This window comes from Telluria sp. RB2R28, from assembly GCF_059685835.1.
The window spans coordinates 114,490-345,175 of the sequence record NZ_JCASIK010000001.1 but is presented as its reverse complement, the minus strand read 5'-3'; the positions used below and the strand labels follow the sequence as shown (position 1 = coordinate 345,175).

Here is a 230,686-nt window from a genome sequence, read left to right as displayed (position 1 = left end):
GCCGATCAGTCCGTACATCTGGATCGACCCGGTGTCCTGGGCGAGTGCCGGGCACGAAATGCCGGCCGCAAGAAGGCCTGCGCCGAAGCGCATGCAATGTAACTGTTTCATGGTGTGGTATCTCTGTTGAGAATGGGGGGCACGCGTGGCGTGCCGCTACCGGGCGTCCATGGACGCCTCGGGTGCAGGGTGAGACCGGGTTACTGCTTTTCGATGCCGGCTTTGACGATCACGGCGCCCCATTTGGCGATGTCGCCCGTCAGCAGCGTGGTCGTTGCGGCCGGCGTGCTTCCCTGCGCGACGATGCCCAGACCAAGCAGACGCGTCTTCACATCGGGGATGGCAACCGCGGCATTGATCTCGCGGTTCAGGCGATCGATGATCGGTTGCGGCGTTTTGGCAGGCGCGGCCAGCCCATTCCAGCTCGTCGCCTGGTAATTTGGCAGACCGCTTTCGGCCACGGTGGGCACGTTCGGCAAGCCGGCAAAGCGCTTGGTCGATGTCACGGCGAGCGCCTTGAGCGTGCCGGCCTTAATCAGCGGCATGGCCGGGCTGAGAATTTCGAAGGCCACGTCGAGCTCACCCGTGGTGGTGGCGGTCAGCACTTCCGGCGAGCCTTTGTACGGTACGACCAGGGCGTCCACACCGGCCATGGACACGAACAGTTCGGCCGCCAGATTCTGCGTGCTGCCACGGTTGATGGACCCGACATTGAGCTTGCCCGGATTGGCCTTGGCGTAGGCGATCAGTTCCGCGACCGATTTGACCGGCAGCTTCTGGTTCGCCACCAGCGCCAGGTCGAAGTAACCCAGCGTCGAGATCGGCGCGAAGTCCTTCTGCGTGTCGTAAGGCAGCTTCTTGAACAAATTGGCGCTGACGGCCGTGCCGTTACTGATCAACAGCAGCGTGTAGCCATCAGGGCGGGCCTTTGCCACGGTGCTGGCAGCAACGACGCCGCCGGCGCCGGGCCGGTTCTCGACGATGATGGGCTGCTTCATCGACACCGCCATCTTCTGCGCGACCATGCGCACCGTGAGGTCGGCCACGCCGCCCGGACCGAACGGCACCACGATGGTAATGACTTTCCTTGGATAGCCGGCGGCGTCGGCAGCAGCAGTAGCAGCGGCGCTCGTGCAAAGGCCAAGCGCGGCAAGGCCGATGGCCAGCCATTGTTTGTTTTGCAAAATCATAGATTGTCTCGGTTGTCAGTGCAGCGCTTTGGTAGCGCCTGTTGTGAATGGATACTGCGAGCGGCCATTATTGAATTCTGTCCACAGCCCAACAACCACGTGTGACACCTATCAGCTATCGCATTCTGTTATAGCTCGGCCGTGTCAGGACGCTGCAGCACCGCGCGCGCGATGCGCTCGAGCATGTCGAGCGTCGCTTGCTGGGTGCTGGTTGCAGGCCGGTCGGCACTGGTGGCCATCGACAGCAGTGGATACAGGCCCGGATTGACGATCCGTCGCAGCGTGAAGCGCTCCGGCTGCGCCGCCGTCAATACCGCGTGCGGCGACAGGATGGCGCAGCCCACGCCATCAGCCACCAGATCGAGAATCGTGGCGACGCTGTTGACTTCCATCGCGATGCGCGGCTGGGCACTGATATTGAGCAGCGCCGTCTCGACATGCATGCGTAGCGCGTTGGGCCGTCCAGGAATGATCAAGGGGTAGCGGGGGATATCGGCCAGCTCGACCAGATCGCCGGGCGCAAGTGGGTCCAGACGCCCCTGCACCAGCAGCAATTCGTCCTGCAACAGCGGGTGCAGGTCGATGCCGGGCGTTGGCAGCGCGTTGTAGACCAGAGCGATGTCGAGCTGGCCGGTCAGCAGCGATTCCTGCATTGTTTTCGACAGGCCGTCGACGATCGCCAGCGTGGCGTCGGGCATCCGCACCTTGAACTCACGCGTCAGCGGTACGGCCAGGATGCGGCCCAGCGTCGGTGGCAGGCCGACGGCCACGCGCCCGGCAAGCGAGCCTCGCACCCGCGACAATTCTTCTCGCAGGCGCTCCATCTGGTGCAGCACGCCCCGGCTGTGTTCGAGCAGCACCTTGCCGGCCTCGGTCAGCGTGATGCCGCGGCCATTGCGTATCAGGAGGTTCTGGCGCAACTCCACTTCGAGCAGGCGCACCTGACGGCTCAGCGCCGGCTGGGCAATGTCGAGCACGATCGAGGCGCGCGTGAAACTGCCCATCTCGGCCACACGGACGAAGTAGGAAAGCTGCTTCAGGTCCATCACCATACCCTCTTTTCTGTTTCAATCGTGCAGATGATATAGCAAGCTGCTATAGCTGGTAGATCGCGCGCGGCCTGTCCGGCGATGAACAGGCACGCCACAATCCATCCCATGCAAACACCCATTCCTACCCTCTTCATGCGCGGCGGCAGCTCGCGTGGCCCGTTCTTTTGCGAGGCCGACCTGCCGTCCGATACCGCGACACGCGACCGTGTCCTGCTGGCCGTGCTCGGCTCCCCCGACCCGCGCCAGATCGACGGCCTGGGCGGCGCACATCCGCTGACCTCGAAGGCCGGCATCGTGCGCAGAAGCACGACGCCCGGCGTCGACCTCGACTTCCTGTTCGTCCAAATTCAACCGGCCGGCGACAGCGTGGACAGCACCGCCAACTGCGGCAACATGCTGGCCGCCGTGGCGCCGTTCGCGCTCGAGACGGGCCTGGCCGCAGCGCAGGGCGACACCACCACCTTGCGTGTACTGACGCTCAACACCGGCATGCAATGCGACATGACCGTGCAGACGCCGGGCGGGCGCGTCGCCTACGAAGGCGATGCCCGCATCGACGGCGTGCCCGGCAGTGCCGCCCCGGTCGAGATCGCCTTTCTCGACACGGCCGGCTCGGTCTGCGCCAGCCTGCTCCCGACCGGCAACGTGCGCGACGTCATCGATGGCGTCGACGTGACCTGCATCGACAACGGCATGCCGCTCGTGATCGTGCGCGCCGATGCGCTCGGGCGCAGTGGCTATGAAAGCGTGGCCGACCTGAACGCCGACACCGCGCTGCGCATACGGCTCGAAGCGCTGCGCCTGGCGTGCGGCCACGCGATGGGCCTGGGCAACGTCAGCAGCAAGAACTATCCCAAGATGACGCTGATCGCCGCACCGCGTGACGGTGGCAGCATCAGCACCCGCAGCTTCATTCCCCACGTCTGCCACGATGCGATCGGCGTCCTGGCCGCCGTGACCGTGGCTACCGCCTGCATGCTCGACGGGTCGGTGGCCGATGATCTGGCTGTCGCACCTGCCGATGGCGGGCGGCTCTCGGTCGAGCACCCAAGCGGCGAGTTTTCGGTCGAACTCGACATCGATCCGGCCGATCCGCGCAACGTCGTGCGGGCCGCGCTGCTGCGCACAGCCCGCCTCATCATGCGCGGCGACGTCATGGTGCCCCATTCGATCTGGCAAAAAGGAACCACAGCATGATCATCGATATTCACGGCCACTACACCACGGCCCCGCCCGCGCTGGAAGCATGGCGCAAGCGCCAGATCACCGGCCTGGCCGACGGCTCGACGCCCTCGGCGAGCGAACTGCACATCAGCGACGACGAGTTGCGCGAAAGCATCATCGGCAACCAGCTCAGCAAGATGCAGGAAAGGGGCATTGACCTCACGGTCTTTTCGCCGCGCGCGAGCTTCATGGCCCACCACATCGGCAACGCGCAGACCAGCGCCACCTGGGCCGCGATCAACAACGAGCTGTGCCATCGCGTGAGCACGCTGTTCCCGGACCACTTCATCGGCGCGGCCATGCTGCCGCAGTCGCCCGGGGTCGACCCGGCGACCTGCATTCCCGAGCTGGAACGCTGCGTGAAGGAATACGGCTTCGTCGCCATCAACCTGAACCCGGACCCGTCCGGGGGACACTGGACCAGCCCGCCGCTGACCGATCGTCACTGGTATCCGCTCTATGAAAAGATGGTCGAACACGACATCCCGGCGATGGTGCACGTATCGACGTCATGCAATGCGTGCTTCCATACGACGGGCGCGCACTACATCAATGCCGACACGACCGCGTTCATGCAACTGCTCAGCGGCGACCTGTTCGCCGACTTCCCGACGCTGAAATTCGTCATCCCGCATGGCGGCGGGGCCGCGCCGTACCACTGGGGTCGCTACCGGGGCCTGGCGCAGGAAATGCAGAAGCCCCTGCTGCAAGACCACCTGCTGAACAATGTGTTCTTCGATACCTGCGTCTACCACCAGCCGGGCATCGACCTGCTCACCAGGGTCATTCCGGTCAAGAACGTGCTGTTCGCGTCGGAGATGATCGGCGCCGTGCGCGGCATCGATCCGGAAACCGGCCACTACTACGATGACACGCGGCGCTATATCGATGCGGCCAACCTGAGCCACGCCGAACGCGACCAGATCTACGAAGGCAACGCCCGGCGCGTCTACCCGCGCCTGGATGCCCTGCTTGCCGCCAAAGGACTGTGACATGAACCCGTCAATGACCTCCCCGCCCCTGCACACGCAGCTGGGCATCGTGAAACGCCATATCGTGCGCGCCGATGCCGCTGCGGTCGACCAGCTCGGCCGCCTCGGCAGCGCCACCGTGCACGAGGCGATGGGCCGCATGGGCCTGATGAAGCCATACCTGCGCCCGATCTACCCGGGCCAGGCCGCCGGCACCGCCGTGACGGTGTTGCTGCAGCCAGGCGACAACTGGATGATGCACGTTGCGGCCGAGCAGATCCAGCCCGGAGACATTGTCGTGGCGGCCGTCACGGCCGAGTGCAGCGATGGCTATTTCGGCGACCTGCTGGCCACCAGCTTCATGGCACGCGGCGCACGCGGCCTGATCATCGATGCGGGCGTGCGCGACGTGCGCGAACTGACCGCCATGGGCTTTCCGGTGTGGAGCCGTGCGATCAGCGCCAAGGGCACGATCAAGGCCACGCTCGGCTCGGTGAACGTGCCAGTGGTGTGCGCCGGTGCGATCGTCTGCCCCGGTGATGCCGTCGTTGCCGACGAGGATGGCGTGGTCGTCGTGCCGGCGGCCGACGTGGTGCGCGTGGCCGCCGCCGCCATCAAGCGCGAGGCGCTCGAAGCCGACAAGCGCGCGAAGCTGGCCGCCGGCGTACTCGGGCTGGACATGTACGACATGCGCGGCGCTTTAGCCCAAGCTGGACTCATCTACATCGACTAGGCCATGACCATGCACACCACCACCCCGGGCTGGCTTGAGCCGCACCCTGCCCCTGCCACCCCGCACTTCATCCTGCCGCCGGGCGCCGTCGACGCCCACTGCCACGTGTTCGGCCCGGCCGCCGTGTTCCCGTTCGCGCCGGAGCGCAAGTACACGCCGGGCGACGCCGGCAAGGAGGCACTGTTCGCGCTGCGCGACCACCTGGGCTTTGCCCGCAACGTGATCGTCCAGGCGACCTGCCACGGCGCCGACAACCGCGCGCTGGTCGATGCCTGCCAGGCCGCTGGCGGCCGGGCACGCGGCGTGGCCACCGTGCGGCGCGACATCAGCGATGACGATCTGACGCGCCTGCACGACGCCGGCGTGCGCGGCGTGCGGTTCAACTTCGTCAAGCGCCTGGTCGACGTGACCCCGGCCGACGAGCTGCTCGAGATTGCTACCCGCGTCGCCCGCTTCGGCTGGCATGTGGTCGTTTATTTCGAAGCGCAAGACCTGCCTGACCTGCGCGACCTGTTCGCGGCGCTGCCGACGATCGTCGTGGTCGACCATATGGGCCGGCCCGACGTCAGCAAGCCGGTCGACGGGCCGGAGTTCGGGCTGTTCCTCGACTTCATGCGCGGCCAGCCGAACGTCTGGTCGAAAGTCAGCTGCCCGGAACGGTTGTCGGTTTCAGGGCCGCCGGCGCTCGATGGCGAAGCGCACCCATATCGCGATGTCGTGCCGTTCGCGCGCCGCATCGTGGAGGAATTTCCCGATCGCGTCCTGTGGGGCACCGACTGGCCGCACCCAAATCTGAAGGAGCACATGCCGGACGATGGCTTGCTGGTCGACTTCATCCCCCATATCGCGCCGACGCTGGAATTTCAGCGCAAGCTGCTGGTCGACAATCCGATGCGCCTGTACTGGCCCGACCAGGGCTGAACGCCGGCGCGAGGCGATGCTACAGCAGCCCCAGCGACTGCAGCGCCGCTTTCGCCAGCGCCACGCGCTTGTCGGGCGCCCCGTCCGGGATGTCGATGTTCAGTGCGAACGTGTAGAGCTTGCCATCCTTCTTGATCCAGCCGACCCACCAGCCGATATCGGGCTGGCCGGGCCGCTTGCCCCAGCCGGTTTTCGCATACAGTTCGGCCGGGCCATCCTGGCGCGCAATCGCGCGCACCGCGTCCATGTGCACATTCTCGAACGGCAGCTGCCCCTGCGCCAGCTTGGCCAGGAATACCGTCTGTTCGAGCGCGCTGATGGCGAGCGGGCCATCGAGCCAGAAGCGGTCGACCACCGTGCCGGTGTCCATGTTCCCGTAATTCATGCGCACGAGCGCGCTGCGCATGCGGTCCAGGCCGATGCGCCGCGCGATTTCCTGGTAGACGGGCACGTTCGAGATTTTGATCGCTTCGCGCAAGCCCATGTCCCGGGCCCACTCGGGGCGGGCGACCGGCTTGCCGCCGTACGGCACGATCTCGTCGACCGAGGCCACGGCGCCCGTGCTCAGTGCGATCAGCGAGTTCGGGAGCTTGAAGGTCGACGCCGGGATGAACCGCTTGGCGGCGCGCTGGCGGTCGTGGCCCGTGTTGGTGTCCTGGGCCACGTCGTGCACGACGAACGTTCCCGTCACGCCCTCTTTCTTGAACAGCTGCGTGATGGCCGGGCTGTCGCGCCATTCGGTGGCCTGGGCGACGGCGCCGGATGCCATCAGGACGAGTGCAAGAACATGCTTGATCATTGGTCTGTTTCCTTGGTCAGTTGTGCGGCAAGACGCGCGCGCGCCTTGTCGGCATACGTGCGGCAGGCGGTGGTGTCGATGAAGGCGACGTGGCCCCGCGCAGCGCGCCTGGCGTAGCGCTGCCACAGGTCGCTGCCTTCCGGGTGCGCGGAGACCAGCACGTCGCACGGCAGGCCGGCGACCGTCGCGATCGAGCGTTCGAGGTCCGCGCGCGCCGTTGGGTAGGCCGGATGCCCACGGTAGCGGAATGGTCCGGCCGCGACGGCGTTCAGGCTGTCAGCGTACACCATGTGCGCCGTCCGGCCGCCTTCGACGGCGTTCCACGTCCAGCTCGCGCCGCCCTGCGTGTGGCCGGGCGTGGCGTGCATCGTCACGGCCAGCGGGCCGAGCTTGACGACGTCACCGTTGGCCACACCCCGCACGCGCCCGATTGGCGCCATGGGTGGCAGGTTGGTGTACTGCGGGTCGCCCTTGCTGGCCTGGCCGCTGCGCAGCACGGGAACGGCGGCGCTGCCGGCGAGCACCTCGGCCCCCGACAGGCGCTGCAGCTCGGCGATGCCGCCGGCGTGGTCGATATGCTCGTGCGAACTGAGGATCAGGCGGATGTCCTCGACCTTGAAACCGAGCTGGCGGATATTGCGCACGATCTGCGCGGGCGACTTGTCGCTGCCGCCGTCAATGAGGATGTGCCCCTCGTTCGACGTGATCAGGACCGCCGACAGCCCATGCGTGCCGACATAATAGGTGTTGCCGTAAAGGGCAAACGGTTCCTGCGGCGTGTTCCAGTCGTTGGCGACGGCTGGTGGCAGGCACGCGACGAGGCCAGCCGCGGCGAGTGCCAGGCTTGTATGTTTCATCATGACGATTCCTTATGTGGACGGTGACAGCGTGGCGAGCCTTCCCGGCAGCGCGCGCAGGAAGCGTTCTTTCAGGAGCGGCCCGGCCGCGCGGTCCGGGTCGCGCGGGCCAAATGTCTGGCGCGCGAAGACGACGGTGCGCCCGTCCCTGGTGGCCCAGCCGACGAACCAGCCCAGCGCGCGGCTGTTGTCCCCGGCCCCATCACCAGAGGCAGTGCCGGTCTTGCCGTACACCTGCCAGCCATCCGCCAGCGTGGGCAAGCGCAGCAGCTGCGCCGTCATGTCGAATGCGTGCGCGCTGACGGGCAGTTCGCGGTTGGCAACCTTGCGCAGAAATGCGGCCTGTTCACGTGGCGAGACCTGCAGCGACGAGGCGATCCAGGCGATATCGACGCCGCCGGTCAGGTCCTGGTTGCCGTAGTCGAAGCGGCCCACGTAATCCTGTACGCGGCGTTCGCCCAGCCGGCTGGTGACCTGCTGCGCGTACCAGACAGTCGAATTGCGGATCCAGCTCGTCGGATCGGTGGTGGCGCGCCACGATGGCTGCCAGTCGATATAGCCCGCCTTGAACGGCAGCGCCGGTGTGTGCGCGTCCTGCAGGATGCCGGCATCAAATCCCATCAGGCTCACGGCAATATTGAAGATCGACACCGGCGTGGTGCGTACGTCGCAGCGCCCTTCTTCGACCAGCACCTCCCCTGTGGCAGCATCGAGCATCAGCGTGCAGTCGAGCGTTTCCGGCGCATTGCCCCAGGCCAGCGCTGGCTGCAGGGCCAGATTGGCGCCGAACACCAGCGCCAGTGCAGCCAGGCCGGCGCAGCGGGCGCGGCCAGCATTCCGGGCGAGGACCGGCGTGCGGATCAATGCGACGCGCGCGGTCAGCGTGTCTGGCGCAACGCCGCCGAAGGCCAGCGCATTGGCCGGCGCCGCCTGGTACTGAAAGCGCAACTGCGCGACCAGCGCGGCCGCATACGCCTTGCGCTGGACCTGCGGCCGGCCGCGCAGCACGTCGCGGTCGCAGCCCAGCTCCTGGGCCCAGACCAGGCGCGCGCGCAGCAGGCGCATCGCCGGATTGAACCAGCACAGCGCCTGGAGCAGCGCGCAGGCGGCGAGCCACCATAGATCGCCCCGGCGCCAGTGCGTCAGTTCGTGGGCGATGATCAGGTCCCGCTGCAGCGGATCGATCGTGCGCAGGGCCAGCGGCAAGAGCAGGCGCGGCCGGAACGGGCCGACCAGCATCGGGGAGATGGGGGCGTCGACTTCGATAACAGGTGGCAATGCTGCGTCCGCTGGCAGGTGCGCACCGGCGCGCAGCAACTGCGCCAGCGCGCGCTGGCCATGGAACAGGCGCACAAGCATCCACAGCAGACCACCCGTGTAAGCCAGCGCCCATGCCCACGCGGTCCAGCTCAGCCACGATCGGTGTTCTGCCAACGCGCTGGTGGCACCGGCCGCCCGGGCGGGTAGCGCGACCGCGCCGGCGGTCGCGGGCGACAGGTCGACGTCGAACACGGGCAGCATGTGAAGTTGCTGCGCCTGCGGCAGCATCAGGATGATGAAGGTGGCCGCAAGCGCGACCTGCCCCAGCATCCACGGAGTGCGCTGCATGCCGAGCGCCGGCAGGTACCGCCGCGCGATTGCCAGCACGCCCCACACGGACAGGCCAGCGGCCAGGCAGCCGATGCTGGCGAACAGGAAGCGGATGAGCGTCGCGTCGAGCAGGTTCATGGCGCCGCGTCCTTGTCGACCGGCCAGTCGTTGAGCAATTGCTCCAGGCGCGCGAGTTCATCGTCGTCGACCAGCTTGCTGCCGGTGAACATATTGACCGGCAATGGCGTGTCGATCTCCATCACGCGCTTGCCAAAGTCATGGGCGAACGCGGCCAGCGTATCGACCTTGTCGCTGACTGCCGCATACACCTGCACGCCATGGCGCAGCTCCTGGCGCACCATGCCTTTGTCGAGCATGCGTTCGAGCGTCTTGCGGGTGGACGAATACGACCAGCCCAGTTCGGCCTCGACGGCATCGTGGATTTCACGCGCGCTGAGCGGTTGCTGGCGCCATAACGCCTTGAGGAGGCTAAGTTCGGAAATCGAGGGTACGGCCATGGCAACAATCCTTGACGTGACGCCAAATGTGACGCTTGACGCAATGATGCGACAAGTGTCGCACCCGCGTCAACAAGAACTTGCGATGACCTTCAGTTGCGCAGATCGTCGACCGCTTGGCGGCCAAAACCTGGTGCGAGCAGATAATCGGCGAGATTGCGCGCGCAGTCCTCGGGCGAGGTCAAGCCGCCCGTGTCCTTCAGCTCGACGAAGCGCTCGCGCAGCGGGAAGTTGGCGTCCGGCGTCGCGCGGATCGCTGCCTGCATATCGGTGTCGATGACGCCCGGTGCCAGGCTGACCTCCAGCACCCGCGGATCGCCGTCAAGCTGGACCGCGCGCGCATGCTGGTCGAGCGCCGCCTTCGTCGCGCAGTACACGGCCCAGCCAGGATAGGCATTGCGCCCTGCCCCGCTGGAAATGTGCAGGATGCGCCGCGTCGACCCGGGCGCGGCCTGCACGAACGCCGCGGCCAGCGCCAGCGGCGCGCCGACATTGAGCATCACCGCCTGCAGCACGGCTGCCGGATCCTGCGCGGCAAGCGAGCCCACCGGCGTGACGACGCCGGCGTTATTGACGAGATACGCCGCATCGGCGCCCGCAAGAAAATCGCGCAGCGCCGGCCCGGCGAGCCAGGCCTGCAATGCGGCCGGATCGGCCATGTCGACTTCGGCCTGTTCGATGCCGGCCAGCGCAGAGCGCCCGCGCGCCAGGCCCAGCACGGCCAGGCCGCGCGACTGCAGTTCGGCCGCGATGGCGGCTCCAAGGCCACGGGTGTGGCCGGTGACGATGACTTTTTTCATGAAGCGTTCCTTAGATGAAAACGGGTTCGGGTTCCAACATCACGCCATAGCGCGCCGCCACATCGGCCTGGATGGCTGCCGCCAGCCGGACGACGTCCTGCCCCGTGGCCCCGCCCAGGTTGACGAGCACCAGCGCCTGCTTGTGGTACACGCCGGCCGCGCCCAGGTGGCGGCCCTTCCAGCCGCACTGGTCGATCAGCCAGCCCGCCGCCAGCTTGAACGTGCCGTCCGGCTGGGTGTGGTGCACCAGGGTCGGGAACTGCGCAAGCAGGCGCGTACATTCCGAGTTTGATACCACCGGGTTCTTGAAGAAGCTGCCTGCGTTGCCGATCTCGCGCGGATCGGGCAGCTTGCGGCGACGGATCGCTTCGACCATCAGGCCGATGTCGTTCGGCGTGGGCGCCGTCAAGCCGGCGTCGCGCACCGCGTTTCCCAGTTCGGCGTAGCGCAGGTTTGGCTGCCACGCGCGCGGCAGTGCAAAGGTCACGTCCAGCACGACGAGATTGGCGCCGTCTGGATGCTTGAAGATGCTGTCGCGGTAGCCGAAGCGGCAGGCGGCCGCGTCCAGCGTGCGCGTGGCGCCGCTGGCCATGTCGTAAGCGGTGAGGCTATGGAATACGTCCTTGGTTTCAACGCCATACGCCCCCACATTCTGGATAGGCGCCGCGCCCACGGTGCCAGGTATCAGCGAGAGGTTTTCCAGCCCGCCGATGCCCTGCTCAAGCGTAAAGCGCACGAAGCCGTGCCAGTTTTCACCGGCCTGGGCGCGCACGAGGATCTTGCCGGCCTCTTCGCCCAGCACCTCGCGGCCCTGCCCCGTCATGTGCAGCACCAGGCCATCGACGTCGCGCGTGAACAGCAGATTGCTGCCGCCACCAAGCACCAGGCGCGGCAAGGCAGCCAGCGCCGGATCGGCACGCACCGCGGCCAGTTGTTCGGCGCCATCCACGCGCAGGTAGTGGCGCGCGCGGGCGGGAATGCGGAAGGTGTTGAACGTGTCGAGCGGCTGGTCGTGAATGAGAGGCATGATGTAACGGCGTAAAAGTGTCGTTTCATTATAGTGGTTCGTGCATTGCCGGCTTTCCACACGGGTGAAACGGTCGCGATTCGGGTCGCCGTCCGCTAAAATAGAGGGATTCATCTACATGCAATACATAAAAAGGACACCCCATGCCATCATTTGATGTCGTCTGCGAAGCAGACATGGTCGAAGTAAAGAACGCGGTTGAACAATCGAACAAAGAAATCACGACCCGTTTCGATTTCAAGGGCAGCTCGGCCAATGTCGAGCAAAAAGACAAGGAACTGACGCTGTTTGCCGATTCCGACTTTCAGCTGACCCAGGTCAAGGACGTCCTGATCAACAAGATGGCCAAGCGCAAGGTCGACGTACGCTTTCTGGACGAAGGCAAGGTCGAGAAAATCGGCGGCGACAAGGTCAAGCTGGTGATCAAGGTGCGCAACGGTATCGAAACCGACGACGCGAAAAAAATCACCAAGCTGGTCAAGGAAAGCAAGATGAAGGTACAAGCGAGCATCCAGGGCGAATCGGTGCGCATCACCGGCGCCAAGCGCGACGACCTGCAGACGGCCATGGCCATGCTGCGCAAGGACGTGCAGGACCTGCCGCTGGCCTTCAACAACTTCCGCGACTGATCGGTATCAGCGCGTTGCAACGGGCCGGCATGACCGGCGCTGGCACAGGGCGATCCGTGGACAATGTGTCCGCTGAAGCCTTGTAACGCTTGGAGTAAAATGGCGCCGTGCGTCGACCAGGGGTCGACTACTACGCACCGCAGCCACTCCGGGCAGATTAGGTAGTCTAAGGATAGCAATGAAACGTGTTGATGATTTCCGCCTGCGCATGGGCAACAAGGAATACGTGCCCATCATGATCGGCGGAATGGGTGTGGACATTTCGACGTCCGAGCTGGCGCTGGAAGCAGCCCGCCTGGGCGGAATCGGCCATATCTCCGATGCAATGTCGCAAGACGTGTCCGACCGCAAGTTCGACACCACGTACGTCAAGGAAAAAACCAAGACCTACAAGTTCAACATCAACAACATGAACAAGGCCGTGGTCCAGTTCGATCTGGATCACCTGGCCGAGGCCACGCGCCGTCATGTCAGCTCGACCATGGAAGCGAAGAAAGGCGATGGCCTGATCTACGTGAACTGCATGGAAAAGCTGACCATGAACGCGCCCAAGGAAACACTGCGCGTGCGCCTGGCGTCGGCGCTGGATGGCGGCATCGACGGCATCACGCTGTCGGCCGGCCTGCACCTCGGTTCATTCGAGCTGATCAAGGATCACCCGCGTTTCCGCGATGCGCACCTGGGCATCATCGTCTCGTCCGTGCGCGCGCTGCAACTGTTCCTGCGTAAAGTCTCGCGCCTGGACCGCAAGCCCGACTTCATCATCGTCGAAGGTCCGCTGGCCGGTGGCCACCTGGGCTTCGGCATGGATGACTGGAAGCAGTACGACCTGCACACGATCATGGACGAGATCCATGCGTTCGTGAAGGCCGAGCAGCTGGGCATCCCGGTGATTGCCGCCGGTGGCGTGTTCACCGGTTCGGATGCCGTCAGCTTCCTCGAAAAAGGCGCAGGCGCCGTCCAGGTCGCCACGCGCTTTACCGTGACCACCGAATGCGGCCTGCCCGACGACGTCAAGCAGGAATACTTCCGTGCCAGCGAAGAAGACATCGAAGTCAATGGCATCTCGCCGACCGGCTATCCGATGCGCATGCTCAAGAATACGCCGGCAATCGGCTCGGGCATTCGCCCGGGCTGCGAATCGTATGGCTATCTGCTCGATGCAACCGGCAACTGCTCGTACATCAATGCCTACAACCGCGAGGTGCAGGCGCATCCGGAACTGAAAAAAGTCACGGTGATGGACAAGACTTGCCTGTGCACGCACATGCGCAACTTCAATTGCTGGACCTGCGGCCATTACACGTACCGCCTGAAGGACACGTCGCATCTGCTGGCCGATGGCAACTACCAGATCCTGAGCGCCGAGCATGTGTTCAAGGATTACCAGTTCAGCGTCAACAACGAGATCGCCCTGCCGGAAAAGCAGGAGATCGTCGCGGCGTAAACGCGCGGCGTAAGCCCGACTTTCGCTGTTGCCGCTTCGCACGGCAACTACTAAAACGTCATTCCTGTCGGCGCGGAAATGACGTTTTTGCGTTTACACCCGATTGAACCGCCTTGTCCCGCCCCTGCCCCGTGATCACCGCTGAATGTGCGCAGGCGCACCGAAGCCGTCTTGCATGAACGTTACGGTAACCATTCCATCAGCGGGAGCGAGCAATGAGCGAAGAGAAAAAGCAGGTCCGTATTACCAAAGCGACGATGCCGGCCGGCGGCTGGGGTTCGGTTGGCGACGTCAGCACGATCCTGACCGACCAGAATGTCGTCGTCAAAGACACGGGCTTGCTGCTCAAGCAAAACAAGCCGGATGGCTTTGCCTGCGTCAGCTGCGCCTGGGCCAAGCCGGCCAATCCGCATCCCTTCGAATTCTGTTCCAGCGGCGCCAAGGCCACCGCCTGGGAGACCACCAGCAAATCCATCGGCGCCGACTTTTTCCAGCGCCATACCCTGACCGAGCTCGAAGGCTGGAGCGATCATGCGCTGGAAGACCATGGCCGCCTGACCACGCCGCTGCGCTACGACGCCGCCAGTGACAAATACCTGCCCGTCGACTGGGACGTGGCCTTCAGCGAGATCGGCGCCGCGCTGCGCGGCTTCGATCCGAAGCAGGTCGTGTTCTACGCATCGGGCCGCGCCTCGCTGGAAACGTCGTACATGTACCAGCTGCTGGCGCGCATGTACGGCAACAACAACCTGCCGGACAGCTCGAACATGTGCCACGAAAGCACGTCGGTCGGCTTGCAAAAGACGATCGGCGTAGGCGTAGGCACGGTCCAGCTGAGCGACTTCGAGGATACCGACTGCATCCTGTTCTTCGGCCAGAATGTAGGCGTGAACAGCCCGCGCATGCTGCACCAGCTGCAGGAGGCGCGCAAGCGCAACGTGCCGATCATCACCTTCAACCCGCTGCGCGAGCGCGGTCTGGTGAGCTTCACCAATCCGCAGTCACCACTCGAAATGCTGACCAGGCAAGAAACGGCCATCTCGACCCAGTACCACCAGGTCAAGCCAGGTGGCGACACGGCCGTCATCATGGGCATGTGCAAGGCAATCTTCGCCCTTGACGATGCGGCGCTGGCGGCCGGCGAGCAGCGCGTGATCGACATCGCGTTCATCCAGGAACACACCAACGGTTTCAACGACTTTGAACAGGCCGTGCGCGCCTGCTCATGGGAAGCCATCGAGCGCGAAGCGGGCCTGTCGCAAGCGGCGCTCGAAGAAGCGGCGAGCGTGTATGCCAGGTCAAGCGCGGTGCTGGGCGTGTATGGCATGGGCCTGACCCAGCACCGCAACGGCGTGCAGAACGTGACGATGCTGGTCAACCTGCTGCTCTTGCGCGGCAATATTGGCAAGCCGGGCGCCGGCATCTGCCCGGTGCGCGGCCACTCGAACGTGCAGGGCCAGCGCACGGTCGGCATCACCGAAAAACCCGAACTGGCGCCGCTCGACAAGCTCAAGGAACAATTCAACTTCGAGCCGCCGCGCGACATGGGCCTGACGACGGTCGACGCCTGCGAAGCCATCATCAAGCGCGACCTGCAGGGCTTCATCGGCCTGGGCGGCAATTTCCTGCGCGCCGTGCCGGAAACGGTGCTGATGGAAGCGGCCTGGCGCGAACTGCCGCTGACGGTGCAGATCGCTACCAAGCTCAACCGCAACCACGTCATCCACGGCAAGGCGGCTTACCTGCTGCCATGCCTCGGCCGGATCGAGATTGATCGCCAGGGTTCGGGCGACCAGTCGGTGTCGGTCGAAGACAGCACGTCGCACATGCACGGTTCGCGCGGGATGACCGAGCCGGCCGCGCCCGGCCTGCTGTCCGAGCCGGCGATCGTGGCCGGCATCGCCAAGGCGACGCTGGCGCCCAACCCCACTGTCAACTGGGATGCCTGGGTGGCCGACTACCGCGTCATCCGCAAGGCGATGGGCGTGACCTTCCCCGAGATCTTCAAGGACTTGAACGAGCGCATGTGGACGCCGGGCGGCTACCGCAAGCCACTGGCCGCCGCCGAGCGTATCTGGAAAACCGAGAGCGGCAAGGCCGAATTCACGGTGCCCGAAGAACTGCCGGGCAACCCGAACATGCCGGGCGGCCCCGACATCCTGCGCCTGTTTACGATCCGCAGCGACGGCCAGTTCAACACGACCATCTACAGCAATGATGACCGCTTCCGCGGCGTGCACGGCAGCCGCATGGTGCTGTTCATGAACGCAGCGGACATGGAACGCTATGGCCTGGGCAAGGGTGACGTCGTGGCGCTGCGCACGCATGCGGACGATGGCGTGAATCGCCGCGTCGAAGGCTTGCAGATCGTGCCCTACGATGTGCCGTCCGGCTGCATCGCCGGATATTACCCGGAATGCAATCCGCTGATTCCGCTGTGGCACCACGCGAAGGAGAGCAAGGTGCCGGCAGCCAAGGCCATCGATGTGCTTCTCGAGCGCAGTCACTCAGTGGCAACGAGCGCGGCACCGAGCGTGGCATGAACGCGCGCACGCCCTTCCCCGGTGACGGCGGGCCGGATTATCCGGTCGCCAGCAGCGTGCCGGCGGCCTGCTGGCAGGCCGGCGCGAGCGAGGCGCTGGCTGAGGTGCTGGCCGAGGAAGTGCCGGTGGCGCTCGTCTACAACGGCATCAGCCACGCCGTGATGCTGGCTTCGCCCCAAGACCTGGAAGACTTCGCGCTGGGGTTTTCACTGTCCGAACGCATCGTGCGCCAGGCGGCGGACATCCGCGACATCGCCATCGAGACGGGTCCGCACGGCATCACGCTGTCGATGGACATTGCACCCGGCGCCATGGCGCGCCTGAAGGAAACGCGGCGTGCACGCACCGGCAAGACCGGTTGCGGCCTGTGCGGCGTGGACAGCCTGGCCTGGTTCGAGCGCGAAACGGGCCTGCTGGACGCCCGCGATGGCGGCGCGCACGGCGTGGCGGCGCAGTTTGCGCCCGATGCGCTGCACCGCGCAATGGCAGCGATGGCGGCGCGCCAGCACCTGCACCTGGCAACGGGCGCGGTGCACGCGGCGAGCTGGGCCGACCGCGACGGCGCGCTGCTTACCGTGCGCGAAGACGTCGGCCGCCACAATGCGCTCGACAAACTGATCGGCGCGATCGCGCACGATGGCGTGCCAGCCGATAGCGGTTTCGTCGTCGTGACCAGCCGCGCCAGTTTCGAGATGGTACAAAAGACCGCGCGCGCCGGGATCGCCGTGCTGGCCGCCATCTCGGCGCCGACGGCCATGGCCGTGCGCCTGGCCGATGCGGCCGGCGTCACGCTGGCCGGCTTCGTGCGCGCCGGTCGCCACGTCGTCTACAGCCACCCGCAGCGCCTGACCTGAGCGCAGACCCCTGCGCACGCCGAACGCGCGCCGCGCGACAACGATGTTGAACGGGTATAAGCTGAAAGCATGCGCGCAACCAACGCGACGCGATGCGAGAGAGGCGGCCCGACATGTCAACGTTTGCCCCTGCCGAGCAGGTCAGTTTCCTGGCTGATCAAGCGGGCACCATCACCAGTTGGAACCCGGCGTGCGCCGCGCTGTTCGGCCCTGCTGCAGCCGACGTCATTGGCCAACCGGTCGACAGCCTTCTCGACGGCGCCAGCTGGACGGCCATCCAAGGCGCCGGTCAGAGCCAGAGCGCACTTAGAACAAGCGCGGGCCCCCGCCCTGCCAACCTCCACCTCGTGCTGCAGACTGGCCGCGACGGCGTCCCGCTTGGCTACAGCATCACCATCGCCCCGGCCTTTGTCGGCGCGTCGGAAGGCGAGCGGCTCGGCGCGACGCCGCTGTCTGCCGTCGTTGACCTGCTGCCGGGCACCTTCTACATCATGAACCGCGAGGGCCGCGTCCTGCTGTGGAACCATAATCTCGAGCGGTTGTGCGAGATGATGCCGGACGAAATTGCCGCCGCCAACGGCATCGCCATGCTCGACCCGCGCGACCGGCCCGGCGCGCTCAGGCAGGTTGAGGCCATGTTCGACAACAATACCGAAATCGCACTGGAAACCGACTACGTCTCGCGCAGTGGCCGCGAAACGCCGATGCTGCTGCGCGGCGCGCGCATCGACTGCAATGGCGGCCAGTACATCTTTGGCATGGGCATCGACATTTCGCGCCAGCGCGCCCGCGAGCGCCAGCTGGCCCTGTACCGGCGCGCGCTCAATGCGGCGCGCAACGGCGTGATCATCGCCCACGATACGGGGCCCGACCACCTGATCGAATACGTTAACCCCGCGTTCGAACGCATTACCGGCTACAGCGCCGAGGAAGTCATCGGGCGCGATTCGCGCTTCATGGCGGCGCCCGGCCTGGACGCCGACGAGCGCAGCCGCATGCGGCGGGCGCTGCGCGAGCATCGCTCGGTGCACGTCGTGCTGCGTAACCTGCGCAAGAATGGCGAACTGTTCTGGAACGACCTGCACATCACGCCCGTGCACGACGACAATGGCAAGGTCACGCATTTTATCGGCATCATCAACGACGTCACGGCCAGCAAGCAGCGCGCCGAGCATGTCGAGACCGACGTCAATCACGACAGCCTGACGGGCCTTGCCAGCCGCACGCTGTTGCGGGACCGGCTCGACCATGCTCTGCACCTGGCGCAGCGCCACCAGACGCTGGTGGCGGCGGTGCTGATCGACCTGGACGGTTTCAAGGCCATCAACGACACGTTCGGCCACGATGCCGGCGACGCCGTGCTGAAGGTCGTGGCGCGGCGCCTGCAGGCAGCCGTGCGCGACAGCGACACGGTGGCGCGCATGGCGGGCGATGAATTCGTCCTGGTGCTGGTGGACCAGCCGACCTTGCGCTTCACGCTGCGCATGGTCGAGCGGTTGCGCCGCGCGCTGATCATGCCGGTCTCGTTTGGCGGCAACGACATCGACGTGGGCGCGAGCCTGGGCGTGGCGGCCTACCCGCACGATGGCGCGACATCGGCCGACCTGATCCGCGCTGCCGACATGGCGATGCACCGCGCCAAGCGCCATGGCGGCGGCGTGCATTTCCATTCCCGCGAAATGCACGACGTCAGCGAAGCGCGCGCCGCACTAGCCGACAGCATGCGCAGCGCGCTCGACGACGATCAATTGTTTTTGTTGTTCCAGCCACGGATGGAAGCGCGCAGCGGCAAGGTGCGGGGGTTTGAGGCCCTGCTGCGCTGGCGCCATCCCGAGCATGGCGTGATGCTGCCGGCATCGTTCCTGGCCGAAGCCGAAGAAAGCGGGCAAATTGTCGAGATCGGCGGCTGGGTGCTGGACCAGGCCTGCGCCTTCGCGCGCGACCTGCGCAGCGCCGGTTACGCCGGCCTGCCGGTGGCGGTGAACGTGACGCACCGCGAATACAGCCGGCCCGATTTCATCGCCGGCATTGCCCGCCGCATGCAGGATGCCGGGTTGCCGCCCGGGAGCCTCGAAATCGAGATCCCCGAAGCTGACCTGATCCGCAATCCAGGCCTGGGGCGCGACCTCTCGGTGCAACTGCGCGCGACAGGCGCAATGCTGTCGGTGGACCAGTTCGGGCAAGGAATCTCCGATCTGGCGTTCCTGCAGCAGTTATCGGTGCGCCAGGTGAAACTGTCACGCAAGGCCGTGCACGACATCGCCGAGCACGGCCGCAAGGGTGCGCTCGCCAGGACCCTGATCGACATCGGGCACAATCTCGATATCACCGTGGTGGGCGAAGCGGTGGAAACCGAGGCGCAGGTCGACTTTTTGCGCAGCCACGGCTGCGACCAGATGCAGGGGCAATGGTTCAGCGCGCCACTGTCGGCCGCCGCCGCGCGCGCGTTCCTGAAGGATCGCCAACATGCGTTGTAGGGTGGACGGGTTCCCCGTCCACGCGTTCAACAAACGTGATTGCGCCACACATTTAACTTGAGTCGAACGCGTGGACGGCATAGCCGTCCACCCTACGGCAATCAATGTGGCCAATTAAACGAATCGTAACACCCACCCGTCCATTCCCCGATTTGTGCAGGCTGTCGCAGGATACTGGCCCTGGCGCGCACGGCGCGTTAAAGTTGCATCATTCCAACGGCCGCCGTTTCGGGCCGATGCAACATCATCCGACGATCGACAACGCCATGCAAGCACGCAGCACGACACAGCACCATCTGGCCGGCACCCTGTCCTGGCTCTACCGCGCCTTCGACGGCGTGGCGACCTGGGTCACCCAGCTGTCATGGTGGAAGTTTCTTCTTTTTGCCGGTCTGACCTTGACTGCCGCCGGCATCCTGCAGGAAGAATTGTTCAACGGCCCGGCCGAAGAAGAAATCGCCCGCGCCGAGCGCGAATCCGGCCGCCGCAGCGACGCCAGCATCCTGATCGACGAGAGCGGCATCCGCTTCAATCCCCGCACCCGGACGCGCCCGGCAGAAACAGCACCGGCAACAACACCGGAAACGCCCGCAGTGCCCGCCGTGCCGGACACGCCCGACGCACCACCGGGCCCGCCAGTAACAGCGACGGCGCCCTCCTCGAGCACCGGCGCCGTGAATATCTCGCCGGGCAGCGACTCGGTCCACATCGAACTGCCGCCGCAAATCGGCGAAGAATTGTCGAACGCCATCGAGGCCGCCGTCGAAGACGCCGCCGAGCAAAAAGTGTCGCGCTATCACAAGCAGGCATCCACCTGGTTCATGAACTTCGTCGTGCTGTTGCTGCTGGCGCTGTTCGGCACCAAGGCGCTCGTCGGTGGCAAGAAGCGCGCCGATGCCGAAGCCCAGGTGGCCAACGCGGCCGCCGAGCGCGAGGCGATGCAGCGCCAGCTGATGGAAACCAAAATGCAGATGATGCAGGCGCAGGTCGAGCCGCACTTTTTATTCAACACGCTGGCGTCGGTCGAGCACCTGATCCGCGTCGACCCGCCGCGCGCCTCGGCCATGCAGCGCAGCCTGATCCAGTACCTGCGCGCGGTGCTGCCGCAAATGCGCGACAACGCCGTCGTGACGGGCCTGGGGCGTGAGGTCGACATGGTCAATGCCTACCTGGACCTTCTCAAAATGCGGATGGAAGAACGCTTGAGCGTCAACCTGCGTGTGCCGGACGGCCTGCGCAGCGCGGCCTTTCCGCCAATGATGCTGCAGTCGATGGTCGAAAACGCCATCAAGCACGGGCTGGAGTGCAAACCCGAAGGCGGCACCCTGAACATCGTTGCCGAAGTCGTCGACAGCCGCCTGCGCGTGACCGTGGCCGACGACGGCGTGGGCTTTGGCGTGATGCCGAGCGACGGCACCGGCCTGGGCCTGCAAACGATCCGCGAACGCCTGAAGCTGCTGCATGGCGAGGCCGGCTGGCTGCACATCGGTGCCAACAGCCCGAGCGGCGTGATTACGACGATCGAAGTGCCGTATCAGTTGTCCAAGTAATCAGCTGGCGGGCGGGCAGCGGCGATCGATAGCTTGCCTGTAAATCAGTTTCATTGAATAATCATTCAATCATATTTTCATAACAACACGCTCAAGAGACCACCATGCCCACCGCAATCATTGCCGATGACGAAAGACTGATGCGCGACCAGCTGCGCATGCGCCTGCAGGATGCCTGGCCCGAACTGCAGATCGTCGGCGAAGCGAAGAATGGTGACGAGGCGGTACAGCTGGTGGGCGAGCTCAAGCCTGACCTGACGTTTCTGGACATCCGCATGCCAGGCAAGACCGGCATGGAAGCGGCGCGCGACATCGGCGACAAGAGCCTGGTCGTGTTCGTCACCGCCTACGACCAGTACGCGGTGGAAGCGTTCGAACGCGGCGCCATCGACTACGTGCTCAAGCCCACCGAGCCGGACCGCTTGCGGGTGACGGTTGACCGCCTGAAAGAGCGCCTCGAGCGGCCGCAGGCCAATGTGAACGACAGCGTCAGCGCCATGCTGAGCCAGCTGGCCGAAAAGATCGCCTCGCCCAAGCCGAAGCACCTGCAATGGATTCAAGCCAGCATCGGCCAGGACCTGCGCATGATTCCCGTCGAAGACATCCTGTTCTTCCGCTCCGACGAAAAATACACCAGCGTGCAGACGAGCGGCTTCGAGGCGCTGATCCGCAAGCCAGTGCGTGACCTGGCCGACGAGCTCGATCCGTCGCTGTTCTGGCAAATCCACCGCGCGACGCTGGTCAACGTCAATGCCATTGAAGGCGTGACGCGCGATATCCGTGGCCGTCACCTCGTGATGGTCAAGGGCCGGCCTGAAAAACTCGAAGTCAGCCGCAGTTTTTTGCACCTGTTCAAGCAGATGTGACAGCGTTGCGGGGCGCGCGTGCTATTGCGCGCCTTGTGACCTCTCAAGGCCCCGCCGGAGCGGGCGCGTAGTGTAGAAGGTCCGGCCCTCGTCCGTGGCCTTCTCGCCCCTGCCCGCATGAAACTCCAGCGCACGATGCACCTGCGGCGCAACCGCAGCCTCGACCAGCGCGCCGCGCGCGCCTGCGACAGCCGGCGCATCCTGCACAGCGCCAGCGACGCCATCCTGTCGGTCGGCCACGACACCACGATCCTGCTGGCCAATCCGGCGGCGGCCCGCATGTTCGATACGGGCGTGGCCAGCCTGCAGGGCAGCCCGCTGGCGCGCTTCATCCTCGCACCCGGCGCCGATGCCCGCACCCCGCCCGACTATTTTCCCGCCGGCCTCGGGCGCGCGGGCCGGCGCGCCACCGACTACGCCGTCACGGGCATTCGCAGCGATGGTGAACGGTTTCCCATCGAAGGATCGATCTCGAGCGTCGAGCACGAAGGCCGGCCGATCTACACGGTGATCCTGCGCGATGTGTCCGAGCGCCACCTGGTCCAGCAAACGCTGGCGCGCTCGCACGACCAGCTGCGCCAATTGTCGTCGGCACTGCAAAGCATCCGCGAAGAAGAGCGCACGCATATCGCGCGCGAGCTGCACGACGACCTCGGGCAATTGCTCGCCTCGCTGCGCATGGACCTCACGCTGCTGGCGCGTGTCGAGCGCTTGCCCGAGGCCAGCACACCCCTGCTCGGCGGCATGGAAAGCAACCTGCTCACGGCCATCGCGTCGCTGCGCCGGATTGCCACCAACCTGCGCCCGCGCGCCCTCGATGAAGGCGGCCTGTATTTTGCACTGCAGGGCTTGCGCGACGAATTCACCGAGCGCCACGGCATCGCCTGTACTGTCCTTGCCGACGAAGCCGAATTGCGGCTGGACGATGCGGCCAGCACCGCCATCTTTCGCATCGTGCAAGAGGCACTGACCAATATCGCGCGCCATGCCGGCGCGCAGCATGTGTGCGTGAACCTGTACCGCACCAATGGCGACCTGCTGCTGACGATCCAGGACGACGGCCGGGGCATCCGCGCACAAGACATGGGCAAGGCCGAATCGCTGGGCCTGATCGGCATGCGCGAGCGGGTCTGGGCCATGCAGGGCGACATCACGATCGGCGCCGATGAGCCGCCGGGGACGCGGATCGACATCGTGCTGCCCATTGCGGGCCATGTCGTCTGATGCCCGAAGAATCGGGCGTGCCAAACGTCCTATTGCATAAAAACAACAGTGCCAAGCTGTCATGAACTCGACACATAGTCTCGATAAGATCGCTGTCGATCTGAGTTGATTACAAACTCTACATCTTGTCGAAACCACACTGGAGATCTTCATGAAGTATAAGTTCCTGGCCGCCGCCGTGCTGTCATCCCTGCCACTGTTCGCATCCGCCCAAACCAACGTCCAGATCTATGGCGTGATGGACGCGGCCGTCGCGCTCGAAGACACCGACGTGCCGGGTGAAGACCGTCGTACCACCATCAGCTCGGGCAACCAGTCGAGCAGCCGTCTGGGCTTCCGCGGTACCGAAGATCTCGGCAATGGTCTGAAAGCCCTGTTCAACATCGAAGCCGGCGTCGCGCTGGATACCGGTGCCACCGACACGCAAACCTTCGGCCGCCGCGCCGTGGTCGGCCTGCAAGGCAACTTCGGTACCGTGACCCTGGGCCGCGAATACTCGCCAATCGCTGCTGTCGCCGCCGCATCGGACATCAACGGCCAGGGCATGTACGGCAGCAACCTGTCGGCCTTCGGCACCAACCGTCTGACCCGTCGCCTGTCGAACTCGATCAACTACAAATCGAACGACCTGTCGGGCTTCATCGTCAACGCCGCCTACTCGACCGGTGAAAAAACCGTGGACCCGTCGGGTGACCTGCTGGGCATCGCGCTGGAATACAAGATTGGCGGCCTGTACCTGGGCGCCGGTTACCACACCATCGAGCGCCTGGCGAAGGGTGACGACAAGGAAATGGCATTCGGTGCCGGCTACAAATTCGGCGACTTCGAAATCAAGGGTAACTACCTGGAAGCCGAACTGGAAGGCACCACCGCCACTAACGGCGTCGAGTACAAGAACGCCAACATCGGCGCATCGTACGCAATGGGCGCGAACAAGTTCTTCCTGAACTTCCAGCAGCAAAAGCTGAACAACGGCGCCAAGGGCAACACTGTGGCCGTGTCGTACACCTACACCCTGTCGAAGCGCACCAACTTCTACGGTACCTACGCTCAGCTGAGCAACAACAACCGCGCTGCCTTCGGCATCAATGCGTCGTCGAACAACGTGACCCCGGTCTCGACCAACCCGGCCATCAGTGCCCTGAGCGCCGATCCATCGGTGCTGACCGTCGGTATCCGCCACGCGTTCTAACCATGGCGCCGCACACGCCGCCAACGGCGGTGTGTGACGGACGCTCTCAGTTCCTGCGTTCGTGGGAATTTTTAATGCCGGCGCTGCCGGCATTTTTCATGGCGCAGTCAACGTTAAATAGAGGGACGCTTTGAACTGATGAGCAGCCCGGTGGTCCAACCCCTGTCCCCAAAGCCAGGAGTCGATCATGAAAGCGCTCAACGACCTGGAATGCCTATCACCAGCGCTTCAACGACTGGCTATCGGGCTTTCGTGGTGTTGCATCACGCTATCTGCCCAATTATCTGGGTTGGCACTGGGCACGGGACGGCAGCCCGGTTAGCTCCGCAGAACAATTGCTAAGCATCGCAATCGGCGCCATCAGCAGATAACGTTGAATGCGCCTTTTCATTGCTGGGATCCTGATTGGATATACACCGGCTGCCTCTCCCTCGCGGGATATTACCGCTCAGCTTCTTGGATTTGATACGGATCTGAAAACGACCAGACGAATCGTGTGTCATGCCGTTTACATCTAACTTTTTGAGCCAATAGTCAATTTAGTCAGGATCATGTATTTACGCTTGCCGTTCAAAGCACCCGACCTAAACTCAATTCTGACTCACGACAGCCTCAGACGTGGTCAATGTTTTCCCGAAGACAAGGCATCACGCCCTTCTGCGCACACGCCAGAACAGGCGCCTCTGCCTATATTTCAAAAGGAAATATCATGCGCATTTCATCTGTCTTGCTTCCCGCAACCCTGTTTCTTCTCGCCTCGACTTCTGGCGCACAGACTTGGCCTTATCCACAAAGTGACACGGCGCCAGTCACGTCCGTGGTTGTCAGCGCAGCAGCAAAGCCAGTTCGGATCCACGAAGAACAAGCCCGGCAAATTGCCGGAACCTACGATCTGGTAAATGGCTGGCGCCTGAAAGTACGGCCAGGCACCCGCACGATCGAAACTAAAATCGATAAACAGCAACCGATGCGTCTTCTTGCTGTCGCCCCCTATAAATTCGTGTCGGGAGACGGTCGAGTTACCATGGAATTCAATCTTGGCGAATTCGGCGACGACATGCTCATGACCTACGCGCCAGACCCACGCTTCGCTGATATGGTGGTGATCTCATCGGCTATTGCGCAGCGCTAGTAAAGGAACATGACTGGCCACTGCCCAGCCAAGGCCTCTCTGCGGATCGATCAAATGCGGCTTCTCAATACAGCGGGTTGCCGCGTTATTCCCAATCAGACGTTCCGGGCAGTTGGCAAAGCACTGTCCGACTTGCCCCCTGAGACCTTGGTAGGTAGACAATTTCTGTCCGAAAATGCTCACCTGGCCGAAATTGGATTTATTTCTGCGTCATTGCGCGATTGAAGGCCCCCGGGCCAAGGCCATATCTGACATCTGGACCCGGATTCTTGTTTAATAATTGCACTAGAGCATGCGTAAACAGGCTTTTTGTGAGGCTCGTTTCTGTATGCCAGACCCTCTCCACCTGACCCTGTTCGCTGTTCGTGAAAGCCGCACGAGGCCGCAGGCGGATCGAATATTCAGCAGGGCTGCCCGGGCGCTGTCACGCTGGCAACCGGAAACAGGCGATCATATGCAAGATTGAACAGAAAGCCGTAGACCAGATAAAACGTCACGATAGCGATATCCATCAGTAGCGCAGCCCACAGGCCAATCCCCAGATACCACGCGATCAGCGGGATCAGCATGGCAACCAGGCCTGCTTCGAACAGAAAGGTATGCGTGACCCGTATCGCCATCGTCTTTTCAACGCTGCCGCGAAGTCGCAGCATGGCGCGGTCAAATCCAACGTTGAACACGAAATTCCAGAGTGTGGCGATGGTGGCCGAGAATATGCCGATGACGCCCATGTCCTGCACGGGCTGGTCGAACAGTACTGCAGATCCTGGGATAAAGATGGCCAGAGCCACTGCCTCGAAAAGAAGCGCGTGCCGCACGCGATCGGCGAATGTACGCATGTAAATCCTTGTTATTGTTGGTGGGGCTTACGGCAAGCAGATGTTGAGCAAACGCGTTCAAACGCTGGACCGGCAAAGCGAGGCAAGATGATCCCATAGTCTATAAATGCACACATAGCCAAGAAACTGAGGCATCATGGTGCAAATATGAAACACTTGAACTGGGACGACCTGCGCTTGCTGGCACTCATCGCGCAGGAAGGCACGTTGCGCGGTGCTGCGCGAAGGGCGGGATTGAGCCCTGCGACACTGTCGCGAAGGCTCGACCAGCTCGAGGAAGCGGTCGGCCAGAAGCTTGTCGAGCGCCATCAAGGTGGCTGCGTTCCAACGACGTTTGGCGTCGACATGTTCGCACTGGCCGAACAGATGAGCGATATTGCCCTGGAAGTCGAGCATGCACAGGCGCGGCAGAATGCAAGTTCTGCGTCGGGCGTCGTACGCATCAATACCGACGAATGGCTCTCGTACTTCCTCACTACCCGCTTCGCACCCTTCCATGACGCCTATCCCGATGTGGAGGTCGAGATCGTTACCTCCCACCGGCCATATAACCTGGCACGGCGCGAAGCCGATATCGCAATTCGTCCTTACCGGCCCGAACAGCTCGACCTCGTGGCGCGCCAGGTCGGCACGCTGTCGTTCGGACTGTATGGCAGTCAGGCGATCGCAACCCGCTATGCCGAGGCCATAGCGAACCAGAACTGGACAGGCGTGCCATTCGTGGGCTTCGACGAACCACGTGCCGAGTTCCAGTCCGACCAGTGGTTACGGGCGCTGCCCGGTGCGCCTGCACCCTGGATGCGCTGCAGCTACGGCCTTGGCATCCTTGATGGTGTGACGCATGGCGCCGGCCTGGGTGTGCTGGCCTCGTTTCTGGCAAGCGAAGCCCATGGCCTCGTCACGGCAATTGCGCATATTCCCGAGTTGGATCAGGCCATCTGGCTCTCGATGCATCGCACGGTGCGAACGACTGCGCGCGTCAGGGCGGTCGTCGATTTTGTGGGGCTGCTGTTCGCGCAGTACCACGAGGGCGAAGGTTGATGCGTAAAAAAACCCGCGGCATTCGCGGGTTTTTTATGCGGCCAAACGATGATCCCGTCTTGCCGCCTCTGATACAGGTGTTGCGTGGGTCCCGGTTTGCACCGCTCCCCGCGCCCTTACTTTGCCTTGACGTCGCCCTTGCTCTCGGCTTTTGCCGTCGCCTTGGCTTCCTTGTCGGCTTGCGCTACCGCTTTCGCATCGTCCTTGCTGACCTTCTTGACCAGCTTGCCGTCGGTTTGCGTGCTGCCCTTGAGATTCTCGTTAGGGACAAATGCGGCTTTCGGGGTCTTGGTGTCCGTCGTGGCGTGTGCTTCTGACGTTGCTGGCGTTTGGGCGAAGGCAGCGGTGGCAAACAGACCCGCGATCAGGGTAACAGTCAATTTTTTCATGGTGCAGCTCCTTGGGTGGTTGTTTGGAAGTGCATGTTTTCCATGCTACTGACCAATCAACGATGAGCTCGCCAAGCTGTTGACCTACTTAACAAATGCTTACATTTATCGGGTACGATCGCAGCCCGTATGTTTGCCGGCACGGCGACGCAAGCGCTGCAGTTCGTCGCGAACCTGTCATCGGCAAGATGGGATTTATTTCCGCTTCGCCAGCGCGCGATCAAGGGCATTGGCAAAATTGCGGCTGTCAGCCTGGCTGAACGCCGCCGGCCCACCCGTATCGACGCCGCTGCCACGCAATTCTTCCATGAAGGCGCGCATCGTCAGTTGCTGCGCGATCGTGTCCTTCGTGTACCAGTCGCCACGCGGATTGAGCGGCAGGCCGCCCTTGTCCAGCACCAGCGCCGCCAGTGGAATGTCGCCGGTGACGACGATGTCGCCAGGACTCACGCGCTCGACGATTTCGGCATCGGCCGCATCGGCGCCAGCCGGCACCTGCAGCGCGCGGATGAAGCGCGAGCCCGGCACGCGCATCAACTGATTCGCCACCAGCGTGACGGGCAACTGGGTGCGCTCCGCTACCCGGAACAGGATGTCCTTGATAACGCCAGGACAGGCATCGGCATCGACCCAGATATGCATGCTTACTTCAACCGGCAGGTCAGCACCCAGTAAAACTCCCAGCGCGCCACGCGGATCTCGCGCCCGGCCACGCCCACGCGCTTGCGCAGCGCGCTGTCGGTCGGGTAGTTCTTGACGAGTTCATGCTGCTTGCCGTCGGCGTCGAGCTGGAATTCGTGGGTGTTGCCCAGCAAATCGGTGCGCACGGTGACGGCGCTCTCGCCTTCGACGTAGTTGTCGTCGAACAGCACCAGCAGCACGTCCTTGCCCAGGCGCTTTTTCAGCGCCTGCAGCAGGTCGTCCTGCTGCTTGCGGGTCAGGTGCGCCCACAGGCCGCCCAGGAACACGGCCGTGAACTTGTCCTCGCCCGTGCCCAGGTCGTCCGGCAGCGCCAGTGCATCCATCAGGCGGTATTCAACATTGTCCAGGTCCTCGCCATGCATTTGCGCGAGCTCGAGCATCGCGGCGCTGGCGTCGGTGGCGACGATCGACTCGGCGGTTTCGGCCAGCACCTCGGTCCAGGCGCCGCTGCCGCAGCCCAGTTCCAGGATGCGGTGGCCGGCCAGCAGCGTGGAAATCTGCTCGCGCGCTTCGTCCAGGTCTTCCAGCTGCTCGTCGGCCACCTCGGCGGCGGCGTTGTCATAGTGAGCGGCAATGCTGTCGTAGTAGGCGATAACCGGATTCTTGTCCATCGGTGTTTCCATTGAAATGTCGTTGTGCATCAAAGTTCGTAATTGTCCCCACCGCGCATGGCCGATTCGACCATCTTGCGATTCAGTGTCGGCGTCAGCAGTTCGATGAAGGTGTACACATAGCTGCGCAGGTAGGCGCCCTGCTTGATTGCCACGCGCGACGTGTTCATGCCGAACAGGTGGCCGACCGGGATCGCGCGCAGGCCGCGGTCGCGCTCGGGGTCGAACGCCATGCCGGCGATGATGCCGATGCCCATGCCCAGTTCGACATAGGTCTTGATCACGTCGGCGTCGATCGCCTCCAGCAGGACGTCCGGGGTCAGGGCGCGCAGGCCGAAGGCGTGGTCGATCTTGCTGCGCCCGGCGAAGGCGGCATCATACGTGATGATCGGGTAGCTGGCGATTTCTTCGAGCGAGATCGCCCGCGACTTGAACAGCGGGTGCTCGGGCGGGGCCACCACCACGTGTTCCCACTGGTAGGCCGGCAGCGTGATCAGGCCGTCGATCGTCGTGATGGCCTCGGTGGCGATGGCCAGGTCGGCCTGGTCGCTCTTGACCATGTCGGCGATCTGCTTCGGATTGCCCTGCAGCAGAGACAGGCGCACCTTCGGGTACTTCTGCATGAAGGCCTGCACCACTTTCGGCAGCATGTAGCGCGCCTGTGTGTGCGTGGTGGCAATGGTGAAGCTGCCGCTGTCGTGGGCAGCGTATTCCTTGCCGATGCGCTTGAGGCTTTCGATCTCCTGCATGATGAGCTCGACCGACTGCAGCACCAGCCGGCCCGGCTCGGTCAGGCCGCGAATCCGCTTGCCGTGGCGCGTGAAGATGTCGACGCCCAGCTCTTCTTCCAGCTCGATGATCGCTTTCGAGACCCCCGGCTGCGAGGTAAACAGCGATTTGGCGGCGTCGGTCAGGTTGTAGTTCTGGCGTACGGCCTCGCGCACGAAGCGCAGCTGGTGGAGGTTCATTCTGTAAATATTCTTGTTGGCTCTGCGAACAGCATTTTAAGATGCTTATTCGGGTTACGTATATAAGCAAATAAATTATCCGTAGTTTGGAATATAAGCCGATCTCCGTATCATCGGACCATTATTGAATGGGCGTGCACTATCCGCCCTTACCGGAACAAGCCCATGTATCGTTACGACCAGTACGACCACCTCATCGTGCGCGAGCGCATCGCCCAGTACCGCGACCAGGTAGCGCGCCGCCTCAGCGGTGAGTTGCTCGAAGAAGAATTCATCCCGCTGCGCCTGCAGAACGGCCTGTACATGCAGCGCCACGCCTACATGCTGCGCGTCGCCGTGCCCTATGGCCTGCTGTCGAGCGCCCAGGTGCGCATGTTCGGCCACATCGCCCGCACCTACGACCGCGGCTACGGCCACTTCACCACGCGCCAGAACATCCAGTACAACTGGATCGAGCTGGAGCAGACCCCGGACATCCTCACCGACCTGGCCTCGGTCGAGATGCACGCCATCCAGACTTCGGGCAATTGCATCCGCAACATCACCACCGATGAATTCGCCGGTGTGGCGGCTGACGAGATCGTCGATCCGCGCCCGTTCGCCGAGATCCTGCGTCAGTGGAGCACCTTCCACCCGGAATTTGCCGCCCTGCCCCGCAAGTTCAAGGTTGCGATCAATGGCGCACTGGAAGACCGCGCGGCCATCGCCGTGCACGATATCGGCCTGACCGTCGTCGTCAACGACGCTGGCGAAGTCGGTTTCAAGTTCATGGCCGGCGGCGGCATGGGCCGCACGCCGATCCTGGGCAGCGTCATGCGCGAGTTCCTGCCATGGCAGCACCTGCTGACCTACACCGAAGCCGTGATGCGCGTGTACAACCAGAACGGTCGTCGCGACAACAAGTACAAGGCACGTATCAAGATTTTGCTTAAGGCCATGGGCGTCGAGGAATTCACGCGCCAGGTCGAAGCCGAATGGGCCGACCTGAAGGATGGCCCTGAAACGCTGACGCAGGAAGAATTCGACCGCGTTGCCAAGTGGTTCCAGCCGCACGCCTATCGCACGCTCGAGACGATCGACGTCGCGGCCTCGCAGCCAGACAACAAGCCGTTCGCGAACTGGCTCGATCGCAACGTCAAGCCGCACAAGGTGCCGGGTTACGCCGCCGTGCTGCTGTCGCTGAAGAAAACCGGCGTGCCGCCGGGCGACGCCACTGACGGGCAACTCGATTTCGTGGCCGATCTGGCCGACCAGTTCAGCTTTGGCGAGGTGCGCGTGACGCACGAGCAGAACCTGGTACTGGCCGACGTCGAGCAAAGCCAGTTGTTCGCGCTGTGGCAATTGCTCAAGTCGCAGGGCCTGGCAACGCCGAACATTGGTCTCCTGACCGACATCATTGCCTGCCCGGGCGGCGACTATTGCTCGCTGGCCAATGCCAAGTCGCTGCCGATTGCCGCGGCCATTGCCGAGCGCTTCGACGACCTGGACTTCCAGCACGACATCGGCGACATCGAACTGAATATCTCGGGCTGCATCAATGCCTGCGGCCACCACCACGTCGGCAATATCGGCATCCTGGGCGTGGACAAGGATGGCAGCGAGTGGTACCAGGTCTCGGTCGGCGGCGCGCAGGGCAACACCTCGGCCATCGGCAAGATCATCGGCCCGTCGTTCTCGGCCCCGCAAATGCCGGAAGTCATCGGGCGCCTGCTCGAGACGTATGTGCAGTGTCGGATCGAAGGTGAGCGCTTCGTCGACACCGTGGGCCGCCTGGGCATCGCCCCATTCAAGGAACATCTGTATGCCACGCCGATTCCGGTCGGCGAACCTGCGAAGGAAGATCAGTATGCTTGACGCTCACCCACAGATCATCAAGGGCCGCGAAGTCGTCGCCGACGACTGGAGCGTGCTGCGTCTTGCAGAAACCGACACGCCCGAGACGGTTGACGTCCCGGCCGGCAAGATCATCGTGCCGCTGACCGTCTGGCTGGCGCAGCGTGCTGCGCTGGAGACGCGCGCCGAGCTCGGCGTATGGCTGGCGCCCGACGAGCGCGCGGAGAGCATCAAGGACGATCTGGGCCGCTTTGCGGTCATCGCGGTCGACTTCCCGAAGTTCACCGATGGCCGTGGCTATTCGACCGCCTTCAACCTGCGCCGCCGCCTGGGCTGGACGGGCGAACTGCGCGCCATCGGCGACGTGCTGCGCGACCAGTTGTTCCAGATGCAGCGCTGCGGCTTCGATGCATTTGCCACCCGCCAGGACCGCAGCATCCACGATGCGCTCAAGGGCTTGTCGGTGTTTTCGGAAACCTACCAGGCCTCGATCGACAATCCGGTGCCGTTGTTCCGCCGCGTGCCGCGGGAAAACCCGGCGCCGCCCGCCGACGTTGCCAGCTAGGAGCCCTTCATGAGCGATCTGCATCGTCGCGTGGCCGAGACCAGCGCGATCCTGGAACGTATTGCCCGTGATTTCACGCCGGCCGTGTTCGCATCGAGCCTGGCGGCCGAAGACATGGTGCTGACCGACCTGATCCTGAAGGCAGAATTGCCAATTGCGATCTTCTCGCTCGAGACAGGCCGCCTGCATGCCGAGACACTGGCCATGATCGATCGCGTCAAGGACACTTACGACTACGATATCGCCCTGTTCCGCCCCGACCCGCTGGCGGTCGAGCGCTACGTCACGCAGAACGGCCTGAATGCGTTCTACGAGAGCGTGGACATGCGCAAGGAATGCTGCCGCATCCGCAAGGTCGAGCCACTCGGCCGCGCACTGGCCGGCAAGCGGGCCTGGATCACGGGCCAGCGCCGCGCGCAGTCGGCCACCCGCGCCGAACTGGCGGTGCAGGAAGACGATCTCGGCCACGCCATGCAGAAGTTCAATCCATTGACGGACTGGAGCGAAGAGAACGTCTGGGAGTATCTGCGCTCGAACAATGTGCCGTACAACGCGCTGCACGATCGCGGCTTTCCGTCGATCGGCTGCGAACCGTGCACCCGCGCCGTGCAGCCCGGCGAAGATGTGCGCGCCGGCCGCTGGTGGTGGGAAAACCCGGAATCAAAAGAATGCGGGCTGCACGTGGTTGACGGCAAACTTATCCGCATCAAATCCGTGGCTGCCTAAGCCACAACAACAACAGGCACAGCCATGACATCTGTTACCGAGAGCATCTTTAACGAAGTAAACGCCGCCCACCTGGACGCGCTGGAGTCCGAAGCGATCCACATCCTGCGCGAAGTGGCCGCCGAATGCAGCAACCCCGCCCTGCTGTTCTCGGGCGGCAAGGACTCGGTCGTCCTGCTGCGCCTGGCCGAAAAAGCCTTCCGCCCCGGCAGTTTTCCGTTCCCGCTCGTGCACATCGACACCGGTCATAATTTCGACGAAGTGATTGCCTTCCGCGACGCCCGCGCCGCTGAACTGGGCGAACGCCTGATCGTCGGCAGCGTCGAGGAATCGATCCGCCGCGGCACGGTTCGCCTGCGCAATCCTGCCACCGATTCGCGCAACGCCGCCCAGGCCGTCACGCTGCTGGAAACCATCGCCGAACACGGCTTCGACGCCTGCATCGGTGGCGCGCGCCGCGACGAAGAAAAAGCCCGCGCCAAGGAACGCATCTTTTCGTTCCGCGACGAATTCGGCCAGTGGGACCCGAAAGCCCAGCGCCCTGAACTGTGGGACCTGTATAACACCCGCGTCCATCCGGGCGAAAACATGCGCGTGTTCCCGATCTCGAACTGGACCGAGCTCGATGTGTGGCAATACATCGCCCGCGAGAAACTGGCGCTGCCGTCGATCTATTTCGCGCACCAGCGCGACGTCATCGAACGCAATGGCCTCCTGGTGCCGCTCACGCCCTTGACCCCGGCGCGCGATGGCGAGACGGTCGAGAACCGCACCGTGCGCTTCCGGACCGTGGGCGACATCTCGTGCACCTGCCCGGTGGCCTCCAGCGCCGATTCGCTGGCCGACATCATTGCCGAGACGGCGATTACCGACATCACTGAGCGGGGCGCCACGCGCATGGATGACCAGACCTCCGAAGCCTCGATGGAAAAACGCAAGAAAGCAGGATACTTCTGATGAACGCCATGACTGACCTCAACGCCAACGGCGACACCAAGGCCAACCGTTCCTTGCTGCGCTTCATCACCGCCGGCTCCGTCGACGATGGCAAGAGCACGCTGATCGGCCGCCTGCTGTTCGACAGCAAGGGCATCTTCGCCGACCAGCTGGCCGCCGTCTCGCGTGCCAAGCACAAGCGCACCGTGGGCGACACGATCGACCTGTCGCTGCTGACCGACGGCCTCGAAGCCGAGCGCGAACAGGGCATCACGATCGACGTGGCCTACCGCTACTTCGCCACGCCCAAGCGCAAGTTCATCATCGCCGACACGCCGGGCCACGAGCAGTACACGCGCAATATGGTCACGGGCGCATCGACCGCCGACGCCGTCATCATCCTGATCGACGTGTCTAAGGTCACGCTGCGCGAAGATGGCGGCGTCGACCTGCTCACGCAAACCAAACGCCATTCGACGATCGCGAAACTGCTGCAGATCGAGCACGTCGTGGTGGCCGTCAACAAGATGGACCTGATCGGTTACGACCAGGCAGTCTACGACCGCATCGTCGCCGAGTACCAGAATTTCGCCGCGTCGCTGGGCCTGAAGGACATCACGGCCATTCCGCTGTCGGCGCTCACCGGCGACAACGTGGTGGAAAAATCGACGAATACGCCGTGGTACAGCGGCCCGACGCTGATCGACCTGCTCGAATCGCTGTCGGTCTACGACGAGTCGCACAGCGCCCCGTTCCGCTTCCCAGTGCAGCTGGTGGCGCGCCACAACGGCCATGCGGCCAAGGATTTCCGTGGCTATATGGGCCGCATCGAATCGGGCGTCGTCAACGTGGGCGACACGCTGGTGGTGCAGCCGTCCGGCCAGAGCGCGACGGTGAAAGAGATCGTCACCTTCGACGGTTCGCTGCAGTCGGCGACGGCCGGCCAGTCGGTGACGCTGGTGCTGAACGAATACGTGGATGTCTCGCGCGGTGACATGCTGGCCGGTAGCGCGCAGCCGGCGACCTTGCTCAAGCAAGTCACGGCCGACGTCTGCTGGATGGCCGACGAGCCGCTCGACCTGCGCCGCAAGTACTGGCTCAAGCACGGCACGCGCCAGACGGCAGCCAGGTTCGCGCGCATCGACACGCTGCTGGACGTGAACACGCAACAGCGCCATCCGGCCGAGGGCCTCAAGCTCAACGACATCGCACGCGTCCAACTGACTGTCCAGCAGCCGCTGGCGGCCGATGCCTACGATGCGATCCGGGCAACCGGCGCGTTCATCCTGATCGACGAAGTCACCCATCAGACCGTGGCCGCAGGTATGATCCGCATCGACGCATAACAACGAAGGGGCGGTATGGCGGCACTGGGCAAAGTCTATCTGGTGGGAGCAGGCCCCGGCGCGGCCGACCTGATCACGGTGCGCGGCGCGCGCCTGCTGGCAGCCGCCGACGTGGTGCTGTACGACGCGCTGGTCACGCCCGAGATGCTGGCGCTGTGCGAGCGGGCCGACAAAATCTCGGTCGGCAAGCGCTCGGGCCAGCGTTCGATGGCGCAGACCGTGATCAACGGGCAGTTAGTGGAGTGTGCGCACAAGTATGCGCTGGTCGTGCGCCTCAAAGGCGGCGACCCGATGCTGTTTGGCCGCGCCGATGAAGAAATGCGGGCGCTTGAGGCCGAAGGGATCGAGGTCGAAGTCGTACCGGGGATTACCACCGCCGTTGCGGCAGCGGCAGCCACCAAGCAGCCGCTGACCAAGCGTGGTGTGGCGCGCAGCGTGGCGTTCTTCACGTCGAGCACCGCGCCCGATGAACCGGACCATCCTGCCCTGCCCGAAACCGATACGCTGGTCCAGTACATGGGCGGACGCGAGGCCGCTGCCACTGCAGAACGGTTACTGGCCGAAGGCCGGCGTGCCGACCTGCCGGTGGTCGTGGTGGAAAATTGCAGTCGCGTCGATCAACGCATCCTGCGTTTGACGCTGACGGACCTGGCGCGCGGACTGGAGCCGGGTCACGGGCCGGTGCTGGTCATGATGGGTGAGGCGCTGGCGCGGCGCGAGCACCAGCCGGATTGATTCCCGTTGGTTGAACGCGTGGACGGGATACCCGTCCACCCTACCTGCTACCTTGACACCATACGCGTCGACGGAATACCCATCCATGCACCGGTTGCCTTGACACCGTACGCGCGGACGGATACCCGTCATGCACCGGTTGCCTTGACACCGTAGGGTGGACGGATTCTCCGTCCACGCGTTCAGCCACCCAACGAATTGACGCAGTAATCGGTCATCGCCCGCTGCACGCCCGGATCCTCACCGATGGCGCCGGCGACATTGAGCGTCAAGTCCGGATGCGCCGCGCGCACCTCTTCGCACAGCGCGGGCAGATCCCGCAGCAAATGACCACCCTTCCCCAGGAACACCGGCACGACCGTGATGTCGTCGATGCCCTGCGCGCGCATGGCGTCGATGGTATCGGGAAGACTCGGCGTCATCAGTTCCAGGAACGCCAGCTCCACGACCGCACCGGCGACACGTTCACGCGTCTGGTCGCGCAAGCGCTCGAAAGGAACTGCCCATGACGCGGCGCGCGCGCCGTGGGCAAACAGGATTAAACCACGTTGCATTTAATGTCGCTCCACCCACCACAGCGCACCGAGCGCCATAAGCAGGAATAACAGGCTGGGTGCCAGCGCAGTAAAGAACGCAGGCAGGATGGTCAGCACACCGAGGTGCGAGAACAGGGAATTGATGAGCAGGAAGCTCACGCCGATCATGATGCCGATGAAGATCTTCAGGCTCACGCCGCCGCTGCGCGTGTGCAGGTAGGCAAACGGCAGCGCCAGCGCCATCAGGACGAAAATCGAAAACGGATCGATGACCTTTTTCCAGAACGCGACCTTGAAGCGCTCCGTCTCTTGCCGGTTCTCGGCCAGGTGGCGTGTGTAGACGGCCAGTTCGGCCGCCGACATGCGCTCGGGATCCGAGCGCGACACCGACAGGATCTTCGGCGTGATCTCGGAGGCCAGCGTGTAGGTGGCCAGCTTGCGCGTCGCAATGGCCGCGGTTTCCTGGCCATACGTGCTCTGGATGGTCTGCCCCTCCGGCACGGCCGAACCAGGCGCCGGCAACTCGCGGCTGTTGGTGAACATCGTTTCCGTCACATCCGTCAGGCGCCACGTGTTGTTGCCGCCATAGGTGCCGCGCGCCGCCGTCACGAGCGAGCGCATGCGCATATTGTTGTCGAACTCGTAGAGCCGCACATCTTCGAGCTGGCCGTCGGCCGCGATGCGGCGCACGTTGAAGAAGCGCGAGCCGGTGATGGTGCCGCGCACGCCGTTTTCGTGCACGCTGTCCTTGGTCCACATGCCCGAGCGGAACTCGGCCGAGACCGAGCCGCCTTTGGCCGTTAAGCGCATGCGCTCGGCGATCGGCGCCGTTCGCGGGGTAATCAGCTCCCCGAAAATGAATGTCACCACGACGAAGATGGCGCCGATCTTGAACAGCATCCAGGCCGCATGCCGGGTCGACATCGACGAGGCGCGCATGATGGTGAACTCGGAGCTCGAGGCAAATTGCGCCATCGTGTAGATGGTGCCGATCAGCGCGGCCACCGGCATCACCTGGTACACATTGCCCGGCACGAGCAGCAGCACGTACAGGAACGCATGCTGCATGCCGAAGTCGTTCTTGCCGACCGATGGCAGGATGCTGGTCAGGTCCATGAAGGCGACGAGCGCCAGGAATGCGGCCAGCACGAAGGCCACCGCCTGGAAGATATTGATTGCGAAGTAGCGCTGGAGGATTTTCATTCGACGGCTGCCTCGTCACGCTTGTGCAGCGGCTGCGGCTTGCGCAGGCGGCGCTTGAAGGCGCTCAGCATGACCAGCGGATGGTATGGGTGGTTCACGTTCAGGCGCCAGGCAAACAGGCCCGCCACGCACAGCAGCGCGAACAGGTGCAGCGGCCACCAGCCCATGGCAAACGCCAGCTTGCCCTGCTTGACGCTGGCTTCGGACAGCCGCACCAGATTGTTATAGGTGAAGAAGATCAGCAGCGCCAGGATCATGTTGGCCGACGACCCCGCGCGCGGGTTGACGAAGCCGAGCGGGATCGCCAGCAGCATCAGGATCAGGCAGGTGATCGGCGCGGCGATGCGCGCCAGCAGTTCGGCCTGCGTAAAGCGGTTGGGCGCGAGCAGCAGCGCGGGCGTGGACAACGCCGCCACCGGGATATCGGCGCCCAGCATTGGGGCCTGCGTGGCCACGCGCATGCTGTAGCGCTCGAACTCCATCGTCTGGAAATTGGCCTGGCCCGGAATGCCTTCGTAGCGGCGCCCGTTGCTCAGCACGAGGAACTGGCCGCCCTTGCCGTCCGATTCGATCACGCCCTGCTTGGCCACCACGACCGAGTGCGTGTTGCCGCTGACGCTGTTGACGAACACGTTCTGCACGACGGTCGTGCCTTCGGCGCTGCGCTCGACGAAGAACACGCGGTCGTTCGAACTCGATTCGCGGAACTGGCCCGGCGCAACGCGCTGCAGGTCTTCGCGCTTCTGGAAACGCTCGACGAATTCGGCGCTCTTCATCTTGGCCCACGGCGTGACGACCAGCGACAGCGCGGCCACGACGAACACCATCGGCAGGCCGAGGGTGAGCACGGGCCGGATCCACGCCAGCAGCGACTGGCCGGATGCGAACCAGACGACCATTTCCGAATCGCGGTAACTGCGCGTGACGGCGGCGACGACGGCGATGAAGCAGGTGAGGATCAGGATGATCGGCAGCAGCTCGGCGCTGCGGAACACGATCAGCGACAGCACGTCGCCGGACGCGACCTTGCCGCCCGCCGCGCGGCCAAGAATGGCGATCAGCGTCCAGGTCACAAGAATGGAAAACAGCACCGTGAAGGTCGCGCCAGCGGCGCTTGCCAACTCACGTTGCAGGGAACGTCGGAAGATCATTCAATAGAGTCGTTATAATTGCAGATTAGGCAGTCCGCCGCGAACAACGAATCGGAGAACCAAATGGACTTTAGCATAAAAGCATTCGACACAAAAAACACCCTGGCAGCGGCGAAGACCGGCTGTGTAGCAGTGGCGGTGTTCGAAAATAAAAAATTGTCGGCTGCAGCAAAAGCACTCGACGTGAATGGCGAGATCAGCGCGGCGGTCAAGTCCGGCGACATCAGCGGCAAGCCTGGTTCGACCCTGCTGCTGCGCGGCGTTGCGGGCGTGACTGCGGCGCGCGTGCTGCTCGTCGGCCTGGGCGCTGACGAGATCGTTTCCCAGAAAAGCTTCACCACGGGCGCGACGGCCGCCCTGAAAATGTTCGCCACGCTGGGTTCCACGGACGCCATTATCGCATTCCCGCTCGACAGCGTGAAAGAACGCGATGCCAACTGGGCGCTGCAGGCGCTGGTGCTGGCTTCGAGCGACGCCGAATACCGTACCGACGCACAAAAAAGCAAGAAAGAACCGGCACCCGCCGGCGTGCGCAAGGTCGTCATCGCCACGCCGGATGCCGGCAGCGCCAAGGCCGCCCTGGCGCAGGCCGCGGCGATTGCCAACGGCATGAAGCTCACGCGCGACCTGGGCAACCTGTCGCCGAACATCTGCACCCCGACCTACCTGGCACAAACGGCGCGCAAGCTGGCCGACGACTTCGGCTTCGGCCTCGAAGTCCTGGAACGCAAGCAGCTCGAAGCGCTCAAGATGGGCAGCTTCCTGGCAGTCGCGCGCGGCAGCGAAGAAGCGCCGAAGTTCATCGTCCTGCGCCACAACGGCGGCAAGCCGAACGACGCGCCGGTCGTCCTGGTCGGCAAGGGCATCACGTTCGACTCGGGCGGTATCTCGATCAAGCCGGGTCCGAGCATGGACGAGATGAAATACGATATGTGCGGCGCCGGTTCGGTGCTGGGTACCTTCCGCGCCATCGGCGAGATGGGCCTGAAGCTCAATGTGATCGGCATCGTCGTCGCCTGCGAAAACATGCCATCGGGTCGCGCGGCCAAGCCGGGCGACATCGTCACCGCAATGAACGGCACCACGATTGAAATCCTCAACACCGACGCCGAAGGCCGCCTGGTGCTGTGCGATGCGCTGTCGTACGCCGAGCGCTTCAACCCGGCCGTCGTGGTCGACATCGCCACGCTGACGGGCGCCTGCATCGTGGCCCTGGGCCACCACACGAGCGGCCTGTTCACCCGTGACGACGCCGCGCACGACGCGCTGGCCGACGAACTCCTCACGGCCGGCAAGCAGGCTGGCGACGTGGCGTGGCGCTTCCCGCTGGGCGAGATCTACAACGACCAGCTCAAGTCGAACTTCGCCGACCTGGCCAATATCGGCACCCCGGGCGCCGCATCGATCACGGCCGCGTGCTTCCTGGAGAACTTCACCCGCAAGTACACCTGGGCCCACCTCGACATCGCCGGCACCGCCTGGAAATCGGGCGCCGCCAAGGGCGCCACGGGCCGCCCGGTGCCGCTCCTGACCACGTTCCTGATGAATCGCGTGTAAGCACTCCGCACACCATCATGTAGGGTGGACGGGTTTCCCGTCCACGCGTTCGCGAGTCCAACACGGCAACACGAAGCCGCCCCATGTTGACCGCGTGGACGGCGTAGCCGTCCACCCTACGGCCAGCGGGCCGAAGTCAGAACATGCGCGATGCCACCGGCTCGGCGCCCGCCGCTGCGGCGGACTTTTCTGCTGGCTGCATCAGTACGGTCAGCGTGGCCGGATAACCGTAACCGGCGCCCGAATAGCGGTCGACATAATGGCCGATACCCGCCGTCGTGACCAGGTTGCCGACAAGATTACTGGTGTTGAGCTGCGCCTCTACCCTCTCGGCGGCCATGGCGACACCCTGCTTCTTGCAGCTGATCGACAGCGGCCCCTTGTTGCGCGTAACGGTCACGCGGCCCGGGGCGATCACATACCAGCGGCCGGCGTCATTACTCAAGATGCAGCCAACCCCGCCAATCTCGCGGTAGTCGAGCACCGTGCGCACTTCGAGCTGCTGCATGGGGGAATCGGACATGGTCGCGCAGCCACCCAGCAAGGCAAGCACGGACAGGACTGGTAGACGGAGAAAAGGTGACATGGCAACCATCGAGAAGCGGATGCTTCTTTAACGGCAGCGGCGCACAAATACTGAGGTGGGATTAGTCGAGCGGCGCGAAACGCGGTTGCAAGGCGCCGTCGACGCAGACGCTGTCGAAGAATGCGGCACGAGGCCGCACCCAGACAGCCCCGCCCGCATCCCGGTACACGATGACCGGGGTGTCGTCGGATTCCAGCAGCGCCTCGCACACCAGCTCGTAGATGCCGCCCTTGTAGTGGCGGTAACGCATCCGGCAGACCGGGTCAGACCTTTTCGGCCTCGGCCTTCTGCTTTTTCTTCAGGCCCTGGATGACCTTGAGCACGCCTTCCATGCCGGCGGTCTCGTCCAGTTCGCTGAAAGCGTCCAGGACTTCGTTCAGCACGCTGTTGCGCACTGCCGCTTCGTCGGGCGCGATGGCTGGCACGGGGCTGCCATCCTTGCCGAACTTCGATGGTGAGTCGGCCGCGGTCTTGGCGCCATGCGCCAGGGCAGCTTGCCAGATCACCCAACGACGCTGGGTTTCGAAAACGAGGTATTCCTCGGGCTTGTCTTCGCGGCGGCGAACGATGTGGCCTTCACGCTGGGCCCATGCTTCAAATGCACTGCGCATTTCTGTCCTTTTCAATTCTGCGCCAGGATGATGAACTCCTGAACGCAATATTTCACAATAGTACCACTAGCGCACGTCGATGGCTTTAACAACTGTGTGAGCTGTCGACCACGCTGCATCGCGACAAGCCAATGGTACAATGAAAGTTGCACCTACGCAATTTTATTATTACCAAAAAGCAATCCCTCGATGCTGTCGCTTTTTGCGACAAGTACCGGACCCAACTAGTTATAGTCTCGAAGGGCAAATCGGGCAATACTTTTTGGAAAGCTACCAATGAATAGTGTCATCAGATGTTGTAATTATACCAACCCAACATGGATAACCCTATCGTTATTTCATGCATGACACCTAATCAATCCGGTAATTTCGTTAATAATAGCCGGTTGGCAAGCAATTTGCCTACACACACTTGAGCTATCAGCAACTCCACAACGTTAACTGTAGATAAACCGATGAAAATTGTCACCTGGAATGTGAATTCTTTGAAAGTTCGTCTTGCACATTTGTTGCAATGGCTGGACACCAATCCTGTTGACGTGCTCTGCATCCAGGAGACCAAGCTGACCGACGACAAATTCCCGGTCGCCGAACTCAACGCTGCCGGCTACCAGGTCGCGTTCTCGGGCCAGAAGACCTACAACGGCGTGGCAATCCTGTCCCGCTTGCCGATTGAGGATGTTGTACGCAACAATCCGCACTTCGACGATCCACAGCAGCGCCTGCTGGCCGCGACGATCGGTGGCGTGCGTTTCATCTGCGCGTACGTACCTAACGGGCAGGAAGTCGGCTCCGACAAGTATGTCTACAAGCTAGCCTGGCTGGCCGCCCTGCAAACGTGGGTGGCGGCCGAGATGGCCGCGCACCCGCAGTTCGCGATCCTCGGTGACTACAATATCGCGCCCGAGGCGCGCGATGTGCACGACGTGGCCGAGTGGGAAGGCCGGATCCACTTCTCGCTGCCCGAGCGCGGCGCGCTGCAGGCGCTCATCGCCCTGGGCCTGGCCGACGCCTTCCGCCTGTTCGAGCAGCCCGAGAAACAGTACAGCTGGTGGGATTACCGCCAGATGGCGTTTCGCCGCAACCGCGGCCTGCGCATCGATCACATCCTGCTGTCCAAGGCACTGGCCGAGCGCTGCACCGCATGCCACATCGACCGCGAGACCCGCAAATGGGAGCAGCCGTCGGACCACGCCCCCGTGGTAGCGACGCTGGCCGACTAACCAGCCAGCAGCCTGCCGATCTGCGCCGCCGGCAACGGCCGCGCAAACAGATAGCCCTGGGCAAACTCGCAGCCGAATGAGCGCAGCAGTGCGTACTGCCCTTCCGTCTCCACGCCTTCGGCCACCACCGCCAGCTGCAGGCTGTTTGCCAGCGCCATCACGGCCGCCACGATCGCGCGATCCTCGGCGCTCACTTCGAGCTCGCGCACGAAGGCACGGTCGATCTTGATCTTGCGCACCGGGAACCGCTTGAGGTACGCGAGGCTCGAATACCCCGTGCCGAAGTCGTCGATCGACAGGCACATCCCCATCGCATTCATCTGGCGCAGCGTCTCGAGCGTCTGACCGCCATGCTGCATCAGGGCTGTCTCGGTGATCTCGAATTCCACCAGGCCCGCGTCGATACCGGTTTCCTGCACGATGCTGCGGATCGAGTCGACCAGCCCATGGTGCGTGAACTGGCGCGCCGACAGGTTGATCGCGAGCGGCACGACATCCAGCCCTTCGCTGCGCCACAGCTGGTTCTGCGCGCATGCGGTGCGGATCACCCACTCGCCCACCGCCATGATCATGCCGCTCTCTTCGAGGATCGGGATGAATTCGTCCGGGCCCACCAGTTCATTGCCCCCGCGCCGCCAGCGCAGCAGCACTTCGAGCCCGTGCACGCGGCGCGTGGCGGTGCACATGATCGGCTGGTAGTGCAGCTCGAATTCGTTTCGCGCCAGCGCGCCGCGCAGGCTCGATTCGAGGTCGAAGTGGCGCGCTGCGGCCTGGTTCATGCGCTCGGTAAAAAACTGGTAATTGTTGCGGCCCGCCGCCTTGGCCTGGTACATCGCCGCGTCCGCGTGGCGCATCAGCGTATCGACGTCGCCGCCGTCCTGTGGGTACAGGCAGATGCCGATCGACGGCGAGATATGCAGGCTGCGGCCTTCGATGGCGCACGGCGAGGCCAGCGCCGCGATGATCGCGTCGCCGACCGCAGCGGCGGCAGCGCCCTCCTCGACCCCGGGCAGCAACACGACGAATTCATCGCCCCCGAGGCGCGCCACCAGGTCGCCCGGGCGCACCGAGCGCACCAGCCGGCGCGCGACTTCGCACAGCAGCTGGTCACCCACCAGGTGGCCCAGCGAATCGTTGATGGTCTTGAACCGGTCCAGGTCGAGGAAGATCAGCGCCAGGCCCGCGCCCTTGTGCGCCTCGTCGCCGCTGGCCACGCTGCGCATCGCCGCATCGAGCCGGTCCGACAGCATGGCGCGGTTGGGCAGGCCGGTCAGGCTGTCGTGGTAGGCCATGTGGTGCACGCGCGCCTCGGCCTGGCGCCGCTCGTTGATTTCTTCCTGCAGCAGCGCATTGGCGCCGGCCAGTTCGGCCGTGCGTTCGGCCACGCGCACTTCGAGCTCGTCGCGCGCGCGCCGCACGGCGTCGGCCGCTTCGCGCTGGGCCGTCACGTCGTCGACGAGCCAGACGCTGCGCCCGCGCGTGAGCGCAGCGTCGAACAGGCGCCCGGACAGGCGCGCCCAGAAGCGCGTACCGTCGCGTCGCACCATTTCATGCTCGGCCATGTGGGCCTGGCCTGCGGCGAACTGCGTCTCGGACACGGCGCGCGCTGTCATCCAGCTATCCTGGTCGGGATACAGCGCGCGCACCGGCGCGCCGTCCATGCCGCCCGGCGGCGCGCCGAACAGCTCTTCCATCTTGCGGTTGCAATGCAGCGTGCGGCCGTTCTCGACAACGGCAATGCCCAGCACCGCATTGTTCAGGATCGCCCGGTTTTCCATCAGCGCCTCGCGCAGCGACTGTTCGTCGCCCTTTTCGCGGGTGCGGTCTTCGAGCATCCAGATCGTGCCCTTGTCCGGATCGAGCGGATTGACCTGGTAGCCGATCATCAGGACCCAGGCCGGCGCGCCGTCCTTGCGCACGAGGATGCGTTCGGTGCGAAACGGCCGGCCATCCGCCAGCTGCGGATACGCCTCGGCGCCCAGCGCCCGGTACGCGTCTTCGTCCGGATACAGCACGCGCGTCGAGACGCCGATCGGCTCGTCGGCGGCATAGCCGAACATCGTGCAGAAGGCAGGATTGGCGCGCCGGATCACGCGGTTGCGGGTGAACATGACGCCGATCGACGCGTTGGTCATGATCGCCTGCATTTCACTGGCCGCCTGGCGCGCCTCCGTCACATCCTCGACGATCCAGATCGTGCCCGCGCTGCGGTTGCCCGGTTCGACGGCGCAGCCGCGCAGGCGCGCCCAGAAGGACGAACCGTCGCGGCGCCGGAACTGCTGCTCGCTCTTTTCGAACATGTCGCCCCGCCCCAGCACGGTGAACGCTTCGGTGGCCAGGGCCTGATACGCCTCGGGCGACACGCACACGTCCGGCAGCGAAATGGTATCGACTTCATGCTGCGCATAGCCGAACATTTCGCCCAGGCGCGGGTTGAATGACCGGATCTGGTCGGGCTGGGTGACGGCAATGCCGACCGGGGCATGCTCAAAGATCGCGCGCTGTTCGCGCACCGTGCGGCGCACGCCGACGAGGCCACGCGCAGGCGCGCCGGGGGCCGGTACATCAGGAACGTGCGGGGTCGAAAATCCATCCATCGTCGAGGCAGGCAAGCTGTTGGTTATCATGATCCGGCGAGTTGCCATTTAGCAACCACTGAAGGTCAATCATAACCCGTAAACACCCCGTTACTCCAGCCTCGCGCGACGAGAAAGCGACACTAGCCGGGCACCCGCACCCAGCCTTCCATCAGGACGCGTGCGCTGCGGCTCATGCTGGCTTTCGCCACGCGCCACTGCCCGTCTTCCAGGAGTGCTTCGGCGCCCACCCGCAGCGTGCCGGACGGATGGCCGAACCGCACCGCCGAGCGCTCGCCGCCGCCAGCCGCCAGGTTCACCAGCGTGCCCGGAATGGCCGCGGCCGTGCCGATTGCCACTGCCGCAGTGCCCATCATCGCGTGGTGCAGCTTGCCCATCGAAAGCGCGCGCACCAACAGGTCGATCTCGCCCGCCGCCACCTGCCGGCCACTCGACGACACATACCCGGCCGCCTTGGCCACGAACGCGACCTTCGGCGTGTGCTGGCGCTTGCCTGCCTCGTCGATGCTGGCGATGAGGCCCATGCGCAGTGCCCCGTGGGCGCGGATCGTCTCGAACACGGCCAGTGCGCGCGGGTCGCCATTGATCGCGTCCTGCAGTTCAGCGCCATCGTAGCCCAGCGCGCCGGCCTCGATGAAGATGGTCGGGATGCCCGCGTTGATCAGCGTGGCGCGCAGCACGCCCACCCCGGGCACGTCGAGTTCATCGACCAGATTCCCGGTCGGGAACATGGCGCCGCCACCGCCCTCTTCCTCGGCGGCCGGGTCCATGAACTCGAGCTGCACCTCGGCTGCCGGGAAGGTCACGCCATCGAGCTCGAAGCCGCCCGTTTCCTGCACCTGGCCTGCGGCCATCGGCACGTGCGCGAGGATGGTCTTGCCGATATTGGCTTGCCAGATGCGCACTACGGCCACCCCGTCGTGCGGCACGCGCGCCGGATCGACCAGGCCCGCGGCAATGGCGAACGGCCCGACCGCTGCCGACAGGTTGCCGCAATTGCCGCTCCAGTCGACGAACGGCTTGTCGATCGCGACCTGGCCAAACAGGTAGTCGACGTCGTGCTCAGCGCGCGCGGACGCCGCGACGACCACGGCCTTGCTGGTGCTGGACGTGGCGCCGCCCATGCCGTCGATCTGCTTGCCGTACGGGTCGGGGCTGCCGATCACGCGCAGCAGCAGCGCGTCGCGCGCGGGGCCCGCCACGCGGGCGTCGTCCGGCAGGTCATCCAGCTTGAAGAACACGCCCTTGCTGGTGCCGCCGCGCATATAGGTGGCGGCGATCCGGCGCTGCGGAGAATACGTGGTTGCGTCCATCATGCCGCCTTCACCGTCGATTCAAGGAAATCCTGCGCGAAGCGCTGCAGCACGCCGCCGGCTTCGTAGATGGCCACTTCTTCGGCCGTATCGAGCCGGCACGTCACGGCCACCTCGACCCGCTCGCCGCTCGCGCGGTTGATGACCAGCGTGAGCTCGGCGCGCGGCGTGCGCGCACCGATCACGTCGAACGTTTCGGTGCCGTCGATGGCCAGGGTGATGCGGTTCTCGCCCGGCTTGAATTCGAGCGGCAGCACGCCCATGCCCACCAGGTTGGTGCGGTGGATGCGCTCGAAGCCTTCGGCCGCAATCGCCTCGACGCCCGCCAGGCGTACGCCCTTGGCCGCCCAGTCGCGCGACGAGCCCTGACCATAGTCGGCGCCGGCGATGATGATCAACGGCTGCTTGCGCGCCATGTAATGCTCGATCGCTTCCCACATGCGGGTGACTTCACCCTCCGGCTCGATGCGCGCCAGCGAACCGGCCATCACCTTGCCATGGCTGTCCTTCACCATCTCGTTCTTGAGTGTTGGATTGGCGAACGTCGCGCGCTGCGCCGTCAGGTGGTCGCCCCGGTGCGTGGCATACGAATTGAAGTCTTCTTCAGGCAGGCCCATCTTCGCCAGGTATTCGCCAGCGGCCGAGTCGAGCAGGATCGCGTTCGACGGCGACAGGTGGTCGGTGGTGATGTTGTCACCCAGGACCGCCAGTGGCCGCATCCCCGCCAGCGGCCGGCTGCCCGCCAGCGCGCCTTCCCAGTACGGGGGCCGGCGTATATACGTGCTCTGCGCCCGCCAGTCGTACAGCGGGCTGACGGCGGCGCCATCGTCGGCCACGCGCGCAAACATCGGCGTGTAGACCTTGCGGAACTGTTCCGGCTTGACGCTTGCGGTGACCACGGCGTCGATTTCTTCCTCCGATGGCCACAGGTCGGCCAGGCGGATTTCGCGCCCGGCGCTATCCAGCCCCAGCACATCCTTCTCGATGTCGAAGCGGATCGTGCCGGCAATCGCGTACGCCACCACCAGCGGCGGCGACGCGAGGAAAGCCTGCTTCGCGTACGGGTGGATGCGGCCATCGAAATTGCGGTTGCCCGACAGGACTGCCGTTGCATACAGGTCGCGCTTGATGATTTCGTCCTGGATCACCGGGTCAAGCGCGCCGCTCATGCCGTTGCAGGTGGTGCAGGCAAAGGCGACGACGCCAAAGCCCAGCTGGTCGAGCTCCTGGCTCAGGCCTGCTTCGTCGAGGTACAGCGCCACGGCCTTCGAGCCGGGCGCCAGCGAACTTTTTACCCAGGGTTTACGGGTCAGGCCAGCGCGGTTGGCATTGCGTGCCAGGAGGCCCGCCGTGACCATATTGCGCGGGTTGCTGGTGTTGGTGCAGCTGGTGATCGCGGCGATGATGACGGCGCCATCGGGCATCTGGCCCGGTGTGTTTTCCACCACGCCCGAGATGCCGCGCGCGGCCAGTTCAGACGTCGGCACGCGCTTGTGCGGATTGGACGGCCCGGCGATATTGCGCACCACGTTCGAGAGGTCGAACGACAGCGTGCGTTCGTATTCGGCCGTCTGCAGGCTGTCGGCCCACAGGCCGGCGTGCTTTGCATACGTCTCGACCAGGTGCACGGTCGCATCGTCGCGCCCCGTCAGGCGCAGGTACTTGATGGTTTGCTCGTCGATGTAGAACATCGCGGCGGTGGCGCCGAATTCGGGCGCCATGTTCGCGATCGTCGCGCGGTCGCCCAGCGTCAGCGCAGATGCGCCAGCGCCGAAGAATTCCAGGTAGGTCGAGACGACTTTGGCATTGCGCAGGAACTCGGTCAGCGCCAGCACGACGTCGGTCGCCGTGATGCCCGGCTGCGGCTTGCCGGTCAGTTCGACGCCGACGATGTCGGGCAGGCGCATCCACGAGGCGCGGCCCAGCATCACGCTCTCGGCTTCCAGCCCGCCGACGCCGATGGCAAGCACGCCAAGCGCGTCGACCATCGGCGTGTGCGAGTCGGTGCCCACCAGCGTGTCCGGATAGGCTACCCCGCGCTCCGCCTGGATCACGGGCGACATGCGCTCGAGATTGATCTGGTGCAGGATGCCGTTCCCGGGCGGGATCACGTCGACGTTCTTGAAGGCCTTCTTGGTCCAGTCGATGAAGTGGAAGCGGTCTTCATTGCGGCGGTCTTCGATGGCGCGGTTCTTGGTGAACGCATCCGGATCGAACCCGCCGCATTCGACGGCCAGCGAATGGTCGACCACGAGCTGCGTCGGCACCACCGGGTTGACCAGCGCCGGGTCGCCGCCTTGCAGCGCGATGGCGTCGCGCAGGCCGGCCAGATCGACCAGCGCGGTCTGGCCGAGGATGTCGTGGCAGACCACGCGCGCCGGGAACCACGGAAAATCCAGATCGCGCTTGCGCTCGATGAGCTGCTTCAGCGAATCGCGCAGGGTTGCGGGCGCGCAGCGGCGCACAAGGTTTTCGGCCAGCACGCGCGACGTGTAGGGCAGCGTGGCGTAGGCACCGGGTGCGATGGCGTCGACGGCGGCGCGGGTGTCGAAGTAGTCGAGCTCCGTGCCCGGCAGGGGTGTGCGGTAATGGGTATTCATGGCGTTACCTGCGCTCTGCCAGCGGCACGAACTGCAGATCTTCCGGCCCCACGTAGTTGGCGCTCGGGCGGATGATCTTGTTGTCGATGCGCTGCTCGATGACGTGCGCCGCCCAGCCCGAGGTGCGCGCGATGACGAACAGCGGCGTGAACATCGCCGTCGGCACGCCCATCATGTGGTACGACACGGCCGAGAACCAGTCCAGGTTCGGGAACATCTTTTTCACGTCCCACATCACGGTCTCGAGGCGCTCGGCGATGTCGTACATCTTCATCGAGCCGCCCTCTTCCGACAAGGTGCGCGCCACTTCCTTGATCACCTTGTTGCGCGGGTCCGAGATCGTGTAGACCGGATGGCCGAAGCCGATCACGACTTCCTTGTTGGCCACGCGGTTGCGGATATCGGCTTCGGCTTCGTCCGGGTTGTCATAGCGCTTCTGGATGTCGTGCGCGACTTCGTTGGCGCCGCCGTGCTTCGGGCCGCGCAGTGCGCCGATCGCGCCGGTGATGGCCGAGTGCATGTCCGAGCCGGTGCCGGCGATCACGCGGGCGGTGAAGGTCGATGCATTGAATTCGTGTTCGGCGTACAGGATCAGCGACGTGTGCATCGCGCGCACCCACGATTCCTTTGGCGCGAAGCCGTGCAGCAGATGCAGGAAGTGGCCGCCGATCGAATCGTCGTCGGTATTCACGTCGATGCGTTTGCCGCTGTGGCTGAAGTGGTACCAGTACAGCAGCATCGAGCCGAACGACGCCATCAGGCGGTCGGCGATATCGCGCGCGCCGTTGATGTGGTGATCGTCCTTCTCGGGCAGCGTGCAGCCCAGGACCGACACGCCCGTGCGCATCACGTCCATCGGATGGGCATTGGCGGGCAACGCTTCGAGCGCGCTTTTCAGCGCCTGCGGCAGGCCGCGCAGCGAGCGCAGCTTGGCCTTGTAGCCGCGCAGCTCGCCGTCGTTCGGCAGCTTGCCGTGCACCAGCAGATAGGCGATTTCCTCGAATTCGCTGGTGGTGGCGATGTCGAGGATATCGTAGCCGCGGTAATGCAGATCGTTGCCCGATTTGCCGACCGAGCACAGTGCGGTGTTACCAGCGGCGACGCCGGACAGGGCGACGGATTTCTTCGGCTTGAAGGTCGGGTTTTCCTGGTTCTGCGTATTCATGTGATGTCTCCTTACTTGACTTTGTTCTGGGCAAACAGCGCGTCGAGCTTCTGCTCGTAGCTGTGGTAATCGATGCGATCATACAGTTCGGCGCGCGTCTGCATCGTGCCCAACACGTTCTGCTGCGTGCCGTCCCGGCGGATCGCGGTGTAGACGTTTTCGGCGGCCTTGTTCATCGCGCGAAACGCCGACAGCGGATACAGCACCAGGCCCACGCCGGCGCCGGCCAGCTCGTCGACGGTAAACAGCGGCGTCGCGCCAAACTCGGTGATATTGGCCAGCACCGGCACTTTGACCGCGTCGGCGAAGCGCTTGTACATGTCGAGCGTCGTCATCGCTTCCGGGAAAATCATGTCGGCGCCCGCTTCGACGCAGGCCACGGCGCGCTCGATCGCTGCGTCCAGGCCTTCGACGGCCAGCGCATCGGTGCGCGCCATGATCACGAAATCGTCATCCAGGCGCGCGTCGGCGGCGGCCCGGATGCGGTCGACCATTTCTTCCTTGCTGACGATTTCCTTGCCTGGCCGGTGGCCGCAGCGCTTGGCGCCGACCTGGTCTTCGATGTGGCAGGCAGCCGCGCCGGCTTTGCTGAGCGAACGCACGGTGCGCGCGACATTGAAGGCCGAGGCGCCAAAGCCGGTGTCGACGTCGACCAGCAACGGCAGGTCGCAGACGTCGGTGATGCGGCGCACGTCGACCAGCACGTCGTCGAGATTCGAGATCCCCAGGTCAGGCAGGCCGAGGGAGCCGGCAGCGACGCCGCCGCCGGACAGGTAGATGGCCTTGAAGCCGGCGCGCCTGGCCAGCAGCGCGTGGTTGGCATTGATCGCGCCCACGACTTGCAGCGGGGATTCATCCAGGATGGCCTGGCGGAAGGCGGCGCCTGGGGAAAGTGTGCTCATGCTGGTCCTTTGTGATTGCGGTAAGAGATCAGGCCAACGATTGCAAGCACCGTGCCAGCGCGCCTCCACCTGTCTCTTACCGCAATTTCAAGGACTTATATACGATCAGCGTCCTTTCCAGTCGCTGTACGAGATTCCGGATGTTTCATCATGAAATCCGGATTGAAACATGAAACACATGAATCCACCTCACACCAGCCACAGTCCAGCGCCACTCACCTGCGCATCGATCACATCTTGCTGCCCGATCCAGCTGCCGATCAGTTCAGCACGTGAAGCGGTCGCCAGTTGCGCGACCCACCCCGCGCTACCGCCGACTGCATCCGCATCAAGGTCCGAGTTGGCATACAGCGCCGCCACGAACTGGGTGTCCGACAACGCACCATAGCGCGCCGCGAACTCGTTCGAGCCGACAAAGCCTGCCACCAGGTCAGCCTTGTCCAGGCCACTGGTGGCCCAGTCATTGAAGCCATCGAGATCGCCGCTACGATCGAGCACGGTCTGGTACAGCAGCCCCACCGACCTGAGCGTGCCGGCGTCGACCTGGGTGAACCGGAGATCGACCGTGCCATTGCTGAATGCGCCCTGCTCGATACCGAGCAGCGTGTCGATGTCGCCGGTGGCCGCATCCACCGCCTGCACCGCTGTCGCCCCGAGCACGAAGCGCGTGGCGGCCAGCGCGCCGGCGTAGACGACGGTATCGGTGCCGTCGCCACCGACCAGCAAGTCATTGCCGGCGCCACCATCCAGACGATCATCACCGCTGGCGGCGAGCCAGCCGTTTTCAGCGTTGACGCTGGAGGCAGCAATGACGAGGTCAGGACCCTGCAGCGCCCGGTGTTCGGTGCTGGCAGCAAAGCCGAGCAACACGTCAGCGCGCGTGAGAAGCCCTTGCGCCAGCTGGCCGCTCCAGAATGCGAACCCCTGCGCGTCGGGCAAGCGACCCAGCACCTGGCTGTAGAGCGTCGACACGAACGCATCATCGGTCAGCGCATTCGTGCCACGCGCGGCCCACTCGGTCGAGGCGATGATGCCGCGCGCCACGGACGCGGCATTGTTGCCGTTGTTCAGGTAGAAGTTCAGGCCGTCGATGTCGGGTGCGCGGTCGAACGCTGCCTGGTATAGCAGCGCAATGTCCACCAGGCTGTCGCGCGGGGCCGCAAGAAACGCAAGGTCGGCATCGCTGGCATCCAGCTGCGCGAGGGTAAGCGCGGCCGGCCGCCCCCCGGCAAACACCGTTTCGGCATGGGCGGCGCCGAGAGCGCCGTCGCCCCCGATCGTGAATTGCCAGGCGCCGCGCACGCTATTGCCGCCCTGCAGCACATCGTCGCCGCTGCCGCCGCGCAGGCTGTCGTTGCCGATGCCGCCCACCACCAGATCGGCACCGCTGCCGCCATCGAGCAGGTCATTGCCGCCGGCACTGCCGATGATGTCGTTGCCGCCGCCGCCGAACAGCTGGTCGTCGCCGGCGCCAAGATACATGTTCTGGACGGCGTCATCGCCGGTCACGATGTTCTCGCCCGCTCCGCCGCGCAAGGTGACCGCGCCGACGATCGCGGCGAACTGTACTTCGTTGAGGTCGATGGTCGCATTTGTGGGCAGACGGGTCGTATCGATGACCAGACCGATCGCGGCGCCGCCCGAAGCATCGCCCGTGATGGCGATCGTCGGCGCAGTGCTGCCGGGGGCCAGCGAAGGCGTCAGTGTAGCCGTGTGCAGCAAGGTACTCTGTGCCAAGGCCTGCAGGAAAGCGACGCCTTCCCCGCTCATGTCATCCTGCGCGTCTGAGCCGGCCACCGTCTTTTGCTCGATGCGCAGGATCAGGTCGCGCAGCGCCTGATCGCGGTCGAGCAAACTGGACGGGCCAGCGGCCTGCAGCCCGGTACCGACAGGCAAGCCGACTGTCAGTACCGAGCTCACGCCGGCACCCGATACAGCCAGCGGAATGTCGGCCAGGCTGGCGTTTGGTGTGTTCGGGTCGTCCGGGCGGGTGGCTGTGACGAACGGCACCGTGATCACCGTATTGACCAGGCCTGTCGCGGGGTCGGTCGTGGTGCTGGTGACGACAGGCACACCATCGACCGTCGTGGTGGGCGGGTCCGGCGTCGGTTCGGGCGGGTTGTCCGGGCCCACGGTGAAGGTGTGGGCCGCGGCATTTGCCGCGACCGCGTTGCCGGCGATATCGCGCAGCGTGCCGGTAATACCTATGGTGTAGGTACCGGCGTCGAGCGGATCCCAGTTGCCACCCGGCGCCTGTACCGTGTAGGTGACGACGTTGCCACCGACGACGTGGCTGATGACGGTCAGGACGCCGTCCGGCCCGGTCACGCTGACATTGTCGATGCCGGCCGTGGCGGCATCGATGCCTGCGCCGCTATCGGCGTACGTCACGGTGAAGGTGAAGCTGGTACCGACCGGATCGATCAGGTTGGCCCGGACCGGCGTGCCGGCGGTCGGCGTCGCCCCGTCGACCAGGTAAGCCTGCGTCAACGCCGCGCCATGGTTGCCCGCCGTGTCGGCCACGCGCACCTGCAGCGTGCCGCTCGCCGGCAGCACGACGCCTTCCAGCGTCCAGGCACTGCCACTGCCGCCGGCCGTGAGCCAGCTTTCACCGTCGTCGAGCGACACTTCGACGAACTCGTCGCCCGTGAGCGCAGTACTCAGGGTGCCGCTGATGTCCTGCGCGGCGACGTTGGTGATGAAGTCGTTCGCACTGGCGCCCGAGTCGATCGCCAGCACCGCCGTGGCCGGCGTGGTCGTGGGCACGTCGACATCGATCGTGTAAGCCTGGCTGGCATCAATGCTCGCAAGATTGTCGGCATCGAGCGCGCGGATGATGATCGTCCCCGACGCCGGCAAGACGACATCGGCCCATGTCACGCTTGCGCCGACGACGCCGGCGCTGATGTCGATCCAGGTGGCGCCATTGTCGACCGAGCCGAGCACGCTTTCGCCCGCCAGCAGCGCGCGCGACAGTGTTGCCTCGATCGTTTGCAGCGCAACGTTGGTATTGAAGTCAGTATCGCTGACGCCATTGTCGGCCGACAGGCGCAGGTTGCCCACCGTGGGCGCACTGCTGAAGGTGACGTCGATGACGCCGGCGCTGGTCATGCCAGCCACGCCGTTGCCAGCCAGGTCGAGCACCGAACCGGCCGCAATCCCGACGGTGTAGCGCCCGGCATCCTGGATGTCCCAGGCGCCGCCCGGCGCGGCGACGGTATAGGTGACGACATTACCGTTGACGCTATACGACTGGACGTCCAGAAGGTCGTTCGCGGGCGTGGTGACGCTGATGTTATCGGTGCCGAAACTGTCGATGTCGAGGCCCGCGCCGCCGGTATCGCCCCAGGTCACCACGACCTCGAAGGTGGCGCCGGCCGGCAACTGCAGGACAGTGGCAGCCGGCACCGCTGCGGTCGGACTCACCGCATCGACAAGGTAGTTGCTGCTGTAGACCGGCCCGGCATTGCCTGCCAGGTCGAGCACCCGCACCTGCAGGGCGCCGCTCGCATCGAGCACGAGGCCGGCGAGCGACCAGGCGGGCGAGCCGGTCGAGGCAATGGCATCGAGCCAGTCGGTGCCATTGACCGACACCTGGACCTGCTCGCCGGCCTGCAGCGCCGTGTCGAGCGTCCCTGACACAGTCTGGTTTGCGCTGGCCACGATGAAGTCGCCGTTGCTGTCGCCGCTCAGTTCCGCCAGCGTGATTCCGGTCGTGGGCGCGGTGGTGTCGAGCGTGTACGCGCGCGTGGCCGGCGTACCGGCATTGCCATGCTCGTCTTCCAGGCGCAGCACGATCGCCCCGCCCACGACCAGCGTGGCGCCTGTCCAGTCGAGTGTGGTGCCGCTGACCCGGTTCGTGATGTCGGTCCAGGTGGCGCCATTGTCCACCGAGCCCAGGAGCGTCTCACCGGCGTCGAGCGCCTGGCTCAGGGTCGCGCTGATCGTCTGGCTGGCGACGTTGGTGTTGAAGTCGGCGTCGCTGGCGCCGCTGTCGTTCGCGATGCCGATATCGCTGAAGCTGGTCGTGGGCGCCGTGTGGTCGATCGTCACGGCAAGTGCGCTGCCAGGCTCGCTCGAGAGGTCGCCGGTGGCGGACGTGACGAAGGCGCGCACAGCGTAGGTACCGTCCAGGCCGCTCGTCGACAGGTCGCTGACGGTCCAGGTGCCGTTGGAAACCGTTGCCGTGGCAGACTGCTCGCCGACGTCGTAGGTGCCGTCGTCATCGCCGTCGATGAACACAGTGACCGTGCTGGCCGTATCGCCCGTTGCACTAGTGCCGGACAGTGTCAAGGTGGCGGCCGCGGTGACGTCGTCGTCGCTCTCGAGACCCGTATCGGCGCCTGCATCCAGGTCGGGCGTGCCGGGCGTCTGCGGTATGACACTGAAGTTGATGGTCCGGGTTGCCGTCGCAGCCCCATCGCTAACCTGGATCGTGATGCTGTCGTTGCCGGCATAGCCGCTGGTGGGTGTGTATAGCAAGGTGCCGCCCGGCGTGATGTCGGCGCTGCCGCCGCTGGCCGTGGCGCCCGTCAGTTGTGCGATGCCGTGGCTGGCCTGACTGACGACTGACCAGGTCAGCGTTTCGGCCGCGTCCGGATCGTTCACGTGCAGCAGGCTGGCGAGGTCGAACGCGCTGCCATTCTGGTCCACGTCCACGCTGGCGGCAAGCGGCTCGACGAACACCGGGGCGGTGGACAGGGACTCGATGTTGGACAGGACGATATTGTCGAACTGGAGCAGGATGACCTCGCCGGTTGCTGCATTGGACAGCTCGGCCCATGCGATGCCTTGCATCGCCGGCTCGCTGGCCAGCATCACGCGCACCGCATCGCTGGGCAACTGCGTGCCGCCGTCGAATTGCGCAGCAGGGATGTTGAAGGTCACCGGCGTCACTGTTTTATCCGTGCGGATATTGACCGTCAACCCGAATGCGCTCAGGTCCAGCACCGACAGCTCCGTCAGATCGAATGTCCGGCCGCCATCGAGGGCCAGCCTGACCACGGCAGGCGCGAGCACGTTCGGGTTTTCCAGGTCGACCGAGATGGTCAAGCCATCCAGGCCGACCACGTCGTAGCCTGAGAACGATGTCTCATCGGTATATACGAGAGAGCCGGCATCGGCGGTGAGCGTCAGCACCGCGTCGCCGATCTGCTGACTGGCAATGGGTGAGCCGGGGCTCCCGATGATGTCTTGCGCGATGACGCCGTTCGTGAAATCGAACGTCACCGGGCCGGGCTGGACCAGGTTGCTGTTGGCGATGGACGCGCGGGTGTGGCTGGCATGCGAGGAAGTGATCATGGTTGTCGTAGGATGTCGATGGCGTGAAGGGAAGTTTCAACCGGGCTGCGCCTGGCAGCCCGGGAGCACTCATGGACGTGACGGGTAAATACCTTGCGTGGCGATGATGAAGTTCAGGGTGGTATATGGCGGCATGGTGCCGATGGCGCCGGTCAGGGCGACCTGCACCGGCAACGGCTGCCCGGCGCCGGTCGTGCTCACTGCGATCGTGCCCGCCGCTGCCGGCAACGCCACGTCGAACGGCCGCAGCGTGCTCGTGGCCGTGTCGGTCGCAAAGAGCTTTGGTGGTGTGAGCCCGCCCGTCACGCACCCGAGTAGATTGCCGGGGCCCGGCACGCTGTCCGTGGCCGGGCCGACCGCGTCGACAGGAATCGCGACGCTGACGCTGGCCGCCGCCGCGCCCGTGAATGCGGCCCCGTGACTGTGCGCAGGCAGGTTGTTCACGCCGATCGTCACGCTGCCGGCACCGCTGGCCCCGCTCATGCTCGCCGTGGTGGCGCCGCCCTTCTGGGCGATCCCCGTCATCCCCTGGGAGCCCATCGGAAACCTGTTACGCAGGTCGGGCAGCGCAAAGGTCTGCTGACCGTCACCACCGTAGTAGTTGCCCAGCAGCGTGTAGAGCGCCTGATTCTGATTGATCGCGAGTAACGAGCCGTCGCACAAGGCCCAGCCGACTGGTACCCACGGTACGGGCCACAAGATGATTTGTCCCAGGATTGGATCCATGTCTCTCCTCCAGCTTGAATGAAGTTTGAGTGGAATTACCTTTGGGATGGTCGCACGACAGAAATTGGCACCCGGTCGACAATGGTCAAACCATGTGCGGGTCGTTGACAGGATTGACGGATATACGACGGTTTGATGCAGTTCGATTAGTGCAGAGACCAAAAAAAACCGGGTGGGTCCTTGCGGACCACACCCGGTTTGCGCTGGCTGACTGACCGGACGTTAGTGGCCTGACACGCCTGATGCCCCGATGCCGGTCTCGGCGCGCACCTGCTGCGCCTCGAAGCCTGCACGGTCGATCTGGGCACGCGGACCCTTGTCGGTGATCGAGAACAGCCAGATACCGATGAAGCCCACTGCCATCGAGAAGATGGCCGGCGAGGCATACGGGAAGATCGCCGCCGGATGGTGCAGCACGTCGACCCATACCGATTTCGACACGATCGTCAGGCCCACTGCCGTGGCCAGGCCCAGGAAGCCACCAACCGTGGCGCCGCGGGTGGTGCAATCCTTCCAGAGCACCGACATGAACAGCACCGGGAAGTTGGCCGATGCGGCAATCGCGAAGGCCAGCGACACCATGAAGGCAACGTTCTGCTTCTCAAAAGCGATACCCAGCACCACGGCCACGATACCCAGGGCAATGGTGGTGATCTTCGATACGCGCAGCTCGTTTTCGCTGGTGGCATTGCCCTTCTTGAACACGGTCGCATACAGATCGTGCGACACGGCCGAGGCGCCGGACAGCGTCAGACCTGCCACCACAGCCAGGATGGTCGCGAACGCCACCGCCGAGATGAAGCCCAGGAACACGTCGCCGCCCACGGCCTTGGCCAGGTGGACCGCCGCCATATTGTTACCGCCCAGCAGGGCACCGGCTGCATCCTTGAATGCCGGGTTGGTACCCACCAGCACGATCGCGCCGAAGCCGATGATGAACGTCAGGATGTAGAAGTAGCCGATCCAGGTGGTGGCCCACAGCACCGACTTGCGCGCTTCCTTCGCGCTCGGCACGGTGAAGAAGCGCATCAGGATGTGCGGCAGGCCAGCGGTACCGAACATCAGCGCCATGCCGAACGAGATGGCGGAGATCGGATCCTTGATGAAGGTGCCCGGACCCATGATGGCGGTGCCCTTGGCATGCACTTCGGTCGCGGTCTGGAACAGCTTGGCCGGGCTGAAGTTGTATTGCGCCAGCACCGAGAACGCCATGAACGACGCGCCCGAGAGCAGCAGCACGGCCTTGATGATCTGGACCCAGGTGGTGGCCGTCATGCCGCCGAACAGCACGTAGACCATCATCAGGATACCGACCAGCACGACGGCGATCCAGTATTCCAGACCGAACAGCAGCTTGATCAGCTGACCCGCACCGACCATCTGCGCGATCAGGTAGAACGCGACGACGACCAGTGTGCCGGAGGCCGCGAACACGCGGATCGGCTTTTGCGCAAAGCGGTACGAGGCCACGTCGGCAAACGTGAAGCGGCCCAGGTTGCGCAGGCGCTCGGCCATCAGGAACGTGATGACGGGCCAGCCGACCAGGAAGCCGATCGCGTAGATCAGGCCATCGTAACCGTCGAGGAACACGGCGGCCGAGATACCGAGGAACGACGCAGCCGACATGAAGTCGCCCGCGATCGCCAGGCCATTCTGGAAACCGGTGATGCCACCACCAGCGGTGTAGAAGTCGGACGCCGACTTGGTCTTGGCGGCAGCCCACTTGGTGATGAACAGCGTGCCGACGACGAACAGCGCGAACATGCTGATCGCGGTCCAGTTGGTCGGCTGGCGTACGGCCTGGCCCATGTCGGGCGCGGCGTGGGCCAGGCCGGTGGCGGCCAGCAGCACGAGTGCCAGCAGCGAGGAGGTGCGAGCGCCGGCCATCATGCGCCCACCTTTGCACGGATGGCGTCGCTCAACTCGTCGTATTCGCGGTTGGCGCGGCGCACATAGATGCCGGTAATCAGAACGGTGAACAGGATGACGAACAGGCCCAGGGGAATGCCCCAGGTGATGACACTGTCGCCGATCGGGGTGCCCATGAACTCCTTGTTGAACGCGACCAGCAGCGTGAAGCCGTAGTACACGATCATCATGGCCCAGGTCAGCGTCCAGCCGAAGCGGGAACGGATGCGTTTGAGTTTCTGGTAATTGGGGTCGTTCTTGACCCGTTCTACGATGTCTTGATCCACTTTGTCTCCTGATTCTTTTGTTGGTGCCGTGGTTCGGCTGCCTTTTTGGCTGCGACCCATCCTACGGGCATGCCCTTACCGGATTCTTACGCCGGGTGCCTAATTTCGACCGGTCGTTCGGTGATTGGGCATTTCAGGCTGAAACATTGGCCATCTTTTGCACTACACTTGAAACATGGATTCCCCACGCTCTTCTTCCGCTGGCGACAAGCCCATCATCTGGACCGTGTCGGTCTCGCGCCTGTCCGCCCTGTTTCGCGACATCACCGTCGAATACGATCACCTGGCGTCGATCGAGCCGCTGCACATCGGGTTCGACGAGGCCGCGACGCACATCCGCGAGCGGCTCGCCACGGAACACTGCGACGTCGTGATCGCCGCCGGCTCGAACGCGGCCTGGCTCAAGAGCCGCGTGTCGGTGCCGGTGGTCGCGGCCCGGGCCAGTGGCTTCGACGTTCTGCAGGCCCTTACGCGCGCACGCAAGCTCGCCGGCAACGCGCCCGGCGCCATCGGCGTCGTCAGTTATGGCGCCCTGCTCCCGGAACTGGGCGAGTTTGCCGCCAGCTTCGGCCTGGACCTGGTCCAGCGCAGCTATGTCACGCAGGAAGATGCGCGCGCCGCTGTCGACGAACTCAAGGCGCTGGGCGTGGCCGTCATCGTCGGCGCCGGTTCGGTGACCGACCTGGCCGAAGAAGCGGGCCTGCGCGCCGTGTTCCTGTATTCGGCGGCATCGATCCGGCAGGCGTTCGACGATGCACTCGAACTGGCGCGCCTGACCCGGCTCGAGGTCGACCGCAGCCGTGGGCGTGGCCGAACCAGCACGCCGCCCGACAAGCAACGGCTGCGGCGCGGCCTGAATGACCTGCGCGGCGATTCGCCCGCCATGCAGCAGTTGCGCCAGACCGTCGTGCTGTACGCGCGCTCGCCCAGCACCGTGCTGATCGAAGGTGAAACCGGCAGCGGCAAGGAACTCGTGGCGCAGGCGATCCACCGCGAGAGTCCGCGCAAGGATGCACACCGCCCTTTCGTGGCCGTCAATTGCGGCGCGATTGCCGAGTCGCTGCTTGAATCGGAACTGTTCGGCCATGAAGACGGCGCGTTTACGGGCGCGCGCCGTGGGGGGCACGCGGGCCTGTTCGAAGCGGCCAATGGCGGCACGCTGTTTCTCGACGAGATCGGCGAAATGCCGCTCGCCCTGCAAACGCGCCTGCTGCGGGTGCTGGAGGAGCGCGAAGTCATGCGCGTGGGCGGCACGCGGCCGGTGCCGATCGATGTGCGCGTGATCAGCGCCACCCACTGCGACCTCGAGGCGCGCGTGCGCGACGGGCGCTTCCGGGCCGACCTGTTCTATCGCCTGGCCGTGCTGCGCCTGGCCCTGCCGCCACTGCGGGCACGGGTGCAGGACATCGCGCCGCTGCTCGAATGGTCGCTCAAGGGTGCGCTGGCCGCGCTCGATGCGCGTCCGCATCCGAACCTGCTGGCCGAACTGAAAGCCTGCACGCCGCTCCTTACCGGCTACGCCTGGCCCGGCAACGTACGCGAACTGCGCAACCTGACCGAGCGCCTGGCGCTGTTCCTGGCGGCCGAGCCACTGCAGGCGCTGACGCCGGGCTTCATGCTGTCGGTGGCGCCGGAGCTGGCGCGTGGCGCCGCCCCGGCTGGCGTATCGGCCGGGCAGAACCGGGAATCGGCAGCGGCAGTGCTGGCGCGCTTTGGCGGGCAGCGCGACCTGGCGGCAGATCATCTGGGGATCAGCCGCACGACGCTGTGGCGGCGGCTGAAGGCGGAAGGCTGAGCTCTTTCCTCTGATCGTTCACCCTTAAGACGCTCCAAAGCAACGTCCACCGAAAACTCGTATCATGATTCTTTGATATGGCCTGACGCCAATCCGCGCCAGGTTGTCATGGCATGCCGGCCGCAGCGCCCTATCCGCGGCGCCGCAGTCCGACCCCAACGGAGGCAACTATGCAACATGCGTCGCAAGCGGCTCTGTTTTCCCTGATTGGCGATACCCCGATGGTGGAAGTGACCCGCATCGATACCGGGCCCTGCCAGCTGTTCCTGAAGCTCGAATCGCAAAACCCGGGCGGCTCCATCAAGGACCGCATCGGCAAGACGATGATCGAACAGGCCGAGCATGACGGCCTGCTCAATCCCGGCGGTACCGTCGTCGAAGCCACTGCCGGCAACACGGGCCTGGGCCTGGCGCTGGTGGCACGGATCAAGGGCTATCGCGTCGTGCTGGTCGTGCCCGACAAGATGGCACCCGAAAAAATCCTGCACCTCAAGGCGCTTGGCGCTGAAATCCACCTGACCCGCTCCGACGTCGGCAAGGGCCACCCCGAGTATTACCAGGATCTCGCCGCGCGGCTGGCCAGGCAGATTCCCGGCGCCTGGTTCGCCGACCAGTTCAACAATCCGGCCAATCCGCGCGCGCACGAAACCACGACCGGCCCCGAGATCTGGGACCAGGCCAAGCACAAGCTGGACGCGATCGTCCTCGGGGTCGGCTCGTCCGGCACGCTCACCGGCCTGTCACGGTACTTCAGGAAAGCCGCGCCCCAGCTCGAATTCATCCTGGCCGATCCGAAAGGCTCGATTCTGGCCGAATACGTCGAGACCGGCCATGTGTCGCAGCATGCCGGCTCGTGGGCCGTGGAAGGCATCGGCGAAGATTTCATTCCCGGCATCGCCGACCTTACCCGCGTCAAGAAGGCCTACACGATCACCGACGAAGAAAGCTTCGCCACCGCGCGCCTGCTGCTCCAGCAGGAAGGCATCCTGGGCGGCTCGTCCACCGGCACGCTGCTCGCGGCGGCCCTCAAATACTGCCGCGCCCAGACGCGTCCGAAGCGTGTCGTCACGTTCGTCTGCGACACCGGGACGCGCTATCTCAGCAAGGTGTACAGCGACGGCTGGATGGTCGACCAGGGCCTGATCACGCGTCCGAAGACGGGCGACCTGCGCGACCTGATCGGACGCCGCCATGACGCCGGCGAAGTCATCACGCTGGCGCCATCGGACACGCTGCTCACCGCCTTTAATCGCATGCGCTCGAGCGACCTGCAGCAACTGCCCGTGATGGACGCTGAAGGACGCCTGGTGGGCCTGATCGATGAATCCGACCTGCTGCTCAAGGTTACGCAATCGAACGACCACTTCAGCGCGCCGGTCTCGTCCACCATGACGGCCCAACTGCAAACCCTGCCCCCTGGCGCGAGCATGGCGCAACTGCGCGACATTCTCGACCGGGGCCTTACTGCCGTGATCGCCGACGGGCCGCAGTTCTTTGGCCTGATCACGCGCTACGACCTGCTCAATCACCTGCGAAGGACACTCTCGTGACCCATCCGGACACCAAACACACCATCGAATTCAAACGCCACCTGGCCACCCGCGTCATCCACGGCGGCCAGTCGCCCGAACCCGCGACCGGCGCCGTCATGCCGCCGATCTTCGCGACGTCGACCTATCGCCAGGAAAGCCCGGGCGTGCACCAGGGCTTCGACTACGGCCGCTCGCACAACCCGACGCGCTTTGCGCTCGAACGCTCGCTGGCCGACATCGAGGGCGGCCGCGCCGCCTTCGCGTTTGCATCGGGCCTGGCGGCGATTGCCGCCGTGCTGGAACTGCTCCCGAGCGGCTCGCACGTCGTCGCTGGTGACGACATGTACGGCGGCACCTACCGCCTCTTCGAACGCGTGCGCCGCGACAGCGCCGGGCACACGTTCAGCTACGTCGACCTGTCCGACCCGGAGGCCCTGGCCGCTGCCATCACGCCCGCCACGCGCATGGTGTGGGTCGAGACGCCCACCAATCCGATGCTCAAGCTGGCCGACCTGACCGCGATCGCGAGCCTGTGCCATGCGCGCGGCATCCTGTGCGTGTGCGACAACACGTTCGCCAGCCCGATCATCCAGCGCCCGCTCGAACACGGGGTCGACATCGTCGTGCACTCGACCACCAAGTACATCAACGGCCACTCGGACGTGATCGGCGGCGTGGCCATCGTCGGCGCCAACGACCACCAGACGGGCCTGGCCGAGAAGCTCGGCTTCATCCAGAACTCGGTGGGCGCGATCCAGGGGCCGTTCGACAGCTTCCTCGTGCTACGCGGGATCAAGACGCTGGCCCTGCGCGTGGAGCGCAGCAGCGGCAACGCGCTATTGCTGGCGAACTGGCTCGAACAGCAGCCGCAGGTGCGCAAGGTGCACTATCCGGGGCTGGAATCGCACCCGCAGCATGCACTGGCGCGCAACCAGATGCATGGTGGTTATGGCGGCATCGTGTCGATCGACCTAGACACGGACATCGACGGCGCGCGGCGTTTTCTCGAGGCGTGCGAAGTATTCACGCTGGCCGAAAGCCTGGGCGGGGTCGAGAGCCTGATCGAGCATCCGGCGCTGATGACGCATGCGAGCATTCCGCCGGAGCGGCGTGCCGAGCTGGGGATTGGCGACGGGCTGATTCGGCTGTCGGTCGGGATCGAGCATATTGATGATCAGCGTGAGGATTTGCGGCGGGCGCTGGCGGCGATTTGATTGGGTGAATTGCCTTCAGCGTTCGTCGGAAATTCGACGTCGATCTCGGCCCGGATGACCGTGCCGCCAACCATCACCGCGTGGACGGCGCAGCCGCCTCGCCGGCCGCAGCCGCCTCGCCGGCCGCATCCACCCTACGCCAGCAACAGGGGCTCTTGACGTAATTTGAACGTCGCCACCAGCGCCGACAATTCCGCGGCCTGCTGGCGCATCGAGGCGGCTGCGGCTGCCGCTTCTTCCACCATCGCTGCATTCTGCTGGGTCGAGAGATCCATCTCGGCAATCGCGCGGCTCACTTGCGTGACGCCGTTGGCCTGACCGGCGCTGGCAGTGTGGATTTCGCCCAGGATGCCTGCCACGTCATGCACGTGCTGCAGCATGGTGCGCATCGTCGAGCCGGCTGCTTCGGCGATGCCGGTGCCGGCCTCGATCTCGCGCGACGATTCGCCGATCAGCTTCTTGATTTCTTTCGCCGCGCCGGCCGAGTGCTGCGCCAGGTTGCGCACTTCGGCCGCTACCACCGCAAAGCCCCGCCCCTCGCTGCCGGCACGCGCCGCTTCCACCGCGGCGTTCAGGGCCAGGATATTCGTCTGGAAGGCGATGCTGTCGATCATGCCGGTGATGTCCACGATGCGCGCGGCCGACGCCTTGATCGCCCCCATGCGCACGACCAGCTGACCCACGGCCTGCGCGCCCTCGGCGGCCACGCCGGACGCCGTCTGGGCCAGCGCATTGGCCTGCTGCGCATTGGCGTTATTGCTGGCGATGGCGCCTAACAATTCGTCCATTGCCGTCACCGTCTCGCGCAGCGATTCGGCCTGGCGCTCGGTGCGGACCGACAGGTCCTGGTTGCCTTCGGCGATTTCGCTGGACGCGGCATCGATTGCCTGCGCCCCTTGCAGCACTTGCGCCACGGTGCCCGAGACGCCGTGCGTCATGCCATTGAGTGCATCGAACAGGCGGCCGATTTCATCGGTGCGGGTGTGGCTGATGATCGGGCGCAGGTCGCCATGGGCCACCTGCTCGGCCAGCGTCGCGGCCTGCCTGAGCGGCCCCACCAGGTTACGGGTCAGGAGCCAGGCCAGGCAACCGGCCACGGCCAGTGCGGCGCCACCCAATGCCAGCAGCAGCGTCTTGCTGAAGCGCGATTCCGCTGCCGACGCGTCGGCCAGGCGGTGCGCTTCGGTGCTCTCGTGAGTCAGCAGGCCCTCGAGCGCGGCGACTTCGGCGCGATAGGCGGGCTCCCAGCGCTTGGTGAGGATTTCTTCGACGAGACCAGTCTGACCCAGGTCCTTGGCCTTGAACAGGTCGGCCTGGATCGCGGCCAGCGCCGCTTTGTTTGCGCTCGCCCCGGCGATCAGCGTGCGTTCTTGCGGCGTGGCCGGCAGCTTACCCAGTTTCGCCTCGATGTCGCTGGCGAGCTTGCGGCCCTCGGCCAGTTGTGCGCCGAAGTAATCACCCAGTTCAAGGCTATCGCTGCGCGCGATCGAGACGGCGCGTAAGCCATTGAGCCGCGCAATGCCCAGCAGCTCTGACGTCAGTTGCTGCTTGGCCAGCTTGTCGTCCACCAGGTTCGACGTGATGACGTCGGCCGCGTGCATGCGCCAGACGGCAACAGCGGCAATGAGTACGATGACGAGGGACAGGATGCCAAAGGCGCCGATGAGCTTGGTAAAAGTGTTGCGCGGTGCGAGTCGCATTGGGATCTTCGTGAGAGTGAAACAGCGTGTACGCACAGTGTAGGAAGCAACGATGACAGGCATGTGAAATGGCTCCGAAGTAACTCGGATTGCATCGAAGAAATGCTCAATCAACGTTACGTGTGGGTTCCGCTCGGCATAAAAAAAGCCCGCGGCACTTGCGTGCGCGGGCTTTTGCGGGAGCGAACCTGCTTACTCGATTTCGACCGTCTCGGCCGGGGCCGGTGGCGGGCTGACATCGCCCTCGGGGAACTCGAGAACGACCTCGTCCTTCTCGTTCAGGTCGACCGTCACGCGGCCACCGTTGGTCAGGCGACCAAACAGCAATTCGTCGGCAAGGGCCTTGCGGATCATGTCCTGGATCAGGCGCGACATCGGTCGTGCACCCATCGACGGATCGAACCCTTTCTGGCCGAGGAACTTGCGCAGCTTCTCGGTGAAGATGGCTTCGACTTTTTTCTCGTGCAGCTGCTCTTCGAGCTGCATCAGGAACTTGTCGACGACGCGCAGGATGATGTCTTCGTCCAGCGCGCGGAAGCTGATGATCGCATCCAGACGGTTGCGGAACTCCGGCGTGAACATGCGCTTGATGTCGCCCATTTCGTCGCCCGCTTCACGCGAGTTGACGAAGCCCACCGAACGCTTGGTCAGGCTTTCGGCGCCCGCGTTCGTGGTCATGACGATGATCACGTTGCGGAAGTCGGCCTTGCGACCGTTGTTGTCGGTCAGCGTGCCATGGTCCATCACCTGCAGCAGGATGTTGAAAATGTCCGGGTGGGCTTTTTCAATCTCGTCCAGCAACAGCACGGTGTGCGGCTTCTTGGTGATCGCTTCGGTCAGCAGGCCGCCCTGGTCGAAACCAACGTAGCCCGGCGGCGCGCCGATCAGACGCGAAACAGCATGCCGCTCCATGTACTCGGACATGTCGAAGCGCACCAGCTCGATGCCCAGGATAAAGGCGAGCTGCTTGGCGACCTCGGTCTTGCCGACACCGGTCGGACCCGAGAACAGGAACGAGCCGATTGGCTTGTCCGTCTTGCCCAGGCCAGCACGCGCCATCTTGATCGCGGCCGACAGCGCCTCGATCGCCGGGTCTTGCCCGAACACGACGTTGCGCAGGTCGCGGTCGATCGTCTGCAGCTTGCTGCGGTCGTCCTGATTGACCGACTGCGGCGGAATACGCGCGATCTTGGCAATGATGTCCTCGATCTCGGTCTTGCCGATCGTTTTCTTCTGCTTCGACTTCGGCAGCACGCGCTGGGCGGCGCCGGCTTCGTCGATCACGTCGATGGCCTTGTCAGGCAGGTGACGATCATTGATGAAGCGCGCAGCCAGCTCGGCGGCGGTAGTCAGGGCCGAGGCCGAGTACTTCACGCCATGGTGCTCTTCGAAGCGCGATTTCAGGCCGCGCAGGATCGCGATCGTCTGTTCGACGGTCGGCTCGTTGACGTCGACCTTCTGGAACCGGCGCGACAGCGCATGGTCTTTTTCGAACACGCCGCGGTACTCGGTGAACGTGGTCGCACCGATGCACTTGAGCTGGCCATTGGCCAACGCTGGCTTGAGCAGGTTCGATGCGTCGAGCGTGCCGCCCGAAGCCGAACCGGCGCCGATGATCGTGTGGATCTCGTCGATGAACAGGATGCCGTTCGGCGTGTCCTTGATCTGCTTGAGCACGGCCTTCAGGCGCTGCTCAAAGTCGCCGCGGTACTTGGTGCCAGCCAGCAGCGCACCCATGTCCAGCGAGAACACCACGGCGTTCTGCAGGATTTCAGGCACGTCTTCCTGGACGATGCGCCATGCCAGGCCCTCGGCGATCGCGGTCTTGCCCACGCCCGCCTCGCCCACCAGCAGCGGATTGTTCTTGCGGCGACGGCACAGGATCTGGATGACGCGGTCGACTTCTTCCTCGCGCCCGATCAGCGGATCGATCTTGCCATCGGCTGCGGCCTTGTTCAGGTTCTGCGTGAACTGGTCCAGCGGGCTCTCTTTGGCCTGGCCTTCGACCTGCGCTTCCTCGACGCCTTCCGGCGCCTTGGACGTGTCGACCTGCTGGTCCTTGCGCACGCCGTGCGAAATGAAATTGACCACGTCGAGGCGGGTCACGCCCTGCTGGTGCAGGTAGTACACCGCGTGCGAGTCTTTTTCGCCGAAGATCGCCACCAGCACGTTGGCGCCGGTGACTTCCTTCTTGCCGTTGGACGCCGATTGCACGTGCATGATCGCACGCTGGATCACGCGCTGGAAACCAAGCGTCGGCTGGGTGTCGACCTCGCCCGTGCCGGGCACGGTCGGGGTGTTATCGCCGATGAAATTCGTCAGGGTCTTGCGCAGGTCTTCAATATTGACCGCGCATGCACGCAGGACTTCGGCGGCCGAAGGATTGTCGAGCAATGCCAATAGCAGGTGTTCCACGGTGATGAACTCGTGGCGTGCCTGGCGTGCCTCGACAAAGGCCATGTGTAGGGATACTTCAAGTTCCTGCGCAATCATACTTCCTCCATCACGCACTGCAGGGGATGCCCTGCCTTGCGTGCATGCGTTAAGACAAACTCCACTTTGGTACACGCTATATCTTTGGAAAACACGCCGCACACTCCTTTGCCATTCTGGTGCACCGACAGCATGATCTGCGTGGCTGTTTCCCGATCCTTGTTGAAATACTCCTGGATCACGGCCACGACAAACTCCATCGGCGTGTAATCATCGTTCAGTAGCGCCACCTGGTATAGCGGAGGCGGTTTGACGGTCTGCCGCTCTAGCAGCTGTTCAGTATCGTGCTTCGTTGCCATGGGGTATTCTAATACTTCCGAGGTTGGTGCCGAGCGTAAACATCAGCTCGTTTTCTGATAATTTCCATCTTACGCTTTTTCGGATAACTGCGCAGATGGCGTTTCGATTGCCGAAATCAAGTCCGTTGCGCAGGAATACCATGAAAAATTTGACAACCCGCGCCCCAAACCCCTTGACTTGCGTGATTATTCCACCAACAATGCAGTCATCGACTTTGTACTTATGTACTCGTTGATAAGTAGTTAGCAGGCTGAGGAGGGCAAGAGGTTTCTTGCTTTTATGGCTCGTGTGATTTGTTAAATTTGAAAGTTCTTTTATGGCAACTGGTACTGTTAAGTGGTTCAATGATTCCAAAGGCTTTGGCTTCATCACGCCTGATGACGGCGGCGAGGATCTGTTCGCACACTTCTCCGCAATCAACATGAACGGTTTTAAGACCCTCAAAGAAGGTCAAAAAGTCCAATTCGAAGTCACGCAAGGCCCTAAAGGCAAGCAAGCTTCCAACATCCAGGGTAACTAATCATTCCCCTACCGGAAGTGAAAAGCCCCACTCTCGCAGTGGGGTTTTTTTTCGCCCGCCGTACCAGCAACGATGGGCTGCACGTCACATCTGTTCGATCAGCACTTCGCCAAAGCCCGAGCACGACACCTGCGTCGCCCCTTCCATCAGGCGCGCGAAATCGTACGTCACTTTTTTCGACACAATTGCCTTGCCCATCGCCGCGATGATCAGGTCGGCCGCCTCGCTCCAGCCCATATGGCGCAGCATCATTTCGGCGGACAGGATCAGCGAGCCCGGATTCACGTAATCCTTGCCGGCATACTTCGGCGCGGTGCCATGGGTGGCTTCGAACATCGCGACCGAATCGGACATGTTCGCGCCCGGCGCGATGCCGATGCCGCCGACCTGGGCCGCCAGTGCATCGGAAATGTAATCGCCGTTCAGGTTCAGCGTAGCGATCACGCTGTATTCGGCCGGACGCAACAGGATCTGCTGCAGGAAGGCGTCGGCGATCGAGTCCTTGATCATGATGTCTCGCCCGGTCTTTGGGTTCTTGAGCTTGCACCACGGGCCGCCGTCGAACAGCTCGGCGCCGAATTCCTTCTGCGCCAGCGCGTACCCCCAATCGCGGAAGCCCCCTTCGGTATACTTCATGATATTGCCCTTGTGGACCAGAGTCACCGATGGCTTATCGTGGTCGATCGCATACTGGATCGCCTTGCGCACGAGGCGTTCGGTGCCCTCGATCGAGACGGGCTTGAGACCCAGGGCCGACGTGGCCGGGAAACGGATCTTCGACACGCCCAGCTCGGCCTTCAGGAACGCGATCAGCTTTTGCGCGCCTTCCGAGCCGGCCTCCCATTCGATGCCGGCATAGATGTCTTCGGAATTTTCACGGAAGATGACCATGTCGGTCTTTTCCGGCTGCTTCAGTGGCGACGGCACGCCGGTAAAATAACGCACCGGGCGCAGGCAGACGTACAGATCGAGCTCCTGGCGCAGCGCGACATTCAGCGAGCGGATGCCGCCGCCCACCGGCGTGGTCAGCGGGCCCTTGATCGAGACGACGTACTCCTTCAGCACATCCAGTGCTTCGGCGGGCAGCCAGACGTCGGCGCCGTAGCGTTTGGTCGCCTTTTCGCCGGCAAAGATCTCCATCCACGCAATGCTGCGCTCGCCGCCATAGGCCTTGTGCACGGCTGCATCGACCACCTTCTTCATCACCGGTGTGATGTCCGCGCCCGTGCCGTCGCCCTCGATATACGGAATGATCGGCGTGACCGGCACGTTCAGGCTGAAATCGGCGTTGACGGTGATCTTCTGGCCCGCAGGCGGGACGGTGATATGCTGGTACATCAAGTTCTCCAAGTGGGTGGCGAAAGGCGGTGCGATCGACGTTACGAACTACGTTACGAACTACGTTACGAACTACGTTACGAACTCGCCTACAATGTCGCCGTTGCCAGCGTCAGCCGAGGGCTGCTCTTCATTATGCCCCAGTATTTTGCCATATTGCCACGCTACCGGCTGGCCGCCCTTTCATTCGTTTCTCTGCACCTTCATGTCCCTGATCCTCTTCAATAAACCCTTCCAGGTCCTGTGCCAGTTCTCGTCCCAGGAAGGCCGCGAATGCCTTGCTGACTATCTCAAGATTCCCGGCATCTACCCCGCCGGCCGGCTCGACGCCGACAGCGAAGGCCTGATGCTGCTGACCGACGACGGCCAGCTCCAGCACAAGATCGCCCATCCGGATCACAAGGAAGCCAAGACCTACCTGGTGCAGGTCGATGGCTTGCCCGATGCCGCCGCCATGGCGCGCCTGCAGGCGCCGCTGGACCTGGGCGACTTCGTCACCAAGCCGTGCCGCGCCGCGCGCATCGCCGAACCCGAATGGCTGTGGCCGCGCAATCCACCGATCCGCGCGCGCCAGGACAAGCCGACCAGCTGGCTGGCCATCACGCTCGAAGAAGGCAAGAACCGCCAGGTGCGCCGCATGACGGCGGCCGTGGGCTTGCCGACGCTGCGCCTGGTGCGCAGCAGTATCGGCCCGTTTTCCCTGAGCACGCATCCATTGCTGCCCGGCGAATTCATCGACGTGCCGGCGTACTCGCGCCACGCAGGCAAATAAAAACCCGCCGACCTTGCGGCCGGCGGGTTTCAGTTACAGCAGCCGTTCAGTTCAGGCGAACGAATCGATCGCTGCATTGAAGGTGGCGCTAGGACGCATCGCGGCCGTCACCTTGGCTTCATCCAGCTTGTAGTAACCACCGATATCGACTGGCTTGCCCTGTACGGCCAGCAGCTCGGCGACGATGGTCGCTTCGTCGTCGGCCAGTTTCTTGGCCAATGGCGCAAACGTGGCGGCCAGTGCGGCGTCGTCGGTCTGCGCAGCCAGCTCCTGCGCCCAGAACAGCGACAGGTAGAACTGGCTGCCGCGGTTGTCGAGCTCGCCGGTCTTTGGCGATGGCGACTTGCGGTTGTCCAGCAGCTTGCCGGTGGCAGCATCCAGCGTGCGGGCCAGGATCTTGGCCTTGTGGTTGCCGGTTTTGAGGCCCAGGTCTTCCAGCGACACCGCCAGCGCGAGGAACTCGCCCAGCGAATCCCAGCGCAGGTGGTTTTCTTCGACCAGCTGCTGCACGTGTTTAGGTGCCGAACCGCCAGCGCCCGTTTCGTACATGCCGCCACCGGCCATCAGCGGGACGATCGACAGCATCTTGGCCGACGTGCCCAGTTCCATGATCGGGAACAGGTCAGTCAGGTAGTCGCGCAGGATGTTGCCGGTCACCGAGATGGTGTCCAGGCCGCGCCAGACGCGCTCAAGCGTGAAGCGCATCGCGCGCACCTGCGACATGATCTGGATATCCAGGCCGCTCGTGTCGTGGTCCTTCAGGTAGACCTTGACCTTCTTGATCAGTTCATTTTCGTGCGGACGATACGGGTCGAGCCAGAACACGGTCGGCATGCCCGAGTTGCGCGCGCGCGTCACGGCCAGCTTGACCCAGTCGCGGATCGGCGCATCCTTGACCTGGCACATGCGCCAGATATCGCCCTGCTCGACGTTCTGGCTCATCAGGACTTCGCCGGTGGCGAGGTCGGTGATGTTGGCCACGCCGTCTTCAGCGATCTCGAAGGTCTTGTCGTGCGAGCCGTATTCTTCGGCTTGCTGGGCCATCAGGCCGACGTTCGGGACGGTGCCCATCGTCTTCGGATCGAAGGCGCCATGCCATTTGCAGAAGTTGATGATCTCCTGGTAGATGCGCGCGAACGTGCTCTCAGGGATGACGGCCTTGACTTCCTTCAGGCGACCATCGGCGCCGTACATCTTGCCGCCGGCGCGGATCATCGCTGGCATCGACGCATCGACGATCACGTCGTTCGGCGAATGGAAGTTGGTGATGCCCTTGGCCGAATCGACCATGGCCAGTTCAGGACGGTGTTCCTGGCAGGCGTGCAGGTCGCGGATGATTTCTTCGCGCTGCGACGACGGCAGGTCGGCGATCTTGTTGTACAGATCGGCCATGCCGTTGTTGACGTTGATGCCCAGGCTCTCGAACAGCGCGCCGTGCTTGGCGAACGCTTCCTTGTAGAACATGCGCACGCAGTGACCGAAGACGATCGGGTGCGACACCTTCATCATCGTTGCCTTGACGTGCAGCGAGAACAGCATGCCAGTGGCGTGTGCGTCTTCGATCTGGGCTTCGTAGAAGGCCAGCAGCGACTTGCGGCTCATGAACATCGAATCGATGATTTCACCGGCCAGCAGCGAGACCTTTGGCTTGAGCACAATGGTCTGGCCGCTCTTGGTGACCAGTTCCATCTTGACGTCACGCGCAGCCTCGACCGTTATCGACTTTTCGCCGTGGTAGAAGTCGCCTTCGGTCATGTGCGCCACGTGGGTGCGCGACGCCTGCGACCATGGGGCCATCGAGTGCGGGTTCTTGCGCGCGTATTCCTTGACGGCGCGCGGGGCGCGGCGGTCGGAGTTACCTTCGCGCAGCACCGGGTTCACTGCCGAGCCGATGCACTTGCCGTACTTGGCCTTGATGGTTTTTTCTTCGTCGGTCTTCGGGTCCGACGGGTAGTCGGGGATGTTGTAGCCCTTGTCCTGCAGTTCCTTGATCGCGGTGGTCAGCTGACTGACCGAAGCGCTGATGTTCGGCAGCTTGATGATGTTGGCGCTCGCCTCGAGCGTCTTCTTGCCCAGCTCGACCAGCGAATCCGGCACGCGCTGCTCCGGGGTCAGGTTTTCAGGGAACGCTGCCAGGATACGGGCCGCGACCGAGATGTCGCTGGCCGTGACGGTGATGCCGGCCGGCTTCGTGAAGGTGCTGACCACAGGCAGGAAGGCGTGGGTCGCCAGCAGCGGCGCCTCGTCGGTCAGGGTGTAGATGATGGTCTGATCACTGCTCATGCACATTTTCCTCGGTAATCGCGACAACGTCGCGCGTAGTAAAAACTGACAATTGGCCACAGCCCATTACTAGATGAGCTGCGGGCACTGGGCGCCGATGCCGGACATTCTACCCCTGTCTGCGACGGAAGGGCCAGAGCGCACCGGCGTACATTCTGTTGGTTGGGCGGCCGCTTCGTGCAAGGCCGCGAAACCTGTTTTCAACGCCAGTCTTCTATAAGACATAAGACGCGCCATATTATGCCCCACCTTTGCGGCGGACACCAGTTTTTACGTTATCGACAACCCTGCCATGCATTCCGGATAGAAAAATGAAAGCGCCAAGCAAAAAAACCCGCCAGAACCGAAGTCGGGCGGGTCTTTCCACTGCACAGAACTTGCCTGCGCGGCCCGAAGGCCGCACGCACGCGGGCTTTACGCCGACAGTGCTTTCAGGGCTGCAGCCAGGCGGCTCTTGTGGCGCGCTGCTTTGTTCTTGTGGATGATTTTCTTGTCAGCGATGCTGTCGATTTTCGACACGGACTGCTGGAAGATCAGGGTCGCGGCTTCTTTGTCGCCAGCCTGGATGGCTTTGCGAGCTGCCTTGATTGCGGTACGCAGGGTCGAACGCTGCGACGAGTTGTGCGCGTTTTGCTTAACTGCTTGACGAGCGCGCTTGCGCGCTTGTGCGGTATTTGCCATGGAATTTCCTAAATCGGGGTCAAGTTGCGTTTGCAAACATTAGCGACTGTTAAACCGGCGCAGGAGCCTGCCCAACGATTAGTGTCTGCTAACAGAATTCAGTACAGCCCATGATTATAGCGAAGCTTTCAAGTCTGGGCAATTCAAAATTCAAAGATTGTCGGCCCGATGTCTGTACCGGTCGAGTTGCACCAGTATAATCTCGCGCCATGAACCTGCTCAGAACCCTCGCCGCCATCTCCAGCATGACGATGCTTTCGCGCGTCACCGGCCTCTTGCGTGAAAGCCTGTTTGCACGTGCTTTCGGCGCCTCGGCATATACCGATGCCTTCATCATCGCGTTCCGCCTGCCCAATCTGCTGCGGCGCCTGTTTGCCGAAGGGGCGTTCTCGCAAGCCTTCGTGCCAATCCTGTCCGAATACAAGACGCAGCATGGCGACGTGGCCACCAAGACCCTGGTCGACCATGTCGCCACGTCGCTGCTGTGGGCCACGGTGCTTACCAGCATCGTGGGCATCATCGGCGCCCCGCTGCTGATCATGGTCCTGGCGGGCGACCTGCGCGAAACGCCCGGCGCCTATAACGCGTCGGTCATCATGACGCAGATGATGTTCCCGTACATCGCCTGCATGTCGTTCGTCGCGCTGGCCGGCGGCATCCTCAATACCTGGCGCCAGTTCAAGATACCCGCGTTCACGCCAGTGCTGCTGAACCTGTCGTTCATCTTCGCTTCGCTGGTGCTGGTCAATTACCTCGAGCAGCCGATCTACGCGATGGCGATTGCGGTCTGCGTCGGCGGCCTGCTGCAGGTGGCGATCCAGATCCCGTCGCTCGTGAAAATCGGCATGTTGCCGCGCATCTCGTTCAATCCGATGACGGGCCTGCGCGACGCCGGCGTGCGCCGCATGCTCAAGAAAATGGGCCCGGCCGTGTTTGCCGTGTCCGCAGCGCAGATCAGCCTGTTGATCAATACCGGCATCGCCGCCAGCCTCGCCGCTGGCGCCGTCTCCGCCCTGCAGTATGCCGACCGCCTGATGGAATTTCCGACCGCGATGCTGGGAGTGGCCCTGGGCACGATCCTGCTGCCATCGCTGTCGAAAGCCAATAGCGAAGGCGACACCGCCGAATACGCGGCGCTGCTGAACTGGGGCCTGCGCCTGACCTTCCTGCTCGCGCTGCCGGCCGCCGTTGGCATGGCCACGCTGGCGGTGCCGATGATCGCCACCCTCTTCCACTACGGTAAATTCGACGATGCGGCCCTGGTAAATTCATCGATGCCGCTGATGGCCTACAGCGCCGGTCTGCTCGGCATCATCCTGGTCAAGATCCTGGCGCCAGCGTTCTATGCCCGCCAGGACGTCAAGACGCCGGTGCGCATCGCCGTTGCGGTGCTGGTTGCCACGCAGTTGATGAACCTGATCTTCGTGCCGCTGATGGGCGTTGCGGGCCTGGCCCTGTCAATTGGCCTGGGCGCCTGCATCAATGCGACCTGCCTGTACATCGGCCTGCGCCGGCGCGGCATCTACACGCCACAGCCGGGCTGGGGCAAATTCTTCCTGAAGCTTGCCATTGGCGTGGCAGTCATGGGCGCCGTCGCGTGGTTCGGCCAGGCGCAGTTCGACTGGGCTGCCATGAAGGTGACGCCCGGCCTGCGCATCGGCGCGCTGCTGGGCATCATCGTGGCCAGTGCGGCGACATACTTTGCGATGCTCGCGCTGCTGGGGTTCCGGCCACGCGACTTCCGGCGCCGCGCGGCCTGAGCGCTGCTTAGCCTGCGCCGCCCCGGCGCAGCGCTGCGATCCGCGCCACGGCATTGCGCTGGTTCGGATCGGCCGCGACGGCTTTTTCGTAGGCCGCAATGGCTGACCTTGTATCACCGAGCGCTTCATACGCCTCGCCTTCACTATCGAACGCGTTGGCGTACTTCGGCTCGAGAAACGTGGCCAGCTTGAACAGCTCGACCGCGCCACGCGCGTTCTTCCCGCGCAGCAGCTGGTAGCCCAGCGTATTCATGCTCAAGGGGCTGAGCTTGATGTCGGGCGAGCGTGCCACCATCCCGGCGTGGATCGACTGCGCATCCTGGAAGCCCGCCTTCGCGAACGCACGCAGGAAGTCGCCTTCGCCAAGGAGTTCATGGCGGGCCGGCGTCAACGTCATCGACATCACCTGCGGGCCGATACCATGGCGCGCCGGCGACTGCTTCAGCCATGCGAGGGCGTCGGTGTCCTGCTTCAGATACGCGTCCAGGAACCGGCGCACATACAACGCGCCGCTGCGGTACGCCTCCTGCACATCGGCACGCGCATAGTCGCCGAACGCGGCATCGTCGGCAAAGCGCACATGCCAGGCGCTGAAATCCGGATGCGTCATCGGCGGCAGCGTCGCGACATACACGTCGGAATAGGTCATCGTGTTGAGGTAACTCTTGCCGAGCATGTCCTTGCGCTCCATGACTTCTGCGGACGGCGAGCGCGCGCCCAGATACAGCATCGGCACCGCCGTGCGCGCTGGCTGCACATAACCCGCCGCGCCCCACACCTTCGGGTGATACCGGATGGAGCCATCCAGGCTGACCAGCGCCTTGATGCGGCTGGAACGCGCCGCGGCAAACACATTGGCCATGCCGCCCCAGCTGAAACCTGCCGCCGCCACATTGCCGATGTCGGCCTGCGGTAGCGTCTGCGCATAATTGGCAAGAAAGGCGATATCGGCGGCCTGCGCCTCGACCCCTTCGACGTCATCGGTCATCATGACCGAGCGCGCGCCCAGGCTGCGGCTGGCGAGCACCACATAACCATGGCTGGCCAGGTATTCGCACAGGTCGATGTTTTCATGAGCCTCCGCGGCAAAGCTGGGCGCGTAGATCACCACTGGAAAGCGGCCGGCGGCGGCAGCCGCATCACGCACGGCCAGCGTCGGCGCGCCGTACTGCGCGCTCTGCGGTCCCGCCATCCAGCCTGCCCGCTGCCTGGTTGCTTCGGCGGCGGGCACATTGAAGTCGACCTCGGACAGGCTGGCCTGCTGATAGTCTGCCGCCAGCATGGGCGCGCCACGGTCGCGCCGGGCCGGATACCAGACTAGCATCTGGATTGGCCTACCGGGCGCAGCATTGCCGGCCTTGCCGAACGCATCGACCGACGGCTCGAGCAGCCGGCTGTAGTCGTATTGCTGGATAACGCGCAGGCCGACAGCGTGCGGGCCGGCCTCGGGGATCAGGTTCAGCGAGGCGGGCACAGGGGCACCTGCGCTGGCGCTGGCACTGGCGGCGATGGAAAGGAATATCAGGACGGGACGCAGGATCATTATCGATTTCATTGGCCGCTCACTTGCCTGGTGCGGCCGGCGGCCGGATTGGCGTGTACTGCGCAGAAACCAGCTTCCAGGCGCCGTCCTGCTGCTGGGCCACGAAGCTCGAGCGCAGCGCGGATGTGCGGGTTTGCCCGCCAACGGTCATGGCGTAGGACACCTTCGCGAGCACGATGGCGGTATTGCCCAGCACCCGCGGCGTGATCTCGTCGACGGTGATTGCCGGCAGCGGCTTGTCGTCATGCTTGACGTAGAACGACAGCATCTTCGCGCGCGGGTCGACCTCGCCCAGTGGCGAAATCTCGATATAGTTTTCAAACGTCAGCGCTTCGAGTGCGGCGCGGTCGAACGTGCCTTGCGCCGTGGCAAAGCGCTGCACCAGTTCGCTGACCGACTGTTCCGGTGTGGCGGCGTGAGCGACCGTGATCGACAGACAGGCGAGCGCGCCCGCAATGCATAGCGTGTTGCTGCAAGAGATCATGCGACGCCTCGTAAAGTTGGTCAACGCCGGTAGTGGCGCCATGGTGACGGTCGATCATAGCAATCCGCGTTATTGTTGCCTATTAAAAACGGATGCATATGGCTGCTGGTTTGCTGTGCCGCGCGAACGGAGTTCGCCACAATGCATCAAGTCCGCTGCAAAACGATAAAGTCTGTTACAAGCAACCGCAGTCTGTTGGCGCTCCTGCCACTTGTTCCGGGGACAGCAGAGACATACACTGGGCAACGCTGGCAGTCTGCTATCGCCCTGAGAGCACTCAAACGACACGCGCTGAAGCTACGGATGTGGTTTCACACTGGAAGGGAAATATGGTGCCAGACCAGATTCAGGACGGCTTACGGCCTCTGCGTCTTGAAGAGGATTCATTCATACGCGCTTTGCTTCGGCGGGCACGGGATGGCGAGCGTCTGCTCCTCCAACTGGAGCGTGCTCAGGTACTTGATATGAACGATGGCAAAATGGGTAGCGTTCAATTTTTCGGCCGCGACAATCGGTTTTTAGGCAGTTGCCTTGTTGAGGAGCAGTACGTCGATCTCGACGGCGTCCCAGTGAGTATCGTTCTCAATGCGGATACAACAGGACAACTCTATGAACTCGACATTTGGAAGGCAGACTTTTCCCCACTTCAGGCATATCCGGTTTTTGAACGTGTGACAGTCAAGTCTTGATATCGTAGGGTTGTACCTCTGCTTCGGATCGATCCCTGCCCGTGAACGGTGGACAGTACCCGGTTAGAAGCAACTATTCCTGGACTGCCTTTGTCCAGAAAACGTCACGCCATCGCAGAGGAACCGTGCATCCATCCGCCAGATTCGTGTTCCGTACCATGTCGATGCTTGGCGTGGCCGCCGTTATTGGTGTGACGATCGCCACCTTCACCACCTGCGGCGTTGGACTTGCCCATGGAACGGGCACATGGTGCGCGTTACCACTGGTTTGGTTCATCGGCTTCCCGCTTGCAATCACCAATGCGCTCATCTTTGGCCTGCCACTTGCGTTTATATTCTGCAAGTTGCGTCTAACGCGATGGTGGCAGTTCGCAGTGACAGGCTTGATCTGCGCCACACCTGTATGGATTGAGCTTGCCGAGCCATTCACATCTGTCCGTTGGGCGCAATTCGGTCTGTATGATTCATTGAATTGTCTCGGGTCGGGCCTTGCGGGTGGACTTGCTTACTGGTGGATAAGCCAGAAAGTCGGTATTCGTCGTGATACTGATGAGATGGCTTCCTAGTCATCGGAAACAGGTGACTGACCTAACCCCGACCATCGCCCCTCCCTTAGTACCATTACCAGAGCATTCATCAACAGACTTTTTGTCGAGTTCGTTTCTAAATGCTAGCAGCACGCTATGCTGTTCTGAACAGCCGGGTCCGGCCAAGAGCGGACGTTGATTACGTCCATGCCGTTCAATCCCTACAGACATAACTAATGCTGAGCTATCTGAAATGGCTGTCCGTCGCTGGCGTATGGCTACCTATCATGGGGCTTGCAGCATGGGCGGGGATCTCGTGGGTAGTGGGTGCACTAGCGCCTGACGTAGGTCGGGGAATTGTCGTAATCGGCATGGCTCTTACATTCGCTTTAAGCCATGCACTGGCGGTCTCTTCTCTTATAGGAGCAGGGTTACTGTTGACTCGCCGTGCCCCCAGTCCAGCCTTCACACTGCTCAGTGTTACTGTTGGCGGTTTGGTATCGGCACTCATATTGTCACGTATCTATTTCGACTTCACCACGTAGGATTGTCTGCAATCCTTGTGCAGCGTTCGATGACTGCTTTGGCTCGGCTGCTGCTCTTCGTTACAGTCCGCGATTTTCCGCCTTGGCCGACCTGCTATGCTGAGGTGAGCGGCCACCTTTGGCCACAAACATTCATTCCAAACATACATCTCGAAGAACTAGAACGCGCTCTGATGTCCAACGAAACATTAATTGCGAGGATCGAAAGTGGCCTCAACGGCATGCGAGCGCGGGAAATCAGCGCTGCCGCGTTTGCGAAAATAGTGCGGAACAATGGGCGCGCGCTCGAAGCGATGCCGTACGATCTCATTCGAAAAATAGAAGATCTTGCTCAAGATTTAGAAATTGCGGAATGGTATGAGAAGGATGGTTTCCTACCAGATCTTGAGTCTGTTCTGTTACGGACACAAGCGTGGTTAGCCTCTTTACCTCGCGACGTTTGACCGTCAATCTCAACCGATCCAGGGTCTGCTCCGGTCGCTAAAGGCCTGTCGTGACAGTCAGGGTTTTTTCAAACCAGGCAACCTGCTAAGCCGACGTGAACGGCTGGGTTCGGGCCGAATCCGGACTGTCGTGCACCTGTATGCCTGCCGACTGTGTCCAGCTTGATGTTTCGTCCAAGCCTACCGGTCCTCGGTCGGTGTTTCCGTCGCAGGCTCCGCTTGCGGTTCGGCTGCGGTTTCCTGTGCATTCACCGGTTCGGGTTCCGGTACAGCAGTCGGTGCTGGCTCCAATTCTTCAGTCCTCTCCGCCGCCGGCACATCTGCCGGCGCTGCCGCAGGCAAGCCTGGCGGCACCGGTTGCGCCGTCGGCGCCGCTGGTGCACCAGGCTGCGGCTGCGGTTGCCCAGGTGCCTGCCCCAACGCCGGATCACGCGCCTTGAACCGCCACGCCGAAATCGTATCCGCATTGTCCAGGCCCGCGAACCGGCTGTCGAAATTGGCAACCTTCAGTGGCTTGGCCGTCGACAGACTATGCACTGCAACCACGCCCGTCGTGCCATCCCCCAGATACACCACGCCCCACTCGGCCTTGCCCGTCAGCGGATCGACGAAGATCTTGCGCAGGTGCCGGCGCACGCCTGGCACGCGCGGGTCCTTCAGCAATTCCTTGAGCGATGGAGGATACGGCGAGGCGCCTTGCGGTGTCGCCGCCGCGTAGCTGTCGAGCGCTGCGCTGAAGGCAGCGCCGATGTCCAGCAGTTCTTCCTCTGCCGCCGCCCGTTGCAGCAGCGCGCCGATCTTGAGCGTGGCGGCGCCCACCAGGCCGATGATGGTGACAAAGATGATCAGGCCCAGATAGGTGAACCCGGCCTGGCGCCCCCGGCGTATCCCTTCCCGAACTACCATTCGAGATAAGGCCGGCCGCGCCGGTCGTTGCCCGGCGCGCCGCTGCGCAGGTTGGCAAAGCCGCCCTGCTCGCCTTCATGCGGCGCTTCGAGAATCCACGTGTCGCGCGCTTCGGTGACCGGGTCGAGCGGGATTTCACGCAGGTAGCGCGCCTCCACCAGCTGCTCGAGCGACTCGGGATAGCGGCCGGTATCGGAGCGGTACTGATCGACCACCTGGCGCGTGTTGCGCAGGTTATCGGCCAGGATCGTCTCCTTCGCGCTGTCGATGCTGGGAAAAAAGCGCGGCAGCGCCACCGTCAGCAGCAGCGCGATGATCCCGAGCACCACCAGCAGTTCGATCAGCGTGAAGCCACGTTTTTTTCCATCTGCGTGCAGTTGCATCGTGCTCACCATTTGTTGTAGGGGATGCCGTTCAGGCCCACCCGCGTGGAGCGCGAATACACATCATAGACATCGTCGCCTTCCTGCGGTTGATCCGGCTCGCTGGCATAGCTGCGCTTGCCCCAGGTGGCGGCGTCATCGAGATCGCGCTCCGGCGTGAACGGGTCGCGCGGCAGGCGCCGCATGAAATAGATCCTGGCCTGCTTCGGGCTGCGCAGGTCGGGCACGCCCTGCACCAGCAATTCCAGGCGCGCCGGATAGCCGCTGGCGTCAGCGGCCTTGGCCACGCGGCCCTCGTCGGCGGCCTTCTTGTAGGCATCCAGCCCGGCGCGGATCTCGCGCAGGCCGCGCCGCAGTTCCTGCTCGTCGCGGCGCTGCACCGTCACTTCGGCCACGGGCAGCACCAGGGTGCCGAGCAAGGCCAGGATCGCGAGCGTGACGAGCAGCTCGATCAGCGTGAAGCCGTGCCGCGCGCGCATGCCCGGCTGCGTCATCGCTGCGGCACTGGCGGCGTCACGCCTGGTGGATAGGCGGCCGGCTGCGCCATGGCCTCGGGCGCAGATTCCGGTGCAGATGCAGGCACGGATTCAGGCGCCGTCACCGGCTGGCCCGGCGGCGCCGATGGCGGCGAACCCAGTTGCGGCGTGGCCGGCAAGGCCGATGGCGGTACCGAGAATGACGTCGCGGGTTCCTGCGCCGGCGGTGGCGCGACCGGCGTCGTGACCGTGGTCGTGGTAACCGTCACTGGCGGCGCCAGGGCTGACGTGGCAGGCCGCGCGCCCGTCGTCGGCAGCGCTACCGGTGCGCGCACGGCATTGTCGGGCCGGCGGCGGAAGCTCGACTCGGTGCCGGCGCCAAATTCAGATGCCGATGCGGGCGGGCGCTGCACCGCGCGCACGATGCGCGGCGTGATCGACAGCAAAATCTCGGAGCGGCCGGTTTGATCCGATTGGCTGCCAAACAGGCGCCCGACAATCGGCAGGTCACCCACCCCGGGCACCTTGGTGCCGCTGCTGCGGTCCTCGTTGCTGATCAGGCCTGCGAGCACCTGGTTCTCGCCATCCTTGAGCTGCAGCATGGTGGTCGCCGAACGGCTGCCGATGCGGTAGGCTACCGTGCCATTCTTGGTTTCGACGCGCTCGCCCAGCGTGCTGACCTCGAGGTTGATGCGGATCGCTACCTCGTTGTTCAAGTAGATGGTCGGCTCGACGTTCAGCGTCAGGCCCACGTCCAGGTACGTGATGTTATCGGAGGCGAAGCCGCCGATCCCCGACGACACCGTCGCCGAGATATTCGGGATCTTGTCGCCGATGACGATCTTGGCCTTTTCCTTGTTGCGTACGCGGATGCGCGGGTTGGCCAGCGTCGTCGTGTCGCCGTCTGTCTTGCTGGCGTTGAGCGTGGCGCTGATCGGGCCCGTCGTGATCGTGCTGCTGTTCAGGCCACGCAGCTGGTCGATGGTCAGCACGCTGCCTTCGAACGACGTCAGTGGCGAGAACCCGAGCGACGATGGCCAGTTGATCCCCAGGTCCATCACGCTGCTGCGGTTGATCTCCAGCACCTCGACGTCGAGCATCACTTCGGGCTCCGGCACGTCCTGCAGCGCGACCAGCTGCGTGGCGATACGGATCGCTTCCGGGTTGTCGCGCAGGATCACCAGGTTCAGTTTTTCATCGACCACCACGTCGCGGCTCTTGAGGATCGTCTTGAACGTGTTGGCGATTGACTTGGCGTCGGCATTCGCCAGGAAGAACGTCTTGACCGTCATTTCCTGGTACTCGCGCAGCTTGGCCGCGACGTTCGGGTAGATCAGGATCGTGTTGCCATCCATGACCTGGCGCTCGAGCTGGTTCGTCATCAAGAGGTAGTACACGGCCGCTTCGACGGTGCTGTTCTTCAGGAAGATCGAGGTGCGGGTATCGGCCTTGACGTCCTTGTCGAAGATGAAGTTCAGGCCCGAGTGGCGCGCGATGATCTCGAACACCTGCTTGAGCGGGGCATCGCGAAATTCGAGGCTGATGGGCTTGCGGTAGCTGGCCGCCAGCGCTGCCGGGCCGGATGGCGCGGCGGCCGCTTTCTCGTCGATCTCCAGCAGCAGCAGGCGCGCTGCCTCGTGCGCCGGGCGCTCGGTCAGCACGGCGGCGAGCTTGTTGCGCGCGGTCTCGATATCGTCCTTCTCGAACGCGGCGCGCGCCTCGATCAGCGCGGCCGCGTGGCGCCGGTCCGCCTCGACCTGGCGCAGGCCGGCGCGGGCGCGGTCGTTGCCCGGATCGATGGTCTGCACGCGCCGGTATTCATTACTGGCCACGTCGATCTGGCCAGCGGCCAGCGCACGGTCGGCTGCTTCGACCATGCGCACCACGGCGCCGTCGCGCGCGCGCAGGTAGGCCGCCTTGTATTCAGGGTTGCCGGGGTCGGAGGCCAGCGCCTCCTGGTACTTGGCCAGGCCGGCGCCGACCTTGTCCTGGGCCACCAGTGCGTTGCCCTCCTGGTAGGCGCGCTGCGCCGCGCAACCCGCGAGAAGAAACGGCAACAGCAGCAGGGTCAACCCCTGCATCGGCAAACGAGCCATCAATCGAATACTCCAATATTAAGCTGCTGGACCTGGTCCAGCGGCAGGTAAGTCAGGGTCAGCGTGGGCGGACGGATCGCGTCGACGCGGTAGGCGCCGTCGATCGTCGCGCCGTCGCGCACGAGATAGGTACGGTCGTTGCGGGCCAGGTAAATTTCCCACACGCCGTCCTGGAGCGACTTGCCGATGTACTTGAACGGCAGCGGTGGCGCCACGGGCGGCGGCGGTGGTGGCGGCGGTACGTTCGATGGCGGCGGCGGTGGCGGCGTCCAGTCGTGGCGCGCGAACAGGGCCTGCCCGCCCTCGCCGAAACGCTCGCCGTCGGCGCCGATCAACTCGTCGCGCGGGACCAGGCGCACGATCACGGTGTCCGCGACCGGCTTGGCGAGCACCGCGGCCGTGCTGCGCGCGGGCGCAGTGGCCGCCGTCTTCGCCACGCGCTCGGCCGGTTCGGCCAGCGTGTCGTCAGGCGTCGTGTCACCAAAGACCACCAGGCCGGCGGCCAGCGCCAGCGCGCCACCCATGGCAATGTGACGGGGCTTCATCGCGCTTCTCCCGGTGCTGCGCTGCGCTCGGCCAGATAGAACGTCAGCCGCAGCCGCGCATCGACGCCCGCCTCGCCAATCGCGTCGCGGCGAAACGCCACGTCGTCGAGCGAGGCATGCGGCACCGCGCGCAGCACGTCCATCGCAAACTGCCAGATCGCCCCGTAACTGCCCTTGACGGGCAGGTTGACCTGGTAGGCGACCAGCCTGGCGTTGCGGTCAACGGTGGTGCGGTACTCGCCCTGCTCCAGTGTCAAGCCATGGCGCGCGGCCAGTGCGAACACCGCTTTCAACTGGCGCTCCACGCTGCGCGCATCGCCCAGCGTCGCGTAGAACTGCGCCAGGTTCTGGTCACTGCTCGGTGGCGGCGCGCTTGGTGCCGGGCGTGGTGGCAGCGGCGTGCGTGCAAGGCGGCGCGCGGCCTCGTAGTCTGCTTCGAGGCGGGCGCGCGCCGGCACCAGCGCGACCTGCACGGCTGCGCCGGCCACGATCAGCGCCACGACAAGCGCCACCAGCGGATTGACGCGCGCGAGCAGCAGGCGCGCGCGAAGTGGCAGCGTCGCGAGCGTCATGGCGTTCCCCATTGCACGCTGACCTGGAAGCGCAGCGGCCGGTTCGGATCTTCCTGCATGACTTCATGGCGCATCAGGACCACACTCGTGAACCATTCCTCGGCCTGCAGGCGCGTGATATAGGCCAGCATATCGTCGCTGTTTTTTGCTTCGGCGCTGATGCGCAGCGTGCGGCGCTTGGCGTCCGGTTCCAGCGCCAGCAGCGCGATCGAGGCTGGCGTGGCGTCGGCCAGTGCCGCCGCCAGATCGCGCCATGGCAGGTTCAGTTGCTGAACAGCGGCGTTGACGGCGGTGACCTGCGCCGGCGCCAGGGTCACCATCGGCGCGGCGGCCACCACGACGGGCGGCGGCGCACTGCGCACGGCCAGCGCTGCCTGCAAGTCGGTCAGCTCTTGCTGTTGCTCGAAGTAACGCTGGGTCATGACGCCTGCCGGCACGCACATCGCCAGCACGGCGGGCAGCATGAAGATCAGACGTGGCGGCGTGCGAAACAGCGTGCGGCGCAGGCCCGGCGGGGCAAAATCGATACGGGTACGTTTCACGCGGGCGCTCCCGTACGCGCCAGGCGCGCCAGGTCGGACCAGCCGTCGCCGGCGTTCTGTTCGAGCAGGCTGCAGGCGAACTTCAGGCGCCCCGGACTGCTGCCCCAGGCCGCCGGCGCGGCGCCGCACAGTTGCAGCCGTTCGGGCCGCCCCACGCCCACGCGCAGCGCTTCGCGCGCCACGTGCGCTTCCAGCCAGTCGCGATCGGCGCCGGCCGGGATCGGGCTGCTGCGCACGGCCATCAACACCGCGCCGTCATACGCCGCGAGCGACAGCACGCCGCCGTGCACCTGGCCGAACCACGCCCCTGCCCTGCGCGCCTGGCGCCACTGATTGAGCGCGGCGACGAATTGCGGCCGGATGTCGACCAGATGAAAGCGGTGGGTCTGGGCAGCCAGCTGCAGGCCATCGAGCAGGTTCAGTGGCGCGGCGCTGGCCAGGAACGGCCGGGCCGCATCCCAGTCGGCGCGGATCACCCACTCGGAAGGCGGCGCCCCGAACAGGTGCTGAAAGCGCAGCGCGGCCGCCCCTTCGAGGTCACCCATGCGCGTGGCTTCTTGCGGCGGCGTGACCTGCCACAGGCGGATCAATTCATCGGCCAGCACGACACTCACCGTCCAGCCGCCAGGCGCATGGTCGGCGAACAGCGCGGAGAGGCCCGTGGCCAGCGCATCGGGCGCGAACAGGTCGAGCCGCTGCTCGGCCAGCAGCACTGGGGCGCGGCCGAACAGGCGGTTGATCCTGACCAGGGCCAGGCCATCGCTGGCAATGCCCAGGCGCAGGGTGTGTCCAAGGCGCTTACGCATGCAGGGTCACTCGCTTGATTTCATCGATGGTGGTGGCGCCGCGCCGCACCAGGTCGAGCGCGGCCAGGCGCAGGCTGCGCGTGCCGTTGGCGTGGGCCGCGGCCTTGATGCGGCGGATCGGCTGCTTGTCGACGATCAGTTCGCGGATCTCGTCGTTCAGGGTCAGGATTTCGGCGATGGACCGGCGGCCCTTGTAGCCGGTGCCGCGGCAATCGCCGCAGCCCTTGCCGCGCATGAACAGGTAGTCGCCCACCTCGGCGCGTTCCAGATGCACCGATGCCAGCTCGAGATCGGTCGGGTCGTGCTGCTCGCCGCAGCGCGGGCAATTCATGCGGATCAGGCGCTGGGCCCAGATGCCATTCAGGGCCGAGACGAATGCATACGGATCGATGCCCATGTGCGTGAAGCGCCCGAACACGTCGAACACGTTGTTGGCGTGGACGGTCGTGAGGACCAGGTGACCGGTCAGCGCCGACTGCACCGCGATCTCGGCGGTCTCGCGGTCGCGAATCTCGCCGACCATGATCTTGTCCGGGTCATGCCGCAGGATCGAGCGCAGGCCCTTGGCAAAGGTCAGGCCCTTCTTTTCGTTGACCGGGATTTGCAGGATGCCGGGCAGCTGGTATTCCACCGGGTCTTCGATCGTGATGATCTTTTCGCGGCCGTTGTGGATTTCGGTCAGCGCCGCGTACAGCGTGGTGGTCTTGCCCGAGCCGGTGGGGCCCGTGACCAGCAGCATGCCGTAGGCTTCCTGCGCCAGGTGGCGCAGCGTGACGAGCGATGGCGCGTCGAACCCCAGCGCTTCGAGCGTGAGCGAGCCGTAGGCTTCGATCATCGCGCGCTTGTCCAGGATACGGATCACCGCATCTTCGCCGTGGATGCTCGGCATGATCGACACGCGCAGGTCGATGTCGCGCCCAGCCGCCTCGACCCGAAAGCTCCCGTCCTGCGGCACGCGGCGCTCGGCGATATCGAGTTCGGCCAGCACCTTCAGGCGCGAGATGATGTGCTCGGCCAGCTCGATGCCGCCCACCGTCGTCGCATGATCGAGCACGCCATCGACGCGGTATTTCACGGCCAGGCCGCCCGCCGTGCTTTCCAGGTGGATGTCCGAGGCGCCGGCTTTCAACGCGTCGTACAGCGTGGAGTTGACCAGCTTGACGGCCGGGCTGCCCGCTTCGGATACCGATGCGAACGACAGCACGGTGCCGATCTTGCCGTCGCGCCGGCCGTCGGCTGCCCCTCCCACGAGCGAATCGACGGCGCGCGCCGATTCCTCCTGCTTGGACAGGTAGGCCTGGATGTCGGCCTGCTGCGCCAGGCACAGGTCGAGCGGCCGGCCAGGTGTGGCGCGGGCCTGGGCGCCGAGCCACGTTTGCAGGTCGAGGTCGAACGGATCGGCCACCACGCCGACCAGGCGCCCGTCGGCGTGGCGCAGCAGTGCGCAATGGCGCGACAGCGCCTGCGCCAGCGGCAGCAGGTCGAACGCCGGCGCGAGCAGCAGCATCTCGCCCGTTTCCATCACCGGCAGCGCAAACAGCGCGGCCAGGGCCTGCACCAGTTCGCGCGCATCGCGCCCAGTCAGTGCTTCCAGCTCGGCCACGAGGCCCCGGCGCGAGACATTCGCGGCGGCGCGTGCCTGCGCCAGGATCGCGGGATCGAACGGCGCGGCGGCCACGGTATCGGTGTGCATGTTCATGACATGTCTCCTGCCAGGTCGAAGATCGGCATGTACAGCAGCACGACGATGGCGCCGACCACGAGGCCGATGGCCGCCATCAAGAGCGGCTCGAAGGTGCGCGTGAAGCGGTCGATCCAGCGCCCGATCTCGCCATCGTAGAACGCGGCCGACTGGGTCAGCATCGGCCCCATTTCGCCCGTGCGTTCACCCACGCGCAGCATGCGCAGCGAGATCGGCGTGGTCAGGCCATGGGCTTCGAAGGCGTTCGACATCGGCTCGCCCGACTCGATCGCGGCGCGCGCCGCTGACAGGTTCTTGGCCAGGTGCGGCGAGACCATCTGCTGCACGGTCTCGATGGCGCCGACGATCGTGATGCCGCCTTCGGTCAGCATGCCCAGCGTCAGGTACAGGCGCGAGAGTTCATACACGCGGGCGCGCTCGCCGATGCCGGGCACGCGCCGCAGCAGCCGGCCCATGCCGCCGCTGCGGCGCAGATGGCGAATGCCGGCGACGATGCTGGCCACCACCAGCACGGCGCCGATCAGGATCGCCGTGCCGTGGCCGGACGCGAACTGGCCCCAGTCGAGCAGCCGCTGCGACAGCCATGGCAGGTCGCGGCCCGCGCCCTGGTACACCTCGGCGAATTTGGGCACCACGTAGCCAATCAAAAAGCCCGACACGCCCCCGCCGACCATCAGCAGGATCACCGGATAGATCGAGGCGCTGACGATTTTGGCGCGCACGGTGTCGATGCGCTGCTGATAATCGATGTAGCGCGTCAGTGCGCGCGGCAGGTCGCTGGTGCCTTCGGCGGCGCGCACGATGCCGATGTACAGCGGCGGGAACAGCGCCGGCTGCGCCGCCAGCACGGCCGAAAAACGCTTGCCTTCGCGCAAGCCGCCGAGCAGGCGTTCGAGCACGGCGCGGGTGGGCGCAGCGCTTTCCTTTTCCAGCAGGGCTTCGAGGCTTTCGACGATGCCCAGGCCGGCATTGAGCAGCGCGAGCAGTTCCTGGCTAAACAGGACCAGAGATAATTTGGCGCCGCGCGAACTGGCCAGACGCGCGCCGCGCGCCGGCTCGACGGCGCTGACGAACAGGCCGCGCGCCTCGATCTGGCGGCGTGCATCCTGCGCGTCGAGGGCATCGACGACGAGGTTGGCGATCGACATGTCGGGCGCGAGGGTGCGAACGGCAAACTGCATGGGCGGTGCTGTCAGGTGGGTGATGCAGGAAACGTCGTTCAGTTCGACGTGATGTCGGCGTTCTCGCCGGCGCCGCCGGGCTGGCCGTCCTTGCCCAGCGAAAGCACTTCGTATTCGGCCCGGGCGCCGGGCGCGCGGTACTGGTACGCATTGCCCCACGGATCGAGCGGCACGGCTTTTTTCAGGTAGGGGCCATTCCATTTGACGCCGGCGCTGGGTGGTGCCGTCATCAGGGCGGCCAGCCCTTCTTCGGTGGTCGGATAGCGGCCGACATCGAGCCGGTAGGTGTCGAGCGTTTTATCGAACGCGTCGATCTGGGCCTTGGCCGCGGTGACTTCGGATTTGCCGAGCTGGGAAAAATATTTCGGACCGACATACGCGGCAAGCAAACCGATGATGACGATCACCACCAGCAATTCCAGCAACGTGAACCCGGCGCTGCGACGCGCGGCGCCCCGTTTCATGGCAAAAAACATCAACCGACTCCTCATGTGCTTCGCGAAAAAAATACCTCTGAACGGTATCACGCGGTATAGCACAAGGACAACTCTTGTTTTGAGATACCACCCAACGTCAAAGCTGTAGACCCGAAACAAACAGCACCTCACTCAATGACCGTTACAAAAACACCACAATTCATACCGACGTCATAAAACCATAAAACAAAGTCCGGTCGCTGTGCAAACCGAATTTAATTAATCATTCGTGCGAAAACTCAAGATTTTTCCTGTTAAGAATTTTTACATTTTAATTATTTCCGTTGATATATTTATTTACAACGCAACACGAGGTTGCACTTTTACTGGTCTTGCTGCATCGCGGCAGGAACCGACACAACGACAAAGGCACATCATGATTCGGCACGGACGATTGGCAGCACCGACCCTCGGCACCACCCTTGCAATGTTATGCAGCGCCACGCTTGGCGCGGCCATCCTGGCTGCGCCGGCCCAGGCAGCCACCATCGGCTTCGAAAGCGGCTATGGCGCCGTCGCTAATGGCGAGACCTACCAGGAGTCGGGCTTCTCGATGCGCTTCGATGCCAACAACCCGCAAGCGGACAGCAGCAGTGCAGTCGGCGCCTTTGTCGATGGCAGCGACCCATGGGCCTGTGACATGGCATGCCCGGTCAATAATTCGAGCATGTACTACGGCGCCTTCAACGACAGCGTCGTCTGGATCACCTCCGGGAACAACAACCCGTTCCGCATGCTGGGCCTGGATGCGAGCTTCATCGGCAATACAACCGAGCTCAGCGGCTACCCGGCCGTATCGGGCCTGTTGCGCGCGCAGGGATTCCGCGCTGACGGCAGCTACACCTACATCGACCTGGCGCTGGATGGTCCATCCAGCGCTGGCTTCGAGTTCGGCGGCTACGAGTTTGGCGCGTTCTCGCAACTGGAATTCACGGAGATCGCCCTGTTCGGCTTCGTGTGCGATGGCGCGGGCGACTGCTCGGCCTTCAATACCAACCAGGGCCAGTTCGCGATCGATAACCTGAACCTGGAATCAGGCGCGGCCGCCGATGTGCCTGAACCCGCCACCGCGCTGCTGTTCGGTCTCGGCATCGCCGGCCTGGCCGCCAGCGCACGCCGCCGCCGCAGCAACAGCCTTGCCATCCGCGCCTGACCCCCACAACGTATCCCGGGAACGAATCACCATGAAACTCCGTCCACTTTCTGCTGCAGTACTGCTGGTCTTGTCCAGCCTGACGATCACCGTCCAGGCCGATGACGTGCGCCGCCCGTATATCGTTCAACTGGCCGACAAGCCGATCGCCGGCTACACCGGCGAGATCGCCGGCATGCCTGCGACCCAGCCAACCGCAGGCAACCGCCTGAACCTGGAAGCCCAGAACGTACTGCTCTACAACAACTACCTGACCCGCAAGCAGGCCGCCGTGCGCGCCGTCGTGGCAGGCGCACCGGTGCTGCATGAGTACAGCGTGGTCCTGAACGGCTTTGCCGCCATGCTGACCGATGCCGAAGTGCGTACCCTGATGGCGCGCACCGACGTGGTCACGGTCTCGCCGGACGTGCCGCGCGAACTGGCCACCACCTACACCCCGACCTTCCTCGGCCTGGATCAACCCGGCGGCCTGTGGTCGCAGCTCGGCGGCCAGGGCGCCGCTGGCGAGGACATCATCATCGGCATCGTCGATGGCGGTATCTGGCCCGAGCATCCATCGTACGCCGACCGTGTCGACGCCAACGGCAAGCCGACCTTCGCCACCAGCGGCACCATCGTGTACGATGCGCCGCCGTCGCGCTGGAAAGGCACGTGCCAGACCGGCGAAGGCTTCACTGCCGCCGACTGCAACAACAAGCTGATCGGCGCCCAGTATTTCGACGCCAGCTACCGCTCGAGCAACCGGGTCAGCCACTGGACCGAGTTCAACTCGTCGCCGCGCGATTCGATCGGCGGCACCACCGGCGAAGGCGGCCACGGCACCCACACCTCCACCACGGCCGGCGGCAATGCCCGCTCGACCGCGATCGTCGGTGGCGTCGCCATCGGCGAAATGAGCGGCATCGCCCCGCGCGCGCGCATCGCTTCGTACAAGGTTTGCTGGACCTATCTCGATTCGGGCCAGGCCAGTGGCCGGCGCAATGCCTGCTTCACCGGCGACAGCGTCGCGGCCATCGAAAAAGCGGTGGTCGACGGCGTGCACGTGATCAACTTCTCGATCAGCGGCGGCGAGTCGATCATCGACCCGGTCGAGCAAGCCTTCTTCAATGCCTCGAATGCCGGCGTGTTCGTTGCTGCCTCGGCGGGCAACAGCGGCCCGGCGAACACGGTCGCCCACATCAGCCCATGGCAGGCGACCGTTGCGGCATCGACCCACAACCGCGAACTGCAGGCCACCGTTACCCTCGGCAACGGCCGCAGCTTCCGTGGCGCCTCGATGAATTCGACGGCCGTGGGCCCGGCGCCAATGATCACCGCCGAATCGGCGGCGCTGCCTGGCGCCAATCCGACGCTGGTGGCACGGTGTTACAGCGCCAGCGAAAACGGCGGCCAGGCCGTGCTCGATCCGGCCAAGGTGGCCGGCAAGATCGTGACCTGTATGCGCGGCGGCAATGCGCGCGTCGACAAGAGCCTGGCCGTGCAGGACGCCGGTGGCGTCGGCATGGTGCAGATCGACAACGGCACCGGCCTCGTGGCCGAAGTGCATGCCGTCCCGTCGGTGCACGTCAACGCCAACGATGGCGCTGTCATCAAGTCGTATGCCGCAACGCCCGGCGCCACCGCGTCGATCTCGACCTTCGTGATCGGCACGTCGAGCGTGCCGGCGCCGATGATGGCCAGCTTCTCGTCGCGCGGCCCGAACCGCTACGACCCGAACGTGCTCAAGCCTGACCTGACCGCGCCTGGCGTGGATGTCATCGCCGGCGTCTCGCCGAACATGACCGAGGCGCAGCGCGCAGCGCTGCTCACCGGCACGCTCTCGCCAGTGCCACTGGCCTGGGCGTCGTACCAGGGCACGTCGATGTCGAGCCCGCACGTGGCCGGCCTGGCCGCCCTGCTGCGTCAGCAGCATCCGACCTGGTCGCCAGCCATGATCAAATCGGCCTTGATGACGACCGCCACCGATACCTTTGCCGATGCGATCCAGTCCGGCGATACGCGCGGGCGTCTGCCGTTCGGCCAGGGCGCAGGCCACGTGGCGCCAAACGCTGCGGCCAATCCGGGCCTGGTGTATGACATCACCGAACTGGATTACCGCAAATACATGTGCGGCGCGGGCGTCGCAGCGCAATGTGGCGGCGGCAGCATCGCCGGCTACAACCTGAACCTGCCGTCGATCGCGGTTGGCAATGTTCTGGGCACCGTCACCGTCACCCGCTCGGTCACCAATGTCAGCGACAGCGAATCGACCTATACGCCAACAGTGGCGATCACGGGCTTTGCCGCCACGGTCAGCCCGGCCTCGCTGACCGTGCCGGCCGGCGAGACGCGCCAGTACACCGTGACGCTGACCCGCACCAACGCTGTCGAGAATGTGTGGCAGTTCGGTTCGCTGACCTGGTCGGACGGCACCCACCGCGTGCGCAGCCCGATCGTGGCCCGCTCCGGCCGCCTGATCTCGGCGCCTGCCCTCGTGGAAAGCGACCGCGCCAGCGGCGGCAAGTCCCTCACCATCAGCACCGGGTTCGCCGGCAAGATGGGTGTGACGGCCGGTGGCATGAAGGAAATCAACCGCATTGCCGGCACCGTGGGCACCGCCGACCCGGCGATCTTTGGCACCCGGGAAACGATGCGCCAGGCCTGCCTGGCCAGCGCACCGGGCGTGTTCGTGTCCAAGGTTGTGGTGCCAAGCAACACGATGGCGGCGAAGTTCGAACTGTTCGACCGTGACATGACGGGCGAAGGCACGAACGACCTCGACCTGCTCGTGCTCAACGGTGCGAATGCCGATGTGGGCTATTCGGGCAACGGCACGTCGGACGAGGTGGTCACGCTGACCTCGCCAAGCGCCGGTACCTACACGGTCTGCGCCCTCGGCTACGACACCGTCAACGGCGGCGTGATCGGCTTCGGCCTGCATGCCGGCGTCGTCACCACGGCCGACCGCGCCTACAACTTCAAGGCGCTGGTACCAAGCCAGGTATACGTGGGCGGTACGGCAACGGTCACCACGAGCTGGTCGGGTCTGCCAACCGGCAAACGCTTCCTGGGCGCCATCCGCCTGCTTGAACCAAACGGCGCGATTGCCTCGACGACGCTGCTGCAGGTGGAAACCAACAGCCCGATTCCACGTGCGGTTTCTGGCGCACGCAAGAAGGACCTGGGCCGGTAAGATGATGCTGGATCGTTGCAACGCAACAGCGTGCAACGATCCAGTGTTCAACGATTCACTGGTAAACGACAAAGCGCGCCTCGGCGCGCTTTGTCATTGCAGGCACATGAAAATGCGCCGATGAACGATCAATTGGCTGGGGAGCCGGTGCCCAGCTGGCAAGTGCCGGCCACGCAGACTGCGCCCGGATCGGCCTTCAGCATGCAGGTCGATACCATGCCACTGGCCGTGAGCGCAGCCTTGGTCTCGGCGTACGAGCGTTCGGACAGCGCGCGCAGCGCATTGGCGTCGCTCTTTTGCGTGGAATACGGCAGGTATTCCTGCGGGCCGCCACAGGCCATGGCGCCCACGGGCAGCGTGCGGCATTGCGCGTTGTCGGTGCACGTCGGCGTGCCGATCTGGCGCCGGATGTCGGCCAGCGTGCTGGCTGGCGCCGCGCTGATGGAGGTTTCACCCTTGACCTGGGCGCGGACAGGCCCCTGGGCCTGGCTCGTGCAGGCGGTGCAGCTGACGAGCAGCAAAAGTAAGAGTTTGTTCATGGGGCTATCTTCGCGTGCGATCGGCGAACGGTCAAGCGAATTGCGGCTGCCCCGCAGGCCACGATGTTCCTGCGGCGACGATCAGAGCAGACGCAGCGCCATGCAGCGCGCCACCGCGTGCGCCCGGTTGGCCACGCCAAGCACCCGGTAGCTGCGCTGCAGATGGTTCTTTACCGTCAGCGCGCTGATGCCAAGCTGGCGCGCCACTTCTTCGTTGCTGTGCCCCGCCCGTATGCGGTCGAGCACGGCCAGTTCGCGCCCGCTCAGGGGCCGCACCGGCGCGCTGTCGGCGCCCTGCCCGGCGCTGGCGGCGACCGGCATGCGCAGCAATCCCAGATGCAGATACGGCAGCAGCAACTGCAGAAAATACATGTGGCGCGCATCCGGCCGCGATGGCATGCCCAGCAGTGCGAATACCGTGCCGGCTGCCCCCGGTTGCGCGCTGCCATGCACGAGCGCGTGGTCCATCCCCGTCGCACACAGGGCAATGTCGGTGGCATCGACCGCGACGGGCATGGCGCGTCCCGCCTGCCAGCGCGCGACCAGCGCCGGCGCCACATGGGCCTTGAGCTGCGCCAGCGCGGCGCGGTCGAGCACGGCGCGGTGCAGGCACTCGACATGGTCGACGGCGCCGGTCGCATCGAGTCTCACGCACAGCATGATCTGGTGCGGCAGCAGCGCCTGGAAGGCCCCTTGCGTCCACAAGAACAGCTGGCGCCGCTCGGTAAGTTCGACCCCTGATTCGATCGTACGCAACAGGTATTCCTGCTCCAGCTTGTCAAGGATCGTCATGCTGCCCGCACCAGCGCCGGCAGGCCGGCGGTAAAGCGGTAACCGGCGCCGCGCACGGTCTGGATGCGCTCGCCCTGCCCGTCCTGGCCCAGGGCCTGGCGCAGGCGCCCGACATGGGTGTCGACGGTCCGTTCGTCGAGCACTGCATGACGGCCCCAGACACGGTCGAGCAACTGCGGCCGCGAATGCACGCGCTCGGGATGGCGCATCAGGAACGCCAGCAGGCGAAATTCGATGGGACCGAGCAGGATCGGGCGACCGCCGGCACTCACTTGCAATGTGTCCGGATCGAGGTGCAGGCTACCGTCGCGCAAAGCGGCAGCACCGGCCGGCGCCACGCGGCGCAGCACGGACTGTGTGCGCGCCAGTAATTCGCGGGGGCTGAAGGGTTTGGTGACGTAATCGTCGGCGCCCGATTCCAGCGCCAGCACCTTGTCTGCCTCGGCGCCACGCGCTGTGAGCATGATCACGCCCATGTGGCGCGTGCTCGCGTGTGCGCGCAGACGGCGCACGAGCGTTTCGCCATTCTGGCCCGGCAACTCCCACTCGATCAGCACCAGGTTCGGCAAACCGCGCGCCATGCGCAACAGCGCACTTTCCGCATCCGGGCAACACTCGACCAGGTAGCCGGCACTGCCGAAATTGAGTCTCAATAATTGCTGGACAGCAGGATCAGGATCAACCGCGAGAATCTGGACTGGCATGGAAGGCATATGTAATGTCTGCGCGACAATACAATGACTATGCCCCAAGGATCAAATGTTTATAAATATAATTTCTTTATCGTATTTAGAGGTTTAAAGAATAAATCCGGCGCAGCGGCCTCTCGGTCGCTGCGCCGGATTTATCTGCAGTGCAGGGTTCAGCCGCGCTGTTGCATCCGGCGGGTGGCGACGATCAGCAGCAGGCCGGTGGCGAGCAGCAGCCATTCGCCTGGTTCCGGGACTTCGGCGATCTGGGCAATCTGCACGAGGTCAGGCGCGTTCACCGAGACGGCGTCCGCCATGCCTGTGATCAGGTCGATCGTGAACAGTTCGGCGTCGGCGCCCAGGTAGGCGTCAAACGTGTCATTGAGCAGCGCGACGGTGAACAGCGTACCCAGCGGCTCATTGCCCATGTCAAACGCCACGTCGAAGGAAAACAGCCCACCGAAGCTCACTGCCTGGGTGAAGAAATTTTCGCCCGTGCTGTTGCCCAGGGCGGCCCCGGCGGCAACGGTACCGGTGGCGTCACCCGCATACGTTGCATCACCCACGAAGTTGCCGCTGAAGTTGCTCAAACGGGCGATTGATTGACCCATATCCCCACCACCGTTGAAGCCCAGGTCGAGAAAGCCGGTGCCCGCAAACGACGACGTGTCGAGGGAAACCCGGTACAGCGGGCCGGCCAGCGCAGCAGGTGCGCCAACGGCGATCGAAAACGCCAGCATGGCGCGAAGGAACAGAGCGTACAGATTGTTCATGATAATTCCTGATCAGAGTGCGCCGGAAACCAGCTGCGGGGTGTAGGTAATGGACCGTTTGGCGCTATTGGTGAACGTGGTCGTGAAGGTGACGGTGGCGCCTGGTGCGACGCTCGCTTGCGGCAGCGTCAGGTAAGGCGCGCCGGCCCGCATGCCACTGCTGTTATCCAGTGTCACGCCACTCGGCAAGCCCTGCATGACGAAGTGCAGCGGGCCGGTGAGCACCGTGGCGCTCGTGTTGGTGACCGTAACCTTGCCGCTGTACTTGCCCGTGACGCGGTTGATGGCAAAGCCGCCAACGTCAACCTTGACCGATGCCGTGACATCGCTGTACGCCGGCGTCAGGTTCAGGCTCACCACCAGTGGGTCGTGATCCGATGCGCGGTAGGCATTGTTGCGGTACGGATCCTGCACGGTATCGTTCAGGTTGTAGTCGATGGTTTCCGGCTCGTCGGCATTGCTGTGCCATTCAGCGGCGCCCACCACTTGCGCGGCCAGCGAGCTGCTTGCCAGTGCGTGGTCGAGGTAGCCCGACAGGCCGTCGAACACATACGAGTACGGCATCGCGTTCGGGCGCACGAAACGCTCGAGCAGGTTCACCATGCCGGCGGCGCCGGTCAGGTGGTTGATCGGGCTTTCGAAGGCGTAGGCGTTCAGGTCACCGATGACCAGCACGTCCGGGTCGCCGGCGGCCGCGATCACTTGCGGGATGAAGTACGACGTCAGGCGCTGGGCCTGCTGGGTGCGGGTACGATCCCAGCAACCTGCGCCATTGCCCGGATCGGTATCGCCGGCGCCTGCGCCGCTGCAACCGCCCTTGGATTTCAGGTGGTTCACAACCACCGAGAACTTGCCACCGCCATTGCTGGCCATGAAGGTCTGGGCCATCGGAGGACGGTTGTTGACGGCGTTGCCGTCCGACAGCGCACTACCCACCAGCGACACGACCGACGGCTTGTAGATCATCGCGACGCGGATCGCATCGGTACCGAGCGCAACCGGCTGTGGCACGACGGCGTACTTGCCCGGCGCCGTGGCGGCATTGAGCTGCTCGACCAGGTAGCCGACTGCGATGTCACGGTTGTTCTGGATTTCCATCAGGCCCACGACGTCGGCGTCGAGCGCCGCCAGCGACTTGACGATCTTGTCGCGCTGGCGGACGAATTCGGCCGTGTTGTCGGCACCGCGGCAATTGCCGGCGGACGTCGAATTGCCAATGGTGCAGCCCTGACCGGTGCGGCCCCAGGCGTCGCGCCCATCGGTGAAGGTCGTGAAGAAGTTGAGCACGTTCGCGCTGCCGACCTTGATGCCCGCCGGCAGGGTTGGCGCCGGGGTGCGTTCGTTGGTGCGCGCAAAGGTCGGGGCCACGGTCGGCTGCAGCTTGAAACCGGCGCCGCCACCGCCCAGCGCGCCATAGTCGATGACGCCCGTCAGGTCGGTGACGGTGTCGCCGACGCGCACGGTGCCATCTTCGGCCAGGTACGGAATCACGGCTGGTGCGACAAAGATGCCGTCGTCCAGCACGATCTGGTTGGCCTGGTGCTCCTGGTACAGCGCCAGGGCTTCGGGCGAACCGAGGGGGAAGCGGTTGGTCGGGTTTTCGCGGCGGCCATTGGCAAGGATCAGTTCGCCACGGTCACCGACATTGCGGTTGCCATTCACGGTCAATGGCGACGTGAAGCGCACCAGCATGCCTTCGACACTCGCCAGATCTGCGTTCGGCAGCACGATATTGGCCGGCGTGACGGCCGGACCGGTGCCCAGGCGCTGCACACTCGTGACGTTCGAAAATTCGGTATAGCTGCGGTTGGCGCCGCTCGGGCGGTATTCGATGATCGTCCCGGTGACGCGCACCAGCTCGCCGATCGGCGCATCGGTCTGCGCGCCAAAGACATACAGGCCATCCGACGTCGACGGGTCGCCATCGCCTGCGGCGTCCTGGATGAAGAAGCCGCTGCCGACCTTGGCCGTGATCACGCCTTGCGTCGACTGCACCGTGCCGACATACGGGCTGGTTGCGCCCGAGCCCTGAATTGCAGGAATGCGCAATTCACCAGCGACATTGACGTTGACGGAGCAGGTTTCGGCGTCGCCCGCGGCATTGCCGAACTGGATCTGGACCGGATAGCTGCCGGCGGCGAGCGTATCGGCGATGACGAGACGCGCTTCGGCGCGCCCGCCAACGGTGCCGGCCGCTGCGAAGTCGAGCAGGCTGATGCCGGGACGGGCGCCGGCAATGATGCTGGCGCTGTTGACGATGCTGTCGCCATCGATGGCCGACAGGACGGTCGACGAACTGCTGCCCTGCGCAACCTGAACCGCCGCCGGGCAGGTCAGCACGATTGGCTGCACGACAGGACCGCCGCACGCCTGGATGGCCGAAGCCATGCTGCGTGGGCCGGTCACGGGCGCGGCGGCAAAGTCGTCACGGTTGTTGTCGGTATCCTGGCAGCCCAGTGCATCGCGCTGGATCGAATTGACGGTCGATGGGGCCGGTGCTGGCGCGCCCTCGGCGCGGTTGGCGCTGCCGAAGCCCACCAGGTCGATCAGGTTCGTGCCATCGCCCGCCGGCATCTGCGTCGCAATACCGGACAGCGCCACTTTGCCGCCGCCTGCCGCCATGTCGAAGCTGGCACTGGTGACGTCGCCTGTGCCCACCGGCATGGCGTTGGACTGGGTGCCGGTGCGCCCGACCATCAGGAAATACTGACCCGGCTTGAGTTCCACCGCTGGCAAGCGCGTGACCGAACCCCAGTTAGTGCCACTCGCGGACTGGTATTGCAAGCTCATGCCATCCAGACTGACCGGCGAGGAACTGCGATTGAACAGCTCGACGAAGTCGTGGCTCCACTGACCGCCGGCATTGTTCGAATGGGCGTACAGCTGGCTGATCACAACGTCGCCCGGGGCAGCCGAGGCCGTCGCAGCAAAGCCCGCGATCAAGGTCGCCAGCAGCGTGCGCCGTGGCATGAAGGATGCAAAGGTGGTCATGGATTCCCTGTTGGTTGTCGTGCAAGACATGCTTGCGGCATTCATTAACAAAAATCATAGTAAATGCGCAAATTGACAACATGATGACGCTGCATTAGTCCGAAGGAACTAATCTTCAGCATGCATACAACACAATCGGGAATTACTGTCTCAGGACGAGCTCTGACGGACGAGCGAATTGCCGCCAGCGCGCGGCAGGCAACATTCGTCGGTGTGGAAAAAGCGTGGGCCTGCCAGGGGTTGGACAGGTGATACAGGCTTCGGTAACGCAGTAGCGCGTGGCGCTACTGCCGCTGATACTCAATCGGTGAACAAGACCGCCCGAGTATCAGCGTGGCATGGCCAGATGCATCAGGCCCGCTTGTAGATGTCTTCGAAGCGGACGATGTCGTCTTCACCCAGATAGCTGCCGGATTGCACTTCGATGATGTGCAGCGGCAGTTTGCCCGGGTTTTCCAGACGGTGGTTCATGCCGATCGGGATGTACGTCGATTCGTTCTCGGACAGCAGGCTGACCGTATCGCCGCACGTCACGCGCGCCGTGCCCGACACCACAACCCAGTGCTCGGCGCGGTGGTGGTGCATCTGTAGCGACAGTTTCTCGCCCGGCTTGACCGTGATGCGCTTGACCTGGAAACGGTCGCCCGCATCGATGCCTTCGTAGTGGCCCCAGGGACGATACACCTTGGTGTGGTGCAAGTGCTCGGTACGCTCTTTCGACTTCAGGTGTTCGACCACCTGCTTGACGCGCTGCACCTGGCTCTTGCTCGTGACCAGCACGGCATCCTGCGTTTCCACGACAACGATGTCTTCCAGACCCACGACAGCCACGATGCGGCTTTCGGCGCGCACCAGCGAGTTCTTCACGCCATCCAGATACACGTCGCCGCGCTGGGCATTGCCGTTGGTATCTTTCGGCTGGGTTTCCCACAGGGCCGACCACGAACCGACGTCATTCCAGCCGATGTCGGCCGGCACGACTGCTGCGTCACGCGTGTGCTCCATGACCGCGTAGTCGATCGAATCGGACGGGCATGCCGAGAAGGCAGTTTCGTCTAGACGGCAAAAATCGAGGTCGCGGTAGGCGGCGTGCATGGCCTGGTCTGCGGCAGCGGCGATGGCCGGCGCATGCTCTTCGAGTTCTTGCAGGTAGCGCGCGGCGCCGAACATGAACATGCCGCTGTTCCAGTAATACGTGCCTTCGGCAACAAAACCTTCAGCGGTGGCGGCATCCGGCTTTTCGACAAAGCGCGCCACGTTGTAGCAATCGCTGCACTCGGCCACCGGTTCGCCACGGCGGATATAGCCATAGCCGGTTTCCGGCGTCTTCGGCACGATGCCGAAGGTGGCCAGCTTGCCGGCCGCGACCAGGCGCGTCGCGCGCTCGACCGCTTCACGGAAGGCGGCAACGTTCTCGATGACGTGATCGGCCGGCAGCACCAGCATGACGGCTTCCGGATCGATCTGTTTCAGATGGTGCGCAGCCGCGGCCACGGCTGGCGCCGTATTGCGGCCGACTGGCTCGAGCAGGATGCCCAGCGGCGTGATGCCCACTTCGCGCAACTGCTCTGCCACCATGAAACGGTGGTCATTGCCGCAAACTACCAGCGGCGCCATCAATCCAGGCCAGTTCGTCACGCGCAAGGCAGTGTCCTGCAGCATGGTTTTGTCGGCAACCAGTGGCAGCAACTGCTTTGGCAGAACGGCACGCGACAGGGGCCACAGGCGGGTCCCGGCGCCGCCGGAAAGGATGACTGGATAGATCTTCATGCGCTGACTTTCTCTTTCTTTGACTCGTTGGTGTCCGGCGTGTCCTTCCGACGCGAGGTGCGGCGATCGCGTGCATTGAGCCACTCTTCTGAAGAGTACTCGGACGTGTGCTTCATTTCGCCATTTCGGTCGACACTGTATTCCTTGAACACAATCATTTCATTTAATGTTACATCATGCAACACCCGGGTGTATTCAAACAGGACGCTGCGAACGACTTCGGCGCCTTCGCAGATGTGGCTGCCGTGGCCAATCCAGGTCGGGCCCACGATGCGGGTACCGGCCTCGACTTTGCAGCCCGAACCGATGTACACCGGACCTTCGATCGTCGTGCCTTCCCAGTCGATGCTGGTGTTCAGGCCAACCCACACTCCTGGCTTGATCTGGATGCCCGGCACATGCATGTGGTTCACTTCGCCGGTCAGCACCGTTTGCAGCACTTCCCAGTAATCGCTCATGGTGCCGATGTCGAGCCAGTTGAATGGCCGGCCCTGGGCGTAGAACGGCAGGCCGCGCTCGGCCAGCAGCGGGAACAGGTCGGAGCCGATGTCGAACGAGACGCCCGACGGGATCAGGTCGATGACTTCCGGCTCGAAGATATAGATGCCGGTCGAAATGAAGTTGGACTTGGCGTCGGCTTCGGCAGGCTTTTCCTGGAATTCCTGGATGCGGCCTTCTTCATCGGTCACGACCACGCCGTACGACGAGACTTTGTCCCATGGCACTTCCTTGGTGATGACGGTGGCCATCGCGCCCTTGCGGCGGTGTTCCATCAGCGCCGCTTTCAGGTCGAGGTCGATCAGCGCGTCGCCGCACAACACGACCGTGGTGTCGTCGAAGAAGCCGCCGAATTCCTGGATCTTCTTCATGCCGCCGGCCGAGCCGATCGGCATCGGCACGACTTCGCCGTCGTCCTTCGTGTAGCCCTCGAACGAGTAGCCGATCTGGACGCCGAACTGCTCGCCTTCGCCGAAGTACTCTTCGATTTTTTCATGCAGCCAGCTGACGTTGACCATGATCTCGGAGATTCCGTTTTTTCGGAGGTGGTCGACCAGGTAGGCCATCACGGGCCGGCCCAGCAGCGGGATCATCGGTTTTGGCAGATCGTAGGTGAGTGGACGCACGCGCGTCCCTTTGCCTGCGGCGAGAATCATGGCTTTCATTGGACGTTCCTTTGAATTATTTGGCAGTGGTTTGATAGCGCCATACATCGGCGCACATTTGAGCGACATCGCGTTCGGCGGTCCAGCCGAGTTCGTCGCGTGCCTTGGCCGGGTCGGCGTAGCATTTCGCCACGTCACCCGGGCGGCGGTCGACGATCTGGTAGGCGACCGTGCGGCCACTGGCCGCTTCGAACGCGCGAATCATTTCCAGGACGCTGTTGCCGCGTCCTGTACCGAGGTTGTACGCGACGATGCCCGGGCCCTTGGCCAGGCGGTCCAGCGTCTTGACGTGGCCGATGGCCAGGTCGACGACGTGGATGTAATCACGCTGGCCGGTGCCGTCGGGGGTGTTGTAATCGCCGCCGAAGACCGACAGTTTCTCGCGCTGGCCATTGGCAACCTGGGCAATGTAGGGCACGAGGTTGTTTGGAATGCCGCTTGGCTCTTCGCCGATCAGGCCGCTCTCATGGGCGCCCACCGGATTGAAGTAGCGCAGCAGCGCAATGCGCCAGTCGGGCTGGGCCTTGGCCAGGTCTTGCAGGATCTCTTCGATCATCAGCTTGCTGCGGCCGTACGGGTTCGTGGCCGAGAGCGGGAAGTCTTCGCGGATCGGCACCGAGGCCGGGTCGCCATACACGGTGGCCGACGACGAGAACACGAGCGACTTGCAACCGAACTTGGCCATCGTTTCGAACAGCACGACGCTGCCCGAGACATTGTTGTCGTAGTAGCGCAGCGGCTCGGCCACCGACTCGCCTACCGCCTTCAGGCCGGCGAAGTGGATGACTGCTTCCGGCTTGTGCTCGGCGAACGCTGCTTCCATCGCCGCGCGATCGCGGATGTCGGCTTCGACGAAGGCGAATGGCTTGCCGCTGATGCGCTGCACGCGGTCGCGTACCGACAATTGGGCATTGGACAGGTTGTCGAGCACCACGACGTCGTGCCCTGCGCTTTGCAGTTCGACGACCGTGTGCGAACCGATGTAACCGATGCCGCCAGTAACGAGAATCTTCATGTGTTTGCTCTCTGCCTTCACTTTTTGTGATCGATTGTGTGCAATAGCCGTGATGCTTCGAGCTAGTGCCTGACGCGATTTACGACTGTTTGTTGCTGTTCGCTGCTGCTGCGAGCGTTCCCGGAACGTTGCAACCATTGTCCTTTGAGCAACGGGACAGGGGTGACATCCGATTGCTGCGGTTGCGGCGCACCATGCCTAGAATACATCTGCTCGACCCGCGCACGATATCTTCGTGTGTACGCAACGAGAATTCGTGCCTGCCCTGCCCTTGCATCTCTCTGTCGTCACCCGACCGATCGATGTCAATTGAAGCGGCTGGACGCTGTACGACACGTGCCGCAACACGGTTCGGTATGTCGTGCAGCTAAAGCTTATCTATTTTACAACGCATCGATCAATTCCGTGCGCACGCACGCGTGTGCACGGGGCAACACTCGTTCTGGCATGCAGGATTGCACTGCAACATGAGGTTCAGGATGCGTTCTGCTCCCAAGGGTTTCTCGACGAGATATTGTCCGTCAGGCAATCCGTGAGGGCAGCGAGGTGCAGCGACAAGCCGCGTGCACGGCGTGCCTCTGCTGCGGGCAATGGGTTACTTTTCGTCGATGAACGTGACGGAAAACTTGCACTCCACCGGCACGGCGGACGAAACAGTCGAGATCCGCAGGACGTCGCACGGCACCTTGGACTGGTACGTGGCCGAGTACCATCCGAGCGGCGGATTTTCGGCGCCGCGTACCAGTTCGAGGTGCAGGCCCTCGCCGCTGGCCTGCATCTGCAGCACGAAGCGGCGGCCCCGTACAGCCAGGCCGTTGCTGGTCAGGCGCACGTCCAGCCCGGGCGCGAAGTGCCAGAACAATTCGACCTTGTGCGGCTTCTTGCCGGACACCTCGTCGCGCACGGTCAGGGTGTTGCTGGCGCTCTCGAAGCGGACACTGCGTACATGGCGGACTGGATCGGGCAGGCGCGCATAGCCGTCGTGCGAACCGCGGAAATCGAATTCGTGGGGCGAAGCCGGCATGCGCTCGATGCTGGCCGCAGCCTTGCGCAACCACATGAACCGCCCGCCCGAGACCGACTGGTCCACGCCGTCGATGCGCACCGTGTTGTGGCTGGACGTGCCGCGAAAATAATCGCGCCATTTGTCGTCCTGGCCGTACGAATAAGTTCCGGGATCGACCAGGCACGGTTCACCCGCGACCGACAGCGCCAGCGCCAGCGCGTCGGCGTGGCCGTGGGCAGCCACGCCCAGGTAGCCCAGTGGGCCGCAGTCGAGCAGGCCCTTGATTTCGTCGGCTTCGCCAAAGCGATTGCCGAACAGCAGGTAGCCGCCATCGGGAAAGGCCCAGCCCGTATCGACCTCGTGCGGATCGCAATCGGGCCGCCCGCCCGGCAGCGTGTGCAGCAACCAGCGCACGCCGGGGTGACTGTCGGCATGGCCGCCGAAGACGGTATCGCCCAGCGCCAGCAACTGCGCAGCGCGGTCCATGCCCGATGCGTCCAGGCGGAACACGCAACCATCGTCGGCGTCGCCCACGGCGGGCACATTGCCACCCACATCGCGTACCGAACGCAAGAAGCGCAGCGCGCGCTGCAGGCTGCCCCAGTAAGCGCGCGAAAACGGTCGCAGGCTGTGGCCGCCGGTCTGAGCCAGCAAGCCGGCCACGAACAGGAATTCGCAGACGAACAAATGGTAGCCAAAGGCCTGCTCGCGGTTGACACCATCACGCGAGAATTGCGCCTGGGCTTCCACTTCCAGTTCGTTCTGGGCCAGCGCCTGCCAATCGCGCGACTCTTTCCAGCACGGCCAGGTGACGGCGCCCATGTACAGGCCGGCCAGTTCGCCGATCAGGTGGTTGTTGGCCGACGAATGGCGCGACAGGTGGCGCGCGATCGTACGGCAATGGGCGTGAATGCTGCCGAGCCAGTCGGCGCGCAGGCGTTGCCCGGCGTCGCCCTCGAACAGCGCGCTGCGGTCACCACCGATCAATTGCCAGATCAGACTCCAGTTGATCAGGCGGATACCCAGCTCCCGCGAACTGGTCCAGTTGGGACCGGTCAATGGCGGACACTGCTCGAGCCAGCTGCGCAGGTTTTGTTCAAGCGCATCCATCCAGCGCGTATCGCGCGTGAGCGTCCAGGCCTGTGCCAGCCGCACGAGGTGCAGGTGACGGTTCAGTTCCCAGACATGCTTGATGTCGCCCACCAGCTCGCGGTCGTTGATGGCGAGGTCGCCCCGGTACACGGCTGGCGCGGTCACGCCGGTGTCGGGATCGCGGTTCCATGCGGTTGGCACGTCCACGTCGAAGCGGCCATCGGCAAACAGCACGACGTGCCCTGCGCAGATGCGCTCGGCGTCCAGCAGCAACGCCTCGACCTCGCCTGGATCGAGCTCAGGCGCACCGCGCACGCCCAGGTTCAGGGTCGGCACGGCCGGCGGCGCCGAGCGCGCCAGCGCCAGCTGCGTGCGGCCCGCCATGCTCCGCCCGAGCCGGATCGCAGTGGCCTGCTGCACCCGGTATCCCATCTCGGCCACCGACATGCAGCGCAAGCGGTTCACAAGCCACACCATGTTTGTTCCGTTCATCGTGCTTCCTTCATGCAGAATTCTGCCTCGTCAACCGATTGCCGTCCGCCGCCAGGCGTCCGTACATCGCAGCGTACCTCCGGTGTAGGGGCGATGAACGCCGCACCCTCGCGCTCAAGCACTTGATAAAGGCACAATTTTTCCGATGATACATTCATCCGTGTCGGGAGCTACGCACGATTCAGGGTGCGTATTCGAGGAAGGCCAGCTTGCCAGGATGGTGCAAAGTCGGGCAGCGTTGACCGGGCGTGAGAATACCCGGGTTGGTTTCGCCAATGTTGCAAGAAGCGTGCAGACAAGGCCGCGGCTGACATCGCTGCAGATCGCAAGTTGGCCTACGACACCAAGATTGTCGGTGCAATAGCGGGGCAACGAGCGGCGTGATCAGGCAGTTGGGGAGAGGCGCGGCCCTACTGGAAATGTCATGGAGCGTCAGCGCGCTGGAGCGTGCAACTGGGCAACTGGCATACGCCGCCGCCCCACCGTTATTCGGCGTTGCGTTTGCTGGGCGAGCGAACGAATGCGAGGATGACCAGACCAAATAGTGCACTCAGCACTGCCGTGCCTTCACGCCCCATGCCGGCGGAAACGCCGATGGCCGCCGTCATCCAGACACTGGCGGCAGTGGTCAGCCCCTTGATATCGTTCTGATCGCGCTGCTTGAGAATGGCGCCGGCGCCAAGGAAACCAATACCGGCCGTGACACCCTGCAGCACGCGTGACAGGTCCTGGATCGTCATACCGGCCTGCAATGGAATCAGGACGAACAGCGCCGAGCCAACCGAGACCAGCATGTGCGTACGCAGGCCGGCCGAAGCGCCTTTCGTTTCGCGCTCATAGCCAAGCAAACCACCCAGCACCGCCGCCACCAGCAGGCGCACGACGATGATCGTCACATCTTCGGCATCGCCCAGATCGGAAAATTCGTGTTGAATCGTCTCCCAGCTTTCTGTCCACCACCCTTGCATGCCTCTATCCTTGATCAATGCTGTTCAAGGAAATGATGCCATCCATGCAAGAAGTGTGTCGCCACGCTGGCCCTGCTGGGCTGGTGGTAACGTGCGAGTAAGAGCGAAGGCAATCGATGTCTAGAACCAGCTTTCTCGTACGACGATCACGTCATCGACCTGGACGATATCGCTGGCACGGACGTCCAGCGACACCGGCTGACCGCCGACAGCCTTGCGCGTGATGCGGATGCCATTGCTGCTGCCGCGCGGACTCAAGCCACCGCCAGCCGACAAGGCCTGCTGGACCGTCATGCCGCGCTCGAGCCGGAACGGTCCCGGGCGACTGACTTCACCGGTGATATACGCCCGCGGCGCGCGTTCGACAAAGATGATGTCGCCGCCGGCGACTTCTACATCTCTGTCGAGTTCGCCCGTGCGCACCATGTCGACCACATCGATGGTTTCGCGCAGCGTCTTGCCATCGCGCGTGCGCACCAGGCTGATCATGTCGCCGCCATCGCTGTGGATGCCACCCGCCAGCGCCAGCATGTCGAGCACACGGCGGCGCCCGTCCACCGGATAGCGCCCGGGCCGGTTCACATGCCCGAGCACCGAAATCTGCTGGCTCGCCAGGGTCGTCACGAGCATGTTGACCTGGGCCTGCTTGAGGTAGCCACCCTTTTCGAGCAAGCTTGCGATGGTTTTCTCGGCCACCGCCACCGGCATGCCGCCGACAGCCACCTGCCCCAGCCATGGAAACGTGAGATGGCCGCTTTCACTGACGCGGGTCTCGATCGACAGGTCGGGACTGCCATACACCGACAGCTTGACCACGTCACCTGGCCCCAGCAGCACCTCTGCTGCACCAGCTGTGCTCATACCTATGCCCATGCCCAGCATCAACGCCAGGCCCACCATCCATATGACGACACGCTTCATGATTCCTCCATCAGCATCGGTGATCGTTGCAACGGGGCCACCAGCACATGCCCGACATGTCATTCGATGTCTCCACAGCCCAACGGTTCCACTGAAAAGCCGCTGGCATGACTGCGCTAGCGCCAGCGCAATCAATGCGCGTTTTCCCGCAAAAAACCATCAACCTCACGTCCGCAGGATCGTCATCAGAACAACACATTGGCGCTGACCTGCACCACGTTCGCATCGAACTTGCCAGTGCCGAACCCGGAAGCGGTACGCGCCTGGTGGACAACCGCGGCAACGACCTTCACCCCGGGCCGGGCCTGCCACACGGCGCGCACGCTGGCCGAACGGATCGCATCACGCAGCGCATCGGCGCCCGTAAAGTTGCCCCGCGCCGTGTAGCTGCGCCGCTCGTATGTGGCGCTGGCCTCGACCGCCACCCTCGCGCTGGCGGCCCAGTTGACGCCAACGCTGACGCCCTTGTTCAGCGTGTAACTGACGAACGGGCTTTCGATGGGCGCGAACTCGCGCCACACGCCCGCCTGATAGCTGACCTGGCCGCGCGGCGTGTAGAACGCATTGATGCGGCCGTTGACGCCGCTCGTGACGCCTTCGCCGTACGACGGCTGCTCGCGCCGCACGTAACCGGCCAGGCCCTGCAACGTGGTTGAGCCGGTGGCGAGCCAGTTCACACGCAGCTTGAGTTCGTCCTGCGTGAAATCGTCTGTCAGCATCGTAGCGATGGCCGGTCGCCGGTACGGATAGCTGCCCTTGACACGGCGTGCGACCAGGCCCAGCGCACTGCCGCCCCTGGGCTGGTACAGCAGCTCGGTCTCGAATGCTTTTTCGGTGCGGTTGTTGAAGCGCTGGATCGCCAGGTCGTAGCTTGCCTTGTCCCGCTCTGCGCCTGCGCGCAGCTTCCAGCTGGGATGCAGCTGCCAGCCGGCATCGAATGCCTGGCGCCGCTGCTGGCGCAGATTGCGCTGGTCGCTGTTGAAGTCGGTGTATGGCGCGAGTGTCCGGATATCCAGCGCCTCGACACGCCCGTCGAACTGCGTGCCGAGGTGCCAGAACCACGTCGCTTGCAGGTCGTGGCCAGTGTAGTCGAGCTGTCTGAAACGATCGAACGCGGTCTTCGACACCTTGGCCGTGGCGGCAATGCGCTGGCGGCTGATGTGCTTGTCGAGCGCCACACCCGCTTCGAACGTGCGGTAGCTGTCGCTGCGCCCGCCGCCGAACGCGGGCGCCCCATCGGCCTGGCGCAGGAGGTTGTCGTCGTGGGCCCAGCCGATGCCGGCGAGCAGTTGTATCCCTTCAGTTGCCGGCGTGGGCGCCGCGCCTGCAGGAAAGCACCAGAGGGCACCGGCGCACAGCGCGACCGGGGAAAGGCGATGCAACGCTGAAGGGGCTGGCATGGTCGTCGTCTTCCACGGGTCGTACTACCGGAGGAATCACCAGAATTGCCAGCCCCCTGTGTAGACGACCCAGACGCCCAGCAACCCATTCGTGACAGCGTGGGCCAGGATGGGCGACCACAGGTTGCGGTGCCTCATATACAACACGCCATAGGCCACGCCGGCCACAATACCGGCCAGCCACAGCGTGTGTTCAAAGCCGAACAGCACGCATGGGATCACGAACGCCTTGAAGCCGATACGCGCCGGATCAACGAGTCTGAAGTTGGCGTGTTCGACCCAGCGCATCAGGAACGAGCGCCAGAACAATTCTTCCATGACGGGCACGACCAGCGCCGCGCCGGCGATACGCAGCGTCACCATCAGCCAGTCGATCTCGCCATGCGTGCGGGGATCGTAGCCGGGCGAGCTGCCGAGCACCATCCAGGGCAGCGTCAGATTGACCCACAACACCAGCACGATGATGCCAACGACCATGGCAACGAGGGTGTGCGAGAAGCGCAAGCCGAACCGGTGGAGCTCGTCGTACTGGCGCCAGAACACGGCCAGGAGCGCCAGCACGGCGCCGGCCTGCACGGGATACAGCCAGCGCAGGTCGGCGCGGCTCATGCCCATGCGCTCGAGCAGGTCGCCAATCACCATGAACAGGATATAGGTGCCGAATGGCAGGATGCGCGCCCAGGCGGCGCTGGTCAGGAAGGGTTCGTCGGCCGCCGGGGCCGCAGACCCGGGACCGGGGCCGGGGCCGGCTGGCCGGGCGGCGCGCGATTCGTTGTTGTCGATCATGAAAAGTCGCTCTGCCCGGCCATCGCCCGCCCCTGTTGGATTACACGCCGCGCGAGCGCGCTTCGATCGTTTCCCAGCGCTCCAGCGCATCGAGCAGCAAGTCTTCGATTTCGGCAAAGCGCGCATTGATGCGCTTGGCGTCGGCCGGGTTCTGCTTGTAGAAGTCCGGGCCATTGAGCTGCGCCGTGATGGCCGACTGCTCATCTTCCAGCGTCGCGATCAGCTTCGGCAACTCTTCCAGCTCGCGCTGCTCCTTGTAGCTCAGCTTGACCTTCTTGGCGGCCGGGGCCGCGGTGTCGTCCGCTTTAGGGGCACTGGTCTTGACCGGCGCCTGGACCACCGGCGTTGCCGCCTTGACGCGTTCCCAGTCGGTATAACCACCGACGAATTCGCGCCACTTGCCGGCGCCTTCGGCCACGATCACCTGCGTGACGACGTTGTCGAGGAAGGTGCGGTCGTGGCTGACCAGGAACACGGTGCCCGTGTATTCCTCGAGCAGTTCTTCGAGCAGTTCGAGCGTGTCGATGTCCAGATCGTTGGTTGGCTCATCGAGCACGAGGCAATTGGCCGGCTTGGCGAACAGGCGCGCCAGCAGCAGGCGATTGCGCTCGCCACCAGAGAGCGACTTGACCGGCGAACGCGCGCGTTCCGGCGAGAACAGGAAGTCGTTCAGGTAGGTCATCACGTGGCGGCGCTGGCCATTGATCTCGACCCAGTCGCTGCCCGGTGCAATGGTGTCGGCCAGGCTGGCTTCTTCATTGAGCTGGGTGCGCATCTGGTCGAAATACGCGACGTTCAGCTTGGTGCCCAGACGGACCTTGCCGCTGTCGGCCGTTTCTTCGCCCAGGATGATCTTGAGCAGCGTCGTCTTGCCGGCGCCGTTCGGTCCGATCAGGCCGACCTTGTCGCCGCGCATCAGCGTGCCGGTGAAGTTGTCGACGATGACCTTGTCGCCATACATCTTCGAAATGTTCTCGAGATCGGCAACGATCTTGCCCGAACGTTCGCCCGTGGCGACGTCGAGCTTGATCTGGCCCTGCTGGTCGCGGCGCACCGCGCGCTGCGAACGCAATGCTTCCAGGCGGCGCACGCGGCCTTCGTCGCGGGTGCGGCGTGCCTGCACGCCCTTGCGGATCCACACTTCTTCTTGCGCCAGAAACTTGTCGAACTTGGCGTTTTCGACTTCTTCATTGGCCAGCAGTTCTTGCTTGCGCGCCTGATAGGTCGTGAAGTTGCCCGGGAACGACAGCAGACGGCCGCGGTCCAGTTCAATGATGCGGGTGGCAACGTTGTCCAGGAAACTACGATCGTGGGTAATGAACAGGACCGAGCCGCGGAATTCGCGCAGCAGGCTCTCGAGCCACTTGATCGACGTGAAGTCCAGGTGGTTGGTCGGCTCATCGAGCAGCAGGACGTCCGGCGCCGACACCAGCGCCACGGCCAGCGCCACGCGCTTTTGCATACCGCCCGAGAGCGTGCCCATCAGCGCGTCGCCCGACAGGTTCAGGCGATCGAGCGTGGTCTCGACCTTGTGCGCCAGATTCCAGCCGTCGTTTGCATCGAGCTTGGTCTGGATCACATGCATGCGCTCCATCAGCGCGTCGTCGTCGCCCTGGCCGAACTTGCCGGTCAGTTCTTCGTATTCGGTCAGCATGGCCTGCTGGTCGCCCATGCCGCCCGCGACGACGGCAAACACCGTCATGCTCAGGTCAAACACCGGCTCCTGTTCGACATAGGCGATGGTGACGCCCTGCTGCATGACCAGCAAGCCATCGTCCAGGCGCGAGCGGCCTGAGATGACTTTCAGGAGCGAGGATTTGCCGGTGCCGTTGCGGCCGATGAGGCCGACGCGTTCGCCGGTCTCGAGGGAAAAATCAGCGTGGTCGAGCAGCGGCACGTGGCCGAAAGCAAGTTGAGCGGAACTAATGGAGATGACAGCCATGATCGGTATGCGTTTCGTCGCGCGAAAAATTTTTGGCGCGGGGGGAAAAGGTGCGTTGATTGAATAAGGGGCACATTGTACCGACTGCCGGCCATGAACCTGCATTTCTATTTCGATCCCGGCTATAATTGCAACCGGTTCACGGTACCAGCCCGCCCTGCGGGGCCTGCCCGCCGGACTGCAGGCTTGCCCTGCTTCGCGCCGTCAGCACCTGGCAGCGCGGGCGTCCTCCCCGTAGCACAATGGATAGTGCACATGCCTCCTAAGCGTGGGATACTGGTTCGATTCCAGTCGGGGGGACCACCACTCTGCATCACGCTAAATCAGATGGTCTCGATTTCCCTCTCCCCTCCTATGTAACTCCCGCGTTTCTTGAATCAATTTGCCTTAACAAGTATGATGGTATCTCAAAATTCTGTTGGTATTGGTGTTGGTATTTGACCGTGACACCCCTGCAGATACCAACGAGACCGAGAAATGTCCCTCAGCGATACATTTGTCAGGCAAATAAAGCACACCGGCGCCAAGGCTGGCGACAAGCACACCGATGGCGACGGCATGTACCTACATGTCTCGGCAACCGGCAAATACTGGCGGACTAACTATCGCGTCGCCGGCAAGCAAAAAACGCTCGCCCTGGGCGTTTACCCTGCTGTCAGCCTGGCGGCCGCACGAAAGAAGCGTGACGCCGCGCGCGAGCTGCTCGCAGCCGGCATTGACCCAAGCGCCGCGAAGCAGGAAGAAAAGCGGGTAGCCGCGCGCGCCAGCGCAGACACGTTCCAGGCAATCGGTCGTGAATGGCTGGCCAAGACTGGATCCCGCCGTGGTGAGACCACACAGAGCCGGGTCGTAAGCTGGCTCGAAAAGAACATCTTCCCGACCATCGGCCACGTCCCGATCGCCGACCTGCGCGCGCGCGACGTGCTCGACGCCGTGCGCATTATCGAGCAGCGCGGCGCCATCGATTCGGCAAAGCGCGTGCTTGGCTACTACGGCCAGATCTTCCAATATGCGATCGCGACTGAGGCCGTTACTGTCGACGTGACTGCAGGTCTGTACCGCGCGCTCGAGACAAAGCAGCAGCAGCACTATGCCGCGATTACGTCTCCCGCCCAGGTCGGCGCCCTGCTCCGCTCAATTGACGTCTACCACGGGCACCCGTTCGTTTCCGCCGCGCTGCGCGTTGCCCCAATGGTGTTCGTGCGCCCGGGCGAGCTTCGGACAGCAGAGTGGGAAGAGATAGATCTCGACGCCGCCGAGTGGCGCATCCCCGGCGCGAAGATGAAGATGGGTGTGGAGCACATCGTGCCGCTGGCCGACCAGGCTGTGGCCGTGCTGCGCGACCTGCACCGCATCACGGGTGCTGGACGGTACGTGTTCCCGAGCATTCGTACTGGCAGCAGGCCCATGAGCGACAACACCGTCAACGCGGCCCTGCGCGGCATGGGCTATTCCAAGGACGTGATGACTGGGCACGGGTTCCGCGCGATGGCACGCACCATGCTCGATGAGGTGCTGGGGAAGCGGGTCGACCTGATCGAGCACCAGCTCGCGCACCAGGTCAAGGATGTGAACGGACGCGCGTATAACCGCACCGCCCACCTGCCAGCGCGGCGCGAGATGATGCAGCGCTGGGCCGACTACTTGTACAAGCTACGTACGTCCACACTGGAGACTAAATGAATCTCGCGACACTTCAAAAACTTATCGCCGACGCAATTAATGAAAATGTATTTTCAAACTGGCGTTTCTATGCAGCTCTCATTTCTGTGGCTATCCTATGCTCTGTGATAACAGCATTTATTCAGGGATGGGGAAAGAAGAAAGGAGAGACTGCGGCGACGAAGGCAGATTTTGATGAGATCATGCGGCAGCTTAGAGAGAGCACTATTACTGCGAAATCGGTTGAACTTGCTTTGAGCCAGAATGACTGGATCCAACGCGAGAAAAACGCGTTGAGGCGGATGAAACTGGAGCAGCTATTGACCGCTGCGTTTGCCATTGCAAGTTGGGTGCGTAAGGAAGCTCCTCTTGCTAGCAGTAATGTTGATCATGAGCGTGACGGACCAGTTGATGAATTCGAAATGCTTTCAAAATTATACTTCCCAGAGCTAAACGACGAATGTCGAGCTCTCGAAGATAGTTATCGCGAAGCTGTCGATTATTTTATGGGCGTGCGTATCTTTATTCAAGATAGCACCATTAGATTTGACCGAGCTATTGAGTTGAAGCAGCGCCATGACTTGCAAAATATAATTGACGAAAGAAAAGACTACATAGAATCTCGAATCCACGACATGAAAGATAGGTCGTTGGCAGTAGATCGCAAAGTTCAATCGATTGCGAAATCTGCCCACGATCTAATGGAGAAGTTGACAGCCAACCCAAATTCACCTGTCTAGTGCTCGGAAATCCAAGCTCGAATATCTTCCACCTTCCAGGCTGCGACCCCGGCTGACAGCTTTACCGGTGCCGGGAAGGTCTGTGCCTTCACCTTGCGCCACAGCGTCGCTGGTGAAAACGGGATGATGTTCGGCACCAGCTGCTTGAGGCGGACATAGCCTGCTATTGGAAGTCCTGTCGCTTCTGTTTCAATTTCCATTATTTTCTCCTAATTCAATTTCTTTGTTTATTGACATGATACGATTTAACGAACTTTTTAAGTCTGAGGCAGCGGTGCAAAAGAAAATACTGCAGTGGGCGTACGTGATAATGGTCGCGAGCATTAGCCTCTTGATGCTGATTGCTGTGCTACTTTTTGCGTGGCACTTCGAGGAAGCAACGCCTTGGCGAGAAATGAAAGCTGCTGACTGGGGCGTGTGGGCTGGGGCCTTTGGAACAGTAGCAACCTTGGCTGGCACCATTCGAATCGCCACGTCCCAGCGCCGAAAAATAGATAACGAAGCACAGGTTCGCGCACTTCTGTCCGCTGGTCGGCTTATGCCTCAGGTTGCAGCGGTCACCAGCGAGGTGCAACGTGCAATGAAACTTATGCAGAATCAGATTAACTGTGATGAAGGCGAGACGCTGTTTAAGCGAGCAAAGTCCACGCTCACGGTGTCCCACGATTGGCCTCTGAGCGCTATCGCATCTCTCGCTCCGTTGCCAGCGAACTGCGCGATGAATTTGGCACAGGGACTCGGCTATCTTCATGCAGCGGAAATTCTGCTGAATAAGGCACTTGCGCATTACCTCATGTCCGCCAGCATAGGAGCGGCTTACAGGAAGGAGTCGGCTGAAAGCATCTTCCGAAACCTTCACGCAGCTGGTGACATGCTTCATCGCGCCGGGAGCCAGATGTCGGAGTCGAGCGGACTGTCGGATAATGTAACTCTGTAGAGCCACTGGCCTCACCCCATCAGCCGATGCTGGCGTACACCAGTAATCCCCGGCGGCAGCTCTTCGACCTTGTCCAGGAAGTTGCTCCCCTTTTGCCCGGTTACCTGTGCGTGTTCACCTCGACCGCGGCCGAGTTCACCATCACCTGGGATAGCGTACCAATTACCTTCGCCTTCTCGATATCCAGCGTGCCGTCCCTCACCCCTTCGATTGCGCTGAAAAGCAGCTCTCGCAGATCGTCAATGTTTTTCTTGGCCATGGTTTTTCATCCTCTTGTTGATTTGTCGAGTGAGCACTGAGCGCAGCTGCACCACTTCGTTGAGTTCAGGTGGCAGGTTGTGCCGTGTGTTTCGCTTCATGTTTTCTGCCAGGCTGATGCATTCGACCCGGTCGACCGTGATCTCCTCGAGCACGGCGCTGCGCATGCCCGGCTTGAACACGACGATGTGCTTTGCCGGTACCGGCCCGTTCGCGCGGACCCACACCAGCTCGTGCACTGCGCGCCAGCGCTTGCTGTTGTTGCCAGGGTCGTTGCTCACCTTCTGCAACAGCACGCCAGTCTCATCAAACTTCGTGCTGCCAATCGGAAGCATGTTCGATGGCGACTGGCCGGTTTTGAACTGCATCGCTCGGCACGCTTCCTGGCTTCCGGCGACGCGTTCTTGCCTTTATTCCAGACCTTTCTAGAATCGGTACGCCACACCGCCTGGGCGTGGCCGCAGCAGCGCGCAGGCTTGGGCCGAGGCCAAATACCTCACCGACTTCTTCAGGCCTAGGCTATCGCCTTCCCACACCTGTGACGTCCGTAGACCCATCAAAAACGCTAGGTCATCCGTGCTGTATTTGGCTTACAGGTCATGCAGCATTTCGAGCCGCTCGCCGGTCCAGTCGGCTTTCGGCTGGTTTTTTCAATGAAGAGAAGCAGACCGGTGATCGCCGCGAGGTGAACGAGGAGGATGCGCATGCGATCGAGCTCGCCATGCGCGCCCTCTCGCACAGTGATCGCTGATACTGTGCTACCGCTATATCGACCAGAAGCGGCCAGAGCCAGTGTGTCGTAAGCTGTCAATTGCGCATCGGCCCACGACAGTGTTCGTCACCGTTTTCCGCCAAGCCCCGGTGGCGATAGAAATCATCTCTCGATAGCGGGAGTTTCCATGTAACAACTGTGCTAGCATTGCAAAAACTCGATATGCATCGAGTATCAAATTGGAGATGTGATGTTGTCGATTAATGGGAAGAAGGTTGTAGTTTCGGAAACATTCTTGCTGCGCATGGATGATTTTATAAACATAAAAGAAGAACAATTCGGTATAAACCTGCATGTCAGCTGCTTCACGAAAAACTCAATGTCGGACGACGTGCAGGTATTAGACACTGGCGATCAGCTTCAAATCGTCGTACAAATGCCATCGGAAGGCATCACAACGATTGGGGACGTAATGGACCACCCTAGCCACACCTTTACTCTCCGCGTTGGTGTGAAATCCCTAGGTACTGGACTTCTCGTCCACCTAGAGCTATTTGGCATCGAGAGGTTAAAGAAAAATATCAGATAATCCAAGAATTACATGACCGCAGGAAATCTCAGCAGTACATTCCTGCTCACAACTTAATTTCGTCCAGCAAGCAACGTGTAGATTTTCCCCTGATGGGAGATTGCGGCGTGAAGGATCAGAAAGCCCGCCCCGAAAGGTGGCGAGCTTTTTACATATTATGCATAAACATTAAATTATCTGATCCCAGTCGATATAGTCAAAAAATTTGGGAGAAAAAATGGCCGAACGTTCAAGTACCGGTGCGTCACGATGGGTGCTTTTGATCACTGCGATCATCGCACTGGGGGCATACACGCTCCAGTTTCATCACCATTGCTTTTCGTCCGACCCTGCAGAATGGGGTCAGTTCGGTGATTACTTGGGTGGGATTCTCAATCCGATTGTTGCGTTCGGTGCCTTCTTGTGGTTAGTAGCATCGGTTAAATTTCAAAAGGAAGAATTAGCCGCCACAAAAACAGCACTTGAGAAAAGTCAGTCAGCGCAGCAGCAGCAAGCTGATACGAGTCTTCTGACTGCACAGATCAATACATTTAATATTCAACTCTCAAGGGTTAGCGGAAAAATACAAGAGCTGCGCACCAAACAACTCTATATTTCTGAACTTCAGAACAGGCTAGATCATCCCACTCACTACATTGATGAGCACGATGAACGTCATCACGTAACAACTGTCGCAGCTAAAATCGCCAGGGAGATCGGAACGCTGGAAACAGAAAGTGATCGAATTGCAGACGAGGTCAAGGTAATTTCTTCGCAATATCGCAAAAAAGTTGATACCTCCTACTCAAACTAATACAAGCCACCTCTTGCCGCATTTGCTAACGTAGTTAAACCGCCCCGAACAGCATTGAGTCCGGGGGGGTGTTTAAAAATGCTCTCACGATGCGCGGCTGACGACGATGAACAGCGCTGGTCTGCTGCTCAAAGGCGAGGAGCGGCCACAGGGCGATGTTGGACCAGCGCACATCCAAAAATGGGCGGTGCGGTTCGGAAATTGAACTTGTGAGGTCTGTCTGTACTTTCGTTGGTATCTACCCTATACCATCTCAACCGAACCAGCATCCATGCAGGTTTCCGTCCATTCCCCGATTCCAATCGGGGGACCAGCTACACCCCGTCATCCACCCGCAAATTGCGCTTCATGGTCGACAACAACGCGATCATCGTCGCCTTGTCTTCCGCCGCCACGTCGGCCAGCATTTCCTCGATCCAGCGCTCATGCACGGCCGCCATCTCGTCGAACGCCGCGCGCCCCGCTGACGTCAGCTTAACGGCCGACGCGCGCCGGTCGTTCACATCCTGCACCCGCACCACGAGCTGCTCGCGCTCGAGCTGATCGGTAATCCCTGTGATATTGCCGCCGGTGACCATCATGCGCTTGGACAGTTCCCCCATGCGCAGGCCGTCCGGATGCCGTTGGAGCTGCGCCATCAGGTCAAAGCGCGGCAGCGTGATGTCGAATGTCGTGCGCAGGCGGCTGCGGATTTCATTCTCGATGCGCGTCGTGCACGACAGCATGCGCAGCCACAGGCGCAGCGATTGGTGATGTTCGTCCGTCAGGCGGCTTTCCATGTCCAGCTCGGCTGCCCCGCCCATCGCTGGGTCTTGTTCACGTCCATCCACTTCCTGCATGCTGTCCTCAATCTGCGTTCGTGCGTAATTTAAAGCGTTGTAGTTTACCGGTTTCGGTGCGCGGCAGTTTTTCCTTGAACAAAATGGCCCTGGGGTACTTGTACGGCGCGATCTGTGCCTTCACGAATTCCTGCAATTCGCATGCCAGACCCGCCGACCCCACCCGCCCTGCGCGCAGCACGACGTGGGCCTCGACCACCTGGCCGCGTTCGGGGTCGAGCCGCCCCACGACGGCGCATTCGGCCACCGCCGGATGGTGCAGCAGCGCTTCTTCGACTTCGGCGCCGGCGATGTTGTAGCCGGCCGAGATGATCATGTCGTCTGTCCGGGAGCGGTAGTAGAAATACCCGTCGGCGTCCATTTCGTAGGCGTCGCCCGTGATGTTCCAGCCGCCCTGCACGTAATCACCCTGGCGCTCGTCGTCCAGGTAGCGGCAGCCGGTGGGGCCTTTCACGGCCAGGCGGCCGATCACGCCCGGCCCGACAGGTACGCCGTCGGCATCGAGGATGCAGGCCTGGTAGCCCGGCACCGGCTTGCCGGTCGCGCCCGGCCGGATGGCCGCGCCCGCGCTGGCGATGAAAATGTGCAGCAGTTCGGTTGCGCCGATCCCGTCGATCATCGCCAGCCCGGTCGCCGTCTGCCACGCCTCGCGCGTGGCCAGCGGCAGCGGCTCGCCGGCCGACACGCTGGCGCGCAGGCTGGTCAGGTCGAAACGGTCCGCCTGCGCTGCCATCAGGCGATAAAAGGTGGGCGCCGTGAAGCAAACGGTGGCGCGGTAGTCGGCGATCGCCGCCAGCAGCGCCTCGGGGCTCAGGCGTTCGAGCAACACGCCTGCGCCGCCGACGCGCAGCGGAAACAGCAGCAGGCCGCCCAGCCCGAACGTGAACGCCAGCGGCGGCGTGCCGATGAAGATATCGTCGGCGCACGCTTCCAGCATATGGCGCGAGAAGCAGTCGCAGATGGCCAGCACGTCGCGGTGAAAGTGCATGGTCCCTTTCGGGATGCCGGTGGTGCCAGACGTGAAACTGATCAGGCAGACGTCGTCGCGCGCGGTGTCGGCAGCGAGGAACGGGGCGTCGTGGCGTGCCATCCGTTCTTCCAGCGCACCGGGCGCATCGGGCGCCGGTGTGCCGAACACCAGGACCGGCACCTTCAGGCCGAGCGCATCGACTTCGTCCACCAGACCATCGGCGCACAGCACCGCATTGATGCGCGCCTTGTCGGCGATGGCACCCAGTTCGCGTGCGCGCAGCAGCGGCATGGTCGGCAAGGCGATGCAGCCGGCCTTGATCACGCCCAGGATGCAGGCCGCCATCATCGGGCAGTTCGCGCCGCGCAGCAGCACGCGACTGCCTGTGGCCAGCCCAAGGTCGTGGCGCAGCACGTGGGCGATGCGATCGACCTGCGCCAGTAGTTCGGCATAGTTCAAGCGTTCACGCGCGCCGATCAGCGCCGTGCGCGCGCCCCAGCCGCGCGCGATGGCGCCATCGAGCAGCGCGCTCGCGCAGTTCAGGCGCTCGGGGTATTGCAGCTCGGGCAACTCGAACAGGAAGTCGGGCCAGGTATCGGGCGGTGGCAAGTGCGCGCGCGCGAAGCCATCGGTGTGGCCGGAGGGGCACAGCGCTGCACTGGTGACGTCGTTCATGGCTTGATCCCCGGCTAGCAACGAAGCAGTCGACCGGCAGCGCCGGTCAGGCAACATCCGCGGGATACTGTAAGTCCAAAGTACACCGGCAGCAAGGAACTTTGGCGGGCAGGCAGGCCATCGGCATCAGGCACGCGCCGCGCGCTCGATCTGGCGCATTACCGCTGCCTGCGCCTGCGCCAGGCCAGCCGCCAGCGGCGCCTGCTCGAGCGCTTCGGCGGCACCGTGCAGGCCGAGCATGCTGCAGCCGGCGCGCAGGCGTGCAAGCTGCTGCGCGCCCTCGGCGCCTTCGGCCAGGCCGCCCTGCGCCGCCTGCAACTGGCGCCCCAGGCCATCGAGATACAGGCGCAGACGCTCGATGTCGATGCCAAGCCGGCGCACCACGGCGTCCGGGGCCTCGTCGTTCGCGTCGTCCGCGTCGGTCGCGTTGTGTGCGTCGGCCGGCGGGAACAGGCGCTCGAACTGAACGCGCACGTCGCCGTGGCGGAACGGCTTGACGATGTAGCCGCTGGCGCCGGCCTGCGCCGCCTCGTCCATCGTGGCGCTGTCGGACGCCGCCGACACCAGCACGAACGGCAGCGCCGCCAGCAGCGGGTCTTGACGCACACGCTGCAGCAGTTCGAGGCCGGACAGGTGCGGCATGCGCAGGTCGCAGAACACGATGTCGGGCCGCAGGCCCGCTTCGAGCTGGCGCCAGGCATCGGCGCCGTCGTCCGCTTCGACGATCGCATGGCTGCCGCAGCTGTCCACCAGATGCATCAGCATCATGCGCGCCACCACGTCATCGTCGACCACCAGCACGTTCATCACGTCTCCACCAGATTCGTCAGAACCTGCATTATAAGCAGGTGTCAGGACGGGGCGCCCGTTTCGAAGGTATCCAGAAAGCTGGCCAGGACCGGCAAGCCCGCGCGCAGGCGCTGCGCGTCGCGCCCGTCGGCGGCCGCTTCCAGTTCGGCGCACAGGGTTTCCAGCGCCGGCTCGGCCAGATAGGTCGCGCTGCCGCGCAGCCCGTGCAGGATCCGGCCTGCGGCTTCGAAATCGTCGCTTGCCAGCGCGGCATCCAGCTCGGCGCGCCGGCGCGGCAGGTCATTGCAGAATGCAGCGCGCAGGCGCAGACCCAGAGTGTCAGAACGGGCGACGGGCAGCGCTGGCGCCGCCACGCCGAACAGCGCATCGAGGGCGGTCGGCGTAGGTGCAGCCGGCACAGGTGCGGCCGGCACAGGCGCAGACAACGCCGGTGCAGGCGCCGCCACAGCACCGTCCTCGATCAGCGGCAGGACAAACCCGCGCTGCAACTGGCGTTCGATCGCGCGCGCCAGTTGCAGGTGCAGCGCCGCTTCGTCGATCGGCTTGGTCAAAAACGCATCCATACCGCAGGCCAGGTAGCGTGCGCGGTCTTCGCCGCTGGCGTTGGCGGTGAGCGCCACGATCATCACGTGCTGGTCGAGCACCGGCGCGTCGTGCGGGCCACCGGCGCGGATCAGGCGCGTGGCGCTGGCGCCGTCCATCTCGGGCATGCGGCCGTCCATCAGGATCAGGTCATAGCGCTTGCGGGCGCACGCCGCCACCGCCTCGACGCCGTTGTCGACGATGTCGATTGCATGCCCCATCTCCTCGACCATCAGGCGCGCGATGATCTGGTTGGTCGGGAAATCCTCGGCGCACAGGATCGCCAGCCGGTGGCTGTGCGGTGCGCGCGCCACGTGCGGGATGTGGGCCGGCGCGACGCCGTCGCGCAGCGGCAGCAGCACGGAGAACACGCTGCCCTCGCCTTCGACGCTGCTCACGCCGATCGTCCCGCCCATCAGCTCGACCAGCTGGCGGCAGATCGCCAGACCCAGGCCCGTGCCGCCGTAGCGGCGCGTGGTGGTGGTGTCGGCCTGCTCGAATTTCTGGAACAGGCGCGGCAAGGCCGCCGCCGGAATGCCGATGCCGGTATCGCGCACCGTGAAGCGGATCATGTGGTGGTTGCCCGCCTCTTGCTGGTCGCCGGACCGGCATTCGACATGAATCGTCACGCCGCCCGCGTTGGTAAATTTGAAGGCGTTGCCGACCAGGTTGACCAGCACCTGGCGCACGCGTGTGGGATCGCCCACCAGGTAGCGCGGCACGTTGTCGTCGACCAGCACCGAAAACGCCAGGTCCAGCATGGCCGCCTGCTCGTCGAACAGGCTGGCCACATTGCGTACCTTGGCGTGCAGATCGAAATCGATCCGTTCCAGGGTCAGCTTGCCGGCCTCGATCTTGGAAAAGTCGAGCAGGTCATTGATGATCCCCAGCAGGGCCTGGGCATTGGCCTGGCCGCGCAGGATCTGCTCGCGCGTGTGCTCGCGCAGCGCCAGGTCGCGCAGCGCAAAGCCCAGCATGCCGATCACGCCGGCCAGCGGCGTCCGCATCTCGTGGCTCATATTGGCCAGAAATTCGGACTTCTGGCGCGTCGCATCCTCGGCGCGCTCCTTGGCCTGGCGCAGCACTTCCTCGTTGTCCTGCAAGGCGCGGTAGGCACGCGCCAGCTCATTGCTCTGGTGGCGGCCGCGCCGCTCCTGCTCGCGCAATTCCTCTGTCTGGAGTTCGAGCATGCGGTTCTGCTGCTCGACCTGCTCGGTGCGCGCGCTCACCTGGTGCTCGAGGCGCTCCTTCTGGTGGCGCAGGCTCGCAAAGCGGATGCGCATGCCCAGGTAGATCGCGCCGCAGGTCAGGATGATCATGCCGATCCGGAACCATGCAGTACCCCACGGCGGCGGCTCGATCGTGATCGCCAGCGCGGCCACGTCTTCGCTCCAGACATCATCCTTGTTGGCCGCGCGCACCCGGAATACATAGGTGCCCGGATCGAGATTGGTGTAGGTGGCAAAGCGCTTGTCGGCGCCGGCATTGACCCAGCCCGCATCGAAACCATCGAGGCGGTAGGCGAAGCGGTTGCGCTCGGGCGCGGCGAAGTGCAGCGCCGCGAATTCGACCGTGATCACGGCGGCGTCGGATGGCAGCGTGACGGCGCTCGCATGCTCGATCGGCCCCGGCAACAGGCCCGGGAAGACCTTCTCGACCGGCTGGTTGAACACCTGCAGGCCGGTGATCGTCGGGCGCGGCGGGATGCGGTTGTCGTGGATCGCGCGCGGATCGAACGCAGTCAGGCCATTGAAGCCACCGAAATACAGCGTGCCGTCGGTCGTTTTGAGCGCCGCCGTGTCGAAGAACGCGCCTTCGCTGATGCCATCGGCGGCCGTGTAGCTGCGCCAGCGCCCGCTGGCCGGGTCGAAGCTCGAGATGCCGCTCGACGTGCTGGTCCAGATGCGCCCGTCCGCATCTTCCAGGATCGCCGACACCGAATCGTCGACCAGGCCGTCGCGCGTCGTGTAGCGCGTGAAGCTCAGGGCGCCATCCGGTCCCGTGACCATGCGGTTCAGGCCCACGCCGGTGCCGATCCAGATGTCGCCGCGGCTGTCTTCGAACAGCGACTGCACTTCGTTGTGGCTGAGACTATTCGGGTCGAATGGATCGTGGCGGAAGTGGCGGAAGCGCCCGCTGGCGCGATCGAGCAACTCCAGGCCCGATACCGTGCCAACCCAGAAACGCCCGCGGCGGTCTTCCAGCAGCGGTCGCACGGTGTCATCCGTCAGGCTGGCCGCCTTGCCCGGGTCATGCCGCAGACTCGTGAGTGCGCGGGTGCCGGCCGCCATCCGGTGCATGCCACCGCGCGTGCCGATCCAGATCACATCATCGCGATCGACCAGCATCGAGCGCACCTGGTTGGCGTCGGCGTCGCCCGGCAGCATGAAGCGCCGGAAGCGCCGCGTGGCCGGATCGAAGCTCGTCACGCCCGAGCGGCTGCCGATCCACAAGAGGCCAGCGCGATCGCGCACGATGGCCGCTGCCGGCACGTCGATCAGGCTGTTGGGATTGTCCTTCTGGTGCCGGTACACGTCGGCCTTGCCGGTGGCCGGATCGAACCGGTGCAGCGCGGTGGACGAACCGAGCCACAGATGGTCGCCGTCCTGCAGCAGCGCGCGGATCTTGTTGTCGGCCAGCGAATGGGCCTCGCCGGGACGCCCGACGATGCGGGCGAAGCCGCCGCCACCCAGGTCGACGCGCGAGACGCCGCCATACCAGGTGCCGGCCCAGAACGTGCCGACGTCGTCGCGGTACAGCGCCGAGACATAATTGTCGCCAAGGCTGTGGCGATCGGCGACTTCATGGCGAAACACGTCGAAGCGATCGCCCTGCGCACGCCAGCGATACAGGCCGTCGTCGTGCGTGCCCGCCCACACCGTGCCATTGGCATCCTGGCGCAGGGTCGTAATCCATTCGTTGCCGACGCCGTCGCCAGCCCCGAAGCGGCGCAGCGCGCCCTTGCCCGGCCCGCCTGGGCCATGGCGTTCGAGCCCGCCGTAACGGCCCACCCACAGCCGCTGCTGGCTGTCGACCAGCAGCGCATGCACCGGGAGTGCGCGCCCGGCCAGGTCCGACGCATGGTGCTGGATGCGCTGGCGGTCCGCGCTCAAGCTGTCCAGGCCTGCCGCGCTGCCGATCCAGAGGCGCCCGTCACCGCCCAAGGCCAGCGCCTGAATCCCGTCGTCGCGCAGCGTGCGCGGATCGTTCGGGACGTGGTGCCAGACGGTGAACTTGCCGGTGTCGATGTCAAAATACTGCAAGCCATCGGCGGTGCCGATCCACAGGCCGTCCTGGCCATCGCTGATCATCGTCTTGATCTGGCGGTTGCCGGCGCCGCGCCGCGCCGGCTCGTTGGGCGCGTACAGCGTGAAGCTGCGGGTGGCCGGGTCATAGCGATTCAGGCCGCCATCGGTGCCCACCCACATGCGTCCGTGGCGATCGAGCAGCATCGCGCGCACCCAGTTGCTGGCCAGACTGCGCGGGTTGCCGATCTCGGTGCGGTAATTGACGAAGCGGTAACCGTCATAGCGCGACAGGCCGGACTGGGTGCCGAACCACATGAAGCCGTCCGCATCCTGCAGGATCGACAGCACCGACTCCTGCGCCAGACCGTGCTGCACCGACAGGTGCTCGAAACGCAGCGTCGGTTCGGGCGCCGCAGCGCGCGCGAAGGGTGCGCACAGCGCGGTCAGTGCCATCAGCACCAGGAGCAGGAACGTGCGCAGCATCGTCACGCCGCGCGCAAGGCCGGCACGTCGCGGCATAGTGCGGCGTGCAGAACCCCGCCCCGGCAGGCGTCGCGCGCACCATCTTCTGTCACGCCCGGTCTGGTTTTCTGTTTGTTCGTCACGCCAGCAGGTTAGCAAATTCTGCTTGTCTTGAGGCAAATATGGGATGGAAATGGCAAGAATTTGTCGCAGATTGTCGCTTGTGTGCCCCAGTCGCGCTGGATCGCTGCCATCCGACGCCTGGTCTTGCGAAACGCCAACATCGTGACGCCTGTACCGGTCGAGAGTCCCGTCTTCCATCCAACCTTGCAACGCGATGGACGAATTCGGATCCAGAATTCCAAGCAGCGCGACGTTTGGTCAGGTTCAACTTACCGCATCAAGAGGCCACCTCATGCGTTCTACCGTCCTGAAGCAACTCATCGCCGTCGCATTGCTCAGCAGCACGAGCGGTATTCTATTTGCACAGTCGCCGCCACGAATCCTTCACGACCCGCTCCTTGAACTGGGTTATGAACAGGCAAAGATACGTTTCGAGCCGCTACCATTGCAGGCCATCGCCGGGTGCGACACGTTATCTGACAATGAATACAGTGTCGGTGTACATTTCGTCTTCGCCAAAGCAAGCGACAATGCGGGCCGAATCTTTTATCTGCTACATGGGTACGAAATCCGGAACAACCCCGAGCCTCCTCATTCCCCCAAGTATTCGACTGGTGGCCATGGATTGATCGTGATGGTCCGGGGTCCGGAATGCCTGATCATCGATAACGATGCCAGAGAAACATTCAGGAGTCCGGTTTTCAATGACGAATATCCGCAAGATATACACCAGAGGCTGGCAATCGACTTCGCCGCGCGGCTTTCCTCGGCCTTCGGCGGCAAAGAGAAGCTTCGGGCGCAAATCCTGAAGCAGCGCGTGGATCTCGACACGCTGCCCGACGAGCTTCGCCATACATTCAGGGACTTGCGCCTGCCGAAATAGAGATCGCCAACTTGCCGGCGTTGGCGCGCGTTTCCATGTCCGTCAAATGCTCGATCAGATCCAGAACCAACAAATAGCGAGGCTGCTGCCGTGTCTTCCAACACGATCAAGCCACTTGTTTGCGCCATCCTGTTCAGTACATTGAGCGGATTGCCGTGCGCCCAACCCCTGCCACGCATTCTGCAAGATGCCGTTCTTCGCCTGCGGTATGAACCCGCCACAACCCATTTCGCGCCCTTTCCGTCAACCTTACGCAAGGAGTGCCCGGCGCTGGACGAGGGCGGAAATCCACATCGCACCTTCTTCATTTTTGCCAGCGCAAGCGACGCCTCCGGCCGGGTCTACTACCTGCTCAACAGCTCTGAGGTTCGGCACCACGTCGACGATATGCGCCTCCCACGCAACTTCACCGATGAATATGCGCCGATCGTCATGCTGCAACATCAAGCGTGCGTCATCATCGACCACGAAGGCCCCGACCGACTGGCCGCTGACGACTTCACCGAGGAATACTCGCGCGACATTCAGCAGCGTCTCATGATCGACTATGCAAACCGGCTTGTTGCTGCGTATGGCGGCAAGGACAAGCTCCGGATCGAACTCCTGAATCAATACGTCGACATGGACACGCTGCCGGAAGCACTTCGCTACGCATTCCGGAATCTGCATCTCACCAAATAAAAAAGCCGGCACATTCAGGCCGGCTTTCTCTCGAAGGCTACATTAATCGCCCTTGGCAACACCTTCGCGGCGCGGATCGGCGCCGCCGAACCACATCGGCACGCCTTTTACCATCACACGCTCGATGCCGTGCAGGCCCGACGTCTGCTCGCTGACCCGGATCGCGTGGCCGCGTGCGCGCAGCACGTCGAGCGTGGCGTCGGGGAAGCGGCCCCGTTCCAGTTCGGTCGGACCGTTGCGGCTGCCGAAGTTCGGCAGCGCGATCGCCTGCTGCACATTCAGGTCCCAGTCGAGCGTGCCCACCAGTACCTTGGCGACATAATTGATGATGGCCGGGCCACCGGGCGAGCCGATGGCGAGCACCAGCTTGCCGCTGGCGCGGTCGAACACGATCGTCGGCGACATCGCACTGCGCGGCCGCTTGTTGGCTTCAACGCGGTTGGCCACGGGGCCATCGGCGTCGCGCGCGCTGAACGAGAAGTCCGTCAGCTGGTTATTCAGCATGAAGCCGTCGACCATCTGGCGCGAACCGAACGCGTCTTCGATCGTCGTGGTCATGGCCAGGCCGGCGCCATTGCCATCGACGACCGACATGTGCGAGGTCGATGGCGTCTCGATCGCGTTATCGGTGCCCCAGGCAACCTCCATCCCCGGCGGCGTACCGGCCTTGGCCTCGCCCATCGAGCGCGCACCTACCAATTTGGCGCGCGCCGTCAGGTAGCCCTTGTCGATCAGGCTCGGGATGCCACGGCCCGGCAGCGGCACGAAGTCGGCGTCGGCGGCGTAGCGGTTGCGGTCGGCGTAGGCCAGGCGCGCTACTTCCGAGAACACGTGCACGGCGTCTGCGCCCGGCACGCCGTCCTTCGGCGCGAGCGCCTTCATGTCGAAGGTCTCGAACATGCCCAGCATCTGCGCCACGGCGATCCCGCCCGACGATGGCGGCGGCATGCCGCACACGGTGTAGGCGCGATAGTCGCTGCAGACGGGCGTGCGGACCTTGGGGCGATAGTCGGCGATGTCCTTGGCCGTCAGCAGCCCCGGATTGGTCGGGTGCGCGGCCACTTTGGCCGCGATATCGCGCGCGAAGCGGCCCGTGTAGAACACATCGGCGCCGCCGGCGGCGATCTCGCGCAGCGTGGCGGCCAGCGCCGGGTTCTTCAGGACGTGGCCAACCGGCCATGGCTTGCCGGCCGCATCATAAAAGTAGGCTGCGGCAACCGGGTCCTTGATCAGGAACGTTTCGCCAGCGAGCATCTTGTGCATGCGCGGGCTGACCTTGAAGCCTTGCTCCGACAAGCGGATCGCCGGGGCGAACAGCGCCTTCCACGGCAGCTTGCCGTGCTGGCGGTGCGCCAGTTCGAGCATGCGCAGCACGCCCGGCGCGCCGACCGAACGGCCGCCGACCACGCCTTCGGTGCGCGACAGGGGCGTGCCGTCAGGCCGTTCGAACAGGTGCTCGTCGGCCTTGCTTGGCGCCGTTTCGCGGCCATCGAACGCCTGGGTCTGCTTGCCATCGTAATGGACCATGAACGCGCCGCCGCCAATGCCGGACGATTGCGGCTCGACCAGCGTCAGCACCAGTTGCGTGGCAATCGCCGCATCGATGGCGGCTCCGCCCTGGCGCAGGATCTGGTAGCCGGCCTCGACCGCCAGCGGATTGGCGGCGGTGACCATGTACTTCTTGGCCTGCCAGCCATTTTTCTCGGTGTAGCCGGTCGCCGCTTCGGGCGCGGCCTGCAGTGAATCCTGGGCCCAGAGGGGCGTCGTCGTGGCGCCGGCCAATGCCAGAGCGAGCGCTAGCTTGCTGAGTGTGTTCAAACGGTTCTCCAAAATAGCAAACGGGCGCGTGGACTTAGGCCAGGCGCCCGACATCGAAGACATGCTACAGCATCTTCGAAATGCTTTCAGGACACGTCCCTGAAGAACTACTTTGGCTGCATGCGAATCGCGCCGTCCAGACGGATCGTCTCGCCGTTGAGCATCACGTTTTCGATGATGGCGCGGGCCAGGTGGGCGAACTCCGTCGGCAAACCAAGGCGCGGCGGGAACGGCACCATCTTGCCCAGCGAATCACGCACCTCTTGCGGCATGTTCATCAGCATCGGCGTCTCGAAAATGCCCGGCGCGATCGTCATGACGCGGATGCCGTTGCGCGACAGGTCGCGCGCCATCGGCAGTGTCAGACCGGCCACGGCCGCCTTGGACGACGCATAGGCCGCCTGTCCCATCTGGCCGTCAAAGGCGGCAACCGATGCGGTGTTAATGATGATGCCGCGCTCGCCATGCTCGGCCGGTTCGGTCTTGCCCATGGCCTCGGCGGCCAGGCGCGCCATATTGAAGGTGCCAACCAGGTTGATGTTGACGGCGCGCTGGAACACGTCCAGCGGGTGCGCGCCATCCTTGCCGACAGTCTTGACGGCCGGCGCGACGCCGGCGCAGTTGACCAGGCCGCGCAGCGTGCCCAGAGCAACGGCCGCATCGACGACAGCCTGCGCATCGGCTTCCTGAGTGACGTCGCAGCGGACGAACTGGCCTTTCAGCTCGGTAGCCAGCGCCTGGCCCGCTTCGGCCTGGACGTCGGCAATGACGACGGTCGCGCCATTCGCGGCGAGCATGCGCGCGGTGGCCGCGCCAAGACCGGAGGCGCCGCCGGTGACAATGAAAACGTTATCCTGGATGTGCATGGTTGTCCCTTGTGAAAATTCTTGTACCGCTATTTTGCCCGGCTTTAACGTTTACGTAAACGTAAAGTAGGCGCATCAAGAAGGTTCGGGACGATGGGCGCGCTCAGTTCAGAAGCACTGCACTGTGGTGCCGCTGCGGTTGCACAGGCGACCGGCGCTGTTCACGCTTGAGCTGCCCACGGCACCGGCGTTGGTGGCGCCGGTCGTGTCGGTGCAGGTTGCGCCGATGCACGGCGCAACCTGGCTGGTCGTTGGCACGACTGGCGTCGGGGCAGTGGTGGCTGGCGCAACGACCGTTGGGGCATTTGGCGACGCCAGACGCCCTGCACTATCGATCTGCTGCTGCACCGAACGACGGGCGATCGGTTGCACGCCCTGCTCTTGCTGCGTCTTCGGTGCTGGCGTTGGCTGTGGACGCACGTTCTGCGGCGCCGGATGCGTGGCCGGATCAATGTCCTTCAGACGCGATGGCTCCTGCCGGCCCGTGGCTTTTTCTTCCTGGGTTTTGGGCTGCATGTCGATCGGCGCAGCAGGCGTCGAGGTTTGCTGGCCGTCGAGGGATGGACGGTATGTCTCGCCCGTGGCTGGCTGACCCTGGGTAGCACCTGTCGTCTGGGCGCCAACACTCGCAGCGGCAAGTGCCAGCAGCATGGCGAGGATGGTGTTGTTCTTGTTCATGGGAGACCTCTCAGGGTTGTAGACAGATAACTTATTATCGTCTTGCCAACCCGCACACGGCGCACGGGAAACAATTGCTCACAATTGTACGGCGTAATGACAATCACATGCCCGGAATGCAGCGATCCCGCGCAGGCAGGGCCGGCGCGGGATCGCTGGGGTAGTACTGTACGGAAAACTTATTCGGCCAGCGCGGCAAATGCGTTGTCACGCACCTGCTCGACCGGGCCGACGCCCGAGATGCGGCGGTATTTCGGTGCGCCTGGCAGGCCCGACTCGGCCCACTTGCCGTAATAACCGAGCAGCACCTTGGTCTGGTTGTGGTACACCTCGAGGCGCTTCGAGACGGTTTCTGCCTTGTCGTCGTCGCGCTGGATCAGCGGCTCACCCGTGACGTCATCGGTATCGTCGACTTTTGGCGGGTTGAACTTGACGTGGTACACGCGGCCCGACGCGGCGTGCGAGCGGCGGCCGGTCATGCGTTCAAGGATCATGTCGTCAGGGACATCGATCTCGAGAACGTAATCGATGTTCACGCCGCTGTCCTTCATCGCTTCGGCTTGCGCGATGGTGCGCGGGAAGCCGTCGAACAGATAGCCGTTCTGGCAGTCTGCGTCCTTCAGGCGCTCCTTGACCAGGCCGATGATGATGTCGTCCGACACGAGTTGGCCGGCATCCATCACTTTTTTGGCGGCCAGGCCCAGTTCAGTGCCTGCCTTGATCGCGGCGCGCAGCATATCGCCGGTCGAGATTTGGGGGATGCCGAACTTTTCCTTGATGAAGTTGGCCTGGGTGCCCTTGCCGGCACCGGGTGCTCCTAACAGAATGAGACGCATGAGTTTCCTGAGATTCTAGAAAATAGAGAAAAGTAAAATGGCGGATACGGTGATCTTTTTGATATTGCGCAGACTTCGTTGAGACGGAAGTTACCACAAAAGTTGGCGTAAAAGCCAGCCGCAAGCCCTTGCAGCGAGGATATTTGATCCTGCGCAGATGGCCCGACTATACCTTTGTGGCGTGCGTCAAGACGTGTAATGCAGGCGTACCCGCGCCAGATCGTCGGGCGTGTCGACGCCCGCTGGCGGTGCACTATCCGTGATGTGCACCGCGATCGGCACACCGTGCCACAGCACGCGCAACTGCTCCAGCGCCTCGATCGACTCGAGTGGCGACACGGCCATGGCGGGATATGCCTGCAAGAACGCATTGCTGTAGGCATACAGGCCAATGTGGCGCAGCGGCGCATAGCCGGCAGGCAGCGACTCGAGCGTCTGGGCAAATGCATCGCGGTGCCAGGGGATCGTGGCGCGCGAGAAATACAGTGCGCGCCCGTTCTTGTCGAGCACGACCTTGACGACGTTCGGGTTGAACACGTCGGCCGCATCGAGAATCGGATGCGCGCAGGTGGCCATCAGTACGTCGGCGCTGATCCTCGCGGCGCAGGCCGCCAGCAGGCGCGGGTCGATCAATGGCTCGTCGCCCTGCAGGTTGACGACAACGTCATTCGGCGCCAGGCCCAGCACGTGCGCCACTTCGGCGATGCGGTCGGTGCCCGACGGGTGGTCGGCGCGCGTGAGCACGGCGCTGACGCCATGCTCGGCGCAGGCGGCGGCAATGTCGGCGTGGTCGGTCGCGACGATGATCCGCGTTGCACCCGATTCACGCGCCCGTTCGGCCACGCGCACCACCATCGGCTTGCCGCCCAGGTCGGCCAGCGGCTTGTTCGGCAGGCGGGTCGACGCCAGGCGCGCCGGGATGATGACGGTAAAGTTCATGCAGGCCGATCAGACAGGCTCGATCTTGCGCGCCTGGTCGGCCCACATGATCGGGATGCCATCGCGAATCGGATAGGCGAGGCGGTCGGCGCGGCAGGTCAGCTCCTGCGCCTTCTTGTCGAGTTCGAGCGGACCCTTGCACAACGGGCAGACCAGGATATCAAGCAGGCGAGCGTCCACGACATTTCTCCACGATTTGTTCAGCCAGCGCAGGGTCGAGCTGCGCCGTCACAGGCACGACCCACAAGCGCGGATCGTCCTTCAGATGTTCAATTTGCCGACATTTTACTGCATCCTTCTCCGTGATCAGAATGATCTCGGCGTCCACGGTGGCAAACGGGTCGTCCAGGAAGTCGTGATGGTCGGGCAAGGCCAGTTCGCCAGGCGCCAGGCCCGCCGCGCGCAGCATCGCAAAGAAGCGGCCCGGATTGCCGATACCGGCTGCGGCGACGATGCGTTTCGCGCGCAGATCAGCCAATGGCACGCGCGCCCCGCCATGCAGCGGTTCGGCGTACTGACCGGACAACAGCATGCGGTACGGGGCGCCGCCAACGGCCCGGGCCAGCGCGGGCGTGAGCTCAGGGACATTGACCACAGTGAAATCCCGGCGGCGCGACGGCGGCTCGCGCAGCGGCCCGGCCGGCAGCAGCCAGCCATTGCCCACGCCGCGGCCGTCAAACAGGACGATCTCGATGTCGCGCGCCAGCGCATAGTGCTGCAAGCCATCGTCCGTAATGAGCACGTCAACGTCCGGGTGCGCCGCCAGCAGCGCCCTGCCAGCCTCGGTGCGCTGGCGGCCGATGACGACCGGGCAGCCGGTACGCTGCGCAATCAGGAGGGGCTCGTCGCCCACGACGCGCGGATCGGACCCTGGCGTGACGGCGCGCGGCGCGCCCTCCTTGCCGGCATCACCGCCATGGCCGCGCGAGATGATGCCCGGCTGCATGCCGGCCGCGCGCAGTGCCTCGGCGAGCCAAATCGTCAGCGGAGTCTTGCCGGTGCCGCCAATAAAGATGTTGCCAACAACGATGACGGGAACGGGCAAGCGCTTTGACGCCTTAATGCCGGACTGGAACAGCCGGCGGCGCACGGCGGCCAGCGCCCCGAACAGCAGCGCCACAGGCAATAGCGCGACGGCAAGCGGGCCGCGCCGCAGCCACGCGCGGGTCAGGGTTGTTTCAAGGGAAGATGCCATGCGGAAGGATGCCGGCCAGCTTGACGCGGGCCGGTGAGGTTACTTGCCGGTGCCGGTCTGGGCAGCGAAGGTCAGCTTGTCGTAGCCGGCCACACGCGCTGCTTCCAGCACATTGATCACCATCTGGTGCATTGCGAACTGGTCGGCATTGACGATGACGACCGGGCTGGCCACCACCTGCCCGTCCGGCGTGCGCGCCGCCGTCCGCATGTCCTGCGCCAGGCCTGCCACGCTGGTGAATGCCACGGGCGTGTTATTGACCGTGTAGTTGCCCTTGGCGTCGACCGTGACATTGATCTCGAACGGCTTTTGCGCCTGCTTCTCGGCCTCGGCCGTCGGCAAGGTGATCTGCAGCTCGGTGAACTTGCTGTAGGTGGTCGAGACCATCAGGAAGATCAGGACCACGAGCAGCACGTCGATGAACGGGATCAGGTTGATCTCCGGATCCTCGCGCTTGCGGCCACGGCGAAAATCCATCATTTGCGGGCACCGTGGACGACGTCGACAAATTTCACGGCCTGCAGTTCCATGTCGACGATATAGGTGTCGACCAGGTTGCGGAAGTGACGGTAGGCGACCAGCGCCGGCATCGCGATGGCCAGGCCGAAACCGGTGTTGTACAGCGCCACCGAGATACCGTGCGCCAGTTGCGCCGGGTTATTGCCGCCGGTCGGGGCCGAGGCGCCGAAGATCTCGATCATGCCGACCACCGTGCCGAACAGACCCATCAGCGGCGCGAGCGAGGCGATGGTACCGAGCGTGGTCAGGAAACGTTCGAGGTTCTGGGCCACACCGCGGCCGGCTTCCTCGATCGACTCCTTCATCACGTCGCGTGGCGCGTCGACGTTACGCAGTGCAGCCGCCAGCACGGTGCCCAGCGGCGAATTCTGTTCCAGCTTGTTGATGACGTCCGGCGTGGCCTTGCCCGTGTGGTGCACGCGGATGACTTCGTCGAGCAGGTTGCGTGGGAGGATTTTCTCGCGGCGCAGCGTGATCAGGCGTTCGACGATGAGGGCGACGGCAACGATCGACGCGAACAGCAGGAACCAGATAGGCCAGCCTGCGGCTTGAAAAATGGCGAGCAAGAGATACTCCTGAGAGGATAAAAGTCAATCCGGCAATGTAGCAAGTTGGCAGCGAAGCGGCAAGTAGAGTTCTGCACACCTTCTGTGGATAAAATTGTGCGCAAGGCGCGCGACAAGAACCAAGCACGTTGATTTCAAAGGGCTTTCTGCGCCTGCGCAAGAAAATGGCAGTCTCATGACTCGATGCCATCATGCAATGACACCATGGTTTTTTCGACAACGCTGCTGCCGGCGCCTGTAGTTGCGAACACATTCTGTGGACAAAATTGTGCGCAAGGCCCCTGAACAACACCTAAGCTGTTGATTTCAAAGGGTTTCGATTACACGCCTGTTTTGGAGGCAGTGTTGTACCACTTTGCCCAGCGCGTGCGGCTGTGTAGTTCCACACATTTATTGTGGACAAAAGTGTGTGCAAGACCTCCTTTATGACACTAAGCTATTGATTTTAATCAGCAAACACGCAGCGCTTAAAGTTTGAGCATATGGCCTGAATCACGCCTGAAACACGCCGTATTCCCTTCCATTCCCACGTTTATTCGGCCTTAGCGCCTGTTGTTCACAGAAAATTCGCGCTGTGCACACTTTATGTGGATAAGAGTGTGAGGAAGCATAAAGTTAGGAGTGTAAGTCATTGATTTCATTAACAACCAATCGTACTGCTTTAAAATTAAGCAGCTTGGTTGGTATCGACCGGGTGGATTCGCAATACAACTTTCCTGCGTAAAAAGCCGCTCAGCCACAAATAAAAGGAGTGCACAGATTCTGTGGACAACTTTGTGATCAAACCTGCTGCAATGGCCCTAAGTCATTGTTTTGTAATAAATCCACCTCCCCTGCTCAATCCGCGCGCAGCGTCATGCCCTATGAATGAGTTCCCCACAGTTTGTGTGGATAAACCGCTCTCAAACGACATTACTGACCCTGCAACCTCTTGATTTCAAACCCATTTCAATAGATTGCATTGAAAAGCAGCAATAATCGGCTTCAGCGACCGGATTGCCATCGAACCTGGACACTTCGCCAGGGCGGCTATAATCGCCCTCTCAGTTTTTTTCGCGACAGACCATGTTCCCGACCAGCGACGCCGACTCCGCCTACACGCCCCCTGCCGTTCTGAGCGTCACCGCGCTGAACCAGCAAGTGGCGCGCCTGCTCGAGCGTACTTTTCCACTGACCTGGATCGGTGGAGAAATTTCCAATTTCACGCGCGCGGCGTCGGGCCACTGGTATTTCACGCTCAAGGACGACGCCGCCCAGGTGCGCGCCGTGATGTTCCGTGGCCGTGCGCAGTCGGCCGGCTTCATCCCGCGTGAAGGCGACAAGGTCGAGGTGCGCGCCCTCGTGACGCTGTACGGCGCGCGTGGCGACTACCAGATCAATGTCGAGGCGATCCGCCGTGCCGGCGTCGGCCAGCTGTACGAGGCATTCCTGCGCCTGAAGGAAAAGCTGGCCGCGCAAGGCATGTTCGACGCCGGGCGCAAGCGGCCACTGCCGCTGTTCCCGCGCAGCATCGGCATCGTCACGAGCCCCGGCGCCGCGGCGCTGCGCGACGTGCTCACGGCCCTGCGCCGGCGCGCGCCCCACGTACGCGTAGTGCTCTACCCCACCCCGGTCCAGGGCCAGTTCGCTGCCGACAAGATTGCCGAGGCGATCATGACGGCGTCGCGCCGTGGCGAAGTCGACGTTCTGCTGGTGTGCCGCGGCGGCGGCTCGATCGAAGACCTGTGGAGTTTTAACGAAGAATGCGTGGCGCGCGCGATCGATGCCTGCGCCATTCCCGTTGTCTCGGGCGTGGGCCACGAAACCGACGTCACCATTGCCGACTTCGCGGCCGACGTGCGCGCCGCGACGCCGACCGCTGCTGCCGAGCTGGCCGCCACGCCCCGCGCCGACTGGCTCGCGTCGCTGCACGGCGACGCGCTCGACCTGCAGCGCGCAATGGACCGCCGCCTGTCGGATGCCAGCCAGGGCCTGGATAACCTGAGCCGTCGCCTGCTGAGCCCGTCAGCGCAGATCGGCCACCAGCGCCTGAAACTGCTGGCACTGGCCACGGCCATGACGCATGCGGTCAAGCTGCCCATCAACCGCCAGGGCCTGGTTCTGGCGCAATTGCAGCAGCGCTGGAGCCGGCACCGCCCCGACATGCGCGCACTGAGGGCGCAACTGTCGTCAGACGGGCGTCACCTGCACACCAGCCTGCGCAACAATCTCAAGAGCCGCCGCGATGCGTTGATGGGCCTGGCAGCCCAGCTCGAACTGCTCAACCCGCAACGCACGCTCGAGCGCGGCTACGCCATCGTGCGTGACGGCAAGGGCCAGATCGTGCGCGACCCGGCGCAGATCCATGCGCGCGACACGCTGCACATCCGCCTGGCCGATGGCAGCGCCGAGGTTGGCGTGGCGCAGGTACAGAGCGTGCTCGACTGAGGAATCCTGTCCAAAGGAAAGAGAATGCAAGGATGCAACATTACTGCATCCGGTTTAGAATAGCGCCGCTATCAGAACTGCAACCTTTCCAACCCAACAAGGATTTATCATGGAACACACCCTGCCGGCACTGCCGTATGCCAAGGACGCGCTGCAACCGCACATCTCGGCCGAGACCCTGGAATACCACCATGGCAAGCATCACCAGACCTACGTGACCAACCTGAACAATCTGATCAAGGGCACCGAGTTCGAAGAGATGCCGCTGGAAGAGATCGTCAAGAAGTCGTCGGGCGGCGTGTTCAACAATTCGGCGCAGGTCTGGAACCACACCTTCTTCTGGCACTGCATGACCCCGAACGGCGCCGCACCAAGCGGCAAGGCGCTGGACGCGATCAATGCCAAATGGGGTTCGGTCGAGAAGTTCAAGGAAGAGTTCAACAAATCGGCACTGGGCAACTTCGGTTCGGGCTGGACCTGGCTGGTGCAAAAGGCCGACGGCAGCGTCGACATCGTCAACACCTCGAATGCCGCCACGCCACTGACCACGACCGACAAGCCACTGCTGACGGCCGATGTCTGGGAACACGCTTACTACATCGACTACCGCAACGCGCGCGCGAAGTTCCTGGAAGCGTTCTGGAACGTGGCCAACTGGGACTTCGTTAACCAGAACATGGCTTGATGTAAATGAATCACTGAAGGTCACGCGCTGTCTGGCGTGATGAGCTGCAACGGCCCGCGCAAGCGGGCCGTTTGCATGCTGGCGCTCAGTCTCCCCCGCCGCCGCCGCAACTGCTGCCACCGCCGCAACTGCTGCTGCCGCCATCGCCACCATCGCTTCCGCCGCCGTGGCAGTTGAGGTCGGCGTCACACTCGCGCATCGCATTGTCGCTGCCACCATCACCGACGTAATAGGTGCCTGCCCCCGTGTCCAGCCCCCGTTTTTCTCGCAGGGCTGCGGCATAGTCTGCCTGGCTGATCAGGTTTGCCAGCAGCAACGCCCGCAGTGTCAGCTCGGGATGCGGCCGTGCGCCCCCGGCCATCCTGCCATTCGCATCCAGACGGCTATACACGATGTCCTCGTCTTGCAGCGCGTAGCCATGACCATATGGCATACGCAACGTGGCATCGAGGCGGAACAACGCGGGCAAGCCCCGTACCCGCGAGCGAGCGTCTTCGTGCTCACGGCAGCCAACGAGCGCGCGCGGCAGTGCCAGCGCATCGAGCATGGCATGGGGAAGATGGTCGATCGGCTTGCCGAAGTGGCGGCGGCAGAAGTGATCCAGATTCACGGCGTCCCATGCCATCCAAGCATGCCAGACCGAGTCGGCGGCCAGCGATGGCAACGCGCACGGCTCGCGCCGGTCTGCCGCGACCTCGAAAAAGCGCATCAGTCCAGTTGCTGCTTGCGTGAAAAAAAGCTCGCTGTGCGGCATGCCAGGAAAATCTTTCCCACTATTGCGCTGCCAGAACGGGAACAGACCAGGCGAGAGATCCTCCAACTGCGGACGATAGCCAGACTGCCGGATGTGCCGCAGTACGCGTACTTTGACGACCAGGTTCATGGCGTTTTCCAAGGGTGTCAGGACGTGGTTGGATGATCGGAATCTTCGACGACCGATCCCTGTTCGTCAAGTCGAAACCCCCCATGCCCAGGCTGCCTGGCTCTGAAGCAAGTCTGAATCTACGCCCTGACGTTCCGTGATAATTTCCGTCGTAGCAACATTGGACAAATAGTTCGTCCACCGTGCGGTCATTATCGTCAACGCGTCACAACCCGGGAATCAACGTGGAATTCATCCGAACCAGGCAATTGGTGCACCGTCTGCCCCGCGCAGCGTGTCTCTCCAGCATCGCCTGCATCGCCATGGCGTTCAGCACGCCAGCGGCCGCCGCCGACTTCAACCCTGCCGATACCTCGGTACAAATGTTCCGCTGGAAGTGGAACGACATCGCCAGGGAGTGCACGAACTGGCTCGGGCCACAGGGCTACGGCGCGGTGCAGATCTCGCCGCCGCATGCATCGCGCAAGCTGGACTTCTGGTACGACGTGTATCAGGCGGTCAATTACACCAGGCTTGACAGCCGGATGGGCACGGAAGCCGAGTTGCAGGCCATGATCAATACCTGCCATGCGGCCAAGGTGCGCATCTACGCCGACGTGGTCGTCAACCAGATGGCCGACGGCGCCGGCACCGGCACGGCCACCGATGGCAGCAGCTGGAATGCCGCCACGCAAAGCTACCCCCATTTCAGCGCCCCCGACTTCCATGCCGCCTGCGTTATCCAGGGCGGCGACTACAGCCTGGCCGACCGCACCAAGGTGACGAGCTGCCGCCTCAACAACCTGCCCGACCTGAATACCGGCGCCAGCTATGTGCAGGGCCAGATCCGCAACTACCTGAACAAGCTCGTGGCCATGGGCGTGGACGGTGTGCGGCTGGACGCCGCCAAGCACATGGCGCCGGGCGACATTGCCGGCTTCCTCAATGGCGTATCCCGCACGACCAAAGCCGGTGAGCCGCTGTGGTTTACGCAAGAGGTGATTCCGGACAGTGGCGTCAAGGCGAATGCCTATCTGGCCACTGGCTCGGTCAACGAGTTCCATTACGTCTATGCGATGAAGGAAATGTTCCAGAATGTGAATGGCGCCGCCGTCGCGGACTTGCCCAGGTTTATGGGTTCGCCAAGCGCCGGATGGGGCGGAACCTGGGGCTTCATCCCCAGCGACAAGGCGACCGTGTTCATCAACAACTGGGATTCCGAACGCGGCGAACACGCGCCGAGTTCGCTCGTGGCCAGCAACTTCACCGGCGTTCCCAACGACACGCAAGGCACCAAGCGCTACCAGCTGGCCAATGTCCTGATGCTGGCCTGGCCCTATGGCGCGGCGCAAGTGCATTCGGGCTTTCGCTTTACCCGGAGCGAACAGCCGCCACCAGCCGCCAGCCCGTTCGACGCGAATGGCAAGCCGCTGATCAACCAGGCATGGGACTTCATCCACCGCTGGCCCGAGATCTCGAACATGGTCGCGTTTCGCGCTGCCACATCGGGCCAGGGCGTGGATAATTTCACCACCGGCACGCGCAACCAGATCGCCTTTTCGCGTGGCAACAAGGGCTTTGTCGCGATCAATAACGACCCGGCGACCTGGACCACGACGCAGGCGACCGGCCTGCCGCCTGGCACCTATTGCAACGTCATCAATGGCCAGCTCAATGCGGCCAAAACAGGTTGCAGCGGCGACGCCGTGGTGGTCCCGGCCAATGGCGTCATTAAGTTCACGCTGGGCAGCGTGACTGGCGCGACCGTGCCGGCGCTGGCACTGCACGCCAACCAGAAGGTCGGCGCCAGCGCGTCACGCAGCACGAACGGTGCCAACTGAGGATCGTGTGCGCGCCTTGATCGGACAACCGGGCGCATCTGATGCGCCCGGTTGTCGTCAAACTGTAATGACTTGTCTCGCTTCTCGCAGGTTCTGCCATTCCGGCATGCTGCCCGCTACAATGACAGACCGAGGAGAAATTGAATGCACCGTGTAATGTTGGTGGAAGACGATGCGCGTCTGGCCGAGCTCGTCTCCGAATACCTGTCCAGTTACGAGTTCGCGGTTGACCTCGTCACCCGCGGCGACGTCGCGCTCGAGCGTTTCAAGGAACTCTCGCCCGACGTCGTGATCCTCGACCTGATGTTGCCGGGCCTGGACGGTATGGTCGTGTGCCGCCAGATCCGCGAGCACTCGGACGTCCCGATCCTGATCCTGACCGCGCGCGAAGATTCGTACGATGAAGTCTCGGGCCTGGAACAAGGCGCCGACGATTTCGTCAACAAGCCGGTCCAGCCGCGCGTGCTGCTGGCGCGCCTGCGCGCGCTGATGCGGCGCGCCCAGGCCAAGTCGGGTGTCGATTCGCGCATCCTGCAATTTGGCGCGCTGCGCATCGTCACGAGCGACCGCAGCGTCGTCTGGCGCGGCCAGCCGTGCATCCTGTCGAATACCGAATACAAACTGCTGCTGGTGCTGGCCGAGGCAGCCGGGCGCGTGCTTTCGCGCGACGCCCTGCTCAAGAAGATGCGCGGGATCGAGTTCGATGGGCTCGACCGCAGTATCGACAACTGCATCTCCAAGCTGCGCCGCAAGTTCGACGATGCCGATTCGGAAAAAATCAAGACGGTGTGGGGCGAAGGCTACCTGTTTTCGCCATCGGCCTGGAATTGACGGCACACCCATAAAAAAACCTGCCGCGACAGGTTTTTTTTACGTCTGACGATTCACAGCCGGGGTCAGGTCTGACATTCAGACACGGCCTCAGCTTAAGCCACTTCCAATAGTGTTTGACCAGTATTAGCATGACCCGGTGCGAGCTAGTTCTGACTAGCAGATTGTCGAGCTCGTGTCCGAATGTCAGACCTGACCCTCGCTTTTCCTCGCTTTTCGCTTACTCGAACACCGGCACGATCGCCAGCGGCGCGTGGTAGGTCACCACCTGGGCCGCGTCCGCTGGAGCGAAGCGGTAGGTGACGACCGGGAAATCGTCATCGCCATCCCCCACGAACGCCGGCGCGCGCGTGACTGGCAGGACGGTCTCGGCACTACCGGCCCGCACCCGGGCGCCGGCATCGACGCTCGTTTTTGGAAACACAAGCCGCACGCCCACACACGCCTGGCTGCGCGCCGAGGCGTCGGTGTGGCGGGCAAAGCCCAGCGCCTGCTCGCAGGCGGCGCGCAGCTCGGTTACGTCGTACGAGCCGTCGGCGCGCAGCGCCAGCGAGATGCGCGGGCGCACCGTGAAGCCGCCCAGCGGCCGGTTGGGCGCCAGCACGGCGTTCTCGTCGTAGGCGGCTTTCAGCAGCGGCAGCGTCGTGCGGCCCAGCGGATCAAGCGCCAGGCTGGTTTGCAGCGTGCGGCCCTTGATCAGCAGGCTCGCACCATCGCCCAGCATCCCTTTGGCACGCGGGCGCACCTGCAGCTGGCTCTGCAGCAGATTCTTGGGCCCGCCATACTTGTCGAATACCACCATCGCCCGGTAGGCATCCCGATAGCTCACCCATTCGTCGGCACGCACCTGCGCGACGGCGACGCCTGCCGTCAGCAGCAGGGTCACGCAGGCGGAGAGGTGTACGCGTTGCATCATCAGAAGCGGTAAGCGAAGGCGGTCGAAACCGTCACGTTGGTGGGCCGCTCGACGAGCGGGCTATGGCGAACGCTGCCGGTCAGGCGCGTCGCTTGCACGTTGGTGGTGAGCATCCAGGTTGGACCGAGCGCCCAGTTCCAGCGCGCGCCGACGTGCACATCCTTCAGGCCGCCTCCAGGGCGGTACACGGGATTGTCGCTGGTCCAGGCCTCGTTCTCGCTCACGCCGAAATAACTCCGGTTGTAGTCGCGGTTGACCAGCGTGACCCCGGCATTGAACGAGACCGTGTGCTGCGGCGCAATGGCCACGGCCAGCCGCTGCACGCCCAGCGTCATGCGGGCGCCGTCGCGCTCGCTACCGGAGCCGATCAGCACACTGCTGGTGAGACGCCACGCGGGATTCAGATAGTAGTTGAGGAAGGCGCCGCCTTCGAGCCGGGCATCCACGTCCGGCATGCCGGCCAAAGGGTTGTCGCGGCGCATGCGCGCCGCCAGCGGCAGCATGGTCGCCACGCCGACGCCATCGACGATGCCACCCGAGCCGGACTCGTCGCGGCTGGCGTGGAGCGATACCAATGGCCCAAATTCAAGCGTGGGATCGGTCGACATGTGCATCCCGGCGCTCATGCCGGAAATGAATATCCCATTGCTCCACTGCACCTGCAGCACCGGCAGAACCGAGGTCTTCGTGTTTGCCGCGCCCTCATAGCGCGCCCGTGACACGGCGCCCAGCCCCGCATACATATCGTGGCTGCCGTCGGGCATCGGGTTGGTGGCCGGCGTCTGCGCGCTCGCAACACCACTTGCTGCAGCGAGGGCCAGGGCGAAGAACTGTTTCATCGTGATGGCGTTCCGGGAGTTCGTGTGCTGATATTTTACGTCGAGCAAGCTTCGCTCTCCCAATCGCATGATGGCAACGCAGACGCTTTCGCTCTGGCACAAATAAAAAAACCCACTGACACTTTCGCATCAGTGGGCAAACGGAAACCCTGATGATGCGACTGATGGTAAGCGTTGCGCCGCCGTGAATCACCCTTCAGATGTCCAGCAATTGTCGTCAATTTGTAAGGCAGCGCCCGTGCACCGGCGTGGATGCTGACGGTTGCGCCCTTGCCACTGTACAATCTCCGGCTCAGGAGAAACCATGCTTTTGGCCGCGCTTCATCACCGACAGTCACCCGGGATGCACCCGTGAACCGGCTATTTTTCCGGTTCTTCGTGGTCGTCATGCTGTCGATCACGGCCGCGACATTCCTCATCTACTTCGCCTTTGCGCGCCTGTTCGGCGATCCGCTGGAAGACATTGCACGGCGCCAGGCAGCGGGCCAGATTTTCCTGATCGAACATTATGTGGACGAAGCGCCCGGCGACGAGTGGCTCACGCGCCTGAACAATGTGCGCGAAGTCTCGCCGGTGCGCTACGACCTGCTGCCGCTGGCGGCCGCACGCGCCCGGCTGGACGCTACCCGGCGTGCGGCGCTCGATCGCGGCGCGATTGTCCTGGACGTCAGCGAGCGCGCCCTGTACCGGCGCGTCGACCTGGCGGGCGAGCGCTATATCGGCAGCAACGACGACGTGCTGCATGCGCAGAACCTGCCAATCGATATCGGCAAGGAGCTCAAGAAGGAGCTACTGCGCTTCGTCATCGTCGCCCTCGCCCTGCTGCTGCCGATTGCCCTGTGGTCGCGTTCGCACTGGCGCGCATTGCAATCGCTGTCACGGATGGCCGATGAGTTCGGCGCCGGCAAGCTGTCGGCACGCGCCCGGCTCGCCCCTTCCGAGATCGTCTATCCGCTGGCCGAACGCATCAACGACATGGCCGGGCGCATCGAGGCGCTGATGGGCGCGCAGCGCAGCCTGCTGCATTCGGTCTCGCACGAATTGCGTACGCCAATTGCGCGCCTCGAATTCGGCCTTGAATTGCTCGACGCGCGCGCCAGCGACCCGGACCTGCGCCGCCGCATCGCCGCGATGGAGGGCGACGTGCGCGAGCTGAACGATCTGGTGAGAGAGCTGCTCGATATGAGCAAACTCGACAGCGCCGGCACGCTGCAGGGCGCCACGGTGGATCTCGACGCGCTGCTGCGCGACTGCTGCGCCACGCTGCCACCGTCGCCCCAGGACGTCAGTTGCCAGCTCGCGGACGGGCTCGGTACCATCGACGGCGACGCCCGCCTGCTGGCGCGCGCTGTCGGCAACCTGCTGCGCAACGCCCAGAAATATGCCAGCAGCCGGGTCGTGCTGTCGGCCGAACGGGGACCAACCGGCATCGAGATTGCCGTCGACGACGACGGTCCCGGCATCCCCGAAGCCGAGCGCGACAAGGTGTTCGAGCCGTTCTACCGGCTCGACCGCAGCCGCGACCGCGCCACCGGTGGCTTCGGGCTCGGCCTGTCGATCGCGCGCAAGGCGGTGGTCTTGCATGGCGGGACGCTGGACGTGGCGACGTCTGGTCTTGGCGGCGCGCGCTTCGTCGTGCGGCTGCCGCTGTCCATGGGATCTCCCGCATGAATCAACGCTTCCTGATCACGACCCTGTGCGCGCTGGCCTTGCTGTCGACCGTCGGCGCCTCCCTGCCCTATCCGATGCTGGCGCCGCTGTTTGCCGACGGCAGCATCCACGGCTTAAACAGCTTCCTCGGCCTGCCACCCAAGCTGCTGCTGGGCATTGCGCTGATGATCAATCCGCTGGGCCTGCTGATCGGCAGCGCGGTGCTGGGGCCGCTGTCAGACGGCTTCGGCCGGCGCCGCGCGCTGCTGCTGACGACCGTCGGCGCGGCGCTCGGCCACCTGCTCACAGCCGCCGCGATGGTCATGGAATCGTACCTGCTGTTCCTCGCGGCGCGCTTCTTCACTGGCCTTCTCGAAGGCAATGGCGCCGTCATGCGCGCGCTCGTGATCGAACGCGTCAAGGGGCCGCTGCGCAACCACGCGCTGTCCTGGCTCAATGGTGCCTTCAATCTGGGCTGGCTCGTCGGCCCGCTGCTGGGCGGTTTCACGATGGCCTACGGCGCAGAAGTGCCGTTTGGCATCGCCTCGGTCGCGCTCTTACTGGGCACGCTCGGTGTGTTCCTGACGATCCCGGCGACGCCACCAGCCACGCACGGCCTGCGCTGGTGGACCGTCGCGCGTGAACGCCATGCGCTGACGCTGCTGCGCCACGGACCGCTGCGCACGCTGTTCATCATCCATCTGGGCTATTGCTGCGGTGTGGCGTCGCTGTATGAGTACTTCCCGTTGTGGCTGGTCGACGTGGGCGGCTACGATGCACGCCAGATTTCTCTGGTCAACATGGGCATGTGCGCGTTGATGACCACTGCCGCGCTGTTCGCCGGCCACGCCAGCCTCGTCGAAGGCCGCCTGCGCGCTGGCTGGTATGCGGCAGTGGGCGCCACGGCGATCCTGTGCGTGGGCTTTGGCAATCTGTGGATCGGCATTGCGGGCATCGTCCTGTTCGGCGTGCCGCATGCGTTCTACAACACGGCGCTGCAAACCTGGTCGGCCGATACGTTCGCGGATTACGGCCAGGGTTCGGTCATGGCGCTGCTGTCGACCATTTTCTGCCTGGCCAATATTCTGATGGCGCTGTTGGGCGCCGTGCTAACGCTGATCGACACGCGACTGGTGCTGGTCGTCGGGGGGGTGCTGGCGGCGTGCGCCTCGGTGGCGCTGCGGCGCTGGAGTGCCAGCGCCCGGGCCATGCCTGCGGTATCGCCGGTGGAATAACAAGGCGCAGTCAAGCCAGGCTATCTGACTGCATCGACCATCTCCACCTCGGCATCAAGCCAGACCGTTGGCTTCGCGTTCAGCATCGACACGGGGTTCACGTCCAACTTGAACTTCAATGACCTGGGCGAACCGCTGACACGAATCTCGGCATCGGAACTCGCCAGCGGTTGTGGCCCACACACGTCGGGGCAAAGAGGAACAGCATCGGGCGGAACGACTTTCACATAGGCGCGGGCATACGTGCCGGTTTTTTTCGACACTGCCATGACGCCCAATACCGTGACTGGCAGCTTTTTGCCCTTTTTCAGCATGTGACAACCGTGAATCTGCTCGAGGTACCAGGAAGCAGCGTCGCCGTCGTCGGCATACACGGGAATCTTGCCGCTGACCTTGCAAAGCTCGGTGATCCTGAAGACTTGCCCGTTGGCTGCCTCGATCAATGTCACGGTGACTGTCATGCTGGCCTGGCGCAGCAACGGTGGTTTGTCCGGCGGTGGCGGAAATGCCAGCGCAGGCGACATGCTTGCCAGCAGCACGATTGCCATGAATAACCTGTCGCACCATCGTGGCAATCGCATCGGGCATTTACCTATTGGGGTCACACGTGCTCCAATCTATATGGGCCTGCCCATGAAAAAGGCGCAGTCAACGTTAAATAGAGACTAGCTTTGAACTGACGAGTAGTCCAGTGGTCCAACTCCTGTCCCCAGCGTCAGGAGTCGATCATGAAAGCGCCACGTTTCAAGGACTGGTTCGCAAAACTACCTTCACTGAACCAGCCGCAGCGCCGGCAAGTGCTTGATGCCCTGCATCGTGCAGCCGGACTCGATCAGGTGGTTGCGCTCATCTCTGAGGTCAGAGCGCCCGGCCGCTGCTGCCCCAGATGCGGCAACGAGCACTGCTATCGGCATGGTTTCGCCAACGACTTGCAGCGCTATCGTTGCTGCTCCTGCGGCCGTACCTATAACGACCTCACCGGCACGCCGCTGGCGCGGCTCAGGCACAAGGCCAAATGGCTCGCGTATTCGCAGGTGCTGCTCGATTCACTCCCCGTGCGCAAGGCGGCAGATCGGGTCGGTGTACACCGCAATACGGCCTTTCGATGGCGCCACCGCTTCCTGCATTGGGTCAAGCTCGACCGGCCCGCAGCGCTCAACGGCATCGTTGAGGCTGACGAAACATTTCTGCTGGAGTCACAAAAAGGTTCGCGTACGCTTGATCGGCCACCGCGCCACCGCGGCGGCCATGCTGCCAAACGGGGCATTTCCAGCGAACTCGATTGCATCCTGGTCGCGCGCGACCGCGAAGGGCGCACGGTCGACGCCGTCACTGGGCGCGGTGCGCTGAAGACTGCGCAACTCGAGCGTGACTTGCTACCCAGGCTCAACAGGCAAGCCTTGCTGGTCAGTGACGGCCATCCCGCTTACCGCGCCTTTGCACGCAAGCACAGGATCGCGCACGAGGCGGTCAATGTGCGCGCCGGTGTGCGTCTAAGGCGTCTAGGCAGCCTTGCCATCCACCTGCAGAACGTGAACGCCTACCACCAGCGCTTCAAGGCCTGGCTACAGGGCTTTCATGGCGTGGCGTCGCGCTACCTGTCAAATTACCTGGGCTGGCGCTGGGCGCTGGATGGGGAGCGAGTGATTTCGCCGGATCAATTGCTTTGCATTGCTATCAGTGTCATCAACAGATAACGCTGACTGAGCCATGAAAAACGGCGTCCATCGGACGCCGTTCAACTTGCTATCAACAACCTTTACTGCCCCACATTACTCGGCAGCGGACGCACATTCGTCACCGCATGCCACAGATGCTGCCACCAGTGATCGCGCGAGTTGACCGTGACGAGGCAGGCCTTGTCGACACCGGACTTGAAGACCATGTCGGGGCACTTGTTCGTCGCCAGCGCATGACGCTGGTTTTCGGCATTGACCAGCGCGATGGCGAGCCAGATAGCCACCAGGGCGAAGATCGCCGCCAGCGACCACGCGACATGGTTCACGCGGCTGGTCTCAAACAGCTCTTCCTCTTTGGGCCGTGACCCTTCGTAGATCTTGAGGATGTCGCGTTCGACGTCGTTGGTCATTTGGTCTGGGCTGCCTTCGTTACCAGTGCATCGAGGACCTGGCCAGTGGCCGTCATCAGCTGGCCCATGTCCTGGATCTTGTTCGATTGTGCCACAGTAGCCGGCGACACGACGTATTTACCATCGATGACAACGGTCGGCGTGCTGCTGGCCTTGTACGCTTCAGCAACAGCCGGCAGACGCTTGAGCTTGGTCTGGACGCCGAACGAGTTCCATGCTTCCATGAACTTGGCCTTGTCCAGCCCGTTCGAGGTTGCCCAGGCGATGATGTCCTCGTCCTTCATCAGGCGCTTGCGCTCGACGTGCACGGCGCGGAACACGCGGTCATGGTACTGCTCCAGCTTGCCCATGGCGTCGAGCGTCAGGAACAGGCGTGCTTCCGGGTCGCTCGGACCCTGGAACGGCAGCGGGATGCGGCGCATCACGATGTTGTCGCCCTGCTTCTTGATCCATGCATTGAGCGTTGGCTCGAACGCATTGCAGGCGCCGCAGTGGTAGGCGAAGAATTCAACGACTTCGACCTTCTTGCCGACGGTCTGGGTCGGCTGCGGCGCGGCCAGCACGGTGTATTCGGAACCGACGCGTGGATCAGTCGGCGAAGCATTGGCGAAACCGGCAACCAGGGCGGCAGCAACGAGGGCAAAACGCAGAGTGCGCATAACATCCTTCCACATATATGATTGAGCGAACGATCGCGAGATTACCACTTTTTGCCGTTTCCCTGTCTGCAGGGCGCGATTTATTGCATTTGCTTACCGCTGAAACATGCATGCAAATACATCAGCCGTCCGCGCCCGGCAGAACATGGATCAGAAGTCGTAGCGCAGCGACACCTTCAGCTGGCGGCCATCGCTCGGGTAAATCCCGGCGCGGCAGCTGAACGCATAGCTGTAGTGCTGACGATCAAGCAGGTTCAGGCCCGACACCGACGCTTCCCATGGGCCAAAGCGGCGCGCATAGCGGGCGTCGACCGTGGTGTACGACGGCAGGCGGGCGTCGCAGCTGTTGGCAAAGTCGTCGCCGAAACGCTGGCTGGCCACCCACTGCGCGCCGACATCGGCGGTCTGGCCATTGCCTGGAGTCCAGGCCAGGCGCGTCGTCACGACGTGCTTGGGCACCAGCACCATCTCGCGGCCGGCGTTCGGACCATCGCGGAACTCGGATTGCACGTATTGCCAGGCACCCGTCAGGCGTAGGTTGTTCGCCAGCAGCGCCTGCCCTTCGACTTCGACACCCTGGCGCCGGGTGGGATCAAGGTTGGTGTTGATGCCAAAGCCGCCCGCCAGCGTCGGGTCGAAGAAGATTTCGTTCGTCAGGCGGTGCCGGAATACGCGAGCCGTGGCCTTGCGCGCATCGTTGCCGAAGGCGACGCCGAGCTCCAGGTCGCGCGAGGTTTGCGGTGCCAGCACATCCGTTGTGGCGCGGTACGAGTTTTCGTCGATATTGGCGATGCGGTAGCTGCGGCCGGCCTTGGCGAACATGGTCACTTCACGCGCGACGTCGACGCTGCCTTCGACCGTGAACGCATTGACCGACTGCCCGGTGTCTTCCGGGGCGGTGAAAGCGAGCGGGTCGGCGTAGTCCTTGTCGAAACGTTCATGGCGCGCGCCGACGGCCAGGCGCGCATTGTGCGGCGCGTTCCAGGTCAGTTCGTCGCGCACATAGATCGCCTTGGAATCCTGTTTCGCGTCGCCGGCCGAGAAGCTCGACGTCACTTGGCGATCCCAGCGGGTCAGGTCGATGCCGGTGACGAATTCATTGCGCTTGTCGCCAAGCGTGGCGGTGTGGCGCAGACGTGGCGAGAACTGGGTCTGCTCGGACTGGTAGCGCGAGGCCGATGGGAAGCCCGAGAACACATACGTCGAGCCAACATCGCGCTCGCGGTGCGACAGCTCGGCCGCCAGTTCGATGGCGCCAATGCGATGTTCGACGAAGGCGCTGACACGGTCGGTGTCGAGGGAGCCGAAGTCATCCGGCGTATTGCTCTGGGTCGGGATCGACTGGAACTGCGCGTCGGTCAGCGAACCCGGCAGGCGCGAGTTCGAGCGCGAGCTCTCGAAACGCAGGCCAGCGCGACCATTCGCGGCGTACGCATATTGCACGCCGCCGCTGAAGCTCGTCTGCTCGTACTTGTTATTGTCGCGGTAGTTGTCGGTGCGGCGGTCGGCCACGGCGGCGTCGAACGACCACGGGCCGGCGCCATGCGCGATCGAGGCGCGCAGGTCGAGCGCGTCGAAGCGTCCACCTTCCACGAACAGGGTGCCGCGCGTGCCGCTGCCTTGCGGACGGCGGGTGAAGATCTGGATCACGCCGCCGGTGGCGCCGTCGCCGTACAGCACGCTGCTGCCGCCACGGGTGATTTCGATGCGCTCGACCGTGTCGACCGGGATGCTCGAGAGCACCGTGCTGGCCAGCTCATTTTCATTCAGGCGCACGCCGTCGACCATCACCACCACGTTCTGCGCGCTGTTGGTGCCAAAACCCCGCAGGTCCAGGCTGAAGTCGGGCGAGCCGTCCAGGCTCTGGCGGCCGAAGACGCCGCCGATCTTGCGAATGGCGGCATTGACGTCGGCCACGCCGGCGCTGCGGATCTGCTCGGCGGTGATCACGGTGGCGCCGATTGGCGTGGCGGTGGCCGGGAAGCGGGACGCGGTGACGACGACCGGCGCCAGCGTTTCCTGCGCGGTGGCGAGGGTGGCGAAGGTGGACACGGCGAAGGCGCACGCCACGGCGAGGGGCGCGCGGCGCGCGGGAGCTGCAAAAGTCATGATGAATGTGTTCTCGGTAAAGGGCGCCCCGCTGCGTCCCCGCAGCCTGGCGTCGAAGGAAGCGCCTTGCGCTTCCACCTGTCCTGGCCGGTATCCGGGCTGGCAAGCGGACGCCCTCACCTTCCTGTCGTGCGGACAGTGGTTATCGAGATTGTCTGCCGCGGCGCAGGATGTGCGGACGCGGCGCTTGTTGACCGTTGCGGGGGCAGCACACTTCCAGGACGGCGCGCGGCGCAGCCCTGTCGTGTTTCCCGTTTAACTTCGCGCGCTGGAATGCGCGCGAGAGCACCAAAACGGCGCGATTATACCGTGTCGGCACGCGCCCTGTCGGGTCAGCTGCCGCGCTTGCCGCGCGACTGCTCTTCGAGCTTGGCAGCGAGCTTCTCGGCGGCCAGGCGGGCTTTCTCGGCCACTTCGGCCGCGTGCAGGGCCAGGCTGGCCGCGCGCGAATCCGGCGTTTCCAGGCTGATGCGGCCCAGGGCGCCCTGGCGGTAATCCTGCAGCAGCGAGTGCGCTGCCTTTTCGTAGTCGTACTCGCCGCCGCGCACACGGAAGCCCCGGCGCATCGCGACGCCTTCGATGACGCCCACACCATCCATGCCCTCGGTTTTCAGGCCATAGCGCGCGGTGAGCAGGTGCGGGTAGCGCTGCAGCAGCAGTTCGCCCAGGTATTCGGCCACTTCTTCTTCGACCAGCGCGTTGGTGCCAATGGCGTGGCTGGCTGCCAGCATCAGGCCGTCGGTGGCCATGGCGATCTTTGGCCACAGCATGCCGGGCGTGTCGACCAGGACCACGTTCTTGTTCAGGTACAGGCGCTGCTGGACCTTGGTCACGGCCGGCTCGTCGCCCACCTTGGCCACGCGTTTTTTCAGTAGCGCGTTCATCAACGTCGACTTGCCGACGTTGGGGATGCCCATGATCATGATGCGCAGCGGCTTCGTTGGCACGCCGCGGTGCGGCGCCAGCGACAGGGCCAGATCGGGGATGCGGGCGACGTCGGCCGGCTTCTTGGTCGTCATCGGGTAGGCCGTGACGCCGTCCTGCGCATCGTAATAGGCTTTCCAGGCAGCGGTGGCGACCGGATCGGCGAGGTCGATCTTGTTCAGGATCTTGAGACTGGGACGCTGGCGGAACTTGCGCAGCTGGTCCACCAGTGGGTTGCAGCTCGCCTCGGGCAGGCGTGCATCGAGGACTTCGATCACCAGATCGATGTTCTCCATCTGCTCGGCCGCTTCCTTCTTGGCCGCGTTCATGTGGCCCGGGAACCATTGTATCGACATGCTGTTGCTTTCTTTATCTTTCGTTCAGGGTGCTATTTTACGCTGGTGGCGCACGCGAGCGTGGTGAACCCGCCACACCCGGTCTTTCTCTTGCGCATGACGTTGAGCCGTTGCAACACTGTTGACATATTCGGCGTGCACACTGGCCCTTGGCCACGCACGGTGGCGGGCCGCCAGCGGAGACGACATATGCGCGCACGGGACAGACTGAAACGATCGATGGCACGCTGGTATGGCGTGGGCTTGCTGTGCTGCGCCATCGCGGTGTCCGCGCTGGTGGAGTTGCCGCTGGTGCCCTACTGAACCAGCCCCGGCCCGCTGCACGCAAGAGGCGGCAAGGTGGCCGCCGGATCGAACGCCGCCAAGCGCTCGCGCGCCGCCGCGCGGTCTTTCGCATACTCGGCCAGGTAGCGGCTGCGTTCCTCGCTCTGCCATTCGCTATTGGGCACACCCGATAGCGACAGCGTGCGGCTGACCAGCACGGGTCCCTCGCGGCGCGCTAGGAGCAGCCGGTCCGGGTCGGCATTCTCGCGCAACAAATAACCTTCGACATCGCGCAGCACCAGTGGCAACGCCGGCCCAGGATCGGTGTCGTGCAGCAGCTTGCCATGCACGCGCAACGCTACCGACTGCGTGCCCTGCCCCAATAGTTCGTTGAAGCTCGCCAGCGCGAACGGGCGGCCCAGCGCATCGTCGATGCGGCCACTGACCACGTAGCGGCCAGCCAGGCGCACATCGAGCGGCAGCATGAACTCGAGCGCGTCCGCGCCGATCGCTTCACGCGGCGCGCCCGCCCACACGGCAGGCAACTCGGGCGAATAAATCACGTCGAACAACACGACACCCGCACGGCCGGCCGCGCTGAAACGCACTTCGCTGCGGATGGTGCCGTGAAAGCCGGCCAGCGCGCCCGCCTGCGGCGTGAAGGTGGCGCGCCAGTTGCCGCCGTCATCCTCTGAAAACGCCAGCGTCGCGCTGGGCGCGGGGCGCGCTCCCTGCGCAACCATCCCCTGGACCAGCGCACGTGTGACCACCAGCGGCAGCGCGGCGCCGTGCGCGTCAACAGCGCGCAGCGCAAACTCGACTGTTTCGCCCGCCGCCAGGTAGACACGTGACTGCGCGGTCTGCACCAGCACGCCCGGATCGCTGTCGCCGCCATCGACACGCATTGGGTTCGATTCGCGCACAGGCTGGTTCGGATACAGCTGGTCGGGGTGCTGCGCGGCTGGACGCGAGGCATGCGGATAGCGGGTGTGCTGGAGGTAGCTGCAATAGGTGTGCTGCGTTAATCGGACCTGCCCGGCAAGCTGGCGCCGGCGCATGGTACGGTCGTCGCCGGCAGGATTCAAGACCGGCACCGGCCTGAAAAAATGCAGGCCCGCCGGCGGCGCCGATGCTGCACGTGGCAGCGCCGGATCGTCCTGGTGCCAGAACAGCCCGGCCACGAGCGCACCGGCGACGACCAGCGCCAGCCAGACGGCGCGCCACCTAGTTGGCCGTATCGACCATCGCGTCACGCATGACTCCAATGATGCCGGCCCAGTTGCCGTCGCCATAGTGGTTGAAGCGTTCACCGTCGTCGCGGAACACGACCGAGTGCCAGCTCCACTTGACGCTGCCGCCCTGGTTCGGCGCGGTGCCCAGGCGCAGGTCGTCGCACAGCCAGTCGCCAGGATTGCACAGCGAACGGCCCGCATTGCCGGCCACGCCGCCGCTGCTGTGGTAGGCCACGACCTCGTCGTCCTGGCCCGGCAACAGGAACGAGTACGCGGTGCCGCGTGCGCCCGCGTAGCGGTAGAACCAGACGTTGCGGGTGTCATTGTGGTTGTACATGGCGCGCGCGGTGCTGGTCTTGAGGTCTTGCACGAGCGGCTCGGAGGTGGTCCAGGCGCCGGCGTTGGCGAGCTCGGAGCCGCCTGCCGCGCCGGCTGCGACGCGCACCCATTTGAGGTTCCAGCCGGTCTGCACGCCGCCGCTGGCGGCGCATACACCGCTGGCGTTCGCGCTGGCGTTCGTCACGGCGCGCGCCGACCCGCCGTAATTGGCCAGCGTGTAGCCAAGCAGCAGGTCGCCCGCGCTGTAGGCCGCGATGTAGCACCAGTTCTGGCCCGTGCAGAAGCAGTCTAGCGCATCGCGCACGCGCCCGCTTTGCGAGGCAATGCTGCTGCGGCCATCCCAGTTGACTGCCTGCTTGTTGATGCCGGCAGGGGTAGCGGCCGGGCCCCAGTAGCGAAAGTCGCTGTAGTTGCCAGGAGCGCCGCCGCTGCTGCGGCCATTGATCCAGAGCGTGTAGTTGGTGGCGCCCGCCACGGTGCTGGCCAGCAGCAGGCACAAGGTGCAAACAACGTAGAAGGCGTACGGGATGCGGCGGTGCTTCATGCTGGTCTCCTCGCTGCCCGGCGCGTGCCGGTGCTACGTTAGAGAGCAGAATGCGGCCGCGGTTCCCGACTATTCGAGATCGGCCAGCACCTTCAGGTGCGCCACGACGCTGCGTGCCAGCGACGACAGCTCGTAGCCGCCTTCGAGACAGCTGACGATCCGCCCGCCGGCGTGCTCGTTGGCCACCGCCAGCACCTGCCGCGTGATCCACGCGTAGTCCGCCTCGACCAGCCCGATGCCGCCCATGTCGTCGTCGCGATGGCCGTCGAACCCGGCCGACACGAAAATCATCTGCGGCTTGAAGGCGTGCAGCGCCGGCAGCCACTGGTCCTGCACCAGTTGGCGCACGGTGTCGCCCTCGCAGCGCGCCGGCACCGGTACATTCACGCAGGTGGCCGTAATCGGCTCGGGCTCGGTGTACGGAAAGAACGGATGCTGGAAGAAGCTCGCCATCAGCACGCGCGGATCGCCCTTGAACGCGTCGGCGGTGCCGTTGCCGTGATGGACATCGAAGTCGATGATTGCGACGCGCTCGAGTCCATGCGCCTCGAGCGCGTGGCGCGCGGCGATGGCCACGTTATTGAAGAGGCAAAAGCCCATCGGCTCGGTCGGCGTGGCGTGGTGGCCTGGCGGGCGCACCGAGCAGAAGGCGTTGGTGACCGTGCCGGCGATGACGTCGTCGGTTGCCGCCACGGCAGCGCCGGCCGCGCGCAGCGCCGCCTGGTAGCTGTGCTGATTGAGCGACGTGTCGCCATCGAGCGGGTAATAGTCGCCCGGCGTCGTCGGCACATGGTCGCGCACCAGCGCCAGCGCGCCCGCCGTGTGGTTGCGCAGGATCTGCGCCGTGTCGGCCAGCGGCGCACTGCGCTGCTCGATCAGGCCGTCCAGGCGCGCCAGGATCAGTTGGTCGTCGATCGCCCGCAGGCGGGCCGGGGACTCGGGATGCCAATCGCCCATCTCGTGCCGCAGGCAGTCGGGGTGGCTGTAAATCGCTGTACTCATGATGCTCGGTCTCCGCCTGTGCTCATCCATTCACACCTTGCCGCGCCGTTCTCGCATAGAATCCCTTGGGACGGCTTGTTGCTGTCGACGTATGAAGATTGCCAATGACGCTAATCTACCACGGCAGGCCACAGCGCTGCTGTGCCGCCTTGTCAATCATGCATGCGCGCCGGGTCCGCCGACCTGTTTCATGTACCGAATAACGTAAAGCCAACCATGTTCAACAAATTGCACGCCGTCGCACGCCAGGTCAACGAGGTGGTGGTCGGCAAGGACCAGCAAGTGCGCCTGGCCCTGACCTGCCTGCTGGCCGGCGGCCACCTGCTGCTCGACGACCTCCCCGGCGTCGGCAAGACCACGCTGGCGCACGCGCTGGCCATCTCGCTGGGCCTGCGCTTCAACCGCGTCCAGTTCACCAGCGACCTGCTGCCGGCCGACGTGGCCGGCATCTCGATCTACGAGCGCGAAAAGAACGAGTTCGTGTTCCACCCCGGCCCGATCTTCACGCAGGTGCTGCTGGCCGACGAGATCAACCGCGCCACGCCCAAGACCCAATCGGGTCTGCTCGAAGCGATGGAAGAACACCAGGTCTCGGCCGATGGCGTCACGCGCGCGCTGCCCGAGCCTTTCTTTGTCATCGCGACGCAGAACCCGGCCAACCAGGTTGGCGTGTTCCCGCTACCCGAGTCGCAGCTCGACCGCTTTTTGATGTGCCTGACGCTGGGCTACCCGGACGCCGCCGCCGAACGCGCGCTGCTGATGGGCGAAGACCGGCGCGCGATGCTCAAGACCCTGCAGCCGGCGATGCAGGCGGCCGAACTGGCCGCGGCCCGGCACCAGCTGCGCACCATCCACGCATCCGACGCCCTGATCACCTATGTGCAGGCGCTGGCGCAGGCGTCGCGCCAGAACGGCATGTTCGCCGAGGGCCTGTCGCCACGCGCCGCGATCGCGCTGCTGCAGGCCGGGCGCGCCTGGGCTGCGCTTGAAGGGCGCGACCACGTGATCCCCGAGGATATCCAGGCCGTGCTGGTACCGGTCTGCGCGCACCGCCTGCGGCCACTGCGCGCCGCGCACGGCACCGCGCTGGCCAGCCGCGACCTGGTGCTGCAACTGCAAAAGGCGGTCCCGGTCTGATGGCGCTGGCGCTCCGGGGCTGGTTGCGCCGCACGACCGGCACATGGCTGCCGCGCGGCGGCGCGCTCGATGCGGGCGAGGTGGTCATCAGCCAGCGCCGCGTGTTCATCGTGCCGTCGCGCGCGGGCCTTGGGTTCGTGCTGCTGCTGGCCGTGCTGCTGGTCGGCTCGGTCAATTATGGGCTGGGCCTGGGCTTCGGTCTGACCTTTCTGGCACTGTCATGCGCACTGGTCGACATGGTCGCCACCTACCGCAATCTGGCGCAGCTGCGCCTGCAGCAGGGCCGCACGGCGCCCGTGTTTGCGGGCGAGGTCGCGCAGTTCGAGCTGCAGGTCATCAACCGCACGCGCCTGGCGCGCTACGCCGTGCGGGCCGATTTTGCCGACTGGCCCGAGCCACGCCACGTCGCCGACATCGCCGCCGGCACGCAGGCCACCGTCACCCTCACGCTACCGACCACCGCGCGTGGCTGGGCGGCGCCGGGGCGCGTGAAGCTGTCGACGCGCTTTCCCCTTGGCCTGTTCGTCGCCTGGAGCTACTGGCGGCCGGCCGCGTGCGTGCTGGTCTACCCACGCCCCGAGGATGGCGCGCCCGGCCTGCCGCTGCAGGGCGGCGGCGGCAACAGCGTGCGCACGGCCGGCCATGACGATTTTGCCGGCGTGCGCAATTACCAGGCCGGTGACTCGCCGCGCCAGATGGCCTGGCGCCAGATCGCGCGGCTCGATCCGGGCATCGGCGGCCAGCTGGTAACAAAACACTTCGAAGGCGGTGGCGGCGACGAACTGCTGCTCGACTTCGACCGCCTGCCACGCAACCTTGATGTCGAACTGCGTCTGGCGCGCCTGACGCGCTGGGTGCTGGAAGCGGAAAGCCGCGCCCTGCCCTACGCCTTCCACCTGGGCGCCGTGCGCATCGACGCGGGCAGCGGCGCGGCGCACCAGGCGGCGTGCCTGCGCGCGCTGGCCTTGTACGGCATCGAGGGCCCCGCATGAACTTCCTGCGCACCCCGCTGCCACGCGACAAGGCCGACACGCTGCTGCTCCTGGCCAGCGCGGTGCTGGTGCTGGCGCCGCACGCGCTGCACCTGCCGTGGTGGGTCTCGCTGCTGTGCGCGGCCACGCTGGCCTGGCGCGCCGCCATCACGCTGCGCGGCAAGCGCATGCCCAAGGCCATCGTCCTGCTGCCGATCGCCATTGCCGCCATGGTCGGCGTGCAGTTCAGCTACGACACGCTGCTCGGCAAGGACGCCGGCGTGGCGATGCTGGTGCTGCTGGTGGCCTTCAAGATGCTCGAGATGCACGCGCGGCGCGACCTGTTCGTCGTGGTGTTCCTGTGCTTCTTCCTCGTGCTGACCAACTTCTTTTACGCGCAGGGGATCGGCACCGCCATCATGATGATCGCGTCGGTGCTGCTGCTGCTGGCCACGCAGCTGTCGTTTCAGTTCACCGGCGCGGTGCCGCCGCTGCGCACGCGGTTGGCGATGGCCACGCGCATGCTGGCCTTTGCCGCGCCGATCGCGATCGCGCTGTTTTTCGTGTTCCCGCGCATCCAGGGCCCGCTGTGGAGCATGCCGGGCGGTCCGGGCGCCGGCACCTCGGGTTTGTCGGACCAGATGGCGCCGGGCCAGATGTCGAACCTGGCGCTGTCCGAAGAACCGGCGTTTCGCGTGCGCTTTTTTGGCCGCCCGCCGCTGGCGCCCCAGTTGTACTGGCGCGGCCCGGTGCTCGACGCCTTCGATGGCCTGACCTGGCGCCGCGGCGACAACACCGCGTCGGGCCGCAACCTGCGCCTGTCGGTCGGCGGGCCGGGGCTGCAGTACGAAGTCACGCTCGAACCATCGCAATCACGCTGGGTGTTCGCGCTCGAGATGCCGGGCGAACTGCCGGTCGTGCCGGGCCACGAGCTGCGCATCTCGCCCCAGTTCGAACTGACGGCCGACACGCCACTGGCGAGCCGCGTGCGCTACCGCGCCAGCTCGCACGTCGAGTATGCGCTGCAGAATGGTCCTGTCCTCGCTGACACCAATCGCTGGCTGTTGCTGCCGTATGGCTTCAACCCGCGCGCCCTGGCTGCCGGCATGGCCCTGCGCGCGCTGGGCGACCCGGCCGCGCGGGTGGATGCCGTGCTGCGCCAGTTCCGCGAGCAGCCATTTGAATACACGCTGGCCCCGCCGCTGCTCGGGCGCCATACGGTCGACGAATTCCTGTACGGGACGCGCTCGGGCTTTTGCGAACATTACTCGGGCGCGTTCGTGTTTTTGATGCGCGCGGCCGGCGTGCCGGCGCGCGTGGTGACCGGCTACCAGGGGGGCGAACTCAATCCCATCGACGGCTTCATGACGGTGCGCCAGTCGGATGCCCATGCCTGGGCCGAAGTCTGGATTGCGGGCCGCGGCTGGCTGCGCGTGGATCCGACGGCGGCGGTGGCGCCGGAGCGCGTGCAGTCGGGGACGAACCGGGCCACCGAGCGGCCCGCGCCATTCGGCATCGACGCGCTGCGCGGCGTGAATCCGTTCGGACTGCAAGCCGGCGCCTGGCTGGCCGACGTGCGCAACGCCATGGGCGCGCTCAACAACGGCTGGAACCAGTGGGTGCTGAACTACACGCCGGAACGCCAGCGCAGCGTCGTGCAGGGCTTGCAGGACAAGTTGCTCGGCTGGCCGTTCGGCGTCGTGCTGGTGCTGGCCGGCTTGGTCTGGTGGGGGCTGAACTTTTTGCGGCGCCGTCGCGAAATCAACCCGATCGATGCTCTATACTCGACCTTGTGCAAGCGTCTGGGCCAGGCCGGCCTGCCGCGCGCGCAAGACGAAGGGCCCAGCGCCTACGCGGCGCGCATCCTCGCCACCGATGCTGCTGCCGCCGCCGGCACGCAGGCCCTCGCGCCGACCGCCCGCGAGGCCGCCATCGCCTTCCTGCGTCGTTACAGCGCCTGGCGCTACGCCGCGCCCGCAGCCGATCCCCGGCTCCACGCCACCTTGAAACGTCTATTGTCGCAAGTCAGATGAAATTAATTGTTACCCTGTTCGCCGCGCTCGCCCTTGCCGCCAGCGCACCTGGCGATGCGCTCGCCGCCCCTTCTTCCGACAGCCAGGCGCGCAGCGCGCAAGCCAAAACCAAGGCCGCGAAAGCCAAGGCCGCAGCGAAAGCCAAATCAACGAAAGCGAAATCGTCCAAGGTGCGCAGCACGGCCGCCAAGGCCGCGCCGGTTGTTGCAGCCAGCGCAGCAGTCGCCAGCGTCGTCGATTCCGACAACGAGCACGTCAACTTCCTGGAATGGCAACCGGTGCGCGACTTCATCGACGGGATGGTCGCGCAGCACGGCTTTGAGCGCACCGCGCTCGAGACGCTGTTCGGCCAGGTGCGCTACATCGATACGGCCGTGCAGCTGGTCAAGCCGGCGCCGCCGGGCAAGCCGAAGAACTGGCAAGCCTACAGCGCCCGCTTCATCGAGCCGATCAGGATCCGGGCCGGGGTGCGCTTCTGGGAAGAAAACGCCGAGGCGCTCAAGCGTGCCGAAGCGGCGTATGGCGTGCCGGCCGAGATCATTGTCGGCATCATTGGCATCGAGACCATCTACGGGCGCGACACCGGGCGCTTCCGCGTGCTCGACTCGCTCACCACGCTGGCGTTCGCCTATCCAGCCGCGCCGAACCAGGCCGCGCGCCAGGCGTTCTTCCGCGATGAGCTGGCCAGCACGCTGGTGCTGGCGCGCGAGCGCGGCTACGACCCGTTCTCGCTGCTCGGCTCGTTCGCAGGCGCCGTCGGTTTGCCGCAATTTATGCCGAGCAATATCCTTAAATATGGTGTGGACTTCGACAACGATGGCCGCGTCGATCTGCGCGGCTCCAGCGTCGATGCGATCGGCAGCGTCGCCAACTTCCTGATCCAGCATGGCTGGAATGCCGGGCACCGCGGGCCGACCGCGTATGCCGCCGACGTCTCGCCAACGCGCGCCTGGGAACCACTACTCGGACTCGGTCTGGAAGCGACGCTGAAACCGGAAGCGCTGCGCGCTGCTGGCGTGGTCACGAGCACGCCGCTGCCGGCTGAGAATCTGTATGGTTTGATCGACCTGCAAAATGGCGCCGAGCCGACCGAGTACTGGGTCGCCAACGATAATTTTTATGCCATCACCAAATACAATCGCAGTTATTTCTATGCAATGTCGGTGGTCGACCTGGGTCGTGCCGTGCGCGCTGCCCGGCCGGAGTGAGGCACGTCACGCTACATTTCCGAGTGGGAAAGTTTGTAATCCTTTGTAACAAGTTTCCAGTCAACTTTCATTATTGCTGATCAGCACTCACTCGCATACCCCCCAGGGGTATGCGCAAGTATCTTGCAATTATTCGTACTAAATATATTACGAATGTAGTCATACTCCCCATTTTCTTTTCATTTAGTCAGCAATTCCCATACTGTGCGGCATCAAATGCTGGATGCCCGTACACTATTGATTAATCAAAAAACAATAGTTGTTTCACGTGACTATATGAGAGAATTGCATTGCGGCTATTGTTGCAGGTAGACAACGATAACCGAATCGAAAGAAACGATTCCGGCTTGCTCATGAGTATCGGTATCGAAATAGTTGTACAATTGAATAGAAATTTACGAAAGTAAAAACGGACTCGACGTTGTAGATGTTGATGACTCCGCACTAACCCCTAAGGAATATGAATCATGACTAACCAAGTCGGCATTGATATGAACAGCGATTCGGAAGGCGACGAGCTGCTTCAGTACAACCCGAATCGCCTTCTCGATACGCTGATCGAGAACCTGCGCCTGAAAAATGACGCAGCGCTGTCGCGCGCGCTGGAAGTGGCGCCGCCAGTGATCTCCAAAATCCGTCACCATCGTCTGCCGGTCGGCGCTTCGCTGCTGATCCGAATGCACGAAGTGAGCGACCTGTCGATCCGCGACCTGCGCTACCTGATGGGCGATCGCCGTGCAAAATTCCGCATCAGCGACAAGCAGTTCAAGCCAAAAGAAGGCGCAGTCCCGGCAATGAAGGACTGAGCAACGTCGGGCGCTTCCGGGCGCCTGCGTTTCCCGTCTGGCCAGGATTGAACAGGCCGTCGCCATCTGGCACGGCCGGCACCAGTAGTGCATACGCCCGCGCGGGCGTATGAGCCGCCGCATTGGCGGACGACCGAAGGAAATTGGCTTGAAGCCGATGGAAAGGTCTAGGCAGTCCAAAGACTGATTTGACAAGGCCGCCTGTGCACCAGGCGGCCTTTTTTATGGCGCAGTCAATCTTGTATCAACGTTGACCGCGCCCTTGCCTCAGGCGGGAAAGACACCCGTGGACAGGTAGCGATCGCCCCGGTCGCAGACGATGAACACGATGGTCGCGTTCTCGACGGTCTGGGCGATGCGCAGCGCCACTTCACAGGCGCCGGCGGCCGAGATGCCGCAGAAGATGCCTTCTTCGGCCGCCATGCGGCGCGCCATCTGCTCGGCCGCTGCCTGGCTCACGCTCTCGACCTGGTCGACGCGCGCCTTGTCATAGATCTTCGGCAGGTAGGCTTCGGGCCACTTGCGGATACCCGGGATCGACGAGCCTTCTTCGGGCTGCGCGCCGATGATGCGCACGGCCTCGTTCTGTTCCTTCAGATAGCGCGACACGCCCATGATGGTGCCGGTGGTGCCCATGGCGCTGACGAAGTGCGTGACGCGCCCTTCGGTGTCACGCCAGATTTCCGGGCCGGTGCTCTCGTAGTGGGCACGTGGATTGTCGTCGTTGGCGAACTGGTCGAGGATGATGCCCTGGCCGTCTTTCTGCATCTGCTCGGCCATGTCGCGCGCGTATTCCATGCCGCCGGTCTTTGGCGTGAGGATGATCTGCGCACCATAGGCGGCCATGCTCTGGCGCCGCTCGATCGACAGGTTATCCGGCATCAGCAGGATCATCTTGTAGCCGAGGATTGCCGCAGCCATCGCCAGTGCGATGCCGGTATTGCCGCTGGTCGCTTCGATCAGCGTGTCGCCCGGCTTGATCTGCCCGCGCAATTCGGCGCCGCGCAGCATCGACATCGCCGCCCGGTCTTTCACCGAACCGGCCGGGTTATTGCCTTCAAGCTTGCCCAGGATGATGTTGTTACGGGCCGCGCACTCCGCGCCCGGCAGGCGCTGCAGCTGCACGAGCGGCGTGTTGCCGATCGTGGATTCGATGGTCTTGTATGCCATTGCGTTCTCTATTCCTTGCGATACCAAAACACCATTTTAATCCGAGACGAACGTTGGCGTCGGGGGACGGGTCCGCCAATGCAAAGGGCCGCGATGGCAATGATCCATCGCGGCCCTTCTGTCGGCATCAGACGCCGGCTTAACGCAGCGGCAGCGGATACGTCGCGACGCTGACGTTGCCGTCCTTGTCGACCGCCTGCACGCCAAAGAAGACATTGTCCTTCGACAGGTCGAGCGTGGCTTCAGTCACGTTGCCGACCCACTTCGAGCCTTCCCAGTTGGCGCTGGTCGTGTCACGCCAGACGATGCGGTAGCCGGCCAGGTCGGGCTCGCCATTCGCTTTCCAGACCAGGGTGGAATCGTTGGTCAGGGCTGCGGTGCGCAGCTTGACCTCTTGCGGTGCGGCAGGTGCCAGTGCGAGCGACGCCATCGCGGCGCCATTCACGCGCGTGACCTTGGCGATGTAGTCGAAATCGACGTGGTCGATCGTGTCGCCGTACACCTTGCCGTTTTCGGTGCGCAGATCCTGGTGCTGGTGCGAAAAATCTTCGGCCGGTTCGGTAAAGCGCAGCGCGGCGTAGCCCTGCTCGAGGAACGGCATGTGGTCGCCCCCGCGCAGATAACGGTCATGGCGCTGGATCACGCTGACCTTGAAGCCTTTCACGTAGCGTTCGCCCTGCTCCTTCGTGTGGCGCGCGAGCTGGCGCGAAAGCGAATCGTTCTCGCCGCCCGTGGCCACCAGCTGGCGCACGGCCTCGCTCATTTCCTTGGTCGCCGGGATACTCTGGGCGAACAGGCGCACCTGCTTGTTGTCGACCTTGCCATCGTCACCCTTCGAGCTGCCGATGATGTCGTTGGTGAACATGCCGGCCACGTTCCAGTTCTTTTCCCGCGCGCCGACGGCCCAGTGGCGGGCGCCGATCAGACCCTGCTCTTCGGCGGCCACGGCCATGAACACGAGCGTCGCGTCGAACTTGTACTTGGCCATCACACATGCCAGTTCCATGATGGCGGCGGTGCCCGATGCATCGTCGTTCGCGCCCGGCGCGTCCGAGGTGGCGTCCATCACGTCCGAGGCGCGCGAGTCGTAGTGGCCGCTGACCACGTACATGCGCTCTTTGGAAGCGGCCTGCGTGCCGGGTAGCGTAGCGACGACGTTGACGATCTCGGTGGGCTTGGTGATGCGCGCCGAGACGGGCGCCACATGGCTGTCATACGTGACCTGCAATGGCGTGCCGGCGCCGCAGCGCTCGAGCTCGGCCTTGATCCAGCGGCGGGCAGCGCCGATGCCGCGCGTTGGGGACTCGGTCTCGGACATCGTGTGGCGCGTGCCGAAGCTGACCAGCTTGCGGATATGGCCTTCGATACGCTGCTGCGAGACTTCACCCAGGATCTTCGTGATCTGGGCTTGCTGCGCGGTGATGTCGGGTTGTTTCGGTGTGGCGGGTGTGGCGGCAGTCGTTACTGGCGCAGCAGCAGATGCGACGCCTGCAGCAGCCAGCAGGGCTGCCAACAGGGTGGTTGAGACACGAGATGAAACACGGGCGTGAGGCATGGCGACCTTTCTGATATTGATGTTCAAGCACGATCTTGAAGAGCTGGAACATCTTGCCACGCGCCCGTGACGCTGTCAGTCAATACATGTCATGTTGCGGTCTTGGCGTCGGCAGGTTTGGCGGCCGACTTGTCGCCCTTGGCCGTAGCAGGCTTGGCGGCTGCGCCTTCCTTGGCCTTGCCGTTGACCATTAGCCCGGACTGGCTCAGCTTGGCGGCCTTCTTGTCACCCAGCCCCTTGACGCGCGTTTGCAGGTCGGACCAGTCCTTGAACTCGCCCTTGGCGCGCTCGTCGAGGATGGCCTTGGACATGCTCGGCCCCACGCCCTTGACGCCATCGAGCGCGGCGACATCGGCTTTGTTCACATCGACCTGGGCAAACGCCATGCTGCCCGAGACGGCCAGCGCGGCAAAGGCAAGCATCAGTTTCTTGATCATCGAATTTCTCCGTTGGTTGAAGACGCTGGACGGCGACGCCGCCCATCGGACTCCTAACGGATCGCCCGGCGGGTCGTTGACGGGCCGGGCTTGAGGCAGATCAGGCGCTACTCAACCCGGAAACAGCTCGTCGCGCGTCACGGTGGCCGTGCCCAGCTTGCCGACGACGATGCCGCCGGCGCGGTTGGCCGTGACCAGCGCTTCGCCCAGCGGCGCGCCCGTGCCCAGCATCGTGGCCAGCGTCGCAATCACCGTGTCACCGGCGCCCGACACGTCGAACACTTCGCGCGCATCGGCATTCACATGCAGCACCTCGTCGGCCGTAAACAGGCTCATGCCTTCTTCGGAGCGCGTCAAGAGCAACGCATCCAGGCCAAGTTCCACGCGCAGCGCCTGCGCTTTTTCGAGCAACTGCATCTCGCTCTTCCAGCCGCCAACGACGCGTTGCAGTTCGGCGCGGTTGGGCGTCAGGATGCTGGCGCCCTTGTACGGCGTGAAGTCGTCGCCCTTCGGGTCCACCAGCACGATCTTGCCGGCAGCGCGCGCCAGCGCAATCATCTCGGCGACATTGACCAGCGCGCCCTTGTTGTAATCGGACAGGATGATCACATCGTAATCGGGCAGCAGCGCCTTGAACTGGCTGAGCTTGTCGCGCAGCACGGTCTCGGTCGGCGCATCTTCGAAATCGATGCGCACCATCTGCTGCTGGCGGCCGATGACGCGCAGCTTGATGATGGTCGAGATCGCGTCGTCGCGTTTCAGATAGCTATGAATGCCCGCGCCCTGCAGCAGGCGCTCGACCTCATCGCCCGCCTCATCGGCCCCCACCACGCCCAGCAGGCCCGTGTGGGCGCCCAGCGCGGCGGCATTGCGCGCCACGTTGGCGGCGCCGCCCAGGCGCTCCTCGCGCCGCTCGATGCGCACCACGGGCACCGGCGCTTCTGGTGAGATGCGCGAAACGTCGCCGAACCAGTAGCGGTCGAGCATCACGTCGCCCACTACCAGCAGGCGTACGGCGGACAGTTCAGGGGCCGCCTGCTGGCGGTAGTCGTCTGCCACCAGCAGGCGGCTCGGGGTCATGGGCATATCGCTTGTCATTGGGATCGTTCGATGAACCATCAGTTCATCACATTGAGTTCTTCGGTGCGGCGTGGCGGATACGAATCCCAGCGGTTGCAGCCCGGGCATTGCCAGTAGAACTGGCGCGCCTTGAAACCGCAGTGGCTGCACTGGTAGCGCGCCAGCTTCTGCGTGTAGCGCTGCACCAGGTTCTTGACCATCGACAGCTCTTCCCAGACATGGGCTGGCGCATCCATCAGGCGCGCTTCAAGCAATTTATCCAGGCCAAGCAGTGTCGGATTGCGGCGCAGCTCTTCCACCACCAGGCCCTTGGCCGCTTCGACGCCATCGAGCTCGATGACGGCCTTGAACACCACTTCGATCAGGTCGATCGACGAGGCCTCGGCCAGGTACGAGCGCAGCAGGTTCACGCCCTCTTGCGGGCGGCCCACCTTGCGGTAGCCATCCATCAGGCGCGCAGCCACCAGGGCCACGTGCGGCACGCTTTGCTGCTCCACGCGGCGCCAGGTCTTGAGCGCTTCTTCCACGTCGCCCTGGGCCAGCAGCGCGTCCCCGCGCAGGATCGTAGCGCGCACGCTGTGGCGATTCGCCTCGAGCGCCTTGTCCAGCAACAGCATCGCGTCGCTGGGCGCCATGTGCACCAGCGCGTCGGCCGCCAGTTCGCAATAGAACTGGGCAATCTCGATCTGGCGCGCGCCGGCGCCGGACGCCTGCAAGTCTTCGGCCGCCTCGATGGCGCGCTTCCATTCCTTTTCGCGCTGGTAGATTTCCAGCAGCGAGCGGCGCGCTTGCACCGCGTAGGGTGTGCCGGCCAGGCCATTGAACGATTCCTCGGCGCGGTCCAAGAGGCCCGCCTTCAGGTAGTCGATGCCCAGTTCGTACTGCGCATGCGCTTTTTCTTCGCTCGGCAAGTCGGGGCGCGCCAGCAGGTTCTGGTGCACGCGAATGGCGCGCTCGGTCTCGCCGCGGCGGCGAAACAGATTGCCCAGCGCGAAGTGCATATCGCTCGATTCAGGGTCGAGCTTGACGATCTCGATGAACGAGTCGATGGCCTTGTCGGGCTGGTCGTTGAGCAGGTGGTTCAGGCCCTTGAAGTAGCCGCGCGGCAGCGTGCGCGACTCGGAAACCACCTCGTTGATGTCGACCCGGGCAGCGAGCCAGCCCAGGCCAAAGAAGAAGGGGATGCCAAGCAGCATCCAGAGTTCGAAATCCATGGTGTTCTTGTTGTTAGTGGCGGGGTGCAACCGGTGGAACGGCATCCGGCGGCGGTGGCGTGGTGGCGACCACACCGGTACCGGCGGCGCTTTGCAGAGCCTGGATGGTGTACTTGTGCTGCCATTTTTCGCGGCGCTGACGAAACACGGTCGGTGCCAGGGCCAGGATGCCGAAAGCGGCGCCAGCGACGAAGAACGCCAGCAGCATCAGCACGAGGGGGCCGCGCAGTTCATAGTCGAGAAAAAAATGCAGGTCGACCTCTTTCGTGTTCTTCAGCGCGAAGCCGAAGAACAGGATGAACAGGACAAATCCGACGATGGTCGAGACGAATTTCATCAACAGGTTCCGCTAGACAATGGTGTAAGGGCGAAGTGTCGCATATCCGCCATCATATTTCAAAATAGCGTGCGGCGTTGGGCCATTGGCTGACCCGACAGGCCAAAAAAAACGGCACCCTCGCGGATGCCGTTTCTTGGTGCCAGCACTGACTCAATCGTTGATGATCGGTTGCCCGACCATCGCGTCCACCTGCTCGCGCAACTGCTTGCCCGGCTTGAAGTGCGGCACCCGTTTTTCGGGCACCATCACCTTGTCGCCGGACTTCGGATTGCGACCGATGCGCGGTGGGCGGCTGTTCAGCGAGAAACTGCCGAAACCACGGATCTCGATGCGCTGACCGGTCGCCAGGGCGTTGGTCATCGCATCGAGGATGGTCTTGACAGCAAATTCCGCATCCTTTGCCACCAGCTGAGAATAACGCTCAGCCAGTCGGTTGATCAGCTCGGACTTGGTCATCTGCAAGCTCCTCAGGGGTTACCTGATTAGTTCTTATTATCGAACTTGGCCTTGAGCAGTGCGCCCAGGCTGGTCGTGCCCGAAGCAGCGCTGTTGTCGTTCGACAGCTTGCTCATGGCTTCTTGCGTATCGACATTGTCTTTCGCCTTGATCGACAGCTGGATGCTGCGAGCCTTGCGATCGATGTTGATCACCAGAGCTTCGACGGTGTCGCCGACTTTCAGGTGGGTGCCAGCATCTTCAACGCGGTCACGCGAGATTTCCGAAGCGCGCAGGTAGCCTTCGACTTCTTCGCTCAGCGAGATCACGGCGCCTTTTGGCTCAACCGATTTCACGGTGCCGGTGACGAGCGAACCCTTGTCGTTCATCGACGAGTAGGTGTTGAACGGGTCGCCTTCGAGTTGCTTCACGCCCAGCGAAACACGCTCGCGCTCGACGTCGATGGCCAGAACCACGGCTTCCAGTTCGTCGCCTTTCTTGAAGCGACGCACGGCTTCTTCGCCGGCTTCGGTCCACGACAGGTCCGACAGGTGCACCAGACCATCGATGTTGCCTGGCAGGCCGATGAACACGCCGAAGTCGGTGATCGACTTGATCGAACCCTTGACCTTGTCGCCCTTCTTGTGGGTCATGCCGAAGTCGTCCCATGGATTTGCTTTGCACTGCTTCATGCCCAGCGAAATACGGCGGCGCTCTTCGTCGATCTCCAGAACCATGACTTCCACTTCGTCGCCCAGCTGGACAACTTTGTTTGGTGCCACGTTCTTGTTGGTCCAGTCCATTTCGGACACGTGGACCAGACCTTCGATACCCTGCTCGACTTCGACGAATGCGCCGTAGTCGGTGAGGTTCGTGACTTTACCGAACAGGCGGGTGCTCTGTGGGTAACGACGCGACAGACCGGTCCATGGATCGTCGCCCAGCTGCTTGACGCCCAGCGAGACGCGGTTCTTCTCTTGATCGTACTTGAGGACCTTGGCGGTGATCTCTTGGCCAACCGACAGGACTTCGGATGGGTGACGCACACGACGCCATGCCAGATCGGTGATGTGCAGCAGACCATCGATGCCGCCCAGGTCGACGAATGCGCCATAGTCGGTGATGTTCTTGACGATACCGGTAACCACGGTACCTTCTTTCAGCGTTTCCATCAGCTTCTGACGCTCTTCGCCCATCGATGCTTCGATGACAGCGCGGCGCGACAGCACGACGTTGTTACGCTTGCGGTCCAGCTTGATGACCTTGAATTCGAGGGTCTTGCCTTCGAATGGGGTCGTGTCCTTGACTGGACGGGTGTCAACCAGCGAACCCGGCAGGAACGCGCGGATGCCGTTGGTCAGAACGGTCAGGCCGCCCTTGACTTTGCCATTGACGGTACCGGTGACGATCTCGCCCGATTCCATTGCTTTTTCCAGCGCCAGCCACGAAGCCAGGCGCTTGGCCTTGTCGCGCGACAGGATGGTGTCGCCAAAGCCGTTTTCCAGCGACTCGATGGCCACGGAAACGAAGTCGCCTACTGCGACTTCCAGTTCGCCCTGGTCATTCTTGAATTCTTCGATTGGAATGAACGCTTCCGACTTCAGGCCTGCGTTGACGATCACGAAGTTGTGATCCAGACGCACGACTTCAGCCGAAATGACTTCGCCCGAACGCATGTCTTGACGCGACAGCGATTCCTCGAAGAGGGCGGCAAAGCTTTCCATACCAGTATCTTGGGTAGTTGCAGTAGACATAAAAAAGTTGGTTATTTCATGTGAGCCAGCAGACCGACGATAGTGCGGACTGAACTGGGTTAGGTTAAAACACGCTTGCGACGGCCAATATGCTGTCGCAAGCACCAAAGGACAAGGTCTTCCACTGGCACCCCAGACAACGAGATGCCAACCTGAAGACCGCCGTCCCCACCCAGGTGGGGATCCAGATTTACTTGCAAACCACCATGGCGATGACTCAAGCCAATGGTGACGCATCGAACCGGGATTCCCGCCTGCGCGGGAATGACGTTCAGGCGCTGCTGCCCTACGGTTTGAACTCCAACCGGTTGACACCACCCCACCACGTCATTCAAAGTCTTATTTCTGCGCATACCAGGTCAGGACTTGCTCGACCGCCTGGTCGACCCCCATCGCAGAGGTATCCAGGATATGCGCATCAGCTGCTGCGACCAGGGGAGCGACTGCGCGACCGGTGTCGCGTTCGTCTCTCGCCCGTAAATCTGCCAGCAGGTCGTTCATATTAGCAGAAAAGCCTTTGTCAATCAATTGCTTATACCGGCGTTGCGCGCGCGCCTCAGCACTTGCAGTCAGGAATACTTTGAGCTTGGCAGTGGGAAAGATCACGGTGCCCATATCGCGGCCATCGGCCACCAGTCCCGGCGCCTGGCGAAAGCCCAGCTGCAGGTCAAACAGCGCCTGGCGCACGCCCGGCAACGCAGCGATCTTCGACGCCATATTGCCCACCTCTTCCGCGCGGATCGCGTGGCTTACATCCTCATCGGCAAGGTAGATCACGTCATCCCGGAAGCGCGCCGGCAGCTGCTGGGCCAGCTTCGCGATGCCCGCTTCGTCCGACAGCGGCAGCGCGCCGCGCAGCGCCTGCAGCGCCGTCAGGCGATACAGTGCGCCCGAATCGAGCAGGTGAAAGCCCAGGCGGTCGGCGATGCGGCTGGCCACGGTGCCCTTGCCGGAAGCGGTCGGGCCGTCGATGGTGATGACTGGTACGTTGGAGTTCGGCATAGGGTCGGGGCGGGTCAATTAAAACAGCTCGTTGCGCGCAATGCCCGCAAACGCTTCGAAATAGTCGGGGAAGGTCTTGGCGACGCACTTTGGATCGTTGATCCGCATGGCGTTGCCGCGCCGCGCCTTGCCGTCCAGCGACGCCAGCGAAAAGCACATCGCCATCCGGTGGTCGTCATAGGTGTCGATCGTGGCGGGCTTGAGTTCGTCCGGCGGCGTGATGCGGATGTAGTCCGGCCCCTCCTCCACCTCGGCACCGACCTTGCGCAGTTCGGTCGCCATCGCGCTCAGGCGATCGGTTTCCTTCACGCGCCAGCTGGCGATATTGCGCAGCGTGCTCGGGCCGTCGGCGTACAGCGCCGCCACCGCGATCGTCATCGCCGCATCCGGGATGTGGTTGAAGTCGGCGTCGATGGCTTTCAGCACGCCATTCGATTGCACCTCGATCCAGTTCTCGCCGCGCGTGACGATGGCGCCCATGCGTTCGAGCGCATCGGCAAAGCGCACGTCGCCCTGAATGCTGTGTTCACCGACGCCTTCGACGCGCACCGGCCCGCCCGCGATCGCGCCGGCAGCCAGGAAGTACGACGCCGACGAGGCATCGCCTTCGACGTGGATCGTGCCCGGGCTTTGATACCGCTGGCCCGGCTGCACGGTGAACGAGGCCCAGCCATTCTGCTCGACCTCGACGCCGAAGCGGCGCATCAGGTTCAGCGTGATCTCGATGTAGGGCTTGGAAATCAGCTCGCCGACGACGTCGATGGACACTGGATGCGTCGTGGCCATCAGCGGCGCGGCCATCAAGAGCGCGGTCAGGAACTGGCTCGACACACTGCCGCGCACGGCCATGCGGTTGGCCGTGATGTGGCCGCGGCGGATGCGCAGCGGCGGAAAGCCCTGCTCGCCCGTGTACTCAATCTGCGCGCCGACGGCGTTCAGTGCGTCGACCAGGTCGCCGATCGGGCGCTCGTGCATGCGCGAGACGCCATGCAGCGTGTAGTCGCCGCCGATCACGGCCAGCGCCGCCGTCAGCGGCCGGATCGCGGTGCCGGCATTGCCCATGAACAGATCGGCCGCAGCCTCGGGCAACACGCCGCCGTTGCCATGCACGATGACCGTGCGCTCGTCGACTTCATCCCAGCGGATGCCCAGCGAGCGCAGTGCGCCCAGCATGACCATCGTGTCGTCCGACGCCAGCATGTCGTGGATCGTGGTCGTGCCCTCGGCCAGCGCGGCCAGCAGCAGCGTGCGGTTCGAGATGCTCTTGGAGCCCGGCAGCCGCACCACGCCCTGCGCGTGCAGCACGGGTTCGAGGTCAATATGCTGCGGATAGTGTTTTTGCTGCGTCATGTGTTTTCCTGAATTGGCGCCCGCGGCGAACCAGCTTCGATGGCGATCTGCCACTCGTGGCGGGCGCGCTGCGCGTTCGCATAAATATCGTGCAATCCGGCCCCGTCGCCGGCGGCGAGCATGGCCCGCATCGCTGTCAATTGTGCCAGATAGGCATCCAGCTCGGTCAGCAGCGCGGCCCCGTTGGCCAGGCTGATGTCACGCCACATTTCGGGCGACGAACCGGCGATGCGCGTGAAGTCGCGAAAGCCGCTGGCGGCGTACTGGAACAGCATGTCGGCGTGCGGCTTGCCGGCGAGGTCGTCCACCAGCGCGTAAGCCAGCAGATGCGGCAGATGGCTGACGGCGGCGAAAACGCGGTCATGGTCTTGGGGCGTCAACTGGTGGATCACGGCGCCGCAGGCGCGCCAGGCGGCGGCGACCCGTTCGACGTCGCCTGGCGCGTTCTCGGGCAGCGGCGTAAGCACGGCCTTCTTGCCCTGGTACAGGCCGGCCAGTGCGGCATCGGGGCCATTCGCTTCGCTGCCGGCGATCGGGTGGCCGGGCACGAACTGGTGTACCCGCTCGCCGAGCGCCGTGCGGGCTGCCGCGACCACGTCGCACTTGGTGCTGCCGGCATCAGTAACGATCGTGCCGGGCGCCAGGTGCGGCAGCAGTGCGGCCAGGATCGGCCCCGTCTGCGCCACCGGCGCGGCCAGCAGGACCAGATCGGCGCCGTTCAACGCATCGGCGTAGTCGTCACAGACCCGGTCGATGATGCCAAGGGCAAGTGCCCGGGCCAGTGCCTCGGGATGGCGGCCGACGCCAACCACTTCCCGCACCTGCCCGGCGCGTTTGAGCGCCAGCGCGAACGAACCGCCAATCAAACCGACGCCGACGATAACGATCTTGTCCAGCATTCAGCCGAGCGCCTTCTTCAACGCCTCGATGAAGGCCGCGTTCTCCTGCGGCAGGCCGATCGAGATGCGCAGCCACTGCGGCAGGCCGTAGTTGCCGACCGGGCGCACGATCACGCCCTGCTTGAGCAGCGCCACGTTCACGCGCGCGCCGGCGCCGTCGTCGTCACCGACCCGCACCAGCACGAAGTTGCCAAACGACGGCACGTACTGCAGCCCCAGCTCCTCAAAGGCGGCGATCATCTGGCGATAACCGTCGGCGTTGTTGCGCGCGCCCTGGTCCAGAAACGGCGTGTCGTTCAGCGCCGCCACTGCAGCGGCCTGCGCCAGCGAGTTGACGTTGAACGGCTGGCGAATGCGATTCATCAGATCGGTGACGGCGGGCTGCGCGATGGCAAAGCCCACGCGCAGGCCGGCCAGGCCGTAGGCCTTCGAGAACGTGCGCGAGACGATCAGGTTCGGGTATTTGCGCACCCAGGCGCTCGACTCGAATTGATGTTCGGGCGCCAGGTACTCGTTGTACGCTTCGTCGAGCACGACGATCACGCGCTCGGGCACTTTTTGCAGGAACGCTTCGATCTGCGCGGCCGGAATAAAGGTGCCGGTCGGGTTGTTCGGGTTGGCGACGTACACCAGGCGCGTGTCGGCATCAATGGCGGCCGCCATCGCATCGAGGTCGTGACCGTAATCGACGGCCGGGACCACGATCGCGCGGCCACCGACGCCTTGCGTGGCCAGCGCATACACGGCAAACGAATACTGCGAATACACGACCGCTTCGCCTTTCTGGACGAAGGCGTGCGCCGCGATTTCGAGGATGTCGTTGCTGCCGTTGCCGAGCGTGAGCCATTCGAGCGGCACGTCGTAGCGCTTGGCCAGCGCGGTCTTCAGGTCGAAACCGTTGGCGTCCGGGTAGCGGCCCAGGTCCGCTGCCGCTTCGAGCATCGCGGCGCGGCTGGAGGCCGGGATGCCGAACGGGTTTTCGTTCGACGCCAGCTTGACGATGTTCGCTTCGTCGAGGCCATATTCGCGGGCCACTTCGGCGATCGGTTTGCCGGCCTGGTAGGGGGCGATGGCGCGGACGTATTCAGGACCAAATGTCGACATGAAAATCTCTCTCGTAATCGTTTAAAGGCTTTGCGGGTAGGACCCCAGCACCTTGAAGAAGGCGGCGTTGTCCTTGAGTTCCTCGAGCGCGCGCGCAACGGCGGCGTCGTGCACGTGGCCCTCGATGTCGACGTAGAAGTAGTACTCCCAGGTGCCGATGCGGGCCGGGCGCGACTCGAAACGCGTCATCGACACGCCGTGTTTTTCAAGAGGCGCGAGCAGGTTGTAGACGGCGCCGGCCTTGTTCGGCACGGCCAGCACGATGCCGGTGCGGTCCTTGCCCGAGCGGCCGGTCTGCAGCTGCCCGATCACGACGAAGCGCGTGCGGTTGTGCGGATCGTCCTGGATGTGGGCCTGCACGACGCCCAGGCGATACTGCTCGCCCGCCATCTCGCTGGCGATCGCGGCTACCGTCGGATCCTGGCTGGCCAGCACGGCTGCCTCGGCGTTCGACGCAACCGCGCGGCGCTCGATGTTCGGGTAATGCTGGTTCAGCCACACCTGGCATTGTGCCAGCGCCTGCGAATGGGCGCAGACGACGGTCACGCCGTCCATCGTCCCCGTTTTGGACATCAGGCTGTGGTGGACTGCGATCGAGACCTCGCCGCTGATGATGGTGGTCGTTGCCAGCAGCAAGTCGAGGGTGCGGTTGATGGCGCCCTCGGACGAATTCTCGACCGGGACCACGCCAAAGTCGGCGGTACCGGCCTCAGTGGCGCGAAACACCTCATCGATCGACACGCACGGCAGCGCGTCGATGGCCGTGCCGAACTGCTGGAACACGGCCTGCTCGCTGAAGGTGCCCGTGGGGCCGAGAAACGCCACCGTGACGCGCTTTTCGAGGGCGCGGCAGGACGACATGATCTCGCGGAAGATGGTCTGGACGTCGCTGTTCTTGAGCGGGCCGGGATTGCGCTCGGCCACGCCGCGCAGCACCTGCGCTTCGCGCTCGGGGCGAAACACGGGCGCGTTGGTTTCGGCCTTCACGTGGCCGACAGCCTGCGCGACCTGGCCGCGCTCGCTCAACAACTGGAGGATTTGTGCGTCGATCGCATCGATGCGTTCGCGCAAGGGGGTGAGTTTGTCTGTCATCGTTATGCTGGTTGGTCGATGTTGTTTGCGTTCGGGCGCATCAGCGGTGCATTGGACGCGTGGACGGGATACCCGTCCACCCTACGGTGCATTGAATGCGCGGGCCGGATACCCGCCCACCCTATCGGTACACCCGCCCATCGTGCACATTGGCGTAGGGTGGACGGCTCCGCCGTCCACGCGTCCAGCCGGCCGATACGATCTACCGTCCCGCAAACGTGTTCAAATAATCGACGAGGGCCTGTACGCCCTCGATTGGCATCGCGTTGTAGATGGATGCCCGCATGCCGCCGACGGACTTGTGGCCCTTCAGTTGCAACAGCCCGCGCTCTTTCGCGCCGGCCAGGAATTGCTCGTTCAGTGATTCGTCGCGCAGGTAGAACGGAATGTTCATGCGCGAGCGGTAAGCCGGATCCACGCGGTTGGCGTAAAAATCGTCGGCGTCGAGCGCGGCGTACAGCAGGCGCGCTTTTTCGATATTGATGGCTTCCATCGCCGCCACGCCGCCGCGCTCTTTCAGCCACGCGAACACGAGGCCCGCGATATAGATCGCATAGGTGGGCGGCGTGTTGTACAGCGAATCGTGCTCGGCGCAGGTCTTCCAGTGGAAGGCCGACGGGCATTGGGCCGAGGCAAAGTCGAGCAGGTCATCGCGCACGATCACGAGCGTCAGGCCCGCCGGGCCGATGTTCTTCTGCGCGCCGGCGAAGATCACGCCGTACTTCGAGATGTCGATCTGGCGCGACAGGATGTGCGACGACATGTCGGCCACGATCGGCAGATCGGCCGGCACGTCGGGCGCGTCAGGGTATTCCACGCCGTCGATGGTCTCGTTGGTGCAGATGTGCAGATACGATGCGTCGTCGCTCAGGCGCCAGGTGTCGCGGGCCGGCACGCGGGTGAAGTGGTCAGGCTCGCCCGATGCCGCGATGTTCACGCGAGCAAAGCGCGCTGCTTCCTTGGTCGACTTGCCCGACCAGGTGCCGGTGTGGACGAAGTCGATCACCGGGTCGGGCCGGCGCCCGGCCAGGTTGAGGGGCACGATGGCGTTCTGCCCGAGCCCCCCACCCTGCTGGAACAGGATCTTGTAATTGGCCGGCACGTTCAGCAGCTCGCGCAGATCAATCATCGCCTGGCGGTGGATGCTGGAGAATTCAGGACCACGGTGGCTCATCTCCATCACCGACATGCCGCTGCCATGCCAGTCGAGCATGTCGTGCGCGGCCTGTTGGAGCACCTCTTTCGGCAGTACAGCGGGGCCGGCCGAGAAATTGAAGATCTGGGTCATGCGGTCCTTTCGTGGAGGGTTATTTGCCTTGCGCGCTCTGCATGACTTCCTGCATCACGCCATTCAGGCGCGGCGCGACGATGCGCTGGCCGGCAGCCATGCTCTCGGTCGACAGGCGCGGGCTCAGGGCCACCACCTTTCGGCCCAGCGGCGTGCGGTAGAACGCGGTGAGCTCGTGCAGTTCGGCGACCGTGTAATTCTTGACGTACAGCGGCGCGATCTCGGCCATCATCTCGTCGATGAGCGCAGGATCCTTGAACAGGCTGCTGATGGCTTGCGACGCCCCCGGCAAGACCTGCTCGACCTTGGCCAGCGCCGCCTTCTTTTCCTCGGCGCCAACAGTCGGATCGGCATCCATCACGGCCGCCATCTGGTCGCGCATCATCTGCGGCAGCGCCTTTTCCATCTCGGTGAATGACGCGATCATCATCGTGCGAAAATCCATCGCGTCGAGCAGTTCCTTGACGGCGGCCGATTGCGCGCTGGTGGCGCTGGCAACTGGCGCGCTCTGGGCGAGTGCGAACGATGGCGCGCCGGTCAGGGCGGCAACGATGCTCAGGGCAAGAAGGTGCTGTTTCATCAAGTGTCCATGCGGGTGGCAGAGCCCATCGACTTGAGACAATGGCCGGCCTGCCGGGCCGGCCATTGGGGATCGTGACAACAGGCGCGCCAGGCGCCTGTCTGAACCGCGTTACTCAGGCGCCGGCTCGAACTCGACTTCTTCGAGGTCGGTTTCGACAATGCGCTGCAGGCCGGACAGCTTGGTGCCGTCTTCCACGGCGATGAGGGTCACGCCCTGCGTCGCGCGGCCCATCTCGCGGATCTCGGAGACGCGGGTGCGAATCAGCACGCCGCCCGTCGTGATCAGCATGATCTCGTCGCTTGGCTCGACCAGGGTCGCGGCCACCACCTTGCCGTTACGCTCGGAGGTCTGGATCGCGATCATGCCCTTCGTGCCGCGGCCATGGCGCGTGTACTCCGTGATCGGGGTACGCTTGCCGAAGCCGTTCTCGGTCGCGGTGAGAACGGTTTGCTGCTCGTTCTCGGCCACCAGCAGCGCGATGACTTCCTGGCCTTCTTCGAGGTTCATGCCGCGCACGCCGCGCGCCGTACGGCCCATCGGGCGCACGTCGTTCTCGTCGAAGCGCACGGCCTTGCCGGCGTCGGAGAACAGCATCACGTCGTGCTTGCCATCGGTGAGCGCCGCGCCAACGAGCACGTCGCCTTCGTCCAGGTCGACCGCGATGATGCCGGCCTTGCGTGGATTGGAGAAGTCGCGCAGCGGCGTCTTCTTGACGGTGCCCAGCGACGTGGACATGAAGACGTAATGGTCTTCAGGGAAGGTGCGGTTCTCGCCCTGCAGCGGCAGCACGACGGTGATCTTTTCGTTGTCCTGCAGCGGGAACATATTGACGATCGGCTTGCCGCGCGAGTTGCGCGAGCCTTGCGGCACTTCCCAGACCTTGAGCCAGTACATGCGGCCACGGTTGCTGAAGCACAGGATGTAGTCGTGCGTGTTGGCGATGAAGAGCTGGTCGATCCAGTCGTCTTCTTTCGTTGCCATCGCCTGCTTGCCACGACCGCCACGCTTTTGCGCGCGGTATTCGGACACCGGCTGCGACTTCATGTAGCCCGAGTGCGACAGCGTCACGACCATGTCCTGCGGCGTGATCAGGTCTTCGGTTTCGAGGTCGCTGGCATTGTGCTCGATGGCCGAACGGCGCGCATCCTTGCCGTTGTCGGCGTACTCGGATTTGATCGCCGTCATTTCGTCGACGATGATCGTGGTGACGCGCTCTGGTTTGGACAGGATGTCGAGCAGGTCGGCGATGTGGGTCATCACTTCCTTGTACTCGTTGACAATCTTGTCCTGCTCCAGGCCCGTCAGGCGCTGCAGACGCATCTGCAGAATCTCTTGCGCCTGTTCGTCCGACAGCTTGTACAGGCCGTCTGGCTGCATGCCGTAGTGCTTTGGCAGGTGCTCGGGACGGAAGGCTTCGATGCCGCCGGCCGCGCCGGTTTCGGTACGGTTGAGCATTTCGCGCACCAGGGACGAATCCCAGGCTTGCTGCATCAGCTCGACCTTGGCGACCGGTGGCGATGGCGCCGCCTTGATGATCGCGATGAAATCGTCGATATTGGCCAGCGCAACAGCCAGGCCTTCGAGCATGTGGCCGCGGTCGCGCGCCTTGCGCAGTTCGAACACGGTACGGCGCGTGACGACTTCGCGGCGGTGCGACAGGAAGCACTCGAGCATCTGCTTGAGGTTCAGCAGCTTCGGCTGGCCATTGACCAGCGCCACCATGTTCATGCCGAACGTGTCTTGCAGCTGCGTTTGCTTGTACAGGTTGTTCAGTACAACTTCAGGGACTTCGCCGCGCTTGAGCTCGATCACGACGCGCATGCCCGACTTGTCGGACTCGTCGCGGATGTCGGAAATGCCTTCGAGCTTCTTGTCGCGCACGTTTTCGGCGATGCGCTCGAGCAGCGACTTCTTGTTCACCTGGTACGGCAGCTCATCGATGATGATCGCCGTGCGGGCGCCGTCGCGGCCGATTTCTTCGAAGTGGGTCTTGGCGCGCATCACGACGCGGCCACGGCCGGTGCGGTAACCGTCGCGCACGCCCGAGACGCCATAGATGATGCCGGCGGTCGGGAAGTCCGGCGCCGGGATCAGCTCGATCAGCTCGTCAATCGTGCAATCCGGGTTGTGCAGCACGTGCATCGCGCCGGCAATCACTTCAGACAGGTTGTGCGGCGGAATATTGGTGGCCATGCCGACCGCGATGCCCGACGAACCGTTGATCAAGAGGTTCGGGATGCGGGTTGGCAGGACGGTCGGCTCTTTCTCTTTGCCGTCGTAGTTCGGCTGGAAGTCGACGGTGTCCTTGTCGATGTCAGCCAGAATTTCGCCGGCAATCTTGTCCAGGCGGCACTCGGTGTAACGCATCGCCGCGGCGCTGTCGCCATCGATGGAACCGAAGTTGCCCTGGCCGTCGACCAGCGTGTAGCGCAGCGAGAAGTCCTGCGCCATGCGCACGAGCGTGTCGTAGATCGACGAGTCGCCGTGCGGGTGGAACTTGCCCATCGTATCGCCGACGACGCGCGCGCACTTCAGGTAAGGCCGGTTCCACACGTTGTTCATTTCGTGCATCGCGTACAGGACGCGGCGGTGCACCGGCTTTAAGCCGTCGCGGACATCCGGCAGTGCGCGGCCCACGATCACGCTCATCGCGTAATCGAGATAGCTCTTGCGCATCTCTTCTTCGAGGGAAATCGGGACTGTTTCTTTTGCGAATTGATCCATTGGCGGGTCGACTGCTTTCAGGCGAAAGTTATAAGTTACAGCGGACGATTCTACCACGCGCAACATAGTAGTTGCTCAATTCCGGACCATGCCTTTTTGACACGGGAAATCCGGACTGGACTCACTAAAAGTTCCAGTATTGTCGTCACCAGCGACGCCTGCTTGCATAAATGTTGCGCTTAAACAACGTCAAGCAACAAATGCCCGGTGTTTGATTTAGGTGCAGTCGTACGATTTTGGTGCGTGTGGCAGAATGGCCAGGAAGTCAATTGCTTGTTTCACAATACGAAACGGACAGAGCAGCCACCATGTTATTGTTATGACCACATGGAGACTGTCTGAATCGACACGGAATTTACCGAAAGGAAAAGAATATGAAAAAAATGATCACTGTTCTGTTCGCAGCAACGGCCGCCATCGCGGGCGTCGCTTCTGCCCAAAGCGCCCCACCTTATGCGCCGCTGACCACTGACCTGCAAGCGCGCACCCCATACAGCGCTTATGTGCAGGACAGCCGCGGCGTGATCGCACGCAATCCTTTCGGTCTGTGCTGGCGTACCGGCTACTGGACCCCGGCCGATGCGGTCCCAGGTTGCGACGCGCCACTGTGCGTCGAGCCAGAAAAGCTTGAAAACGGCAAGTGCGTCGCGCCACCAGCGCCAGTCGCCCCTGCACCAGCACCGGCACCTGTGCCTGTCGCTGCCCCAGTACCAACCTCGGAAAAAGTCAGCTACTCGGCCGACGCCTTCTTCGATTTCGACAAGGCGATCCTGAAGCCAGCCGGCAAGGCATCGCTGGACGAGCTGAGCGGCAAGCTGGGCGACATGAACCTGGAAGTCATCATCGCCGTCGGTCACACTGACTCGGTCGGTACCGATGCATACAATCAGAAACTGTCGATCCGCCGTGCAGAAGCTGTCAAGGCTTACCTGAAGGGCAAGGGCATCGAAGAAACCCGCATCTACACCGAAGGCAAGGGCGAGAGCCAGCCTAAAGCGGACAACGCGACTGCCGAAGGCCGCGCACAGAACCGTCGCGTGGAAATCGAAGTGGTGGGCACCCGCGGCGCCGCCAAGTAATTTAGCTGTGTAGGGCCTTTAGCGGGCCCTCCACGCCCCGCCCCGGCGGTGATGCCGTTCAGTTAAGACTGAACGGCATTTTTTTTATGGTGCAGCCTATGTCCACCAAGTTCTTGTCCCCGACCTCAACCGGGAAGCAGCGACACCAGCGTCCGGCTGAACTCGGACATCAGCTCGGGTTTGGCGCGTCCGCGCTTGCTGATGCGATAAAAGCCCAGGGTTTCTTCAGGGTCGACCAGGATATCGGTGCTCACCGCGCGCTGGCGGCAAGCCAACAGGGCGAATGATGGAATGATGGTCGAGCCCATGCCGGCCGCGACCATGCCAATCAGCGTGTCGAAGTGGCGGAAGCTGGCGCGCTCCTCGTTGCCGCGCCCGATGCGGGCCAGGCTGCTGTCTACAAACTGCTGGATCTGATTATCGCGCGGCAGGCCGATCAAGGTTTCCTGCTGCAGCGCGCTCCACGGCACCCGCCCCACCCCACTCGCGCCGCCGTTTCGCTTTCCCGACAATGGCGCCACCCGCATCAGCGAAAACGAGCACAGCAAGGTCCGCTCGATGCCCTGCGCCGGTTTGAAGAAAAATCCTAGCCCGAAGTCGGCCTCGCCGGATTCGACCAGCGCGTGCACGCGCCCTACGTCGTCGTCCTGCAATTGCAGATTCACGTCCGGATACTGGCGCCGAAAACTGCCGAATACCTCCGGGAGCAGGCTCGACGAGACTAGCGGCGTGGCCGCGATGCGCAGGTTCTGGCGCGACTCTTTGCCGATGTCTCCGATCGCAGCGGCGGCCTGCGCGAGCCCCTCCACCGCAGCCTGGGCCGCCGGCAGCAGTATTTCGCCGGCCGGCGTCAGGCCGACGTTGCGGGTGGTCCGCTCGAACAGGCGGCTGCCGAACTGGACTTCCAGTTCGCGCATCATGGCGCTCAGCCCGGCCTGGGTCACGTGCATGCGTTCTGCCGCCCGGGTGAAATTGCCAAGTTCGCTCACCAGCAGGAACGCCTTCAATTGGCGAAAGGAGTAATTCATAACGTTTGCTTGTGAATTGATACAGTATTCAAATTTCCATAATAGCCGAGACAGGGTTTAAATGTGCCTACGGAGACAGCCGGCAGTGCCGGCGCCGCAAGACACAAGGACCCTAAATGGACAACACCAATTTCGACTGCGATATCGCCATTCTCGGCGCTGGCATCGGTGGCCTCACCGCCGCCCTCAGCCTGCATGCCGCCGGCTTCTCGTGCCGCGTATTCGAAGCCGCCGCCGAGATCAAGCCACTCGGCGTCGGCATCAATCTGCTGCCGCACGCAGTGAGCGTGCTCGATGGCCTGGGCCTGCTCGACGCGCTGACCGCGGTCGGCGTCACCACGGCCGAATCGGCCTTCTATAACGCTCATGGCCAGTTCGTCTACAGCGAACCGGCTGGCCGCTTCGCGGGCTATCACTGGCCGCAATTCTCGATCCACCGTGGCGACCTGCAGGCGGTGCTCCTGCAGGCAGTGCGCGAGCGCATGGGCGCCGCCGCGATCGTTGCCGATCACCGCTGCGCTGGCTTCGAACAGGACGACGCGGGCGTCGACCTGCGCTTCGTCGATGCCGGTGGCCAGCCGCGCGCCGGCGTGCGCGCCAGGATCGCGGTCGGCTGCGACGGCATCCATTCGGCGATCCGCAAGCAACTGTATCCGGACGATGGCCCACCGCGCTACTCGGGCGTGAACATGTGGCGCGGCGCGGTCGTCATGAAGCCGTTCCTGGGCGGCGCCACGATGGTGCGCGCCGGCTGGCTGTCGGTCGGCAAGATGGTGATCTACCCGATCCGCGACAACGTCGACGGCCACGGCAACCAGTTGATCAACTGGGTGGCCGAGATCGAAGCGGCGCACCCGGCGCGGCGCGACTGGAACCGGCAGGGCCGGCTGGAAGACTTCTACCCCGCCTTCGCCGACTGGCACTTCGACTGGCTCGACGTGGCCGCCATGATCAAGAACACCGACAACATTCTCGAGTACCCGATGGTCGACCAGGACCCGCTGCCGCGCTGGAGCTTCGGCCGAGTGACCCTGCTGGGCGATGCGGCGCACCCGATGGTGCCGCGCGGGTCCAATGGCGCCGGCCAGGCGATCCTGGACGCGCCCTGCCTGGTCGAGCAGCTGCGCCGGTTCGGCCCCTGCGCCGACGCGCTGACCGCCTATGACGCGGTCCGCGGCAAGGCCACTGCCGACGTGGTGCTGATGAACCGAACGGCGCCGCCCGACGCCATCCTCAAGACGGTGCACGAACTGACCGGCGGCCAGCCTTTCGGCAGCATCGAGGACGTGATCAGCCGCGACCGGCTGGCCGCAATCTCGAACAGCTACAAGAACGTGGCCGGCCTGAACAAGGACACGCTGAATGCCACCCGCGCACCAGGAGCTCGCAATGAATGTCCGTCAACAATACTATGAGGAAATCGCTGCCCTGCAGCTATCGCCCCTGTGGGAGTCGCTCCACGCGCTGGTGCCGAAATACCCGGCCGCCAACTGTCAGCCGCACTGCTGGGATTACGCCACGCTGCGTCCGCACCTGATGCGCGCCGGCGAGCTGATCACGGCGGCGGAAGCTGTGCGGCGCGTGCTGGTGCTGGAAAACCCGGCCCTGGCAGGCAAGTCCAGCATCACGCAAAGCCTGTACGCGGGCCTGCAGCTGATCATGCCGGGAGAGGTCGCGCCCAGCCATCGTCATACGCAAAGCGCGCTGCGCTTCATCGTCGAGGGCGACAGTGCCTGGACTGCTGTGAACGGCGAGCGCACGCCGATGCACCCGGGCGACTTCATCATCACCCCGTCGTGGGCCTTCCACGACCACGGCAACCGGACCGAAGCCGAAGGCGGCAACCCGGTGGTCTGGCTCGATGGGCTGGACATCCCGATGCTGCGCTTCTTCGACGCCGGCTTCGCCGAGAACCACGCCGAGGCCGAGCAGCCACTGGTGCGCGCCGAGGGCGACAGCTTCGCGCGCTACGGCGCCAACATGCTGCCACTGGAATACGACGCGCCGTACGGCGCCACCTCGCCAATCTTCAGCTACCCGTACGCGCGCACCCGTGCGGCACTCGAGACCCTGCGCCGCAACGGACCGGTCGACGACTGGCACGGGGTCAAGATGCGCTACGTGAACCCGGCCACCGGCGGCTGGGCCATGCCGACCATCGGCACCTTCATGCAGCTGCTGCCGGCAGGCTTTCGTGGCAAGCCGCAGCGCAGCACCGACGGCGCCGTGTACTCGGTGGTGGAAGGCCGCGGCGTGGCCATCGTCGAGCGCGATGGCCAGACCTGGCAATTCCCGTTCGGTCCGCGCGACCATTTCGTGGTGCCGTCCTGGCACACGCTGCGGTTCGAAGCCGAGACCGAGGCGGTGCTGTTCAGTTTTTCCGATCGTCCCGTGCAACAGGCGCTGGGCATCCTGCGCGAAGAACGGCTCGTCCCCCAATAACCTGCAACCAGAAGGAATCCGACCATGTCCCACCTTTTCGAACTTCCCGTTCCGGCCGTGCCCATCGCCGGCAGCGCGCTCACCTTTCCGGTGCGCCGCATCTACTGCGTCGGCCGCAACTACGTCGAACACGCCCAGGAAATGGGTTTCAGCGGACGCGAGCCGCCGTTCTTCTTTGCCAAGCCGGCCGACGCCATCGTCAACGTGGCGCCGGAAACGACGGTGACCATTCCCTACCCGCCACAAACGGCGAATCTGCACCACGAAATCGAACTGGTGGTGGCAATCGGCAAGCGCGGCGCGAACATCAGTGAAGCCGACGCCGCGGCGCACATCTACGGCTACGCGGTCGGCATCGACATGACCCGGCGCGACCTGCAGATGGAACTGCGTAAGGCCGGCCGTCCGTGGGAATTGGGCAAGGCATACGACCAGTCGGCGCCGATCGGACCGATCCATCCGGCCGACAGCGTGAGCGGCATCGGTCAGGCGCGGATCTGGATCGACGTCAATGGCGAGCGCCGCCAGGACAGCAATGTCGACAAGCTGATCTGGAACGTGACCGAAACCATCGCCTTCCTGTCGCGCTATGTCGAGCTGCAGCCGGGCGACCTGATCTACACGGGCACGCCGGCCGGCGTCGGCGCCGTGGTGGCGGACGACCTGATGCACGGCGGGGTAGACGGCCTGGGCGAGATCCGCGTGAAAGTGGGCGCCGCCGATGCGCTTTGATCTGCACAATTATTTCCGCAGCTCGTCGTCGTACCGGGTACGGATCGCACTCGGGCTCAAGGGCCTGGACTACGCCTACCTGCCGGTCCACCTGAACCGTGGCGGCGGCGAGCAGTTCACGCCTGCTTTTCGTGCACTCAGCCCGGACGCGGTGGTGCCGGTGCTGGTGGCCGGCGACGCGACGCTGACGCAGTCATTGGCGATCATCGAGTGGCTCGAAGAGACCCAGCCGGGCGCGCCGCTGCTGCCATCCGATGCCGGGGCGCGCGCCTGGGTGCGCGCCCTGTGCCAGACCATCGCCTGCGAAATCCACCCGCTCAATAACCTGCGCGTGCTCAAGTACCTGACCGGAGAGTTGGGACTGAGCGAAGCGCAAAAACTTGCCTGGGTGCGCCACTGGACGGTGCCGGGACTGGCGGCAGTCGAGGCCATGCTGGCGCGGCGCGCGCACCAGTCGAGGTTCTGCGCCGGCGACGAGCCAGGCATGGCCGACTGCGTACTGGTGCCGCAGGCGTTCAATGCCGGGCGCTTCGGCATCGAGCTCGACGCCTATCCACGCATCTCGGGCATCGTGGCCGCCTGCGCCGGAATGGCTGCGTTCGCCGACGCCCATCCGGCGCACCAGCCCGACGCCGAATAAGCGACACACACATAATAATCATGGAGACACTATGACTATACCAACCACCATCAACGTCCGCGAGCGCATCGACGAGCGCCCATTCGGACGCTATCAGTTCCTCGTCGCGGGGCTATGCGCACTGATCGTCTTCCTGGACGGCTTCGACACCCAGGCCATCGGCTATGTGGCGCCCGCCATCATCGCCGAGCTCGGCATCAGCCGCGCCGCACTCAGTCCGGTATTTTCCGCCAGCCTGGTCGGCCTGATGCTGGGCGCCCTCATCGGCGGGCCACTTTCGGACCGCTTCGGACGCCGCCCGGCACTGCTGGGCGGCATGGTGTTCTTCGGCATCATGTCGCTCTTGACCGCCACCGCCAGCTCGATCGAGACCCTGCTGGCACTGCGTTTCCTGACCGGGTTGGGACTGGGCTGCGTGATGCCGAACGCGATTGCGCTCACCAGTGAGTACGCGCCGGAACGGGTGCGCTCGACATCCGTGATGGTGATGTTCTGCGGCTTTTCGCTTGGCGCCGCGCTGGGCGGCGTGGCGGCGGCCGTCATGATCCACGATTTCGGCTGGCGCTCGGTGTTCGTGGCCGGCGGCGTCCTGCCCCTCCTGGGCGCGCTCGTCGTCTGGAAGTGGCTGCCCGAATCGGTGCGTTTCCTGGTACTCAATGGCGGCGACAAGCAGCGCATCGCCGCCATCATGCAGAAAATCGACCCGGCGCTGAACAGTCCCGACGTGCGCTTCGTGGCCGACGAGCACAAGGTCGACAAGTCGCCGATCCGCCAGTTGTTCGCCGACGGACGCATGGTTCTGACCTGCCTGCTGTGGGTCGTGTTCTTCATGAGCCTGATGGTGCTGTACTTCCTGTCCAACTGGCTGCCGACAGTGATCAACGACGCCGGCATTCCGGTACACACGGCGGCCCTGATCACCGCCATGCTGCAGGTCGGCGGCACCCTCGGCACGCTGGTGCTGGGGCGCCTGTTCGACAAGGTCTCGCCATTCTTCGCCCTGTCCGCGATCTACCTGCTGGCGGCCGGCTTCATCGCCGCGATCGGCCTGTCGGGCGGCTCGACCGTGGCGCTGGTGGTAGCGATCTTCGGCGCCGGCTTCTGCGTCATCGGCGGCCAGATCGGTGCCAATTCGCTGGCGGCGAAATCGTACCCGACCTCGATCCGCGCCACCGGCGTCGGCTGGTCGCTGGGTATCGGCCGCATCGGTTCGGTGCTGGGCCCGGTGATCGGCGGCATGCTGCTGTCGATGCACTGGAGCATGCGCGAACTGTTCCTGGTCAGCGCGATCCCGGTATTGATCGCCTCGCTGGCCGCGCTGATGATCGGCATGAACGCGCGTCGCGCCGCCCGCTGATTTTCTTCCTCCGCTTTACTTCACCAGGCTTGCAGCGCTGCCACGACCGGCGCGTTGCAATCCCGGCCGCGCATCCCGCGCACGAACGCGGGAGCAGCGGTCGCTTTTGTCACGACATCGTGCATCAGGAGACACCGTGCGCACTTCTTGTTTGCTGTTCCCCGTACTGCTGCTGGCTGCCACCGGCGCCAGCGCCCAGACCAACCTCACCATTTATGGCAGCGTCGATGCTGGCATATCGAGCTTCAGCGACGAACGCGGCGCCCACAACGCCAAGGTCGATACCGGCAACCGTTCGCCCAACCGTATCGGCTTTCGCGGCAGCGAAGAACTGGGCAGCGGCGTGCGCGCGCTGTTCACGCTCGAAGGCGGCTACAACCTCGACGACGGCTCGCTGAAGCGCCCCAGCACCTTGTTCAACCGCGCCGCATGGGTGGGCCTGTCCGGCGCCGCGGGCACGCTCTCGGCTGGCCACATCCCCGACTTCATGTACGACTACCTGCGCTACACCGGTGGCGGCGCGCTCGCGTCGCTGTACTTCTTCCACCCGGCCAATCTCGATAACCAGGCCAACCAGTTCCAGATCGATAACGCGGTCAAGTATGAGTCGCCATCGTTCCACGGCTTCACGCTGGGCGCCATGAACGGCTTCGGCGAGCGCGCCGACGGCTTCAACCGCGCTCGCTCGTACAGCCTCGGGCTGCGCTACAGCGGCGCCAAGCTCGCCGGCGCGGCAGCCTATACGGTATCGAACGATCGCGCGCTCAATCTCGGCGCCGGTCTCGGACTGGACAGTCTGCTTGGCCAGACCCTGAGCCGCGATGCTGCCGTGCCCAACGCCGTGTATGCCAACTTTGCCGCCGAACGCGTCAGGAGCGCCGGCATCACTGCGGCGTACAAGCTGGGGCGGTTCCGGCCCAGTTTGATGCTGACCCGGATCGAGATGCAGGCGGGCGACGACAGCGCCACCATGCGCAACGTCGAACTGGGCACCCGGATCGAACTCGTCAAGTCGAATACCCTGGTGCTATCGATGACCAGCTCGCGGCTGGGACAGTACCGCTGGCACCAGGCCAATGTCGCCGACCTGATGGCGCTGTCATCGCGCACGGTGGTGTATGCGGCCCTGGCCTACCAGCGCGCCTCGGGCGAGGGCGCGCATGCGGTGATCAATGGTGCAGCGCCAGCCAGCGGGCAGTCGCAGAGCGTGGTACGGATCGGGATCGATCACGCGTTCTGATGCTGTCCCGACTTGTGCACCGGGGCAAACCTGGCCCCGGCCTGCACGGGGCGACCTTGCCCGCCAAGCAACGTCGATTTCCGCTATTATTCCAATCTATGACGACGACAAATTCAGACCCATCAGAAATTCAGAAGTTCAGCGAACTGGCCCACCGCTGGTGGGATCCGACCTCGGAATTCCGGCCGCTGCACGAGATCAATCCCCTGCGGCTGGAATGGATCAACGCGCGCGTGCCGCTGGCCGGCAAGAACGTGATCGACATCGGTTGCGGCGGCGGCGTGCTGTCCGAGGCGATGGCGAAAAAAGGCGCCAAAGTGACCGGCATCGATTTGTCGGAAAAGGCACTGAAGGTCGCTGACCTGCACAGCCTGGAATCCGGGGTCGAGGTGCGCTACAAGCACATCGCTGCCGAAGACATGGCCCTGGCAGAGCCGGGCCAGTTCGACGTGGTCACCTGCATGGAAATGCTGGAACACGTACCCGACCCGGCCTCGATCGTGCGCGCCGCGGCAGCCCTGGTCAAACCGGGCGGCCACCTGTTCTTTTCGACGCTCAACCGCAATCCGAAGTCGTACCTGTTCGCCGTGATCGGCGCCGAGTACATCCTGCGCATGCTGCCGCGCGGCACGCACGACTACGGCAAGTTCATCACGCCAGCCGAGCTGTCGCAGTTCGTGCGCCAGGCCGGCCTGCAGGTCGATGGCCTCAAGGGCCTGACCTACAACCCGCTGACCAAGATCTATTCGCTCAACAGCGACACCAGTGTGAACTACATGGTGGCGTGCACCAAACCCCTGTGATCCGATGACCTTCCCTGCTTCGATTCCGGCGCCGCGCGCCGTCCTGTTCGACCTCGATGGCACGCTGGCCGACACCGCGCCCGACCTGGCTGCGGCCGTCAACTGGCTGCGCACCGAGCGCGGCCTGGCCGAGACGCCCTACGAAGTGCTGCGCCCTACGGCCTCGGCCGGTGCGCGCGGCATGATCGGCGCAGCCTTTGGTTTGGCGCCGGGCGACGACGGTTACGAAGAACTGCGCCTGGCCTGGTTCGACCGCTATCAAACGGCGATGTCGGCCCATACGACGCTGTTTGACGGCATCAATGAACTGCTGACCGGCATCGAACAAGCCGGCATGGCGTGGGGTATCGTCACCAACAAACCGTCACGCTTTACCGATCCGCTGGTACCGCAAATCGCATTGGCGCACGCCGGCTGCATCGTCTCCGGTGACACGACGGCATTTGCCAAGCCACACCCGGCGCCCGTGCTCGAAGGCGCGCGCCGGCTCGGCGTTGCACCAGAACAGTGCTGGTATGTCGGTGACGACCTGCGCGATATCGAGGCTGGCAAGGCGGCAGGCATGATTACCGTGGCCTGCGCCTGGGGTTATTGCGGCGCGATTGCACCGTCGACCTGGGGCGCTGATTATCTGTTCGACACGCCGGAGCAATTACTGGCCGCATTACGCGATGCTGCGGACAGCACGTCGCGCGCGGATCGGGCGGCCTGATCGGGCTGCACTGACTTCCTTGCGATGGCGCCCTCTTCCGGGCGCCATTTTTGTTTGTGCCCGCCAGGGTTGAGGGCTTACATCTCTTTACGATTGATACAGGGATGCGTCTAGCTTGGAAGCGGGCTCGCCAGTAATCTACATCCATACAAACAAGCAATAGCTTACTGGAGCAGATCATGGAAAACACCACCAACCGCATTCACCCAATGATGGCAGCCGCAGCGGCGTCGGTCATCATCGTCAGCCTGACCGGTGCCGCAGCGATCACTGGTCTGCTGCCATCGTCCAAGAGCGCGCCCGAGCCAATGCCATTGGCCGCCACCTCGCCATACAATCTGCAGCAGCCAGGCATGCAGCAGCCTGGCCTGCAAGTGCCTAACGGTTATATGGTTCAGAACGGCCAGCTGGTGCCGGTGTCGGCCAACCAGCAGCAACTGGTTCCTGCGATGGTCCCGGCGATGGTGCCCGCTAACCAGCTGGCGTATGCCCAGCCAGTGGCACAGCAGCAGCAGCCGCAGCCGCAGCCGCAGCCGACGGTGATCATCAAGGAAAAGCCGGTGGTGCGCGTGGTCGAGAAAACGCGCGTGGTGCATGCCGCGCCGAAGCCAGTGCGCTATGAACAGCCGCGTTACGCTGAACCAGCGCCAGCACAACCGAACTATGTCGGCATCGGTACCGGCGCCGTCATCGGCGGCCTGATCGGCAATCAGATCGGCGGCGGCAATGGCAAGAAACTGGCTACCGTGGCCGGCGTGATCGGCGGCGGCATGCTGGGCAATGAGATTGCCAACCGCAACCGCTAAGCACGCGACAACCAAGCACGCAACAACTGCACACCTCCCCTTGGCCGCAAGCTGATCAGCTTGCGGCTTTTTTCTTGAAGATACTGACGATGATGTCGCTCGGGAAAATGCTCAAGACGGGGATCGCGCAGCGAATGACGATGTATTGCAGATACAACGACACCGGCGCGGCCTTGCCCACATAACGCAGCCGTTCCATGAGGCCTTCCGCGCGCAGTGCCGGCAGCTCGGCCGTTTTCGCCATCGTGAACCCTTGCTTGAGTACCAGTTCGCGCAGATTGCGCGGGTCAAAATAATGGACGTGCGGCGATGGCATATCCTTTTGCCACATGCGCTCGAACGGTCCGTGCCAGCCGACCCGTGCCAGTACCTTGGACACGCGATAGAAAAAGCCGCGGCTATTGGGCAGGTTCAGGATCAGGATGCCGCCGTCATTCAGATGCGCGTGGCAAGCTGCCAGTGCGCTGTGAATATCAGGAATATGCTCGATCACATCGTTGAAAACAATCGCATCGAAGCGCTCGTCGCGGCCCACGACATCGGGAAAATAACCCGAGCGCACCGGCAAGCCACGCGCAGCCGCCCGCCCGCCTACCTCAGCATCGGGCTCGACACCCAGCACATCGAATTGCCCGCGTGCCGCTTCCAGAAACCAGCCATGTGCGCTGCCTACGTCGAGCAGCCGCGGTTTGCTGGCCGGAACATGCTGTTTGGCATAGCCGACGATCGTGTTGAAATTCTGGACGCGCAAGGCCTTCAGCGCCGCCTCGCGCTGTGCCTCATCCATGGGTACGGTACTGGGCGCATTGATCGCCGGCGTCAACGCGGCGCTTTCATAACGACAACCGCGGCATGTTGCATGCCATCCCGTCAGCCCGACCATCTTCGAACCGCCACAAACGATGCATGTCATTGCAGACCTTGTGTTTACATGATGAAAGCGACGAGCATATTGCAATATGAGCATGCATTGCGGGTTTCTCACCAGCAGCGACTTTAAGGCGTTCTTAATGAAATCGGGTGTACATCACCCACTCATGGGGTACAATAAAACTTCTCGACACTGGGGGCGACCTGGTTTCGACGTGGGTTGCAAAGCAGAGCAGGGCATACCGAGGACTGGTTACCTCGTAAATACATCCAGAAATCAATAACTGCAAACGATAACTCGTACGCACAAGCAGCTTAATTGCTGCTAGCTCTACAACACCTCGCCTCTGGGGTGAGTCGCAAGACTAGTAGAGTCATTTACAGAGGCTAGGACTCAGCCGGGTTACTTGGTTGTTTCCGAAATTTAAGGTAACTCGCCTGTCCAAAGCGTGCACATCCGCGCTGTACGGGCTAAATTAAATGATAGTGCTAAGTATGTAGAACTGTCTGTAGAGTGCTTGCGGACGCGGGTTCGATTCCCGCCGCCTCCACCAGTATTCCTAAAAAACCGTCCAGTGGACGGTTTTTTTTCGCCTGCGCTCCAGGCGGCGGGGATCGAACCCGCGGGACGCGGCGGATTTCCGGCGGGGAGCACTGCTCCCCGCCGGAAATCCGCCTTGCGCTTGCAAGCGCAAGGCTCTCCGATTCGCCTGATTAGAGGGAAATCGCTCCGCGATTTCTTGCCCTTCCGCCTCTGCCAAACCGCAGCAGGTCTAAATCGGAGAGGGGCATCGCCGCAAGCCACCCCAAAACACCCCCCCCCGCACGCCGCCCACCATGTCTTTCTAGCAAGATCAGCTATGATAGCGCCCCAACAAGCGCGTCAGCTGCATCTCGGAAAACACATGAAGTCCACCCCCAGCATCACCCCGATAACCCCGCCACAACGCCCCACAGAATACGCCACGATCAACCTGCTGAAAGCCATCTCCGCCCAGCTGATCGTCCTGCACCACCTGGCCTTCTACGGCCCGATGGCCGACTACACCCGCGAGACACTCCCCAATCTGATAGATTGGCTCGCCCAGGACGCCCGCATCGCGGTCCAGGTCTTCCTCGTCATCGGCGGTTTCCTTGCCGCAAAATCATTGTCACCCCAGGCGTTGTCCGGCCCGGCAAATCCGTTAAAAACCATCCTGCGCCGCTACACCAAGCTGGCGCCGCCGTTCTTTGTGGCGATCCTGCTGGCCGTTGCCGCCTCGTGGCTGGCAGGTGTCTGGATGACGCACGACGCCATCTCCGCACCGCCCAGCGGCGGCCAATTGCTCGCACACGCGCTCCTGCTGCATGATGTACTCGCCTACGACGCGCTCTCGGCCGGCGCCTGGTACGTCGCCATCGATCTGCAGCTGTATGCCATGTTCAGCGTCCTGCTGTGGGCTTGCAGCCGCGTATCGGCACAACCCATGCCTGCGTACCTGATCCCAGTTGTGACGGCCATTGCCACCGGCGCCTCGCTGCTGTACTTCAACCTGGATGCCGACTGGGACGTCTGGGCGCCCTACTTTCTCGGCAGTTATGGCCTGGGCGCGCTGGCCTGGTGGGCGGGCGATCCCGCCCGTCGACCGCGCTCGGTCGCCATCCTGCTGCTACTGATGGCGGTGCCGGCGCTGCTCGCGCTGACGATCGATTTTCGCAGCCGCATTGCACTTGCACTGCTCGTCGCGTGTATGCTGGTCGCGTTCGGCCGCATGCAATCACCGTCGACCGCACCCGGCCGGTGGCGCGTCATCAGCAGCGCCGGGAACATCTCGTTCTCCATATTCCTGGTGCACTTTCCTGTGTGCCTAGTCATCAACGCGGCATTTACCCGCTTCGCGCCGCAGGACGTACTCGTGCAGACTGCCGGCGTCATCCTTGCCTGGATTGCCAGCATGATCGCCGGCGCCCTGTTCCATCACGGCGTCGAGTTGCCGATCGGCCGCGCGCTGAAGTGGATACCGGGGCGCCGCCCCCTTCTCGCTTGATGCTGGCAATGTGGTGCTAACACATCCTTAACGCCTGCATCACGCGCACATAACGCGCCTTGCCGATTAGCTACCGCTGAGTTACCATAGCGCCGCCCTTGGGGAGTAGCCTGCTTCCTCTTTCGGAAGTTTGTCGCATCAACATACTTGACGCTCAACGTCATGGTGCGCAAGCCTTCTGGTTGGCAAGACCATTGGCATGTTTGCGTGACGTTCGGGCCACGCGACATGCCTTTTGTCGTGCCCGATCGGAAAGCTGTCATGTCTCTCGTCGCCATTCTCATCCTCGCCTTCGCCATGTCTACCGACGCCTTTGCCGTCGCCATTGCCATGGGCGCGCGCCGCCATCACGTACGGTTCAAGGATGCATTGAAGGTGGGCCTTCTGTTCGGGGTAATCGAGGGCGTGACGCCGCTGGTCGGCTGGGCGCTGGGCAGCATTGCCGCTTCCTACGTCGAGACTTGGGATCACTGGATCGCCTTCATCCTGCTCACCGGACTGGGTCTGCGCATGATCCACGAAGGCTTTTCCCCGCCGGAAGACGCTGAAGACTCCAACCGGCCGCTGTGGCTGCTGGCATTGACGGGCTTTGCTACCAGCATCGACGCCATGGTCGTGGGCGTGAGTCTGGCCTTTACCGCCACCCACATCGTCTGGCCGGCACTGGCCATCGGCCTGGCGACGCTGACGATGGTGACGCTGGGAATGCTGGTAGGCCGCCGTATTGGCGCCCTGGCGGGCAAGCGCGCCGAGATCGGCGGCGGCCTGGTGTTGATTGCGGTCGGTTGCGTCACGCTGTGGGAACACTTGCAGTGACGCGCCCTGACCGCTGAGGACTACTCGATTACGAGGTCGGCCCCGGATCGGTACCGGCCTCTTGCAGCACCATCAATTGCTTCATGATGGCTTCGTTGAACGCGGGAATATCGTCCGGCTTGCGACTCGTGATCAGTTTGCCGTCGACGACCACTTCGTCATCGGTCCATTCGGCGCCGGCATTGACCAGATCGATCTGCAGCGTCGGCCAGCTGGTCATGTGCTTCGACTCGGCGATGCCGGCGTCGATCAGCGGCCACGGGCCATGACAGATCGCGGCAATCGGCTTGTCGCCATCGCCAAACGCCTTGATGAAGGCGATCGATTCAGGGCTCGAGCGCAGATTGTCGGGATTGGCCACCCCGCCCGGCAGCAGGAGCAGATCGTAGTCGTCTGCGTTGGCGTCTTCCACGTTCAGTTCGACCGCATACTTGTCGCCTGGTTCGAGGTGATTGAAGCCCTGGATCTGTTCGCCCACTTTCTTTGGCGAGATCAGCACGACCGTCACGCCCTGCGCTTCGAGGAACTGGCGCGGCTTGGTGTATTCGACTTGCTCGACGCCGTCGGTCATCAGGACCGCGACGCGGCGGCCGTCAAGTGACTGGGTTGCTGCTGGTTCGAGATGATCTGCCGGCTGCATGTTTTCTGCTTGTTGCATGGTGCCTCCTGGTCGATGGTTTGTTAATTCGTTGACATCGATTGTAGGCTGCCCGTCACATGTGTGGCGCGCGTATGCCGTCAGGAATGAAACATGTCAGTCGAGCAGGTAGCACATGTCATCGCGATCATGTGGCGTGCCTCGCGTGCACAGGAAGCCATCCAGCCCCAGTCGCGCCGAACCGCCGAGCTTGACGCCATGGACCGCCTCACGCCGCAGCACGACCTGCAGTTCGCGATATGGCACGTCGATGGCAAAGCGCGCAAGCAAGGCAGCCAATGTGCGGCTGCCCTCCTGCCCCGGCAAAAAACGCGCGAATTCCGGTGCGCTCACCGGGCCCAGGCGGATGCGGATGCCGAGCTCGGGCCGCAGCAGCCGCGCCCCCGCAGTCGCGCCCGCCCCCAGCACGCAATTGCCCTGGGCCAGCAGCGTGCGCTGGTCCGGTGCGAGCACATCCCAGCGGCCGGTAAATTGCTCGACACGCACTGCCACGCCAAAGCAGGCGCCGAGTACGCCGGCGATCAGGTCGGCGCTGACCACGCGGCTGCGCAGTGGCGCGGCAAACCGGGCCATGGCATCGGCACCAGCCACGGCCTGACATCCCGGCGCCACGCCAGCCAGCGCCAGCAGCAGCGGCCGAAAACGATCGACGCCCGCCGCCAGCGGTTGCCGCACCCGGTACTTGCACCAGGCGCGGTAAAACAGCGCCACCTGGCGGCTGGAAAACAGATCGAGAAAGGCACGCGGCCCATCGTCGCGGTTGCGCAACGCCCACGCGGCGAATCGTTCTGTGTAATGCAGCGGCAAGGCGCCCATCACGCCGAGCAACCCCATCATCGCGGGTGTAATCGTGATTGCAGGCATGTCCCCGGCGCCAGGCTCGATGGCCTCGATCTCGCTGGGTGGAAAGTTCAGTCCGACGCTATTGCGAAAGCGGATGACGCCGCCGAGCGCCTGCTCGGGGCCGATGCCCTGCCGGCCCAGCCAGCGCAGCAGCAGGCGCACCGCCTGGAAAAATTCGTAGCGCTGCGGGTGCGCCAGCAGGTCGGCAATCACTGACTACACCAGCGTCAGGCTGCCGCTGCGTGGCTCACAGCGCAGCAGTTCCTTGCCGCTCTGGCCAGAGATCAATACCAGTCGCGTGAAACTGTTCAGGTGAACATACAGCCCAAGAAAACGGCTGACCACCTGTGCAAAGACGAACAGGCTGCTGCCGGCGAACGCTTCTTCGTCCAGCGTCAGCCGTATTTCGGTGCCGTGCACGAGCGTGGCGCCATGCCGGTTGCGCAGCCATGCCGTGGCCGGCAGCGTGGTCAGCGCGGACAGGCCGGCGATCTGGCGCTGCGAACTGCCCGAGCGCGCCAGGTCGTACACCGCCAGCGTGTCGCGGAAGGTGTCGAGCTGGGCCAGCGAACGGTGGTTCAGCGCCAGCTGGGCCACGAGGCGCCAGCCGGTGCCATCGCGGTTGCCAAAGTGCAGCGGCGCCGATGGCTTGCGCAACAGGCGGATGGGCACGCCGCCCGTCGCCGTTTCGCTGGCCAGGTCGCCGCCCGGCGCGCCGACGCCCACCGCGCAGGCCGCCGGGCCGTTGCTGCAGGTCAGGTCGATCGACGCGATCGCTGGCTCGAGCCCGGCCAGTGCCGTGTCGTCGTCGCTGAACGCGATCTTCATGCGGTGCCGGCGGTCGCCTGCGTCGTCGTGGCGGTTGAACCAGTAGCGCTGGCCTTCGCCGCCTTCGCCATGGCGCAGGCCATAACAGGGGCGATAGGCCACGCCAGCCGTTTTGCCGCCATGCGTCGTCAGCACCTGCACCGCGTCGATGCTATAGACCTCGACATCGTCTTCGTGCCGGCTCGGCACCACGTCGTACATGGCCGAGCGGTGCGTGATGCGCACCGGCGCCGCCGCTTGCCGGAACAGATTCACAACCGGCACGCAGCCCGCAAGCAAGTGCTGGTGCGACAGCGCGCGCAGGACGCGCGCCGGACCCGCCTCAGCCTGCAGGCCGGTCAGCAACACATGCAGCGTGAAGCGGCGTGCGCTGGCGGGAAACATCGGCCCCAGCGCCGCCAGATCGACGTCCAGGAAGTGAAACTTGTCGGGGAACGCAAAGTATTCGGTCAGCAAGCGGTAGGCGGGATGAGCGTGCGCCGGTTCGGGCACCAGTGCTTCGTCAGGCTCGAGGCCGCCGAGCGACAAGGCCGGGCGGTCCAGGCGGCGCCAGCGGTCCTGCCCTTCCGTCTCGACCCACGTTTCCAGCGTGTGCAGGCACAGGCTGTCGATCAGCGCAGCCGTCAGCAGTGCGTCGCCGTCGACGTGCAGCCGCAGGCGCGCCAGGCCAAGCCTGGGCAAGAGCCGGCACGGTATGGCGCTGTCGATACTGATGCTGATGCGCGCGCTGGCGCGGGCCGGCAGCCGGAGCGGCGGCGGCACCTGCGCCACCGGCGAAAACCAGGCGCGCGTCACCGTCACGGGCGCCAGCGCCAGGTCGGCCGTCGTGCGGAAGCGGCACGGCGCGCCGCCTGCAGCCAACGACGTCATCTCGGTGCCGCGTGGCACCACGTGCACGTGCCCAAGCGTGGCCGGGCTGGCCTGGTGGTCGCTGTCGTCGACGCGCACGATCGAGCAGCTCGGGATGCCATGCAGGAAATGCGGATACAGGCTGCCGAGCAGCGCCTCGGTGAATTCCGGGTAATCGTCGTCGAGCTTTTTCGCAGTGCGCGCATTGAGCAGCGCGCACGCCTGGATCAGGCGCCGGATGTGCGGATCCTCGCTGCCTTCCGGCCCCAGGCCCAGCTCGGCGGCCAGCTTCGGATACTGGTGGGCGAGCTCGCGGCCGACCGTGTTCAGGTAAACCAGCTCCCGCTCGTAATAAGGCAACAACGCTTTCATGGCATTCTCCCTCAGGCTGAGACGCTACGGTCGGTCAGATCGCGCGCATGGCCGTTGCGAAAGCGCAATGTATGCGCGCGGATAAACGACACGTTGTGGCGCGTGGACAGTGCGGCTTCCACCGGTCTTGACAATAAGTCAGTAAAATCCCGGGTTCCCTTAGTCGAGCCCGCATCATGACCACCTCCGCCACACCGATCCGTACCGAAATTCTTACCCTGTGGCGCCTGTCGTGGCCCGTGCTGGTCGGCCAGCTGGCCACGGTCGGGATGGGCGTGGTCGATGTCGCCATGACCGGGCACGTCAGTGCCGAGGAACTGGCGGCCGTGTCGCTTGGCACGGCGGTATGGTCGATCGTGCTGGTCACCGTGATGGGCACGATGATGGCGATCAATACCGTCGTCGCGCACGAGATGGGCGCCGCGCGGCACGACCAAGTGCCTCACTCGGTGCGCCAGGCAATGTGGAAAGGCTTATTGGTCGGCACCATTGCGATGCTGTTTGCCAACCTGTGCACGCTGCTGTTCGACCATGTCGGGCTCGATGCCCATGTGGCCGCGCGCGCGTCGCTGGTCGTGCACGTGATCAGCGTCGGCTTGCCGGCGTTTGGCGTCTACCGCGCGCTGTACGGGTACACGACCAGCATCAACCAGACCAAGCCGATCATGTGGATCGCCATTTTCGGACTGCTGTACAACACCTTGGTGAGCTGGCTGCTCGTCTTTGGCGAGCTGGGCTTTCCGCGCCTGGGCGCGGTCGGCTGCGCGATTGCGACGGCCAGCGGCATGTGGCTGATGCTGGGCGTGATGCTGTGGTGGGTGCGGCGCTCGCCCGCCTACCGCATGACCTACCCGTTCGACCGCTTCGAGGGCCCGAACACCGCAGCGATCGGCAGCATGCTGCGCCTGGGCCTGCCGATTGGCGTGACGTATTTTGCCGAGGTCAGCGCCTTTGGTCTGATCAGCCTGCTGGTGGCGCGCTATGGCGTCGTGCAAGTCTCGGCGCACCAGATTGCGCTCAATTTTGCGTCGCTCGTGTTCATGCTGCCGCTCAGTTTCGCGATTGGCATGCTCACCCGCGTCGGCCAGGCGATGGGCGAAGGCGATCCGGTGCGGGCCCGCTTCGTCGGCTGGGTCGGCGTGGGCGTGTCACTGACGTTCGGCGCGCTGGCGGCGCTGTTCATCGCCATCTTCCGCTGGGAAATCGCGGCCGCCTATACGTCCGATCCGGCCGTGCAGCAGGTGACCGCCCACCTGCTGCTGTTCGCGGCGCTGTTCCAGTTGTCGGATGCAACCCAGGTTGCCACCGCGTCGGCCATCCGCGGCTATCAGGTAACGCGCCCGCCGATGGTGATCCAGCTGGTCTCGTTCTGGGGTTTGTCACTGCCACTCGGTTGCGTGCTGGGGCTGGCGCCGCAATGGTTCCCGTGGACGCCCGCGGCGCCGATGGAGGCCACCGGCTTCTGGATCGGCCTCGTGTTTGCGTTGACGGTCGCGGCGGTACTGCTGACCTGGCAATTCGAAAAGCTGGCGCGCCAGCGTATCCGCGAGGGTGTGGCGAAAGCGTTGGTGTCCTAGTTTTTATGACATGTCATTACAGCGCTGGCAGGCTGACTCTGGTATCGTCTCGCGGTTGCTGTCAATTAAACATCCACCAGAGAAACTATGCGCCCTCTCCTTGTCCTTCTGGCCGCTCTCACGGCCGTTCCTGCCATGGCTGAACGTCTGACCCTCGACCGTATTTATGGCGACGCTTCGCTGGCCGGCGCCAGCGTGCGCAATCTGCGCGTGTCGCCCGACGGTGAACGCGTGACCTTCCTGCGCCCGCGCGCCGACGACCAGTACCGTCTCGACCTGTGGGAATACAATACCAAGAGCAAGGCCACGCAGCGTCTGGTGGATTCCAAGCAACTGGTGCCGAACGAGGCTTTGTCGCTCGAAGAAAAAGCACGCCGCGAGCGCGCCCGCACCGCCGGCCTGTCGGGCATCCTGAATTATTTCTGGTCGCCGGATGGCAAGCAATTGCTGGTGCCAATCGGTGGCGACCTGTACCTCGTCGATGCCGCCAAACCAGAGAACGCACGCAAGGTCGCCTCGGGCAGCGTGACCGATCCGAAAATCTCGCCGCGCGGCCGCTATGTCTCGTTCGTGCGCGACCAGAACCTGGTCGTGATCGACCTGAAAAGCGGCGCCGAGCGCCAGCTGACCACCGATGGCAAGGGCACCGTGCACAACGGCGCGGCCGAGTTCATTGCGCAGGAAGAAATGAGCCAGACCACCGGCTACTACTGGGCGCCGGACGATTCGGCCATTGCTTACCGCCGCTACGATGAAGCGCCGGTGCCGGTCGTGCGCCGTTTCGAGATCTTCGCCGATCGCACCGAGGTGATCGACCAGCACTACCCGGCTGCGGGCGATCCGAACGTGCTGATCGACCTGATGCTGGTCGACCCGGCCACCGGCGTGCAGCGCAAGGTCGACCTGGGCGCGGACAAGGACATCTACCTGGTGCGCGCTGATTTCAGCGCCGACGCCAAAACGCTCGTGTACCAGCGCCAGACGCGCGACCAGAAGCGCCTGGACCTGGTGGCCGTCGATGTCGGGTCGCTGGCGCAGCGGCCATTGTTTTCGGAAAACTCCAAGACCTGGGTCAGCATCCACAACGACCTGCGCTTCCTGAAAAACCGCAAGGCCTTCATCTGGGCCTCGGAGCGCAGCGGCTACAACCACCTGTACCTGTACGACCTGGACGGCAAGCTGCTGCATCCGATCTCGCGCGGTACGTGGGGCGTGGACGATGTGCTGGCGGTCGATGAAGGCGCCGGCAAGGTGTATGTGTCGTCGAACCGCGACGCCGTGATCGACAAGCAGACCTATGCGCTGGCCCTGGACGGCAGCAGCGCCGACAAACCGGCCCGCATCACGCAGGGCGATGGCTGGCACGATGCGGCGTTTGCCGGTAATGGCAAATTGTTTGTCGACACCTATTCAAATCCGCGCACCCCGCCGCAGGTGTCGATCCGCCGCGCCGATGGCGCGATGGTCGAGTGGATCGAAAAGAACGAGCTCAACGCCAACCACCCGTACACGCGCCACCTGGCCGACCACCTGGCCACCGAATACGGCACGATGAAGGCCAACGATGGCCAGACGCTGCACTATTCGATCATCAAGCCGGCCAATTTCGACGCGACCAAGCGTTATCCGGTGTTCCTGTTCACCTACGGCGGCCCGCACTCGCAGCGCGTGACCCGCGCCTGGGGCAATTATTTTGACCAGTACATGGCGCAGCAGGGTTTCGTGGTGTTCCGCCTCGATAACCGCGGCTCGGGACGCCGCGAGCGCGCCTTCACCGACGTGCTGTACAACAATCTGGGCAAGCACGAAGTCGAAGACCAGGTGACCGGTATCGACTGGCTGGCCAGGCAGAGCTTTGTCGATCCGAAACGCATTGGCGTGTTCGGCTGGAGCTATGGCGGTTTCATGACGCTGCGTTTGCTGTCAGCCGCATCGGACAAGATCGCGATGGGCGTGTCGGTAGCACCGGTGACCGACTGGTCGCTGTACGACACCCATTACACCGAACAGTTCGTCGGCGCGACGCCGAAGGGCGATCCGGAAGCGTACAAGCGCAGCGGCGTGTTTGCGCACCTGGATGGCATGAAGTCGCCGCTGTTGCTGGTGCACGGCATGGCCGATGACAATGTGCTGTTCTCGAACACCACGCTCTTGATCGATGAACTGGTCAAGCGCAATGTGCAGTTCGACCTGATGACGTATCCGGGCGCCAAGCATGGCATTTCCGGGCGCACCAACCAGCGTCACGTGTATGGCTTGATCGAATCGTACTTCAAGCGCCACCTGGCGGAGACGCCGGCAAAATAAGGCTGTTGCGCCAGACGTAAAAAAGCCGCATCGGAAACGATGCGGCTTTTTCTTTTCCCGTTCACCAGCCGCGATGCGCGGCTGGAGAGGGAGTCCGTATTATGGACGTGGACGTGGACGGTTTGCGTCGTCGACTGCGTCTTCGGCTGCTTCACGCACGTCGCCAGCTGCGTTCTGAACCTTGCCTTCAACCTGGTTTGCCAGGCCTTTGGCCTGCTGTTCCTTGCTGTCCACCAGTTTGCCGGCGCCTTCTTGGATTTTGCCGCCAACTTCTTTCAGTTTGCCTTCGACTTGGTCTTTGTTCATGGTGATCTCCTTTGGTTGGCATGGCCGGTTGGCGATGCGATGAGTACAGATTAACGGAATCTTTCCAGCTCTTCTGTTAGCGCACGCACTTAGTACAGCGATCGAACGATGCGCCATCTTGCCGTTAAGAATGCTATCGTTTTACCAACATCAGCTGTAACTACACCAGTTGTAGTAAAGCGGTTTTAACTACACCAGTTCTACTAACACTTTAATGCGCGATCGAACACCATCATGAATCCCCACACACCGCCATCCCCCAACGCCACGGCGCCCGAGGCTCCCCTTACCCAGCGCAAGCTCGCGCGCCGCGTTACGCTCGTCAACGGTATCGGGGTCCTGTTCATCCTTGGCCTGGCAGCGGTCGTTCTCGCTGCCGACGCCTTGCTGCTGATCTTTGCCTGCATCCTGTTTTCGATCCTGCTCTACAAACTGAGCGCATTGCTGCATCAGCGCACGGGCATCAAGCGCAATATCTCCCTGGTTATCGTCGTGCTGCTGCTCACTGCCATCTTTGGCCTGGGCGGCTGGGCGATGGCGCCGCAGATTTCCGAGCAGTCGGGTCAGCTGGCCAAGGAAATCCCCGCAGCCGTCGAGCGCCTGCAGGCTGAAGTCGCACAACATCCTCTGCTCAAGCGCCTCGTGGCCGAGCTGCCGCCACCGGAAGACATCGTCAAGCAGATGGGTTCGCTCGTGCCAAATGCCGGCCTGTTCTTCAGTGGCGTCATCGGTGCACTGGGCAATATTGTCATCATCATTTTCGTGGGGATTTATTTTGCCGCCTCCCCCGGCGTCTATACGGGCGGTTTCATCCGTCTCGTACCGCAACAGAAGCGGGGCCGCGCACGTGAAGTCATGCAGGAGATGGGCGACAACCTGTCGAGCTGGCTGTTAGGCAAGGCCGTGTCGATGCTGATCGTCGGCGTGACCACGGCGATCGGCCTGAGCCTGCTCGGCGTGCCTCTCGCGCTGATCCTGGGCGTGATCGCGGGCCTGCTCGACTTCATCCCCTACCTGGGTCCGATCATGGCGGGCATCCCGGCCGTGTTGCTGGCGCTGTCGATCAGCCCTGACCTGGCGCTGTACGCGCTGCTCCTGTTTGCAGCGATCAATATGCTCGAAGGTTATGTCTTGCAGCCGATGATCGAGGCGAAAGCCATCGAGTTGCCGCCCGCACTCGTGATTGTGATGCAACTGATCTTCGGCACGCTGTTCGGCTTTGCCGGCGTTGCGCTGGCCACGCCACTGGCAGCCGTGCTGTCCGTGCTGGTGAAGATGCTGTATGTCGAGGATATATTGGGGGACAGACCCGCGAAAGGGGTCAGTTAGCCAGTACGGAAGGGGGTCTCGGCAACACAAGACCCTTCAACAACAAAGCCGCGCGTACGCGGCTTTGTTTTGCTTGCCGAAATGAGTTGTCAAAGACAATCAGCGATTGCCTTTTGCAATATCCTTGACGTCGCCTACCTTCTTCTGCGCCTTGCCTTCTGCCTGGTTCGACAGGCCCTCGCTCTGCTGCTGGCGGCTGCCAACGGCTTCGCCGACTTTCTGCTGCACTTTACCGGCGACTTCCTTGGTCTTGCCCTTGACTTGATCCTTGTTCATTGCAATCTCCTTGCCCGTGACGTGGATGAGACTTCACACTAGGAGTAACTTCTGGTCAGTTCTGTACGGCGCTTAACAAACGGGCTTGCGCCAGACACTCGCCAGCCAGGGTTGTTGTTCGCGCGGCAAACCGGGCGGCCGGTAATAGTGGTGCAGCGCTACAAAGCCAGCCGCGAGCATGAAGCGCTCCCAGCTATTGTAGTCATGGTAGGTGCCGTAACGATCGCCGTTCCAGCCTTCCTGGTTGTCGCCCCGAGGGTTCGACGTGAACAGCACCCCGCCCGGCTTGAGCGTGCCGAACAATTGATCGAGCGTGTGCGGCAACGCCGCGCTGGGAACGTGGAACAGCACTGCATTGGCAAAAATGCCATCGAACAGCGCGGGCGGCAAATCCAGGTGTAAAAAATCTTGCTGCCATACCTCGCAACCACTGTATTCCCGGGCCATGGCAACGAAGCGTTCGCTGCCGTCCACGCCAATGGCGCGATGGCCGAGGCCGCTGAAGGTTTTCAGGTCGCGCCCCGGCCCGCAGCCCAGATCGAGGATCGTGTGCGGCGCTGGCGTTGTGATTGCGCCGAGCAAGGCGGCAATGTTTTGACTTACGTCATGGTCAATCGTACCGGCAAAGAAATCCTCGGCATGCTCGTTGTAGTGTTGAAGAGTACTGCGGGTGATGTCATCATGGTTCATGCGCATAGTATGCCAGTCGCGCGCCCGCTTGCGCGACGCGCTTCTGCGCAAAGTAATTCGAAAATATTTTCTGGATTACCCTAAAGTTTCCATAAGCTCCGCCGTAAATGATTCAGACAACCGGGAATCCGGCCTGAGAATACATGCTTTGGTAAACTTATGAACGCAGACGATGTCCTTGCGATTTACGAAAACCTGGCTGGCCTGACGGGCCAGATGACGCACGCCGCCAAGGCCGGCGACTGGAACGAGTTTGCGCAACTGAATATGGAAGCCCGGGCTCAGGCAGCCCCGGCAGTAGCTGGCATGCCGGCACTGACAGGCGCCAAGCGCCTCAGCAAGGTCGACCTGTTGAAACAATTGATGGCCAACGACCGCGCCATTCGCGACGTGACCGATCCATGGGACGAACAACTTGGTCGCGCCCAGCACGCACACTGACCCTCCCCCCGGATCATCGATCAAGGCACCTTCGAGTGCTTTTTTATGGCGCAGGCAACAAAAAAGCGCCCGGCAGGCGCTTTGGTGGCCACCAGGCTGGAAGCCTGGGCGGCGAATTCGGTGAGAGGACGAACCCCAGCTATCTGCTGGCGTCGCCTCGTGCCGGTTGCTGCCGGCGTCCGTTGCCACTGTAGGCAAGCGAACTGCTTCCAGACACAGGCGTTTCCTCAACGGTCGTCTGCTTGTCGCGCCACCTATCGTTGGTGACTGCGCCAGACCCTGTGCTGTCTGTGACCTTGTCGATCACCGGACCATTATAGCGCAAAATCAAAGTTGTGTAGACATTTCATTGTGCGGCTCGTCCAGCTGTGGTTCGACCGGCGCCGGCGCCTTCGTTTTGCGCGCGAAACGCTGCCGCAGACGGGCCATCAGCGAAGCGCGCGGCATGGGCTGGATCATCGGCGCTGCCCGCTTGCGGCGGCGAAGGAGGAACAGCGCGCCACCCACCAGACCCAGCACGGCGACTACTGCCCCGGCGATCCAGCCCCACGGCGTGGATGCTTCCGGTTCCGGCGCAGGCCGCTTGCGGGATGGCCGTGGCGCACCCCGCGGCGCGACCTTATCCTGGACGACGGCGGACGGACTGGCGCCCAGCGCCACCTGCAGTACCCGCACCTTGTCTTCCAGCGTGCCGATCTGCTCGCGCAGCTGGGCATTCTTGACATCGAGCGCGGCGCACACGGTTGCACTGTCGACGGAGGAAGATGGCGCGCAAGTTGCAGCAGATGCAGGTGCAGGCAAGGCAACAGGCACAGGCAGCGGCTTGGACAATGGCGTCGATGCGTGCGTGGCTGCAGCCGGTTCGGGCGCCGGCGCCACTTTCTCGGCGACGACCGGCGTCGCCGGCGTGGCGGGATGTAGCGGCTTCGGCGGCTTCAGCGGTTTCGGCGGCCTTGGCTTGACCGCCATCGGCTTGGGCGCCGCAACAGGCGCGGCAGAAAGGTCCGTCACGACCGGCGCCGGCGCCTTCGTGGGTACAGGCACGGGCACGGGCACGGGCGCCGGGACCGGTAATGGAACCGCTGGCGCCGGCGGATTCGGATTCGGCGCCATGAAGAGCGTCACGAGACGCACATCGCGCGTGCCGCCATCGACCAGGTCAAGATACAAATGCAGGCGGCTTGATTCGACGGGCGCCGACGACGTCACGCGCAGGAACTGACGGCCATCGCGCTGGCTCACACGCATGCCCAGCGTCGACAGCACGGCCGGCATGCCAATGTTCGCGCCCCGGTACACGTCCGGATGCGCCAGACGTGCCTGGACCGGGGTCGCGGGCGACGCCAGCGCAGTCAGCTCGAGTTCCAGCACCAGCGGCTGGCCGATATACGAACTGATGCGCGGTTCGCCCAGCTCGGCTGCGCCGACGCCGCAGGAGAGCAAAGCACACGTGATGAATACAGGGAGGCGGCTGGCCATAGCAACTTACAAAAGTGAAGCCCAAGCGTCATTAACGGACATTGGGATAAACTCTTTAATCCCAGCCTCTTGCATATCAGGACATGTCCATGGAAAACAGGATTGAGAAAGACAGCTTTGGCCCCATCGAGGTGCCACAAGACAATTTGTGGGGTGCGCAGACCCAGCGCTCGCTGCACCACTTCCACATCTCGACCGAACGCATGGCGCCCGAACTGGTCGCCGCCCTCGCCCAGGTCAAGCGCGCCGCGGCCGCCGTCAACCGCTCGTTGGGCAAGCTGCCAGCCGACAAGGCCGACGCCATCATCCGCGCGGCCGACGAGGTGCTCGACGGGCGCCATCCGGGCGAATTCCCGCTGGCCGTGTGGCAGACCGGCTCAGGCACGCAAAGCAATATGAACATGAACGAGGTGCTGGCCAACCGCGGCTCCGAGCTGCTTGGCGGCGAGCGCGGCGAAGCGCGCCTGCTGCACCCGAACGACCACGTCAATATGGGCCAGTCGTCCAACGACATCTTCCCCACCGCAATGCACGTGGCTGCTGCCTGGGCACTGGCCAAGGAGGTGTTGCCCGCACTGGCGCAATTGCGCGGCACGCTGCTGCGCAAGTCGCGCGACTTCGAGCCGATCGTCAAGATTGGGCGTACCCACTTGCAGGATGCGACGCCGCTGACGCTCGGCCAGGAATTCTCCGGTTACGTGGCCCAGCTCGAATTTGCCGAAAGCGCGCTCAGGTCCACCCTCCCCGGCCTGCTGCAACTGGCGGCCGGCGGCACCGCCGTGGGCACGGGCCTGAATGCCCATCCCGATTTCGCACCGCGCATCGCCGCCGAACTCGGTTCGCGCACCGGACTGTCGTTCAAGACGGCGCCGAACAAGTTCATGGCACTGGCCGGGCATGACGCGATGGTTTCAGCCCATGGCGCGTTCAAGCTGCTGGCGACGGCGCTGATGAAAATCGCCAACGACATCCGCTGGATGGCGTCCGGCCCGCGCTCGGGCCTGGGTGAAATCACCATCCCCGAAAATGAACCGGGCAGCTCGATCATGCCGGGCAAGGTCAATCCGACCCAGTGCGAAGCATTGACGATGCTCTGCTGCCAGGTGTTCGGCAACGATGTCGCGATCACCGTCGGCGGCTCGCAGGGCAACTTCGAGCTCAATGTATTCAAGCCGATGATCGCCCACAACTTCCTGCAAAGTGCGCGCCTGCTGGCCGACGGCATGCGCTCGTTCGACACGCACTGCGCCCAGGGCATCGAGCCGAACCTGGTCCGGATCGGCGAACTGATGGAAAAATCGCTGATGCTGGTGACGGCACTGGCCCCGCACATCGGGTATGATCGCGCCGCGCAGATTGCCAAGACCGCATCGAAGGAAGGCCTGACCCTGCGCCAGGCGGCCCTGCAAAGCGGTTTTGTCGACGATCAGCAGTTTGACCAGTGGATCGTGCCGATCGATATGACGCGGCCCGATCCGGTCGAATAAACACCCAGTATCCGGGCGGCCTTGTGACCATCAGGCCGCCCTTTTTACACCCGAGGAAAACATGCAAAAAATCGAATTCGAGTTGACATCGGAATTTGTCGAAGTCAACCAGCTGCTCAAGCTGGCCGGCCTGGTCGACAGCGGCGGCGCCGGCAAGAACCTGGTCGCCAGCGGCGTGGTAAAGGTCGACGGCAAGCAGGAACTGCGCAAGACGGCCAAGATCCGCACCGGCCAGGTCGTCACGCTGGGCGACGTCGAAATCACGGTTCGCTAACAAATAGACAGAAAGACAGCTTCTTATGTTTGCGGCCTAACAAACAGAACAGGGCTTCCTTGTTTATATTTTAAGACGTTAATCAACGGCTTATAGGTGAAAGCGATGGAAACCCCTGAAACCCGCGCGCAGTCGCAAGAGCAACTGATCGGTGACCTGCGTCTCGTGATCGAGAACGCTGAAGAACTGCTCAAGAACACGGATCAATACTCGAGCGAGTTGTACCAGAACGCCCGGACCAAGCTGTCGCTGGCGCTGGAAGCGGCGAATGAAGAACTGTCGCGCTTTGAAGACGCCCAGCTCGAGCGCATGATGGCGGCCACCCGCCTCGCCAATGAGCAGTTCGCGGACCGCTCTGGCGAATCACGCATCCTGCGCGCGTTTCACTGAGCTCTACACGAAGCTATAACGAAAAAACCCGGCATCGTGCCGGGTTGCTCACGCCTTCGTGTTGATCGAGTTGCCCAGGTGCGCCGGCAGGTTCTGCGGCTGCGGGAGCGAGGCGATCATCTGGGCTGCCGACGCGGCTTCGATGTCCATGGCGCGCTTGAGCATCGTCATGCCCACTTCCTGACGGATACCGGTTTCTGCCATGCTGGTCGACAGCTTGGCAATATTCGTGACGTCCATATATTCCTCCAGAATAAGACTCGTCAGTCTTTAACGACGCCGCCAACCAGAACTTGAGGGTTGGTGCCCGACCATTTATTCACCCACGCCAGCACTGCGCCAATGTCGTTCAGGTCGAGCCAGGCCACGCCGGTGCGCAGCGTCGCGGGACGGGCCACGTCCGAGACCACCGCCACGATCGTCGCATCGTCGGCGTACAAAGCCGGCTTGTCCAGCGCCGGGCGATGCACTTCCAGCTTCGGCAGCGACTCCCACTTGTAGCCCTCCACCAGCGTCAGGTCGGCCGGCGACAGGCGCGCCAGCAGCTCGGCCAGCGGCGGTTCGGGGGCGGTGCGCAGCTCACGCATGATGGCGATCCGGTACGGCGAGGCGATCATCACCTCGGCTGCCCCGGCCAGGCGCAGGCGCGCACTATCCTTGCGCGGCGGCTCGAGCTCGATATCGTGGTGGCTGTGCTTGACGATATTGACGCGCAGGCCGGCGCCGGACAGGCCGGCGACGAGATGCTCGAGCAGCGTCGTCTTGCCGCTGCCCGACCAGCCGACCACCGCCAGCACGGGCCCGGAAACGCGCGAATCCGATTCAGTAGGCAGCACGGTAGCGGGTTCCACGGTAATTCATCACGGCGGCCTTGGGCGTGAGCCGCTCGAGCACGAGGCCCGGCGCGACTTCCTCGCCTTCGCGGCGCAGCATCTTGTCGACCAGCAGCAGGCTCTCGCCGGGCGTCGGCGAATAGATGTAGCCGCCAAAGGCCACCTTCGGGATTTCACGCTGGAGGGTGTCCGGCAACTGCTGCAGCGTGCGCAGCTGGTCGTCGCCGACTGGTTGCGGAGCCACGGTGGCAGGTGCTGGTGCGGCCTCGCGCTGCTGCGGTGACGGCTGCGGTGATGATGACGCCGTCGACACGGCCGGCGCCGGTGCGGGCTTTGCACGTACCGGCCGGGCTTCGGCTACCGGTGCGGGTGCAGGTGCAGGTGCAGGTGCAGGCTGAACAACCGGGGCGGGTGCGGGGATGACAGCAGCGGGCGGTGCAGGCGTCGCTACCGGGGCGGTAGCTGGCACAGTCGCGGGCGCAGTCGCCGGGACCGCTGCAGGCGGCGTCACGGCTGCCAGCCGCACCGGCGCCTCGCCCGCAAGACGCGGCCACAGCAGCGCTACGGCCGCCGCAATCACGACGACGGCCACGCCAAGCGCCAGGTAACGCCGCTGCGCGCCCTGCCCTGCGCGCGGCGCTGCATACGACGGCGCCGGTGCGTGGATGGTCGGGGCGTTGCCCAGCTGGCGTTCGGCTTGCGCCTTCTTGAGTGCTTCGAGGATGTACGACATATCAGGTTCCCGTCCCGCCAGCGGCCAGCAAACGGGGCTCGGCCACGTTCGACAGCTGGTTCAGACGCATATAAGTACGTGGCCCGACCACGCCATCGGCCTTCAGGTCTTGCGCAGCCTGGAAGGCGCGCAGCCACTCCTTGGTGCGCGCGTCGAGCGGCGCATCGAGCGCCGGCGCCGTTTCGCTGTGCAGACCTGCAAGTCGTTGGGCGATCCAGTCGACGTCCGGCCCGCGATCGCCCTGGGCGACGACATCGCGAAACGCCGCCGGCATGCGCCAGAAGGTGGTGAATTCGCCACCGAAGCGCGCGACGAAGGCAGCGATGTCGATGCGCTCGCGCCGGTCGCCCTGCGCCAGCGTGACGCTGCGCTCGTCCATCCCGACCAGCACCGCATGGCCGGTGCGCGGGCCGTCGTGCAGCGTGACCACGGCCGGCCGGTCGAGCAGGCGCAGTTCGTACACGCCGCCCCGCCCCGCATGGCAGCGCAGGTTGGCGCGCAGCGCGGCCTCGCACATGGCCTTTGGATCGGCGCCGGCCAGGTTGGCAAATGACGGTCCCCACAGCGCCGCCAGGGTCTCCAGCGCCGCGGTCTCGTTCTCGAGCGTCGGCAACGGCGCGCCTGGTGCAGCGGTGGGGCTGGCGACAGGCTTGGGTGTGTTCGATGCTGCCGACGCAACCGGCGCCGGCTTGACCGCCGCAACGCTGGCCGCCGCCGGCCGCGCCGCGTGCTGCGGCAGCATCTGCCACGCCGCCGCGCCCAGCGCCACGCAGGCCAGCGCGCCGCCGGCCAGCAGCGGCCAGCGCCGCGGTGCACGGCGCACGGCCGGATCGTCGGCAAAGACTTCGGCGGCCGCCCGGCGCAAAATGGCGCGCGTGACCTGCGGACTGTTTTCCACGTAGGCGCCCAGCAGCGCGCGGTCGCACAGCAGGTTGATCCGGCGCGGCACGCCATGCGCCAGGCGGTGCACCAGCGGCGTCAGGGCGGGCGGGAATGGCACGCCGACCGCGCCGGCCACGGCCAGCCGGTGCGCGATATACGCGCCCGTCTCGGCTTCGCCCAGTGGCCCCAGGTGGTAGCGTGCGATCACGCGCTGGGCCAGTTGTTCAAGTTCGGGACGCGCGAGCATCGTGCGCAGTTCGGGCTGGCCGATCAGGATGATCTGCAGCAGCTTGCGCTCGCTGGTTTCGAGGTTGGTCAGCAGGCGCAGTTGCTCGAGCACGTCGCTCGACAGGTTCTGCGCCTCGTCGATCACCAGCACGTTGTTCAGGCCCTGCGCGTGCGACGCCAGCAGGTAGCGGTTGATCGCATCCACATACCCCTTCACGCCCGCGCCAGCGGCGGCCGGCGCCACCTCGATATGCAGCTCGTCGCACACAGTCTGCAGCAGCTCCTGCGCCGTCAGGCGCGGATTGAAGATGTAGGCCAGGCGGCAGTTCGCGGGCACCTGCTCGATGAAGCAGCGGCAGACCGTGGTCTTGCCGGCGCCGATCTCGCCGGTGAGCAGCACGAAGCCGCCGCCGCTGCCGATCCCGTACAGCAGGTGCGCCAGCGCTTCGCGGTGCCGTTCGCTCATGAACAGGTAGCGCGGATCGGGGGCGATCGAAAATGGCGAGTGCGTGAGCTGGAAATAGTGGTTGTACATGAATGACTAACGGATGCTCTGCGGGCTGCTTTGCGGCTTGAACTTGGCGCAGTATATTTTGCTTTTGTCGTTCGCGTAAGCGATCGTGCTGCCGGGGATCGACCTGCGCAGCGGGTAGCGCGAGCCGTCTGCCACGCGAAACGGCGTACCCGCAGCGGCGCGCACCGACTTTTCCAGTTCGTCGGGTTTGGTCTCGAGGATCGCGGCCACGAACACCACGGCGCTCGTGTCGTCGCTGACCATCACTTGTTCCACCTTTGAACCCCACAGCGACGCCTCGGTGCGGAACCAGTAGGCCCCGCCCTCGCGCTTGTAGGCCGGGCCGAAGAATTCGGTGAGATAGGCGTGAAAGTAGGCGTTATCGAGCTGGCTGCGGCACAGGAGCGCGCTGCCGATCACCGGCCCGAACGTCGATGGCGCCGCGCCCGCCCCCGTTGCGGTGCAGGACAGCACGAAGCCGGCGAGCAGCGGCAGACCGCGCTTGAGAAGCGTCGTGGTACGGCAGGCAACAACCGGGCGGATCATGGCGATACTCTCCTTCAGCGGCGCCCATTATGACACTGCGTGGCGCCCGGGCAACCAAGTGCCAAATCATGCCGGCGCACGCGCCGCTGCCGCTGCTGTCGTCGCGGCGGCCAGCACCGCCTCGACGTCGTCCGGTAAGGCCGGCTTGAGCAGATGGCGATCAAAACCCGCCGCGCGCGAGCGGGCGCGGTCTTCCCCGGTGCCCCAGCCCGTCAGCGCCACCAGCATGACGCCGTCGAGCGCGGGCAGCTGGCGCAGGCGGCGCGCCGCTTCATAGCCGTCCATGAACGGCATGCCGATATCCAGAAACACGAGGTCAGGCTGAAAGCGCGCGGCTTCTTCCACCGCCGCCGCGCCGTCATGCACGACGCGGACCGTGTGGCCGGCAATCTCGAGCAGCGCCGCCAGCGTGGCGGCGGCATCGACATTGTCGTCCGCGACCAGGACCTGGAGTGCGACGCCTTGCCCGTCATGCGGCGCGCCGGCCGCCGCCGGCGCAGGCGCCGGCGAAGCGACGAGCGCCGCCGTCATCAACGGCAGGCGCACGGCAAAGCTGCTGCCCAGGCCCACGCCGGCGCTCTGCGCGCTGACCGCGCCGCCATGCAGTTCGACCAGGCGCCGCACAAGCGAGAGCCCGATCCCCAGTCCGCCGTTGGCACGCTCGATGTTGCGCGCCACCTGGGTAAACATCTCGAACACAGCCGCCAGCATGTCGGCCGCAATGCCCACGCCGTTATCGCGCACCGTCACCACCGCTTCATCACCCTCGATGCGCGCCGTCAGCACGATACGCCCGCCCTGCGGCGTGTACTTGGCGGCATTCGACAGCAGATTGCTGACCACCTGGCTGATGCGCACCGGGTCGACGTCGACCGGCACCGGCAGCAGCGGCAGATCGACCGTCAACCCATGGCCGGCAGCGTCGATCAGCGGTTTGCTGGTTTCGATGGCCGTTGCGATCACGTCGCGCAGGTCGACCGGCTGCATCTGCAGCACCAGCTTGCCGCTCGAGACGCGCGCGATGTCGAGCAGGTCGTTGATCAGGTGGACCATGTGCCCGACCTGGCGCTCCATCATTGCGCGCACGCCGCCCAGCCGCAAGGCGCTTCCCGGCTTGTCCGCACCCATGCGCATGATTTCAAGACCGTTGCGGATCGGCGCCAGCGGGTTGCGCAGCTCGTGCGCCAGCGTGGCGAGAAACTCCGACTTGCGGCGGTCGGCTTCGTGCAGCGCTTCACTGGCGCGCACGCGTTCGATGTGCGCCCAGCAGCGCTCGACCACCGCCTCGACCAGCGCCACCTCGCCCGCCGTCCAGACGCGCGGTGTGCGCTGGTGCACCGCCATCATCGCCGCCAGCCTGCCGCCCTTGACCAGCGGGCAGCAGATGATGGCCCTGACATCGATCTGGGTGAACATCGCGGCGCCGTCTTCGTCCGTCAATTCGCGCCCGACGTCGTGGATCAGCAGCGTGCGGCCTTCGCGCATGTCGGCGCGGGCGCGCGAGCCGAACAGGTCGAGCGAATACACGCCCACGGTGCTGACCGCGCCCGGCGTCACCCAGTCGTGGCGGATCGTGAAGCGGTCGTTGTCCGCCTCGACGTCCGCATAGGCCACGCGCGTGACGTCCAGGTATTGGCCCAGCAGGCGCGTGGCCTCGCCCATGATCGTCTTCGGGTCGTGCGCGACGCGCGTGGCCTCGCCGATCGCGTCGAGCATGCGCAGGCGCTCTTCGACCTGGCGCCGCTCGGTGATGTCGCTGCCGGTGGCGGCCACGAACAGCAAGGCGCCATCGTCGCCCGTGACCGGGGCGATGACGAGGTCGATGAAGCGCTCGCCGCCGCCCGCCACGAAGTATGGCAGCTCGTAGCGCACACGCTCGCCGCCCGCGGCCAGTGCAACGCAGGCCGCAATCTCGGCCGCCACCTGCGGCGAGCCGCTCCACCAGCCACAGGCCTGGAACGGGCGCCCCAGCACGTCGGCGCGCGCGTAGCCGCCCGCGTCGAGGGCCACGTGATTGGCTTCGATCAGCGTGCCACCCGGCGTCATCAGGATCCCGAAGTGCGTGCCCTGCTCGAAGAACGTGCGGAACTTGGCATTCGCTTCGGCCGCGGCCATGGCTTCGCTGGCGGTGGCGCGCACGCTCGCTTCGAACAGCTTGCGGCTGGTAATGTCGAGCGTGGTGCCGACCAGGCGTTCCGGGGCGCCCGCAGCATCGCGCAGCAGGCGCCCGCTGGCCGCGATCCAGCGTTCGCGGCCATCGATGGCGCTCACCGTGCGGTATTCGTCGCGGTAGTGGCCATCGCCCGGCGCAGCCAGCAGCGCCGCCACCCTGGCCACGACGCGCTCGCGGTCATCCGGATGGAACGCGGCATCGATCAGCGTGTGGGTCACCGGCCCATCGGGCGGCACGCCGAAATGCGTGCGCGCGTGCGTGTTCCAGACGATCTCGCAATGGGTCAGCGAATGGTCGAACAGGCCGAAATCGCCGGCATCGGCCGCAATGCGCAGCTTTTCATTGGTCGTCTCCAGCTCGTGCAGCGCGTGGTCGCGCTGTTGCGCGGCCAGTACCTGGGCCGTGGTTTCGGCGCACATGCAGCACACGCCTGCCACCTGCCCCGCTTCGTCGCGCAGCGCGATGGTCGAGAAGGTAGCGTAGATCTGCTCCGGGTAGCCGTTGCGCTGCACGACGAAGCCGTGGTCTTCTTCGTGCACCGGATTGCCCTGCAGCGTAGCAGACAGCATCGGGCGGACCTCGTCCCAGACATCGGCCCAGACCTCGGCAAACGGCTGGCCGAACGTCTGTTCGGGATGCTCGCCGCGCGCGCCCAGCACGACGCGGTAGGCATCGTTGTAGAGCAGGTGCAGTGCCGGACCCCAGGCCACATACATGGGCTGGCGCGCGCCGAGCATCAGGCTCACTGCAGTGCGAAGTGGTTGTGGCCAGGCCGCCAGCGGGCCAAGCGGATTGTGCGCCCAGTCGAGCGCGCGCAGCAGCGCGCCCATGTCCCCGCCACCGGTGGCAAACGCCAGCTTCGACGGCGGGAGGTGCGGGGGCAAGAGGTCGGGCATCGGGGTTATTTACTAGGGATATTCCATGAACGATACCACTTTGCCGACCTGGCAAGTGTCCTTTTTCCTGCAGGCAAATATGCCATTGGTCGACCACGCTGCACCCAATACCAATTGCGATACCAATTCGCTCACCGGCTTGAATACTTGCCCTTCTACAGAAGAGCGAAGTCGAACCAGCTACGCATCATAACCAATACCAGTTAAATACCTGTTGACATGCCAGAACGCCCTGCCTATAGTGCGATGACCCTTTTCCCGGCACTCATTGCACACCATGATCGACTATCTCATTGGCGTTGACGGCGGCGGCACCAACACCCGCGTGCGCCTGGCCGGCCGCGACGGCGCCGTGCTCGCAACCGGCAGCAGCGGCGCATCCGGCCTGCGCCACGGCATCGACAAGGCCTGGAGCGCGGTGCTTGCCGCCACCAGCCAGGCCTTCGCCGCCATCGGCATTGACACTGTTCCCATGCCAGCCTGCGCGATCGGTCTGGGCATGGCGGGCGTCCACAACAAGGAATGGGCGGCCGCCTTTCGCGCCGCCGATCCGGGCTTTGGCGCCCTGGTGCTCGACACCGACGGCTTCACGACGCTGATGGGCGCCCATGGCGGGCAGCCCGGCGCGATCGTCGCCATCGGCACCGGCAGCGTCGGCGAAGCCCTGCGGCAGGATGGCACGCGGGTCGAAGTGGGCGGCTGGGGCTTCCCTGCCGGCGACGAAGCGGGCGGCGCCTGGATGGGCCTGCGCGCGATAGGCCACATTCAACAGGTGCTCGACGGCCGCGCCGAAGGCGGCGCCTTTGCCGACGCCGTGATTGGCGCCTGCGGCGGCGCGCGCGACCCGATCCAGGTCTGGCTCGGCCACGCCACGCAGACCGACTACGCGGGCCTGGCGCGCTTTGTCGTGGCGCACGGCGCCAGCGACCCCGTGGCCGCCGGGATCCTGACACAGGCGGGCGCAGAAGCGGCCCGCATTGCGCGCGCGCTCGACCCGTCGGGCAGCTTGCCGCTGGCGCTGTGCGGCGGCCTGGGCGACACGCTGCGCGCCTGCCTGCCGGCCAAAACGCTGGCCCGCTGCAGTGCCCCGCATGGCGACTCCGCCGCCGGCGCGCTGCGCATGATCGAACTGCATCTGAAGGACGCCAACGCATGACCAACGACACTCGCCACCCTATCAAGGGCAACATCCTCACACCGGCCGGCTGGGTGCACGGCGCGCTGCGCTTCGGCGCGCGCGTCGACGGCATCGACGGCCGCCGCGCCGACCCGGCCAACAACGACGACGTCTACATCGTGCCGGGCTTTATCGACGTGCACGTGCACGGCGGCGCGGGCCGCGACATGATGGAAGGCGGCGACGCCCCGCACGTGATCGCCGCGCTGCACGCGAAGCACGGCACCACCAGCCTGCTCGCCACGACCATGACCGCGCCCGTCGAAGACATCGACCGGGCTTTGAGCGCCATCGGCGCGGCCTGCGCAGCGCGCGGCAAGGGCGAGGCGCGCATCCTTGGCGTGCACCTGGAAGGCCCGTACATCAACGCCGGCAAACTCGGCGCCCAGCCACCGTTCGCGCGCGAAGCGCATCTCGATGAAGTCATGCGCTTTCACGCACTGGCGCCGATGAAGCTGATCACCGTGGCGCCCGAGATCGACGGCCATATGGCCCTCGTGCGGCAATTGACGAAGGCCGGCATCCGGGTCCAGATCGGCCACACCAACGGCAATTACGACGTCGGCGTGGCCGCCCTCGAACACGGCGCGGCCGGCTTTACGCACCTGTTCAACGCGATGCCCGGCCTGCACCACCGCGACCCCGGCATGGTCGGCGCCGCGCTCGCGCATGCCGAATATGCCGAGATCATTCCCGACCTGCTGCACGTGCACCCGGGCGCGATCCGCACTGCCCTGCGCTGCATCCCCAAGCTGTTCTGCGTGACCGATTCGACGGCCGCCGCCGGGATGCCAGATGGCGAGTACATGCTGGGCCGCCAGGTGGTCCACAAATGCATGGGCGGCGTGCGCCTGGCCGACGGCACGCTGGCCGGCAGCACGCTGACGATGGACCAGGCGCTGCGCAACCTGGTGGGCATGGGGCTGTCGATCGAAGACGCCAGCAAGCGCGTCTCGACCCACGCCGCCGACTACCTCGGCGAAACCCGGCGCGGCCGCCTGGCGCCTGGCTGTCACGCCGACTTCGTGGTCCTGGACCGCGCCCTGAACATCAAAGCTGTTTATATCGAAGGAGAATGCCTGTGAATGCCACGCCCGCCACCGCTGACGGTCACCAATCGCTGATGCTGCAAGAGGCCCTGTCGTCGGGCGACTGCATCGCCCACGCCCTGACGCAGGATGCCGACCGCTACGCCGCGCTGGGTGAACAGCTCCGTGCGACGCAGTTGCACAGCGCAGTCACGGTGGCGCGCGGCAGCTCTGATCACGCGTCGGGCTACCTGGCCTACCTGATCATGTCGCGCATGGGCCGGCTGGTGACGTCGCTGCCGATGTCGCTCATCACGCTGTACAAGTCGCCGATCATCGCGCGCGACACGCTGGCCATCGCCATTTCGCAATCGGGCCAGAGTCCCGACGTGGTCGAACCGATGCAGTACTTCCGCGCTGGCGGGGCCGTCACGGTGGCGCTGGTGAACGACGCCGCTTCGCCGCTGGCTGACGCCGCCGAGTGGACGATGCCGCTCCATGCCGGCAAGGAGCACAGCGTGGCCGCGACCAAGAGCTTCATCGCCAGCCTGGTGGCCGGCGCGCGCCTGGTCGCCGATTGGCAGAACGACCCCGAACTGAAGGACGGCATCGCCGCCCTGCCCGACGCGCTGCGCGCTGCCCGCAGTTTCGGCCAGGATGGCGACTGGTCGGCCGCGATCGACGTGCTGGCGCCGGCGCGCAACATCATGGTGGTGGGCCGCGGTATCAGCTTCCCACTGGCCCTTGAGGCGGCGCTCAAGTTCAAGGAAACCTCGGCGCTGCAGGCCGAAGCATTCTCGGGCGCCGAGATCAAGCATGGCCCGATGGCGCTGATCGAAGACGGCTATCCGCTGCTGATCTTCGCAACGCGCGGCCCGACCCAGGCCAGCCTGGTGGCGCTGGCCGACGACATGCGCGCACGCGGCGCGCGCGTGCTGCTCGCCGCACCGGCCGACATCGCCAGCCGCGACCTGACGCTGCCCACCGCCGCCATCCCCGACCTCGATCCGATCGTCGCGGCGCAGGCGTTCTACACGATGGCCGCGCGGCTGTCAGCGGCGCGCGGCATGAATGCCGACCAGCCGCGCCACCTGAGCAAAGTCACCAAGACGAACTGACCGCCTGAATCTCGACCATGAACGACTACCTCGACCTGGCCGGCCAACTGGTGATGGTGCGCCTGTTCGGCACCGAACTCGATGCCGAGACCGACGCCTTCCTGCGTACCTACCGCATTCGCGGCGCCTGCCTGTTCCGCCAGAACATGCGCGACGCGCCGCAACTGACCCGCTTCACGGGCGCGCTGCGTGACGCGATCGGCCCGCAAGCGCTGATCGCCCTCGACCAGGAAGGCGGCGCCGTCGTGCGTTCGACCTGGGTGCCGGCCCCGCCAAGCGCGATGGCGCTCGGCGCGGCCAATGATCCGGACCTGGCGCGCGACGTCGGCGCAGCCGTGGCGCGCGCGGTGCGCGCGCTGGGCTTCAACTGGAACTTCGCGCCGGTGCTCGACCTGAACAACAACCCGCGCAACCCGGTGATTGCCGAGCGCTCGTTCGGCGCCGATCCGGAGCAGGCGACGCGCATTGCGCTGGCCTGGATGGAAGGCAGCGAGCGCGAAGGCGTGGCCTGCTGCGTCAAGCACTTCCCCGGCCACGGCGACACGCATGTCGATTCGCACCGCGACCTGCCGTACGTCGACAAATCGCGCGCAGACCTCGAACAGTTCGAATTCGCCCCGTTCCGGATTGCGGCACCCCACGCACCGGCCATGATGACGGCCCACATCGTCTATCCGGCGCTGGACCCCGTCAATCCGGCCACCATGTCGCATGCGATCCTCACCGGCGTGCTGCGCGAGCAATTCGGCTACGACGGCGTAATCATCACCGACGGCATGGACATGCATGCGATCGCGCACCGCTACGGCGTCGGCCAGGCCGCCGTTAATGCGCTGGTCGCGGGCGCCGACATGGTCATGGCGATCGGCACGCGCGAAACGCAAATTGAGACCGTGCACGCGATCGCCGCCGCAATCCGCGACGATGTGCTGCCACTGGCCGCCGTGCAGGCGCGCCTGGCGCGCCTTGGCAAGCTGGCTGATGCGCATCCCGCCGGCGCGGTCGCGTACGCAGCCGAACCGGATGACCGCGCTCTGATGGCGCGCGCCTGGCGCGCGGGCTTGACGGCATTGCGTTCGCCCCAGCGCCCGCCGCGTGGGGCGCGCGTGCGCCTGGTCGCGCGCGCCGACGTGGTCAGCGACGGCGTGTCGGAAGCCGGCGTGCCGGCCGCCAGTATTGCGGCAGCGTTGTCGCAGCTGTATGACGTCGACCTGGTGACCTTTGCCGATAGCGAAACCTTCGACTGGGCCGCGCTGCCGGCCGACGGCCGCTTCACGCTCCTGGCCTCGACCGCGCGCCGCCGCTATGGGCCACAGGCCTGCGCGACCTGGCGGCCCGATTTGCACCTGGCGCTGTGGAACCCGTACCAGGCGCTCGACTTCCCCGGTCCTGCGCTGCTGACCTATGGCTTCGCGCCGCCGGCGCTGGCTGCGGCCGTGGCCTGGCTGGCCGGCGAGATCGACGCGCCCGGCACCTGCCCGGTCCCGGGATTTGACGGGCCGTGACAGCGGCAAAGTAACGCGATGTAACGACACGAGCACGGCGGCCCGTGCTGCGGCACAATTGCCAATCCAGAAAAAGCTGGATATATGGGACAATGCTTTTTTGTCCGAGCTTGGCATTTTTGCTATATTGCAAAACGCACATTTCGTATATTTTTTGTCTAGATAGAAGGATAACCAATGTCCCAATTCCGTCTCGCCCGCCTCTGCCTGATGCTGGCCGCCGTCGGCCTGAGCTCCGCTGCCGTGATTCCTGCCGTCCACGCACAGGACAAGCCTGCCGCCGCCGCGGCTGCAGCGCCGAAGGACACCGTCCGCCCAGAGCTGTTCAAGCTGCTCGACCCGGCGCATATCAAGCCGCTGATGGATGCAAAGAATTACGCCGAAATCCAGAGCCGTGTGACGCAGGCCGAAGCCTTCCCGAACCGCACGCCGTACGAGGACTACGTCGTCAACCGCATGAAGCTGTCGCTGGGTTCGGCAACGAACGACAACGCCATCTCGATCCCGGCCCTCGAAGCCGTTATCGCATCGGGCCGCCTGGCGCCGAACGAGCAGGCCGACTTCATCCAGGCCCTGGCCAATATGCACTACAACGCCAAGGATTACCCGAAGGCGATCGAGTGGTTCAAGCGCTACCAGAAAGAAAGCCCGACGCCTGAAAAAGTCGCCGCGCCACTGACCCGCGCCTACTATCTGGGCGGCGATTACGCCAGCGCCAAGACGGCGCTGCTGCCAGCGATCGAAGCCACCGAAAAAGCCGGCCAGAAGCCAAGCGAAGAAGACCTGCGCCTCCTGGCCTCGTCGGCCAACAAGGTCAAGGACGATGCCGGTTACCTGGTCGCACTGGAAAAGCTGGTCGCCCACTACCCGAGCGACGACTTCTGGACCGACCTGCTCAACCGCGGCGTGGCACGCAAGTCGGGCTTCGATGCACAGACCAACATGATCAACGTGTATCGCCTCGAAGCTGCTGCCGTCAAGCAGATGGCGGCCGAGGAATACATCGACCTGGCCGAGCTGTCGCTGCGTGACGGTTTCCCGACCGAAGCGAAGAAAACCATGGATGCCGGTTACGCTGCCGGCGTGCTGGGCAAAGGCAGCAATGCCAAGACCCACGCCGCGCTGCGCGACAAGGCCAACAAGGGCGCGGCGGACGATGCCAAGAACATCGCTGCCGGTGAAGCAGGCGCGGCCAAGGCCAAGACCGGCGCCGGCCTCGTCAACCTGGGTTGGGCGTACGCAACCATGGACCAGGGCGACAAGGGCGTCGGCTTCATCCAGCAAGGTATCGCCAAGGGTGGCCTGAAGAACGCGGAAGAAGCCAAGCTGCGCCTCGGCATGGCACAAGTTCGCGCCGGCAAGAAAGCCGAAGCGATCTCGACCTTCCAGACGGTCAAGGGTGGCGGCGGTGCCGGCGACCTGGCCAAGTACTGGCTGGTGCTGCTGCAGCAGCAGAAGTAAGCCTCCTGCTGTTGATGGACCCGCGAAAGCGGGCCGGGCCCTGGGCCTGGCCCGCTTTTTTCATGGATCAATACTAACAGCCGGGGTCAGGTCTGACATTTGGACACGGCCTCTTCCTTCGTCCCTTCACCAGGGCTTTCATGAATCGACGTTTCGTTGAGCTCGTGTCCGAATGTCAGACCTGACCCCCGCTGTTGTTGTTATCGAACCAGGGCGCTGGGTGAACGCCGACGGCGGGCTGAGTAGATGATTCCGAGGCCGGCGATCAGGGTTGCCCAGGATGCCGGTTCTGGGACCTCGGTTGCGGAGAGGACGAGGTTGTCTATCGCAAATTCCGGAAAGTCTTGTCCACCTGTGATGGTTAAAGACGAAATATTGACGAAGTCCTGGAAATTAAAGTTTGAAAATGTTTCAGCTAGAGTTTCTTCCAGGAAGATCGTATTCGTGATGACGCCGTTGATTCCCATCGCAGTGAGAGTCATACTCAAAGGCCGCCCGTTCCCGGTAAATGTCTTGGCAACGTCCAGCGAGGTAAAGGAGAACAAACCTTTGTTCTCGCGATCGATCGTGACACTACTTTCATTGAACGCATAAAGCGCTGTCGTTCCATTTGAAGCACACGCCGGATTGCACATTCCCAAATTACCAGCAGGATCATCGATAAGATAAAAGCCGAAATCACTGATGGGGGAATACGTCACCCTGAACCCGTCCTCGAGAAAGCTGTAATTCGAGTAACCGTAACCACCGTCCTCAGACTCAAAACCAATCGTTGCCGCTACTGCGGAGCTTGTTAAGAAGGCAGCCGTGATGGCCAGCAGTGCTTTTCGGATCATCGTTATTTTCTCGTGAAATGAAACCATGAACAAACCGGATAGGGATGAAGGTATTGCGCTGAAAAAAGCCTGACAGTGAATATCATTACCAAACTATATTTAACTCTATCGTCCGACTTAGAATTCATGCTTGAGATCTTATACTAATAATTTTTACAAGAATGTATTGGTGTGTATAAGGATGTATTATAAATATCAATATGCTACATTCATGATTGAATATTAGAAATATAATTATTTGCAGCGCAATATGAGTAAGAAAATCTGTGCTGTCGTTATCGTGCACCCCGCCCGGTTTCAGCTCATGGCTTGATATGTGCCTCCAGCCCAGATACGCCAGGCATAACATCTTCAGCCAGCACGTGGCGGTCCGGGTACTCCCCGCCGTTCTGCGCCCGGAAGGCAATCGGTGCCGAATCAAACAAGTCTTGAAGCCGCGTGTGCCAAGCGGACTCGATCAGGGCCATGCGCTTGGCATCGATGCGAACCGCGTCGTAGACCGCAAACGTTGGCAACACCTGCATGCCGGGAAAGAACAGGCTGCCGTGTGTGATGGGGAAAAGCAGTTGCTCAAGCGGGCCATTGATGCCGCGGGGCCCGTAATCGATTGCCAGTCCGCCGACGGTGACGGCCAGCATGGCACGCTTGCCGGCGAGGCCGCCTTCGCCGTAGCGATAGGTGTTGCCTGCGCCCTGGTAACCGTAGGCCAGGCCGAACGCCCAGACCCTGTCGATCCAGCCCTTCATGATCGCGGGCATGGCAAACCACCAGAGCGGAAACAGCAGAATGACGGCATCGGCAGCGAGGAGCTTCGCTTGCTCCCGGTCGACATCCGGCGTCTGGCTGCCAGTAGCGTAGGCATGACCTGATTCGTCAATGAATGCCAGGCGCTCCGGGTTAACGCGGGCTAAAAAATCGGCCTGGTCGAACACCGCCTTCCACCCCATCCCGTACAGGTCGGACTGCGTGACGGTGTGTCCCTGCGCTTCGAGGGTGTGAATGGCGACCTGGACAAGGTGACGTGTGGCCGAGGTCGGTTCCGGGTGTGCATGAACGAGCAGCACGTTGTTGCTGGTGGTCGAGGGCATATGAACGCTTCCTATGAGAATGTGGAGAGCTCGCCAGTGTGATCGGTCGCCAGGTATCCGTGAAATCACATCATTTTTGGCCTATCATCCATCAGATGAATACCAAGACCACGCCCGATCTCAATCTCTTGATCACGCTCGAAGCACTGCTGATCGAGCAGAACGTCACGCGGGCTGCCCAGCGTTTGCACCTGAGCCAACCGGCGGTCAGTGCGCAGTTGCGCCGCTTGCGCACGCTGTTCGACGATCCGCTGTTGATTCCACTGCAGCGCGGTATGGCGCCCACCAGCAAGGCGCTGGAATTGCTTGAGCCGCTGCGCCGCTCGCTGGATCAGCTTCGCGCGACGGTGGCCGAACACCATCGATTCGATCCGGAAGCGACCGCGCTCGATGTCAACATCGCCTGCACGGATTATGTGCAGGCAGCGCTCGCGCAGCCGCTCGTGTTGATGCTGCGTCAGCGCTTTCCGGGCGTGCGGGTCGCCCTGCACCACCTCGATCCGAACGGGCTGGAACCCAGGATGGCCAAGGGCGACATCGATCTTGCCTTGATGACGCCGGGCGAGGAGCAAGGCCGTCTTCGCAGCCGGCACCTGTTCGACGAGCATTACGTACTGATTGGCAGGCGCGGCCATCCGGCGTTGTGCCCCGGGATCTCCGCTGCGCAATTCTGCGCGCTCGAGCATGTCATTGTGTCGCTCGATGGCGGGGCATTCTCGACGCCACTGGATATCGGGCTGGCCGCGCTTGGCCATCAGCGCAAGGTGGTGTTGTCGGCGTCGTCATTCCTGTTCGTGCCTGGCATCGTCGCGCAATCGGACCTTGTGGCCCTGGTACCGGCACGCCTGGTGCGCGATGGCGCAGCGCTGCTTGAGGTCGTCGATTGCGCTTTTCCCGTCCCCGGCTTTTCGGTAAGCATGTTGTGGCACGAGCGCCATCATGGTCATCATGCCCAACGTTGGCTGCGTGCCATGATCGCGGAATTTGCCGGGCAACTATGAGCGGACAAATCGTGCGATTTGGACGCAAACTTGATTCGTGCCGCGATTCTGTGTGCGCGTCCGAACACAGCCTTTGACCCGTCGCCACGATAATTGCTCCATTCACATTGGAGAACTTATGACGACGGTACGCAAGGGCCAGGCGCCCGCCAAACTGGGGCGCAACGAATTTCACCTGCAATTCCGTCGCACCTTCCAGGACCCCGGCTACGACGCGCTGGAAAACGAGCTGGCCGCCATCGAGGCAGTCGCCTGGGACGCCTACCAGGACGGCCGCAAGGCGCCCCGCACGGTCAAGGCCGGCCCTGGCTTTGCCGATCCCGACTACGACCTGTCGATCGACTGGAAAGCCGCGCGCGACCGCCTGCTCGAGGCTGAACAACACCAGAAGAACCCGGACACCAAAAGCCGCATCCTGATCATCAATGCCTCGGCCCGCAACGACGGCACCTGCCCCGGCGAAATTTCAAAAAGCTGGCGCATGGCCGAGATGGCGCGCGCCGTCATCGAAGCCGATGGCATCGAGGCCGATATCCTCGACCTCAGCCTGATCAACTCGGACTACGACCGCCACATCCACCCGTGCAAGGGTTGCGTGTCGACCGCCATGCCGCTGTGCCACTGGCCATGCAGCTGCTACCCGAACCACGCCGAGCGCCAGGTCAATGACTGGATGAACGAGATCTACGAGCGCTGGGTGCTGGCGCACGGCGTCATCATCATCACGCCGGTCTACTGGTACCAGACGCCGGGCGTGCTCAAGCAGATGATCGACCGCCTGGTCTGCGCCGACGGCGGCAATCCCGATCCCACCTCGACCCAGGGCAAGAAGGCCGAGATCGCCAAGCAGATCGAACGCGACGGCTGGGAATATCCAAAGCACCTGGCCGGCCGTGCATTCGGCCTCATCGTGCATGGCGACGTGGCCGGCATCGAGGGCGTGCGCCGTTCGCTGTCGGACTGGCTGGAATGGATGGGCTTGATCAGTTCGGGCAGCTTCGGCCAGCTCAACCGCTTCATCGGCTATTACGAATCGTATGCCGACAGCCACGAGACATTCGACGCCGACCACGCGGTGCAGGAAGAAGCGCGCAACGTTGCGCGCGCCGTGGCGATTGCCGTGGGCGAAGTGCGCGCCGGCCGCGTCGCCGTCGCCAGCCAGGAGCTCAAGCAGCCCCGACCCAAGTAAGACCGGGGCCGGTGAACCTAGACGGCTGTATAACCGCCGTCGATGACCATCTCGTGGCCATTGACGTACGACGCCATGTCCGAGCACAGCCACAGCGCGGCTTGCGCGATTTCGCCGGCTTCGGCGAAGCGGCCCATTGGATGGGCTGCCTTGAGCTTTTTCTCGATACCAGGGTCACGCTCGATCGCGCGCGCCAGCATCGGCGTCTTCACAGCCGCCGGGCACAGCACATTGATGCGCACGCCCTCGCGTGCGTACTCGGCGGCGGCGCTCTTGGTCAGGCCCACCACGGCATGCTTGCTGGCGCTGTAGACCGCGTGGTTCGGGCTGCCCACCAGACCGGCCACGCTCGCCATGTTGACGATCGCCCCGCCCCCCTGCACCAGCATCCGGCGCAGCTGGTATTTCATGCACAGCCAGACACCCTTGACGTTGACGTTCATGATGCGGTCGAACTGCTCGTCGTCGGTGTCGGCCAGCGGATGGTGCTCTTCGTCCACGGCAGCATTATTCACAGCGATGTCCAGGCGACCATAGTAATTGATCGTCTTTTCCACGAGCGCTTCGACCTCAGGCGCGCGCGTGACGTTGCATTGCACGAACAGCGCCTTGCCGCCGTTTTCCACGATCATGCCCGCCGTCGCGTGGCCGCCCTCGATCGAGATGTCGGCCACGACCACACAGGCGCCGGCGCGGCCAAAGGCCAGGGCAATGGCGCGACCGATGCCGCTGGCGGCGCCAGTGACCAGGACCACCTTGCCGGTGAACGACATGCCGTTTGCTGGCGGCAATTTGCTGATGCCCTTCATGATACTCCCTGGGTGATACTTTGATTCCGAAGGGAAACATTTTAACGCATGCTTCCCCCAGCGTCACAATCCAGGGCATTTAAGTCGGGCAACTGTTGCAGTTAGGGCATAGCGACTATCGGTTTGACCGGCTCTCCGACTTTGGATTGATCGCCAGCCATCACGACGGACAGTTTTGCCGGATCGATCGCCTTGCGGAACGCCGCATTCAGCTCGGGCAACGTGACTGCGTTCAGCTTGCGTTCCAGTTCCAGTGACCACAGGAACGTCTTGCCGCGGTACAGGTACGACGTCCAGCCGCTGGCCAGCGCGGCGTCGTTCGTGCGCGTCTGCAGGCGTTGCTGCATCAGCCCGGAACGGGCACCGGCCAGCTCTTCTGCCGTAAAGCCCTCCTTGACCGCGCGCGTCAATTCAGCCCGTACTGCGGCATCCAGCTTGGCCAGGTTCTGCGGCGCGGCGATGGCGCCGATCGAGAACACGCCGAAGCGGTCGAGCGTGCCCGCCATCAGGTTCGAGCCGCCGCCATATGACAGGCCGTCCTTCTGGCGGATCCGGTCCATCAGGCGCGACTTCAGGCCCCCTTCGCCGAAGATGTAGTTGGCCAGCATCAGCGCCGGATAATCCGGGTCCTCGACGTTCAGGTCGACATTCAGGCGCGCCGTGTACGACCCGTTTTCCTTGTCCGGCGTGTTGAGCGTGCGCGCGAGCGGCGCCACATCGGCATGCCCGGTCAGCACCGGTGCGAACGGCTGCGGCGCGCGCCAGGCACCGAATAGCGTGTTCACCAGCGGCGTGATCTGGGCCGCGTCGAAGTCACCCACGATCGCCATCTCGGCCGGCTGGGCGCCGTGGAAGTCGGCATGGAACGCCTTCAGATCGGCCAGGCGCGCCGCCTTGACCTCGGCCACGTCTTCGTCGAGCGAATTCGCATGGCGCACGTCGCCCTTCGGATAGCGGTTGAAGTGCAGCGCCATGGCGCGCGCGGCGGCGCTGTCGGGCTCGTTACGGCTCGCTTCCAGCCCGACCAGGATCTGCTGGCGCAGCTGCTCGAATTCCGATTCCGGGAATGCCGGCTCACGCAGCACGTGCGCCACCAGTTTCAAGGCCTCGGGCAGATGTTCGCGCGTGGTCTGGAAGTGCGTCGGGCCACCCGTCATCTTGAGCTTGTCGAACGCATCCGCCAGTTCGGCGCGCGTATAACGCGTGGTACCGCGCATCAGCATCGCCGACGTGAGGCCCTGGACCGTGCCCTTGCCGAACAGGCTTTGCTCGGTGCCGAAGTGCTGGCGCAGGTCGACCGTGACGGTTTCACCCCGGTTCTTTTTCGGCAACAGCGCCAGCTTCACGCCGCCCGCCGTCGTCACCGTGGTGCGCTGCATGATGTTCTGCTGGCTCGGCTCGAAGTTTTCCGCCACCAGATTCGACACCGCCGGCTTGAAGTCCTTCAGCACGTCCGTCACGGCAGGCGCCGCTGGCAACACCGCGCGTTTCGATGATTCTTCAGGGATGAAGGTACCGGTCACGCGGTTGGTGCGCAGGTAGTAGCGACCGGCGCTGGCGGCGATCTGTTCGGCCGTCATCTTCTGTACGCGCTCGCGGCTGACGAAAAACATGCGCCAGTCGCCAAGCGACGCCGGCTCGGACAGCGCCACGCCCACCGCCTGCGGATCGTTCAGGCTGCGCTCGATCGTGTTGAGCCACGAACGGCGCACGCGCTCCAGTTCTTCCGCCGTGGGCGGCTTGCTGGCGAATTCTTCGACGGCCTGGACCAGCGCCTCGCGTACCGGCTCGATCGGTTCGCCCAGCTTGACCACGGCGCCGAAGTATTGCAGGCCCGGCGCGTAGCCGGTCTGGCCAAAGCTGAACACCTGGCTGGCCTTGCCCGTTTCGACCAGCAGCTTGTGCAGGCGGCCGTTGGGCGCGTCGCCCATGATCTGCGACGCAAAGCCCAGCGCTTCGGCGTCCGCATGCAGGTCGGACGGGATCTTGTAGCCAATCGCGACGAACTGCATGTCACCCTGGCGCCGCACGGTGAAGCTGCGCTCGCCGTCCTGGGTCGGCTCTTCGGTCCAGAACACGGGCAAGGTGCGCTTCGGTTTCGGAATCGCCCCGAACAGGCGCTGGATCTTCGCCAGCGTGGCAGCCGGCTCGAACTGGCCGGCCACCAGCAGCACGGCGTTGTCCGGCTGGTAGTAGGTGCGATAAAAGTCTTGCAGGTTCTTGATCCGCACGTTCTCGATGTCGCTGCGATTGCCGATCGTCGAGCGGCCATAGCTGTGCCAGTCGTAGGCGATGCTCTGCATGCGCTTGAACAGCACGTTGCCCGGCTGGTTTTCGCCGCTTTCGAACTCGTTGCGCACGACCGTCATCTCGGACGCCAGGTCCTTGGCGGAGACGAACGAATTGACCATGCGGTCCGCTTCCATCTGCAGCGCCCAGTCCAGATTGTCTTTCGACGCCTGGAACACTTCATAGTAGTTGGTACGATCGAGCGACGTGGTGCCGTTGAACTGCATGCCCCGCTCCGAGAACTGCCTGGTGATGTCACGGTTCTTTGTCGAGCCCTTGAACAACAGGTGTTCGAGCAGGTGGGCCATGCCCGTTTCGCCGTAGTTTTCGTGGCGCGAGCCGACCAGATAGGTCATGTTGACCGTCACGGTCGGGCGCGAAGCGTCCGGGAACAGCAGCACTTTCAGGCCATTGGCCAGACGATATTCGGTGATACCTTCGACTGCCGGGCCAAGGGTCACGCCCTTGGGCAGCACTGCTTTGGCGGCTCTGGCCGCAGGGAGGCTCGCAGCAGGCGCGCTGGCCGCAGGTGCGTTGACAGCAGGCTGTGCACCGGCAGGTGCAATGGTGATCAGCGCCAGGCACAGCGCCGCGACATGCGCGGAGATACCGCGCAGCTTGTTCTTTGAATCCATGATGTCCGATCATTGGGGCAGGACGCCAACCGTCCCGCCTGCGGCCGAAATAGTAGCAGATGGGCAAGCCCAGCATGCCCCTTCGGTTGACGGGTTGACAGAGCGCATCCGAGGCGAACTGAAACCCGGCCCCAAATGAACACTGGCGCCTTGATGTGATCAAGGCGCCAGTGGCGTGGTGCTGAGGGTTCAGGCTTCGGGCTTCTTCTCGCCGGGCAGCGGCACGAAGCACGCCTCGACGATCTGCATATCGTTATCGGTGGCAAAGCTGCGCACGAAGTGGTACGCCAATGGTTCGATCTTCTGCAGCTTGCGGTTGACCACGACGGCCTTGATCCCGTTGACGAGGGTCGGGTAGACGTAGGGAGAAAACTTCAGGTGGGCATTTGGGCCGCCAGTGCCGGGACAATAGGCTGCCAGGACGCCGCACAGCCGCTCCGCCCAGTCGCTCGGGCGGAATTGCTTGCCGTTGTTCGTGATGCCCAGGACAAAAAATTCTCCGGAGAGATCCTCGTCCTTGGTCTGCGCTAAGTCGGTCATAGTCCTGAGGGGCTAAGTGAAGCCACTATTATATCTTATAGAAGACCTGAGGACGAGGAAGCGGGCGGCGGCCCCTCCCCTGCCCTAGCGCAGCCAGGCCACGCTCGAGGTCAGCAACAGCAAAATCATCCACAGAATCAGCGCACGCCACACGAGGCCGACCGTGCTTTGCAGCGCACGGATCGTCGGCTCTTCGCCCGGCAGGATGTCCGTTTCGCTGTCGCTCAGGTCGACCATGGCGGCGTCCGCCGGCAACAAT

At 63.9% G+C, this 230,686-nt stretch carries 205 protein-coding genes, 1 tRNA gene, 1 other RNA gene, 1 pseudogene and 2 riboswitches (2 of these 210 running past the window's edge); of the genes and pseudogenes, 82 read left to right on the top strand and 126 right to left on the bottom strand.

The features are described from left to right. The 3 genes from AC56LV_RS01525 to AC56LV_RS01515 form a co-directional block, all read right to left on the bottom strand. Nucleotides 1-111, bottom strand: partial view of a porin gene (locus AC56LV_RS01525; protein WP_499555496.1) — the beginning only. 915 nt of this gene lie to the left of the window's left edge; the window shows 111 of its 1,026 coding nt (coding positions 1-111); it begins with the start codon at nt 109-111; its stop codon lies beyond the left edge, outside the window. 89 nt (nt 112-200) lie between these two features. Then, nucleotides 201-1,190: a tripartite tricarboxylate transporter substrate binding protein gene (locus tag AC56LV_RS01520; protein WP_499555494.1), complete on the bottom strand. Its 990-nt coding sequence runs from the start codon at nt 1,188-1,190 to the stop codon at nt 201-203. Between the two features lie 128 nt (nt 1,191-1,318). Continuing rightward, nucleotides 1,319-2,236, bottom strand: a complete 918-nt coding sequence (locus AC56LV_RS01515; RefSeq protein WP_499555493.1) for a LysR substrate-binding domain-containing protein — start codon at nt 2,234-2,236, stop codon at nt 1,319-1,321. Between the two features lie 111 nt (nt 2,237-2,347). Here AC56LV_RS01515 and AC56LV_RS01510 point away from each other — a divergent pair, with 111 nt between their 5' ends. From AC56LV_RS01510 to AC56LV_RS01495, 4 genes are read left to right on the top strand one after another with little or no spacing between them, the layout of a single operon-like run. Beyond that, entirely contained in the window at nt 2,348-3,439 is a 1,092-nt protein-coding gene (locus AC56LV_RS01510) for a 4-oxalomesaconate tautomerase (protein WP_499555491.1), read from the top strand. Next, a complete protein-coding gene (locus AC56LV_RS01505) occupies nt 3,436-4,458 on the top strand; it encodes an amidohydrolase family protein (RefSeq protein ID WP_499555489.1) in 1,023 nt (340 codons plus the stop codon). The genes AC56LV_RS01510 and AC56LV_RS01505 overlap by 4 nt, the downstream gene beginning before the upstream one ends. 1 nt (nt 4,459) lies before the next feature. Continuing rightward, a complete protein-coding gene (gene ligK, locus AC56LV_RS01500) occupies nt 4,460-5,170 on the top strand; it encodes a 4-carboxy-4-hydroxy-2-oxoadipate aldolase/oxaloacetate decarboxylase (RefSeq protein ID WP_499555488.1) in 711 nt (236 codons plus the stop codon). A gap of 3 nt (nt 5,171-5,173) precedes the next feature. Further along, nucleotides 5,174-6,091, top strand: a complete 918-nt coding sequence (locus tag AC56LV_RS01495) for an amidohydrolase family protein (RefSeq protein ID WP_499555486.1) — start codon at nt 5,174-5,176, stop codon at nt 6,089-6,091. A 19-nt stretch (nt 6,092-6,110) separates the two neighbouring features. Here the strand turns inward: AC56LV_RS01495 and blaOXA (AC56LV_RS01490) are convergent, their stop codons facing one another. From blaOXA (AC56LV_RS01490) to murB, 6 genes are all read right to left on the bottom strand, one after another. Beyond that, nucleotides 6,111-6,887 carry a class D beta-lactamase gene (gene blaOXA, locus AC56LV_RS01490; RefSeq protein ID WP_499556765.1) on the bottom strand — a complete coding sequence of 259 codons (777 nt, stop codon included), beginning with the start codon at nt 6,885-6,887 and terminating at the stop codon, nt 6,111-6,113. Further along, nucleotides 6,887-7,750, bottom strand: coding sequence for a subclass B3 metallo-beta-lactamase (gene bla / locus AC56LV_RS01485; protein ID WP_499555484.1), 864 nt, complete (start codon nt 7,748-7,750; stop codon nt 6,887-6,889). The genes blaOXA (AC56LV_RS01490) and bla overlap by 1 nt, the downstream gene beginning before the upstream one ends. Before the next feature lie 9 nt (nt 7,751-7,759). Beyond that, entirely contained in the window at nt 7,760-9,475 is a 1,716-nt protein-coding gene (gene blaOXA / locus AC56LV_RS01480) for a class D beta-lactamase (protein ID WP_499555482.1), read from the bottom strand. Continuing rightward, nucleotides 9,472-9,855 carry a BlaI/MecI/CopY family transcriptional regulator gene (locus AC56LV_RS01475; protein ID WP_258836062.1) on the bottom strand — a complete coding sequence of 128 codons (384 nt, stop codon included), beginning with the start codon at nt 9,853-9,855 and terminating at the stop codon, nt 9,472-9,474. Before AC56LV_RS01475 ends, blaOXA (AC56LV_RS01480) begins: the two co-directional genes overlap by 4 nt. 92 nt (nt 9,856-9,947) lie before the next feature. Then, nucleotides 9,948-10,655, bottom strand: a complete 708-nt coding sequence (locus AC56LV_RS01470; RefSeq protein WP_499555480.1) for an SDR family oxidoreductase — start codon at nt 10,653-10,655, stop codon at nt 9,948-9,950. Between the two features lie 10 nt (nt 10,656-10,665). Further along, nucleotides 10,666-11,682: a UDP-N-acetylmuramate dehydrogenase gene (gene murB, locus AC56LV_RS01465; protein ID WP_499555478.1), complete on the bottom strand. Its 1,017-nt coding sequence runs from the start codon at nt 11,680-11,682 to the stop codon at nt 10,666-10,668. A 143-nt stretch (nt 11,683-11,825) separates the two neighbouring features. Here murB and AC56LV_RS01460 point away from each other — a divergent pair, with 143 nt between their 5' ends. The 11 genes and pseudogenes from AC56LV_RS01460 (at nt 11,826) to AC56LV_RS01410 (ending at nt 25,596) form a co-directional block, all read left to right on the top strand. Continuing rightward, nucleotides 11,826-12,311, top strand: coding sequence for a YajQ family cyclic di-GMP-binding protein (locus AC56LV_RS01460; protein ID WP_183550398.1), 486 nt, complete (start codon nt 11,826-11,828; stop codon nt 12,309-12,311). 178 nt (nt 12,312-12,489) lie between these two features. After that, complete coding sequence (locus tag AC56LV_RS01455; protein ID WP_499452917.1) at nt 12,490-13,758, top strand: nitronate monooxygenase; 1,269 nt, start codon at nt 12,490-12,492, stop codon at nt 13,756-13,758. A gap of 215 nt (nt 13,759-13,973) precedes the next feature. Next, nucleotides 13,974-16,301 (top strand): FdhF/YdeP family oxidoreductase, encoded by a 2,328-nt coding sequence (locus AC56LV_RS01450; protein WP_499555476.1) that lies wholly within the window; start codon nt 13,974-13,976, stop codon nt 16,299-16,301. Next, nucleotides 16,298-17,155, top strand: a complete 858-nt coding sequence (gene fdhD, locus AC56LV_RS01445) for a formate dehydrogenase accessory sulfurtransferase FdhD (protein ID WP_499555474.1) — start codon at nt 16,298-16,300, stop codon at nt 17,153-17,155. Before AC56LV_RS01450 ends, fdhD begins: the two co-directional genes overlap by 4 nt. A 113-nt stretch (nt 17,156-17,268) precedes the next feature. Continuing rightward, nucleotides 17,269-19,632, top strand: coding sequence for a putative bifunctional diguanylate cyclase/phosphodiesterase (locus AC56LV_RS01440; protein ID WP_499555472.1), 2,364 nt, complete (start codon nt 17,269-17,271; stop codon nt 19,630-19,632). Between the two features lie 266 nt (nt 19,633-19,898). After that, a complete protein-coding gene (locus tag AC56LV_RS01435) occupies nt 19,899-21,182 on the top strand; it encodes a sensor histidine kinase (protein ID WP_499555470.1) in 1,284 nt (427 codons plus the stop codon). Nucleotides 21,183-21,286: 104 nt separating this feature from the next. Then, nucleotides 21,287-22,048 carry a LytR/AlgR family response regulator transcription factor gene (locus tag AC56LV_RS01430; protein ID WP_499555468.1) on the top strand — a complete coding sequence of 254 codons (762 nt, stop codon included), beginning with the start codon at nt 21,287-21,289 and terminating at the stop codon, nt 22,046-22,048. A gap of 117 nt (nt 22,049-22,165) precedes the next feature. Next, entirely contained in the window at nt 22,166-23,272 is a 1,107-nt protein-coding gene (locus tag AC56LV_RS01425) for a PAS domain-containing sensor histidine kinase (protein ID WP_499555466.1), read from the top strand. A 151-nt stretch (nt 23,273-23,423) separates the two neighbouring features. Next, complete coding sequence (locus AC56LV_RS01420) at nt 23,424-24,464, top strand: porin (protein WP_499555464.1); 1,041 nt, start codon at nt 23,424-23,426, stop codon at nt 24,462-24,464. 209 nt (nt 24,465-24,673) lie between these two features. After that, nucleotides 24,674-24,835: pseudogene (locus AC56LV_RS01415) on the top strand (IS1595 family transposase); the annotation flags it as partial. Nucleotides 24,836-25,173: 338 nt separating this feature from the next. Continuing rightward, entirely contained in the window at nt 25,174-25,596 is a 423-nt protein-coding gene (locus AC56LV_RS01410; protein WP_499555462.1) for a hypothetical protein, read from the top strand. 401 nt (nt 25,597-25,997) lie between these two features. On the opposite strand, the gene AC56LV_RS01405 is transcribed toward AC56LV_RS01410, so the two are convergent. Next, nucleotides 25,998-26,435, bottom strand: a complete 438-nt coding sequence (locus AC56LV_RS01405) for a PACE efflux transporter (protein ID WP_499555460.1) — start codon at nt 26,433-26,435, stop codon at nt 25,998-26,000. Between the two features lie 147 nt (nt 26,436-26,582). Here AC56LV_RS01405 and AC56LV_RS01400 point away from each other — a divergent pair, with 147 nt between their 5' ends. Continuing rightward, on the top strand, nt 26,583-27,476 hold the full coding sequence (locus AC56LV_RS01400; protein ID WP_499555458.1) for a LysR family transcriptional regulator: 894 nt from the start codon (nt 26,583-26,585) through the stop codon (nt 27,474-27,476). 116 nt (nt 27,477-27,592) lie between these two features. Here the strand turns inward: AC56LV_RS01400 and AC56LV_RS01395 are convergent, their stop codons facing one another. The 4 genes from AC56LV_RS01395 to AC56LV_RS01380 all read right to left on the bottom strand — a co-directional run bounded on the left by AC56LV_RS01395 (nt 27,593) and on the right by AC56LV_RS01380 (nt 30,146). Continuing rightward, nucleotides 27,593-27,865, bottom strand: coding sequence for a hypothetical protein (locus tag AC56LV_RS01395; protein WP_499555456.1), 273 nt, complete (start codon nt 27,863-27,865; stop codon nt 27,593-27,595). Nucleotides 27,866-28,060: 195 nt separating this feature from the next. Beyond that, on the bottom strand, nt 28,061-28,507 hold the full coding sequence (locus tag AC56LV_RS01390) for a YaiI/YqxD family protein (RefSeq protein WP_499555454.1): 447 nt from the start codon (nt 28,505-28,507) through the stop codon (nt 28,061-28,063). A 2-nt stretch (nt 28,508-28,509) separates the two neighbouring features. Then, the gene (locus AC56LV_RS01385; protein WP_499555452.1) at nt 28,510-29,178 is read right to left on the bottom strand and encodes a class I SAM-dependent methyltransferase; all 669 of its coding nucleotides are present in this window, start codon (nt 29,176-29,178) and stop codon (nt 28,510-28,512) included. A gap of 29 nt (nt 29,179-29,207) precedes the next feature. After that, the gene (locus AC56LV_RS01380) at nt 29,208-30,146 is read right to left on the bottom strand and encodes a CysB family HTH-type transcriptional regulator (protein WP_499555450.1); all 939 of its coding nucleotides are present in this window, start codon (nt 30,144-30,146) and stop codon (nt 29,208-29,210) included. Nucleotides 30,147-30,311: 165 nt separating this feature from the next. Here AC56LV_RS01380 and AC56LV_RS01375 point away from each other — a divergent pair, with 165 nt between their 5' ends. Genes AC56LV_RS01375 through cobA form a run of 6 tightly spaced genes read left to right on the top strand, consistent with a single transcriptional unit; the run spans nt 30,312 to nt 36,287 of the window. After that, complete coding sequence (locus AC56LV_RS01375; protein WP_499555448.1) at nt 30,312-32,000, top strand: nitrite/sulfite reductase; 1,689 nt, start codon at nt 30,312-30,314, stop codon at nt 31,998-32,000. Beyond that, nucleotides 31,993-32,544, top strand: coding sequence for a DUF934 domain-containing protein (locus AC56LV_RS01370; protein ID WP_499555446.1), 552 nt, complete (start codon nt 31,993-31,995; stop codon nt 32,542-32,544). The genes AC56LV_RS01375 and AC56LV_RS01370 overlap by 8 nt, the downstream gene beginning before the upstream one ends. Nucleotides 32,545-32,553: 9 nt before the next feature. Then, a complete protein-coding gene (locus AC56LV_RS01365; protein ID WP_499555444.1) occupies nt 32,554-33,270 on the top strand; it encodes a phosphoadenylyl-sulfate reductase in 717 nt (238 codons plus the stop codon). Between the two features lie 24 nt (nt 33,271-33,294). Next, a complete protein-coding gene (gene cysD, locus AC56LV_RS01360; RefSeq protein ID WP_499555443.1) occupies nt 33,295-34,227 on the top strand; it encodes a sulfate adenylyltransferase subunit CysD in 933 nt (310 codons plus the stop codon). Next, the gene (locus AC56LV_RS01355; protein ID WP_499555441.1) at nt 34,227-35,552 is read left to right on the top strand and encodes a sulfate adenylyltransferase subunit 1; all 1,326 of its coding nucleotides are present in this window, start codon (nt 34,227-34,229) and stop codon (nt 35,550-35,552) included. The genes cysD and AC56LV_RS01355 overlap by 1 nt, the downstream gene beginning before the upstream one ends. 15 nt (nt 35,553-35,567) lie before the next feature. Further along, the gene (cobA, locus tag AC56LV_RS01350; RefSeq protein WP_499555440.1) at nt 35,568-36,287 is read left to right on the top strand and encodes a uroporphyrinogen-III C-methyltransferase; all 720 of its coding nucleotides are present in this window, start codon (nt 35,568-35,570) and stop codon (nt 36,285-36,287) included. 182 nt (nt 36,288-36,469) lie between these two features. On the opposite strand, the gene AC56LV_RS01345 is transcribed toward cobA, so the two are convergent. The 3 genes from AC56LV_RS01345 to lptF are packed head-to-tail and all read right to left on the bottom strand — an operon-like array spanning nt 36,470 to nt 39,177. Then, entirely contained in the window at nt 36,470-36,841 is a 372-nt protein-coding gene (locus tag AC56LV_RS01345; protein WP_499555438.1) for a sirohydrochlorin chelatase, read from the bottom strand. Next, nucleotides 36,842-38,026 (bottom strand): LPS export ABC transporter permease LptG, encoded by a 1,185-nt coding sequence (gene lptG, locus AC56LV_RS01340; protein ID WP_499555436.1) that lies wholly within the window; start codon nt 38,024-38,026, stop codon nt 36,842-36,844. Then, the gene (gene lptF, locus AC56LV_RS01335; RefSeq protein WP_499555435.1) at nt 38,023-39,177 is read right to left on the bottom strand and encodes an LPS export ABC transporter permease LptF; all 1,155 of its coding nucleotides are present in this window, start codon (nt 39,175-39,177) and stop codon (nt 38,023-38,025) included. The genes lptG and lptF overlap by 4 nt, the downstream gene beginning before the upstream one ends. A 63-nt stretch (nt 39,178-39,240) precedes the next feature. On the opposite strand from lptF, the gene AC56LV_RS01330 reads away from it, so the two are divergent. Then, nucleotides 39,241-40,734 (top strand): leucyl aminopeptidase, encoded by a 1,494-nt coding sequence (locus AC56LV_RS01330; RefSeq protein ID WP_499555434.1) that lies wholly within the window; start codon nt 39,241-39,243, stop codon nt 40,732-40,734. A 136-nt stretch (nt 40,735-40,870) separates the two neighbouring features. Here AC56LV_RS01330 and AC56LV_RS01325 read toward each other — a convergent pair whose 3' ends face one another. From AC56LV_RS01325 to AC56LV_RS01315, 3 genes are all read right to left on the bottom strand, one after another. Beyond that, nucleotides 40,871-41,257: a hypothetical protein gene (locus tag AC56LV_RS01325; protein WP_499555432.1), complete on the bottom strand. Its 387-nt coding sequence runs from the start codon at nt 41,255-41,257 to the stop codon at nt 40,871-40,873. 124 nt (nt 41,258-41,381) lie between these two features. Then, nucleotides 41,382-41,570 (bottom strand): DUF1653 domain-containing protein, encoded by a 189-nt coding sequence (locus AC56LV_RS01320; RefSeq protein WP_499555430.1) that lies wholly within the window; start codon nt 41,568-41,570, stop codon nt 41,382-41,384. A gap of 13 nt (nt 41,571-41,583) precedes the next feature. After that, a complete protein-coding gene (locus AC56LV_RS01315; protein WP_183550317.1) occupies nt 41,584-41,931 on the bottom strand; it encodes a phiTE_015 family protein in 348 nt (115 codons plus the stop codon). A 455-nt stretch (nt 41,932-42,386) separates the two neighbouring features. On the opposite strand from AC56LV_RS01315, the gene xth reads away from it, so the two are divergent. Next, entirely contained in the window at nt 42,387-43,154 is a 768-nt protein-coding gene (gene xth, locus AC56LV_RS01310) for an exodeoxyribonuclease III (RefSeq protein WP_499555428.1), read from the top strand. On the opposite strand, the gene AC56LV_RS01305 is transcribed toward xth, so the two are convergent. The 9 genes from AC56LV_RS01305 to AC56LV_RS01265 form a co-directional block, all read right to left on the bottom strand. Next, the gene (locus tag AC56LV_RS01305) at nt 43,151-45,781 is read right to left on the bottom strand and encodes a bifunctional diguanylate cyclase/phosphodiesterase (protein ID WP_499555426.1); all 2,631 of its coding nucleotides are present in this window, start codon (nt 45,779-45,781) and stop codon (nt 43,151-43,153) included. The genes xth and AC56LV_RS01305 overlap by 4 nt on opposite strands. A 92-nt stretch (nt 45,782-45,873) precedes the next feature. After that, the gene (gene prpF / locus AC56LV_RS01300) at nt 45,874-47,067 is read right to left on the bottom strand and encodes a 2-methylaconitate cis-trans isomerase PrpF (protein ID WP_499555424.1); all 1,194 of its coding nucleotides are present in this window, start codon (nt 47,065-47,067) and stop codon (nt 45,874-45,876) included. After that, nucleotides 47,064-49,664 (bottom strand): Fe/S-dependent 2-methylisocitrate dehydratase AcnD, encoded by a 2,601-nt coding sequence (gene acnD, locus AC56LV_RS01295; protein ID WP_499555422.1) that lies wholly within the window; start codon nt 49,662-49,664, stop codon nt 47,064-47,066. The genes prpF and acnD overlap by 4 nt, the downstream gene beginning before the upstream one ends. A 4-nt stretch (nt 49,665-49,668) precedes the next feature. Continuing rightward, a complete protein-coding gene (prpC, locus tag AC56LV_RS01290; protein ID WP_499555420.1) occupies nt 49,669-50,829 on the bottom strand; it encodes a bifunctional 2-methylcitrate synthase/citrate synthase in 1,161 nt (386 codons plus the stop codon). Between the two features lie 11 nt (nt 50,830-50,840). Next, entirely contained in the window at nt 50,841-51,731 is an 891-nt protein-coding gene (prpB, locus tag AC56LV_RS01285; RefSeq protein ID WP_499555418.1) for a methylisocitrate lyase, read from the bottom strand. Between the two features lie 189 nt (nt 51,732-51,920). After that, nucleotides 51,921-57,032, bottom strand: coding sequence for a beta strand repeat-containing protein (locus AC56LV_RS01280; protein WP_499555416.1), 5,112 nt, complete (start codon nt 57,030-57,032; stop codon nt 51,921-51,923). Between the two features lie 69 nt (nt 57,033-57,101). Beyond that, nucleotides 57,102-57,758 carry a phage tail protein gene (locus AC56LV_RS01275; RefSeq protein ID WP_499555414.1) on the bottom strand — a complete coding sequence of 219 codons (657 nt, stop codon included), beginning with the start codon at nt 57,756-57,758 and terminating at the stop codon, nt 57,102-57,104. 222 nt (nt 57,759-57,980) lie between these two features. Then, nucleotides 57,981-59,648: a cation acetate symporter gene (locus AC56LV_RS01270; protein WP_499555412.1), complete on the bottom strand. Its 1,668-nt coding sequence runs from the start codon at nt 59,646-59,648 to the stop codon at nt 57,981-57,983. Continuing rightward, entirely contained in the window at nt 59,645-59,953 is a 309-nt protein-coding gene (locus AC56LV_RS01265) for a DUF485 domain-containing protein (RefSeq protein WP_499452886.1), read from the bottom strand. Before AC56LV_RS01265 ends, AC56LV_RS01270 begins: the two co-directional genes overlap by 4 nt. A 175-nt stretch (nt 59,954-60,128) precedes the next feature. On the opposite strand from AC56LV_RS01265, the gene prpR reads away from it, so the two are divergent. The 3 genes from prpR to AC56LV_RS01250 all read left to right on the top strand — a co-directional run bounded on the left by prpR (nt 60,129) and on the right by AC56LV_RS01250 (nt 64,494). Next, nucleotides 60,129-61,748, top strand: a complete 1,620-nt coding sequence (gene prpR / locus AC56LV_RS01260) for a propionate catabolism operon regulatory protein PrpR (protein ID WP_499555410.1) — start codon at nt 60,129-60,131, stop codon at nt 61,746-61,748. Nucleotides 61,749-61,918: 170 nt separating this feature from the next. Beyond that, a complete protein-coding gene (locus AC56LV_RS01255) occupies nt 61,919-63,298 on the top strand; it encodes a pyridoxal-phosphate dependent enzyme (protein ID WP_499555408.1) in 1,380 nt (459 codons plus the stop codon). Further along, nucleotides 63,295-64,494, top strand: coding sequence for a trans-sulfuration enzyme family protein (locus AC56LV_RS01250; RefSeq protein ID WP_499555406.1), 1,200 nt, complete (start codon nt 63,295-63,297; stop codon nt 64,492-64,494). The genes AC56LV_RS01255 and AC56LV_RS01250 overlap by 4 nt, the downstream gene beginning before the upstream one ends. Before the next feature lie 134 nt (nt 64,495-64,628). Here AC56LV_RS01250 and AC56LV_RS01245 read toward each other — a convergent pair whose 3' ends face one another. The 3 genes from AC56LV_RS01245 to clpS form a co-directional block, all read right to left on the bottom strand. After that, the gene (locus tag AC56LV_RS01245) at nt 64,629-66,194 is read right to left on the bottom strand and encodes a methyl-accepting chemotaxis protein (protein ID WP_499555405.1); all 1,566 of its coding nucleotides are present in this window, start codon (nt 66,192-66,194) and stop codon (nt 64,629-64,631) included. A gap of 192 nt (nt 66,195-66,386) precedes the next feature. Next, the gene (clpA, locus tag AC56LV_RS01240; RefSeq protein ID WP_258836105.1) at nt 66,387-68,687 is read right to left on the bottom strand and encodes an ATP-dependent Clp protease ATP-binding subunit ClpA; all 2,301 of its coding nucleotides are present in this window, start codon (nt 68,685-68,687) and stop codon (nt 66,387-66,389) included. Continuing rightward, nucleotides 68,684-68,986, bottom strand: a complete 303-nt coding sequence (clpS, locus tag AC56LV_RS01235) for an ATP-dependent Clp protease adapter ClpS (RefSeq protein ID WP_137175749.1) — start codon at nt 68,984-68,986, stop codon at nt 68,684-68,686. Before clpS ends, clpA begins: the two co-directional genes overlap by 4 nt. A gap of 317 nt (nt 68,987-69,303) precedes the next feature. Here clpS and AC56LV_RS01230 point away from each other — a divergent pair, with 317 nt between their 5' ends. Next, nucleotides 69,304-69,507: a cold-shock protein gene (locus tag AC56LV_RS01230; RefSeq protein ID WP_171084635.1), complete on the top strand. Its 204-nt coding sequence runs from the start codon at nt 69,304-69,306 to the stop codon at nt 69,505-69,507. 84 nt (nt 69,508-69,591) lie between these two features. Here the strand turns inward: AC56LV_RS01230 and icd are convergent, their stop codons facing one another. Further along, nucleotides 69,592-70,845: an NADP-dependent isocitrate dehydrogenase gene (gene icd, locus AC56LV_RS01225; RefSeq protein ID WP_499555403.1), complete on the bottom strand. Its 1,254-nt coding sequence runs from the start codon at nt 70,843-70,845 to the stop codon at nt 69,592-69,594. 205 nt (nt 70,846-71,050) lie between these two features. Here icd and AC56LV_RS01220 point away from each other — a divergent pair, with 205 nt between their 5' ends. Next, nucleotides 71,051-71,617, top strand: a complete 567-nt coding sequence (locus tag AC56LV_RS01220) for a pseudouridine synthase (protein ID WP_499555401.1) — start codon at nt 71,051-71,053, stop codon at nt 71,615-71,617. Between the two features lie 51 nt (nt 71,618-71,668). Here the strand turns inward: AC56LV_RS01220 and AC56LV_RS01215 are convergent, their stop codons facing one another. Further along, the gene (locus AC56LV_RS01215; protein WP_499555399.1) at nt 71,669-73,900 is read right to left on the bottom strand and encodes an NADP-dependent isocitrate dehydrogenase; all 2,232 of its coding nucleotides are present in this window, start codon (nt 73,898-73,900) and stop codon (nt 71,669-71,671) included. Nucleotides 73,901-74,314: 414 nt separating this feature from the next. Next, nucleotides 74,315-74,581, bottom strand: coding sequence for a 30S ribosomal protein S20 (rpsT, locus tag AC56LV_RS01210; protein ID WP_183550274.1), 267 nt, complete (start codon nt 74,579-74,581; stop codon nt 74,315-74,317). A gap of 209 nt (nt 74,582-74,790) precedes the next feature. On the opposite strand from rpsT, the gene murJ reads away from it, so the two are divergent. Next, nucleotides 74,791-76,341, top strand: coding sequence for a murein biosynthesis integral membrane protein MurJ (gene murJ, locus AC56LV_RS01205; RefSeq protein ID WP_499555397.1), 1,551 nt, complete (start codon nt 74,791-74,793; stop codon nt 76,339-76,341). A gap of 7 nt (nt 76,342-76,348) precedes the next feature. Here murJ and AC56LV_RS01200 read toward each other — a convergent pair whose 3' ends face one another. Both AC56LV_RS01200 and AC56LV_RS01195 read right to left on the bottom strand, forming a co-directional pair. Then, nucleotides 76,349-77,896 carry a dienelactone hydrolase family protein gene (locus AC56LV_RS01200; RefSeq protein ID WP_499555395.1) on the bottom strand — a complete coding sequence of 516 codons (1,548 nt, stop codon included), beginning with the start codon at nt 77,894-77,896 and terminating at the stop codon, nt 76,349-76,351. A gap of 7 nt (nt 77,897-77,903) precedes the next feature. Next, nucleotides 77,904-78,368 (bottom strand): nuclear transport factor 2 family protein, encoded by a 465-nt coding sequence (locus AC56LV_RS01195; RefSeq protein WP_499555393.1) that lies wholly within the window; start codon nt 78,366-78,368, stop codon nt 77,904-77,906. Nucleotides 78,369-78,697: 329 nt separating this feature from the next. Here AC56LV_RS01195 and AC56LV_RS01190 point away from each other — a divergent pair, with 329 nt between their 5' ends. From AC56LV_RS01190 to AC56LV_RS01180, 3 genes are all read left to right on the top strand, one after another. After that, nucleotides 78,698-79,057, top strand: a complete 360-nt coding sequence (locus AC56LV_RS01190; protein ID WP_499555391.1) for a DUF6984 family protein — start codon at nt 78,698-78,700, stop codon at nt 79,055-79,057. 125 nt (nt 79,058-79,182) lie between these two features. Further along, the gene (locus tag AC56LV_RS01185) at nt 79,183-79,623 is read left to right on the top strand and encodes a hypothetical protein (RefSeq protein WP_499555389.1); all 441 of its coding nucleotides are present in this window, start codon (nt 79,183-79,185) and stop codon (nt 79,621-79,623) included. Between the two features lie 535 nt (nt 79,624-80,158). After that, nucleotides 80,159-80,572 carry a hypothetical protein gene (locus AC56LV_RS01180; protein ID WP_499555387.1) on the top strand — a complete coding sequence of 138 codons (414 nt, stop codon included), beginning with the start codon at nt 80,159-80,161 and terminating at the stop codon, nt 80,570-80,572. Between the two features lie 180 nt (nt 80,573-80,752). Here the strand turns inward: AC56LV_RS01180 and AC56LV_RS01175 are convergent, their stop codons facing one another. The 11 genes from AC56LV_RS01175 to gspG are packed head-to-tail and all read right to left on the bottom strand — an operon-like array spanning nt 80,753 to nt 90,257. After that, entirely contained in the window at nt 80,753-81,478 is a 726-nt protein-coding gene (locus tag AC56LV_RS01175) for a type II secretion system protein (RefSeq protein WP_499555385.1), read from the bottom strand. Further along, nucleotides 81,472-81,861 carry a type II secretion system protein gene (locus AC56LV_RS01170; RefSeq protein WP_499555383.1) on the bottom strand — a complete coding sequence of 130 codons (390 nt, stop codon included), beginning with the start codon at nt 81,859-81,861 and terminating at the stop codon, nt 81,472-81,474. Before AC56LV_RS01170 ends, AC56LV_RS01175 begins: the two co-directional genes overlap by 7 nt. Before the next feature lie 5 nt (nt 81,862-81,866). After that, complete coding sequence (locus AC56LV_RS01165) at nt 81,867-82,340, bottom strand: type II secretion system protein (protein WP_499452872.1); 474 nt, start codon at nt 82,338-82,340, stop codon at nt 81,867-81,869. Nucleotides 82,341-82,351: 11 nt separating this feature from the next. Continuing rightward, on the bottom strand, nt 82,352-84,433 hold the full coding sequence (locus AC56LV_RS01160; protein WP_499556764.1) for a secretin GspD/PilQ domain-containing protein: 2,082 nt from the start codon (nt 84,431-84,433) through the stop codon (nt 82,352-82,354). Next, complete coding sequence (locus AC56LV_RS01155; RefSeq protein ID WP_499555382.1) at nt 84,433-84,978, bottom strand: hypothetical protein; 546 nt, start codon at nt 84,976-84,978, stop codon at nt 84,433-84,435. The genes AC56LV_RS01160 and AC56LV_RS01155 overlap by 1 nt, the downstream gene beginning before the upstream one ends. Then, entirely contained in the window at nt 84,975-85,550 is a 576-nt protein-coding gene (locus tag AC56LV_RS01150; RefSeq protein WP_499555380.1) for a hypothetical protein, read from the bottom strand. Before AC56LV_RS01150 ends, AC56LV_RS01155 begins: the two co-directional genes overlap by 4 nt. Then, a complete protein-coding gene (locus AC56LV_RS01145) occupies nt 85,547-86,092 on the bottom strand; it encodes a PilN domain-containing protein (protein ID WP_499555378.1) in 546 nt (181 codons plus the stop codon). Before AC56LV_RS01145 ends, AC56LV_RS01150 begins: the two co-directional genes overlap by 4 nt. Then, nucleotides 86,089-86,898 (bottom strand): hypothetical protein, encoded by an 810-nt coding sequence (locus AC56LV_RS01140; protein WP_499555376.1) that lies wholly within the window; start codon nt 86,896-86,898, stop codon nt 86,089-86,091. Before AC56LV_RS01140 ends, AC56LV_RS01145 begins: the two co-directional genes overlap by 4 nt. Continuing rightward, a complete protein-coding gene (locus tag AC56LV_RS01135) occupies nt 86,891-88,591 on the bottom strand; it encodes a GspE/PulE family protein (RefSeq protein WP_499556763.1) in 1,701 nt (566 codons plus the stop codon). Before AC56LV_RS01135 ends, AC56LV_RS01140 begins: the two co-directional genes overlap by 8 nt. 2 nt (nt 88,592-88,593) lie before the next feature. Next, nucleotides 88,594-89,781, bottom strand: coding sequence for a type II secretion system F family protein (locus tag AC56LV_RS01130; protein ID WP_499555374.1), 1,188 nt, complete (start codon nt 89,779-89,781; stop codon nt 88,594-88,596). A gap of 38 nt (nt 89,782-89,819) precedes the next feature. Further along, nucleotides 89,820-90,257 (bottom strand): type II secretion system major pseudopilin GspG, encoded by a 438-nt coding sequence (gspG, locus tag AC56LV_RS01125; protein WP_258836125.1) that lies wholly within the window; start codon nt 90,255-90,257, stop codon nt 89,820-89,822. Nucleotides 90,258-90,684: 427 nt separating this feature from the next. Between gspG and AC56LV_RS01120 the strand changes: the two genes are divergently transcribed. Then, nucleotides 90,685-91,410, top strand: coding sequence for an NF038120 family PEP-CTERM protein (locus AC56LV_RS01120; protein ID WP_499555372.1), 726 nt, complete (start codon nt 90,685-90,687; stop codon nt 91,408-91,410). Nucleotides 91,411-91,441: 31 nt separating this feature from the next. Continuing rightward, nucleotides 91,442-94,582, top strand: coding sequence for a S8 family serine peptidase (locus AC56LV_RS01115; protein WP_499555370.1), 3,141 nt, complete (start codon nt 91,442-91,444; stop codon nt 94,580-94,582). A 128-nt stretch (nt 94,583-94,710) separates the two neighbouring features. Here the strand turns inward: AC56LV_RS01115 and AC56LV_RS01110 are convergent, their stop codons facing one another. The 14 genes from AC56LV_RS01110 to AC56LV_RS01045 form a co-directional block, all read right to left on the bottom strand. After that, on the bottom strand, nt 94,711-95,121 hold the full coding sequence (locus tag AC56LV_RS01110; protein ID WP_499555368.1) for a hypothetical protein: 411 nt from the start codon (nt 95,119-95,121) through the stop codon (nt 94,711-94,713). A gap of 81 nt (nt 95,122-95,202) precedes the next feature. Then, complete coding sequence (locus AC56LV_RS01105) at nt 95,203-95,913, bottom strand: LuxR C-terminal-related transcriptional regulator (protein WP_499555367.1); 711 nt, start codon at nt 95,911-95,913, stop codon at nt 95,203-95,205. Continuing rightward, the gene (locus AC56LV_RS01100) at nt 95,910-96,617 is read right to left on the bottom strand and encodes a winged helix-turn-helix domain-containing protein (RefSeq protein WP_499556762.1); all 708 of its coding nucleotides are present in this window, start codon (nt 96,615-96,617) and stop codon (nt 95,910-95,912) included. Before AC56LV_RS01100 ends, AC56LV_RS01105 begins: the two co-directional genes overlap by 4 nt. Before the next feature lie 158 nt (nt 96,618-96,775). Continuing rightward, a complete protein-coding gene (locus AC56LV_RS01095) occupies nt 96,776-97,375 on the bottom strand; it encodes an NF038129 family PEP-CTERM protein (protein WP_499555365.1) in 600 nt (199 codons plus the stop codon). Between the two features lie 12 nt (nt 97,376-97,387). After that, on the bottom strand, nt 97,388-100,366 hold the full coding sequence (locus AC56LV_RS01090) for an ExeM/NucH family extracellular endonuclease (RefSeq protein ID WP_499555363.1): 2,979 nt from the start codon (nt 100,364-100,366) through the stop codon (nt 97,388-97,390). A gap of 351 nt (nt 100,367-100,717) precedes the next feature. After that, on the bottom strand, nt 100,718-102,136 hold the full coding sequence (locus AC56LV_RS01085; protein ID WP_499555361.1) for a mannose-1-phosphate guanylyltransferase/mannose-6-phosphate isomerase: 1,419 nt from the start codon (nt 102,134-102,136) through the stop codon (nt 100,718-100,720). Then, entirely contained in the window at nt 102,133-103,299 is a 1,167-nt protein-coding gene (locus AC56LV_RS01080; protein ID WP_499555359.1) for a nucleotidyltransferase family protein, read from the bottom strand. The genes AC56LV_RS01085 and AC56LV_RS01080 overlap by 4 nt, the downstream gene beginning before the upstream one ends. Nucleotides 103,300-103,315: 16 nt before the next feature. After that, complete coding sequence (gene galE, locus AC56LV_RS01075; protein ID WP_499501506.1) at nt 103,316-104,314, bottom strand: UDP-glucose 4-epimerase GalE; 999 nt, start codon at nt 104,312-104,314, stop codon at nt 103,316-103,318. Between the two features lie 595 nt (nt 104,315-104,909). Continuing rightward, complete coding sequence (locus AC56LV_RS01070; protein WP_499555357.1) at nt 104,910-106,904, bottom strand: heparinase II/III family protein; 1,995 nt, start codon at nt 106,902-106,904, stop codon at nt 104,910-104,912. A 485-nt stretch (nt 106,905-107,389) separates the two neighbouring features. Then, nucleotides 107,390-107,872 carry an MgtC/SapB family protein gene (locus AC56LV_RS01065; RefSeq protein WP_499555355.1) on the bottom strand — a complete coding sequence of 161 codons (483 nt, stop codon included), beginning with the start codon at nt 107,870-107,872 and terminating at the stop codon, nt 107,390-107,392. A gap of 120 nt (nt 107,873-107,992) precedes the next feature. Continuing rightward, nucleotides 107,993-108,793, bottom strand: a complete 801-nt coding sequence (gene epsE / locus AC56LV_RS01060) for a polysaccharide export protein EpsE (RefSeq protein ID WP_499555353.1) — start codon at nt 108,791-108,793, stop codon at nt 107,993-107,995. Nucleotides 108,794-108,978: 185 nt separating this feature from the next. Further along, nucleotides 108,979-110,193 carry an XrtB/PEP-CTERM-associated polysaccharide biosynthesis outer membrane protein EpsL gene (gene epsL, locus AC56LV_RS01055; protein WP_499555351.1) on the bottom strand — a complete coding sequence of 405 codons (1,215 nt, stop codon included), beginning with the start codon at nt 110,191-110,193 and terminating at the stop codon, nt 108,979-108,981. 36 nt (nt 110,194-110,229) lie between these two features. Then, nucleotides 110,230-110,979 (bottom strand): CAAX prenyl protease-related protein, encoded by a 750-nt coding sequence (locus AC56LV_RS01050; protein ID WP_499555349.1) that lies wholly within the window; start codon nt 110,977-110,979, stop codon nt 110,230-110,232. Between the two features lie 40 nt (nt 110,980-111,019). Then, complete coding sequence (locus tag AC56LV_RS01045) at nt 111,020-112,921, bottom strand: ATP-binding cassette domain-containing protein (protein WP_183550195.1); 1,902 nt, start codon at nt 112,919-112,921, stop codon at nt 111,020-111,022. 228 nt (nt 112,922-113,149) lie between these two features. On the opposite strand from AC56LV_RS01045, the gene AC56LV_RS01040 reads away from it, so the two are divergent. From AC56LV_RS01040 to AC56LV_RS01030, 3 genes are all read left to right on the top strand, one after another. After that, nucleotides 113,150-113,224, top strand: a tRNA-Arg gene (locus AC56LV_RS01040). 174 nt (nt 113,225-113,398) lie between these two features. Further along, the gene (locus AC56LV_RS01035) at nt 113,399-114,604 is read left to right on the top strand and encodes a tyrosine-type recombinase/integrase (RefSeq protein WP_499555347.1); all 1,206 of its coding nucleotides are present in this window, start codon (nt 113,399-113,401) and stop codon (nt 114,602-114,604) included. Next, nucleotides 114,601-115,323, top strand: a complete 723-nt coding sequence (locus AC56LV_RS01030) for a hypothetical protein (RefSeq protein WP_499555345.1) — start codon at nt 114,601-114,603, stop codon at nt 115,321-115,323. Before AC56LV_RS01035 ends, AC56LV_RS01030 begins: the two co-directional genes overlap by 4 nt. On the opposite strand, the gene AC56LV_RS01025 is transcribed toward AC56LV_RS01030, so the two are convergent. Next, on the bottom strand, nt 115,320-115,523 hold the full coding sequence (locus AC56LV_RS01025; RefSeq protein WP_499555343.1) for a helix-turn-helix transcriptional regulator: 204 nt from the start codon (nt 115,521-115,523) through the stop codon (nt 115,320-115,322). The genes AC56LV_RS01030 and AC56LV_RS01025 overlap by 4 nt on opposite strands. Before the next feature lie 35 nt (nt 115,524-115,558). Between AC56LV_RS01025 and AC56LV_RS01020 the strand changes: the two genes are divergently transcribed. Further along, a complete protein-coding gene (locus AC56LV_RS01020; protein WP_499555341.1) occupies nt 115,559-116,260 on the top strand; it encodes a hypothetical protein in 702 nt (233 codons plus the stop codon). A 100-nt stretch (nt 116,261-116,360) separates the two neighbouring features. On the opposite strand, the gene AC56LV_RS01015 is transcribed toward AC56LV_RS01020, so the two are convergent. Both AC56LV_RS01015 and AC56LV_RS01010 read right to left on the bottom strand, forming a co-directional pair. Continuing rightward, nucleotides 116,361-116,519 (bottom strand): hypothetical protein, encoded by a 159-nt coding sequence (locus AC56LV_RS01015; RefSeq protein ID WP_499555339.1) that lies wholly within the window; start codon nt 116,517-116,519, stop codon nt 116,361-116,363. Then, nucleotides 116,500-116,853: a hypothetical protein gene (locus AC56LV_RS01010; protein WP_499555337.1), complete on the bottom strand. Its 354-nt coding sequence runs from the start codon at nt 116,851-116,853 to the stop codon at nt 116,500-116,502. Before AC56LV_RS01010 ends, AC56LV_RS01015 begins: the two co-directional genes overlap by 20 nt. Nucleotides 116,854-117,480: 627 nt before the next feature. On the opposite strand from AC56LV_RS01010, the gene AC56LV_RS01005 reads away from it, so the two are divergent. Beyond that, nucleotides 117,481-117,819 carry a hypothetical protein gene (locus tag AC56LV_RS01005; protein WP_499555335.1) on the top strand — a complete coding sequence of 113 codons (339 nt, stop codon included), beginning with the start codon at nt 117,481-117,483 and terminating at the stop codon, nt 117,817-117,819. Nucleotides 117,820-118,036: 217 nt separating this feature from the next. Then, nucleotides 118,037-118,612: a hypothetical protein gene (locus AC56LV_RS01000; protein ID WP_499555333.1), complete on the top strand. Its 576-nt coding sequence runs from the start codon at nt 118,037-118,039 to the stop codon at nt 118,610-118,612. A 314-nt stretch (nt 118,613-118,926) separates the two neighbouring features. Here the strand turns inward: AC56LV_RS01000 and AC56LV_RS00995 are convergent, their stop codons facing one another. The 4 genes from AC56LV_RS00995 to AC56LV_RS00980 all read right to left on the bottom strand — a co-directional run bounded on the left by AC56LV_RS00995 (nt 118,927) and on the right by AC56LV_RS00980 (nt 126,255). Further along, on the bottom strand, nt 118,927-119,451 hold the full coding sequence (locus tag AC56LV_RS00995; protein ID WP_499555331.1) for a MarR family winged helix-turn-helix transcriptional regulator: 525 nt from the start codon (nt 119,449-119,451) through the stop codon (nt 118,927-118,929). Nucleotides 119,452-119,458: 7 nt separating this feature from the next. Next, nucleotides 119,459-121,096 carry an AMP-binding protein gene (locus tag AC56LV_RS00990; RefSeq protein ID WP_499555329.1) on the bottom strand — a complete coding sequence of 546 codons (1,638 nt, stop codon included), beginning with the start codon at nt 121,094-121,096 and terminating at the stop codon, nt 119,459-119,461. A gap of 126 nt (nt 121,097-121,222) precedes the next feature. Next, nucleotides 121,223-121,903: a response regulator gene (locus AC56LV_RS00985; protein ID WP_499555327.1), complete on the bottom strand. Its 681-nt coding sequence runs from the start codon at nt 121,901-121,903 to the stop codon at nt 121,223-121,225. Nucleotides 121,904-121,947: 44 nt separating this feature from the next. After that, nucleotides 121,948-126,255 (bottom strand): hybrid sensor histidine kinase/response regulator, encoded by a 4,308-nt coding sequence (locus AC56LV_RS00980; RefSeq protein WP_499555325.1) that lies wholly within the window; start codon nt 126,253-126,255, stop codon nt 121,948-121,950. 358 nt (nt 126,256-126,613) lie between these two features. On the opposite strand from AC56LV_RS00980, the gene AC56LV_RS00975 reads away from it, so the two are divergent. Then, entirely contained in the window at nt 126,614-127,204 is a 591-nt protein-coding gene (locus tag AC56LV_RS00975) for a hypothetical protein (RefSeq protein WP_499555323.1), read from the top strand. Between the two features lie 90 nt (nt 127,205-127,294). Beyond that, nucleotides 127,295-127,885, top strand: coding sequence for a hypothetical protein (locus AC56LV_RS00970; protein WP_499555321.1), 591 nt, complete (start codon nt 127,295-127,297; stop codon nt 127,883-127,885). Between the two features lie 42 nt (nt 127,886-127,927). On the opposite strand, the gene ggt is transcribed toward AC56LV_RS00970, so the two are convergent. From ggt to AC56LV_RS00925, 9 genes are all read right to left on the bottom strand, one after another. Then, on the bottom strand, nt 127,928-129,703 hold the full coding sequence (gene ggt / locus AC56LV_RS00965; RefSeq protein WP_499555319.1) for a gamma-glutamyltransferase: 1,776 nt from the start codon (nt 129,701-129,703) through the stop codon (nt 127,928-127,930). Nucleotides 129,704-129,810: 107 nt separating this feature from the next. Beyond that, on the bottom strand, nt 129,811-130,569 hold the full coding sequence (locus AC56LV_RS00960) for a 3-hydroxyacyl-CoA dehydrogenase (protein WP_499555317.1): 759 nt from the start codon (nt 130,567-130,569) through the stop codon (nt 129,811-129,813). Nucleotides 130,570-130,677: 108 nt separating this feature from the next. After that, nucleotides 130,678-131,247: a hypothetical protein gene (locus tag AC56LV_RS00955; protein ID WP_499555316.1), complete on the bottom strand. Its 570-nt coding sequence runs from the start codon at nt 131,245-131,247 to the stop codon at nt 130,678-130,680. Nucleotides 131,248-131,426: 179 nt separating this feature from the next. Continuing rightward, nucleotides 131,427-132,083: an adenylate kinase gene (gene adk, locus AC56LV_RS00950; protein WP_499555314.1), complete on the bottom strand. Its 657-nt coding sequence runs from the start codon at nt 132,081-132,083 to the stop codon at nt 131,427-131,429. A gap of 186 nt (nt 132,084-132,269) precedes the next feature. Then, entirely contained in the window at nt 132,270-133,022 is a 753-nt protein-coding gene (kdsB, locus tag AC56LV_RS00945) for a 3-deoxy-manno-octulosonate cytidylyltransferase (protein WP_499555312.1), read from the bottom strand. A gap of 9 nt (nt 133,023-133,031) precedes the next feature. Then, the gene (locus AC56LV_RS00940) at nt 133,032-133,202 is read right to left on the bottom strand and encodes a Trm112 family protein (protein ID WP_183550164.1); all 171 of its coding nucleotides are present in this window, start codon (nt 133,200-133,202) and stop codon (nt 133,032-133,034) included. Further along, nucleotides 133,183-134,217: a tetraacyldisaccharide 4'-kinase gene (gene lpxK / locus AC56LV_RS00935; protein WP_499555310.1), complete on the bottom strand. Its 1,035-nt coding sequence runs from the start codon at nt 134,215-134,217 to the stop codon at nt 133,183-133,185. The genes AC56LV_RS00940 and lpxK overlap by 20 nt, the downstream gene beginning before the upstream one ends. A gap of 39 nt (nt 134,218-134,256) precedes the next feature. Next, on the bottom strand, nt 134,257-134,694 hold the full coding sequence (locus AC56LV_RS00930) for an ExbD/TolR family protein (protein WP_332533441.1): 438 nt from the start codon (nt 134,692-134,694) through the stop codon (nt 134,257-134,259). Further along, on the bottom strand, nt 134,694-135,302 hold the full coding sequence (locus tag AC56LV_RS00925; protein WP_183550160.1) for a MotA/TolQ/ExbB proton channel family protein: 609 nt from the start codon (nt 135,300-135,302) through the stop codon (nt 134,694-134,696). The genes AC56LV_RS00930 and AC56LV_RS00925 overlap by 1 nt, the downstream gene beginning before the upstream one ends. 1,065 nt (nt 135,303-136,367) lie before the next feature. Here AC56LV_RS00925 and xseA point away from each other — a divergent pair. Both xseA and AC56LV_RS00915 read left to right on the top strand, forming a co-directional pair. Further along, nucleotides 136,368-137,729, top strand: a complete 1,362-nt coding sequence (gene xseA, locus AC56LV_RS00920; protein WP_499555308.1) for an exodeoxyribonuclease VII large subunit — start codon at nt 136,368-136,370, stop codon at nt 137,727-137,729. Between the two features lie 109 nt (nt 137,730-137,838). Further along, nucleotides 137,839-138,414 carry a superoxide dismutase gene (locus tag AC56LV_RS00915; protein WP_183550156.1) on the top strand — a complete coding sequence of 192 codons (576 nt, stop codon included), beginning with the start codon at nt 137,839-137,841 and terminating at the stop codon, nt 138,412-138,414. 85 nt (nt 138,415-138,499) lie between these two features. Here AC56LV_RS00915 and AC56LV_RS00910 read toward each other — a convergent pair whose 3' ends face one another. Continuing rightward, a complete protein-coding gene (locus tag AC56LV_RS00910) occupies nt 138,500-139,297 on the bottom strand; it encodes a UCP032817 domain-containing protein (RefSeq protein ID WP_499555306.1) in 798 nt (265 codons plus the stop codon). 251 nt (nt 139,298-139,548) lie between these two features. On the opposite strand from AC56LV_RS00910, the gene AC56LV_RS00905 reads away from it, so the two are divergent. Beyond that, nucleotides 139,549-141,117 (top strand): alpha-amylase, encoded by a 1,569-nt coding sequence (locus AC56LV_RS00905; protein ID WP_499555304.1) that lies wholly within the window; start codon nt 139,549-139,551, stop codon nt 141,115-141,117. A 144-nt stretch (nt 141,118-141,261) separates the two neighbouring features. Further along, entirely contained in the window at nt 141,262-141,948 is a 687-nt protein-coding gene (locus AC56LV_RS00900) for a response regulator (protein ID WP_499452831.1), read from the top strand. 220 nt (nt 141,949-142,168) lie between these two features. On the opposite strand, the gene AC56LV_RS00895 is transcribed toward AC56LV_RS00900, so the two are convergent. Both AC56LV_RS00895 and AC56LV_RS00890 read right to left on the bottom strand, forming a co-directional pair. Next, nucleotides 142,169-142,864, bottom strand: a complete 696-nt coding sequence (locus AC56LV_RS00895; protein WP_499555302.1) for a hypothetical protein — start codon at nt 142,862-142,864, stop codon at nt 142,169-142,171. Then, entirely contained in the window at nt 142,864-143,703 is an 840-nt protein-coding gene (locus AC56LV_RS00890) for a MipA/OmpV family protein (RefSeq protein WP_499555300.1), read from the bottom strand. The genes AC56LV_RS00895 and AC56LV_RS00890 overlap by 1 nt, the downstream gene beginning before the upstream one ends. A gap of 351 nt (nt 143,704-144,054) precedes the next feature. Here AC56LV_RS00890 and AC56LV_RS00885 point away from each other — a divergent pair, with 351 nt between their 5' ends. Beyond that, on the top strand, nt 144,055-145,374 hold the full coding sequence (locus tag AC56LV_RS00885) for a sensor histidine kinase (RefSeq protein ID WP_499555298.1): 1,320 nt from the start codon (nt 144,055-144,057) through the stop codon (nt 145,372-145,374). Further along, nucleotides 145,371-146,588 (top strand): MFS transporter, encoded by a 1,218-nt coding sequence (locus AC56LV_RS00880; protein ID WP_499555296.1) that lies wholly within the window; start codon nt 145,371-145,373, stop codon nt 146,586-146,588. Before AC56LV_RS00885 ends, AC56LV_RS00880 begins: the two co-directional genes overlap by 4 nt. Before the next feature lie 20 nt (nt 146,589-146,608). On the opposite strand, the gene AC56LV_RS00875 is transcribed toward AC56LV_RS00880, so the two are convergent. Then, a complete protein-coding gene (locus AC56LV_RS00875) occupies nt 146,609-147,136 on the bottom strand; it encodes a hypothetical protein (protein ID WP_499555294.1) in 528 nt (175 codons plus the stop codon). 180 nt (nt 147,137-147,316) lie between these two features. On the opposite strand from AC56LV_RS00875, the gene AC56LV_RS00870 reads away from it, so the two are divergent. Continuing rightward, nucleotides 147,317-148,285 (top strand): IS1595 family transposase, encoded by a 969-nt coding sequence (locus AC56LV_RS00870; protein WP_499555293.1) that lies wholly within the window; start codon nt 147,317-147,319, stop codon nt 148,283-148,285. 62 nt (nt 148,286-148,347) lie between these two features. On the opposite strand, the gene AC56LV_RS00865 is transcribed toward AC56LV_RS00870, so the two are convergent. From AC56LV_RS00865 to AC56LV_RS00835, 7 genes are all read right to left on the bottom strand, one after another. Beyond that, a complete protein-coding gene (locus AC56LV_RS00865; RefSeq protein ID WP_183550134.1) occupies nt 148,348-148,677 on the bottom strand; it encodes a hypothetical protein in 330 nt (109 codons plus the stop codon). Next, entirely contained in the window at nt 148,674-149,336 is a 663-nt protein-coding gene (locus tag AC56LV_RS00860; protein ID WP_183550131.1) for a thiol:disulfide interchange protein DsbA/DsbL, read from the bottom strand. Before AC56LV_RS00860 ends, AC56LV_RS00865 begins: the two co-directional genes overlap by 4 nt. Before the next feature lie 150 nt (nt 149,337-149,486). Next, a complete protein-coding gene (locus AC56LV_RS00855) occupies nt 149,487-151,445 on the bottom strand; it encodes a TonB-dependent receptor (RefSeq protein WP_499555291.1) in 1,959 nt (652 codons plus the stop codon). 68 nt (nt 151,446-151,513) lie between these two features. Then, nucleotides 151,514-151,752, bottom strand: a riboswitch (cobalamin riboswitch). A 25-nt stretch (nt 151,753-151,777) separates the two neighbouring features. Next, entirely contained in the window at nt 151,778-152,725 is a 948-nt protein-coding gene (gene ylqF / locus AC56LV_RS00850) for a ribosome biogenesis GTPase YlqF (RefSeq protein WP_258836163.1), read from the bottom strand. A gap of 296 nt (nt 152,726-153,021) precedes the next feature. After that, nucleotides 153,022-154,242, bottom strand: coding sequence for a hypothetical protein (locus AC56LV_RS00845; RefSeq protein WP_499555289.1), 1,221 nt, complete (start codon nt 154,240-154,242; stop codon nt 153,022-153,024). Next, the gene (locus tag AC56LV_RS00840; protein ID WP_499555287.1) at nt 154,214-155,104 is read right to left on the bottom strand and encodes a hypothetical protein; all 891 of its coding nucleotides are present in this window, start codon (nt 155,102-155,104) and stop codon (nt 154,214-154,216) included. The genes AC56LV_RS00845 and AC56LV_RS00840 overlap by 29 nt, the downstream gene beginning before the upstream one ends. Nucleotides 155,105-155,173: 69 nt before the next feature. After that, entirely contained in the window at nt 155,174-156,106 is a 933-nt protein-coding gene (locus AC56LV_RS00835) for a histone deacetylase family protein (protein ID WP_499555286.1), read from the bottom strand. A 216-nt stretch (nt 156,107-156,322) separates the two neighbouring features. On the opposite strand from AC56LV_RS00835, the gene AC56LV_RS00830 reads away from it, so the two are divergent. From AC56LV_RS00830 to AC56LV_RS00810, 5 genes are all read left to right on the top strand, one after another. Then, nucleotides 156,323-157,243, top strand: coding sequence for an AAA family ATPase (locus AC56LV_RS00830; protein WP_499453961.1), 921 nt, complete (start codon nt 156,323-156,325; stop codon nt 157,241-157,243). Further along, the gene (locus AC56LV_RS00825) at nt 157,243-158,235 is read left to right on the top strand and encodes a DUF58 domain-containing protein (protein ID WP_499555284.1); all 993 of its coding nucleotides are present in this window, start codon (nt 157,243-157,245) and stop codon (nt 158,233-158,235) included. The genes AC56LV_RS00830 and AC56LV_RS00825 overlap by 1 nt, the downstream gene beginning before the upstream one ends. Continuing rightward, the gene (locus AC56LV_RS00820) at nt 158,232-160,247 is read left to right on the top strand and encodes a transglutaminase TgpA family protein (protein WP_499555282.1); all 2,016 of its coding nucleotides are present in this window, start codon (nt 158,232-158,234) and stop codon (nt 160,245-160,247) included. Before AC56LV_RS00825 ends, AC56LV_RS00820 begins: the two co-directional genes overlap by 4 nt. Continuing rightward, entirely contained in the window at nt 160,244-161,455 is a 1,212-nt protein-coding gene (gene mltB, locus AC56LV_RS00815) for a lytic murein transglycosylase B (protein ID WP_499555280.1), read from the top strand. The genes AC56LV_RS00820 and mltB overlap by 4 nt, the downstream gene beginning before the upstream one ends. A 467-nt stretch (nt 161,456-161,922) precedes the next feature. Further along, nucleotides 161,923-162,261 carry a hypothetical protein gene (locus AC56LV_RS00810; RefSeq protein ID WP_183550106.1) on the top strand — a complete coding sequence of 113 codons (339 nt, stop codon included), beginning with the start codon at nt 161,923-161,925 and terminating at the stop codon, nt 162,259-162,261. Nucleotides 162,262-162,528: 267 nt separating this feature from the next. On the opposite strand, the gene cysM is transcribed toward AC56LV_RS00810, so the two are convergent. The 16 genes from cysM to gyrA form a co-directional block, all read right to left on the bottom strand. Further along, nucleotides 162,529-163,431 (bottom strand): cysteine synthase CysM, encoded by a 903-nt coding sequence (gene cysM, locus AC56LV_RS00805; RefSeq protein ID WP_499501472.1) that lies wholly within the window; start codon nt 163,429-163,431, stop codon nt 162,529-162,531. A 139-nt stretch (nt 163,432-163,570) separates the two neighbouring features. Then, nucleotides 163,571-164,986 carry a M28 family peptidase gene (locus tag AC56LV_RS00800; RefSeq protein WP_499555278.1) on the bottom strand — a complete coding sequence of 472 codons (1,416 nt, stop codon included), beginning with the start codon at nt 164,984-164,986 and terminating at the stop codon, nt 163,571-163,573. 89 nt (nt 164,987-165,075) lie between these two features. Then, nucleotides 165,076-165,423, bottom strand: coding sequence for a ComEA family DNA-binding protein (locus tag AC56LV_RS00795; RefSeq protein ID WP_499555276.1), 348 nt, complete (start codon nt 165,421-165,423; stop codon nt 165,076-165,078). Nucleotides 165,424-165,534: 111 nt separating this feature from the next. Beyond that, nucleotides 165,535-166,503: a D-glycero-beta-D-manno-heptose-7-phosphate kinase gene (rfaE1, locus tag AC56LV_RS00790; RefSeq protein ID WP_499555274.1), complete on the bottom strand. Its 969-nt coding sequence runs from the start codon at nt 166,501-166,503 to the stop codon at nt 165,535-165,537. Between the two features lie 38 nt (nt 166,504-166,541). Further along, nucleotides 166,542-167,717, bottom strand: a complete 1,176-nt coding sequence (lapB, locus tag AC56LV_RS00785) for a lipopolysaccharide assembly protein LapB (RefSeq protein WP_499555272.1) — start codon at nt 167,715-167,717, stop codon at nt 166,542-166,544. 13 nt (nt 167,718-167,730) lie between these two features. Further along, the gene (locus AC56LV_RS00780) at nt 167,731-168,054 is read right to left on the bottom strand and encodes a LapA family protein (protein ID WP_183550089.1); all 324 of its coding nucleotides are present in this window, start codon (nt 168,052-168,054) and stop codon (nt 167,731-167,733) included. 153 nt (nt 168,055-168,207) lie between these two features. Continuing rightward, nucleotides 168,208-168,513: an integration host factor subunit beta gene (locus tag AC56LV_RS00775; RefSeq protein ID WP_183550085.1), complete on the bottom strand. Its 306-nt coding sequence runs from the start codon at nt 168,511-168,513 to the stop codon at nt 168,208-168,210. Between the two features lie 26 nt (nt 168,514-168,539). After that, nucleotides 168,540-170,246, bottom strand: coding sequence for a 30S ribosomal protein S1 (rpsA, locus tag AC56LV_RS00770; protein ID WP_183550082.1), 1,707 nt, complete (start codon nt 170,244-170,246; stop codon nt 168,540-168,542). 339 nt (nt 170,247-170,585) lie between these two features. Next, nucleotides 170,586-171,248, bottom strand: coding sequence for a (d)CMP kinase (gene cmk, locus AC56LV_RS00765; protein WP_499555270.1), 663 nt, complete (start codon nt 171,246-171,248; stop codon nt 170,586-170,588). Between the two features lie 18 nt (nt 171,249-171,266). Continuing rightward, nucleotides 171,267-172,598 (bottom strand): 3-phosphoshikimate 1-carboxyvinyltransferase, encoded by a 1,332-nt coding sequence (gene aroA, locus AC56LV_RS00760; RefSeq protein WP_499555268.1) that lies wholly within the window; start codon nt 172,596-172,598, stop codon nt 171,267-171,269. Continuing rightward, nucleotides 172,595-173,497: a prephenate dehydrogenase gene (locus AC56LV_RS00755; protein ID WP_499555266.1), complete on the bottom strand. Its 903-nt coding sequence runs from the start codon at nt 173,495-173,497 to the stop codon at nt 172,595-172,597. Before AC56LV_RS00755 ends, aroA begins: the two co-directional genes overlap by 4 nt. Next, on the bottom strand, nt 173,498-174,601 hold the full coding sequence (gene hisC / locus AC56LV_RS00750) for a histidinol-phosphate transaminase (protein WP_499555264.1): 1,104 nt from the start codon (nt 174,599-174,601) through the stop codon (nt 173,498-173,500). Between the two features lie 21 nt (nt 174,602-174,622). After that, nucleotides 174,623-175,693, bottom strand: a complete 1,071-nt coding sequence (gene pheA / locus AC56LV_RS00745) for a prephenate dehydratase (RefSeq protein WP_499555262.1) — start codon at nt 175,691-175,693, stop codon at nt 174,623-174,625. Nucleotides 175,694-175,895: 202 nt separating this feature from the next. Beyond that, nucleotides 175,896-176,981, bottom strand: a complete 1,086-nt coding sequence (gene serC / locus AC56LV_RS00740; protein ID WP_499555260.1) for a 3-phosphoserine/phosphohydroxythreonine transaminase — start codon at nt 176,979-176,981, stop codon at nt 175,896-175,898. Between the two features lie 19 nt (nt 176,982-177,000). After that, entirely contained in the window at nt 177,001-177,561 is a 561-nt protein-coding gene (locus tag AC56LV_RS00735) for a DUF2059 domain-containing protein (RefSeq protein WP_499555258.1), read from the bottom strand. 111 nt (nt 177,562-177,672) lie between these two features. Further along, nucleotides 177,673-180,288, bottom strand: coding sequence for a DNA gyrase subunit A (gene gyrA, locus AC56LV_RS00730; RefSeq protein ID WP_183550057.1), 2,616 nt, complete (start codon nt 180,286-180,288; stop codon nt 177,673-177,675). A gap of 374 nt (nt 180,289-180,662) precedes the next feature. Here gyrA and ompA point away from each other — a divergent pair, with 374 nt between their 5' ends. After that, nucleotides 180,663-181,367 (top strand): outer membrane protein OmpA, encoded by a 705-nt coding sequence (gene ompA / locus AC56LV_RS00725; RefSeq protein ID WP_499555256.1) that lies wholly within the window; start codon nt 180,663-180,665, stop codon nt 181,365-181,367. Nucleotides 181,368-181,492: 125 nt separating this feature from the next. Here ompA and AC56LV_RS00720 read toward each other — a convergent pair whose 3' ends face one another. Then, complete coding sequence (locus tag AC56LV_RS00720; protein ID WP_499555254.1) at nt 181,493-182,395, bottom strand: LysR family transcriptional regulator; 903 nt, start codon at nt 182,393-182,395, stop codon at nt 181,493-181,495. Nucleotides 182,396-182,511: 116 nt separating this feature from the next. On the opposite strand from AC56LV_RS00720, the gene AC56LV_RS00715 reads away from it, so the two are divergent. The 9 genes from AC56LV_RS00715 to AC56LV_RS00675 all read left to right on the top strand — a co-directional run bounded on the left by AC56LV_RS00715 (nt 182,512) and on the right by AC56LV_RS00675 (nt 191,127). After that, complete coding sequence (locus tag AC56LV_RS00715; RefSeq protein WP_499555252.1) at nt 182,512-183,810, top strand: flavin-dependent oxidoreductase; 1,299 nt, start codon at nt 182,512-182,514, stop codon at nt 183,808-183,810. Continuing rightward, nucleotides 183,785-184,837, top strand: coding sequence for a gentisate 1,2-dioxygenase (gene gtdA, locus AC56LV_RS00710; RefSeq protein WP_499555250.1), 1,053 nt, complete (start codon nt 183,785-183,787; stop codon nt 184,835-184,837). The genes AC56LV_RS00715 and gtdA overlap by 26 nt, the downstream gene beginning before the upstream one ends. Nucleotides 184,838-184,861: 24 nt before the next feature. Continuing rightward, a complete protein-coding gene (locus AC56LV_RS00705) occupies nt 184,862-185,569 on the top strand; it encodes a fumarylacetoacetate hydrolase family protein (protein ID WP_499555248.1) in 708 nt (235 codons plus the stop codon). Beyond that, a complete protein-coding gene (gene maiA / locus AC56LV_RS00700) occupies nt 185,559-186,209 on the top strand; it encodes a maleylacetoacetate isomerase (RefSeq protein WP_499555247.1) in 651 nt (216 codons plus the stop codon). Before AC56LV_RS00705 ends, maiA begins: the two co-directional genes overlap by 11 nt. A gap of 31 nt (nt 186,210-186,240) precedes the next feature. Then, nucleotides 186,241-187,566: an MFS transporter gene (locus AC56LV_RS00695; RefSeq protein ID WP_499555245.1), complete on the top strand. Its 1,326-nt coding sequence runs from the start codon at nt 186,241-186,243 to the stop codon at nt 187,564-187,566. A gap of 136 nt (nt 187,567-187,702) precedes the next feature. Then, entirely contained in the window at nt 187,703-188,806 is a 1,104-nt protein-coding gene (locus AC56LV_RS00690; protein ID WP_499555243.1) for a porin, read from the top strand. A 98-nt stretch (nt 188,807-188,904) separates the two neighbouring features. Beyond that, the gene (gene ubiG / locus AC56LV_RS00685) at nt 188,905-189,609 is read left to right on the top strand and encodes a bifunctional 2-polyprenyl-6-hydroxyphenol methylase/3-demethylubiquinol 3-O-methyltransferase UbiG (RefSeq protein WP_499555241.1); all 705 of its coding nucleotides are present in this window, start codon (nt 188,905-188,907) and stop codon (nt 189,607-189,609) included. A 4-nt stretch (nt 189,610-189,613) separates the two neighbouring features. Next, nucleotides 189,614-190,321, top strand: coding sequence for an HAD family hydrolase (locus AC56LV_RS00680; RefSeq protein ID WP_499555239.1), 708 nt, complete (start codon nt 189,614-189,616; stop codon nt 190,319-190,321). Between the two features lie 179 nt (nt 190,322-190,500). After that, on the top strand, nt 190,501-191,127 hold the full coding sequence (locus AC56LV_RS00675) for a glycine zipper 2TM domain-containing protein (protein ID WP_499555237.1): 627 nt from the start codon (nt 190,501-190,503) through the stop codon (nt 191,125-191,127). Nucleotides 191,128-191,182: 55 nt separating this feature from the next. Here AC56LV_RS00675 and AC56LV_RS00670 read toward each other — a convergent pair whose 3' ends face one another. Next, the gene (locus AC56LV_RS00670) at nt 191,183-192,040 is read right to left on the bottom strand and encodes a class I SAM-dependent methyltransferase (protein WP_499555235.1); all 858 of its coding nucleotides are present in this window, start codon (nt 192,038-192,040) and stop codon (nt 191,183-191,185) included. A gap of 152 nt (nt 192,041-192,192) precedes the next feature. On the opposite strand from AC56LV_RS00670, the gene ssrA reads away from it, so the two are divergent. The 3 genes from ssrA to AC56LV_RS00655 all read left to right on the top strand — a co-directional run bounded on the left by ssrA (nt 192,193) and on the right by AC56LV_RS00655 (nt 194,840). After that, nucleotides 192,193-192,551: a transfer-messenger RNA gene (gene ssrA, locus AC56LV_RS00665) on the top strand. Nucleotides 192,552-192,902: 351 nt separating this feature from the next. Beyond that, nucleotides 192,903-194,024, top strand: a complete 1,122-nt coding sequence (locus AC56LV_RS00660) for an acyltransferase family protein (protein WP_499555233.1) — start codon at nt 192,903-192,905, stop codon at nt 194,022-194,024. A gap of 84 nt (nt 194,025-194,108) precedes the next feature. After that, nucleotides 194,109-194,282: riboswitch (yybP-ykoY riboswitch) on the top strand. Between the two features lie 3 nt (nt 194,283-194,285). Further along, nucleotides 194,286-194,840: a manganese efflux pump MntP gene (locus tag AC56LV_RS00655; RefSeq protein ID WP_499555231.1), complete on the top strand. Its 555-nt coding sequence runs from the start codon at nt 194,286-194,288 to the stop codon at nt 194,838-194,840. Between the two features lie 28 nt (nt 194,841-194,868). On the opposite strand, the gene AC56LV_RS00650 is transcribed toward AC56LV_RS00655, so the two are convergent. The 3 genes from AC56LV_RS00650 to tssF form a co-directional block, all read right to left on the bottom strand. Next, nucleotides 194,869-195,498: a type 1 glutamine amidotransferase domain-containing protein gene (locus tag AC56LV_RS00650; protein WP_258836187.1), complete on the bottom strand. Its 630-nt coding sequence runs from the start codon at nt 195,496-195,498 to the stop codon at nt 194,869-194,871. A gap of 96 nt (nt 195,499-195,594) precedes the next feature. Next, nucleotides 195,595-196,554 (bottom strand): type VI secretion system baseplate subunit TssG, encoded by a 960-nt coding sequence (gene tssG, locus AC56LV_RS00645; RefSeq protein WP_499555229.1) that lies wholly within the window; start codon nt 196,552-196,554, stop codon nt 195,595-195,597. Nucleotides 196,555-196,557: 3 nt separating this feature from the next. Further along, nucleotides 196,558-198,390, bottom strand: coding sequence for a type VI secretion system baseplate subunit TssF (gene tssF / locus AC56LV_RS00640; protein WP_499555227.1), 1,833 nt, complete (start codon nt 198,388-198,390; stop codon nt 196,558-196,560). Nucleotides 198,391-198,566: 176 nt separating this feature from the next. Between tssF and AC56LV_RS00635 the strand changes: the two genes are divergently transcribed. Together AC56LV_RS00635 and AC56LV_RS00630 are read left to right on the top strand one after the other, a co-directional pair. Beyond that, nucleotides 198,567-199,967, top strand: a complete 1,401-nt coding sequence (locus AC56LV_RS00635) for an MATE family efflux transporter (protein WP_499555226.1) — start codon at nt 198,567-198,569, stop codon at nt 199,965-199,967. Nucleotides 199,968-200,054: 87 nt separating this feature from the next. Beyond that, nucleotides 200,055-202,274, top strand: a complete 2,220-nt coding sequence (locus AC56LV_RS00630; RefSeq protein WP_499555224.1) for a S9 family peptidase — start codon at nt 200,055-200,057, stop codon at nt 202,272-202,274. A gap of 99 nt (nt 202,275-202,373) precedes the next feature. Here AC56LV_RS00630 and AC56LV_RS00625 read toward each other — a convergent pair whose 3' ends face one another. Then, entirely contained in the window at nt 202,374-202,580 is a 207-nt protein-coding gene (locus tag AC56LV_RS00625; protein ID WP_499555222.1) for a CsbD family protein, read from the bottom strand. 234 nt (nt 202,581-202,814) lie between these two features. Here AC56LV_RS00625 and AC56LV_RS00620 point away from each other — a divergent pair, with 234 nt between their 5' ends. Next, nucleotides 202,815-203,909, top strand: a complete 1,095-nt coding sequence (locus AC56LV_RS00620; protein ID WP_499555220.1) for an AI-2E family transporter — start codon at nt 202,815-202,817, stop codon at nt 203,907-203,909. 99 nt (nt 203,910-204,008) lie between these two features. Here the strand turns inward: AC56LV_RS00620 and AC56LV_RS00615 are convergent, their stop codons facing one another. Together AC56LV_RS00615 and AC56LV_RS00610 are read right to left on the bottom strand one after the other, a co-directional pair. After that, nucleotides 204,009-204,185: a CsbD family protein gene (locus tag AC56LV_RS00615; RefSeq protein WP_258836194.1), complete on the bottom strand. Its 177-nt coding sequence runs from the start codon at nt 204,183-204,185 to the stop codon at nt 204,009-204,011. A gap of 72 nt (nt 204,186-204,257) precedes the next feature. Continuing rightward, nucleotides 204,258-204,875, bottom strand: a complete 618-nt coding sequence (locus AC56LV_RS00610) for a class I SAM-dependent methyltransferase (RefSeq protein ID WP_499555218.1) — start codon at nt 204,873-204,875, stop codon at nt 204,258-204,260. A 159-nt stretch (nt 204,876-205,034) separates the two neighbouring features. Here AC56LV_RS00610 and AC56LV_RS00605 point away from each other — a divergent pair, with 159 nt between their 5' ends. Then, on the top strand, nt 205,035-205,316 hold the full coding sequence (locus AC56LV_RS00605; RefSeq protein WP_499555216.1) for a flagellar protein FliT: 282 nt from the start codon (nt 205,035-205,037) through the stop codon (nt 205,314-205,316). Nucleotides 205,317-205,643: 327 nt separating this feature from the next. Here the strand turns inward: AC56LV_RS00605 and AC56LV_RS00600 are convergent, their stop codons facing one another. Continuing rightward, nucleotides 205,644-206,795 carry a FimV/HubP-related protein gene (locus AC56LV_RS00600; RefSeq protein ID WP_499555214.1) on the bottom strand — a complete coding sequence of 384 codons (1,152 nt, stop codon included), beginning with the start codon at nt 206,793-206,795 and terminating at the stop codon, nt 205,644-205,646. 89 nt (nt 206,796-206,884) lie between these two features. On the opposite strand from AC56LV_RS00600, the gene fumC reads away from it, so the two are divergent. From fumC to AC56LV_RS00585, 3 genes are all read left to right on the top strand, one after another. After that, nucleotides 206,885-208,282, top strand: coding sequence for a class II fumarate hydratase (gene fumC, locus AC56LV_RS00595; protein WP_499555212.1), 1,398 nt, complete (start codon nt 206,885-206,887; stop codon nt 208,280-208,282). A 61-nt stretch (nt 208,283-208,343) separates the two neighbouring features. Further along, nucleotides 208,344-208,556: an RNA-binding S4 domain-containing protein gene (locus tag AC56LV_RS00590; protein ID WP_258836198.1), complete on the top strand. Its 213-nt coding sequence runs from the start codon at nt 208,344-208,346 to the stop codon at nt 208,554-208,556. A 105-nt stretch (nt 208,557-208,661) separates the two neighbouring features. Beyond that, complete coding sequence (locus tag AC56LV_RS00585; protein ID WP_499501433.1) at nt 208,662-208,946, top strand: DUF883 family protein; 285 nt, start codon at nt 208,662-208,664, stop codon at nt 208,944-208,946. 48 nt (nt 208,947-208,994) lie between these two features. On the opposite strand, the gene AC56LV_RS00580 is transcribed toward AC56LV_RS00585, so the two are convergent. From AC56LV_RS00580 to AC56LV_RS00555, 6 genes are all read right to left on the bottom strand, one after another. After that, a complete protein-coding gene (locus AC56LV_RS00580) occupies nt 208,995-209,186 on the bottom strand; it encodes a YjfB family protein (protein ID WP_499555210.1) in 192 nt (63 codons plus the stop codon). Between the two features lie 23 nt (nt 209,187-209,209). After that, nucleotides 209,210-209,782, bottom strand: coding sequence for a molybdopterin-guanine dinucleotide biosynthesis protein B (gene mobB / locus AC56LV_RS00575; protein ID WP_499555208.1), 573 nt, complete (start codon nt 209,780-209,782; stop codon nt 209,210-209,212). Next, complete coding sequence (locus AC56LV_RS00570; protein ID WP_499555206.1) at nt 209,769-210,512, bottom strand: general secretion pathway protein GspB; 744 nt, start codon at nt 210,510-210,512, stop codon at nt 209,769-209,771. The genes mobB and AC56LV_RS00570 overlap by 14 nt, the downstream gene beginning before the upstream one ends. A 1-nt stretch (nt 210,513) precedes the next feature. Beyond that, nucleotides 210,514-212,157, bottom strand: coding sequence for an AAA family ATPase (locus tag AC56LV_RS00565; protein ID WP_499555204.1), 1,644 nt, complete (start codon nt 212,155-212,157; stop codon nt 210,514-210,516). Nucleotides 212,158-212,163: 6 nt separating this feature from the next. Continuing rightward, nucleotides 212,164-212,682 (bottom strand): hypothetical protein, encoded by a 519-nt coding sequence (locus AC56LV_RS00560; protein WP_499555202.1) that lies wholly within the window; start codon nt 212,680-212,682, stop codon nt 212,164-212,166. A gap of 66 nt (nt 212,683-212,748) precedes the next feature. Further along, a complete protein-coding gene (locus AC56LV_RS00555; protein ID WP_499555200.1) occupies nt 212,749-215,751 on the bottom strand; it encodes a PAS domain-containing hybrid sensor histidine kinase/response regulator in 3,003 nt (1,000 codons plus the stop codon). Nucleotides 215,752-216,028: 277 nt separating this feature from the next. Here AC56LV_RS00555 and AC56LV_RS00550 point away from each other — a divergent pair, with 277 nt between their 5' ends. The 5 genes from AC56LV_RS00550 to AC56LV_RS00530 all read left to right on the top strand — a co-directional run bounded on the left by AC56LV_RS00550 (nt 216,029) and on the right by AC56LV_RS00530 (nt 222,040). Beyond that, a complete protein-coding gene (locus tag AC56LV_RS00550; protein WP_499555198.1) occupies nt 216,029-216,907 on the top strand; it encodes a glucosamine kinase nucleotide-binding domain-containing protein in 879 nt (292 codons plus the stop codon). Further along, complete coding sequence (nagA, locus tag AC56LV_RS00545) at nt 216,904-218,013, top strand: N-acetylglucosamine-6-phosphate deacetylase (protein ID WP_499555196.1); 1,110 nt, start codon at nt 216,904-216,906, stop codon at nt 218,011-218,013. The genes AC56LV_RS00550 and nagA overlap by 4 nt, the downstream gene beginning before the upstream one ends. 38 nt (nt 218,014-218,051) lie before the next feature. Beyond that, a complete protein-coding gene (locus tag AC56LV_RS00540) occupies nt 218,052-219,074 on the top strand; it encodes an SIS domain-containing protein (RefSeq protein ID WP_499556761.1) in 1,023 nt (340 codons plus the stop codon). Nucleotides 219,075-219,091: 17 nt separating this feature from the next. After that, a complete protein-coding gene (gene nagZ / locus AC56LV_RS00535; protein WP_499555194.1) occupies nt 219,092-220,579 on the top strand; it encodes a beta-N-acetylhexosaminidase in 1,488 nt (495 codons plus the stop codon). A 177-nt stretch (nt 220,580-220,756) separates the two neighbouring features. Then, nucleotides 220,757-222,040, top strand: coding sequence for a tetratricopeptide repeat protein (locus tag AC56LV_RS00530; RefSeq protein WP_499555192.1), 1,284 nt, complete (start codon nt 220,757-220,759; stop codon nt 222,038-222,040). A 200-nt stretch (nt 222,041-222,240) separates the two neighbouring features. Here AC56LV_RS00530 and AC56LV_RS00525 read toward each other — a convergent pair whose 3' ends face one another. Both AC56LV_RS00525 and AC56LV_RS00520 read right to left on the bottom strand, forming a co-directional pair. Next, nucleotides 222,241-222,876, bottom strand: a complete 636-nt coding sequence (locus AC56LV_RS00525; RefSeq protein WP_499555190.1) for a PEP-CTERM sorting domain-containing protein — start codon at nt 222,874-222,876, stop codon at nt 222,241-222,243. Between the two features lie 302 nt (nt 222,877-223,178). After that, nucleotides 223,179-223,964 carry an NAD(P)H-dependent oxidoreductase gene (locus AC56LV_RS00520; RefSeq protein ID WP_499555189.1) on the bottom strand — a complete coding sequence of 262 codons (786 nt, stop codon included), beginning with the start codon at nt 223,962-223,964 and terminating at the stop codon, nt 223,179-223,181. 95 nt (nt 223,965-224,059) lie between these two features. Here AC56LV_RS00520 and AC56LV_RS00515 point away from each other — a divergent pair, with 95 nt between their 5' ends. Both AC56LV_RS00515 and AC56LV_RS00510 read left to right on the top strand, forming a co-directional pair. Further along, the gene (locus AC56LV_RS00515; RefSeq protein ID WP_499555187.1) at nt 224,060-224,965 is read left to right on the top strand and encodes a LysR family transcriptional regulator; all 906 of its coding nucleotides are present in this window, start codon (nt 224,060-224,062) and stop codon (nt 224,963-224,965) included. A gap of 118 nt (nt 224,966-225,083) precedes the next feature. Then, a complete protein-coding gene (locus AC56LV_RS00510; protein ID WP_499555185.1) occupies nt 225,084-226,154 on the top strand; it encodes a flavodoxin family protein in 1,071 nt (356 codons plus the stop codon). Nucleotides 226,155-226,171: 17 nt separating this feature from the next. Here AC56LV_RS00510 and AC56LV_RS00505 read toward each other — a convergent pair whose 3' ends face one another. From AC56LV_RS00505 to AC56LV_RS00490, 4 genes are all read right to left on the bottom strand, one after another. Next, a complete protein-coding gene (locus AC56LV_RS00505; RefSeq protein WP_499555183.1) occupies nt 226,172-226,963 on the bottom strand; it encodes an SDR family oxidoreductase in 792 nt (263 codons plus the stop codon). Nucleotides 226,964-227,064: 101 nt separating this feature from the next. After that, a complete protein-coding gene (locus tag AC56LV_RS00500; RefSeq protein WP_499555181.1) occupies nt 227,065-229,887 on the bottom strand; it encodes a M16 family metallopeptidase in 2,823 nt (940 codons plus the stop codon). A gap of 189 nt (nt 229,888-230,076) precedes the next feature. Then, nucleotides 230,077-230,427, bottom strand: coding sequence for a DUF3579 domain-containing protein (locus AC56LV_RS00495; protein ID WP_183549952.1), 351 nt, complete (start codon nt 230,425-230,427; stop codon nt 230,077-230,079). Nucleotides 230,428-230,511: 84 nt separating this feature from the next. Then, nucleotides 230,512-230,686 carry the 3' portion of a CobD/CbiB family protein gene (locus AC56LV_RS00490; protein ID WP_499555179.1) on the bottom strand. Its footprint extends 785 nt past the window's final position, so only the last 175 of its 960 coding nucleotides appear in the window; its start codon lies off the right edge, out of view; the stop codon is at nt 230,512-230,514.

Coding starts and splice junctions, on each gene's coding strand:
- AC56LV_RS01520 (WP_499555494.1), bottom strand. CDS start 1,190: ATGATTTTGCAAAACAAACAATGGCTGGCCATCGGCCTTGCCGCGCTT.
- AC56LV_RS01515 (WP_499555493.1), bottom strand. CDS start 2,236: ATGGACCTGAAGCAGCTTTCCTACTTCGTCCGTGTGGCCGAGATGGGC.
- AC56LV_RS01510 (WP_499555491.1), top strand. CDS start 2,348: ATGCAAACACCCATTCCTACCCTCTTCATGCGCGGCGGCAGCTCGCGT.
- AC56LV_RS01505 (WP_499555489.1), top strand. CDS start 3,436: ATGATCATCGATATTCACGGCCACTACACCACGGCCCCGCCCGCGCTG.
- ligK (WP_499555488.1), top strand. CDS start 4,460: ATGAACCCGTCAATGACCTCCCCGCCCCTGCACACGCAGCTGGGCATC.
- AC56LV_RS01495 (WP_499555486.1), top strand. CDS start 5,174: ATGACCATGCACACCACCACCCCGGGCTGGCTTGAGCCGCACCCTGCC.
- bla (WP_499555484.1), bottom strand. CDS start 7,750: ATGATGAAACATACAAGCCTGGCACTCGCCGCGGCTGGCCTCGTCGCG.
- blaOXA (WP_499555482.1), bottom strand. CDS start 9,475: ATGAACCTGCTCGACGCGACGCTCATCCGCTTCCTGTTCGCCAGCATC.
- AC56LV_RS01475 (WP_258836062.1), bottom strand. CDS start 9,855: ATGGCCGTACCCTCGATTTCCGAACTTAGCCTCCTCAAGGCGTTATGG.
- AC56LV_RS01470 (WP_499555480.1), bottom strand. CDS start 10,655: ATGAAAAAAGTCATCGTCACCGGCCACACCCGTGGCCTTGGAGCCGCC.
- murB (WP_499555478.1), bottom strand. CDS start 11,682: ATGCCTCTCATTCACGACCAGCCGCTCGACACGTTCAACACCTTCCGC.
- AC56LV_RS01460 (WP_183550398.1), top strand. CDS start 11,826: ATGCCATCATTTGATGTCGTCTGCGAAGCAGACATGGTCGAAGTAAAG.
- AC56LV_RS01455 (WP_499452917.1), top strand. CDS start 12,490: ATGAAACGTGTTGATGATTTCCGCCTGCGCATGGGCAACAAGGAATAC.
- AC56LV_RS01450 (WP_499555476.1), top strand. CDS start 13,974: ATGAGCGAAGAGAAAAAGCAGGTCCGTATTACCAAAGCGACGATGCCG.
- fdhD (WP_499555474.1), top strand. CDS start 16,298: ATGAACGCGCGCACGCCCTTCCCCGGTGACGGCGGGCCGGATTATCCG.
- AC56LV_RS01440 (WP_499555472.1), top strand. CDS start 17,269: ATGTCAACGTTTGCCCCTGCCGAGCAGGTCAGTTTCCTGGCTGATCAA.
- AC56LV_RS01435 (WP_499555470.1), top strand. CDS start 19,899: ATGCAAGCACGCAGCACGACACAGCACCATCTGGCCGGCACCCTGTCC.
- AC56LV_RS01430 (WP_499555468.1), top strand. CDS start 21,287: ATGCCCACCGCAATCATTGCCGATGACGAAAGACTGATGCGCGACCAG.
- AC56LV_RS01425 (WP_499555466.1), top strand. CDS start 22,166: ATGAAACTCCAGCGCACGATGCACCTGCGGCGCAACCGCAGCCTCGAC.
- AC56LV_RS01420 (WP_499555464.1), top strand. CDS start 23,424: ATGAAGTATAAGTTCCTGGCCGCCGCCGTGCTGTCATCCCTGCCACTG.
- AC56LV_RS01410 (WP_499555462.1), top strand. CDS start 25,174: ATGCGCATTTCATCTGTCTTGCTTCCCGCAACCCTGTTTCTTCTCGCC.
- AC56LV_RS01405 (WP_499555460.1), bottom strand. CDS start 26,435: ATGCGTACATTCGCCGATCGCGTGCGGCACGCGCTTCTTTTCGAGGCA.
- AC56LV_RS01400 (WP_499555458.1), top strand. CDS start 26,583: ATGAAACACTTGAACTGGGACGACCTGCGCTTGCTGGCACTCATCGCG.
- AC56LV_RS01395 (WP_499555456.1), bottom strand. CDS start 27,865: ATGAAAAAATTGACTGTTACCCTGATCGCGGGTCTGTTTGCCACCGCT.
- AC56LV_RS01390 (WP_499555454.1), bottom strand. CDS start 28,507: ATGCATATCTGGGTCGATGCCGATGCCTGTCCTGGCGTTATCAAGGAC.
- AC56LV_RS01385 (WP_499555452.1), bottom strand. CDS start 29,178: ATGGACAAGAATCCGGTTATCGCCTACTACGACAGCATTGCCGCTCAC.
- AC56LV_RS01380 (WP_499555450.1), bottom strand. CDS start 30,146: ATGAACCTCCACCAGCTGCGCTTCGTGCGCGAGGCCGTACGCCAGAAC.
- AC56LV_RS01375 (WP_499555448.1), top strand. CDS start 30,312: ATGTATCGTTACGACCAGTACGACCACCTCATCGTGCGCGAGCGCATC.
- AC56LV_RS01370 (WP_499555446.1), top strand. CDS start 31,993: ATGCTTGACGCTCACCCACAGATCATCAAGGGCCGCGAAGTCGTCGCC.
- AC56LV_RS01365 (WP_499555444.1), top strand. CDS start 32,554: ATGAGCGATCTGCATCGTCGCGTGGCCGAGACCAGCGCGATCCTGGAA.
- cysD (WP_499555443.1), top strand. CDS start 33,295: ATGACATCTGTTACCGAGAGCATCTTTAACGAAGTAAACGCCGCCCAC.
- AC56LV_RS01355 (WP_499555441.1), top strand. CDS start 34,227: ATGAACGCCATGACTGACCTCAACGCCAACGGCGACACCAAGGCCAAC.
- cobA (WP_499555440.1), top strand. CDS start 35,568: ATGGCGGCACTGGGCAAAGTCTATCTGGTGGGAGCAGGCCCCGGCGCG.
- AC56LV_RS01345 (WP_499555438.1), bottom strand. CDS start 36,841: ATGCAACGTGGTTTAATCCTGTTTGCCCACGGCGCGCGCGCCGCGTCA.
- lptG (WP_499555436.1), bottom strand. CDS start 38,026: ATGAAAATCCTCCAGCGCTACTTCGCAATCAATATCTTCCAGGCGGTG.
- lptF (WP_499555435.1), bottom strand. CDS start 39,177: ATGATCTTCCGACGTTCCCTGCAACGTGAGTTGGCAAGCGCCGCTGGC.
- AC56LV_RS01330 (WP_499555434.1), top strand. CDS start 39,241: ATGGACTTTAGCATAAAAGCATTCGACACAAAAAACACCCTGGCAGCG.
- AC56LV_RS01325 (WP_499555432.1), bottom strand. CDS start 41,257: ATGTCCGATTCCCCCATGCAGCAGCTCGAAGTGCGCACGGTGCTCGAC.
- AC56LV_RS01320 (WP_499555430.1), bottom strand. CDS start 41,570: ATGCGTTACCGCCACTACAAGGGCGGCATCTACGAGCTGGTGTGCGAG.
- AC56LV_RS01315 (WP_183550317.1), bottom strand. CDS start 41,931: ATGCGCAGTGCATTTGAAGCATGGGCCCAGCGTGAAGGCCACATCGTT.
- xth (WP_499555428.1), top strand. CDS start 42,387: ATGAAAATTGTCACCTGGAATGTGAATTCTTTGAAAGTTCGTCTTGCA.
- AC56LV_RS01305 (WP_499555426.1), bottom strand. CDS start 45,781: ATGATAACCAACAGCTTGCCTGCCTCGACGATGGATGGATTTTCGACC.
- prpF (WP_499555424.1), bottom strand. CDS start 47,067: ATGATGGACGCAACCACGTATTCTCCGCAGCGCCGGATCGCCGCCACC.
- acnD (WP_499555422.1), bottom strand. CDS start 49,664: ATGAATACCCATTACCGCACACCCCTGCCGGGCACGGAGCTCGACTAC.
- prpC (WP_499555420.1), bottom strand. CDS start 50,829: ATGAATACGCAGAACCAGGAAAACCCGACCTTCAAGCCGAAGAAATCC.
- prpB (WP_499555418.1), bottom strand. CDS start 51,731: ATGAGCACACTTTCCCCAGGCGCCGCCTTCCGCCAGGCCATCCTGGAT.
- AC56LV_RS01280 (WP_499555416.1), bottom strand. CDS start 57,032: ATGATCACTTCCTCGCATGCCAGCCACACCCGCGCGTCCATCGCCAAC.
- AC56LV_RS01275 (WP_499555414.1), bottom strand. CDS start 57,758: ATGGATCCAATCCTGGGACAAATCATCTTGTGGCCCGTACCGTGGGTA.
- AC56LV_RS01270 (WP_499555412.1), bottom strand. CDS start 59,648: ATGATGGCCGGCGCTCGCACCTCCTCGCTGCTGGCACTCGTGCTGCTG.
- prpR (WP_499555410.1), top strand. CDS start 60,129: ATGGATTCCCCACGCTCTTCTTCCGCTGGCGACAAGCCCATCATCTGG.
- AC56LV_RS01255 (WP_499555408.1), top strand. CDS start 61,919: ATGCAACATGCGTCGCAAGCGGCTCTGTTTTCCCTGATTGGCGATACC.
- AC56LV_RS01245 (WP_499555405.1), bottom strand. CDS start 66,194: ATGCGACTCGCACCGCGCAACACTTTTACCAAGCTCATCGGCGCCTTT.
- clpA (WP_258836105.1), bottom strand. CDS start 68,687: ATGATTGCGCAGGAACTTGAAGTATCCCTACACATGGCCTTTGTCGAG.
- clpS (WP_137175749.1), bottom strand. CDS start 68,986: ATGGCAACGAAGCACGATACTGAACAGCTGCTAGAGCGGCAGACCGTC.
- AC56LV_RS01230 (WP_171084635.1), top strand. CDS start 69,304: ATGGCAACTGGTACTGTTAAGTGGTTCAATGATTCCAAAGGCTTTGGC.
- icd (WP_499555403.1), bottom strand. CDS start 70,845: ATGTACCAGCATATCACCGTCCCGCCTGCGGGCCAGAAGATCACCGTC.
- AC56LV_RS01220 (WP_499555401.1), top strand. CDS start 71,051: ATGTCCCTGATCCTCTTCAATAAACCCTTCCAGGTCCTGTGCCAGTTC.
- AC56LV_RS01215 (WP_499555399.1), bottom strand. CDS start 73,900: ATGAGCAGTGATCAGACCATCATCTACACCCTGACCGACGAGGCGCCG.
- rpsT (WP_183550274.1), bottom strand. CDS start 74,581: ATGGCAAATACCGCACAAGCGCGCAAGCGCGCTCGTCAAGCAGTTAAG.
- murJ (WP_499555397.1), top strand. CDS start 74,791: ATGAACCTGCTCAGAACCCTCGCCGCCATCTCCAGCATGACGATGCTT.
- AC56LV_RS01200 (WP_499555395.1), bottom strand. CDS start 77,896: ATGAAATCGATAATGATCCTGCGTCCCGTCCTGATATTCCTTTCCATC.
- AC56LV_RS01195 (WP_499555393.1), bottom strand. CDS start 78,368: ATGATCTCTTGCAGCAACACGCTATGCATTGCGGGCGCGCTCGCCTGT.
- AC56LV_RS01190 (WP_499555391.1), top strand. CDS start 78,698: ATGGTGCCAGACCAGATTCAGGACGGCTTACGGCCTCTGCGTCTTGAA.
- AC56LV_RS01180 (WP_499555387.1), top strand. CDS start 80,159: ATGACTGCTTTGGCTCGGCTGCTGCTCTTCGTTACAGTCCGCGATTTT.
- AC56LV_RS01175 (WP_499555385.1), bottom strand. CDS start 81,478: ATGGTAGTTCGGGAAGGGATACGCCGGGGGCGCCAGGCCGGGTTCACC.
- AC56LV_RS01170 (WP_499555383.1), bottom strand. CDS start 81,861: ATGCAACTGCACGCAGATGGAAAAAAACGTGGCTTCACGCTGATCGAA.
- AC56LV_RS01165 (WP_499452872.1), bottom strand. CDS start 82,340: ATGCGCGCGCGGCACGGCTTCACGCTGATCGAGCTGCTCGTCACGCTC.
- AC56LV_RS01160 (WP_499556764.1), bottom strand. CDS start 84,433: ATGGCTCGTTTGCCGATGCAGGGGTTGACCCTGCTGCTGTTGCCGTTT.
- AC56LV_RS01155 (WP_499555382.1), bottom strand. CDS start 84,978: ATGAAGCCCCGTCACATTGCCATGGGTGGCGCGCTGGCGCTGGCCGCC.
- AC56LV_RS01150 (WP_499555380.1), bottom strand. CDS start 85,550: ATGACGCTCGCGACGCTGCCACTTCGCGCGCGCCTGCTGCTCGCGCGC.
- AC56LV_RS01140 (WP_499555376.1), bottom strand. CDS start 86,898: ATGCGTAAGCGCCTTGGACACACCCTGCGCCTGGGCATTGCCAGCGAT.
- AC56LV_RS01135 (WP_499556763.1), bottom strand. CDS start 88,591: ATGCACACCGATACCGTGGCCGCCGCGCCGTTCGATCCCGCGATCCTG.
- AC56LV_RS01130 (WP_499555374.1), bottom strand. CDS start 89,781: ATGCAGTTTGCCGTTCGCACCCTCGCGCCCGACATGTCGATCGCCAAC.
- gspG (WP_258836125.1), bottom strand. CDS start 90,257: ATGTTTTTTGCCATGAAACGGGGCGCCGCGCGTCGCAGCGCCGGGTTC.
- AC56LV_RS01120 (WP_499555372.1), top strand. CDS start 90,685: ATGTTATGCAGCGCCACGCTTGGCGCGGCCATCCTGGCTGCGCCGGCC.
- AC56LV_RS01115 (WP_499555370.1), top strand. CDS start 91,442: ATGAAACTCCGTCCACTTTCTGCTGCAGTACTGCTGGTCTTGTCCAGC.
- AC56LV_RS01110 (WP_499555368.1), bottom strand. CDS start 95,121: ATGAACAAACTCTTACTTTTGCTGCTCGTCAGCTGCACCGCCTGCACG.
- AC56LV_RS01105 (WP_499555367.1), bottom strand. CDS start 95,913: ATGACGATCCTTGACAAGCTGGAGCAGGAATACCTGTTGCGTACGATC.
- AC56LV_RS01100 (WP_499556762.1), bottom strand. CDS start 96,617: ATGCCAGTCCAGATTCTCGCGGTTGATCCTGATCCTGCTGTCCAGCAA.
- AC56LV_RS01095 (WP_499555365.1), bottom strand. CDS start 97,375: ATGAACAATCTGTACGCTCTGTTCCTTCGCGCCATGCTGGCGTTTTCG.
- AC56LV_RS01090 (WP_499555363.1), bottom strand. CDS start 100,366: ATGACCACCTTTGCATCCTTCATGCCACGGCGCACGCTGCTGGCGACC.
- AC56LV_RS01085 (WP_499555361.1), bottom strand. CDS start 102,136: ATGAAGATCTATCCAGTCATCCTTTCCGGCGGCGCCGGGACCCGCCTG.
- AC56LV_RS01080 (WP_499555359.1), bottom strand. CDS start 103,299: ATGAAAGCCATGATTCTCGCCGCAGGCAAAGGGACGCGCGTGCGTCCA.
- galE (WP_499501506.1), bottom strand. CDS start 104,314: ATGAAGATTCTCGTTACTGGCGGCATCGGTTACATCGGTTCGCACACG.
- AC56LV_RS01070 (WP_499555357.1), bottom strand. CDS start 106,904: ATGAACGGAACAAACATGGTGTGGCTTGTGAACCGCTTGCGCTGCATG.
- AC56LV_RS01065 (WP_499555355.1), bottom strand. CDS start 107,872: ATGCAAGGGTGGTGGACAGAAAGCTGGGAGACGATTCAACACGAATTT.
- epsE (WP_499555353.1), bottom strand. CDS start 108,793: ATGAAGCGTGTCGTCATATGGATGGTGGGCCTGGCGTTGATGCTGGGC.
- epsL (WP_499555351.1), bottom strand. CDS start 110,193: ATGCCAGCCCCTTCAGCGTTGCATCGCCTTTCCCCGGTCGCGCTGTGC.
- AC56LV_RS01050 (WP_499555349.1), bottom strand. CDS start 110,979: ATGATCGACAACAACGAATCGCGCGCCGCCCGGCCAGCCGGCCCCGGC.
- AC56LV_RS01045 (WP_183550195.1), bottom strand. CDS start 112,921: ATGGCTGTCATCTCCATTAGTTCCGCTCAACTTGCTTTCGGCCACGTG.
- AC56LV_RS01035 (WP_499555347.1), top strand. CDS start 113,399: ATGTCCCTCAGCGATACATTTGTCAGGCAAATAAAGCACACCGGCGCC.
- AC56LV_RS01030 (WP_499555345.1), top strand. CDS start 114,601: ATGAATCTCGCGACACTTCAAAAACTTATCGCCGACGCAATTAATGAA.
- AC56LV_RS01025 (WP_499555343.1), bottom strand. CDS start 115,523: ATGGAAATTGAAACAGAAGCGACAGGACTTCCAATAGCAGGCTATGTC.
- AC56LV_RS01020 (WP_499555341.1), top strand. CDS start 115,559: ATGATACGATTTAACGAACTTTTTAAGTCTGAGGCAGCGGTGCAAAAG.
- AC56LV_RS01015 (WP_499555339.1), bottom strand. CDS start 116,519: ATGGCCAAGAAAAACATTGACGATCTGCGAGAGCTGCTTTTCAGCGCA.
- AC56LV_RS01010 (WP_499555337.1), bottom strand. CDS start 116,853: ATGCTTCCGATTGGCAGCACGAAGTTTGATGAGACTGGCGTGCTGTTG.
- AC56LV_RS01005 (WP_499555335.1), top strand. CDS start 117,481: ATGTTGTCGATTAATGGGAAGAAGGTTGTAGTTTCGGAAACATTCTTG.
- AC56LV_RS01000 (WP_499555333.1), top strand. CDS start 118,037: ATGGCCGAACGTTCAAGTACCGGTGCGTCACGATGGGTGCTTTTGATC.
- AC56LV_RS00995 (WP_499555331.1), bottom strand. CDS start 119,451: ATGCAGGAAGTGGATGGACGTGAACAAGACCCAGCGATGGGCGGGGCA.
- AC56LV_RS00990 (WP_499555329.1), bottom strand. CDS start 121,096: ATGAACGACGTCACCAGTGCAGCGCTGTGCCCCTCCGGCCACACCGAT.
- AC56LV_RS00985 (WP_499555327.1), bottom strand. CDS start 121,903: ATGAACGTGCTGGTGGTCGACGATGACGTGGTGGCGCGCATGATGCTG.
- AC56LV_RS00980 (WP_499555325.1), bottom strand. CDS start 126,255: ATGCCGCGACGTGCCGGCCTTGCGCGCGGCGTGACGATGCTGCGCACG.
- AC56LV_RS00975 (WP_499555323.1), top strand. CDS start 126,614: ATGCGTTCTACCGTCCTGAAGCAACTCATCGCCGTCGCATTGCTCAGC.
- AC56LV_RS00960 (WP_499555317.1), bottom strand. CDS start 130,569: ATGCACATCCAGGATAACGTTTTCATTGTCACCGGCGGCGCCTCCGGT.
- AC56LV_RS00955 (WP_499555316.1), bottom strand. CDS start 131,247: ATGAACAAGAACAACACCATCCTCGCCATGCTGCTGGCACTTGCCGCT.
- adk (WP_499555314.1), bottom strand. CDS start 132,083: ATGCGTCTCATTCTGTTAGGAGCACCCGGTGCCGGCAAGGGCACCCAG.
- kdsB (WP_499555312.1), bottom strand. CDS start 133,022: ATGAACTTTACCGTCATCATCCCGGCGCGCCTGGCGTCGACCCGCCTG.
- lpxK (WP_499555310.1), bottom strand. CDS start 134,217: ATGGCATCTTCCCTTGAAACAACCCTGACCCGCGCGTGGCTGCGGCGC.
- AC56LV_RS00930 (WP_332533441.1), bottom strand. CDS start 134,694: ATGGATTTTCGCCGTGGCCGCAAGCGCGAGGATCCGGAGATCAACCTG.
- xseA (WP_499555308.1), top strand. CDS start 136,368: ATGTTCCCGACCAGCGACGCCGACTCCGCCTACACGCCCCCTGCCGTT.
- AC56LV_RS00915 (WP_183550156.1), top strand. CDS start 137,839: ATGGAACACACCCTGCCGGCACTGCCGTATGCCAAGGACGCGCTGCAA.
- AC56LV_RS00910 (WP_499555306.1), bottom strand. CDS start 139,297: ATGAACCTGGTCGTCAAAGTACGCGTACTGCGGCACATCCGGCAGTCT.
- AC56LV_RS00900 (WP_499452831.1), top strand. CDS start 141,262: ATGCACCGTGTAATGTTGGTGGAAGACGATGCGCGTCTGGCCGAGCTC.
- AC56LV_RS00895 (WP_499555302.1), bottom strand. CDS start 142,864: ATGATGCAACGCGTACACCTCTCCGCCTGCGTGACCCTGCTGCTGACG.
- AC56LV_RS00890 (WP_499555300.1), bottom strand. CDS start 143,703: ATGAAACAGTTCTTCGCCCTGGCCCTCGCTGCAGCAAGTGGTGTTGCG.
- AC56LV_RS00880 (WP_499555296.1), top strand. CDS start 145,371: ATGAATCAACGCTTCCTGATCACGACCCTGTGCGCGCTGGCCTTGCTG.
- AC56LV_RS00875 (WP_499555294.1), bottom strand. CDS start 147,136: ATGGCAATCGTGCTGCTGGCAAGCATGTCGCCTGCGCTGGCATTTCCG.
- AC56LV_RS00870 (WP_499555293.1), top strand. CDS start 147,317: ATGAAAGCGCCACGTTTCAAGGACTGGTTCGCAAAACTACCTTCACTG.
- AC56LV_RS00865 (WP_183550134.1), bottom strand. CDS start 148,677: ATGACCAACGACGTCGAACGCGACATCCTCAAGATCTACGAAGGGTCA.
- AC56LV_RS00860 (WP_183550131.1), bottom strand. CDS start 149,336: ATGCGCACTCTGCGTTTTGCCCTCGTTGCTGCCGCCCTGGTTGCCGGT.
- AC56LV_RS00855 (WP_499555291.1), bottom strand. CDS start 151,445: ATGACTTTTGCAGCTCCCGCGCGCCGCGCGCCCCTCGCCGTGGCGTGC.
- ylqF (WP_258836163.1), bottom strand. CDS start 152,725: ATGTCGATACAATGGTTCCCGGGCCACATGAACGCGGCCAAGAAGGAA.
- AC56LV_RS00840 (WP_499555287.1), bottom strand. CDS start 155,104: ATGAAGCACCGCCGCATCCCGTACGCCTTCTACGTTGTTTGCACCTTG.
- AC56LV_RS00835 (WP_499555286.1), bottom strand. CDS start 156,106: ATGAGTACAGCGATTTACAGCCACCCCGACTGCCTGCGGCACGAGATG.
- AC56LV_RS00830 (WP_499453961.1), top strand. CDS start 156,323: ATGTTCAACAAATTGCACGCCGTCGCACGCCAGGTCAACGAGGTGGTG.
- AC56LV_RS00825 (WP_499555284.1), top strand. CDS start 157,243: ATGGCGCTGGCGCTCCGGGGCTGGTTGCGCCGCACGACCGGCACATGG.
- AC56LV_RS00820 (WP_499555282.1), top strand. CDS start 158,232: ATGAACTTCCTGCGCACCCCGCTGCCACGCGACAAGGCCGACACGCTG.
- mltB (WP_499555280.1), top strand. CDS start 160,244: ATGAAATTAATTGTTACCCTGTTCGCCGCGCTCGCCCTTGCCGCCAGC.
- AC56LV_RS00810 (WP_183550106.1), top strand. CDS start 161,923: ATGACTAACCAAGTCGGCATTGATATGAACAGCGATTCGGAAGGCGAC.
- cysM (WP_499501472.1), bottom strand. CDS start 163,431: ATGGCATACAAGACCATCGAATCCACGATCGGCAACACGCCGCTCGTG.
- AC56LV_RS00800 (WP_499555278.1), bottom strand. CDS start 164,986: ATGCCTCACGCCCGTGTTTCATCTCGTGTCTCAACCACCCTGTTGGCA.
- AC56LV_RS00795 (WP_499555276.1), bottom strand. CDS start 165,423: ATGATCAAGAAACTGATGCTTGCCTTTGCCGCGCTGGCCGTCTCGGGC.
- rfaE1 (WP_499555274.1), bottom strand. CDS start 166,503: ATGACCCCGAGCCGCCTGCTGGTGGCAGACGACTACCGCCAGCAGGCG.
- lapB (WP_499555272.1), bottom strand. CDS start 167,717: ATGGATTTCGAACTCTGGATGCTGCTTGGCATCCCCTTCTTCTTTGGC.
- AC56LV_RS00780 (WP_183550089.1), bottom strand. CDS start 168,054: ATGAAATTCGTCTCGACCATCGTCGGATTTGTCCTGTTCATCCTGTTC.
- AC56LV_RS00775 (WP_183550085.1), bottom strand. CDS start 168,513: ATGACCAAGTCCGAGCTGATCAACCGACTGGCTGAGCGTTATTCTCAG.
- rpsA (WP_183550082.1), bottom strand. CDS start 170,246: ATGTCTACTGCAACTACCCAAGATACTGGTATGGAAAGCTTTGCCGCC.
- cmk (WP_499555270.1), bottom strand. CDS start 171,248: ATGCCGAACTCCAACGTACCAGTCATCACCATCGACGGCCCGACCGCT.
- aroA (WP_499555268.1), bottom strand. CDS start 172,598: ATGACGCAGCAAAAACACTATCCGCAGCATATTGACCTCGAACCCGTG.
- AC56LV_RS00755 (WP_499555266.1), bottom strand. CDS start 173,497: ATGCTGGACAAGATCGTTATCGTCGGCGTCGGTTTGATTGGCGGTTCG.
- hisC (WP_499555264.1), bottom strand. CDS start 174,601: ATGTCGACATTTGGTCCTGAATACGTCCGCGCCATCGCCCCCTACCAG.
- pheA (WP_499555262.1), bottom strand. CDS start 175,693: ATGACAGACAAACTCACCCCCTTGCGCGAACGCATCGATGCGATCGAC.
- serC (WP_499555260.1), bottom strand. CDS start 176,981: ATGACCCAGATCTTCAATTTCTCGGCCGGCCCCGCTGTACTGCCGAAA.
- AC56LV_RS00735 (WP_499555258.1), bottom strand. CDS start 177,561: ATGAAACAGCACCTTCTTGCCCTGAGCATCGTTGCCGCCCTGACCGGC.
- gyrA (WP_183550057.1), bottom strand. CDS start 180,288: ATGGATCAATTCGCAAAAGAAACAGTCCCGATTTCCCTCGAAGAAGAG.
- ompA (WP_499555256.1), top strand. CDS start 180,663: ATGAAAAAAATGATCACTGTTCTGTTCGCAGCAACGGCCGCCATCGCG.
- AC56LV_RS00720 (WP_499555254.1), bottom strand. CDS start 182,395: ATGAATTACTCCTTTCGCCAATTGAAGGCGTTCCTGCTGGTGAGCGAA.
- AC56LV_RS00715 (WP_499555252.1), top strand. CDS start 182,512: ATGGACAACACCAATTTCGACTGCGATATCGCCATTCTCGGCGCTGGC.
- gtdA (WP_499555250.1), top strand. CDS start 183,785: ATGAATGTCCGTCAACAATACTATGAGGAAATCGCTGCCCTGCAGCTA.
- AC56LV_RS00705 (WP_499555248.1), top strand. CDS start 184,862: ATGTCCCACCTTTTCGAACTTCCCGTTCCGGCCGTGCCCATCGCCGGC.
- maiA (WP_499555247.1), top strand. CDS start 185,559: ATGCGCTTTGATCTGCACAATTATTTCCGCAGCTCGTCGTCGTACCGG.
- AC56LV_RS00695 (WP_499555245.1), top strand. CDS start 186,241: ATGACTATACCAACCACCATCAACGTCCGCGAGCGCATCGACGAGCGC.
- ubiG (WP_499555241.1), top strand. CDS start 188,905: ATGACGACGACAAATTCAGACCCATCAGAAATTCAGAAGTTCAGCGAA.
- AC56LV_RS00680 (WP_499555239.1), top strand. CDS start 189,614: ATGACCTTCCCTGCTTCGATTCCGGCGCCGCGCGCCGTCCTGTTCGAC.
- AC56LV_RS00675 (WP_499555237.1), top strand. CDS start 190,501: ATGGAAAACACCACCAACCGCATTCACCCAATGATGGCAGCCGCAGCG.
- AC56LV_RS00670 (WP_499555235.1), bottom strand. CDS start 192,040: ATGACATGCATCGTTTGTGGCGGTTCGAAGATGGTCGGGCTGACGGGA.
- AC56LV_RS00660 (WP_499555233.1), top strand. CDS start 192,903: ATGAAGTCCACCCCCAGCATCACCCCGATAACCCCGCCACAACGCCCC.
- AC56LV_RS00655 (WP_499555231.1), top strand. CDS start 194,286: ATGTCTCTCGTCGCCATTCTCATCCTCGCCTTCGCCATGTCTACCGAC.
- AC56LV_RS00650 (WP_258836187.1), bottom strand. CDS start 195,498: ATGCAACAAGCAGAAAACATGCAGCCGGCAGATCATCTCGAACCAGCA.
- tssF (WP_499555227.1), bottom strand. CDS start 198,390: ATGAAAGCGTTGTTGCCTTATTACGAGCGGGAGCTGGTTTACCTGAAC.
- AC56LV_RS00635 (WP_499555226.1), top strand. CDS start 198,567: ATGACCACCTCCGCCACACCGATCCGTACCGAAATTCTTACCCTGTGG.
- AC56LV_RS00630 (WP_499555224.1), top strand. CDS start 200,055: ATGCGCCCTCTCCTTGTCCTTCTGGCCGCTCTCACGGCCGTTCCTGCC.
- AC56LV_RS00625 (WP_499555222.1), bottom strand. CDS start 202,580: ATGAACAAAGACCAAGTCGAAGGCAAACTGAAAGAAGTTGGCGGCAAA.
- AC56LV_RS00620 (WP_499555220.1), top strand. CDS start 202,815: ATGAATCCCCACACACCGCCATCCCCCAACGCCACGGCGCCCGAGGCT.
- AC56LV_RS00615 (WP_258836194.1), bottom strand. CDS start 204,185: ATGAACAAGGATCAAGTCAAGGGCAAGACCAAGGAAGTCGCCGGTAAA.
- AC56LV_RS00610 (WP_499555218.1), bottom strand. CDS start 204,875: ATGAACCATGATGACATCACCCGCAGTACTCTTCAACACTACAACGAG.
- AC56LV_RS00605 (WP_499555216.1), top strand. CDS start 205,035: ATGAACGCAGACGATGTCCTTGCGATTTACGAAAACCTGGCTGGCCTG.
- AC56LV_RS00600 (WP_499555214.1), bottom strand. CDS start 206,795: ATGGCCAGCCGCCTCCCTGTATTCATCACGTGTGCTTTGCTCTCCTGC.
- fumC (WP_499555212.1), top strand. CDS start 206,885: ATGGAAAACAGGATTGAGAAAGACAGCTTTGGCCCCATCGAGGTGCCA.
- AC56LV_RS00590 (WP_258836198.1), top strand. CDS start 208,344: ATGCAAAAAATCGAATTCGAGTTGACATCGGAATTTGTCGAAGTCAAC.
- AC56LV_RS00585 (WP_499501433.1), top strand. CDS start 208,662: ATGGAAACCCCTGAAACCCGCGCGCAGTCGCAAGAGCAACTGATCGGT.
- AC56LV_RS00580 (WP_499555210.1), bottom strand. CDS start 209,186: ATGGACGTCACGAATATTGCCAAGCTGTCGACCAGCATGGCAGAAACC.
- AC56LV_RS00570 (WP_499555206.1), bottom strand. CDS start 210,512: ATGTCGTACATCCTCGAAGCACTCAAGAAGGCGCAAGCCGAACGCCAG.
- AC56LV_RS00565 (WP_499555204.1), bottom strand. CDS start 212,157: ATGTACAACCACTATTTCCAGCTCACGCACTCGCCATTTTCGATCGCC.
- AC56LV_RS00560 (WP_499555202.1), bottom strand. CDS start 212,682: ATGATCCGCCCGGTTGTTGCCTGCCGTACCACGACGCTTCTCAAGCGC.
- AC56LV_RS00555 (WP_499555200.1), bottom strand. CDS start 215,751: ATGCCCGACCTCTTGCCCCCGCACCTCCCGCCGTCGAAGCTGGCGTTT.
- AC56LV_RS00550 (WP_499555198.1), top strand. CDS start 216,029: ATGATCGACTATCTCATTGGCGTTGACGGCGGCGGCACCAACACCCGC.
- nagA (WP_499555196.1), top strand. CDS start 216,904: ATGACCAACGACACTCGCCACCCTATCAAGGGCAACATCCTCACACCG.
- AC56LV_RS00540 (WP_499556761.1), top strand. CDS start 218,052: ATGCTGCAAGAGGCCCTGTCGTCGGGCGACTGCATCGCCCACGCCCTG.
- nagZ (WP_499555194.1), top strand. CDS start 219,092: ATGAACGACTACCTCGACCTGGCCGGCCAACTGGTGATGGTGCGCCTG.
- AC56LV_RS00530 (WP_499555192.1), top strand. CDS start 220,757: ATGTCCCAATTCCGTCTCGCCCGCCTCTGCCTGATGCTGGCCGCCGTC.
- AC56LV_RS00525 (WP_499555190.1), bottom strand. CDS start 222,876: ATGATCCGAAAAGCACTGCTGGCCATCACGGCTGCCTTCTTAACAAGC.
- AC56LV_RS00520 (WP_499555189.1), bottom strand. CDS start 223,964: ATGCCCTCGACCACCAGCAACAACGTGCTGCTCGTTCATGCACACCCG.
- AC56LV_RS00515 (WP_499555187.1), top strand. CDS start 224,060: ATGAATACCAAGACCACGCCCGATCTCAATCTCTTGATCACGCTCGAA.
- AC56LV_RS00510 (WP_499555185.1), top strand. CDS start 225,084: ATGACGACGGTACGCAAGGGCCAGGCGCCCGCCAAACTGGGGCGCAAC.
- AC56LV_RS00505 (WP_499555183.1), bottom strand. CDS start 226,963: ATGAAGGGCATCAGCAAATTGCCGCCAGCAAACGGCATGTCGTTCACC.
- AC56LV_RS00500 (WP_499555181.1), bottom strand. CDS start 229,887: ATGGATTCAAAGAACAAGCTGCGCGGTATCTCCGCGCATGTCGCGGCG.
- AC56LV_RS00495 (WP_183549952.1), bottom strand. CDS start 230,427: ATGACCGACTTAGCGCAGACCAAGGACGAGGATCTCTCCGGAGAATTT.